The following is a 205,813-nucleotide window of genomic DNA, read 5'->3' as shown; positions in this document are numbered from 1 at the left end:
TTGTTCGGATCCTGCTCGAACTGCACCAGCTGGTTGTCGACCGTATCCAGGCTCTCGCTGCTCTCCGTCAGGAACTCGCGCAACAGATCGTCCATGAACCCAACCTTCAAAAGCGCAGCGGCGCGCGACATCGACGCGCCTGACGGAACTTAGGTCAGCTTCTCCGCAAAGCGTTTAAGTTTGGTTGAGTAAATGGAAAGGAACGGGATCAACAAAGAGATAAGGCCGCGCGATTGAATCGCGCGGCCCGTCGTAACCTTTGATTAATGATGTTGGCGCGGCCGCGTTCAGGAGGCGGCGATAATGACCTTCTCGCCGTCGAGCGCCAGCGTCACCTTCAGCCCGCAGGATTCCGCCAGCAGGCGCGTGTAATGCGGTTGCACCGCATGCGCATCGACCGTGTTCGGCGAGCTCGCATTGAGCAGGTCGACGATGTTCTGCGGCACGCGCGCGTGGAGGCCCGCGGCCGTGATGCGGAAGCTCATGGCCTCGCCCTCGCCCGCCGGATCGATGGTGAGCGTACCGCCGCGCGGTATGGTCTGCTGCGCGATGACCAGCATGTTCAACAGCAGCTTGACCCGATTCTTGGGCAGCAGCAGCCGCGGCAAATTCCAGGTCAGCGTCACCTTGCCGTCCTCGATATGCCCTTTCGCCATGTTCTGGGCATCGCCGAGGTCGATCTGCGCGCCGGAGGAACCGGCCGCACCGAACGCCAGCCGGCAGAATTGCAACCGAGCCGAAGCGGTCTTGGCGCTCTTGCGGATCAGATCGAGCGCAAATTCGCGATCTTCGGGCTTGGGATTGTCGTCAAGGACCTCAAGCCCGTTGACGATCGCGCCGACCGGACTGATGAGATCGTGACAGACCCGCGAACACAAGAGCGCCGCGAGTTCGAGTGCATCGGGAGCGGGACCGGGAGACGAAGTGCCAGACATAGATTGTTTCCTGGAAAGCCGCACGCCGACGGAGGAGTGCGAATCACGCATGCCTGTCGGCTTGATACACCGCGCAGACGGATGCTGCCAGCTTGCGGCCGGACTGATAAGGGAAGACAAACAGGATATGAGATCCGCTCATGAATAAGGCACAGCCGTCCCTGATCGGTTGCGAGGCCGCCGCTACGCTGCTCGAATCGCTGACCGAACTGGTGATCCGGGCCGGAGAGGCGATTCTTGCAGTCAACCGTTCCGCAATGAATGTCATCGGCAAGAGTGACGGTTCGCCGGTCACTGAGGCCGATCTCGCTGCCGACCACATCATCGTCGAAGGGCTGACGCGGCTGGTGCCGCATGTGTCGCTGCTGTCGGAGGAGCGCGTCCATCTGGCGAAGCCGCCCTACAAGGACAGTTTCTTCCTGATCGATCCGCTCGACGGCACCAAGGAGTTCGTCGCCGGCCGCAATGAATTCACCGTCAATGTGGCGCTGGTCACGCACGGCGTGCCGCTGCTCGGCATTGTCGGTGCGCCTGCGCTCGGCCTGATCTGGCGCGGCATCGTCGGCAAGGGCGCTGAACGGTTGACGCTGCAGCGAGGCGCGGTTTCGCAGGCCGTGCCGATCAAGACCCGTCCTTGCCCGCCGCGCGGCGCGCCATGGACCGTTGCGGTCAGCCGTTCACATGGCGATGCGCGCACCGAAGCCTTCATCGACGAACGCGACGGCGCGGTCCGCGCCGTGCTGGGATCGGCCGTCAAATTCGGCCGTGTCGCCGAGGGGGAGGTCGATATCTATCCGCGTCTGTCACCCACGTCGGAATGGGATGTGGCGGCCGGTCACGCGGTCGTCGTTGCGGCCGGCGGCAAGGTCACCGATTCGAACGGGAGCCAATTGCATTTCGGGTTCGGCCGCGAGGACTTTCTGGTGCCCGAATTCATTGCCTGGGGCGACCCGGCCGCAGCATTGTGACTACCGCGCGAGATTTTCTTCCAGCTCCGGCCAGCGCGCCGCGGCTTCCTTCAGGAAGCGCGCGGGATCGGCGGCGAAGGTGTCGCGGCTGTGTTCCCGGCTGAACAGATAAAGCCTGTTCCCGACGACAGCCCAGAATCGCGGATTGCCCGCGCAGGTGACTCCCCGCACCAGATCGGTCGGATCGTAACCGCCGAACTGCGGGCCGTAGATTTCGGGATGCGCCACGAACGAGGCGCGGTTGCCCTCGTTACGGAAACGCCACACTACGCCGCTTTCGGCAGCCTCGAATTCCGGCCGCCCCTGGGTGGCGGTGGCGTCGGTGAAATAGGCGACGGGATCGAATCCCTCGATTGCTAACCCGGAGTAGCGGTTGGTCACCACGCGCTCGGTCGTGGTGGCCTGAACGGGCAAAGGGAGCCAGATGGTCGCCAAAATGCCCGCCAACAGGCCGAAAAACGCCATCCCCCGGCACGATCCATATCTTTCCTGCCGTTGTGCCGTCATAGTTGATACCGATAACATTCGAGTCGAGGGGACACTGGGCGCAACCTAGAGCCGTGCCTGTTGGCATCAGGTTAAAGGGCAACGCCCGGATTTCGATAGCAGGGGTTCTTAATGACTTTCGCATCACGCCTTGCCGCGGTCGCGTTTGCCGCGCTGATGTGCTGGAGCGCAGGAGCGTCCGCGCAGCAGCCCCCACCGCCGCAATATCCACCGCCACAGCGTGAACCGACCCCGTATACTTACGGGCCCGACGAACTGGTCGGCGCCGGACACAAGTTCTTCGGCAACGTTTCGCGCGGGCTCGCCTCGGTCATCGAGCGCGCAGTCAGCCAATGGGGTCTGCCCAACGGTTATGTGCTCGGCGAGGAAGGCTCCGGCGCGTTCGTGGCCGGGCTGCGCTATGGCGAAGGCACGCTCTACACCAAGAACGCCGGCGACCTCCGGGTCTATTGGCAGGGTCCCTCGGTCGGCTTCGACTGGGGCGGCGACGGTGCCCGGACCATGACGCTGGTCTACAACCTGCCCTCGACGCAGGCGATCTACCAGCGCTTCGTCGGCATCGACGGCTCTGCCTACATTGTCGGCGGCTTCGGCATGACGGCGCTGACCGCCAACAGCATCGTGCTGGTCCCGATTCGCTCGGGCATCGGCTTGCGGCTCGGCGCCAGTGTCGGCTATCTCAAATTCACCCCGCGCGCGACCTGGAACCCGTTCTAGGTCGTAGCCCAGACGGGGTGATTGCGCCGGGCGCTCCGGCACGGTTAGCGATTCAGGTTAACGCGGCAAACGGGCTGGCCTTTGGCCGGCCCGCCGTGGCATTGTGATTAACAAATTCCTTCTTTCCTTCTACTTATCCTTGGAGTGACCCTTCATGATCGAGCCGATCATGTACGCGGCGATCGGTTTCCTGATCTCGATGCTGTGCGGCCTGATGATCGTGCCGCTGGTGCATAACCGGGCGGTACGGTTGACCACGCGCCGCATGGAGGCGGCCACGCCGCTGTCGATGGCCGAGATCCAGGCCGACAAGGACCAGCTGCGCGCCGAATTCGCGATGTCGGCCCGCCGGCTCGAGATGAGCGTCGACCAGCTCAAGAGCAAAACCACGAGCCAGCTCGCCGAGCTCGGCAAGAAGACCGACGCGATCAACCGCATGAAGATCGAGCTGGGCGAGAAGAACGCCGCGATCTTCGCGCTGGAGGCGCGCGAGAAGGCGATGAAGGAGCAGCTTCGCGCCACCGAGGAAGAGTTCTCAGCCAAGACCGAGCTGTTGCGCAACGCCGAGCAGGCGCTCACCGACAAGCAGAGCGAACTCGGCAAGATCAACGCCCAGCTCAATGACCGCTCGATGACGGCGGACAGCCGCCAGATCGAACTGGTCGCGGTGCGGACCCAGGTCGAGGAGTTGAAGAACCGCGTCGGCGATGCCGCCAGGGAATTCGCGGCAACCGAGGCCCGTCTCGCGCAGGAGCGCAGCCAGTCGGAAACCGTAACGCGCGATCTCACCGACGCGCGCGGCCGGGTCGAGAATCTGAGCCAGCGCGTCACCGATCTCGACCGCCAGCTGATCGTCCAGGTCAAGGAAGCCGAGATGCTCGGCAACCGCGTCAATGACCTCGAGACGCGGCTCGCGACCCAGGGCAAGCTGCTTGCCGAGCGCGAATTCGAGAACGGCCAGCTCAAGCAGGCCAACGCCGCCGCAGAGCGGACGGTGCAGGAGCTGCGCGAGGAGATCGCCGCAGTGGGCGGCGGCAAGTCGTCCGTGCTCGAGAAGTTGCGCCAGGAGAAGGCCGCAGTCGAGCAGCAGCTGCGCATCATCAGCGACGAACGCGGCAAGCTGCAGCGCGACATCAACGCGATCCAGCAGCAGGCCGAGAGCTCGTGGGCGACCGAGCGAATGGAGAACGCGCTGCTGCGCGAGCGCATCAACGACATTGCCGCCGAGGTGGCCAAGCTCGCGATCCAGCTCGAAGGCCCCAATTCGGCGATCGAGGCCATGCTGGCGGCAGAGCCGACCGTGCCGGCCAAGGCAGCCGCCAAGCCCGCCAACGGCGCCGCAAATGGCGTCTCGCCGGGCAGCGGGATGCCCGAAGGCGGCGGCACGCTCGCCGAACGCATCCGGGCGCTGCAGTCACACGCGTCCCGTGCCCGCCAGCAAGGGGCTTGATTCCTGCAGGTCTTAGTTCCTGCAGGTCTTGATTCCTCCAGGTCTTGGCTTGACACCGCTACCCGGCACTTCGTAAATCGCACGCTCTGACGAAGCGCCATTCTCGACCGGCCGCCGACCAGCGGCCCTTGGCACGTCACATCCCGGACGCATAGCTCAGCGGGAGAGCGTTCCCTTCACACGGGAGAGGTCCAAGGTTCGATCCCTTGTGCGTCCACCATTCATCAAGCTAAATCAATAGCTTAGCGTCGATCCTCCCCTCTTGTAGGCCCCAGAAAAACCGGGACACAATCGGGGATCAATGTCCCTTTGCCGCCGTTCGAGTCCAATGGCCCGGTGGCGTTCGATGTAGTCGCGAGAAATCGTTCGGGTGTCAGCTGAGCGGGACCAGCCCGGCTCTTTGCTCGCGGCGAACTATTCGTCGCCAGATCGAGGTCTTGTCGTTGCGAGTGACTGCTCGACGCAAGCATGACTTGCGCGACTTGTTCGCCCTGTCGTTAGCCTCCAAGCCCAAACAATGGAAGGTTTAGGCATCATTCTCTATTAAAAGATAGGTTTGCAGATCAAATCGGTTGACTTTGTGCGGCAAAATGATAGCTAAACTAATCATTTCACTCAACAAAGATATGAATACCTATCATGAAGTCCTTCGACGCTCTACATGACTTGGGAAAAATCCTGCACGATGCCAGGAGACAGGCAAAACTGACGCAAGAGCAGGTGGCCGGGCGCGCAGGCATTTCCCGACCGAGCTATCGCGACATCGAGAACGGCGGAGCGGCGGCTCGCGCGACAACACTCATCAACGTTGCCCGCGCGCTCGGTATGGAATTGATGCTGATCCCGCAAGCGATGGTGCCTGGAGTGCAAGCGCTACTGCGCCCTTCCGAAGACGATGACCGCCCAGCATTCACTATTGAACCTGACGATAACGATCATGCCTAAAGTCAGCGCCCCTCACGAAATTCAATCGCTAGACGTATTCCTCCAGGACCTCAAGGTTGGCACGATCGTCCGAACGCCAGGCGACTTCAACGCCTTCAGCCTCGAAACGGAATATCGAAAGCTCGCGAAGCCGCCCATAGTGAGTCTGTCCTTCAGATCCGCAAATGGCGGCCTCCGCAACGATCCAAAACCTACACTGCACACGCTCCCCGCATTCTTCGCGAATATGCTACCCGAAGAACGGCTTCGCGAAGCGATGGAGAAACACCACGCCGGCAAAGTCCGTTCTGGGAACGACTTTGATCTGCTGACGGCACTCGGCGGCGATCTACCGGGCGCAGTGCGCGCACTGCCAAGCGACGGAAGTGCCACATCCCCTCCTCCGGGTGCCGCCGGCGCGATCAAGGCGCGCTTCTCTCTGGCCGGTGTACAAATGAAGCTCTCCGTAATGAAGAACACCGACAAGGAAGGTGGATTGACATTGCCCATCGGTGATGGACAGGGCCAATACATCGCAAAATTCCCATCCACCAATCATATAGGACTGTCGGAGAACGAATTCGCGATGCTGGCTCTCTCCGAGGCACTAGGGATGGATGTACCTGAACGTGAACTGGTCGATAAATCCGCTTTCGAGGGAATTCCCGAAGAGTTCAACACCCACTCCACAGGCAAAGTGCTCCTCGTCAAACGCTTTGATCGAGGCGCTAAAGGCGCGCGCATCCACATTGAAGACTTCGCTCAAATCTTCGGCGTCCCGCCTTCCCGGAAATATGATGGAGCTTCGTATCACGATATCGCCAGCGCCTTGAATGCGGCGGTCTCGATTGACGCCGCGATTGAATTCGTACGTCGCTTGGCATTTGCCGCGCTGATCGGAAACGGCGACATGCACCTCAAAAATTGGTCGACTATTTATCCAGGTGATGGACTGACCCCTGCGCTCGCCCCGGTATATGACGTGCTGTCCTCAGTCCCATATCTTCCGAAAGACCAAATGGCGCTCTCCCTGGGTGGCGAGAAGCCATTTAGGGCGCTTACTCCCATCGTCTGGCGCAAATTCAGCAACCGCGCCCGGCTTCCGGAAAAGGCGGTGCTGATGGCTGTAGAACAGGTCGTAACTTCCGTAAATGAGCATTGGTGGAAGCTGCCCGAGCGAAGCGTCGTGCCAGCTTCCGTGCTTGAGAGAATCGATGACCACGTCCGTATGATGAGCAACGTCTTGCCTCCCGGCTAACGACCTTCATATCCTCGCCGGAATCTTACTCGACGTCATGATCCGGGGTGCTTGGTACGATCTCTCGAACGGATTTGGTCCCTACCACCACTTGCCACAAGCGCTTTGTTCGCTGCCGGGAGCAGGTGTATGAATAGTTATCATAAGCTACTTGCTGGGCCCATTACGCGGCTCCGGCAACCCATCCCTTTAGTACGATCTACTATCTTGTTGCGCGACCTCGCTGCCGTCGAGGTTTCGAGCGTCGGCGGCAATCTGCAAGATGCATCCGCGCCACACGACTGGACGCGTTTCAGTAGCTCAGATTTCGACGGTTCATGCCACGTTTTGCGGTAATTCCTGCTGGTTCTTGGCCGCGTCGTATGTCAGCTGCAATTGCAGCTGGGTATTGCGGCGAACCAACCGCTGAGGCCTTCCTCAAGCGTGTCGGGAAAGAGTATCCTCCGCCCCGGATATCAGAGGGGCGCCGCCGGTTATGGCTCAGGGACGACCTGGACGCGGCAATCCTGCCGCAGGAAATGGTCCCGGCAACCGACATCGCCGCGGATCTGTGACCGTGAAGCTGCCTCGCCACGTCATCCCAAAGAAACTGGCGTCCGGAAAGACAGCCTTCTACTACAACGTCCCTACCCGCTATCGGAAGATGAGTTGCCCGGTGCCGAACGAGCCACTGGGCACCGATTACGCGGAGGCCTGCGGCGAAGGCGGCCGTGCGGCGACGCTGAATGGCCTCTTCGACGAATGGATGGATGGCCACAAGGGTCTCCCGATCTCGAGCGTGTCCGCGCCCCGGATCGGAACCATCGACTGGCTGTTTCGGGAGTACCGACAAAGCCGCGCCTACCTTGAGAAGGTCAAGCCTCGATCGCGCCGAAATTACGAATGGAACATGCGTGAGATTTGCGACACGCTCACCAAGCGCGGTGATCGGGTCGGCGGCCGGCCGATCAAGTCGGTGTCGCCGCTTGGCGCGGACAAGCTGTACGATGCGTTCGTGAAGGGAGGCAAAGGCAACCGCCTACGGACCGCTGAAAAGCTGGTCGTGCTGTGCCGTAAGGCTTGGCGCGTCGTCCACCGCATTCACCCCGCCGAATTTCCGTCCGACATCCCGAACCCGTGGCTGGGCGTCACGATGGCGACCCGCGTCAAGCTAGTGAAGCACGCCGTCACGCGAGAGCAGGTTTACAAGTTCGCGCACGGCTGCGTGGAGCGCGGCGAGCATGAGTGTGGTGCTGCTGCTGTCATCTGTTTCGAGTGGCTGCAGCGCCCAGAGAATGTGATCGCCGGCCATATCAAATGGACGGGCTACCGGACCGGACCGAAGCCGACGATCCGGATTGAGCACCACAAAACCGGCGCCGTGATCGACCACCCGCTGGAGGAGCACTTGCCATCCGGCGAGGTTGTGAAGTTCTATGAGGAAGCCGAAGGCGTGCTCGCCAAGCTGACACGCCGCGGCGTGCCGATGATCTTGCGGGAGATTGTCCCCAAGCGCCGTAGCTCGGATAAGGATCAAGAGATCGTCTCCAAACCATACTCGTTCTCCGGCATGCAGAAGATCGTTCAGCGCATGAGGAAGGAGATCGGTCTGCCGAAGGAGTTCACCTTGGACGCTTGCCGGCACGGCGGAATGACCGAACTCGAGGAGGCGGAACTGACCGAGGGACAGGGCCGCGCGCTCTCGGCTCACCGCACCCGGGAAAGTTATGCCGGGTACGCCAAGCGGACCGAGGCACGAATGCTGTCGGCGACTCGGAAGCGCCACGCGCACATGCTGGCGAACCAAACGGCAACAGATGTTCAGAATGCGCGGGCGGACGGCGTTCAGAATACGGACAGAATACAGAACAAGAACCATCAAAAACAGCCTGATAAATCAAAGCGATAGGATGGCTGGGGCGGGAGGGATCGAACCTCCGAATGGCGGAATCAAAATCCGCTGCCTTACCGCTTGGCTACGCCCCAACGCGACGATTTGAAGGCCACGTCGGTCTATAGGGTGCAACAGGCCATTTCAACAGGGCGGCGATCGAAAAGGCGCGAAGGCCGCAGGATGATGCCGTTGCTCGATGACGGAGCGGCGGGGCCACGGCCGAAACCGCCCGTCCCCGTCGCGCGAACCCGCTGCCAGTTGAGAGGCCGCTTGTTTCGTGGGATGACAATTTGCAAACGCCTCGTCGGGAGTAACGCCATGACCTACCGTGCGCCGATCAACGATATCCTGCTGTCCCTCAATCATGGAGCGGGGCTCGCCGCGGCCGTGGAGGCCGGCCATTACGGCGATTTCGACGGCGATATCACGGCTGCGGTCCTGGAAGAAGCCGGCAAATTCGCCTCCGATGTGCTGGCGCCGCTGAACAAGGTCGGCGACGAGCACGGCATCAAGCTCGACAACGGCAAGGTGACGACCGCGCCGGGCTGGCCCGACGCCTATCAGCGCTGGACCGCCGCGGGCTGGAACGCGGTGTCCGGACCGGAAGCGTTCGGCGGCCAGGGCCTGCCGCTCGCAATCAACGCCGCCTGCACCGAGATCTGGAGCGCATCGAATGTCGCCTTCGGCCTCTGCCCCTTGCTGACGCTGTCCGCGATCGAGGCGCTCGATGCCCACGGCACCGCGGCGCTGAAGAAGATCTATCTCGAGAAGCTCGTCACCGGCGAATGGACCGGCACGATGCAGCTCACCGAGCCGAATGCCGGCTCCGACGTCGGCGCACTGCGCACCCGCGCCGAGCGCGCCCCCGACGGCACCTACCGCATCAAGGGCACCAAGATCTTCATCACCTATGGCGAGCACGACATGACCGACAACATCGTGCACTTCGTGCTCGCACGATTGCCCGATGCACCTGCCGGCACCAAGGGGATCTCGCTGTTTCTCGTTCCGAAATTCATGGTCAATGCCGACGGCTCGCTCGGTGAGCGCAACGACATCCATGCCTCCGGCGTCGAGCACAAGCTCGGCATGCACGCTTCGCCGACCTGCACCATGACCATGGGCGACAAGGGTGGCGCGATCGGCTACCTGATCGGCGAGGAAAACCAGGGCATGCGCTGCATGTTCACGATGATGAACCAGGCCCGCCTCGGCGTCGGCCTCGAAGGCGTCGGCATTGCCGACCGCGCCTATCAGCAGGCGCTGGCCTATGCGCAGGAGCGCCGGCAGGGCAAGGCGATCGGCCACAAGGGCGACGGGATGGATCCGATCATCGTGCATCCCGACGTCAAGCGCATGCTGATGCAGATGCGCAGCATGACGGCGGCGGCGCGCACGATCTGCTACGCCACCGCGGTCGCGCTCGACGTCTCGGTGCGCGCCAAGGACGCCAAGGTGCGCGCCGATGCGGCGGCGCGCGGCGCGCTGCTGACCCCGATCGCCAAGGCCTTCTCCACCGACATCGGCAACGAGGTCGCCTATCTCGGCGTGCAGGTCCATGGCGGCATGGGCTTCATCGAGGAGACCGGCGCCGCGCAGCACTACCGCGATGCCCGCATCACCTCGATCTATGAGGGCACCAACGGCATCCAGTCGATCGACCTCGTCACCCGCAAGCTCGGCGCCAATGGCGGCGCCTCGGTCTGGGCGCTGCTCGACGAGCTCGCCGCAATCATCAAGCAGGTCGAAACCTCCAACGATCCGGCGTTCGGCACCACCGGCGCCAAGCTGCGCGAGGCCCACGCCGCGCTCGAGCGCACCAGCAAATGGCTGCTCGAGCGGCTGGCCTCCGCGCCGAACGAGGCGCTCGCCGGCGCGACACCCTATTTGCGGCTGTTCGGCGCGACGCTCGGCGGCTGCATGCTCGCCGGCGAGGCGCTGGCCGCCAAGGCCAACGGCGAAGCCGAACCGCAGCGCTATATCGCACTGGCGCGCTTCTTTGCCGAGAACATCGCCGTGCAGGCGCCGTCGCTGGAGAAGACGGTGACCGAAGGTGCCGAGGCGGTCACCGGCGCTGATGCGGTGCTGGCGGGGTAGTTCGCCCCACGTTCTCTCCGCCGTCATTGCTGTCGATAGCGCGCAGTTGGTCATGCACGGCGTGGATAGCGGCGACTGGCAACGTGTGTGCCATCTAGTTTCGAAACACGAGGCAGCGCCCGCCGATTGCCTCGAGTCGCGCGCACAGCTGGTTGGCTCGCTCCCGGGTCGTCTCGGCGACCCGGAGCAGATACCAGGATGCCGAGCCAGGTCCGGCCCTGAGCGTTCTCAGAACAAGAGGTGCGCGATCGCCGAGCACGGGCGCGAACCGTTTCTGAAGCTGCTGGTAATCCGCGAGTACCCTGGATTGCGACGGGCCGCCGGCCAATTGAAGTCCCCAAGGTCCCCATGCAGCTTGCTGTGCAATTGTCACGGACTCTCTTGGGACCGCAGGAAGCGCCCTGATAAGCATGCCGCGCACAATGTCGCTGCAGGCCATCGCAGCGTCCGTGTGGACTCTGTCCTCTACCGAATTCTGCGCCCATTCCTCAACAGACTTGCCGGTAATGATCCTGACATAGGCGCGTGTTTCGCCGGGCAGGTTTCCACGTCCCGCCAGCCAATCCTGAACGCGCCGTGGGCCACCGTTATAGGCAGCCGCGGCAAGGCCAAGATTGCCAAACTGCTCGCGCAGCTCGCGGAGCCAGCGGGCCGATTCTTGCAAGGCAGGCAATGGCTCGAACGGGTCAGCCAGACCGCGCCAACGCGCGGTGCCGGGCATGAATTGGGCAATGCCCTGGGCACCGGCCGGACTGACTGAACTGGGATCGAAGTTGCTTTCCTGCCAGATCAGCCGGACGAAGAAATCCGGCGGCAAGCCGTTCTCTAATGCGGCCTGCTCCAACGCCTTGCAGTATTGTTGCGGCCCATCGAGCTTGGGCCCCGATGGTGGTTGCGCCGGAAGCGGAACGGATGAGGGTTGCTGGTCCGGCGCCGACCGGACGGCCTGACCATTGCTTTCTCCGATATTCGTGTTCGGACGCGATGTTTCCGTTTGCGCTGGCCCAGCGTCTCGCGCGGCCGGCGTCACCGCTGGATTGCCGATGGGTTCGGCGTTTGCCAAGCGGACGAACAGCAGCAGGCAAGCCGAGCCGATAGCCGCTCGTGGAAATCGATGAACCCGCCGCGGCCTGAAAATCGACTGCATGAAGCGATTATCAAGATGAAGTTCGTGTCCGTTATCATATCATCGGCGCGCCTCCGGCGGGCAGAAAATTTGGTTGATATCCGGACACAAAGGGTTAACCGAGCCGCGCAAAGCGATCATGCCCGACCGGGACGCCGCCTCAAGCATGCGGATGCGTGCCGTCTAGTGGTCGGACAGGCTGCCGACGATCGATGCGCGGCGGGACAATTCGATCCAGTTGCCGTCGGGATCAAGGATCATGGAAATCCGCGCGACCTCGCCAAGCGTCACCGGCGCGAGGCCCTCGCGCACGCCCTTGGCGCGCAGTTCGTCATGCACGGCGTCGATATCGGCGACCTGCAGCGTGATGTAGCGCCAGCCGCGCGCCTGCCGAATTGGATCGACGGTCGCGGCACGATCTTCCCTGAGCAGGATGAGGCTGTCGCCGAGGCGAAACGCCGGACCGCCCCACCATGATTGCTCGGCAAAGCCGAGAATGTCGCCGTAGAACCTGCGATGCGCGGCGAGGTCGCGGACGGCCATGGAAACGGCAATTTGGGTGATGCCGTCATGTCCCGGCGTGACCAGGCAAACACGATTGCCGTCAGGGTCGGCCATGCGCTGCGGCGTTTCGACGCCCTCTCGCGCAATCATCAGCTCGCGATAGCCGCTCGGTGCCGCATCCGGCAGCAGATCGACATGATGGTTGAGCTTGATGACCGATCCGTGCGCGTCGTGCCGGTACTGCTTCTGGCCGCGGCGGATCGGCTGCACATGGTCGAAGCGAAGCCCGGCATCCTGCTGCCAGAACCGCAACATCGGTTCGAGATTGTTCGAGGAAAGGCCGATGTCGATCACGTTCTTCGCAAGCTGCATGTCCGGTCTCCCCAGCCGCCATGTGCGCTCGCCGCGCCGGCTCAGCCGGGGAAGCGATCGCCAAACATCGGCAAGCCGCTGCGCGACTGTTCGCGCTTTGCCTCGTCCTGGATGACGTCCCAATGCTCGGCGAGCACGTCCCCCTCCATTCGCACGATATCGGCGACGACCCACGCCGCCGGCAAACCATGACCGCTGAACCGGCCGTGCAGAATGACGAAATCGCCGCTCGCCGCGCCAACATGGTTCTCATAGCGCAGCGTCGCGGGCAAGCCCTTGACGAGATCGAACAGCCCGTCCCGGCCCGGCGCAATGTGCGCGCTGTGCTGGATGTAACGAGGCGACCAGAGCCGCTCGGCGGCGGCATAGTCGCGCTTGTTGAACAGGGTATCGAATGCGTCCAGCACGAACTGGACGCGGCGATCCTGGTTCGACGCGTTCATGGCTACGCTCCCTTGACGAAATCAGGGTTGCTTCCGCACCAGCGGGATCTGCAGATTGGTCGGGCGGTTCTGCTCGGTATCGAAGCCGCGGCCGTCGACATTGCGGGCGCCCCAGAACAGCAGATCGCCCCTGAGAAAGACGAGGTCGTATTCCATGAAGCTGGCGCCTTCCTTCAGCGCAAAGGGCGCGAAGGATTTGCCGAAGATGCTCTGCGGCGCGTCGACCGCCCACGGCAAATAGCCGGCGGAAGCGACCTTGTTGAGCACATCGGCAAAGCCCTGCGTCAGCGGCATCACTTCATAGGCCTCGTCGGCGATGAAATCGACCTTATGCGCGCCCGGTGCGATCGGATGTGCGCCCTGCCACTGCATGTGCCCAACGATCCGGATCCGCGCCAGCGGCGCCTTGCCATACGGATCGGCCGAGTTGACGACCACGAGCTCGAAGCGATCCGAGGACTGGTAAGTGAAGGCACGCTTGAGATAGAACGGCTTGATCGAGCCATCCGGGCTCTTGCTCGGCCGGATCTCGGGCGCGATGCTCTCCCAGCTGCCGGCAAGTGCCCGCTTGATCGTTGCGACGTCGTTATCCATGGCGCTTGCCCTCGTTTGATCGCCGGATTGCGCCGCGGCGCTGCCGAGCCCCGTCAGCACCAGCAGCAATGCTCCGAGGCTTATCCGCATGCGCACTCCGGCTTGGCTTCGCACGGATCCTCTGCCTGCGAGGCAGAACCCGCAATGGGAATACGCTTCGCTATAGAGCGCGCTGGCCTGCTTGAAAAAGACTTTGTAAGCTGGCCCCATGCCTGCGAGACATGGCCGAGACATTGCAACGAAACTTGGCAGGCTGCACTGGCAAGCTGTGATCGGGAGACGGTGATGGAGCTCCGGCATCTGCGCTACTTCGTAGCCGTGGCCGATGCAGGCAGCCTGACGGTTGCCGCCGAGCAGAAACTCCACACCTCGCAGCCCTCGCTCAGCCGGCAGATCCGCGATCTCGAACAGGAGGTCGGTGTGCAGCTGCTGAACCGCGGCGCCCAGGGCATCGAGCTGACCGCGGCCGGCAGGGCGTTTCTGGATCACGCAAGAATGGCGCTGTTGCAGGCCGAGGCTGCCAAGGAAGCGGCGCTGCGCGCAGCACAGCCGCCGAAGCCCGTTTTCTCGCTTGGCTTCCTGTCAGGCGCCGAAATCGATCTGCTGCCCGAGGTGACCCGCGTGCTGCGCGAGGAATTTCCCGGCATCGACATCCGCCTGTCGAGCGATTACTCGCCTTTGCTCGCCAAGGCCCTGATGCGACGCAAGCTCGACGCCGCCTTCATGCGGTCGGACGACAACATGGAAGACCTCGCCTGCAAGCGCGTGCGCACCGATCCGCTGGTCTTCGTGTTTCCGAGCAACCACCGTTTGGCAGCGCAGGCCGCCATCGCGCCGGAAGACATCGGCAACGAGACCTTCTATCTGCCGTCCAAATCGGCGCCGGCGGTGCGCCGTGTCGTGCTGGACTATTTCAACCGCGCCGGCATCGATCTCAAGCCGGAGCACGAGGTCCACAATGTCGTGCACGCGATATCGATGATCACCTCCACGCATGCGGTAATGCTGCTGCCGGCCTACACGGCGCGCTATCTGCCGGATACGATCACCACCCGCCCGGTGCAGGGAGAGGCGCCGACGCTGGACCTGGTGCTCGCCTACCACAAGGCCAACAAATCGCCGATCCTGAAGCTCTTGCTGTCGCGGGTCGGCCGGCTGGCCGCGGCGCCTGCCTGACCCATTCAATCCAGTGAGGACCGATATGCCGGCGAGCCTCGTTCAGACTTTTCGTGCCCTTGCCTACAACAATGCCTGGGCCAACCATCGCCTGCTCACGGCCTGCGGCGGTCTCAGCCAGGCGGAATTTGCCGCCGCGCGGACCGGGTTCTTCCCGAGCCTGCAGGCGACGCTGAACCACATCCATGTCGTCGACCTCTTCTACATCGACGCGCTCGAAGGCGGCTGGCTCGGGCCGAAAGCGTGGGCCAACGAAGTACCCTGCCCGTCGGTCGCCGAGCTGAAAGCTGCGCAGCGCGCGATCGACCAGCGCCTGATCGTTCATTCCGATGCGCTGACGCCTGAACGGCTCGATGATGCCGTCAAAGTCAATCGCGACACCACCGTGCAGACCGAGCGGCGCGACCGTCTTCTGATGCATCTATTCCAGCATCAGATCCATCATCGCGGCCAGGCCCATGCGATGCTCTCGGAAACCTCGGTCAAGCCGCCGCAGCTCGACGAATTTTTCTCGGCCGGCGAAGCCCCGCTCCGGGCAGCCGAGTTCAAGGACCTCGGCTGGAGCGAGGCCACGGTGTGGGGCGGCTGAGGGCGAGCTTCCGGGCAACGTGGATTGGTTCCCGATCCGGAACGAGGTCTTGAATACCGAGGCCTCCGCGCTCACCTCTGGTGAAACGTGGGGAACTCTATCAATGCCTTTTGCCAATCATCGGGGCCAGCGCATCCACTACACCATCGAGGGATCCGGGCCGCTGATCGTGCTGCAGCACGGCCTGCTGCTCGACGCCGCGAGCTGGAAGCAATGCGGCGTGGTCGACGCGCTTGCCGATCGCTTTCGTGTCGTCTGCGTCGATTCGCTCGGGCACGGCTTGAGCGACAAGCCCGCCGACCCGGCGCTCTACAATCAGGCGCAGCGCGCCGGCGACATCGTTGCCGTGATCGACGATCTCGGCGGCGAGCGCGCGCATGTGGTGGGACATTCGATGGGCGGCTGGGTCGCGGTCGGCGTCGCCCGGTTTTTCCCGACGCGGCTGGCGTCGCTGGCGATCGGCGGCTGGGACTTTCTCACCGGATTGCCGCGCGGCAATGCCGGCCCGCTGACCTATGGCGCCTTCATCACCTTTGCCCGCCGCACCGTGCCGCAGCTCGCCGAATGGGTGACGCCGGATCTCGAAGGCGGCGTGCGCGCCTGCTTCGATGCGCTCGGTCAGGTCGACGGCGCCAAGGACGCCGTGCTCTCCTCGCGCGTGCCGGTGCTGCTCTGGAACGGCCAGGACGACGGCCCGCATGCGCCGATGCAGCGTTTTGCAGCTGAGAACGGCCTCTATGCGATGTCGGTCCCCGGCGATCACCTCGGCGCGCTGCTTGAGCACGGCGCCGCGATCGGCCGCGGCATCGGCTCGTTTGTCGGGCGCGGCTAGAGCGTTTTCGAGCGAAGTGGATACCGGTTCGCGTGAAGAAAACGCGTCAAAACAAGAATTTAGAGCTTCGGTTCTGATTCTATCAGAACCGAAGCTCTAGGCCGGCTCCGGCATCAGCGCGAGTAGCTTGTCGAGCGTGATCGGGTATTCGCGCACGCGTACGCCGGTCCCATTATAGACCGCGTTGGCGACTGCGGCGGCGACGCCGCAGATGCCGAGCTCGGCGACGCCCTTGGCCTTCATCGGCGACGACATCGGGTCGGTCTCGTCGAGGAAGACCATGTCCTGATGCGGAATGTCGGCATGAACCGGCACCTCGTAGGCGGCGAGGTCGTGATTGACGAACAGGCCGTGACGCTTGTCGACCACCAGATCCTCCATCAAGGCCGCGCCCACGCCCATCGTCATCGCACCGATCACCTGGCTGCGCGCCGCCTTCGGATTGAGGATGCGGCCTGCCGCGCAGACCGCAAGCATCCGCCGCACGCGAATTTCCGCCGTGTCGGCATCGACGCCGACCTCGACGAAATGCGCGCCGAAGGTCGATTGCTGATAGGTCTTGGCGAGGTCGCCATACTCGATGGCGTCCTCCGCGACGAGATCGCCTCCACCGGCCGCCTGCGCCAGCGGCACGCTGCGATTGCCGGAGCGGACCACGCCGTCGGCAAATATCGCCTCTGCCGAGTTGAAACCGAGCTTCTGCGCAATGGTCTCGCGCAGCTTGACGCAGGCCGCATAGACGCCGGCGGTGGAATTGTTACCGCCCCACTGCCCGCCTGAGCCGCAGGATACCGGGAAGTCGGAATCGCCGAGCCGCACGCCGATCTTGTCCAGCGGCACGCCCATCATCTCGGCGGCGGTTTGTGCGATGATGGTGTAGGAGCCGGTTCCGATGTCGGTCATGTCGGTCTCGACCGTCACCGTTCCCTGCTGGTCGAGACGAACGCGCGCCGCCGATTTGGTCACGAGATTGTTGCGGAAGGCGGCGGCAACGCCCATCCCGAGCAACCAGCGTCCATCGCGGACCTGGCCGGGTTTCGGGTTGCGCTTGCTCCAGCCGAACCGCGCCGCGCCGTCGCTCAAGCACTGCACGAGTTGCCGCTGCGAGAAGGGCCGCTGCGGATGCTCCGGATCGACCTGGGTGTCGTTGGTGATGCGCAGCGCGACCGGATCGACACCGAGCTTCTCGGCGAGTTCGTCGATCGCGATCTCGAGCGCCATCATGCCGGAGGCTTCTCCGGGAGCACGCATCGCATTGCCCTCGGGCAGATCGAGCGCCGCCAGCCGCGTCGCCGTCATCCGGTTGGCGCCGGCATAGAGCAGCCGCGTCTGGCTCACCGCCATCTCGGGCTCGCCCCCGCTGACATTGCCGGACCAGCTTTCATGGCCGATCGCGGTGATCCTGCCGTCGCGCTCGGCGCCGATGCGGATGCGCTGGATGGTCGCCGGCCGGTGCGTGGTGTTGTTGAACATCAGCGGACGTTGCAGCGCGACCTTGACCGGACGGCCCGCCGCGCGCGCGCCGAGCGCGGCGAGCAGCACGTCCGCGCGCAGGAACAATTTGCCGCCGAAGCCGCCGCCGATATAGGGCGACACCACATGGACATTCTCCCTGGAAATACCAAGCGTCTTCGCCAGGTCCTCCGCACCCCAGGCGATCATCTGGTTCGAGGTCCAGACCGTGAGCTTGTCGCCATTCCAGGCCGCGATCGAGGCATGCGGCTCCATCATCGCGTGGCCCTGATCGGGCGTGGTGTAGGTGGCGTCGAGCTGCACGGGCGCTGCGGCGAAGGCGGAGGCGAAATCGCCGACGGCGGTATCGGCCGGGCCGCCAAACGAGGGGTTCGGCGTGCTGGTCTTATCTCGTTCAGCGGCAAGATCGAATTTGCCGTCGCCCTTTACGTAATCGATCCGGACCAGTTGCGCCGCGGCGCGCGCCTGCTCAAATGTCCCGGCGACGACGATGGCGACGGCCTGGTGGTAATGCGCGATCTCGGGCCCGCCGAGCAGCGGCGCCGCGTTGCGCTCGCCCTTGCCGAGCTTGCCGGCGTTGTCCGCAGTGACGATGGCGAGCACGCCGGGCGCAGCCTTCGCCGCTTCGAAATCAATCGCGGCGATCCGGCCTTTGCCGATCGCGGAGCCGACCACATAGCCATAGGCCTGGTTGGCCACGACGTTGTGCCGCTCATAGGCGTAGGGCGCAGTGCCCGTGGTCTTCTTGGGCCCTTCGATCCGGCTGGTCGGATGACCGATCACCCTGAGCTGATCGATCGGGTTGAAGGTCGCGGGATGTTCAAAGCGCATGTCCTAATTCCTCATCTCAAGCCCTGGCCTCGCGCAGCACCGCCGCCAGCGTTCGCTCGGCGAGCGGCAGCTTGTACGCATTGTCCCTGGTCGGCCTTGCATCGGCGAACAGCCGCGCCGTGACCGCCTTGGCGCCATCAGGCAACTCCGCCTCCGCCGCCTCGACCCGCCACGGCTTGTGTGCGACGCCGCCGAGCGCGACGCGGCCGGTGCCGTCGCGCTGCACGATCGCCGCGACCGAGACCAATGCAAAGGCATAAGAGGCGCGGTCGCGGACCTTGCGATAGGCCTGCGTGCCGCCGACGGGTTTTGGCAGCGTCACCGCGGTGATCAATTCGCCGGCTTGCAGAGTGGTTTCGATCTCGGGACTGTCACCGGGCAAGCGATGCAGGTCCGCGATCGGGATGCTGCGCGTGGTGCCGTCTGGCCGCACGGTCTCAACCATCGCATCGAGCGCGCGCATCGCCACCGCCATGTCGCTCGGGTGGGTCGCGATGCAGGCGTCGCTTGCACCGACCACCGCATGCTGACGGCTGAAGCCGCCGATCGCGGCACAGCCGCTGCCGGGCTTGCGCTTGTTGCATGGCAGATTGGTGTCGTAGAAATAGGGACAGCGCGTCCGCTGCAGCAGATTTCCCGCAGTCGTCGCCTTGTTGCGCAGCTGGCCCGAAGCGCCGGCGAGCAGCGCGCGCGACAGCACGCCGTAGTCACGCCGCACGCGCCGATCCGCGGCCAGGTCGGTGTTGCGCACCAGCGCGCCGATCCGCAGGCCGCCGTCCGCGGTCGCCTCGATCCGGTCGAGCGCCAGGCCGTTGACGTCGATCAGATGGGCCGGCGTCTCGATCTCGAGCTTCATCAGGTCGAGCAGATTGGTGCCGCCGGCGATGAACTTTGCGTTCGCGGTGCCGGCGGCGGCTGCGGCCGCGGCGCCCGGCGAGCTGGCACGCTCATAGCTGAATGATCTCATGCGCTCCTCCCGGCGACTTCGCTGATCGCCTCGGCGATGTTGGAATAGGCGCCGCAGCGGCAGATGTTGCCGCTCATGCGCTCGCGAAGCTCGGCATTGGTCAATCGCACCGGCGCATTCAAATCGGCCGTGACATGACTGGGGATGCCGGCCTTGACCTCGGCAAGCACCGCGACCGCCGAGCAGATCTGGCCCGGCGTGCAATAGCCGCACTGATAGCCATCGTGCTCGACGAACGCCGCCTGCAGCGGATGCAGCCCGTCCGGCGTGCCGAGACCCTCGATTGTCGTGATCTCGTCGCCCTGATGCATCACGGCGAGCGTCAGGCATGAATTGATCCGCCGTCCGTCAATGATCACCGTGCACGCACCGCATTGGCCGTGGTCACAGCCCTTCTTGGTACCGGTCAGGTGCAGATGCTCACGCAAGGCATCGAGCAGCGTGGTCCTGGTATCGAGCTCGAGCTGATGGGTTTCACCGTTCACGTCAAAGGATACTCTCGTCATCACGGGCGCTCCGGTCGGGGCAGATTGGGCGGCCGCGGGCGGCGGCGGCGCGATCGACGACGACGCAAGCGAGGCGGCTCCAACAACCAACAGATGGCGCCGGGATAGTTCCAAACGTCCGGAGATCTGCATGATGCTCTCCTCTCACGCGAGCCGGCGCCTCAGGGACGGAACCGAGCATGAGCTCTGCATGGGCTGCCGGGCTGCAGGGGTGAATGCCGCGGACCACGAAATGTTTCTCGCCGGAATACCGGCGGGCCAGCTGCGCCATCGTGGCGCGGCCAATCTGCGCGGCATCACCGTGCAGGTCCGCCCCACGACCAAGGTCCCCTGCCCGGAGTCACAAAATTCCGGTTAACTGCATTGCGCCGTCCTCATGCTCGTCCAAGAGTATCGTCCAGGAGGAAAAGCGTCGCGGAACACGCTGGAGCTCTTGGGGCTCGCACGGGATCATGTAGGATGGCTACACGACCTCCACCGGCGACGATGCCGGCCGACCCTGGGACCGCTTGATGACCGCGCATGTCATAGTGACCGACGAAGCCGCCACGCGCGTGATCCGGCTGCGCAGGCCCGAGAAGAAGAACGCGATCACCCAGGAGATGTTTCGCGCGCTCAGCGATGCGATCGACAAGGCGCAGAACAATCCAAAAATCCGTTGCCTGATCATCACCGGCGGGTCAGGCGTGTTCACGGCCGGCAATGACATCGAGGACCTGCTCGAGCAGGGCACCTCGAGCGGCGAGACGCCGCCCGCCTCCGACCTGGTCAAGTTCCTGTACTCACTGGCCCACAATGTGAAGCCGATCATCGCCGCCGTCGACGGCGTCGCGATGGGCATCGGCACCACGATGCTGTTCCACTGCGACTATGTGCTGGCCAGCAAGGCCGCGCTGTTCTCGACGCCGTTCTCCAATTTCGGCCTGGTGCCGGAAGGCGCCTCCAGCCTGTTGATGCCGCGCATGATGGGCCACCAGCGCGCCTTCGCGATGCTGGTGATGGGTCGCACCATGTCGGCCGACGATGCCCGCGTCGCCGGCTTCGTCAACACCGTGGTCGCGCCGGGCCATGCCGAGGTCGAGGCGCACAAGGTGGCGCGCGAGATCTGCGCGCTGCCGGCCGAGGCGGTGGCGATCTCGCGGCGGCTGATCCGGCTGCCGCCGGAGGACGTCACCCGCCGCATCGAGCAGGAGAACCATCTGTTCAGCGAACGGATGCGTTCCAAGGAAGCGGTCGACGCCTTCCGGGCATTCATGGCGCGCACGAAGGATTGAAACGAAGCGTCGCAAAATTGTAGTGGCGTCGCGCCATGATCGTGTGTTCCATGGACCGGTCATGAGACAGCCCCGCCTCACACCTCTCGCCGCCCTCTGCGCACTCGGACTGGTCGCGGCAAGCCCCTTCCTGGCGCAGAGCGCCGCAGCGCCAGTCGACTTGCGCATTCTCGCGATCAACGATTTCCACGGCTATCTGCGGCCGCCGCCGGGCGGCATCCGCATCACCGATCCCGCTGATCCGACCAGGAAGATCATGGTGCCCGCCGGCGGCGCCGAGCGGGTGGCAACCGTTGTCAGGCAGCTGCGGGTAGGACACAAGAACAGCATCTTCGTCGCGGCCGGCGACCTGATCGGCGCGAGCCCATTCCTATCGGCGATGTTTCACGACGAGCCGACCATCGAGTCGCTGTCGATGATGGGGCTTGCGATCTCGTCGGTCGGCAATCATGAATTCGACGAGGGCAAGGACGAGCTGCTGCGGATGCAGAATGGCGGCTGCCATCCGGTCGACAAGTGCCAGGGGCCGCACCCCTTCACCGGCGCCAAATTCCGCTATCTCGCCGCCTCTACGATCGACAGGGCCACCGGCAAGCCGGTGTTTCCGCCCTACGAGATCAAGGAATTCGACGGCATTCCGGTGGCCTTCATCGGGCTGACGCTGAAGAACACGCCGAACCTGGTGTCGCCGGCCGGCGTCGCGAGCCTCGAATTCCGCGACGAGGCGGAGACCGTCAATGCGTTGATCCCCGAACTGAAGGCGCGCGGGGTCGAGGCGATCGTGGTGCTGATCCACGAAGGCGGGTTTCCAACCGGCGGCTATAATGAATGTCCCGGGATCTCCGGGCCGATCGTCGACATCGTCCACAAGTTCGACAAGGCGGTCGACGTCGTGATCTCCGGCCACACCCACCAAGCCTATGTCTGCGAGATCGACGGACGTCTCGTCACCTCCGGCGACAAATACGGCACGCTGGTCACTGCGATCGATCTTCAGCTCGATCCGAAGACCCGTGACGTGATCAGCGCTAAGGCCGACAATACCATCGTGCGGATCGCCGGCACGGCCAAGGATCCCGAGCAGAGCGCGCTGCTGGAAGCCTATGACCGGCTGGCCGCGCCGATCGCCAACCGCGCGGCAGGCTCGGTCACGGAAACGCTGTCGCGTACGCCCGCCGAGACAGGCGAAAGCCCGCTCGGCGATATCGTTGCCGATGCACAGCTGCTCGCAACCAGCGCTGAGCCCAACGGCGGCGCGTTGATCGCCTTCACCAATCCCGGCGGCGTGCGCACCGATATCGTCAGGCGCGAGGACGGCGCGGTCACCTATGCCGATATCTTCGCAAGCCAGCCGTTCCGCAACCAGCTCGTGACGATGACGCTGACCGGCAAGCAGCTGAAGGACGTGCTGGAGCAGCAATGGGCCGACCCTAAACGACCGCGCGCCCTGCAAGTTTCAAGAGGCTTTGCTTATGCGTGGGATGCGAGCAAGCCCGATGGCGCGCGCATCATCGCCGCGCGGATGTCGCTCGACAGCAAGCCGATCGATCCGGCCGCGAGCTACCGCGTCACCGTGAATAATTACCTCGCCGAGGGCGGCGACGGCTTCACGGTGTTCAAGGAAGGAACAGCGCAGCAGTTCGGCATCTACGACGTCGATGCACTCTATGCCTACTTCAAGGCCAACAGCCCGGTCGGCCCGGCGGCCGGAAAGCGGATCGAGCGGATCAATTGAGCCGGCAGCAGCACGCGAAGCTTTGCCCAACTCCGAGGTGTCATACCCCGCGCATGCGGGGTATCCAGTACCCTGCGGCCGCGTGGTTCCTCACTGACGCCGCGGCGTACTGTCACTGACGCCGCGGCGTACTGGATGCCCCGCATGCGCGGGGCATGACAGCCCATGGATTTCGATGAGGATCAGGATCGAAGCTGGGCCCTTTCCGGTAGGCCGGTAACGGCCTAGATTAGGAACTGTTCGCGCATGATCTCGTCCGGAAAACCGCTGCGCACGTTTCCGGATCATGCGTCCTCGCACGCGCCTCCATGGCGCCGGGAATTTGCATGACACTGCTTCTGACGCACCCCGCCTGCCTCGATCACCTGACCCCGCCCGGACATCCCGAACGCCCCGACCGGCTCCGCGCGGTTGCCGAGGTGCTCGGCGAAGACCGCTTCAAGACGCTGGTCCGTGATCTCGCGCCGGAAGGCGACCTCGACACCGTGCTGCTCTGCCATGGCGAGCATTATGTCGGCGAGCTGCGCCACATCGCGCCCACTTCGGGCATGATCTATGTCGACGGCGACACCTCGATGTCGCCGGGCACCTGGGAAGCCGTGATGCGCGGCGTCGGCGGCGCGGTGGCCGCCGCCGATGCTGTGATGGAAGGCAAGCATCAAAACGCCTTCGTCGCGGTGCGCCCGCCCGGGCATCACGCCGAGAAATCGACGCCGATGGGCTTCTGCTTCTTCGACAATGTCGCGATCGCCGCGCGCCACGCGCAGCGCAAATACGGCATCAAGCGCGCTGCGATCGTCGATTTCGACGTCCATCACGGCAACGGCACGCAGGATATCTTCTGGGCCGACCCGACCGTGATGTATTGCTCGACGCACCAGATGCCGCTGTTCCCGGGCACCGGCGCTGCCGGCGAGCGCGGCGAGCACGACACGGTCGTCAACGCGCCGCTGGCGCCCGGCGACGGCGGCGCCAAGTTCCGCTCCGCTTTCGAGAACCTGATCCTGCCGCAGCTCGAGAAGTTTTCCCCCGAACTCGTCGTCATCTCCGCGGGCTTCGACGCACATCACCGCGATCCCTTGGCCTCGATCAACCTGACGGGGGAGGATTTCGGCTGGGTCACACGCAAGCTGATGGATCTCGCCGACAAGAGCGCCGGCGGCCGCGTAGTCTCGGTCCTGGAAGGCGGCTATGACCTGCAGGGTCTGAAAGAGTCGGTGGCTTCTCACGTCACCGCATTGCTGGGCGCGTAAATCCCCGCCACAATACGCCCGCAAAAATTCGATTGATTCTGCGCCGGGGCGAGCATGGCCTGCGACAGGTCATGCTTGGACGACTAGATCAGGTTGCGATCTGATCCGCGCAATCGGGAACGCAAAGAATGGCCGAAAACACTCAAGCCGACGTGAAGAAGCTCTCCTTTGAACGGGCGATCGAGGAACTCGAATCGATCGTCAAACGGCTCGAGGACGGCAAGGTCCCGCTTGAGGAATCGGTCGCGATCTACGAACGCGGCGAGGCGCTGAAGCGGCGCTGCGAGGAATTGCTGCGCCAGGCCGAGGCCCGCGTCGACAAGATCACCACCGATGCCTCCGGCCAGCCGACCGGCACCGAGCCGCTCGACGTGCAGTAGCGCCGGAAGGCGCCGACCACCACGACCGTGCGACATGATGTCCGCGACCGCGGGCAATTGTTGCTGCGTATTTCCGGAAATCTGTTGCGCCGCAGGGGTGACCGCGGCGATCGGGTGCGGCTGCGAATCAGGCCGATCCGGACCGGCTGGCTGCCGCAAAAATGGGCGAATTGGAACCTGACCTCGGTCCAAGCATTGAAAAATCTAGGTTTTTCAATGCACCGCATAGGAACCCTGCGCCCCCTATCGGGTTGGCTTTGGCTACAGCTTTGGTGTAATGCTTCCAGTTCTATGGGCATTTGAGGTTGGCGGGCGGCCCGAATTTTTCGGGCGGCAAGCATCTCAAATGGTTCGACAAAACTGAACCGGGACGGGTGAAGAGCGACCAAGGTGATGCATATCACGTGGTCCAATCCGGAGTGAATCTAGGCTTACAACCAGGCACGGCCTGCCGGGGCGGGACCCAGTGTCTGGCATTCGCTGCGCGGTGTGCGCGCCAACCCATCTCGCGTCGGGCCGTTCGTTCCGACAGGCAAAAATTGGAAATTCGCTGTGACCACATTTAGTAAAACGCCGCTTCTTGACACTATTCACACGCCCGATGACCTGCGCAAGCTGAAGGTCGAGCAGGTGCGGCAAGTTGCCGACGAGCTCCGCCAGGAAACCATCGACGCCGTGTCGGTGACCGGCGGCCATTTCGGCGCCGGCCTCGGCGTGGTCGAACTGACCACCGCCATCCACTACATCTTCGACACCCCGCGCGACCGCCTGATCTGGGACGTCGGCCACCAGGCCTACCCGCACAAGATCCTGACCGGACGCCGCGACCGCATCCGCACGCTGCGCACCGGCGGCGGCCTCTCCGGCTTCACCAAGCGCACCGAGAGCGACTATGATCCGTTCGGCGCCGCGCACTCCTCGACCTCGATCTCGGCCGGCCTCGGCATGGCCGTGGCGCGCGACCTCTCCGGCGGCAAGAACAACGTTATCTCCGTGATCGGTGACGGCGCGATGTCGGCGGGCATGGCCTATGAGGCGATGAACAACGCCGGCGCGATGAACTCGCGCCTGATCGTGATCCTCAACGACAACGACATGTCGATCGCGCCGCCGGTCGGCGCGATGAGCGCCTATCTGTCGCGTCTCTACTCGGGCAAGACCTACCGCTCGCTGCGCGAGGCGGCCAAGCAGATCAACAAGCGGCTGCCGAAGATCCTCGCCAACCGCGCCAACCGCGTCGAGGAATATTCCCGCGGCTTCATGATGGACGGCGGCACGCTGTTCGAAGAGCTCGGCTTCTACTATGTCGGCCCGATCGACGGCCACAATCTCGACCATCTGCTGCCGGTGCTGAAGAACGTTCGCGACATGGAGACCGGGCCGATCCTGGTTCACGTCGTGACCCAGAAGGGCAAGGGCTACGGCCCGGCCGAAGCCTCCGCCGACAAGTACCACGCCGTCGTCAAGTTCGACGTCGCGACCGGCACCCAGGCCAAGGCCAAGCCGAATGCGCCGGCCTACCAGAACGTGTTCGGCCAGAGCCTCGTCAAGGAAGCGGAGAAGGACGAGAAGATCGTCGCCATCACCGCGGCGATGCCGTCGGGCACCGGCGTCGACATCTTCAACAAGGCGTTCCCGGACCGCACCTTCGATGTCGGCATCGCCGAGCAGCACGCGGTGACCTTCGCCGCCGGCCTCGCCACCGAAGGCTACAAGCCGTTCTGCGCGATCTATTCGACCTTCCTGCAGCGCGGCTACGACCAGGTGGTCCATGACGTCGCGATCCAGAGCCTTCCGGTCCGCTTCGCGATCGACCGCGCCGGTCTGGTCGGCGCCGACGGCGCGACCCATGCGGGTTCGTTCGACAACGCCTATCTCGGCTGCCTGCCGAACTTCGTGATCATGGCCGCCTCCGACGAGGCGGAAATGGTCCACATGGTGGCGACGCAGGTTGCGATCAACGACCGTCCGAGCGCGCTGCGCTATCCGCGCGGCGAGGGCCGCGGCGTCGAGATGCCGGAAGTCGGCGTACCCTTGCCAATCGGCAAGGGCCGTATCATCCGCGAGGGCAAGAAGGTCGCCCTGCTCTCCTTCGGCACCCGCCTCGCCGAGTGCGAGAAGGCGGCCGACGAGCTTGCCGCCCACGGCCTCTCCGCCACGATCGCCGATGCGCGCTTCATGAAGCCGCTCGACGAAGAGATGATCATGAAGCTCGCGCGCGACCACGAGATCCTGATCACGATCGAGGAAGGCTCGATCGGCGGCTTCGGCTCGCATGTCATGCAGTTCCTGTCGGACAACGCGATGCTCGACGGCGGGATGCTGAAATTCCGCTCGATGATCCTGCCCGACGTGTTCCTCGACCACGACTCGCCGGCGGCGATGTATGCCCGCGCGGGTCTCGACGCCAAGAGCATCGTTGCCAAGGTGTTCGAAACCCTCGGCAAGGATTACAAGACCGAGACCGTCAAGCTCGCGTAATCGTTCCGGGCGGCGCCTTCCGGAAGCGTTTTCGAGCGAAGTGGATATCGGTTCGCGTGAAGAAAACGCGTCAAAACAAGAATCTACCGCCGGCAAGTCCATGAAAATCTATCTGGCAGGTCCTGACGTGTTCCTGCCGGATGCCGTGGAGATCGGCCGCCGGAAGGCGGAGGTTTGCGCCTATCACGGGCTGACCGGGCTCTATCCGCTCGACAACAGCATCGATCCCACAGTCGCCGGCGCCTCGTTCAAGATATTCAAAAGCAACGAGGCGATGATGGAGGCTGCCGACGCCATCATCGCCAATTTGACGCCGTTTCGCGGCCCCAGTGCCGACGCAGGCACCGTCTACGAACTCGGCTACATGGCGGGACGCGGCAAGCTGTGCCTCGCCTATTCGAACGATCCCACGTCCTACGCCAATCGCGTGGCGCGGCAGCAGCAAGTCGTTCCGGCATCCGACGGACGCCTGATCGACGCGGAGGGGCTGACGGTGGAAGAGTTTGGATTATCAGACAATCTGATGATGATGCACGCGCTCGATCTGCACGGCAGCCCGCTGGTGACCCCGCGGGAGCCGTCGGCCGACCTCTGGCACGACCTCACCTCCTTCGAGGCCTGCGTGCGGCTCGCCGCCGCCGCGCAGCGCCGGCAGGCGGCCAAGTGACCAAGGCGGGCGACAACGACAATGACGCATCCGCCGGCAAGCGCATCGATGTGCTGCTGGTCGAGCGCGGCTTGTTCGAAAGCCGGGCGCGGGCGCGCGCCGCCATCGACGCCGGCCTCGTCACCGCCGACGGCAAACGGATTGCAAAAGCGTCCGAGATCGTAGCGCCCGGCGCCGCACTCACCGCCGAGCCGGCGCATCCCTATGTCTCGCGCGGCGGCGTCAAGCTCGCCGGCGCGCTCGAGCATTACCCGATCGACGTCGAGGGCCATATCTGCCTCGACGTCGGCGCCTCGACCGGCGGCTTCACCGAAGTGCTGCTCGCCAACGGCGCGAGCCTCGTGTTTGCCATCGATGTCGGCCACGGCCAGTTGCATCCCTCGCTGCAGGGGCATCCGAAGATCGTCTCCATGGAGGAGACCGACATCAGGAACTTCGAGGGCAAGCGCCTGCCGGCGCGGCCCGACATCGTCGTGATCGATGTCAGCTTCATCTCGCTGAAGCTGGTGCTGCCGGTGGCGCTGTCGCTGGCGGCAGCCCCGATGCATTTGCTGGCGCTGATCAAGCCGCAATTCGAGGCGGCGCGCAAACACTCCAAGCGCGGCGTCATCCGCAACGCGATGGTGCACCAGGAAATCTGCGACGATATCGCCGCCTTTGCCGCTTCCCTTGGCTGCACCGACATTGAGGTGTTCCCGTCGTCGATCACGGGCGGCGATGGCAATATCGAATTCTTCCTCGGCGCGCGCCGTGGCTGAGCTTCTCACCATCGATCATGTCGGCCACCGCGGCGACGGCGTCGCGATCGACGGCTCGCAGCCGGTCTTCGTGCCCTACACGCTGGCCGGCGAAAGGGTCGAGGTCGACGACGTTCCCGGCAACCACCCCGACCGGCGGCGGCTCACGCGGATCACGCACCAAAGCCCCGAGCGCATCGCGCCGTTCTGCCCGCATTTCGGCGTCTGCGGCGGCTGCGCGATCCAGCACTGGAACGACGCGCCCTACCAAGCCTGGAAGCGCAACATCGTGGTCGAGACGCTGGCGCAGGCGAAGATCGCTGCCGAAGTCGCGCCGCTGCTCGACGCCCATGGCGCGGGCCGCCGCCGCATCACGCTGCACGGACGCATGGGCACCCATGAGGTCCTGAAGGTCGGCTTCGCCGCTTCGGGTTCGCACGACATCATCCCCGTCGACCGCTGTCCGATCCTCGATCCCACGCTCGACGGCGCGCTCGAGGCGGCCTGGGCCGTCGCCGAGCCGCTGATCTCGATCGACAAGCCGCTCGACATCCAGGTCACCGCGACCGTCAACGGCCTCGACATCGATGTGCGCGGCTCCGGCGCGCTGCCGACCAGCCTGATCACCACTCTGTCGCGCGTCGCAGAGACACACCGGCTGGCGCGGCTGACGCGGCACGGCGAGTTGGTGCTGCTGCGCGGCTCCCCCGAGATTGCGATCGGAAAGGCGAAGGTCGTGCTGCCGCCGGGCTCGTTCCTGCAGGCGACCGTCAAGGGCGAGGAGACGCTTGCGGCGGTGGTTCGCGAGCAGTGTGGACGCGCCAAGCACATCGCCGACCTGTTTTGCGGCGTCGGCCCGTTCGCGCTTCGGCTCGCGGAGAAGGCCCGGATCGCGGCATTCGACAGCGACGCGGGTGCGATCGCGGCACTGCAGAAGACAGCGCAATCGACGCCGGGGCTGAAGCCCCTCAAGGCCGAGGCACGCGACCTGTTCCGCCGCCCCTTGATGCCGCAGGAATTGCGCGACTATGACGCCGTCGTGTTCGATCCGCCCCGGCAGGGCGCGCAGGCGCAGGTCACCCAGCTGGCGGCAAGCAAGGTGCCGGTGATCGTCGCGGTGTCCTGCAACGCAGCGACGTTTGCGCGCGACGCAAGGATCCTGATCGATGGCGACTATAAAATCGCGGCCGTCACCCCGGTCGATCAGTTCCGCCACACCCCGCATGTCGAGCTGGTGGCGCGGTTTGCGCGCTGAGACGACGCTGTGACTATCGCAGCGCGATGTCCTCGCTATAGTCTGCGCTCCATGTCGAACGATCCGCTGCTTGAACGCGTCATTCCCGTCCTTGCCGACGTTCCGGGCGTCGCCGCTATCGTGCTCGGCGGTTCACGGGCGCGCGGCACGGCGCATGAAGCCTCCGACCATGATCTCGGCCTCTATTATCGGGATGGCGCCACTCCGGATATCGATCGGCTGCGTGCGGCGGTGACGAGCCTGGTCGACGATCCTGCTGCTGTCCATGTGACGCCGGTCGGCGAATGGGGCCCCTGGATCATCGGCGGCGCTTGGCTCACGATCGGCGGCCGCAAGGTCGACCTGCTCTACCGCAGCATCGAACAGGTCACTGACGTCATCGACACCTGCCGGAACGGTGAGATCAGCATGTACTACCAGCCGGGCCATCCGCATGGCTTCGGCTCGGCGATCTGGATGGGCGAGGTCGCGCTGTGCCGTGCCCTGCACGATCCCGACGGCCTCGTCGCGGCGCTGAAAGCAAAGACCGCACCTTACCCGCCCGCGCTGCGCGATGCCCTGGTGCGGCGCTTTCAATGGGAAATCCTGTTCAGCATCGAGAATGCCGAGCTTGCGCTGCCGCGTGACGACAGCACGCATATCGCGGGCTGCGCCTATCGCGCGCTGGCCTGCATGGCGCAGGTGCTGTTTGCGCTGAACGGGCAGTATCTGATCAACGAAAAGGGCGCGCCGGCGCAGGCGGCGAATTTTCCGGTGACGGTTCGCGATCTCGCCGAGCGTGTCGCCGTGGTGTGGCGGCAGATCGGGGCCGCCAAGCACGCCGCCGCGTTGCGGACGTTGCGCGAACTCGAGAACGACGTTCGAGAGATTTGTACGGTGGGTTAGCGAACAACCGTGAACGCGATCGCTACCGCCCCCAGCGATCCTGCCAGATCTTCTCGCCAATCATGCAATTGACCCGCGGCTCCTTCTCGGCGGTCCGCACGATCGGGTGCTCGGGGGTACGGCCGGCGACTTCGAGCAGCAGCTTGGTGCGGATCGCCTCCTTGAACTTTTCGCGATCCTTGATCGTGACCACGAAAGAGCCCGGCCCGCCGATCACGCAGTCCTCGTAGTAGTAGTCGAGATTCTCGATATCCATCGTGGAGTAGGACGGCTCCTTCACCATGATCGGCAGGCCGTTGATGACGATGCCCTTGTCGAGGGCCGCATCGCGCGCAGGCGTGATCGGCGCGCCGTTGTTGTTGGGCCCGTCGCCGGAAATATCGATCACGCGGCGCAGGCCGCGATGCGGATTTTCGTCGAACATCGGGATCGCAAAATAGATCGCGCCGGAGATCGAGGTGCGCGAGGCGCGGCGCACCGGTGTCTTCATGATCTCGGCGGAGACCGCGTCTGCGGATTCGGGGCCGTCGATCACCCGCCAGGGGATGATGACCTTCTGGTCGTTGGAGGCGGCCCACTCGAAATAGGTGATCGAGATCTTGCCGTTCGGCCCGGCCTTCAGCGCCTGCAGGAAATCCTTGGAGACGATCGCCTGCGCATAGCCCTCGCGCTGGATCGCGAGTTCGTCCATGTCCATCGAGTAGGAGACGTCCACCGCGACGATCAACTCGATGTCGACACTCGGCGTGGATTCCTTTTCGGCGACGCGATGGCCGGGCTGAGTTCCCGGGCCGGGCGCGGCAACACCGGCCACATCGCCGCTGGCCAACATGCCTGCGACAAGCACCGCTCCGATCGAGACATACCAGCGCATTGCGGCCCTCCCGTCGTATGATGTCATGGTGACACGCAAATCAGGCGGCGAAAAGCGCTGATATCATCTGTCCTTCACATTCAAGTTAGGCGCTTGCAGATTAGACGTCACTTGCCTCGCATGAGGCAACACGTGCCGTTGCCGCAATGACGCCGTGCAATTCGAGCGGTTCCAACAGACGGCGGAAGACGGTATTCTTACGGGGCAATCACGAGGGAGCGCCGGGCGATGCCCGATACCGTCGTCAAGCCGAAAACCAGGACGAAGACCAAGGTCGAGCGGCCACGCCTGCACAAGGTGATCCTGGTCAACGACGACTACACGCCGCGCGAATTCGTCGTCACCGTGCTGAAAGGTGAATTCCGCATGACCGACGACCAGGCCTACAAGGTGATGCTGACCGCGCACCAGCGCGGCGTCTGTGTGGTCGCGGTGTTCACCAGGGATGTCGCCGAGACCAAGGCGACGCGCGCTACCGACGCCGGCCGCGCCAAGGGCTACCCGCTGCTGTTCACGACCGAGCCGGAGGAATAGCGCGCATCATCGCCGCACCGGCTCGGCCCGCTGGCTGGCCACGATGTCGGCGACGACCGCCCCCATCACCAGCGCGCCGCCGATCAGGGCGTGCAGCGACGGCACTTCGGCAAACGCCAGCCACACCCAGAACGGCATCAGCGGCGTTTCAAGCGTGGCGATCAGCGAGGCCTGCGCGGACGGCAGCAATCTGGAGCCGATCGTGAACAGGGTGAGACCGAGACCGACCTGGCATGCCCCGAACATCGCAAGCACGCCGAGATCCGCGCCGGTGACCGCGCCGATGCCCTGCCCCAACGGCAAGCTGACGGCGGTGCCGAGAAAGTTCGAGAGCGCCGCGGCGGCAATCATCGGCGTCCCTTTGTGCCGGCGGATCACCACCGTCATCAACGAAATCGCCAGCACCATCACGCAGGCAAGGCCGATGCCCCTGTAATCTGTGATATCAGCGGCGCCGCTGACGGTGATGGCCACACCCGCGAGCGCGACGAGGCTTGCCAGCAATGTGCCGGGCCGCGCCCGCTCACTCAGCCAAAGCCAGGCGATCGCGGCCGCCGCAAACGGCTGCATCGCGATGATGATCGCGACATTGGCGACGTTGGTGAGTTGCAGCGTCGGAATGAACGTCACCATGCCGAAGGTCGAGAGGCCGGCTACCAGCCATCCGCTCGCGGGCATCACGACGAGATCGCGCGCGACGCGCCAGCCCTGCGTGGCGACCAGGAACAGCGCGATCGCGCCGCCACCGAACAGCCCGCGCCAGAACAGGATGGTCCAGGAATCGAAGTGCAGCAGCCGGGTGAAGAACGGCGCAGTGCTCCAGGCCGCGGCGGCCGCCACGACCAGCGCGATCCCGGTGCGATGCTGCGCGTCCGTGTCAGTCACGTCGGACCGAGGCTAGCTGGCAGCGGCGACCGGCGCCTCGTCGAACAGGCCGTAGACCCGTTCGGCCTTGGCAAATCCCGCGATCGGAAACTCGCCGAGATCGCTCCAGCCACCGTCGTGAATGCCGGCGAAGCGCTCGGAGGCCACGACGGTGCGGCCGAGGCGGCCGGCGATCTTCTCGAGCCGCGCGGCGAGATTGACCGCCGGACCGATGCAGGTGAAGTCGAGCCGGTTGCCGCCACCGATATTGCCGTAGAGCACGCGCCCGAGATGCAGCGCGACGCCGAAGCGGAAGCGCTCGACGGCGTCGCCATTGGGGAATTGCAGCGCCTCGACCCCGGCGCGAGACGCGCGCGCCGCCTCCAGCACCCGCGAGCAGACCTGCACCTCGTCGCCGAGATACTCGTCGACCGGAAACACCGCGAGCAGGCCGTCACCCATGAATTTGAGCACCTCGCCGCCATGGTCGCGGATCGCGGTGACCTGGCAATCGAAATACAGGTTGAGGATCTCCACGACCGTTTCGGACGGCAAGCGGTCCGACAGCGCGGTGAAGCCGCGCAGGTCCGACAGCCAGATCGCGGCATCCATCGTATCGGCGTGGCCGCGCCGGATCTGGCCGCCCATGATGCGCTCGCCGGCACGGTTGCCGACATAGGTGTCGAGCAGCAGCGTGGCGGTGCGGCGCAGCGTTATAATCTCGATGTAGCGCGACAGCGGCACCGTGATCGAGCGGATCGCATCCAGCTGCTCGTCGGTGAAGCCGCCCGGCTGTCTGGTGGTCCAACTCGACGCATTCGGGGGACCGTCGGTATTGATCAGCGGCACCGCGATGTAGTCGGTGACGCCCTCGGCCTGCAGGTCCACGACGATGGGAAAGCGTTTGCTGGCAGGGTCATCGAGCCGCGCACGCACTTCGATGCCCTGCTTGAAGACGATCGACAGCGGGCTGACGGCATATTCCGGGGAGTCCAGGATGTTGTGAGCGACGGTGCCGGTCTCGACCTCGGAGCCTGGCTTCCAGAAGAAATGGCGACCGTAGATCTCCGGATGCAGCGTGCGCACGAACACGCCGATACGCCACAACGGCAGGCCGGCCCGCACCAGGCGTTCGCAGCATTCCGCCATCATCTGCGGCGGGGTCGGCGCCGATCGCGCGCCGCCGATCATCCATTCGATGATGTCCCGAAGCTCCGACGCGTTCATGGCATTCCCCAGGCGAGCACCCGATCCGGTGACCACCACTATACAGGGGATCAGCGCCCGGTCTGCCCGCGGTCGCGCAGAAAATGATCCGCCAGCACGCAGGCCATCATGGCCTCGCCCACGGGCACCGCGCGGATGCCGACGCAGGGGTCGTGACGGCCCTTGGTCAGGATGTCGGTATCGGCGCCCTTGCGGTCCACGGTCCGGCGCGTGGTCAAGATCGAGGACGTCGGCTTGACCGCAAAACGCACCACCACCGGCTGGCCGGTCGAGATGCCACCGAGCACGCCGCCGGCATGGTTGGACAGGAAACGCGTTCCGTTGTTGCCGGTTCGCATCTCGTCGGCGTTCTCCTCGCCTGACAGTTCGGCGGCTCCGAAGCCGGCGCCGATCTCGACGCCCTTGACGGCGTTGATGCTCATCATCGCCGCCGCCAGATCGCTGTCGAGCTTGGCATAGATCGGCGCGCCCAGCCCGGCCGGCACGCCTTCGGCGACGACCTCGATCACGGCGCCGATCGAAGAACCGCTCTTCCTGATGCCGTCGAGATAGCTTTCGAAGAACGCCGCCTTGTCCTTGTCGGGACAGAAGAACGGGTTGTTCGCAATCTCGTCCCAGTCCCATTTTTCGCGGTCGATCTTGTGCGGCCCCATCTGCACCAGCGCGCCACGCACCTTCACCTCGGGCAGGACCTTGCGCGCGATCGCACCGGCCGCGACGCGGGTCGCGGTCTCGCGCGCGGAGGAACGCCCGCCGCCGCGATAGTCGCGCAGGCCGTATTTCGCCTCATAGGTGAAGTCGGCGTGCCCGGGGCGGAACTTGTCCTTGATCTCGGAATAGTCCTTCGAGCGCTGGTCGGTGTTCTCGATCAGGAGCGCGATCGGGGTGCCGGTCGTGACCTGCACCCCGCTCTCCGGATGCGCCATCACGCCGGAGAGGATTTTCACCGCATCCGGCTCCTGCCGCTGGGTGGTGAAGCGCGACTGGCCGGGCCTGCGGCGGTCGAGATCGTGCTGGATCTCCTCCACGGTCAGGGGGATCAGCGGCGGGCAGCCGTCCACCACGCAGCCGATCGCGACCCCGTGGCTCTCGCCGAAAGTCGTGACGCGGAACATATGGCCGAAAGTATTGAAGGACATGGCGTGTCGTAACGCGCAGGGTCGGCAGCGTCAAACGGGTTTCGCGCCCCCAAAGACGGCCGATGGCCGGGCGTTCTTAACTATATTTCTGCAGGCCCGCCGCGCCGAACACGTAGACCGCGCCCTGCTCGATCGTGAGGTCGGCGGCCGAGGCCGGCGTCTCGAAGCCGAGTGCCACCATCAGCGCCCGCGCCGTGCCGCCGTGGGCAACGGCGACTGTGTCCGACGTCACCGAATGGTACCAGTCGGTCATCCGCGCCTGCACATCGACATAGCTCTCGCCGCCCTCCGGCGACACCGTCCACTTCTCGGCCAGCCGACGGGCATACAGGAGGGGGTCGGCGGCCTGCGCCTGCGCCAGCGTCGAGCCCTCCCATGTCCCGTAGGCGATCTCGCGCAGCCGCGCGTCGAGGGCGTAGTCGCCCGGCGGCAGGACAAGCTCGGCGCGCACCAGCTCCATGGTCGCGCGCGACCGGAGCAACGGGCTTGCGACGAACGGCAGCGTCGTCTTGTCACGGCCGTCGTGCGCCAGCAGATCGGCAAGGATGCGCCCGGCATGCGCCGCCTGGGCCCGGCCGCGCTCGTTGAGGGCGATGTCCTGCACGCCCTGAAGCCGGCCTTCGGCGTTCCACGAGGTCTCGCCGTGGCGGATGTAGTAGATCGTTGGCACCGGCATTCCCGTAACGGCTGGTCCCTGCTGAGCGAGCTGTCGGGCGCCTGATATCAAGGCCGGCACGCTTCGAATTTTTCGGCTCGGAGGTACACCAGCACTTTGGCTGGCGACAAGCCCAAATCGGTCGCAGCTGAGGCGGTATGCGCGCAGGTCGACGCAACCGGAATAGCGACGCCGTTAGGGTGTTATGTTGGAGAAGGCGGCCATCGCCGCGACCATCGAAGACTGGATGCATGACCGCGTTTCGTCAAAGTGTCGAAGCCATGATTCCGGCGCTCCGCCGCTACGCGCGCGCGCTGGTGCGTGACTCGGATATCGCCGATGACCTGGTGCAGGACACGCTGGTGCGGGCGCTGCGCTCGGAGCGGCTGTTTCTCGGCGGCGACGTCAGGAGCTGGCTCTACACGATCCTGACCAATTTGAACAAGAACCGCCGGCGCTCGCTGGCGCGGCGGCCGGCCTTCATGCCGCTGCTCGACAACAATGCCGATGCCAGCGGCACCGAGGCCGAGGGGCGCGACATCGAGCGGGCGCTGTCGACGCTGGTCGAGGAGCAACGCTCGGTGCTGCTGCTCGTGATGCTGGAGGGCATGAGCTACCGGGAGGTCGCCGACATCCAGGGCGTGCCGATCGGAACGGTGATGTCCCGGCTCGCCCGCGCGCGCGCCCATGTGCGGGCGTCGATCGAGGGCCAGCGCCCGGCGCTGAGGCGGGTGAAATGATAATGATAATGTGCGCGATAGCAGGCGTTACGAATGCGCGATTTTCGAACAAGATTTGGCAGAGACGACTGATATGACCGACCCGAACATCCCCGTCACCGAAGACGAGTTGCACGCTTACGTCGACAACGAGCTGCCGGCCGAACGCCGCGGCGATGTCGAGGCGTGGCTCGCAACGCATCCTGACGACGCGGCGCGGGTGCAATCATGGCGCGCAATGGCGGAGACGCTGCATGCGCGCTACGACACCGTGCTGGACGAGGCGGTGCCGAAGCGGCTCGAGCTCGAGCGGTTGGTGCGCCAGCCCCGCCGCTGGGTCTATGGCGCGGTGGCGGCGACGCTCGCAGCCTTCATCGCCGGCGCCGGCGTCGGCTGGATCGCGCGCGGCGCCTCGGCGACGCCGTCGACCTTCCAGAGCTTCACGGTCGATGCGCTCGATGCGCATCGTCTCTACGTGGTCGAGGTCCGTCACCCCGTCGAGGTGCCCGGCAGCGAGCGCGACCATCTGCAGCAATGGCTGACCAAGCGCTGTGGCTGGGACGTCCGCGCGCCGGAGCTCACCGGGCTGAAGCTGGTCGGCGGCCGGCTGCTGCCGGGGCCGAGCGGGCCGGCGTCGTTTCTGATGTATGAGAGCACGTCCGGCGAGCGCTTCACGGTCTACACCGCCAAGGTGAAGACCGAGGCGACCCAGATGCGCTATGCCGTCCAGGGCAGTGACGGCGCGCTGTTCTGGGCCGATCGCGGCGTCGCCTACGTCGTCAGCGGCGGCATCGACCGCAGCCGCCTGACCCAGGTCGCGCAGGCCGTCTACGATCAGATGGAGAAGAGCGGAGGCTGATCTCCCGTCATTTTACGGGAGATCACGTCGCGGAAATTGCGCCGTTTCGAGTAAGTGAATCCAGCCTCACTCAGCGTCCCAATTCCGACATTGAAAATTTCGATTCGCGTCATTGCCGCGTCTCATTATCGCACCGGATGCTCACGCGAAGATGATCCGCGCCCGATCCGCCGATCGGCGCACGCGGCCTCGATTGGGGTTTTGTGTACCGCGCTGGTCCCCCTCTCGAGGCCGCACTCTCTTTTCCGCCATCCGATCTGCACGCCACAGATTCGGACCTCGACGGCCGGTCATCTTTTGACGCGCCCGCAATGCCTGCGTCTACCCCGATAGAGTCCGGGGTAGTGCAGTTTCGCGTCTTTTGCGTCTTTTGGGGCGCGCTCTCGGCGGTCAGCCGAGATCGCTGCGCGGATTGTAGGGATTTCGCTCCCGCCACGTCTGCATCAATGCCTCAAGCTCGGCATCGTTCCCGTCGGGAAGGATGATGCGGGTCGTGACGTAGAGGTCGCCGACGGCGCCTGCCTTCGACAGCCCCTTGCCCTTGAGGCGGAAGGTGCGGCCGCTCGAGGTGTTTTTGGGGATCGACAGTTCGACCGCGCTGCCGAGCGTCGGCACGCGGACCTTGCCGCCCAGCACCGCCTCGTAGAGGGTGACGGGCAGATCGATCCGGAGATCGTTGCCGTCGACCTTGAAGAACGGATGCGGCGCGATCGAGATCGTGATCAGGAGATCGCCGGGCGGATGCCCTTGCGCGGTTTCGCCCTGTCCCTTCAGCCGGATCTGCTGGCCTGCGGCGACGCCGGGCGGAATCTTGACGTTGAGCTCGCGGCCGGTCGGCAGGCGGACGCGCTTGTCGCCGCCCCTGACCGCTTCCTCCAGCGACACCGTCATGGCGACCGACAGATCGAGGTCGACGCCGACCCCGCCGTCAAACTCGAACGGACTGGCTCGCCCCGCGCGGGCGCCACCACCGCCGCGAGCGGCATTGCCGAACATGCTGTTGAGGATGTCCTCGAAGCTGCCACCGCCCACGCCACCGCCGGGTCCGCTGCGGAAACTGTACTCGAAACCGCCGGGACCGGCACGGCCACCGGCGCCGCCGCCAGAAAACCCCTGGAAGCGCGGCTTGCCTTCAGCATCGATCTCGCCGCGGTCGAACTGCTTGCGCTTGTCCTCGTCGCCGATGATCTCGTTGGCCGTGTTGATTTCCGCAAAGCGGGCAGCCGCCTTCGGGTCGTTCTTGTTGTTGTCCGGGTGATGCTTCTTGGCGAGCTTGCGATAGGCGCTCTTGATCGTCGCAGCGCTGGCGCTCCGCTGCACCCCCAAGACCTCATAGGGGTCGCGCATCCGTCAGGTCTCCTTCACGGGAAAATCAGTCCTGGGAACCCATCGGGCCCACTTTGCCTTCATGTGGGGGCTCAGTGGCATTTTTGCAACTAGCTTGGCGCCGATATCGGCCGGAACTTTCAGGACTTGCTCCAAGGCTTCAGGCTATGGATTTGCCACCGGCCTTGTCCAGCCTTGCAAGCGGCACCCTGCAGCCAGGTCTCCGTGGCTCCATTGACATAGCTCGCGAGAAAATCCCGGCACGTCTTGCCCTCCTCGCCCGAATAGGCCTGGGCCAGCGGCGTCACGGAGCCGCGCGCGCCGGTCTCGGGATTTTCCCAGGGCTGGCTCGAATCCTTGTCGCCCTTGGTCAGCACGTCGGAGGCGGCATTGCGGGCGAAGGCGAGATCGCTGTCGGTCGGCATCAGCGCGTTCACCTGGGTCGGGCTGATCGAACCCGTCACATCCTTGTCGTCCATCTTGGCGAAGGCATCGGTGCGCGACAGGCTGCAGCCGCTTGCGCCGACGCCGATCAGGATCAATGTCACCACTGCGCCCGCGGGGTGGTGGATCGCCGATAGGCCAACGCGCCCCCATGCCCTATATAGGCTCAGTAGCGCGTTCTCGGACGCGGGCGGATGCAAATCGGGACTCCTGACATGGCCGACACGACCTCCATCAAACACCCGACACCGTTAACATCGGGTGATTTCACCGCGGCGGAGGAGCCGTTCGCCCTATTCGCCGAATGGTTTGCAGAGGCGGTCAAGTCCGAGCCCAATGATCCGAACGCGACGGCGCTCGCAACCGTCGATGCCGACGGGCTGCCCGACGTGCGGATGGTGCTGATGAAGGGCTTCGATGCCGACGGCTTCGTCTTCTACAGCCACATTGCCAGCGCCAAGGGCCGCGAATTGGCCGCAAATCCTAAGGCCGCTTTACTATTCCACTGGAAATCGCTGCGCCGCCAGGTGCGCATCCGCGGGCCGGTGACGCCGGTGACCGATGCCGAGGCCGACGCCTATTTCGCCACGCGGCCGAAGCAGGCGCAGATCGGCGCCTGGGCCAGCAAGCAGTCGCAACCGCTGGAGAGCCGCTTCGCTTTCGAACAGGCGATCGCCAAGGCCGGCGCGAAATACGTCATCGGCGAGGTGCCGCGGCCGCCGGGCTGGAGCGGCTGGCGGATCACCCCGCAGCGCATCGAGTTCTGGCACGACCGCCCGTTCCGTCTGCACGACCGCATCGAATTCCGCCGCGACGGCGCCGACGGCGCCTGGTCGAAGGTGCGGCTCTATCCCTGATACGACAGCCTGAAAGACATCATGTCCCCTCCTTCCAACGCGCCGCGCCGTACCCTGCTCCTTACCGGTGCCAGCCGTGGCATCGGCCACGCCACCGCGATCCGATTTGCTTCCGCGGGCTGGCGCGTCATCACCTGCTCGCGGCATGCATTTCCGGAAGTCTGCCCCTGGGGTGCGGGCCCGGAAGATCACATCGAGGTCGATTTCGGCGACCATGACGACACGGTTCGCGCCATCAATGAGATCCGCAAACGGTTGGTGAACGACGAGTTGCACGCGCTGGTCAACAATGCCGCGATCTCGCCGAAGGGGTCAGGCGGCGCGCGGCTCGGGACCATGGATACCGATATCGAGACATGGCTGCACGTGTTCCGCGTCAACTTCTTCGCGCCGATCATGCTGGCCCGCGGACTGATTGATGAGCTCAGGCACGCCAGGGGCGCGGTGGTGAACGTCACCTCGATCGCCGGCTCGCGCGTGCATCCGTTCGCCGGCGTCGCCTACGCGACCTCGAAGGCCGCGCTGGCATCATTGACGCGGGAAATGGCATCCGACTTCGGCCGCGTCGGCGTCCGCGTCAATTCGATCGCGCCGGGCGAAATCGATACCTCGATCCTGTCGCCCGGCACCGAGAAGATCGTCGACCAGCAGATCCCGATGCATCGCCTCGGCACCCCGGACGAAGTCGCCAAGATCATTTACGTGCTGTGTACGGAAACCAGCTCTTATGTGAACGGTGCCGAGATCCACATTAACGGTGGTCAGCACGTCTGAGCTTTGGCTTGGATTTCATTTCGGGAAGGAAGAGAGAGGTTCGAGGCGATCCCGGCCGCCGCCGCGGCCGTACTCCAGGGATTGCTTCGATTGCGGGCGTAACGACGCAGACGAGGCTTCTGCCTCCAAAAGGCCTCAGCCTCTAGTCCGCATAAAACCGGCGAGACTTCTTCTCAAACGGCTGCAGCGCGACGTCATTCAACGCGCTGGAGCAATCGTCTTCGTCCTCACCATCAAGCAACGCAGCGCCACAGTAACGGCAAAGCCTCGGCGAGATCGCCTGTACCTTGCCTGCTGCGCGGTCGTGTTGATAGCGCGCAAAGTCGATGACGTTACGCCGTGGCGTTATGATCTTCTCAACCATTGCTGTCCTCCGGCTTCGAGGCGGGCGTTATCGCAGACAAATTTCGCCCAAACGTTCAGCGCAACGCTCAAATTTTAGCAGAGGAAATAAGGCAGAAAGCGCGTCCCAAAACGCGACGTGTGGAACCAGTGCTACAGCCACTTCTTCCACTTGAAGATCCAGTACGGCACGATCGCCGCGATCAGCATCAGCACCAGCGCATACGGATAGCCGTGCGCCCACTCGAGTTCCGGCATGATCTTGAAATTCATGCCGTAGATCGAGGCGATCAGCGTCGGCGGCATCAGCACCACCGCCATCACCGAGAACAGCTTGATGATGTTGTTCTGTTCCAGATTGACCACGCCGAGCATGGCGTCGAGCACGAAGGTGATCTTGTTGGAGAGATAGGAAGCGTGGTCGGTCAGTGAGGCCACGTCACGCTGCATGGTCTTGAGCTGCTCGCGCATGTCCTTGGACCATTTCACCCCTTCCACGATCGCCGAAAGGAACGTGACGAGGCGGCCGATCGAGACCAGGCTTTCGCGGACCTTCGAAGTCAGGTCGCCCTTGCGGCCGATCGCGATCAGTATCTGCGAATATTGCTTGGCGTGGCCGTGGCGCTCGCTCTCCGGCTCGAAGATATCGTGCGAAACCTGGTCGATGTCGGCCCCACAGCGCTCCAGAATGTCGGCGCAACGGTCGATCACCGCATCCAGCAGTTCCATCAGCACCTGCTCGCCGGTGATGCCGGGGGCGCAGGCCCGCCCCAGTTTGTTCTCGACCAGCGCGAACGGCTTCGGCAGGTCGTAGCGCACGGTCACCAGCCGGTGGCCGGTCAGGATGAAGGTGACCGCCGTGGTGCGCGGCATATCGGTGTCGGACTGGCACATCAGCGTCGCGGTCATGTAGCGCGCGCTGTTCTCGATATAGAGCCGACTGGAGATCTCGATCTCCTGCATGTCTTCCCGGGTAGGAACCGCGATCCCCGCCAGCTTCTCGACGGCCCGGTCCTCCTCCACCGTCGGGTTCACCAGATCGACCCAGACCGCGCCCTCAGGCAGCGTGCCCAGATCGGCGGCGACGGCCTTCTTAAGGGAAAAATCGGAGGGAACGAACACCGACAGCATCAGGAACTCCACGAAACAGGGCTGGCAGGACCCGCCGACTTAACGCGATTCTGGCTGGCGCTTCATGACCGGGGCATTAACCGGGCATCCATCTTTGTGGCAGCCAAGCAGCACTGAACGGAGGTGCGACGCGACTCCGACTCGACAACCGTTGCCTGTTTGCACAAAAACCAGCCCCACGCCAGAAGACTTGCGGCAAAAAAGCCACAGGCGACGTGTCGCGGTGCGGGAAAGGCATCTAAACTCTGGGAATAATGGCACGTCTCGGCAATAATGCCCTTCATGGAATCGTGGCGTTTGGGGCGTATTTTTGACGCTTTGAGACGCGGATTTTCGATTGGAATTTAATCATGTCGTCGTTCAAAGTTACCTTTGGGATCCTGGCCGCGGGCCTGATGTTGTCGGGCTGCATGCAGGCCACGACCTATGAGGCAACGAACACCGCGAACTTCAAGCCGCGTGACAAGGAACTCCTGGCCAAGACCACCTACGTCAAGACGCCGGTGGCCGAGCCGTTCCGCCGCGCCATCGTCGAGTATCACCGCAAGGAAGCCTCCGGCTCCATCGTGGTCGATTCCGACAATCACTACCTCTATTACGTGCTGAGCGACGGCAAGGCGATCCGCTACGGCATCACCGTCGGCGAAGAGGCCATGGCCTGGTCCGGTATTGCCAAGGTCGGCAGCATGACGGAATGGCCGGCCTGGCATCCGACCCCCGGCGAAATCTCCCGTCTCGGCGTTCCGACCTTCGTGGCGCCTGGCCCGGACAATCCGATGGGTTCGCGCGCGATGTATCTCTACTCGGGCGGCAAGGACACGCTGTTCCGCATCCACGGCACCAACCAGCCGGAATACATCGGTTCCTCGATTTCCTCGGGCTGCATCCGCATGACCAACGAGGATGTCATCGACCTATACAACCGCGTCAAGCTCGGCACCATTGTCGTGGTGCTGGAGCCGAAGCACGGCGACTCGCCCTACAAGCCGCAGATGGCGCTGCAGGGCGCCGGCGGCACGACCTACTGATCTCAATCACGTCGCAATTGCGATCAAAGGCGCCGGCTTTGCCGGCGCTTTTTTGTTGACTGCGGCTTGGTCCCGGCAGCGCTGTCGCGGGCGGACGCATCATCTGACTTCGCTGCGTCCGGCTTGCCGTCGTCGGACTTGTCGGGCTTGGATGCATCGGACTTAGGTGCATCGGACTTGGGTGTATCGGACTTGGGTGTATCGGACTTGGGTGCATCGGACTTGGACGCATCGGATTTGGCGGCGACCTCGCGCGGCGGCGCCTCCTCGGGGCGCTCGGCCGGCAACAGCGGCGCGACCTGTGGCAGCGGATCGTACACGTTCCACTGGCAGATCCGGTAGTTGCTGCGGCGCTCGATCAGGTCGAGATGGATGTGGTCCTCGTGGTACCAGTCCGAGCCAGGACCGAGCACGGTGGAGAAGCGGGCGCAGACCGAATGCAGCACGGTCTCGCGCAGATCACGTGGCACGCTGCGGTCGGTCAGCGAGATCGACTTGCCGTTGGCGAGACCGAGAGCGCGCACGTCGAGCGCATTGGCGCGGCCGTGCTCCGAGAGCTGGCCGCCGGCGACGCGATTGCGGCCGCGGCATTCGAACGAGTCGAAATTGTCGAGATTGCTGAGCCCGCCCCCGAGGCCCTGCGCCAGCGGCGCGATATCGGTGCGGACCCAGTCCGCGACCGCAGCTGCCATCTTGCAGCGAAGGATCGCCGCGGGCTTGACCGTGACCTTGCGCCTGTCTGGCAGCACGATGGCCTCGAGCCGCACCAGATCTTCGCCGCCGCAGCCGCCGGCGCCGTGGATGTCGGGAATGCTCGGCGCGATGGCGATCTCCCCCGTCAGCGCCTGCCGGCAGGCCGACAGCTGCGGCCCGGGCGGCTCGGCCGGCTTGGAGCCTTCAGCCGGCTTGGCCGTCTCGCTGGGCCTCGCAGCCTCAGCAGGCGCGGCCGGGGGCTGCGTCTCGGCCGCTGGCGGCTCGGGCTCTGGTGCCGCGGGCGCCTCAGCAGGGCGCGGCTTCGGCAGCGGCACGGTTGAACGGCGGACCGCCTTGTGCGCCCTGTGCGGCCGGATACCGAACAAGTCATCCCACGGAAAGGTCGGTGCGCCACGGGCAGCCTCCGCGGGCCCCGCTTGCATGCCAAGGCAAAGCAGCGCCGCGGCAACGGTAACCATTGCCGCGCCCCCGCGACGAAACGCGCCATCAGGCCATTTTCGGCTTGCTTTCTCCGCGCTACAGTTCATGTCAATTCCATGATTTTACTGCCGGCCGCCCAAGATGCCGGCGGATCATGCGTGAGGATCGAGGAGGGATTTGCGTATGCTTGGCTTGATGCAAGATTGGCCCTTGCTGTGTCACAAGATTATTGAGCACGCCGCCAAATATCACGGCACGCAGGAAGTGGTGACGCGATCGGTCGAAGGCCCGATTCATCGCACCACCTACGCCGAAATCCATGCCCGCGCGCTGAAGGTCTCGCAGAGCCTGGAGCGCGACGGCATCAAGCTCGGCGACCGCGTCGCGACCATCGCCTGGAACACCTGGCGTCATCTCGAGGTCTGGTACGGCATCATGGGGATCGGCGCGATCTGCCATACGGTCAATCCACGCCTGTTTCCTGAACAGATCGCCTGGATCGTCAACCACGCCCAGGATCGCATCGTCATCACCGACCTCACCTTCGTTCCGGTGCTGGAGAAGATCGCAGCCCAGCTGCCGAGCGTCGAGCGTTACGTGGTGCTGACCGACAAGGCGCACATGCCGCAGACCACGCTGAAGAACGCGGTCGCCTACGAGGACTGGATCGCGGCATCCGACGGCAAGTTCGAGTGGAAGACCTTCGACGAGAACACCGCGGCGGCGATGTGCTACACCTCCGGCACGACGGGCGATCCCAAGGGTGTACTCTATTCGCACCGGTCCAACGTGTTGCACGCGCTGATGGCCAACTCGAAGGACGCGCTCGGCACCTCCGCCTCGGACACAATGCTTCCGGTGGTCCCCTTGTTCCATGCCAACAGCTGGGGCATCGCCTTCTCGGCACCGTCGATGGGCACCAAGCTCGTGATGCCGGGCCCGAAGCTCGACGGCGCCTCGGTGTATGAGTTGCTGTCGACCGAGAAGGTCACCCATACCGCGGGTGTCCCGACGGTGTGGCTGATGCTGCTGCAATACATGGCCGCCAACAACGTCACGCTGCCGGATCTGCAGATGGTGATATGCGGCGGTTCGGCGATGCCGCGCTCGATGATCAAGGCGTTCCTCGACATGGGCAGCCAGGTGCGCCACGCCTGGGGCATGACCGAGATGAGCCCGCTCGGCACGCTGGCGACGCTGAAGCCGCCGTTCACCGATCGCAGCGGCGAGGAGCGGCTCGACATCCTGCAGACCCAGGGTTACCCGCCGTTCGGCGTCGAGATGAAGATCACCGACGATGCCGGCAAGGAGCTGCCATGGGACGGCAAGACCTTCGGCCGTCTCAAGGTCTCGGGCCCCGCGATCGCGAAGGCCTACTTCCGCGTCGATGCCAACATCCTCGACGATGCAGGCTATTTCGACACCGGTGACGTCTCGACGATGGACGAGCACGGCTACATGCGGATCACCGACCGCTCCAAGGACGTGATCAAGTCCGGCGGCGAATGGATCTCCTCGATCGATCTCGAGAATCTCGCGGTCGGCCATCCAGCGGTGGCGGAGGCGGCCGTGATCGGCGTCCATCACCCCAAATGGGATGAGCGGCCGCTCCTGATCGTGCAGCTCAAGCAGGGCGAGAGCGCCACACGCGAGGACATCCTGAAGTTCATGGACGGCAAGATCGCCAAATGGTGGATGCCCGACGACGTCGCCTTCGTCGATGGCATTCCCCACACCGCGACCGGCAAGATCCTGAAAACGGCGCTGCGCGACCAGTTCAAGGACTACACCTTCCCGACCGCCGCGGCGTGACGATTTACCCTCTCCTTGTGGGAGAGGGTGCGCTCGCGGTGCGAGCGCGAGTGCGGGGTCTGTTGCCGCGGATGCAGACCCCTGTCCGTCGCGGACTTTGCATAGCCGACGCAAGGCATCGGCGTCCTGAAGAACGGCGGAAGGGGGGCCGCCTATGGCCACCTTCTCCCACAAGGGAAGAACAACCTCCGTCGTATCCCGCCCAAATCCCTTGAATTCGCCGCAGGTCCGTGGTCTCACACGACCAGCGGCGGCTAAGGTCGCCCAAGGACGTCTCAACCGGCAGATTCTTCGACGATGGCGCGCAGGTTTTCCGCTCCCTACCAGCAGGAGCCCGTGTCCGGTCTCGCCACCTGGTCGCGCAACCTCGCCATCTTTTCCGTCATTGCGGTGCTGGTCTCGATCCTCATCGTCCGCTTCGGGTTCCTGGAGGTCAAACCGGCGCTGGCGACCTTCTTCGGCGCGCTGGGCTTGGCCGGCCTGTCGATCCTGCTCGGCCTCGCCGCGTTCGCCGCGATCTGGCAGAACGGCACCCGCGGCATGGGCCGGATCCTGCTCGCGCTCCTGATCGACGCAGCGGTCCTCGCCTACCCGGGCTACCTCACCTATCAGTACCGCAAGCTGCCGCGGATCTACGACGTCACCACCGACGCGATCGACCCGCCGAAATTCGAGGCGCTGGCGCGGCTGCGCACCGGGGAAGGCACCAACCCGGCCGCCTATGCCGGCCTGTATTCGGCCGAGCGGCAGCGCGCAGCCTATCCCGATATCGAAACCGTCGAACTGGAAACCCCGGTCGACCGTGCCTATGAGCTGACGCTGCGGCTGGTGAACCGCCGCAAATGGCTCGTGATCGACGCACGCGCGCCGCAGCCGCCGCGCCGGATCGGCCGGATCGAGGCGGTGGCGCGCACGCCGATCATGGGCTTCCGCGAAGACGTTTCGATCCGGGTCACGCCTGATGACGAGGATTCCCGCGTCGATATCCGCTCGGCGTCGCGCTATTTCGATGCCGATCTCGGCAGCAACGCCACCCGGGTCAAGAAGCTGATCGAGGACCTCAACACCGCCGCCGACAACGACAATTCCAAGCCGGCGAAGAAGGCGGCACCTGTCGCGCCAAAGGCGCCACCGGCGAAGACCGTGAAGAAATGACGCGTTAGCGTCATTCTGGGTCGTGCGCCAGCACGAACCTCAGGGGCGCAATTGCGCCCCGGGGAATCTCGAGATTCCGGGTTCTCGCTTCGCGAGCCCCGGAATGACAAGCTAGGCCAACCGATACGTCCCGCCGATCACCGGATCGCCATCCGTCGCCACGACGCCGCGCGCGACCAGATCCTCCAGATGCGCCAGCACCGAATAGCCGGCGGCATTGGCGAGGCGCGGATCGAGCCCGATATAGATCGCCCGCACCATGGTCGGGATGTCGGCCTCGCCCTTGCCGAGGCGATGCAGAATCGAGGCCTCGCGCGCCCGGCGATGCCGCGCCAGGAAACGGACGTAGCGCGGGCCCTCCGGAATCTCCGGGCCATGGCCGGAGAAGTAGAGCTGCTCCGGGCGCTGCTCCAGCCGCTCCAGTGAGGCCATGTAGTCGATCATCGAACCGTCGGGCGGCGCCACGATCGAGGTCGACCAGCCCATCACATGGTCGCCGACGAAATTGATGCTGCGCTCGGCCCACGCGAAGGCCAGGTGGTTGGCGGTGTGACCGGGAGTGGCGACCGCCTCCAGCGCAAAGCCCGCGCCCTCGATGACATCGCCGTGCTTGACCACGACGTCAGGCCGGAAATCGCGGTCGGCGCCGGATTCCGGATTGTGCTTCTCGCTCTCGAAGCGCGGGCGCGAGGCGCGGTGCGGCCCCTCGGCATAAACCGGCGCGCCGGTCGCGGCCTTGATCCGCGGCGTGTTCGGCGAATGGTCGCGATGGGTGTGGGTGACCAGGATGTGGGTCACCGTCTCGCCCTTGACCGCGTCGAGCAGCGCCTTCGCATGCGCCTCGTCGTCGGGACCGGGATCGATGATCGCGACCTTGCCCTGCCCCACGATGTAGCTGACCGTGCCGGTGAAGGTAAACGGGCTCGGATTGTTGCAGAGGACGCGGCGCACGCCGGGGCGGACCTGCTCGACCACGCCGGGCTTCAGCGGAAAATCGCGGTTGAACGGGATGTCGTCGTTGTCGGCCATGGGATTACCTACTCGCTGTCATCCCCCGCGAAAGCGGGGGATCGGTAAACACCGGCAGTCGAGATTGAGCGATGAGCCTCTGGAATGCTGGATCGTCCGCTTTCGCGGACGATGACAGCATCGTTGTGCGGCACGCGAGCGCTCCTTACGAGAACGCCTGGATGCCGGTGATCGCGCGGCCGAGGATCAGCGCGTGGACGTCGTGCGTGCCCTCATAGGTGTTGACCGTCTCGAGGTTGGCGGCGTGGCGCATCACGTGATACTCGATCTGGATGCCGTTGCCGCCGTGCATGTCGCGCGCCATGCGGGCGATGTCGAGCGACTTGCCGCAATTGTTGCGCTTGACGATCGAGATCATCTCGGGCGCCATCTTGCCCTCGTCCATCAGGCGGCCGACGCGCAAGCTGGCCTGCAGGCCGAGCGCGATCTCGGTCTCCATGTCGGCGAGCTTCTTCTGCACCAGCTGGGTAGCGGCGAGCGGGCGGCCAAACTGCTTGCGGTCGAGCGTGTATTGGCGCGCGCGGTGCATGCAGTCCTCGGCGGCGCCCAGCGCGCCCCAGGAGATGCCGTAACGGGCGCGGTTGAGACAGCCGAACGGGCCCTTGAGGCCGGAGACGTTGGGCAGCAGTGCGCTTTCCGGCACCACCACATTGTCGAGCACGATCTCGCCGGTGATCGAGGCGCGCAGCGAGAGCTTGCCGCCGACCTTCGGCGCCGACAGGCCCTTCATGCCCTTCTCGAGAACGAAGCCGCGGATCTGGTTGTCATGCGCTGATGACTTGGCCCACACCACGAACACGTCGGCGATCGGCGCATTCGAGATCCACATCTTGGCGCCGTTGAGCTTGTAGCCGTCGGCGACCTTCTCGGCACGGGTCTTCATGCCGCCGGGGTCGGAACCGGCATCCGGCTCGGTCAGGCCGAAGCAGCCGACCCATTCGCCGGTCGCGAGCTTGGGGAGATATTTCTTGCGCTGGTTTTCGTCGCCATAGGCGTAGATCGGATACATCACCAGCGACGACTGCACCGAGTTCATCGAGCGGTAGCCGGAATCGACGCGCTCGATCTCGCGCGCCACCAGGCCATAGGCCACATAGCTTGCATTGGCGCAGCCATATTCCTCGGGCAGCGTGACGCCGATCAGGCCGAGCTCGCCCATCTCGTTGAAGATTTCGCGGTCGGTCTTCTCTTCCAGATAGGCCTTGGTGACCCGTGGCAACAGCTTGTCCTGCGCATAGGCCCGCGCAGTGTCGCGGATCAGGCGCTCGTCTTCGGTGAGCTGGTCGTCGAGCAGGAACGGATCATCCCACTGGAAGCCGGCGGCAGCCGGCTTGTCCTTGGCCTGGGGGCGCACGCTCATGAAACATCCTTTCGCATCGTCACTCGGAAATTGGCGGATAAATTAAAGCGCTATGCTGCGAAGCGCAATTGAATTGGGATCATTGTCATTCCGGGGCACGCGACATCGTGAACCTCAGGGGCGCAATTGCGCCCCGGGGAATCTCGAGATTCCGGGTTCGATGCTGACGCATCGCCCCGGAATGACTGACGTCAGGTCTCCAGCTTCTCGTTCGACACGATCTCGATGCCGAAACCGGACAGGCCCTTGTAGTCGTGCACCGACGAGGTCAGGTGCCGGATCGAGGTGACACCGAGATCGCGCAGGATCTGCGCGCCGACGCCGACCTCGCGCCACTGCCTGTGGCGATCGGCCTCTGCCGTCTTCTGCTCGCCAACCGGCTCGACCGGAACACCTGCCGCACCGTCGCGCAAGTATACCAGCACGCCGCGGCCGGCATCCTTGAAGTGCCGCAGCACGGCTTCCATCCTTGCCTGGCCGGTGAAGAGATCCTTGACGATGTTGGGCTTGTGCAGCCGCGTAAGCACGTCCCGGCCGTCGCCGATGCCGTTATAGACGAAGGCGGCGTGCATGATCTCGTCGAAGGGCGAGCGATAGGCATAGCCCTGCAGCGGGCCGATCGGGCTCTCGGTGGTGAAGGTCGCGACCCGCTCGATCAGCTTCTCGCGTGCCTGGCGATACGAAATGAGGTCCGCGATCGTGACGTGCTTGAGCTTGTGTGCGGCGGCGAATTTCGCGACCTGCACGCCCTTCATCACGGTTCCATCGTCGTTCATCAGCTCGCTGATGACGCCGACCGGCGGCAGGCCCGAGAGCCGGCACAGATCGACCGCAGCCTCGGTGTGGCCGGAGCGCAGCAGCACGCCGCCGTCGCGCGCGATCAGTGGGAAGATATGGCCGGGGCGCGCAAAATCGTTGGCGCCGGCGTTGGGATTGGCGAGCGCGCGACAGCACGAGGCGCGTTCCTCGGCCGAAATGCCGGTGCCGCCATCGGGCTTGTAGTCGATCGAGACGGTGAAGGCGGTGGTGTGGTTGGACTCGTTATGCGCCACCATCGGGTCAAGCCGCAGCCGGCGGGCGTCCTCGGTGGTGATCGGCGCGCAGACGATGCCGGAAGTGTGGCGGATGATGAAGGCCATCTTCTCCGCCGTGCAGAACGACGCCGCGACGATCAGATCGCCTTCGCCTTCCCGATCGTCATCGTCGGTGACGACGACGAGTTCACCCTTCGCAAAGGCTTGCAGCACTTCCTGGATCGTATCGGCCATTGTCCTGACATCTCGTTATATGCAGGCAGTGGATTAGCCGGGTTCCGATGTCAGCGCCAGTATCATTATGCAACCCGCCATGCGTCCGGCAGGGATACCAGGACGGTGACGGGCACCCGTGGCCCGGATGGAGCGAGCTTCTACGGCAACACCTCGCGCCGGTCGCTCAACTGGGTGTCCAGCTCGGCGCGCTTGTCGTCGAGCAGGCCGGCGTCAGCGGCTTCGATCACCGCATAGAGCTCGCCGGCGTCGCTGAGCCGGGTCACCGTCACGTAATCGGCGCCGGCGGCGTAGAGATCGTCGACGCCGGCCAGGAGATCGGCGGTGGCGACGATCCGCGCGGTCGGGTTCAGGGCGCGGACGTGGCGCACCAGCTTCTCGTTGTCGGCGCCGACCAGCAGGAAATCCGGCACGCTCAGGATGATGATCTCGGCCTTGCCGATGCCGGCATGAACCAGCGTGTCGACATTGCTGATGTCGCCATAGATCACGTGCATGCCGCGGTCGGACAGCGTGCGGAACACAAGTGGATTGAAATCGATGACGCTGATCTGCTCGAGCAGCGACTGGTTCTGCCGCTCGATCTGACTGATCAGCGCGCTCGCCGCGCGGAAGAAGCCGAGGATCACGATACGCCGGATCTCGCCATGTCCCTCATCTCGGCCGCCCTCCTGGCCAGCCTCGCCGCCCCCCTCGCCTTGGTGGTCGAGGTCGCGCAGCCCGATCCGCTTCAGCGGACCGATCAGGCCGCGCACGATCTGATCGCTGCGGCCCATCGCGAAGGTCGAAAGCACCGCCAGCACCACGAAGGCGAACGAGACCGCATTGGCGGTTTCGGTCCCGATGTGGTTGGCGGCGACGCCGGTCTGGATCACCACCAGCGAGAACTCGGAGATCTGCGCCAGATTGATCGCCGGCAGCAGGCTGGCGCGCAGACCCTGCTTCATCAGATAGAGCGGCGTGAACGTCGTGACCAGGCGGCTCGCCACCGTGAAGGCCGCGATCACGAGCGCAAGCCAGATCACCGAGAGGCCCGGTATAGGGATCGTCATGCCGAGCGCGACGAAGAACAGCGTGATGAAGAAATCCCGCAGCGTCGTGACCTTGGCGGTGACGTCGAGCGCGTAGGGAAAGGTCGAGATCGAAACGCCGGCGACCAGCGATCCCATCTCGCGCGACAGATGCAGCCGCTCGGCGATCTCGCCGATCAGGAAGCACCAGGCGAGCGCGCCGAGCAGCACGAGCTCGGGCCGGCGCGCGATCTGGTGGAACAGCCGCGGCAGCACATAGCGGCTCAGCACCAGCGCCGTCGCGACCAGCACCGCAACGCGGGCGATCGACAGCAGCACGACGCTGATCTGCAGATTGTCCAGGCTTGGCTGAACCGCCAGGAACAGGATCGCGAAGATGTCCTGCAGCACCAGCACGCCGAGCGTAATCCGGCCCGGCAGCGTATCCAGCTCACGCTTCTCGTAGAGCACCTTGACGATGATCACGGTCGAGGACAGCGCGCAGGCGACGCAGAGGTAGACCGCGTCGAACTTGCCGCCGCCGATCGCAAGCCCGATTCCCGCAAAGAACGCCACGCCGATCAGGCAGCCACCGATCAGCTCGCTGGCGCCGGCGAACAGGATCACCCTGCCGGCACGGATGATCTTCTTGAGGTCGATTTCCAGCCCGATCATGAACAGCATGAAGATCAGGCCGAGCTCGGAGATGACGCTGATCGACTCCTGGGACTTGACCCAGCCCATGCCGAATGGACCAATGAAAAAGCCGGCGATAAGGTAGGCCAGTATCAGCGGTTGCCGGGAGAAATGGGCCAACAGCCCGAGCCCCCAGGCAAACAGGATACAGAGCGTGATATCGGGAATCAGTTCATGCATGCGTCAAAGACTTCCTGTTGCCGCAACCTAGAGGGCCGGGCGTGAGGATCAACCGAGCAATGTGTCACATCCGCGCAGGCGGCATTTTTCTGGCAGTTCTCGCGTGCCTGCTCACCGTGCGCATGACTGAGGCGCTAGCACAATCCTCGGCAAGTATTGAACAAAATTTTGCGAATTCACTGACCACGGTGCCGTCGGAAAGCCTCACCGCCTCCGGTGCATTCTACGTGCCGGTGTATTCCAGCGTGTCGATGAGCCAGGGCAAGCTCAGAGCCGATTTCTCGGTGACGCTCAGCGTGCACAACGCCTCCGAGACCAGGCCGCTGGTGCTGAAGCGGATCGCCTATTTCGACACATCAGGCAAGATGGTGGAGAGCTACCTCAAGTCGCCGATCGCGCTAAAACCGTTTGCGACCGTCGAGGTCTCGATCGCCACGACCGATACCCGCGGCGGCACCGGCGCAAATTTCGTGGTCGATTGGGCGGCCGCCGGCGAGATCGCGGAACCGGCGGTCGAGGCGTTGATGGTGGGCAGCATCGGCGCCGGGCACTATGCCTTTATCAGCCAGGGCCGCCCGATCAGGCTGACCGGCAAGAACTGACTTCATGGAAGGCCCTTTCCCGCGGACCTTCTCAACGACAACAACACGGAGCGAAACATCCATGTCCACCTCAGCCCAGTTCGACTTTGCCCCGCTGCTACCGGCCGGCCTGCCTGCGCCGGCCGCGCGATGGACCGGGCTCGCCAAATACAGCTTCGTCGGCGGCAACAACGATCCCGACCAGGTCCCGGTCGACGGGCTGCTGGAGGCGATCAACGCCGTGCTGAAGCGCGAGGGCAGGAATCTCGCGACCTACAACCTCGCGCACGGACCGCAGGGCTATCTGCCGTTGCGCCAATTCCTCACCGAGAAGCTGAAGCGTGACGCCGGCATTGCCTGCACGCCGGACGAGATCATGATCGTCTCCGGCTCGCTGCAGGCGCTCGATCTGGTCAATCACACGCTGCTGGCCAAGGGCGACACCGTGCTGATCGAGCAGGAAACCTATCAGGGTTCGCTGAACCGGCTGACGCGCCTCGGCGTCAACGCGGTCGGCATTCCCCTCGATGGCGAGGGAATCCGAATCGATGCGCTGGCCGCGGCACTCGCCGATCACAAGCGGCGCGGCATCACGCCGAAATACATCTACACCATCCCGACCGTGCAGAACCCGACCGGCTCGATCCTCCCCGAAAGCCGCCGCGCCGAGATGCTGAAGCTGTCAAAAGAATACGGCGTACCGATCTTCGAGGACGATTGCTATGCCGATCTGATCTGGAACGGCGAGCGGCCGCCTGCGATCTACGCCATGAGCCAGCATGGCGGCGTGATCCATATCGGCTCGTTCTCGAAGTCGATCGCGCCGGCACTGCGGGTCGGTTTCATCGTCGCGCCCTGGGAGATCATGTCGCGGATGCTGCCGCTGAAGACCGACGCCGGCTCCGGCGCACTGGAGCAGATGGTGCTGTCGGAATATTGCGCGCCGCATTTTTCGACGCATGTGCCGCGGCTGACCAAGGGCTTGCGCGCCAAGCTCGACACGCTGATGGAGGCGCTGAACGAGCAGTTCGGCACCTCCGCCGAATTCGAGGCGCCCAAGGGCGGCATCTTCCTCTGGGTCAAGCTGCCCGACAATGTCGACACGTTGAAGCTCTATCAGGCGGCGCTCGCCGCCGGGGTCTCGATCAATCCGGGACCGGAATGGTCGACCAGCAAGGCCCATTCGACCAGCCGGCTCCGCCTTTGCTTCGCCAGCCCCTCCCACGAGCAGATCCGCGAAGGCGTCGCCGTGCTGGCGGAAGTTTGCCGCAAGGAGTTCGGCGTGCCGGCGCGCAGCAGCAATGTGGAGAAGCGAAGCTAGCGATCCGCGCGGCTAGCGCACCGAAAACGGCGCCTGATACGGCCGGCCGAACGGCACGCCGTTGACCACGGTCTGCACCGGCTTCAGCTGCAGATTGCCGTCGCGCTTGTTGTTGCGGGTGTCGACGAAGGAGACCGGACCTTCGATCAGGTCCATGATCGCGACGTCCGCGGGCGCGCCGCGCTGCAGCGTGCCGATCTTCGGGGTACGGTTGATGATCCGCGCCGGTACCGAGGTCGCCATCGCCACGACCTGATCCAGCGAGGAGCCCATTGCCAGGAACTTGCTCATCACGTTGGGCAGGAACGGGATGCCGGGCGAGTTGCCCGAGAAGACGTGGATGTCGGAGGAGATCGTATCCGGCGTGCAGCCCGCGGGGATCGCGATCTCCGCCACCGTGAAATCGAAGCTGCCGCCGCCATGGCCGACGTCGAACAGCACGCCGCGTTGCTTGGCCGCGAGCGCCGCCGGCAGCAGCTTGCCGTCCTGCACGATGTTGGTGAAAGCGCCGGACATGTTCGGCGCGCCGGAATAGGCGTGGGTAAGGATATCGCCTGGCCGCAGCAGATCGAGGATGTCGGACATCAACTCCCTGGTCTCGACGCCGCCGATATGCACCATCATCCGCGCCGGCCAGCCGCACATTTCGCAGGCCTGGATGCCGCGCTTCAGCGGCTCGATGCCGTGCTTGAAGATGACGTTCTCCGACATCCGCACCTTGACCCCGATCAGGAAGTCCGGGTTCTCGGCAAGCGCCATCGCGCAGGCTTCGACCTGAGCATTGTCGATGTTGTAGAGCTCGGCCACCGGGAAGGCCGACAGGCCGTTGTTGGCGATATGGACGAAGGCGTAGATCCGCGCCCGCGACTGCGCCACGATGAAGCGCCGCAGCGCCGCGAGATTGTTGACGCCGGCATCGCCTGCCGAGACGACGGTCGTGGTGCCCTGGAATTGCACCAGTTCGTCGGCGGGAATGCCGATCGCGGATCCGTAGGGGTAGACGTGGCAGTGCAGGTCGACGAGGCCCGGCATCACGAGCTTGCCCGAGGCGTCGATGGTCTTGCTGGCGCGCGCGGCCGGGATCTCGTCCTCGATCGCCTCGATGAGGCCCCAGCGGATGCCGATGTCGCGCTTGCCGCGCAGCGACTGGCTGGGATCGATCACGTCGCCGCTCTTGATCACGAGGTCGAACTTGTCGTCGGGCCCCATCGCCGCAGCAGCCGGCCCTGCGATGACGGCAGCAGCGGCCGATCCCGTACCCTTCAAAAAATCCCGGCGAGAAAATCCACTCACGGCAACGTCCCCCCGAACATTGATTTTTATGGCGTGATGATGCGTCGGACGCAGCGGTTAGGCAAGGCCACCGAAAGCAGGCAGCGGCCTCACTGATCGGTCATGCGGCCAACTCGCGGCGAGCGCTGCAACGGCTGTCATTGCTGAACAACCGTTCAGAAAACTCCTCTGGTTGCTCAGGAACGTTTCGATGCCCGCACGGTTTCCTCCTCGCTCAATTTGAGGAGGATGAGATGAAAAAGATTGGTTTTGTTCTTGCGGCGATTGGTGCGCTTGCAGTGGCCGTTCCGTCGATCGCGAGCGCCGAGACTGTCGTGATCAAGCGCGGCGGTCATCATCACTGGGATCGTGGTTGGGGCGCACGCGCCGAGATGCGCCGTGACCGTGGCTGGCATGACCGCGGTTGGCACCGCGGCTGGCATCACCACGATCACGACCGGATGGTGATCAGGCCGGATCGCTACTAAAGACCGACACAACGGAAAATGGCTCCTCGCGGAGCCATTTTTTCTACGTTCCTATCAAACGCCCGCCGTGCTCAATCCCACGCCGGTGCAAAACCCGGATTGACGCAGCGCATGTCCTTGCGCAGTGCCCCAATCGCCTTGCGATCATCGTCGTCGAGCTTGACCTTCAGTGCATCGAGATTGGCCTGCTGGCTTTCGGCGCGCGAGGCTTTTGGAATCGCCGCAACACCGTCCTGATCGAGCAACCATTTCAGCGCCACCTGCGCCGCGGTCGCATCATGCTTGCGGCCGATTTTCGCCAGCGTCCCGTCGGTCGCGAAGCGACCCTGGGCGAGCGGACAATAGGCCACCAGCGGGATCGATTTGGCGGTGAGATATTTGCGCACCGGGGTCTGGTCCAGCATCGCGTGATATTCGATCTGGTTGCAGGCGATCGGCGCCTTGATGTCCTCGACCACGGTCTTGAGCAGCGCGGCGGTGAAATTGGCGACGCCGATCGCGCGGGTGCGGCCTTCCTCCTTCAGCTTCATCAGCGTCTCGAAAACCGCCGGCAGCTTCATGCTCCGCGACGGCCAGTGCACCAGATAGAGATCGACGTGATCGAGCCGCAGCTTGTTCAGGCTGACGTCGAACGCTTTGCGGATCGCATCCGGCGCCAGGTTCTCGTGCCAGACCTTGGTGGTCACATGCAGGTCCTTGCGTGCGGCCTTGGATGCCGCGATCGCCGCTCCGATCGCCTCTTCATTGCCGTACATCTCGGCGGTGTCGATATGGCGGTAGCCGAGCCCGAGCGCGCTCTCGACCGCCGCGCGGCAGGCATCGCCCTGCATGCGGAAGGTGCCGAGCCCGAGCTGCGGCAGGCTGATGCCCTGTGTCTGCAGATCTTCCATGGATAGCTCCTGATGCGTGGGACGCCGATGCCATCGGCGACGTCACGCCAGCAAATCGCTTGGCGGGAATGAATTTGGCAGGACTGTCAAACCCGCAGTCTGCCCGCAAACCGGCGCTTCGGGCAAGCCGCCCGCAATCAAGATGTCGCGACGGATTCCGGCTCGACGCGCTTTCTTCTCGAGAACCGGAACCCCACGTCGCTCGAAAGCGCTCTGGGTCAGATATGCTGCGCCATGATCTGGCCGGGCCGCGCGTCCGGCCGCGGCTCGATATCAACCGACCAGAGATCGTGGTTGTCGACGTCCTTCAGCGTCACTTTCATCACGCCGGTCTTGCCGTCGATGTCGACGCGACCGAAGAACTGCAGGCCGAAGCAGGGCGCGAGATTGTCGCCCTGCTCGGCCGAGCAGCCCTTCTGGTACATCGCCTTCGGGCCAAACGTATTGTCGAGTTCGCCCGGCGACCAGGTGCCGGCATGCAGCGGGCCGGAGACGAACTCCCAGAACGGCTCGAATTCCTGGAACACCGCGCGGTTCGGATCATAATGATGCGCGGCGGTGTAGTGCATGTCGGCTGTGAGCCACACCGTGTTGCGGACGCCGGCGCGTTTCATGAAGGACAGCAGATCGGCGATCTCATGCTCGCGCCGTTCGGGCGGGCCATCGCCGAGTGCGACCGCATCCAGGCTGACGAGACCGATCGGCAGATCCGCCGCGATCACCTTCCAGGTCGCATCCGACGTTACCAGTTCCCGCTTCAGCCAGGCGAGCTGGCTTTCGCCGAGGATGAAAGCCTTGTCGGGATCGCCTTGCTTGTTCCAGCTCGAGTCGCGGTAGGAGCGCATGTCGATGATGAAGACGTCGAGCAAGGACCCATAGGCGATCTTGCGATAGACCCGGCCGTCGCGCTCCGGCATCAGCCGCATCGGCATGAATTCGTGGAAGGCGCGGCGCGCCCGCGCCACCAGGCGCGAGGTGCCGTCCGTGTCGTAGCCGGCCGCATCAGCGGTGCCGAGCGGCGACCAGTCGTCGGCCACCTCGTGGTCGTCCCACTGCGCGAACATCGGCACCTCGGCGTGGAAGGCGCGGAAACTCTCGTCGAGCCAATTGTATTTGTAGTTGCCGCGAAACTCTTCGAGGCTGTGCGCGACGACGGATTTCTCCTCCGTGACGATGTTGCGCCAGACCTCACCGTTCGGCAGCTTCTGCTCCGACGGCACCGTGCAGTCCGCATAGATGTGATCGCCGGAATGGATGAAGAAGTCCGGGCGCTCGTTCAGCATGGTGCGATAGCTGCGCAAGCCGCCGCGCGCGGGATCGATACCCCAGCCCTGCCCGACGACGTCGCCGGACCAAACGAACGAGACCGAACGGCGATCGAGCGGAGCGGTGCGGAAATGCCCGACACGACTTTCGCCGACGACACCGTCGCCGTCCTCGAAGCTGATACGATAGAACAGGTCCTGGCCCGGCGGCAGGCCATCGAGCAGCAGCTTTGCGGTGAAGTCGCGCTCGGGCAGCGCATCGGCTGACGCCGTGCGCAGGATGGCGGCGAAGCTCTCGACGGCGGCGCATTCGATGTGCATCCGCGCGGTGCGATCGGCGCGGGCCCAGATGACAGCGGAATCGCTTGCCACGTCGCCGGACTGGATGCCCGCGATCACGGGACGATCCGCGGCGCGGCTCAGATAGGGTCTTGCGAGCGAGCCGACTCCAGCCAGCGCGGCCGTCGACGCCGAGCGCACCAGAAGCTGACGCCGGGTGAGGCCTCGCCTCCTCGCGGAGATCGCTGTCGGCATCGAATAACCTTCGTCGAATCGCAACGAAGGTTTTGCCTGCGCTCCTTGACTCCGCTCTTACGGTTTCTTGACTCTCCGCCGACGGTTTTGCGACGGCGGTGTGACTCTGGGGAACGATGGTGGCTCTCGAGGCGGCCTCTGTTGCCTCGCGCCCTGGCAATGAACCCGTCATCCTGAGGAGCACGCGCTTGCGCGCGTCTCGAAGGATGCACGGCCCCGGTGGCTCAGCCCGCACGTCGCAACAGCCGGGCCGTCGATCCTTCGAGGGCCGCTGAAGAAGCGGCCACCTCTGGATGACGGTTTGGGGATTGGCGCGCTTCGAACAAAGTAGCGACGCGACGGCGCTTCACCGCCGCCAGTTGCAGATGCCGCCGGTGCGGCACGGCCAGGTCTGGATCCTGGTGTCGCGGGCTTCGGCATTGAGCGGATTCGAGTGCCGGCGAGCGAGCTTGGCGCGGGCGGGGACGTGTGCGACCGCGCGCTTCCTCTCATGCGGTGCCGTCACCCTGGTGGTCTGAACGGCCTTCCGCCGCTCGACTTTCGACTGCTCGACTTTCGGCTCCTCGACCTGCGGCTCGACATTCGCATGCTGATCGGGAGTGTGGTCGGTGTTGGCCTCGACTGGCACCGGCTCGAACTGCGCCGGCGGGCCAAGCGGCTTCGGCGACAGCACGGCCCGGGAGAGATCGAGGCTGAAGAACTCGCTCGGGCGATACTCATCGGCAGACGCCACGCCACCCCACGCCAGGCACGCGGTACAAACGGTTGCAACAAAAGCGCTTTTCAGGACCGTCAAAAGGGCCTCCTGAAATCACTCGAACAGAACAGCCATCATGTAGGGGCCCGGCCGCGCGAATCCAGCCGCAGCTCGCGAGCAAGGTTACCGGTCAACCGGCGTAACAGCGCAAAGTTCCCCGGCCGCCGTCCGCCGCCTCCCTCTACTCGGCCGCCTGCGCCAGCGGCTGGCCGATCGCGCGCTCCAGCCGCACGCATTCGGTGCGGTAGCGGGCAACGTTGCCCTCCTTGATGTGGCCATAGCCGCGCACGAGGTCCGCAGCCTTGGCCAGCGCCACCAGGCGCGGCAGGTCGAGCGGCTTCCTGCCGTCGAGATGACGCAGGATCATCGCCGAGTAGTCGACCGGCAATGCACGCTCCATCTTGCGCTCCGCGGTGTAGCCGAAGATGTCGAACGCGGTGCCGCGCAAGCCCTTCAGCCGCGCCAGCATGCCGAACGCGGTGAACACCCAGCGGCCGAATTCGCGCTTCCGCAAACGCCCGGTGACGGGATCGCGCTGCGCGAGCAGCGGCGGCGCCAACAAGACCTTCAAACCGGAATTGCCCTCGAACTGCTCCTTCAACGCCTTGCTGAACTCGCCGTCGGAATAGAGCCGTGCGACCTCGTATTCGTCCTTGTAGGCCATCAGCTTGAACAGGCCCTTTGCAAAGGCCTCGGTCAGGTCCTGCGAACCCGGAGCTGCCGCGGCCTCGGCGGTATGGACGCGCCCGACGTCGTCGAGATAGCGCTTGGCGTAAGCCTCATCCTGATAGTCGGTGAGGAATTTGGCGCGGAACGCGATCGCCTCGTCCAGCGTCTTCTTGGCCGGCGCAGCACCTGCGCTCTTGAAGCGGGCGGCGCTGACCACGCGTTGCAAATCGTGCGCGGCAAGCTGGCCCCAGGAGAACGCGGTCTTGTTCATCTCGATTGCGGCGCCGTTGAGCTCGATCGCCTTCAGGATCGCTTCGAGCGACAGTGGGATCGCACCGCGCTGGAACGCAAAGCCGAGCATGAAGGCATTGGTCGCGATGCTGTCGCCCATCAGCGCAGTCGCAAGCCCGGTGGCATCGAGAACGTCGAGATCATCAGGCGTTACCGCGCCATTCAGCGCGTCGCGCATGGAACTTGCCTCGAAATCGATATCGGGGTCGATCACGAAGCTCGCGGTCGGCAACAGATCGGCATTGACGACGGCGCGGGTAACGCCGCGCTCGGCGCGGCTCAGCGCCGGCACGCTGGTGGCAACCACGAGGTCGCAGCCGAGGATCAGATTGGCATTGCCGGGTGCGATGCGAACCGTGGTCAGCATGTCGGCCGCCGGCGCGAGGCGGACATGGCTCATGACAGCGCCGTTCTTCTGCGACAGGCCGGTGAAGTCGAGCGTCGAGCAGGCGAGGCCCTCGACATGCGCGGCCATGCCGAGCAGCGCGCCGATGGTGATGACGCCGGTGCCGCCGATGCCGGTGATCAGGATGTTGTAGGGGGTGCTCAGCGCGGCCGCAGGCGGCACCGGCAGGTCGGCGAACAGCGCCTTGGGATCGGCGGCGGTGCGGTCTACCTTGCGCAGCTTGGGATCCTGCACCATCACGAAGCTCGGACAGAAGCCCTCGATGCAGGAGAAATCCTTGTTGCAGTTCGACTGGTCGATGCGGCGCTTGCGGCCGAGCTCGGTCTCCAGCGGCTGCACCGAGACGCAGTTCGACGCCACCGAGCAGTCGCCGCAGCCTTCGCAGACGCGCTCGTTGATGAAGACGCGTTTGGCCGGATCGGGGAACAGCCCACGCTTGCGGCGGCGGCGCTTCTCGGCGGCACAGGTCTGGTCATAGATCAGGACGGTGAGGCCCTCGATCTCGCGCAAGGTGCGCTGCACGGCATCGAGCTCGCGGCGATGGTGGATGGTGGCGCCGGACGGGAAGTAGTTGGCGGGATATTTGTCGGGATCGTCGGAGACGATCGCGAGCCGCTTGGTGCCCTCGGCGGCAACCTGATGCGCGATCTGCGACACGGTGAAGCCGCCTTCGGCCGGCTGGCCGCCGGTCATCGCCACCGCGTCGTTGTAGAGGATCTTGTATGTGATGTTGACGCCGGCCGCAGCAGCGGCGCGCAGCGCCAGCAGACCGGAGTGGGTGTAGGTGCCGTCGCCGAGATTCTGGAACACATGCTGTTCGTTGGTGAACGGCGCCTGCCCGATCCAGCTCACGCCCTCCGCGCCCATATGCGAGATGGTCTGGGTGTTGCGGTTCGGCACCGACAGCGCCATGCCGTGGCAGCCGATGCCGGCCATGGCGCGGCTGCCTTCGGGAATCTTGGTCGACGAGTTGTGCGGACAGCCCGAGCAGAAATACGGTGTGCGCTGCAGTTTCGCGGTGCCCGTACCTTCCGCCGGACGATCGAACGCCTCGAGCTTTGCCAGACGCTGCTCCAGCAGCGGGCTGCGGTGGCCGAGCCGGCGCAGCCGCGCCACCACGGCAGCCGCGACCATGGTCGGCGTCAGCTCGCCCTCGCTCGGCAGCAGCGGCGCGCCGCTCTCGTCGCGCTTGCCGACCACCGAGGGACGCTTCGACGCGTCCATGTTGTAGAGGATGCGGATCAGCTGGTCCTCGATGAAGCCGCGCTTCTCCTCGACCACGAGCACGTCCTGCAGGCCTTCGGCGAAGGCGCGCGCGCCGCGCGCTTCGAGCGGCCAGGTCAGCGCCACCTTGTAGATGCGCAAGCCGAGCGCCTGCGCATCGGCATCGGTGATGCCGAGATCGGCGAGCGCCTGGCGCAGATCGAGATAGGCCTTGCCGGTCGCCATGATACCGAGCCGTGCCGGCTTGGAATCCAGCACGATGCGATCGAACCGGTTGACGCGCGCGAAGGCGGCCACCGCCTCCATCTTGGGTCCGTGCAGCCTGCGCTCGGCCTCCAGCGGCGGATCCGGCCAGCGGATCGAGAGCCCATCCGGCGGCATCTCGAAATCACTGGGCATGATGATCTTGATGCGATCGGGATCGCTGACGATCGAGGCCGAGCTTTCCACCGTCTCCGAGATCGCCTTGAAGCCGACCCAGCACCCCGAATAGCGCGACAGCGCAAAGCCGAGGATGCCGAGGTCGAGGTAATCCTGCAGCGTCGCCGGATTGACCACCGGCATCAGCGCCGAGGCGAACACCTGCTCGCTCTGATGTGCGAGCGTGGAGGACTGGCAGCCATGGTCGTCACCGGCCAGCGCGATCACGCCGCCATTCGGCGAAGTGCCGGCGGAATTGGCGTGCTTGAGCGCATCGAGCGAGCGGTCGACGCCGGGGCCTTTGCCGTACCAGATGCCGAACACGCCATCGACCTTGGCGCCGGGAAACATGCCGACCTGCTGGCTGCCCCACACCGCAGTCGCCGCCAGATCCTCGTTGAGGCCGGGAACGAAGGCGATGTCGTGTTGCTTCAGGAAGGATTTCGCCCGCCACAGCGCGTGGTCATACATGCCGAGCGGCGAGCCGCGGTAACCGGAGATGAAACCCGCGGTGTTCAGCCCGTGCGCGCGGTCGCGTTCGCGCTGCAACATGGGCAAGCGGACCAGCGCCTGGGTACCGGAGAGGAAGATTCGCTTGGTGTCCAACCGGTACTTGTCGTCCAGTCCAACTTCCATCAACGCCATCAGTAAAGGCTCCCCGCCGGTTACGCCGCGCCGGTCCGAACCGGTCTCATTATCCTGCGCTTGATCATGCATCAGCGTGAACTGATTTTGCTATGCATGAACAGCCCTGTTCCATGGCCGCAGCACATATCTCATGGTGCACATGCGAGGCCTTGTTGCTCTGCGAGGCTTGCCGAACCCCGGCTTCTTTGAAACGGTGGCGCGCAAAGGGAGACCAAGGATGATTAAAGTCGAATCCGCGTTCACGACGGAAATCGTGGAGAACGGCAATCTGCTGGTGGGTCCCTGGCGCAGCCCGAAGCAGATGCTGCAGGCCCAGACCTACGATTCCCACGCCTCGATTCACGACGATGCAACCGCGCAGAAGCTCGGCTTCCGCGGCGGCACGATCGAGGGACCGACCCATTTCAGCCAGTTCGCGCCGCTGTGCGAGCGGATCTGGGGCCGGGCCTGGTTCATGACCGGGTGCCTGTCGGCGCATTACCGCAATCCGGTGTTCGAAGGCGAAGAGGTGCAGGCCCAGATCGAGAAGCCGAAGCCGGGCCAGACCGTTTGCACGATCGGGATGATCAAACGCGACGGCACCGAGATCCTGCGCGGCACCGCCTCGATCGACGGTGACGGCAGCGAGACAGCGCTCAGCCACCGGCTTGGCGAATTGAAGCCGCTGGCCGATCCCGTGATCCTCGCCGACATCAAAGTCGGCATGAAGACGGCCCGGCAGGCGATCAAGATGGATTTCGACCAGAACATGGGCGATCTCTATCCGTTCTCGCTGGCCGACAAGCTCAAGGTGATCACCGAGCCTTCAGACTATTATTCGCTGGAGTACAATCCCTGGGGCCGCGCCGTCATCCCGATGGAGATGCTGAGCGTGCTGTTCCAGTACCGCGCGCGCGAGGACCGGCTGCCGGTCCGTGGCCCGGCCGTCGGGCTGTTCGCCGATCAGGAAATCCGGCTTGTGCGCGGGCCGCTGTTCCCGGGCGAGACCTATTGGGTCGAGCGCGAGGTCGTGGCGCTTTCGGGCAGCAAGCGCACCGAGAGCATGTGGGTGCGCTCGACCGTGTTCGATGCCGACAACACGGTGGTTGCGACCATGCTGCTCAACGGCGCCAGCATGAAGGATTCCTACGCCAATTACGCCAGCGAGCACAAAGCACTCTACGGCTGAAGCGACAGCCGCCCCTTCCGCAAGCCGCCAAACCAAGGACAACAACAATGGCCCGCCTGCCCTATCTCGAAGCCGATCAGGTCGCCCCTGAATATCGCGACATGCTCAAGCGCAACACCAATCTGCACAAGCTTCTGGTGAACTCGCCGGACATGGCGCGCGCCTTCAATGGCATCGGCGGCTACATCCGCTTCAAGAGCAAGCTCGATCCGCGGCTGCGCGAACTCGCGATCCTGCAGGTCGGCTGGCTTGAGAAGTCAGAATACGAGTTCACCCACCATGTGAAGATCGGCAAGGAGTTCGGCGTCACCGACGAGGATATCCAGGGCCTGATCGCGGAAACCGACGGCAGGTTGTCGAAGCTCGAGCCGCTGACGAAAGCGATCCTCAAGGGCGCCCGCGAGATGGTGCGCGAGCTCGCGATGTCGGAGGCGACCTTCGCCGAGATCAAGCAAGAGCTGTCCGACGAGCACATGACCGATCTGGTGCTGACCATCGCGTTCTACTGCGCCGTGGTGCGCGTGCTCGCCACCATGCAGATCGACAACGAACCCTATTACAAAGAGGTACTGCAACAGTACCCGTTACCGGGAGTGAAGTGAGATGCGCCTGCAAGATCGCGTCGCCATCGTCGTCGGCGCCGGCCAGAGCTCTGGCGAAGGCATCGGCAACGGCCGCGCCACCGCGCTGACTTTCGCGCGCGAAGGCGCCAAGGTGCTGTGCGTCGATCACAACTTGGCGTCGGCGCAGGAAACCGTCGATCTGATCGCAGCCAAGGGCGGCACCGCCGCCGCCTTCAAGGCCGACGTCACCAAGAACGCCGACATGAAGGTGATGGTGGCGGACGCGCATGGGCGCTGGGGCAGCGTCGATATCCTGCACAACAACGTCGGCGTCAGTCTCTCCGGCGGCGACGCCGAGCTGCTCGACATTACTGAAGAGGCGTTCGACCGCTGCGTGGCGATCAATCTCAAGAGCTGCATCCTCGCCGCCAAGCACGTGATCCCGATCATGCGCAAGCAGCAGCGCGGCGCCATCATCAACATCTCGTCGATGGCCGCGATCACGACCTATCCTTACGTCGCCTACAAGGCGACGAAGTCGGCGATGATCGCCTTCACCGAACAGCTCGCCTACCAGAATGCGCAATACGGCATTCGCGCAAACGTGATCCTGCCCGGATTGATGAACACGCCGATGGCGGTGGACACGCGCGCACGCGAATTCAAGAAGAGCCGCGCCGAGGTCGAGGCTGAGCGCGACAGCAAGGTGCCGCTGCGTCACAAGATGGGCACCGGTTGGGATGTCGCCAATGCCGCGCTGTTTCTCGCATCCGACGAAGCCAATTTCATCACCGGTGTGACGTTGCCGGTCGATGGCGGCGCAAGTGTGCGGCGCGGTTAGCGTGAAGCGATTAACCCGGTTACCCAGCTAACCCGGTTAACCCAGGTGGTTAACCCGTGTGACGATGTTAATCACTGTGACGACATCACGCGTCATTGCGCCGCAATGATTCGAAAAAATTGAAGTATTCCAATGACACGGCGATGTGACGACGCGTCCACATAAATCGAAATCCTGACTCGTTGTGGTCGCACGAAATTCATCTGCGCTCTGTATCTCGCACGCAGAAATCTCTGGAGTGCCTAGACCAATGAGCGAAGAATTCGAACTCAGACCAGATCAGTGGGATGCGTTGAAAGCGTTGCGGGCTCCCGCGGCAAACCCTTCACGGCTGAACCGGTTCGCCGTCGAGAGCCTGATCACGCTCGGCTATGTTGCGGTGCGAGGAGATGCGTTTGCGCTGACGCCCGCGGGCCGGAAAATCCTGGTCCGCGGTTCGTCACAATTGCTGCTCGATATCGCGGCCTGATCACCTCGAAGCTGACAAGAAGCTTACACACGCGGCATCAAGCCGCGTGTGCTTTTCCGGGAATGGTCGCCTCGCCGTGCTGCGTCAGCGGCTTCATGCCGGTGAGGCTGCGCAGCAGCACATAGAAGACCGGCGTCAGGAACAGGCCGAACACCGTGACGCCGATCATGCCGGAGAACACCGCGACGCCCATCGCGCGCCGCATCTCCGAGCCCGCGCCGGTCGACAGCACCAGCGGCAGCACGCCCATGATGAATGCCATCGACGTCATCAGGATCGGCCGCAGCCGCAGCCGGCTCGCCTCGATCGCGGCTCTGATCGGTGAACGTCCGGCGAATTCGAGCTCGCGCGCGAATTCGACGATCAGGATGGCGTTCTTGGCCGACAATCCGACCAGCACGATCAGGCCGATCTGGGTGAAGACGTTGTTGTCGCCCTTCGACAGCCAGACGCCGAACATCGCCGCCAGCAGTCCCATCGGCACGATCATGATGATCGAGAGCGGCAGCGCCAGGCTCTCATAGAGCGCGGCGAGCACCAGGAACACCAGCAGGATCGCCAGCGGAAACACCCAGATTCCGGAATTGCCGGCGATGAACTCCTGATAGGTCAGGTCGGTCCATTCGAAGGCGAAGCCGGGCGGCAGCACTTCGGCTGCGATCCGCGTCGCCACCTCCTGCGCTTGGCCGGAGGAATAGCCGGGCGCCGCGGCGGCGTTGATGTCGGATGACAGGAAGCCGTTGTAGCGGATCGCTCGTTCCGGACCCGCGCTCTGGCGAACCTTCAGCAAGGCCGACAACGGCACCATGTCGCCGGACGACGAGCGCACCTTCAACTGCCTGATATCGTCGGCGCGCGCGCGGAACGGCGCGTCCGCCTGCACATAGACCGAATAGGTGCGGCCGAATTTGTTGAAGTCGTTGACGTAGTAGGAGCCGAGATAGATCTGCAGCGTGTTGAAGACTTCCGTCACAGGCACACCGAGTTGCAACGCCTTGGTGCGATCGATATCGGCAAACAGCTGCGGCACGTTGACCTGGAAGCTAGAGAACACGCCGGCGATCTCCGGCGCCTTCTGCATCGCCGCCATGAACGCCTTGGTCGCGTCGTTCAGCGCCTCATAGCCGAGGCCTGCGCGGTCCTCGATCTGCAGCTTGAAGCCGCCGATGGTGCCGAGCCCGTTGACCGGCGGCGGCGGGAACATGGCGATGAACGCGTCCTGGATGCCGGCATACTTCTTGTTGAGCGCCGCCGCGATCGCCGGACCGCTGAGCGACGGATCCTTGCGTTCGTCGAACGGCTTCAAGGTCGAGAACACGATGCCGGCGTTGGAGGAGTTGGTGAAGCCCGAGATCGACAGGCCCGGGAATGCCACCGAGCTTTCGACGCCCGGCTGGGTCAGCGCGATGTCGCTCATCTTGCGGATCACTTCCTCGGTGCGGTCGAGCGTGGCACCGTCGGGCAGCCGGGCAAAACCGACCAGATACTGCTTGTCCTGGCCCGGCACGAAGCCGCTCGGCACCTGCTTGAACAGCACGCCGGTCAGGCCGACCAGCAGCACATAGAGGCCGATCACCACGGCCTTGCCGTAAATCACCTTGGTGACGGTACGGCCGTAGTTCTCGGAGGACTTGGTGAAGACCTTGTTGAAGCCGCGGAAGAACCAGCCCAGCGACTTCTCCATGACCCGGGTCAGCCAGTCCTTCGGCTCGTGATGCCCCTTCAGCAGCAACGCCGACAGCGCCGGCGACAGCGTCAGCGAGTTGATCGCGGAGATCACGGTCGAGATCGCGATTGTCAGCGCGAACTGCTTGTAGAACTGTCCGGTGAGGCCGGAGATGAATGCGAGCGGCACGAACACCGCGATCAGCACCAGCGCGATCGCGATGATCGGGCCGGACACTTCGCGCATCGCCTGATTGGTGGCGTCGCGCGGCGACAGGCCGGATTCGATGTTGCGCTCGACGTTCTCGACCACGACGATGGCGTCGTCGACCACGATGCCGATCGCGAGCACCAGGCCAAACAGGCTGAGCGCGTTGATCGAGAAGCCGAACACATGCATCACCGCGAAGGTGCCGACAATCGACACCGGGACCGCGATCAATGGAATAATCGAGGCACGCCAGGTCTGCAGGAACAGGATCACGACCAGCACGACGAGCGCGATCGCTTCGAGCAGCGTGTGGATGACGGCCTCGATCGACGACCGCACGAACTGTGTCGGATCGTAGACGATCTGGTAGGACACGCCTTCCGGCATGTTCTTCTTGATCTCGGCCATGGTGGCGCGGACGTGGTCGGAGATCTCCAGCGCGTTCGAGCCCGGCGCCTGGAAGATCGGGATGGCGACCGCCTGCTTGTTGTCGAGCAGCGAGCGCAGGCCGTATTCGGAGGCGCCGAGCTCGATCCGGGCGACGTCGCGCAGCCGCACCACCTCGCCGCTCGCGCCGGTCTTGACCACGATGTCGCCGAACTGCTCCTCGGTCGACAGCCGTCCCTCGGCGTTGACGGAGAGCTGGAGGTCGAGGCCCTTGACGCTGGGAGACGACCCGACCACGCCGGCGGCAGCCTCGACGTTCTGCGCCTGGATCGCGCGGACGACATCGCTCGCTGTCAGCGCATGCTCGGCGGCCTTCTGCGGATCGACCCAGACCCGCATTGAATAGTCGCCGGCGCCATAGAGCTGGACGTCGCCGACGCCGTCGATCCGCGCCAGCCGGTCCTTGACGTTCAGCACGGCGTAGTTGCGCAGATACGTCATGTCGTAACGGTTGTTCGGCGACAGCAGATGCACGACCATGGTGAGGTCGGGCGAGCTCTTCTTGGTGATGATGCCGAGCTGGCGCACCACGGCCGGCAGGCGCGGCTCGGCCTGCTGCACGCGGTTCTGCACCAGCTGGGTCGCCTTGTCGGGGTCGGTGCCGAGCCGGAACGTCACCGTCAGCGTCATCGCGCCGTCGGTGGTCGCCTGGCTCGACATGTAGAGCATACCCTCGACGCCGTTGATCTGCTCCTCGATCGGGGTCGCGACGGTCTCGGCGATCACTTTCGGATTTGCGCCGGGATAGGTCGCGCGCACCACGACCGACGGCGGCACCACGTCGGGATATTCCGAGATCGGCATCGCCAGCAGCGAGATCAGGCCGGCCAGGAAGATCAGGATCGATAGCACGCCGGCGAAGATCGGCCGGTCGATAAAGAATTTTGAGAGATTCATGGCTCCGCCCCCGCGCGCAGCGCCTAGCGCTGCACGACGTGCTGGTTGGTTTCAGTGGATGCCTGCTGCATGCCGCGGGCGCCCATCTCGGCGACTTCCATCTTCAGAAGTGCGCCCGGACGCACGCGCTGCAGCCCGTTGACGACGATGCGATCGCCGGATTTCAGTCCGGCGGTGACAATCCTGAGGCCATCGACCGCGCCGCCAAGCGTGACGGAGCGGTAGACCGCGCGGCTGTCGTCGCCGACGAGCATCACGAACTTCTTGTCCTGGTCGGTACCGACGGCGCGCTCGTCGATCAAGACCAACGTCTGATCCTTGGGCTGGCCCATGCGCACGCGGGCGAACTGCCCGGGGATCAATCGCCCGTCATCGTTCTTGAACACGGCGCGGACTCGGATCGTGCCGCTCTGCCCGTTGACCTGGTTGTCGATGAGCTGAATGTGTCCCTTGGCGCTGAGGCCGCCGGAGGTCACCATGTCGACCGGGATCTGGTCGAGATTGCCGCGCTTGCCGGAGGCATCCGCGATCGAATTCAGCGCGCGCAGCACCACTTCCTCGTCCGCATCGAAGCTCGCATAGATCGGATTGACCGAGACCAGCGAGGTCAGGACCGGCGAAGATGTACCCGCCGCGACGAGATTGCCGACGGTCACCTCGATTCTGCCGACCCGGCCGTCGACCGGTGCACGCACCTCGGTGTAATCGAGATTGAGTTTTGCGGTCTGCAGTGCGGCTTCGGCCGCCTTGACGTTGGCGATCGCCTCGCGGTTGGCGTTGTCGCGCTGGTCGAAATCGCGCTTGGTCACGATATTGTTGCCGACCAGCTGTGCGCCGCGCTCGACTTCGCTCGTGGTGAACACGACGCGGGCTTTGGCGGCCTCGAGCTGCGCCTGGGCGCGATCGACCTCGGCCGCATAAGGTGCGGGGTCGATCTTGAACAGGATGTCTCCGGACTTCACCAGCGAGCCCTCGGTGAAGTTGGTCGCCAGGATCGCGCCCGCCACACGCGGCCGAAGCTGGACGCGGTCGACGGCCTCGAGCCGGCCCGAGAAGTCGTCGAACAGGGTGGTCGGGCGGGGCTGGATCACGGCCACGGTCACCGGGACCGCCGGCTCGGGGGCGGCAGCGGTCGCGGTCGCCTGCGCAGCATGGAAATAGTGGCCGGTCGCGATTGAACCGGCCACCGCAAGGGCACCAAGGATCACGACACCGCCGACGACGCGTCGGAAGCGGCCGGAACGGGGATTTTGGATTGACGAAGGCATTCGCGCGCTCCAGATATCTGTAGTGTTCACTACAGATGTGGAGCTGGACGCCGGTTCGCAAGATACTTATGTATCGAGCACTACGAATTTATTATCTCATTCGTGGGGAAATGGGAAGACGCGGAAAAACATCACGTGCAACAAGAGGATAAGCCAGGGACAATCCGTCATAGAAACGGCAGCCGGCTTACGGAGCAACGAAAATGGGAATGGGACGCCCCCGCGCCTTCGACGCGGACGCCGCTTTGGACCAGGCTATGGACGTGTTCTGGCGCCACGGTTACGAGGGCACGACGATCGCCCAGCTTACCGAGGCGATGAGCATCAATCCGCCGAGCCTCTATGCCGCCTTTGGCAGCAAGGAAGGCCTGCTGAAGGCCGCGCTCGACCGTTACACCGAAAAACGCGACGCCTGGATGGAAGAGGTCTTGGGCGCCCCCACCGCGCGCGAGGTTGCCGAACGGCTGCTGATGGGGACGGCGGATGCCCAGACCGATCCCGCCAACCCGCCCGGCTGCCTGCTGGTCCAGGGCGGCCTGGCCTGCGGCACCGGCTCGGCAAATGTCCCGTTTGAACTGGCGGCGCGCCGGTCACATACCGAGGATCAGTTGCGCGAGCGCTTCGTGCACGCGAAGGCGGCGGGCGATCTCGGCGACAGCGCCGATCCCGCCGCGCTCGCACGCTACCTCTCGGCCGTCACCGCCGGCATGGGGGTGATGGCCTGCTCCGCCGACCGCAACGCGCTGCGCGAGATCGCAGCGGTGTCGCTGAAGGCATTTGATGAGCAGGCGAAGGCCTGATCGTAGCTTCGGTGCAGCCGTTGGAAGTCACCTCGCCCCGCTCGCGGGGAGAGGTCGAATTCGAGCGAAGCTCGAATTCGGGTGAGGGGGACTCACCGCGAGTTTAGATATCACCGTGATCGCGGCACGAGACCCTCACCCCTGCCCTCACCTCTGCCCTCTCCCCGCAAGAGCGGGGCGAGGGAGAAGAGACGTCACCACATCGTCTGTCGCGCACGCTCCGGCCATTCGCGATCGTATGTCTCGCCGCCGACCGTGTGTTCGCTCATCTCGGCAAGGATTTGGCCGGGCGTCGGCAAGGTCCTCGGGTCAACCTGCTTGTCCGGGTTCCAGAGGTCGGAGCGCACGATCGCGCGGGCGCACTGGAAATAGATCTCGTCCACATTCATCACGATGACTGTGCGCGGCGCCTTGCCTTCCATTTTGAAGGAGGCCAGCAGCTCCGGCTCGGCCGTGACATAGGCGCGGCCGTTGACGCGCAGCGTGCTGCCCGAGCCCGGAATCAGGAACAGCAGCCCGGCGCGGGGATCGCGAACGATGTTGCGCAGTGAATCGCAGCGATTGTTGCCGCGGCGATCCGGCATCATCAGCGTCTTCGGATCATGGATGCGCACGAAGCCCGGCAGGTCGCCGCGCGGCGAGCAATCGAGTCCCTCGGGCCCTGACGTCGCAAGCGACACGAATGGCGATTTCTCGATCAGCACACGATAGAGCGGCGTCACGTGATCGGCGACCTTCACGGTCGACGCGTCATTCGGGAAGCCGTAGATTGCCTCAAGCTGCTCGATCGTCTCGATCACCGACATTCGTGCTTCTCTCCTCTGCTGCTATTCGTCCCAGCGTTCGCCCTTGATGATGCGGACAAGCTGTCGCGCGTGATATTCGGCGGTGCCGGCGTTGACGATGGTGAAATCAGGCGTCGACGTGCTCTCGTCGACGGTGCGGGCCAGCCGCTGCGCGAGAAGGCCGTCGCTGCTGCGCGCCCGCATCGCGAGCCGTGCCGCCAGCACATCCGGCGGCGCGGTGATCGACACCACGACGGCATTGGCGTAGTGGCGGCGCGCTGCCGCGATCACCGTGCGCGAGACATTAGCGACCACCGTGCGCCCGGCGCGGATCTCGTCGTTGATCGCCCGCGACAATGCGTAGCGATGACCATGCGCTTCCCAATGCATCGCATAGTCGCCTGCAGCCGCCGCGCCCTGGAAGGCCTCCGCGCTGACCTCCTCATTGTCTTCCGATGCGGAAGCGTGGCGCGTGATCAGGCGGCGCGGAAACACGATGTCGCGATCATCGGCGCAGGCCGCTTTCGCCAGCCCCAACAGCGTATCCTTGCCGGCGCCGCTCGGGCCGACCACCAGGATCAACCGGCCGGGGCCGATTATGGCGCGCTGCCCGGCGATGACGGGCGCATTGGTCACGCGACCCTCCCCCCTTCGCGCCAGACGCGGCGCACGACCGGCAGATCGCGCGCGACGTGCACGCGAATCAGATCGGCGCGCCTGCCGACCGCGATCTCGCCGCGGTCGGATAGTCCGACCGCTTCTGCCGGCGTCTTGGTCACGGTGCGGACGGCGGAGGCGAGGTCGATCGCCGGCACATGCCGCGGCAGCTGCAGCGCCGCCATCAGCAGGCTGGACGGGATGTAGTCCGACGACAGGATATCCAGCATGCCCTCGTTGGCGAGATCGACGGCTGCGATATTGCCGGAATGCGAGCCGCCGCGGACCACGTTCGGCGCCCCCATCAAGATATCGACGCCGGCCGCGTGCAGCCCGCGCGCAGCTTCCATCGTGGTCGGGAATTCCGCGACCGCGACCTTGTCGTTGACCGCGTCAGCCACGTTTTCTTCGGTGGTGTCGTCGTGGCTTGCCAACGGTATCTTGTACTCATGCGCCAGCGCGACGATCGCGCGCATGTTGGGCACGGCATATTCCTTCTGATAGGCGAAGCGCCGTGCAAACAGCACGTCGAGCTGGGCGTCCGTCATGCCGCCGCCCTTGCCGCGGTAGTAGTCGCGCAGCTTGACCTCGTCGCGGAACTGGCGCTGGCCCGGGGTATGGTCCATCAGCGACATCAGCCGCACGTCCGGCCGGTCGATCAGCTCCCTGGCTTCGGCGACCACGTCCGGCATCGGGACCTCGCAGCGCAGATGCAGAAAGTGATCGGCGCGCAGCAAATTCTCCTCGCGCGCGGTCGAGATCGCCGCCGCCAGCACGCCGGCGCGGCCGTCGACATCCTCGGCGCCGTCCTCGCGCCAGACCCGCAGCGAATCCAGCACGGTGGTGATGCCCGAGGTTGCGAGCTGACCGTCATAGGAGATCACGGCCGCGACCGGATTCCAGAACACCTTTGGCCGCGGCACGTAGTGCATCTCGAGATGGTCGGTGTGCAGCTCGATCAATCCGGGCATCAGAAGATCGCCGCCGGCATCCTCCGCTGCCTCGGGCGCCCTGCCCTCGCCGAATTCGACGATCTTGCCGTCAGCGATCGCAACCCAGCCCTGCTCGATCACGCGATCGGCGAGGACCAGCCGGGCGTTACCGATGATGGTGTCTTGCTTGGCGGTCATTTCAAACGGTCCTTCAGGCAGCAGCGGCGAACGAGGTCACATCGACGATGCGGTCGGCGATCAGATGGCGGATTTCGTCGTCATGGACAATCGCGACCATCGCGACGCCCCTGGTTTTCTTCTCCGCAATCAGCTCGACCACCGCTGCGCGATTCGCCGCATCGAGCGAAGCGGTCGGCTCGTCCAGCAGCAGGATCGGCAGGTCCGAGATGAAGCCGCGCGCGATGTTGACGCGCTGCTGTTCGCCACCGGAGAAGGTCGAGGGCGGCAGGGCCCACAGCCGCTCCGGAATGTTGAGCCGGCGCAGCAGTTGGCCGGCGCGCGCGCGAGCCTCCTCGCGTGCCACGCCGTTGACGATCAACGGCTCGGCGACAACGTCGATGGTCGCGACCCGCGGTACGGCGCGCAGGAACTGGCTGACATAGCCGATGGTCGAGCGGCGGATGCTCAGCACCTGGCGCGGCTCGGCTGTGGCGAGGTCGATCACCTTGCCGTGGTGACGGATGCCGATCCGGCCGCTGTCGCAGCGGTAGTTGCCGAAGATCATCTTCAGGATCGAGGATTTGCCGGCGCCGGACGGGCCCGACAGCACCACGCACTCGCCCGGATCGGCGTGGAACGAAACGCCGCGCACCACGGGCAGCTCGACGCCGCCCTGCAGATGCATGGTGAAGGTCTTCTCGGCGTTGGCAAGTTCGATCATCGCGGTCATTGGCAAGCTCATGGCGGAAGAATCGAGGAAACGAGCAGCTGCGTGTAGGGCTCGCGGGGATCGTCGAGCACTTGGTCAGTGAGCCCGGTCTCGATGACGCGGCCGCCCTTCATCACCATCACACGATGCGACAGCAATCGCGCGACGGCAAGGTCGTGGGTCACGACGATGGCGGCAAGGCCGAGCTCGCTGACGAGGTTGCGCATCAGGTCGAGCAGGCGCGCCTGCACCGAAACGTCGAGACCGCCGGTCGGCTCATCCATGAACACCAGCCGCGGCTCGGTGACGAGGTTGCGCGCGATCTGCAGCCGCTGCCGCATGCCGCCGGAATAGGTCTTCGGCGCATCGTCGATGCGGCCGACATCGATCTCGACCCGCTCCAGCCAGGTCGAGGCGGTGTCACGGATCCGGCCGTAATGATTCCAGCCGACCGCCATCAGCCGCTCGCCGACATTGGCGCCGGCCGACACGCCCATGCGCAGGCCCTGCGCCGGGTCCTGATGCACAAAGCCCCAGTCGGTGCGGAACAGGAAGCGCCGCTCCGCTTCGCCGAGTTCGGTGAGATCGCGCAGCACGCCGTCGCGCATCCGGTAGGAGACGCGGCCGGCGCTCGGCGCGAGCTGCGCCGAGAGCAGCTGCAGCAGCGTCGACTTGCCTGAACCGGATTCGCCGACGATCGCCAGCACCTCGCCGGGATAGAGCGCGAACGAGACTTCACGGCAGGCCGCAAGCCGGCCGTAATTCTTGGCCAGCCCCTCCGCCACCAGCAGCGGCTGATCGTTGTCGAGGCTCGAGAGCTCAGACATGCGCCTTCTCCTTGTGCGGCGCTGCGCTCTCGGTGCCGTGATGGCCGGCCGCCTGGCGCTGCTCGCAGAAGTCCGTGTCGGAGCAGACGAACATCCGCCCGCCCTTGTCGTCGGTGACGATCTCGTCGAGATAGGAATCGTCCGCGCCGCACAGCGCGCAGGGCGCGTTGAAGCGATAGCGCGTGAACGGGTGATCCTCGAAATCCAGCGAGACCACCGTGGTGTAGGGCGGGATCGCGTAGATGCGCTTCTCGCGGCCGGCACCGAACAGCTGCAAGGCCGCGCAATTGTCCATCTTCGGATTGTCGAATTTCGGCGTCGGCGACGGGTCCATCACGTAGCGCGCATTCACCTTCACCGGGTAGGCGTAGGCGGTCGCGATGTGGCCGAAGCGCGCGATGTCCTCGTAGAGCTTGACATGCATCAGCCCGTATTCGGCGAGCGCGTGCATCCGCCGCGTCTCGGTCTCGCGCGGCTCGAGGAAGCGCAGCGGTTCGGGAATCGGCACCTGATAGACCAGCACCTGCCCGGCGTGCAGCGACGCCTCAGGAATGCGGTGCCGGGTCTGGATCACGGTCGCATCGGTCGTCGAGGTCGTGGTCGCGACGCCGGCGGTCTTGCCGAAGAACTTGCGGATCGAGATTGCGTTGGTGGTGTCGTCCGAGCCCTGATCGATCACCTTCAGCACGTCGTCGGGACCGAGGATCGCGGCCGTCACCTGCACGCCGCCGGTGCCCCAGCCATAGGGCATCGGCATCTCGCGGCTCGCAAACGGCACCTGATAGCCGGGGATCGCGATCGCCTTCAGGATCGCGCGGCGGATCATCCGCTTGGTCTGCTCGTCGAGATAGGCGAAGTTGTACGTCGGCGCCTTCATTCCGCGGCCTCCTGCAATTCCACCGCCTGATTGGCCTCCGCGAATTCCTGCCGCAGCTTGCGCAACAGGCCGAGCTCGGATTGGAAGTCGACGTAATGCGGCAGCTTGAGATGTTCGACGAAGCCGGTCGATTGGACGTTGTCGGAGTGCGACATCACGAACTCCTCGTCCTGCGCCGGCGCCGCCGCCTCCTCGCCGAGTTCGCCTGCACGCAGCGCGCGGTCGACCAGTGCCATCGACATGGTCTTGCGCTCGCTCTGGCCGAAGGCGAGCCCATAACCGCGGGTGAAGCACGGCGCCTCGGTCGTCGAACCCTTGAACTGGTTGACCATCTGGCACTCGGTCAGTTCGATCGAGCCGAGCGGCACGGCAAAGCCGACGTCTTCGGCGAAGAACTCGACCTCGACCTCGCCGAAGCGGATCTCGCCGGCAAAGGGATGATTGCGGCCGTAGCCGCGCTGTGTCGAATAGCCGAGCGCAAGCAGAAAGCCCTCGTCGCCGCGCGCCAGATTCTGCAGCCGCAGATCACGATCGGCCGGAAAGCTCAGCGGCTCGCGCGTGAGGTCGCCCACCGGGGCATCGGCGTCGGCCTGCGGCGACGATTCGATCAAGCCGTCGCGGCCGAGAATGTCGGTGACCCGCGGAGTTGCCGCCTGCGCGGCTTCCGCGGTCTCCGGCTGCTCCGGCACAAAACCTTCCGCGAGCTGCGGATCGAGCAGGCGATGGGTGTAGTCGAAGGTCGGGCCCAGGATCTGGCCGCCCGGAACGTCCTTGAAAGTCGAGGAGATGCGCCGCCGCACCTGCATCTCGCCGGTATTGACCGGCTCGGTGGCGCCGAAGCGCGGCAACGTGGCGCGGAACGCACGCGCCAGAAAGATCGCCTCGATCATGTCGCCACGCGCCTGCTTGATCGCAAGCGCCGCGAGCTCGCGGTCGTAGAGCGAGCCTTCGGTCATCACGCGATCGACACCAAGCGAGAGCTGCTCGGAGATCTGCGCCAGCGTCACTTCGGGCACATCGCGATCACCGCGCCGCTCATGCGCGAGCAAACGATGGGCGTTCTCGATGGCGCGCTCGCCTCCCTTGACGGCTACATACATCGCTCACACTCCGCTTGCGATCAGCCGCGTGCTGCGCGGGATCGCGACAATGGTGTCGTCATGGACCAGCACGACATCGATGCCGCGGGGGAACAGGGCTTCGTTGATCGAAAGCCGCTGAAACAGGTCGCGCGGCTTGATCATCGCCTGCAACAGCGCGCTGCCGTCGATGCCGGGCCCCTTCAACTCGAAGGCCGGGCCCTGCGTCAGGCTGTCGACCTGCAGGATCAGCGTGGTCGAACGATCCGGATATTCGCTGCTGCCGAACGCGAAGCGCTCTAGCGCGGGCAGGTTGGCGGCGTCGCCGATCAGCGCGAAGCTCGCGATCGCGGAATCCCCGATCACCGGCGCGCTGGCATGAAACTTCAGCCAGCGGGCAACGTCAGGCGTAGCCGACATCGCGGCATCGAGCCAGATCGGCGTGTCATGATCGAACAGCGTCAGCGCAATCGCGGCCGAGCCGCGCATCATGCCAGCGGCCGTTCCGACGCTCGCGGCGACGCGCTGCACGCTGCCCGGGCGCGCCATCGCGTCCATCACGGAACGGAACGTTGATTGCGCAGACAGCACCTTGTCGGCAAAGCCTGCGGGCATTTCGGCAATCGTCGTCATTGCATCATCCCTCACCGCGCACCATCGTGTAGAAATCAACCCGCGTCGCCGCGGTCTCCGCGGCCTTGCGGCTGCGCTCGGCATTCATGGCGACACGCAACGGCGCGATAACTTTCGCCTCCATTTCGCCGGACAAGTCCGCCGACTGCACCATGGCGTCGCACAGCGCCATCATCTGCGCCTTCTGCGTATCGCGGCCGAGGGTGTAGCCGAAGCCGACCTCGCCGGTCGCAAGCCGTACCGCCGCGCGCGACACTGTCGCCTCGCCGAGATTGAACGGCGCGCCGTCGCCGCCGATCCGTCCGCGCACCATCACAAGGCCGTTTTCCGGCTCGCGCAGGTTCTCGTGCGTGGGCACCGCGATCGCCGCCAGCCTGCCGGCGATGTCGGCAGCGGCGGAGTGCGCCAGCACCGTCATCGCGGCCTTGCGCTGGGCCTGTCTGCTGTTTGGTCCGGTCGAACTCATGAGCAACCTTTGGCAACCTTGCTTGCATCAAGTTGTCTATGATAGTAGACAACTTGATAGCGGAGCGCCATGACCGTTTCGTGACAAACCGAAGATTTCTGGTATCACCGCGCCATGAGCATGCAGGAAAGTTCCGGCGTCGCCTTGTGGCGGCAGGTCGCCGACGGCATCGAGCGCGGCATCGCTGACGGCCGCTTTGCCGCGGGCGAAAAGCTGCCGGGCGAGATGGAGATCGCCGAGACTTACCGGGTCAACCGCCACACCGTGCGGCGGGCGCTCGCCGCATTGGCCGAGCGCGGCCTGGTGCGCGCCGAGCGCGGCAGCGGCACCTATGTCGAAGCGCGGCGCCTCGCCTATCCCCTGCGCTCGCGCACCCGGTTTTCGGAGATCGTCGGCGCCGGCGGCCATGAGCCGCGCGGCCAGCTGATCGATGCAAGCAGCGACACCGCCAATCGCGAGATCGCGCGTGAACTCGGCCTCAAGATTGGCGCGCCGCTGATCCGGATCGAAGCGGTACGCCTCGCCGACCGGACGCCGATCTGCGTCTCCACCACCTGGCTGTCGGCCGAGCGGTTTCCCGATGCCGGCAGTGTGTTTGCCGACGTTCGCTCGATGACGAAGCTGCTCGGGCATTACGGTGTCAAGGATTACCACCGCTCCTCGACCCGGATCACCGCGGCGATCGTCGATGCGACCGATGCCGCGCGGCTCGATCTGCCGCTGGGACGGCCGGTGCTTGTGGTCGACGCAACCGACGTCGATATGCTGGACCAGCCGCTGGTGACCAAGCGCTCGCGCTTTGCCGCGGAGCGCGTGGAGTTTCTCGTCGAGAACGGCTGACGGTCCCTCGCGCCTTCTCGCGCGAGGCGGCTTCTAGACCACGGCGCGCTGGCCGATGATGGCAAAGCGCAGCTTGCTCGAGATGAAGTCGATCGCGGCGACCGCGATCAGGATCATCAGGATCAGGAACGATACCTTCTGCCATTCCAGCACGCGGATCTGCTCGGCAAGCTGCAGCCCGATGCCGCCTGCACCGACGATGCCGATGATGGTGGCCGAACGCGTGTTCGACTCGATGAAGTAGAGCACCTGCCCGGCAATGACGGGCAGCACCTGTGGCAGCAGGCCGAAGCGGATTTCGTGCAGCGCGTTGCCGCCGGAGGCACGGATACCCTCGACCTGCTTGCGGTCCGCCGCTTCGATCGCCTCGGAGAACAGCTTTCCGAACGCCCCGAAGTCGGAGACCATGATCGCGAGCACGCCGGCGAACGGGCCGAGGCCGACGACGTTGATCCAGACCAGCGCCCAGATCAGCGTATCGACGCCGCGGATCGAATCCAGGAAGCGGCGCACCGGAAAGCGGATCAGGTTCGAAGGAATGATGTTGCGCGCCGCCAGCAGGCTGACCGGCAGCGCGAACAGCGCGGCAAGCGTGGTGCCGAGCAGCGCGATCGACAACGTCTCGCCGAGCGCCTGCATGTAGAGCGGGAAGGACGAGCCGGGATTCGGCGGGATCATCATCATGGTGATCCAACCGAGCTGGCTCATCCCAGTGATCAGCTTCGTCGGCGAGAAGTCGAGATCGACCAAGCCATAGACGAAGATTGCGAGCGCCGTCACGATCATGGCCGGCAGCGCCAGCCGTGCCGACGCGGGACGTTCGAACACGCCCGGGTATTTGGCGCGCAATTTCGCGCTGTCCGGCTTCGGCATCTGGCTCATCGGCGTGCCTCCTTGCCGAACAGGCGGCCGCGCAGCCAGCCGGTCGAGATGTCGATGATGAAGACGGTGATGATGATGGTGACGAGGATGGCGCTGACGTCGGAATAGTAGAACTTGCGGATTGCGACCACAAGCTCCTGGCCGATACCGCCGGCACCGACGAAGCCCATCACGGAGGCCTCGCGGACGTTGATCTCGAACCGCAGGAGCGCATAGCTGGCGTAGCCGGCCGAGACCTGCGGCAGTATGGCAAAGCGCATGCAGGACAGCCAGCTCGCGCCTGTGGAGCGGACGCCCTCGACCGGCTTCATGTCGGCATTCTCGACGATCTCGGCGAACAGCTTACCGAGCGCCCCCGTCGTATGGATCGCAATCGCCAGCACGCCGGCCATCGGCCCGAGGCCGAACGCGATCACGAAGATCAGCGCGAACACGATGCCGGGCACCGTGCGGGCGAACTCCAGCAGGCGACGGATGATAAAGCGTACCCACGGTCCTGGCGAGGTATTCTGGGCGGCGAAGAAATTCAGCGCAAAGGCGAACACAGCGCCGGTCAGCGTGCCGACATAGCTGATCAGGAGGGTCTCACCGAGCAGCCGCAGCCATTTCTTCAGGCCCCAGAACCATTCCACCGGATCGGTCCAGACCCGCGCACCGGAATCCAGCGTCAGGATGCGGTCGAAATAGCTGACGAAGTTGCCAAAGTAGGTGAACAACGTGTGCAGGTTCACATCGGCGCCGAGCGCCGCGATGAACAACGCCGCGCAGAACACCGCGGCCGCCACCGTCGCCTTCAGCCGCTTGCGCGCGACCGCCTTGCGATAGGCATCGTTCAGCGTCGCCAATTGCTGCGCGGGAAGGATGGAAATGGCGGTCGCCATCGATGCGGGCCAGTCTGCTCGAGGGGTGAACGAAAAGGGCCGGGTTGTCGAAACCCGGCCCAATTCAGTGGCGACGTGCGATCAGGAGCCCTTCTTGCGCAGAGCGTCGACGAACTTGATCAGTTCGATGGTCTTGTCGTAGTCGGCGTTGGTGACCGGCTGCCACGGACGGTTCTTGCCATCGGACAGCTTCTTGAAGGCTTCCGGATCCTTCGTCGGCATGTCGAGGAAGGCCTGCTTGATCTTCGCCTTCATGTCTTCAGGAAGGCTCTCGAGATAGGCGTAGGGCGAGTTGATGATCAGGTCGGACTTCACGATGATGCGGAAGTCTTCCTTCTTCAGCGGCGTGCCGTCGCTCGACTTCACCATGTTCTTGGCGAGCATGCGGGTCAGGTTGGAATCGTCGTCGGCATTCCACCAGTTGGCGGCGACGTCGACTGTGCCCTGCGCCAGCGCCAGCACGGCGTTCTCGTGGCTGCCGGTGAAGACCACCTTGGAGAAATAGGTCTCCGGATCGATGCCCATCGCGTTGAGCTTGAAGCGCGGCATGTTGTTGCCGGAGGTCGAGTTGGGATCGACCAGGCCGATATTCTTGCCCTTGAGGTCTTCGACCTTGTGATACGGGCTCTTGGCGAGCACGTAGAACACCGAATAATAGCCCTTGGAACCGTCGGCGTTGACGTCGATCACGAACGCGTCGGTCTTGACGCCGGTGAGGCGGGCTCGGGCGAACGACGCCGGGCCGTAGTAGCCGATGTGGATGTTACCGGCACGCTGGCCCTCGATGACGGCCGCGTAGTCGTTGGCGACGCGCAGGTTCACCTTGATGCCGAGTTCCTTGGAAAGATACTCGGTGAGCGGACCATAGCGCTCGGTGACGCCGGAGCCGTTCTCGGCGGGAATCACGGCGAAGGTGATCTCCGGATACTTGGCCTTCCAGTCCTCGGCCGAAGCCGATCCGGCGAATGCCAGCGCGGCGGCGCCGGCCAGAATGATGCGACGAGTGATCATGTTACCCCTCTTTGGTAGTTACGCCTGTTGGCCGGGCGAAATGCCCGGTTGCCCTGTCTTTCGAAAATGCGCCGCTCAGGCCGCGGCTGCGGTGCCGAGCGCCGGAGCAGTTGCGCCGTCGGGCGCGGGCAGCGGTACCGCGCCCATGACGTCATTGGCCTCGAGGTCATAGAGCTCGCGGGCAATATGGTCGGTGAGCGCCGCTGGGGCGCCGTCGAACACCACGCGACCCGTCGCCATGCCGACCAAGCGGTCGCAATAGGTCCGCGCGAGGTCGAGCGAGTGCAGGTTGCAGAGCACCGTGATGCCGAAATGCTTGTTGATGCGTAGCAGCGCATCCATCACGATCTTGGTGTTGCGCGGATCGAGCGAAGCGATCGGCTCGTCGGCAAGAATGATGTCGGGCTCCTGCACCAGCGCGCGGGCAATCGCGACGCGCTGCTGCTGGCCGCCGGAGAGCTGGTCGGCGCGCTGCGCTGCGAGCTGGGCGATGTCGAACTGCTCGAGCGCGGACAGCGCGAGCGCCCTGTCCTGCTCGGGCCAGACCTGCGCCAGCGAGCGCCAGGACGGGATCTGGGCCAGCCGGCCCATCAGGACGTTGGTCAAGACGTCGAGACGGCCGACCAGATTGAACTGCTGGAAGATCATCGCCGAACGCGCCCGCCACTGCCGCAGCGCCTTGCCGCGCAGCGCGGTCACATCGGTGCCCTCAAACAGGATACGGCCGGAGGTCGGATCGGCGAGACGGTTGATCATCCGCAGCAGCGTCGACTTGCCGGCACCGGAGCGGCCGATCACGCCGACAAAGCTGCCCGGCGCGATCGAAAAGGATGCGTTGTCGACTGCGGCTTTTGTGCCGAAACGGCACGTCAAACCTTCCACCACCAGCATGTAATGCTCCAACCGCGCCGCGTTGGGCCATCGCTATCCCCGGTGTTTTACAGTTATGTGACGGCGGCGCTGCGGTGCGGCGATCGTCCACACTCTCCCTTGCCGTCATCGCAGCGTCATGATGTTGTCATCAAGCATCCCGATGACGAGCCCGCATCTCCCCGGAAGCCAAAGATTTACAAGATTTGCGGAGGCCCTGATGGCCGGAAAAACACTCTCGGTTGTGCCGACCGTCGACCCGACTGCGTCGGTTCGCGAGAGCAAACTCGGCAAATATACCGAGGTCGGCGCGCGCACGATCCTGCTTGAAGTCAGCATGGATGACTATTCCTACGTCGTGAACGACAGCCAGGTTACCTACAGCTCGATCGGCAAATTCTGCTCAATCGCGGCGATGACCCGGATCAATCCCGGCAACCACCCGATGCATCGCGCGACGCAGGCGCATTTCACCTACCGCGCCAGCGCATATTTTCCTGGAGAGAGCGACGACACCGACTTCTTCAACTGGCGACGTGCGCATCACGTGCATATCGGCCATGACGTCTGGATCGGTCATGGCGCGATTCTGCTCCCCGGACGGAACGTCGGAACTGGCGCGGTGGTTGCCGCCGGCGCGATCGTGACCAAGGATGTCCCCGCCTACAGCATAGTTGCCGGTAATCCGGCGCGTCCGGTCAAGCGGCGGTTCTCCGAGACAATCGCAAATCGCCTCACCGCGCTCGGGTGGTGGGACTGGGATCACGACGCACTTCGTCGCGTCCTGCCCGACTTTCGCAAGCTCGCGGTCGAGGAATTCCTCGACAAGTATGAGGCCGAGGCCGTATCCCAGTCACAGCACAAACAACGGAGCGCCGCATCGTGACGGACATTTTCATCGAAGGCGGACGCACGCTGGTTGACGGCGCACTGGTCGAGACCTCGCTACGGACCGCAGGCCGCGACATCGGCGCGCTCGACGCCGAGCAGGGTCGCGCCGCGCTCCATATCAATGCCGGCGGCCTCCTGGTGCTGCCCGGCATCATCGATCTGCATGGCGATGCGTTCGAGCGGCAGATGATGCCGCGCCCGGGTGTCGACTTCCCGACCGACGTGGCGCTGATCGACAGCGACCGGCAAGCAATCGCCAACGGCATCACCACCGTCTTCCATGGCACGACCTGGTCGTGGGAGCCCGGCCTGCGCAGCGCGGAAAATGCGCGAAAACTGCTCAATGCGATCGAGGCGCTGCGACCGCAGCTCGCCGCCGATACGCGCTTCCATCTGCGCCACGAGACCCACAATCTCGAAGCCGAGGCCGAGATCATTCAATGGCTCACCGAGGGCCGCATCGACCTGTTCGCCTTCAACGACCACAGCAACGTCAAGCCGAAGAAGCGTAACCAGCTGGCCGAGCGCACGGGGCTCTCGGTCGAGGCCGTCAACGACATGCTCGATCGGATCGTCGCGCGCCGTCCCGAGGTGCCCGCCTCGATCGCGCGACTGGCTGCCGCTGCACGCGCGGCTGATATCCGCATGCTGTCGCATGACGACAACAGCCCGGCGATGCGCCGGGATTTTCGTGCGCTCGGCGCCACGATCGCGGAATTCCCCGTCAATGAAGAGACCGCGCGCGATGCCGCGGCCGCCGGCGACTTCATCGTGTTCGGCGCGCCCAATGTGGTGCGCGGCGGCAGCCACACCGGCTGGACCAAGGCATCCGACATGATCGCGCAGGGCCTCTGCTCGGTGCTGGCGTCGGACTACTATTATCCGGCGCAGCTGCTCGCGGCGTTCCGCCTCGCCGCCGACGGGATCCTGCCGCTAGCCACGGCCTGGGACCTGATCTCGTCGGCGCCGGCGCGCGCGGCCGGGCTTGCCGATCGCGGTGTGCTCGCCAACGGCCGCCGCGCCGATATCATCGTCGTCGACGACAAGGTGCCGCTGCGGCCGCGCGTCGTTGCCGTGATCGCGGCGGGACGGCTGGTGCATCTGGCGGACGCGAGCTGCCTCGTTCACTCGCTCGCGCCGCGCAAGACGGTTGTGGCGGCGTAACCCGGCTCTATTCTGCTGCCATGGCCTCCACTCAACGCTACGCGATCTACTATGCACCGTCGCCCGACAGCGCCCTGCACCGCTTCGGTTCGGCGCTGCTCGGCTACGACGCCGCTGATGGCCGCGACCTGCCCTTTCCCGATGGTGTCGGGCCCGACTGGCGCGAGCTGACGGCGGACCCTCGCAAATACGGCTTTCACGCCACGCTGAAGGCACCGATCGCGCTTGCCGACGGCCGGAACGAGGCCGAGCTGCTCGACGCCTGCGCCGCCTTCGCCGGGCGCGCCCGGCGCATCCCCCTGATCGAGCCGGTGGTCGATGCCATCAGCGGCTTCATTGCCGTGATCCCGGCACACCGCTCGGACGATCTGCAACGGCTTGCCGCCGACTGCGTCACCGAGTTCGACGCGTTCCGCGCGCCGCTGACGGCCGGGGATCGCGCGCGGCGCAAGCCCGAACGGCTCACCGCACGGCAGTGCGACTATCTCGACCGCTGGGGCTATCCCTACGTGATGGAGGAATTCCGCTTCCACATGACGCTGACCGGACGGCTGAGCGACGAGCGGCGCGGCCCGATCGTGGCGTGGCTGCGCGAGCGGTTCGCGGCGATCGACCTCACGAGACTCGCAATCGACCGCATCGCACTGTTCAAGCAGACTGATAACGCATCCCGCTTCCGCATCGTCGATAGCTGGCCGCTGCGGGCGTAACGACGGCGCTACGCGTCCACCCGGGTGCGGGCGATGATCTCGGCGGCGCCCTTCTCCAGCAGTTCCATGCCGACGGCGCGGCCGAGTTCGCGCGGCCGGACAGCCGGACCGCGCCGGGTCACCTCGATGAAGCCGGCGCCAGTCTCATCCAGCACAGAGGCACGCAGCGTCATTTCGCTTCCCGCAAGTGTGGCATGGCCGGCGATCGGCGAATTGCAATGGCCGTTGAGCACCCACAGAACCTCGCGTTCGGCCTCCGCGGCAAGCCGCGATTGCGCGTTGTCGATTCCAGCAAGCCGCGCCCGCGTCGCCCAGTCGGTCTCGACGCATTCGACCGCGACGATGCCCTGACCGACCGCCGGCAGCATCTCGCCGACGGAGAAATCATGCGCGATGCGCGCGGTCATGCCGATACGCTCGAGGCCCGAGCGCGCCATCACCAACGCATCCGCCGGCCCCACCTCGCCGCCGTCGGGCAACCGCTGCTTGTCGCCGCGATCGAGCTTTGCCACCCGCGTGTCTGCGGCGCCGCGATAATGGATCACGGTCGCCTCCGGAAACAGCCGGCGCAGATAGGCGGCGCGGCGCACGGCGTTGGTGCCGATCATGAACCCCCTGCCGCGCCCGGCGCGGAGCGTGTCCAGCGACAGCCCGGGGCGCAACACAAGGCTGTCATTGGCGGCATCGCGCGCCAGCATCGCCGCGATGACGAGACCCGGGGTCTCCTCATTGCCCGGCACGTCCTTCAGCGAATGCATCGCGGCTTGCAGCGTGCCGGCCCTCATGGCTTCACGGATCTCGGCGACGAAGGCGCCGCCCTTGCCGCCGTGACGCAACAGCTTGCTGGTCTGGTCCTGGTCGCCGCGGGTCTCGAACCTGACGATTTCGACGGCAAGGTCCGGCGCCGAGGCGCGCAGCAGCCGCGCTACCTCGTCCGTCTGCGCGAGCGCCATCGCGCTCTTGCGCGTCCCTATCCGCAAAACCTGTCCCGACACGAAAGCTCCGCTGCGCGTGATCATCAACGGCTCGGGATTAGAACAAAAGGCCAGTCAAAACAATGGTTTTTGCCCCTGCCCGACCACGTTCAGGCGATCTCCTCAACCAGCGTGACGCCGGCCGCGCGCATCGCCGCGGTGGCGGAAGCAAGCGAGCCGCCAAGATCGATGGCACGGCAGCCCGACAGCACGACCGTGGTCTCGAAGCCGAGCCGCCGCGCATCGAGCGCCGAATACTGCACGCAAAAATCCGTGGCGAGCCCCGCCATCACGACCCGCTTGAGGCCGCGCTCGCGCAGATAGCCGGCGAGCCCGGTCGGTGTCCTGCGGTCGTTCTCGAAGAACGCCGAATAAGAATCGATCGTCTCGCGGAACCCCTTGCGGATCACGAGCTCGGCCCGGTCAGTTGCGAGGTCGGGATGAAACGCGGCGCCGGCCGTGCCCTGGATGCAATGATCCGGCCACAGCGTCTGCGGCCCATAGGGCATCGTGAGCGAGGAAAACGGTGCTGCGCCCGGATGCGAGCTCGCAAATGAACCATGGCCGGCCGGGTGCCAGTCCTGGGTCAGCACGACGTGGTCGAAGCGCGCTGCCAGCCGGTTGACCATCGGCACGACGGCATCGCCATCGGCAACCGCCAGCGCGCCGCCGGGGCAGAAATCGTTCTGCACGTCGATGATCAGCAGCAGATCGTCGGGCCGGATTTTCATCACGTCCCGATCCGCAACGACGCGCGCAGCTTGCGCAGGCAGGCGATCACCGACAGCGCTGTGATGCGGCCGGTCTTCGGGTTCTCGGAGGGAATGTTCTCGATCATCATCGAGAACCGCGCGGAATCCGAATCGACCTCGATCCGATGGGTGTTGCGCGTCACCGTCGGATCGGCCCAGATCTCGACCCAGGTGCGATCGGGGCCGATGCCGGCGAGCGACAGCGCCACCGCGACGTTGAGATTGGCCGGAAAGCCCCTGGCCGCGTCGCGCGCGCTGCCCTCGAAGATGCGCAGCGGTTCGGTAATCCCTTCGATCCGGATGTTGCTCTCGACCAGATGCGGCGCGCCGACGAGGCCCGCAACCGGCTTCCGTGTCACCAGCCTCACCGAATGAATGATCCCGATGGCCGCGGCAGTCACGGCATCGAGCCCGATCAGCGCGCCGGTCGGCACGATGATCTGACCGCCATGCGCCCTGGCGAGGTCGACGAGGTCCTCGTTCTGCAATAGCGCGCCGACGCTGAGCACCACGGCAGTCTTGCCGCGCTCGACCACCGGCGCCACGATCGAGCGGACCACCTTGCTCGGCGCGCACTCGACCACGATGTCGGCGATCTCGGCAAGCTGCTCGACCGGCACCAGCTTCGGCGCAGACTTGAGACCTTCGACCCAGCCGCGGTGCTTGTCCGGACTGTTCGCCGACAGAGCAACCAGCGTCAGGCCGTCGATGCCCTGATCGAGCGCCTTGACAACGTCGGTGCCGATCGCGCCGAGGCCGGCGACTGCAACCCGTGTCTTTGCCTTGCTGTCAGCCATCATTTCCCGCCGGCGAGCATCTTGACCAGACGATAGAGATATTCCTCGCCTTCGTAGAATGATTTTACAAGCACGCGCTCGTCCTTGCCATGGTTCCGGTTGTCATCGACATCGGCACCGAGCCCGGAATGGCCATAGGTCGGAATCCCGGCATTGCGCAGATAGCTGCCGTCGGTCGCGCCGGTGCTCATGACAGGGACAATCGCCGCATCCGGCCAGAATTCCTTCGACAGCTTCTCGATCGAGCCCATGATCTCTTCGTTCAGGGGCGACGGCGGGCTCAGCACGGCCTTGCCGGTCGGGGTCACCTCGATCTGCTTGTCGGCGAGCACGCGTTCGATCGCTGCCTGGACACCGTCGACCGGCTCGCCGGGCAGGATTCTGCAATTCACCTTGGCGGTCGCCAGCTGCGGCAACGCGTTGATGGCGTGGCCGCCCTCCAGCATGGTCGCGACGCAAGTGGTGCGGAGCTGCGCGTTGTAGCCGGGCTTGTCCGACAGTCGCGCCAAGGCCGCCGGATCAGGCTGCGACGCCAGGATTGCCCTGATGTCGTCGCCATTCTCCTGGCTCTCGGTCTCGGCGGTCTTGGTGAAATAGATCCGCGTCGTCTCGTTGAGATTCATCGGGAAGCTGTAGTTGGAGAGCCGGACAAGGCCTTCGGCGAGGTGGTAGATCGCGTTGTCCTTGCGCGGCAACGATGAGTGGCCGCCGCGATCCTTCACCGTGAGCTGATAGCCGACCGAGACCTTCTCGCTGGTCTGCACGCTGTTGCGGATCGCCTTGCCGTTCTTCAGGCCGACGCCGCCGCCTTCGTTGAGCGCAAACTCCGCATCGATCAGGTCGCGGTGGTTCTTGATCAGCCACTGCATGCCGAGACCGTTGGCATCGAGGATCTCCTCGTCGGTCTCAAGGGCGACGATGATGTCGCGGTCCGGCTTGTAGCCCTCCTTCTTGTACCGGATCAAATTGGTGATGAAGGCCGACGCCATGTATTTGTCGTCGCTTGAGCCGCGGCCGTAGAAATAGCCGTCCTGCTCGGTGAGCTTGAACGGATCGACCGTCCAGTCCTCGCGGTTGGCCGGCACGACGTCGATATGGGCAACCAGCAGGATCGGCTTGCGCGCGCCGGAGCCGTGCAGCCGCGCCACCAGATTGCCCTTGTGCGGCGCCGGCGAGAACACGTGCACGTCACCCTCGGGGAAGCCCGCCGCGCGGAGCCGCGCGCCCATCGCCTGCGCCGCCTTCTGGGTATCGCCGGTCGCGGTGGTCGTGTTGATCTCGACCAGTTCCTGGTAGATGCCGCGGGCAAATTGCTGCTGCTCGGTCAGTCCCTGCGCGGCAGCACCGGTTGCCAGCAGCACCGGAGCGAGCGCCGCCGCGAGCCGCAGCGATCGAACCATGTTTCGGGCCTTGTGCGACATCGTGCTCTCCCAGAATTCCACCACCTGATTGGAGATGAATTCAGACAGGCGACACGCGCTTTGGCAAGACGGCGAGCCCTTCAATTACCGCGCGCATGCCCCGCAGTTTCGCGCACGCTATTTGGAGTCCTTATTCGAATCCTTGGCTGCGATCACCTCGATCTCGACCTGGAAGCCGGGATTGGCGAGTGCCGCGACGCCAACCACCGAGCGTGCCGGCAGGTTCGGCTGGCTGCCGCCGAAGAACTGGGTGTAGCCCTCCATAAAGGCCTTGAAGTCCATCGGCGCGGATGCGTTGTGCACCAAAAACACCTGCATCTTGACGACATCGCCCATGCCCAGCCCCTGGCCTTCCAGGATGCCCTTGATGCGATTGAGCACGCCGACGGTCTGGGTCTTGGTATCGCCATAGGCCTGCGGGCTCGATGGATCGGCGTCCTTGTTGACGACCGGCGGCACCTGGCCGCTGACATAGACCGTTGTGGTATTGCCGGTGACCGTCACGGCCTGCGCGATCGGGAATGTCGAGTTGGGAATCGGATGCCTGACCACGTCCGCGGAGGCAGCGGTCGCCATCGCCGACAGCGCGGCACCCAACACGATAGCGGTGAACTTCATCAAACTCTCCCCAGAATGTAGCGCGGTCAACGGCGGGCGTCCTGGACGTCCTTGGTCGTCACCGCGTCCTGATAGTTGTTGCCGAAGTGCGTCCGCAGATAATTCACAACGGCGGCGACCTGACCATCGGTCATCATGTCGCCGAATGCCGGCATGCCGCGACGGCCGTTGACGACGAGGTAGATCGGATAGCTGCCGGATTCGAGGGTCTTGTTGCCGGCAAGCGAGGGATAGGTGCCGGCGCCGCTCGCGCCCGTCGCATCCGGCATGTGGCAGCCCTGGCAGACATTGGCGAACAGTTCCTCGCCGGTCATCTCCACGAAGCGATAGCCCGAAGAGAAGGTGCGCTTGCCCGCCCCACTGTCCTGCCCAAGGGCCGCAGACGCGGACAACAGCGCCAGCGCAGCGATCACCGATGTTCCTGTCCGCATCATCACGTCTTCACCACGCGTTCGTGCAATCGGGTAATGGCGTCAAGCGCGGACAGGATTGCGCCCTCCTGCCAGGCCGGCAACTGCGAAGCGTGCTCGCCCGCCAGCGCGATACGGCCGTCGATCTGGCAGAGGTTGCGGTAGTGCTGCGCCCGCCCGGCTTCCGTCCATTCGCCGGCGCAGCCGAGCGTGAACGGCACGCGATGCCAGGCCACCGCGACGCCGTTCTCGAATTCGCGCTTGTACTGCGGATGGATCATGGCGCCGAAATCGACCGCGCTGGCGACCCGCTCCGCCGGCGTCATCGCGGTGAACTCGAAGGAATTGGCACCCTCGTACAGATAGGCGCCGAGCAAAATGCCGCGGCCGCTGCGGTTGAAGCCATAGTTCGGATAGGCGATCTCCCGAATCGGCAGGTCGGTGTAGCTGATGCCGCCATAGATCGCTTCATCCTCCTCCCAGAACCGCCGCTTGAACTGCAGCCCGATTTTCACCGAGGCGGCGTAGGGCAAGGAATCGATCGCACTCTTCATCGGCGCGCCGACATCGAGCGGCAGCTGGCTCAGAATCGGCAGCGGGATGGTGCAGATGCACCAATCGGCGGTCGCCTGCTGCACCATGGACGGACTGGCGGTGTCGACATAGCTCACGGTGACGCCGGAACTGTTCTGCTGGATTTGCGTCACCTTGGCGTTGTAACGGATGAGATCACCGACCTCGCGCGCGAACGCCTTGCCGATCATGTCCATGCCGCCGACCGGCTGGAACATCGTGGTCTGGAAATCGTAGTGCGCAAAGCTCTGCACATAGCGCCACATCCGCGACCGCAGGATCTCCTGGAGCGAGATCGGATCACTGGGCAGCGGATCCGGCATCAAGCCGCCGCCGGGATCGTGCGCATAGCCACGGACATCGGCGGAGCGGAGATTGGCGTTGTATTTGTAGTCGCGATCCAGCGCGCCCCAGTCGCGCAGCGCCTGCAGCAGGATCTCCTGATCTTCCTTGCTGACGGTCTCGTCGAGCTTGCCTTGTTGGGTGACTTTCGCGAGCAGCTCCGACACTCCGCCCTGGAAATCCGCCTTGATGCTGCGAAAGCGTTGCGGCTTGCCGTCGAATGCACGCGTTGCGTGCAGATAGGCATTGTGGTTGAGCTGGATGAAGGGTTCCAGTGCCACATTGAGCCGGCGGCAGTAATCGAGCAACGCGCGGTGATGGTAGGGAATTCGCCACGGGCCTGGATTGAGATAAAGCCCCTGCTCGAACTGGCAGGTCTGCTTGAAGCCGCCGAGTTCCGTAAAACTGTCGCCGCCGCGGATCGACCAGTTGCGACCGCCTGCGCGGCTGTTGAATTCGAGGATCTGAACCTTGTAGCCGGCCTTGCGCAACTCCAGCGCCGCCGTCATGCCCGCAAGCCCGGCGCCGAGAATCAGCACCGAGGCGCCCTTCACGTTGCCCGCGAGCCTGAGCGGCCCCTTGTAGGCGGATTCCGATGCGAAGCCGAGGCTCGTCATCGCGTGATACATCGCCGAACTGCCGGCGATGGTCCCGATCAGCGCGAGCAGATCCCGCCGCCTGATCACAGATTCGTTCTGCACCCGCGTTCACCCAGCCGCTGACGTCGATGGCGAAGGGAAACGGTTGACGCGATCCGTGTCAAGAAAGGCACACGCTTCCACATCCACCCACACGCGCTTTTGATGCGTCGCGCGACCGGTACATCACACCACGCGCTCGCGATGCACACGCCTGCAATCCATCTCGTAATCGAGTCCAACCACCGGCGGCCGGTCGAAATGCCAGGTCAAGCCGTTGCGAAGCACGCCACGGCGGCCGAACTCGCTTTCGAGCACCGGATAGGCATCATGCACCGTATAGAGCTGAACCGCGGTGGTGTCCCGCCAGGAGCCGCCGAACGCGCTCATCCGGCGCTCCATCTCGCCAAGCACGAATTTCGCCTTCGCCAGGATGCCGGCGGGGCTGGTATCGCCGGGCGCGACAGTATGATCGCGATAATTGGCCTTGCCCTCGACCGATTCGCCGCTGCCGGCCACGACAAAGCTGGCCGGTGCGTCCTTCGCAGCCGGCACCGTGTAGGCGAAGGCGTGGAAGCTCGGCTCACCCGGCGGATCGAGCTTCGGACAAACGTTGCTGCGCGCCACCGGATTGACGCCGTCGCGCATCACGCCCCAGGCGATCAGTGTCTTGACGTAGATCTCGTTGAAGGCCTTGAACCCGTCCTCGGTGAACGGAGCCGGCGAGCGCAGCTCGCAGGCCCCGAACGCCGTCAGCGGCCGGCCGGCATCCCCAATGATATCGGCAATCCTTGCAAAACCCGCGCTTAGCGGCACCGGTTCAGAGAACCTGACACGCTCGATGGCAAAGCCGGGCAGCGCGCCAATGCCGCAGGAATACTGACTGACGCCGGGCACGAAGCGGTAGCCGCCGTCACGAGCCTCGATGGTGCTGGTCATGGTGCCTCTTGATGGATGCGTCGTTGCGGTGATGTCTCGTGATGGAGGATACTCGGGAACAGCGCGATGTCATCACCACTGTCGTCCTGGCGAAAGCCAGGACCCATAACCACCGCATTCGATGATGAACGGGATCGCGGCCCCAGCGTCGCACAACCCTTGAGATTTGGGGTGACGGGTCCGGGCTTTCGCCAGGACGACGCCGAGTGTGTTGAGCCACCTTTGGATCATACGTTCGCATTCTCGCGACATGATTTGTCCGAGTCTTGCCTTACGTTTCGCCCTCTCCTCTTGCAGAGGGCGCAGGGAAAGCCGGGTGCCGATCGCACCCATGGGTCCGGTGCAACAAAAAGCACCGGAGGTAGGACCACAGGTGTAACCGGAGCAATCCGGCTTTCCCTGCGCGATGGGTTACGGCTTACTTCGTGCTCTCCCCGGCGAGACTGGGCTTGCTTGTCACCGTCCCCGCAAAAACGCTTTCGCGTTTTGCGGGGAGACACCTACCACTAGGGCGTCAGGACCACACGACTTCACCGTCCGCTTCACGCGCACTCGTCAGTTGCGCAATCGGCGTCCACCGCATCTCACCGCAACACCGTGACGATGCGCAGCGCCCCTCGATCGGGTGAGACGAGGCCATCTATAGCACTGAGTTGCGCTTCTGATAAAGCGAAATATTTTTGCTGCGAAGGCTTGCCACGTCGGGCAACTCAGTGGCACGCGCGCGTAAAGGACGCACCGGCAGAAGAGTTCCCTCCTTGCGAGGGAGGGGGCCTGAGCTGCGCGCTCACCTAACGAGCGATACGCGCGACGCCCCCTTTAAGGGATCGACCGCCGCGTCCACAATTACCGCACCGGAACGCCGGCCTCGATCAGCTCGAGCCCTAATGCGCCTTGGCGACGTAGGGGCAGCCGCCTTCATCCAGCGGACGGAAGGCCTGGTCGCCCGGCACCGTGGCGAGATACTCGTAGAGATCCCACTTGCTCTTGGACTCTTCCGGCTTCTTGATGCGCATGAGATACATGTCATGCACCATCCGGCCATCCTCTCGCACGACGCCGTTCTGGGCGAAGAAATCATTGACCGGAGTCTTCCGCATCTGCGCGATCGCGGTCTCTGAATCGACCGAGTTGGTCGCGGCGACCGCCTTGAAGTAGTGCCTGAGCGCCGAATTGACGCCTGCCTGGTAGGCCGTCGGCATCGCGCCATGCCGCTTGAAGAATTCCTGGGCGAAGACACGCGTCTCGGGCGTGCGATCCCAATAGAAGGAATCGGTGAACAGCAGATCGTGCGCATGCGCCAAGCCGAGCGCAGGCACATCAGTGAGCGTCACCTGCAGCGCGACGATCTGCAGGCTTGCGCGGATGTTGAACTCGTCGGCCTGAGACACCGCGTTGCGGAAGTCGGAGCCGGCATTGGCAAGCGCCAGGATCTTGGCGCCGGAAGACTGGGCCTGCAGCAGGAAGGACGAAAAATCGGCGGTGTCGAAGGGATGGCGGACCGCGCCCAGCACCTTGCCGCCGGCTGATGTCACGGCCTTGCTCGCATCGCGCTCCAGGGCCTGTCCGAACGCATAATCCGCCGTGAGGAAGAACCAGGGCGTGCCACCGCGCGCAACCACGGCCTTCGCCGTCGCATTCGAGGAGGCATAGGTGTCATAAGTCCACTGCACGCTGGTCGGCGAACATTGCTTGCCGGTGAGGTCCGACGAACCGGAGCCGGAGATCAGAAACAGCTTCTTGCGCTCACGCGTCACCGTCTGGATCGCCAGCGCCACCGCGGAATTGACGCCTTCGGCGATCACGTCGACACCCTTGTTGTCGATCCAGTTGCGCACGATGCCGGTCGCCACGTCGGGCTTGTTCTGGTGATCGGCGGAGATGATCTCGATCTTGCGTCCGGCGACCGTGCCGCCGATCTCCTCCGCGGCCATTTGTGCCGCGATCACCGACCCCGGGCCATTGCCATCGGAATATTGCCCGCTCATGTCGGTGATGACGCCTACACGCAGGACACCATCCTCCGCTCGGGCGACGCCGGGAGCAAATGAGAGACACACGGCAGCAATTGCGACCAGGATATGTTTGGTAATGGGCATTTCTTTCCCAAGGGTTTGGACGTTTCGGACGATCTCCTGAAGCAATCAGGGATCACCGACAACCCCATCGCCGGCATGGCGCTCTGCGATTCCGCGCGGAAATTCCGGGAGGAGGAACACGGCCGGTGCGTCGACAGACGTGCATCGCCGATCATGCGAACGCCGCGACGAGGTGTCGCCGCGGCGTGCCTTGGGTCATATGATTGGAACACGAAATGGCGCGAGATCGCCTCAGCGACGCTCCCACAATTGTCTTGCCAGAATGCCGGCCTTGCGCTCGATCGCCTCGGCGGCATCGAGACACATGTCCTCGCGGTAGCGCGAGCCGACGATCTGGACTCCGACCGGCAATCCCTCATGCAGGCCAACCGGCACCACGGCCGCCGGCAGACCCAACACGTTAATCGACGAAATGAAGCGCAGGTCGTTCCAGAACAAGTCCTTGACGCGCTGATCGCCGCCGAGATCGGCATTGACCTCCGGCGTCTTGCGCACAGTGGTCGGCATCAACACCAACGGGTACTGTTCGAGGAACATCATCCAGTTCCTGATGTGGCGCGAGCGCTCGGCGATCGCCTTCATGTAGCCGGCCTGATCGAGCTGGTTGGCCAGCGCGATGAAGCCGCGGAACGTCTTCTGGAAGTCGGCGCTGGTCGTTGCCAGCATCTGGTCCTGCTGCAGGACACGGGTCTCGGTCATGATCAGGTCGCACCAGAGCTGCCAGACCTTGTTGAGATCGGGCACCTCGACTTCGCTGACCGCGTAGCCCGCATCGGCCAGATGATCGGCCGCCTTGCGCTGCAGTGCGATCACGCCGCGATCGGTCGCCATGTCCTCGGGGATCCTTGCGAGCGCGACCTTGACCGGCGCCGCAGGCTCCGGCCCCATCAGTGGCGCCGGCACGTACCAGGGATCGCGCGGGTCGCGCTGCGCCATCACTTCGAGGCCGAGGCGGACGTCGGCGACGTGGCGCGCCAGCGGTCCCTGCGAGGACATGAACTGCGCCATCAGTGGCCGTTCTGCCGTGGCGCTGGGATTGAACGCCGGAATGCGGCCCTGGGTCGGCTTGATGGTGACGATGCCGTTGCAATGGGCCGGCCAGCGCAACGAGCCGCCGATGTCGTTGCCATGTGCGATGGTGCCGATGCCGGCCGCGATCGACGCGCCGGCGCCGCCCGAGGAGCCGCCGCAGGTCACGTCCGCGTTCCACGGATTGCGCGTCAGGCCGTGCAGCGGGTTGTCGGTGAAGCCGCGCAGCGAGAATTCCGGGGTGTTGGTCAGGCCGATGATGACGGCGCCGGCCTTCTTGAGATTGGCCGTCACCGGTGAGTCGCCCGGCGCGATGTTGTCTTTGAAGGCGGCCACGCCATTCGAATTGGCCTGGCCCTTGACGTCGATATTGATCTTGATCGTCACCGGCACACCGTGCAGCGGCCCGACGACGCCGCCCTGGCGCTTGCTCGCCGCCAGCGCCTCGTCGGCAGCCTTCGCTGCTTTCATCGCCACGGCGCCGAGGTCGACGACGACGGCGTTGAGCGCCGGGTTGGCTTCGTGCATGCGGTCGAGGTGGGCGCGAACCACCTGCTCCGACGTCACTTCGTTGTTCCTGATCGCCGCGGCCGTCTCGACGGCGGACCATTGCCAGATCGGTGCATTCGTCACGTGTTCTTCTCCCATGATGTTCAATGCTTCCTTGTTGGTGTCAGAGACGCGCGCCTCCGCCGTTCAGTCCTGCGGATCGATAGGCGTCAGCGTCGATGCGCGCGCTTCGATCACCTCGGCCGCCGCAAGACAGACATCCTCCCGGAAACGGCCGGCAATCACCTGCACGCCGATCGGCACGCCGCCGGCGGTGCCCGTCGGCACCACGACCGACGGAAAACCGAGCGCGGGGACCGCGAGCAGCGGCCGCTGCGCGTCGAGCAGCGCGCGCACCACCGTTTCGTCTTCCTGATCCTGATCGAAGCGAAACGGCAGTTGCGCCGAGACCGGCAGGATGATGATGGGGTAGCGTTCCCCGAACAGCTGCCAGGCCCGCACGATCGCCAGCCGCTGCTCAAAGCAGGCAAGCACCTGATCGCCGTCGAGCTCGGGCGCGTAGGCGATATGGCATTCCAGATTGTAGCGGCTCCTGTCGTCGCCGAACTTGCGGATCATCGGCGCCAGCACGCGCCGCTCCTCATTGATGACAAGGCGATGCCAGAGATCCGCGGCCTCGGCGAGCCGTGGCGGCAAGGTTTCCTCCACCGCAAAGCCGGCCTCCGCGAGCCAGCGTCCGGCAGCGCGCACCGCCGCGCTCACCTCCGGCGCCTCGTCGCCGAACGGTGACGGCGCGATCGCAACACCGACCGGACGCTGCAGTGGCGGGCCTTGCAGGGGCACCGGCAGCCATGTGCCGTCGCGCGCATCCGCCTGCGCCATCGCGGCAAGGCCAGTGCGCAAGTCGGCGACCGAGCGGGCGAGCGGGCCCTGCACGGACATCATCTGTGCGGTGATCGGACGATCGCTCGTTGCCGACGGATTGAACGACGGAATTCGCCCCGGGGTCGGACGCAGACCGGCGACGCCGCAGGCGTAAGCCGGATAGCGAATCGAGCCGCCAAAATCATTGCCATGCGCGATCGCGCCCATGCCGGAGGCGACGGCCGATGCGGCGCCCCCGCTGGAGCCGCCCGGCGTCAACCGACGGCTCCACGGATTGGTGGTCGCGCCGTGCAGGTCGTTGTTGGTGAACCAGCGGTGCGAGAAGGCCGGCGTGTTGGTGCGACCGACAATGACGGCGCCCGCCTTGCGAAAATTCGCCACCACCGGGCTGTCCTCGGTGGCGATGACGTCGCGGAACGCGACGACGCCGTTGGTGGTGGCGTGGCCGCGCTGGTCGACGTTGACCTTGATCGTGACAGGCACGCCATGCAGGGCGCCAAGCTCCGCGCCTGATTTCACCGCGGCATCGGCCGTGTCCGCCGCGGCCAGCGCCTCATCCGCGAGCACCTCGACAATGGCGTTCAATGCCGGATTGACTTGCGCGATGCGATAGAGGCTGGACTGCACGGCTTCCCGGCTCGAAATCGCGCGCGTCGCGATCGCGCGCGCCAGATCGACGGCCGACCAGCTCCATAATTCGTTCTCGCGCGGCGTGACCATTGTTATTTCCTCCAACACGTGATGCGGCAGTCAGCCGATACGGTTCAATCGAGCCGCAGCGGTTCGTAAAAGACGGGCTGGTCCATGCGCCGGTCTTCCGGGGGAACGACCACCGCTTCGGCGCTGAGCACATGGTCGAGCATCACGCGCCGGGCGCGTGTGGCATTGCCGGTGCGGAACGCCGCCATCAGACGCTTGTGAAACTCGATGCTGTCGCAGGTGAAGCTCGACGGGAATTCCTGCACGCCCAGCCTGCCGATCAAATGGCGGATCGCCTCGTTGATGAAGCGGGCGACCAGGCCGAGCAGCGGATTGGGACAGGCATCGATCAGGATGTCGTGGAAATCGATCTCGGCATGGCGGTGGTGCTCCCAGTCCGCGACGCCGCCGGGATGGTGCTCCTGGACCGCGATCGCCTTGTCGAGGGCTGTGAAATGCTCCGCTGTGAGGTGGCCGACCACGCTGAAGGCGAGCTCCGGCTCGATTAGCCGGCGGATCTGGTAGATCTGCGCGGTGCTGACCGACTGGAAATAGAAATAGTTGCTGAGCAGGCCGACGATCCGGTTGATCGACACCGGCGCCACCCGCGCGCCGCCGCCGGGACCAGTGGTGTTCTGCACCAGCCCCTGCACTTCCAATGACTTGAGCGCCTCGCGGATGGTCGAGCGGCTGCATCCGAACATCTCGATCAGCTCGCCCTCCTGTGGCAGTCGGTCGTTGGGCTTTAGTCCCGCCTGGAAGATGTGGCTGCGGATCAGATCGGCGACGGCATCCGAGCGCTTGCGCTTGATGGAGGCGCGGCGTGAGGAGTCGAGGGACGGGAGAGCCGATTTATCCATTTTATGATCATAAATAAGACCGCGGCGGCTTGGCAAGGGCTTATGGACCCACTCGTCATGGCCGGGCTCGTCCCGGCCATCCACGTCTCTCTTGATCAAGAAACCAAGACGTGGATGCCCGGGACAGGCCCGGGCATGACGAACGATTGTACTGGGAGTTCTGTTAGCGGGAGAATGGATCGCTCAGCCGGACGTGCGCTGCGCCTCGAGGCTGCGGCTGTAGCGCGACATCGCAAAGCAGAACACGAAGTAGATCACGCCGACGAACACATAGACCTCGACGCTGAAGGATTGCCAGGCCGGATCGACGATCGCGGTCTTGGCGGTCGTGAGCAGGTCGAAGATGCCGATGATCAGGACCAGGCTGGTGTCCTTGAAGAAGGCGATGAAGGTGTTGACCAGCGGCGGGATCACGTGGCGGATCGCCTGCGGCAGCACGATCAGGGCGTTCTTTTCCCAGTACGACAGACCGAGTGCGTCGGCCGCCTCATACTGTCCGCGCGGCACCGCCTGCAGGCCGCCGCGCACGACTTCGGCGAGATAGGCGCCGGCATAGAGGATGAAGGCGATCTGCGCGCGCAGCAGTTTGTCGATGTTGACGCCGTCGGGCATGAACAGCGGGAACATCACGCTCGCCATGAACAGCAAGCTGATGAGCGGTACGCCCCGGATCAGCTCGACATAGAGCACGCAGAGCGAACGGATCGCCGGCAGTTTCGAGCGGCGGCCGAGCGCGACCAGGATTCCGAGCGGAAACCCGAAGGCAAGCCCGAAGGTCGCAAGAATCAGCGTCACCGGTAGCCCGCCCCAGCGGTCCTGCGTGACAAAGGACATGCCGAGGAAGCCGCCCCACATCAGGCATCCGATCGCGATCAATGCGGCGGCCCACAGCAGGAACAGCTCCTTGCGCCAGAAGCTGCGGCGGCTCGAGACCACGAACAGCGCGATGAAGATCAGAACCGCGAGCGCCGGCCGCCACTGCTCGCTGAACGGATAGGTGCCGAACAGGATGAAGCGGTACTTCTCGGGGACAACGGCCCAGCAGGCGCCGACGCCGCGCAGCGCGCGGCAGGCGCTGGTGTCATTGCCGGAGACGATCCAGACCGCGTTTGCGATGCCCCACTGCCAGAGACCGATGCACGCCTTGCCGAGCACGAACAGCAGCAGCAGCGTCATGATGCTCGACGGAACAGAGGCGAACAGATTGGCGCGCAGCCAGGCCACGATCCGGCCGCCCAGCGAGCGCTGCGTGCGGCGCCGGCCGATCGGAAGCGGATCCTGCGGAAGGTGGGCGACCGAGCTCATCTCAGCGCTCCACCAGCGCGATCCGCGCATTGTACCAGTTCATGAACAGGCTGATGCCGAGGCTGATGGTGAGGAACACCATCATGATCAGCGCGATCGACTCGATCGCCTGCCCGGTCTGGTTCAGCGTGGTGTTGGCGATCGAGACGATGTCCTGGTAGCCGACCGCGACCGCGAGCGAGGAGTTCTTGGTCAGGTTCAGATACTGGCTGGTCATCGGCGGGATGATGACGCGCAGCGCCTGCGGCAGCACGATGTGCTGCAGCACGAAGCTGCGCTTCAGCCCGAGCGCCTTGGCGGCGTCCGACTGTCCGCGCGGCACCGCCTCGATGCCGCTGCGCACGATCTCGGCGATGAATGCCGAGGTATAGGTGACGAGTGCGATCAGCAGCGCGAAATATTCCGGCGCCAAGGTCAGCCCGCCGACGAAATTGAAGCCGCGCAGTTCAGGCAGCATGATGCTCCAGCTCGCGCCCAACAGCCACGACACCAGCGCAGGCAGCGCGACGACGAGACCCAGCGCGTAAGGCCAGGCCGGCCGCGCCTTGCCGTCGAGCATCTGCTGAGCGACCAGGCGGCGCCTGACGATGGTGAAGACGATCACGCCTGCGACCAACGCGAGGATCGTCCACCAATTGGCCTCATTCAGCGGCACCGACGGCAATATCAGGCCGCGATTGGAAAGATAGACGCCCTCGACCGGCTTCCACGCCTGGCGCGCCGCCGGCAGGCCCTGCATCAGCACGTACCAGAACAGAAGCTGAAGCAGCAGCGGCAGGTCGCGCAGCACCTCGACATAGACGGCGGCGAGCCGCGCCAAGAGCCAGTTCGACGACAGCCGCGCGATGCCGACCAACGTGCCGATCACGGTCGCCAGCACGATGCCGATCACCGCGACGCGCAGCGTGTTGACGATGCCGACGATGAAGGCGCGCAAATAATTGTTCTTCGGCGTGTAGTCGATCCAGGAATCCGCGATCGGCATGCCGGCTTCACGGCCGAGGAAGGCGAAGCCGGTCGAGATGCGCCGCACCGAGAGATTATGGATCGCGTTCGACCACAGCCATGCGACGATGGCGACCGCAATCCCGACCACCAGGATCTGCCAGAACAGGCCGGCGACGCGGGGATCGCTGAGCGAAAGCCGCCAGGGCCGGGCGGGAGGGCGTTTCGGCGTCGATGTCGTCACAGCACAAGGATCCCAGTGAGAAGCGATCTTCTGCCATGCGCAAGAGTATATTCGAGGATGCGCACTTCATATGTTGCACCAAATTGATATCTATGCAACATATGTTTCATGGCCCAGGTTCAGTCGAAACCATCGCCCCTGAACGAATTGTGCAGCGCACTGCCGTCGCTGCCGATGCGGTTGCAGGAGGTCGGCCGGTTCGTTGCCGCCAATGACTACGACGCCACCACCCGCTCGATGCGCGATCTCGCTTCCGTCGCCGGCGCCGATCCCGCGTCCTTTACCCGTCTTGCCAAGGCGCTCGGCTATTCCGGCTGGGATGGATTGCGCGCCGCGCTCACCGAGGCGCGACGGCCGGCGCAGGGCTCGCCGTTCTCCGGCCGCGCCAAGAGCCGCCGCGGCGGGCCGAATGCCGATGTCAAACTGGTGCACGACAAGCTGGAGGCTGAGGCTGCAGGCCTTGCGCGCATTTCCGCGAGCGCGATTGCGGAAGCCGCGCGTGCACTGCATTCGGCCAACCGGATCTGGATATCCGGCTTTCGCAGCTGCCGCAGCGTCGCGGAACTCTTGACCTACCAGCTCCGCCTGTTCCGTCCCGACGCCGTGCAGCTGGTCGGCGGTTCCGGCCCGTTTGATCTCGACCACGGCGCCTTCCGCGCCGATGACGCCGTGGTCGTGATCGGCTTTGCGCCCTACACCTTGGTCAGCGTCGAGACGGCGCGTGCGGCGCATCAGGCGCGCGCCACGCTGATCGCGATCGCCGATACTGTTGCAGCGCCGATGGCCGAGGGCGCCGATCATCGGCTGCTGTTCGAGGCCGCCTCCTCTCCCGGCTTCTTCCCGAGCCTCACCGGCGCGATCGCGGTGGCGCAGTCGCTCGCCGCCGTCAGCTTCACGCTGGGCGGCGCGAGCGCCAAGCGCAGGCTGGAGGAGACCGAGGGCCGGCTTGCCGAGATGTCGCAATATTTTGTTTGGAAAGGATGAGTGTCATGGCCGCCAGCAAGAGCCGCGTGATGCATCGAAGCCTGCGCGAGACCCCGCCGAAGGCAATCGGCGGCGACGGCGTCTGGCTGATCGCGGAGGACGGCCGCCGCATTCTCGATTCCTCCGGCGGCGCCGCCGTCTCCTGCCTCGGCCATCAGCACCCGCGTATCTTGGCTGCGATTGCCAAGCAGGCTTCAAAGCTCGCTTATGCCCATACCGGCTTCTTCTCCTCCGAGCCCGCGGAAGAGCTCGCCGAGCGGCTTGTCGGTCACGAGCCCGGCGGCCTCGGCTACGTCTATTTCGTCAGCGGCGGATCGGAAGCGATCGAGGCTTCGATCAAGCTGGCGCGGCAATATTTCATCGAGCGCGGCGAGCCGAAGCGCGCCCGCTTCATCGCGCGCCGCCAGAGCTATCACGGCAACACGCTGGGCGCGCTGTCGGCCGGCGGCAACGCCTGGCGCCGCGAGCCCTACGCACCGCTGCTGTCACCCGCGTTCAGCCATGTCACTCCCGCGTTTGCCTATCACGAGAAGCGCGGCGATGAATCGGAGGCCGGCTTCGTGGCGCGCCTCGCCGCCGAGCTCGAGGCCGAATTCCAGCGGCTCGGCCCCGATACGATCGCGGCCTTCATCGCCGAGCCCGTGGTCGGCGCCACCGCCGGCTGCGTGCCGGCGCCGGAGGGCTACTTCAAGACGATGCGCGAGATCTGCAACCGCCACGGCGCGCTGCTGATCCTCGACGAAGTCATGTGCGGCATGGGCCGCACCGGCACGCTGCATGCGTGGGAGCAGGAAGGCATCTCGCCCGACATCCAGGCGGTCGCCAAGGGTCTCGGCGGCGGCTATCAGCCGATCGGTGCGATGCTTGCGAGCAGCACGATTGTCGACACGGTGCGCAACGGCTCCGGCGCGTTCCAACACGGCCACACCTACATGGCGCATCCGCTCGCCTGCGCCGCCGCGCTCGAGGTGCAGAAGACGATCAGCGAGGAACAGCTGCTCGACCGGGTCAAGGAACGGGGCCGGCAGCTCGAACAGCGGCTCACCGAGCGCTTCGGCAATCACCGCCATGTCGGCGACATCAGGGGCCGCGGCCTGTTCTGGGGGATCGAGCTCGTCGCAGACCGCAGCAAACGCCAGCCGTTCGATCCGAAGCTGAAGCTGCATCAGCGGATCAAGTCCGCGGCCTTTGCCGGCGGCCTCGGCTGCTATCCGTCGGGCGGCACCGCCGACGGCCAGCGCGGCGACCACGTGCTGCTCGCCCCGCCCTATATCGCAACTTCCGGCGACATCGACATGATCGTCGAACGACTGGGCGCTGCCGTAGACAGCGCGTTGAAGGATGTTGGTCACGGAGCATGATCCGGAAAAGTGGGTACCGGTTTTCCCGCGACAAACGCGAAGCGTTTGCGCATGGATCATGCTCAAACAGGAGGGAGGAGTAATATGTACAGGGGATTGATCACTGCAACCGTTCTCGCCGCGAGCATCGCGGGTTCAAGCGCGGCGACGCTCGACACCATCAAGCAGCGCGGCACGCTGGTGTGCGGCGTTTCTACCGGCTTTGCCGGCTTCTCGGCGCCGGACTCGCAAGGCAACTTCAAGGGCCTCGACGTCGACTATTGCCGCGCGCTCGCCGCCGGCGTGCTCGGCGATCCCACCAAGGTGCGCTACGTCGCATTGACCGCGCAGAACCGCTTCACCGCGCTGCAGTCGGGCGAGATCGACGTGCTCTACCGCAACTCGACGCAGACGTTTCTGCGCGGCACCACGCTTGGGCTGCGGCAGGGCCCGATCAACTTCTACGACGGCCAGGGTTTTGTGGTGAAGAAGGACCTCGGCGTGAAGGAGCTGAAGGATCTCAAAGGCGCCACCGTCTGCGTCGCGCAGGGCACTACGCATGAGGTGACGCTCGGCGATTACGGCCGCGCCAACGGCATCGACTGGAAGCCTTTGGTGTTCGATCGCCCCGACACCATGTACCAGACCTTCTTCGGCGGCCGCTGCGATGCCATGACCCAGGACGCCTCAGCGCTCGCCGGCGCGGTCGCCACCGCCGCCCCGAAGGCCGACGACTACGTCGTGCTGCCGCAGACCATCAGCAAGGAGCCGCTCGGCCCGTTCACCCGCAACGGCGACGAGGTCTGGAGCGACATCATCACCTGGCTGCATTACGGCCTAGTCGAGGCCGAAGAGCTCGGCGTCACCCAGGCAAATGCCGACGAGATGGCGAAGTCGCAGGTCCCGGCGATCCAGCGCCTGCTTGGCACGTCCGGCGATCTCGGCTCGCGGCTCGGCCTCGACAACAAATGGCTGGTCGCGGCGATCAAGGCCGGCGGCAATTACGGCGAAATCTTCGAGCGCAATGTCGGCAAGGCAAGCCCGCTGAAGCTCGAGCGCGGCCTCAATGCCACCTGGAGCAAGGGCGGGTTGATGTACGCGATCCCGTTCAAATAACGACTTGACTTCACCCCGCTTGCGGGGAGAGAGCCCCTCACCCCCTCCCTCTCCCCGCGAAGAGCGGGGAGAGGGAGAACAAGCAGCCCAAAATGCGCATCACCCTCATTCACGCTTTGAAGCACTCGATCGTGCCGATCGAGGCGTCGTTCGCACGCCATTGGCCGGAGGCGCGGCTGATGAATCTGCTCGACGACAGCCTGTCGGCCGACCTCGCGCGCGACGGCAATCTCACCGAGCGCATGACCGAGCGCTTCCTCACCATGGGCCGCTATGCGGCAAGCACCGGCGCCAACGGCATTCTCTTCACCTGCTCGGCGTTTGGGCCCTGCATCGAGGCGGTGGCGCGCGAGCACGCGCCGATGCCGGTGCTGAAGCCGAACGAGGCGATGATCGAGCAGGCGGTCGCGAAGGGACAACGGATCGGCCTGCTCTCAACCTTCCCGCCGACGCTGGTCTCGATGCCGCCGGAGTTTCCATCGCAGGTCACGCTGGTGCCGAAACTCGCCGAGGGCGCGCTGGCGGCGCTCGATCGCGGCGACCGCGCCGAGCACGATCGCATCGTGGTCGAGGCAGCCAGGGATTTGCGCGACTGCGACCTGATCGCGCTTGCCCAGTACAGCATGGCGCCGGCGGCTGAGCGCGTCGCCGAAGTCACCGGGCGGCCAGTGCTGACGACGCCCGACAGCGCGGTCAAGAAGCTGAAGGCGATGCTGGGGGCGTGAGCCCCGTCATTGCCAGCGAAGCGAAGCAATCCATCGCGCAGCATATGCTGCACCATGGCTTGCTTCGTCGCTTCAGCGCAAAATTGCCTCGCAATTTTGTCGCGAGCTCCTCGCGATGACGGAGATGCGAATCCCGCCCTACTGATCCTACCCGCCAGCGTCATTCACGTTGAGATCGACGCCCTGCGGATCCCTGATCGTCGACACCGTGATCAGCGAGATCAAGGACAGCACCGCGATATAGACGCCGACGCGCCAGGACTGGCCATAGGTGCCGATGATCCATTGCGCGATCATCGGCGCGAATGCGCCGCCGAAGATGGCGCCGAGCGCGTAGCCGATCGAGACGCCGGAATAGCGCACCTTGGCCGGAAACAGCTCGGCATAGAGCGCCGCCTGCGGTCCATAGGACAGGCCGAGCGCGATGGTGAGGCCGACCGCGCTGACGAAGAACAGCAGCAGATTCTTGCTGTCGATCAGGAACCACATCGGCACCGCCCACAGCACCATCAGGGTGTAGCCGATCTGGAAGCAGCGCACGCGGCCTATTCTGTCGCCGAGGATGCCGCCCAGCAGCGTGAAGATGAACCAACTCACCGCCGCCAGCGTGCCGATCAGCAGCAGCTGTTCCGACGGCATCTTCAGCGTGTTGGTGCCGTAGCTGATGATGAACGCGATCAGGATGTATCCGGCCGCGTTGTTGGCCATGAAGATCAACGCGGTGCGCAGGATCTCCTTGCTGTGATTGCGCATCAATTCCCGCAGCGGCGCGGAGGATTCCTTGTGCCGCCGCTGCATCGCCAGGAACACCGGCGATTCCTCGACGGTGCGCCGGATCACGATGCCGACGGCGATCAGGAGGATCGAGAGCAGAAACGGAATGCGCCAGCCCCATTCGATCATCGCCTGCTTGCCGAGCGTCGCGGTCAGCACCCACAACACGCCGGTTGCCAGGATCATGCCGAGCGGCGTGCCGATCTGCGGGAACGAGCCGAAGAAGCTGCGCTTGTCGACGGGCGCAGATTCAACCGACATCAGCGCCGCGCCGCCCCACTCGCCACCGGCCGAGAAGCCCTGCAGGATGCGGAGAAGGATAAGGAGTGCCGGAGCCCAGGCGCCGATCTGCGCGTAGGTCGGCAGCAGGCCGACCAGCGCCGTGGCCGCGCCCATCAACAGCAGCGTCACGACTAGCATGTTCTTGCGCCCGAAGCGATCGCCGAGATCGCCGCAGACGATAGCGCCGAGCGGACGGAACAGGAAGGAGAGGCCGAGCGTCGCGAACGCGACGATCTGCGCCAGCAGCGGATTGTTCGCGTTCATCGGCGCGAAGAACAGCGCGCCGAACACCAGGCCCGCCGCCTGCGCGTAGACGAAGAAGTCGTACCACTCGATCGTGGTGCCGACGAGCGTCGCGGTGAGGACCTTGCGCTCCTCATCAGACAGTTCAGCGCCGCGCGAGCGCGCGGATATTTCGATGGACATGTCGCCTCCCCAAACCCGTTCTTGAACTCGTTCTTGGCCGTGCGGGCGTGATCGGCCGCGATGCACGTACCCTGCACGGATACTGGTATCGGGATAGCAGAGCTTCCGGCACGGGACGAGCAAAATAGTTGCAGAAGCAACGATATAGCACCAGCCGACGGCCGCGCGGCCGGTTCCATGACCCGGCTACCTCACCCTCCGCTGACGGTCTCCCATCCCAAAATGCCGATTGTGCAATGCAACAAGGCCGCTATGCTGGCAGTCTCCAAGAGGTCTTAAGTGTCTGACATCAATGCCGATGCCTGGGTTTCCTCACGCCACCGCCCGATGGGCTTCCCCGAATTCGTCATCATCATCGCCTCCATCATGGCGCTCAACCCGCTGGCGATGGACATGATGCTGCCGGCGCTGCCGAACATCCGTTCCGCGTTCCAGATCGCCGACGCCAACCGTCCGCAGATGGTGCTGTCAATCTTCCTGGTCGGCTTCGGCGTCGGCCAGTTCGTGATGGGCCCGCTGTCGGACCGTTTCGGCCGCCGCCCGGTGCTGCTCGGCGGCATGGCCGTCTACACCATCGCCGGCCTGCTCGCGATCATGGCGCCCTCGTTCGAGACGCTCTTGCTGGCGCGTGCACTGCAAGGGCTCGGCACCGCGGCAACCCGCGTGATCGCCACCTCGATCGTGCGCGATTGTTACGCCGGCCGCCGCATGGCGAGCGTGATGTCGCTGGCGATGATGGTGTTCATCGCGGTCCCCGTGATCGCGCCGTCATTCGGCCAGGCCGTGATGCTGCTGACAAATTGGCACGGCATCTTCGTGCTGCTCATGATCTACGGCGTGATCGCGCTGGCCTGGAGCGCGATGCGGATGCCGGAGACGCTGCCGCTGGAACTGCGCAAGTCGCTCGCGATCCGCCAGGTGCTCTCCGCGTTCCGCCAGACCGTCACCAACCGCCAGACGCTCGGCTACGCCCTCGCCGCCGGCGGCGTGCAGGGCTCGCTGTTTGCCTTCGTGTTCTCGTCGCAGCAGATCTTCACCGAGATCTTCAAGCTCGGACATTACTTCCCGGTCGCCTTCGCGGCGTGCGCGGTCGGCGTCGCGATCGCCGGCTTCCTCAATTCGCGCATCGTCGGCCGCATCGGCATGCGGGTGATTTCCCACGCCGCGCTGACCGGCTTTGCCGTCGTCGCCGCGGCGCTGTTCGTCGCCGTGAAGACCGACACGCTGTCGCTGCCGCTGTTCATGGCGCTGGCGGGCCTGATGATGTTCGCGTTCGGGCTAATGATGGCGAACTTCACCGCGCTCGCGATGGAGCCGCAGGGCAAGATCGCCGGCACCGCCTCATCGCTCTACGGCACCATCACCACGCTGCTCGGAATCGGCGTCGGCACCACGATCGGCCAGGACTACGACGGCACGCTGCTGCCGTTCGCGACCGGCTTCTTCCTCTGCACGCTGGCCGCGCTCGCCGTCGTGCTGGTGACGGAAAAGGGCCGGATGTTCCGACCGCATCATCATCCGATTTGATTTTGTAGGGTGGGTTAGCCGAAGGTGTAACCCACCATCTTTATTGCGAGCAGAACGGCGGATTACGCTTAGCTAATCCGCCCTACATTTCCGACACTGCTCCGCGTGCGCGCTGGAGCCACGCGCCGCCGCGTCGTCGCGAATCCCTCCATCCCAAGCTGCCACTGCAGGCCGACGATCGCGCCCTTGGTCGGCTGCAACAACCCGAGCGCGCCGAACATCGTCACCGGTAGCCAGATTGCCAGTTGCAGCCAGGCCGGCGGCGCGTAGGTCATTTCCATCCAGAGCAGCGCCGGCACCACGACGTGGCCCACCACGACGATCACGAGATAGGCCGGGAAATCGTCCGCGCGCTGCGGGGTGAAGTCCTCGCCGCATGCCTCGCAGTGATCCGCGACCTTGAGGAAGCGGCCGAACAAATGGCCACGCCCGCAGTTCGGGCACTTCATCGTAAAGCCGCGCCACATCGCCTTTGGCAGGGAAACCGTCTCGGTCATCGTCGTTATCCTTGACCTGATCTGATGATCCATACAATATGCATTCGATAGCATACAATCAAAGACAAAGCGTCGGATTGCATGGATTGGATCCCTACGGTTTCGGAATGGCACGGCCCGCTATTCCTGCGCATCGTCGATGCGCTTGCCGCCGACATTGCGAGCGGCCGGCTGGTTCGCGGCCAGCGCCTGCCGACCCATCGCGCGCTGGCGTCGGCGCTCGACATCGATCTCACCACGGTGACCCGCGCCTATGGCGAGGCGCGGCGGCGCGGATTGCTCGACGCCCGCGTCGGCCAGGGCACCTTCGTCTCGGAGACCACCGCGCGCGCGGCGTCCGACCTGCCCGCCCCCGTCAACATCGACCTGTCGATGAACCTGCCGCCGCAGCCGGTCGAGGCCAATCTCGACCTGCGCATCGCGCAGGGATTTGCCACCATCCGCTCCGAAGCCGGGTTTTCAGCCTATCTCGGCTATACGCGTCCCGGCGGCACCACCGAGGAGCGCGACGCCGGCGCCACGTGGCTACGGCCGCGCGTGCCGAACGCATCGGCCGACCGGATCGTGATCTATCCGGGGTCGCAGGCGATCATCTTCAACGCCCTGCTGGCGCTGACCTCGCCCGGGGATGTCGTCCTGACGGAGGCGTTGACGTTTCCCGGCATCAAGGCCGCGGCCGCGCGGCTCGATGTCCGCCTCGTCGGCATTGCCATGGACGCCGAGGGCGCCCGTCCCGACGCGCTCGACGACGCCTGCCGCAAGCACAAGCCGAAGGCCGTCTATCTGGTGCCGACGCAGCAGAATCCGACCACGGCGACGATGAGCGCAACGCGTCGCAAGGCGATCGCCGACATCATCCGGAAGCGCGGCTGCGTCCTGATCGAGGACGACGTCTACGGCCCGCTCGAACCGCAGGTGGCGCCGATCGCCACACTGATTCCCGAACGCACCTACCTTGCCGCGAGTATCGCCAAATGCATCGCGCCGGCCTTGCGCGTCGCCTATCTGCTGGCGCCCGATGCGGCCGCCGAGCAGCGGATGCGCGCCGGCATGCAGGCCACCATGCAGATGCCGCCATCGCTGATGGTCGCGCTGGTCACGCAATGGCTGCGCTCCGGCGTCGCCGCCGACATCATCCGCGCCATCCGCAACGAGGCCGCCGCGCGCCAACAGCTCGCGGCCCGCTTCCTTAAGGGCGTCACCTATGCGGCGCGGCCGGCGAGCCACCATCTCTGGATGCCGCTGCCAAAACATTTCGACGGCACCGACCTGCTGACGCATCTGATGCGCAACGGCCTCGCCGTGGTCGGCGAAGACGCCTTTGCGGCAGGCGATGCCGCGCCGCGCGGATTGCGCGTCTCGCTCGGCGCCGCGCGCAATCGTGCCGAACTGAGCCAGGCGCTGCAGGTGCTGTCGAACGCCGTGCGCACGCCGGTCGGCGCCACGCAAATTGTATAAATTTCGACCATCGTTAGGGAATAAACTCGTTCGAAAATGATTATGGTGCGGGGGCGCCTACGCTAAAACTGCGGCGTCCAGGGCATCAGGCAGGGGCGGCTTTCAATGTCATGCGGATACGATCGAGCATTCCACATTGCCATGCGGACGCTTCGTGAGGCAGTGACCGCGATCTTGTGTCTTGCATTTGTCACATCAAGTGCGGCGCGCGCGACCGATGCCCCTGCCCCGTCGCCGGACAAGCTCGAACGCATCACCGCGTTCTTCGACAACGAGGTTGCGACAGGAAAAATTCCAGGCGCCGCCATCCTGATCCAGCAGCACGGCAAGCCGGTCTATCTGAAGACCTTCGGCTATCGCGACGTCACGACCAAGTCGCCGATGCGGCCGGACACCATGTTCGCGCTGCATTCGATGACCAAGCCGATCACCAACACCGCCGCGATGATGCTGGTCGACGAAGGCAAATTGTCGCCGCAGGACCCGCTGTCGAAATACATTCCGGCGTTCGCCGACGTGAAGGTCGGCATCGAGCCGGATGGCGGCAACGATCTCGGCAAGCTCGAACTGGTGCCGCCGATCCGCCCGGTCACCATCGAGGACTTGATGCGGCATACCTCGGGCATCACCTACGAATATATCGGCGCCGACTGGATCCAGAAGCTCTACCGCGCAGGGCATCTGTTCGACGGCAAGTTCGACAACAAGGAATTCGTCGCGCGGCTGGCCAAGCTACCGCTGTCGCGGCAGCCGGGCACGATGTGGCGCTACGGTCATTCCACTGACGTGCTCGGCCGGGTGATCGAGATCGTCTCCGGCAAGACGCTCTATCAGTTCGAGAAGGAGCGCATCTTCGATCCGATGAAGATGAACGACACCCGATACGTGCTCGATGCGGAAACCGAACGGACGCGGCTGGCCGAGCCGCTGCCGTCGGACACGATCCTGATCGCGGGGGAGAACGACCGGCGCGCGCATCCGGAGTGGGAATCCGGCGGCGGCGGTCTGGTGTCGACCATCCTCGATTATGCGCGCTTCGCGCAGATGCTGCTCAATGGCGGCGAGCTTGACGGCAAGCGCTATCTGAGCCCCTTAGCCTTCAAGACCATGACATCGGACCATATCGGACCGGGCTCCGGCGTCGGCCGCGACTACTGGTACTTTCCCGGCGACGGTTTCGGCTACGGCTACGGCATCGCGGTGCGGACCGATCCCGGCATCGCCAAGCCGCCGCCGCCCGGCTCGATCGGCGAATTGAAATGGGACAGCGGCAGCGGCACCTATTTCGGCGTCGATCCGAAGCTCGACATGATCTACATCATGCTCGAGCAGACCCAGAACGAACGCCAGCGCATCACGCCGGCGTTCAGGAAACTGGTGTACGACGCATTCAGCCCCGACTGAGTTTCGTCACACTCATCTATTTGCGCCGAACCGTCTCCTGCCTGCGCCGTGCTGCGGCCGCGATCAGGCTCGCGGTGCATTCGTTGCAGACGAACGCACACTCATCCGTAAACAGGCCGATCCGTGGTTCTAATCCGATTCGTCGGCTACCCCATCGATGACGTCACCGCAGCACACGCATTGGTAGCGTGACGCCAGTTCCCGCTCCATGACGCGCTCTCCGGCCGTCGCAGCCTCCCGCTCCGCTGCTTCCCTCTCTGCAGCTTTCCTTACGCTATATACTATCGTATATATCGAGACGACAAGGCAGGCGGGCGAACAATCCGGTCGGGAACCCTGCAGACAACAACCATCGACCGGAGACGATCGCCTCACAATTCCTGCCTGGTCCAACCAGGTTCATTGAGGAAACGCGATCATGATAAAAAACAACGGCGACGCGGGACGTCCGCGCGCAACGGGAGAACTGCACAAGATCCGCCGCGCATCGGCGGAGCGTTTTCGAGCGAAGTGGATGCCGGTTCGCGTGAAGAAAACGCGTCAAAATAGGAATCTAGCGAGCGCCGCGGCCGTCATCCTCGCGCTCGGCACGGCCGGCGTAGCGCGCGCCGAAACGACTCCGGTCGGGGTTCCCGACAAGAGTTTCCCGGAGAGCGTGACCTCGACCTCCGACGGGACGCTTTACGTCGGCAGCTTCAACCATGGCGGCGTGACCAAGATCTCCGGCGGCAAGGCCGAACAACTGGTTAAGCCGGGTGCCGCCGACAGCCGCTCGACGCTGGGCGTGCTCGCCGACGAGAAGAGCGGAACGCTCTATGTCTGCTCCAACGACATCAGCGCGATGGGCGTCGCGGGTCCGAGCGACGCCAAGGGCGCCTGGCTGAAGACCTTCGATCTCAAGAGCGGCGCGCCGAAGGGCAGCTTCGCCTTGAGCGATCCGAAGTCGTTCTGCAACGACATCGTGGTCGGCGCCGACGGCACCGCCTATGTCAGCGATTCCTTCGCGCCGTTCGTCTACAGCCTGAAGCCCGGCGGCACGGCGCTCGCGACCTTCGCGACCGATCCGCAGCTCGCGCCGGCCAAGGACGGGGTCGGGCTCGACGGCATCGCAATCGGCGCCGACGGCAACCTCTATGTCACGACCTTCATTCCAGCCAAGCTGTTCAAGATCGAGATGAAGGACGGCAAGGCCGGCGCCGTGACCGAGCTGAAGCCGTCGCGGCCGCTCGATCACGCCGACGCGCTGCGCGCCCATGGCGGCGGCTTCCTGCTGATCGAGGGCAACGGCAAGCTCGACAAGGTCACGGTGAAGGGCAACGAGGCCACGATCGACACCATCAAGGATGGGCTGGCCGAGCCGGTCTCGGTAACACAGGTCGGCGATGTCGGCTGGGTTGCCGAAGGCAAGCTGTCGTATGTGATCGGCGACAACAAGGGCAAGGACCCCGGTCCGTTCAAGCTGACGCCGATCGCGCTGCCGAAGTGAGACCTGGAGCAGGGTGACCTTGTTTCGAGTGATGGAATGTGGTTCGGCTGCGACGGCGCTGCGCTCCCTCTCCCCGTTCTTACGGGGAGAGGTAAAGCGCAGTTCGCTGCTCGACTGCCCTAGATCACGTAGAACCCATGCGTGCCGTCGCGGCGGAGCTGATCGACGAGGCCGTACTCCCAATCGAGATAGGCCTGCATCGCCTGCTCCGCGACGCCGGTGCCTTCATAGGGGCGGCGGTAACGATGCGCGGGATCGGGCCTCGGCACGACCCGTGGCGGTCCGACCTCCAGCGGGCCGTCATAGCCGCCTTCGAGCACATAGACCTCCCAGCCCATTTGCGCGAGCCAGGACGCCGTCATGTCGGCGCGGATGCTCCTGTCGTCGCTCAGCACGATGCGCGCGCCGCGCACGGGGGCGGCCATATCGATTTCCTGGACCAGCTGGCCGCCGGCATAATGCCGGAAGCCCGCAGGATGACCAGCCGTATACTCCTCGGCATCGCGTACATCGAAGCGATAGAGCGTGCGGTGCGCGTCACCGTCCAGCGCGGCGAGTTCGCCCGCGCCGATGTGACGAACGCCGGCGCGATAGGCGACGTCGCGCGCGTTGTCCCCGGCGCCCGCGAATGGCCCGACGTTGCCGCGCTTGCCGGCGCCGTGTTCGAGATCGTGTTTCGCGAGCGTCCAGCCGATCGTGCCGTTGCGCAGCGCCCGCACCTTGTTGGGCAGCCCGGCATTGATCAGCGATTGCGTGCCTATGATCGATCGGGTGCGGCCGGCGCAGTTGACGATGATGATGGTGTCGGGATCGGGCGCCGCGCTCCCCGCGCGCAGCACCAGCTCCGCGCCGGGCACGCTGACCGAGCCCGGGATGTTCATGGTGGCATATTCGTCGAAGCGGCGGACATCGAGGATCGCGATGTTGGCCTTGTCGGATATCAGCGCAGCGACCTCGTCGGCGCTCAGCGATGGGGTGTGCCTGCGCGACTCGACCAGCTCGCCGAACGCCTTGGCGTAGGAATTGACGTCCTCGAACATCTCGTAACCGGCCGCCTTCCAGCCCTGCAGGCCGCCCGCGAGCGAAGCGATGTTGCTGTAGCCCAACGCCTGCAATTGGTCGGCCGCAGCAACGACCAGTCCCTCGCCATTGTCGTAGAGAACAATCGGCACGGCCTTGCGCGGCAAGCGCAGCTCGGCCTCGAGCGCAATCCGGCCGGCCGCCATGTTGGCGGCAAACAGCGGATGGCCGGTGGCGAATTCCGCCTCATGCCTGACGTCGAGCAGCGCGATCTCCCGGCGCAGCAGCAGTGTTGCGCGGATGTTCTGGGGTGTGACGGAAGCAAGTGTCATGAGATGCTGGCCTGGGCAGAAAAATGGGCAGGCCTGCTCTAGGCCGAAATCGCGCGTCGTCAATAGGTTTAACCAAGTCGCAACCCCGCTCCCCGGGACCCAAATCCAAGGAACGAAAACCCGCCATCCCGCTTTGCTCAACCGGGATGCACTTGCTACGTTCCCAATCGGCCCCGCCGGCGCCCGATCAGGCCTTCCGGACAAGAGAAGGTAGCGGGGCCACGCCTGAAGCCTTGGCGGCCGGAAGTTCTGGGAGGATGACCATGAGAAGCGTCGGAAATGAACCATTGTCGCGTCACGCCCTCGCCTACGTGCTGGCTGGCGGACGCGGCAGCAGACTTCAAGAGCTCACCGACAGGCGTGCCAAGCCCGCAGTCTATTTCGGCGGCAAGTCCCGCATCATCGATTTCGCGCTCTCCAATGCAGTGAACTCCGGCATCCGCCGAATCGCGGTGGCGACCCAGTACAAGGCGCACAGCCTGATCCGGCATCTGCAAGGCGGCTGGAACTTCTTCCGCCCGGAACGAAACGAGAGCTTTGATATCCTGCCCGCAAGCCAGCGCGTCTCGGAGACCAACTGGTATCTCGGCACGGCCGACGCGGTGTACCAGAACATCGACATCCTCGAGGCGCACGGCACCAAGTACATTCTGGTGCTCGCCGGCGACCATATCTACAAGATGGACTACGAGGTGATGCTGAAGCAGCACGTCGAGAGCGGCGCCGACGTCACGGTCGGCTGCCTCGAAATGCCGCGCGCGGAATCCAGCGGCTTCGGCATCATGCATATCGATGATAACGGCCTGATCCAGTCCTTCCTGGAGAAGCCGGCCGATCCGCCGCCGATGCCCGGCAAGCCCGACAAGTCGCTCGCCAGCATGGGCATCTACGTGTTCGATTCGCAATTCCTGTTCGATGAACTGCGCCGCGATGCCGCCGACCCGAATTCCAACCACGATTTCGGCAAGGACATCATTCCCCATATCGTCAAGCACGGCCGGGCCGTGGCCCACCAGTTCAACGATTCCTGCGTCCGCTCCGGCGACGATCCCCGCTCCTATTGGCGCGATGTCGGCACCGTGGACGCCTACTGGAGCGCCAACATCGATCTTACCGATGTCGTGCCGGAGCTCGATCTCTATGATCGCGCGTGGCCGATCTGGACCTACGCCGAGATCACCCCGCCCGCCAAATTCGTGCATGACGAGGACGGACGGCGCGGCCAGGCGGTGACCTCGCTGGTCTCGGGCGCCTGCATCATCTCGGGCGCGGCGCTGCGCCGCTCCCTGCTGTTCACCGGCGTCCACGTCAATTCCTACGCCAATATCGAGAATGCGGTGATCATGCCCTATGTGAATGTCGGCCGCGGCGCCCGGCTCAGGAACGTCGTGATCGATCGCGGCGTCCGCATTCCGGAAGGGCTCGTGGTCGGCGAGGATCCGGAGTTCGACGGCAAGCGCTTCCGCACCACCGAGCAGGGCGTCACGCTGATCACGCAGCCGATGATCGACAGGCTCGGGACATGACGCATCTGCGCGTCCTCGCGGTCGCCTCGGAAGTCTACCCGATCGTCAAGACCGGCGGCCTCGCCGACGTCGTCGGCGCGCTGCCGGCGGCGCTGAAGCAGCACGGCGTCACGACGCGGACGCTGGTGCCCGGCTATCCCGACGTGCTGAAGGCGCTGCCTTCGGCAGAGACGCTGCTGCATTGGCCGGAATTCTACGGCGGGCCGATCCACTTGCTCGGCGGCACCCATGACGGCCTCGATCTTTATGCGCTCGACGCGCCGCATCTCTATGCGCGCCCCGGCAATCCTTATGTCGGTTCCGACGGACGCGACTGGCCCGACAACGGTATCCGCTTTGCGGCGCTGTCGCGGATGGCGGCGGAAATCGGCCGGGGTGCAATCGCCTCATTCGTCCCCGACATCGTGCATGCGCATGACTGGCAGGCCGGCCTCGCGCCCGCCTATCTGCATTATGCCGGACAACCGCGGCCGGGCACCGTGATGACCGTGCACAATCTTGCCTATCAGGGGCAGTTCTCACCGGACATGCTGGCCGCGTTCGGCCTGCCGGGCGAGGCCTACTCGCTTCACGGCGTCGAATATTACGGCACCATCAGCCTCTTGAAGGCCGGCCTGCAATTCGCCGACCGCATCACCACGGTGTCGCCGACCTATGCGCGCGAGATCCAGAGCGACGACGGCGGTATGGGGTTCGGCGGTCTGTTGCGCGAACGCGCCGACGTGCTGAGCGGCATCCTCAACGGCATCGACATCGCGGTGTGGAATCCGGCTACCGATCCCGACATCGCGGCGCGCTTCAGCGCCGGGCAAATGGCGGAGCGCGCGACCAACAAGGCGGCGCTGCAGCAGCGCTTCGGGCTTGATCCGGCGCCGGATGCGATGCTGCTCGGCGTCATCAGCCGGCTGTCATGGCAGAAGGGCCTCGACCTCCTGCTCGAGAATATTCCGACATTGCTCGGCGAAGGCATTCAGCTCGCGCTGCTCGGCAGCGGCGATCGCGATCTGCAGGATCGCTACGCCGCGCTGGCGCGCGACATTCCCGGACAGATCGCAGTCGTGATCGGCTATGACGAGGCGCTGGCGCATCTGATCCAGGCCGGCGCCGATGCGCTCGCGGTGCCGTCGCGCTTCGAGCCGTGCGGCCTCACCCAGCTATGCGCGCTACGCTACGGCGCGGTCCCTGTTGTCGCCAATGTCGGCGGCCTTGCCGACACCGTGATCGACTTCGACGAAGTCGCGATCACCGGCGATACACCAACCGGCATCAAGTTTGCACCCGTCACCTCGGATGCGGTTGCCCACGGCTTGCGCAAGGCAAACCTGCTGTTCAACGACAAGGTGACCTGGCGCCGGCTGCAGCAGGCCGGCATGGCCACCGATGTCTCCTGGCACAATCGCGCCGGCCGCTACGCCGCGCTCTATCGCGAGCTCGCCGCGACGCGCCGCTAAGCCGTCATCAACCAGGGCGGGATCAGTTCAACAGATCGCAGGACGCGATGCGGTTGATGTCGGCCAGCCGCCGGTCGGGATTTCCCTTGAGATCAAGGCTCGCGACGAGATCGAGCAGGCGGCCAAAGGCGCGGTCGGCGACCGCAACGGGCAACGGCTCCTCATCGAAGGCCTCGATGTAATTGCCGACCAGACTGCTCAGCAGCCGGCACATCGCCCGTTGCTCGGGCACATGCCTGCTCAAGGTCTCGAGTTTTTCCTGGAGGGTTCGGTAGGTTCGCAAGCCGTGCGGCTGCTGCGAAAGCCAAGTGTGCAAATCGGAATTGTGCAAATCAGTCATATCGCCTCTTCAAGCAGGAGAAGAAGCTACCGGCTTATACAGCCGTTCATGGTTCCTCACCATGACGATTTTTGCATGCATCCCCTGCCCGGCCGCGCAGACCGTGTCATCGGATTGGCACGTCGTGCGATTAAAGTCGCGCGAGCGCGGGCAGAATCCTGTAGCGCGCGATCTCGTGCGGATAGTCGCCGCGATTGGCGAGCAGCACGATGCCGAACCTGCGCGCAGGCACCAGGCCGATATAGGCGGAAGCGTTGTTGAGCCCGCCGGGCTTGTCGATGACGGTGACCCCGTCGAGCCGCACATGCTCCCACGCCATTGCCTGGCCGAACGTCGTATCGACACGAAAACTCTCGCGCATGGTCATCTGCAACGCCGCGCGCAATTCGGGATCGATCACTGCGCCGTCGAGACAAGCGCCCAGCAGTATGCCGAGGTCACGCGCCGACGAGAACATCTGGCCGGTGCCCGGAAAGTCGTAATAGCTCTGCTGATCGCCGGGCGGACCGATCGGTGTGCCGTCGTGGGAGTAACCCTGAACCATACGCTGCACGATCTCCGGCGTCATCGTCGCGCGATTATCCTCGCCACGGTCCGGAACGACGGTCGACGTCATGCCGAGCGGCCTGAGGATACGGCTCTCGATCAACGTCGCGATCGGCATGTGATAGCGCCGCTCCAGCACCAGCTGCAGCAGAACATAGCCGGCATGGCTGTAGATGCGCTGCTTGCCCGGTTGCTCTCCCGCCGGTGGCCTCCATGCATTGAGCATCGCGATGAACTGACCCCGGCTGAAGCTCTCGTTTGGCCAGGGCGGATGATCGGTCGGCAGCAGCAGCCCGGATGTATGGTCGACGAGTTCGCCGACGGTGACGTGGCTGATGTAGTCGCCGTGCAATTCGGGCAGATATTTGCCGACGGGATCGTCCAGCCGCAATTCGCCGCGCTCGGTGCCGAGCGCGACCAGCGTCGCCTCGAACAGCTTGCGCAGCGAGGCGAGGTTGAACAGCGTGTCCGAGGTGATCGGCCGCTTGGCCGCAGAGTCGGCGAAACCGTAATTGAAGAAGGCGGTCTGACCACCGGCATAGACCGCCGCGGCGAGGCCGCCCGGATCGGCCGCTGTCGCGGTCGGCGCGAGTTCCGTCGTGACGATATCCCTGATCTGCGCATCCATGTCGGAATCCGCCCGCGCCGCCGCGAGCGCGCTAGCAGCGACGGCGAGCAGGACGGCCGCGATGCGGACGGGGAGCCATTGTTTCATAAAGAGCGAAATCGGAGCGATGTTGCGATCTGACCCGCAGGCAAACATGTTCAGCCATCAAGAGATGGCGACATCGCGATCCTAGCGATGGAACCTGCGCTTTCGAATTCACGATTGCGCGCATTCCACCGTTACCGGTCCCGGCTGGGACGGGGCGGTCCGATCGCCGTTCCGGCGATCACTGCCGGAAACCACGATCGTGACCGCCCTCCTACTCCAGCCACGGCGCGGGAACTGCAATGGATCTGAAAAAATGCGGGACGTTGAAAATGTTGGGAGTGTGCCTCGACGGAACGCACGATCAGCGCCTGCCGGGCCGACGGTCGATATTTCTGACATCGTCACATTCCGCTCCCAACCGGGGACCGTTTCTTACTACCAACAATTCGTCAATCAACGGTTGCATAGGCCGTGCGGATTCGACTTACAAGACGCAGCCGACCGCGACGAATTGTCCTGTTCCAGATGCCGGACGCATGCGGCGCCCGATTAAGCGTGAGTTAACTATCGTTCGCGCGCTGCGCGACCGGACAATCGACCACGAGGAGGGTGCGTCCAACGTCTTGCTGCGGCGGTCGCGCTGACGATTGCGCCTGTTCGGATCTTCCCTATTCGAGGCCGAGATAATACCGCCACTCGGTGCCCATATTGTCGTCGGTGACGACAGGCAAGCCTGCGGTACGTGCCATCAGAATCGGGCACTGCTCGACCATTTCGCTATCGAGGCCGTATTCATGCACCAGCGTGTCGAGCAAATCATGGTCGGCCTTGTCGGTTGGGTTGAACTGAGATTTTCCGTCGATCGTGTAGGCCTCGAGCACCTTGCGCCATCGCACATAATCCCAACGGAGCGGTGCGTTCGACGCGACCATATGGTTGCTGAACCGCGCGCCGTGGGCGAATGCGACGCATGCAGTCTTCTCAACCCGTCGCGACAAGGTCGTGTTGTAGAACACGATGCCGCCCGGATTGAGATGACGGCCGACCAACTCGAGAAATTCAGTCGAGAGCAAGTTGGTCGCGTTGGCGCGGAAGTTCCACGTCGTGTTGGAGACGACCGCATCGAACAGTCGTCCAGGATGCCGGCGCAACCAGCGACGTCCATCATCCGCGATGATCGTGACTTTCGGATTGGACAGCAGCGACCGCACTTCGGGCCGCTCCGCAATCAGCTGGGCGTAGCCCGGATTGATCTCGACGATGGTGAGCTTTTCGACCGATGGGTTGTTGACAATGACCTGCGCCCAGGAGCCGGACGAGAGCCCGATTATCAGCACGTCGCGCGGGGCCGGGTGAAAACAGGCTGAGCGCATATGGACGGATGATGCCGTTGCGGTCGGTCTTGAGACTGGTGTTGAAGCGTCCGTCATACATGCCGTTGCCGTAGACGGTGCCATCTGTATCGACCGTGATCACGCCACTGCGGTTCTCGACAACGTCTGCGAACGCATGATCGGATATCGCGCGGTTCTGGAGGTTCTCGAACAGATGCCCGGACAGAGGCGGGGCAATGATCGTTCCGGCGAACAGAACCGCAACGGCGACGGCAACCGCCCTCCCGCGCACACCGGCCACAGTGGCGGACCTGAAGATCAGCAGCAGCGCGCAAACCGTGCCAAGCGCGAGTAGCAAAATGCTGATCTGCTGCAGACCGAGACAATTCGTCAACACGAAACCGGTGATGACGGCGCCTGCGGCGCATCCGGCAATATTCGCACTGTAGAGCAGTGCGGTCTGCATACCGGCACACTCATCAGCGGCGATGGCGAAATGCGACAAGTACGGCAGCAATGCGCCCCATTGGCGCGCAATCAGGTAAGTCGCGGCCAGCATGAGCGGGATGGCGCCGAAGCTCAATCCGGCAAGTTGAGTAACGATCGGCAGAAAAGCGGCACCGACGACATTGGCCCAGATCAGACTCCTGGCCGTTACGCCGATCGCGTCCGCGGGAGACAGTTTTACACAGACATTGCCTGCATTGTACGCACCGCCGGCAACGCCTGCCAGAAAGCCGCTCAGCACAATGGCGAACGCGAGCGAGCTTGATCCTGATGTAAAGGACGCAGCGCGGAAAAGGAATATCTCATAGGACAGTGAGACAAAGCCGCCGAGCGCGGCCAACAGCATCGCGAACGGCATGGAAAGGACCGGTTGCGCTATCCGCCTCCCCTCCGGGACTACAACGATATCGTCCACCTTGCTACGGCGGTAATAGGCCGCGAGGGCACTGCCGGCAACCGCGACGTTGATCCCCGCAGCAATGTACACCGCCAAGTGCATGCCCAGATAGGGGAAGATAAAAGCGGCGCAGAGCAGGCAAGCGGCGGAAGCCCCCAGCGTGTTGACGTAATAGAGCAGACCAACTGAACGGGCGGTCTGTCCGGACGTCCTCACGAGGTGCGAGACAAGGATCGGCAGCGTCGCCCCCATCAGCAGCGTAGGGATCAGGACGAGCATCAGATTGACCGCGGCAATTGCCGGCGGTGACCAGTCGAGAGTGAGGTCGCCGACCCGGTCGAAAATCCAAAGCGATGCCAGACCGAATGCCGCGGTCAGCGTTTCGATGATTCCGAGCAGCAGCAGGGGCTGCACGGCACGCCGTCGCGTGATCAAGCCACCGACGAGGCTGCCGAGACCGAGACCCAGCATGAAGGCGGTCACAACGATCGTGACGGATTCGGTGTTGACGCCGAATATCCGGAACAGGCTCCGCTGCCACGTGAGCTGGTAAATAAGTGCAGGAAGTCCGGAGAAGAAGAACAGGATGGGCAGGATCCGATGGCGTAGCGCCGATGATGCGGAGCTCGCCGTCGACATTTCAAGGGTGGTCACATTCATCTCCCAACTGGAGAGATTTCCAACTAGCAGCAATTCGTCAATCGACGGTTGCAATTGCGCCCTGCATTCGAGCAATGGGAAGAGTTTTGTCCCAAGCGCCCGCCCTTGAGTTCCTGACGATGCAAAAGGCGCAATGACGATTTAGGCGAAATTTACCAAGGCGGCCTATGTCGCCCGCGACCGGACGATCGACCGCGGTAACGACGCCAACAGCAGCACGAGACAGACGCACAGCAGCACGATGTCCTTGAACAGGAACTCGCCAGCCAAGTTCCAGGCCATCGGATCGGTCGACAGGCTCCATTTGACCACGCCGGGCGTCGTGAAGAAGAACGACCATGTCACCGCAAAAGTGATCACGCCCATCAGCGCGCCGATCGCCGAGAGAATCGGGCTGAACGCGCCGGCGGCGAGCAACACCGCGATGCCGAACTCGGCCACGCCCAGCACATAGGCCTCGCCGCGGAGCCCGAACACCGACAGCCACGAAATGAACGGACTGTTGCTGATGAATTGCACGATGCCTTGCGCCGATTGCAGCGTGAACTTCTGCATGCCGAACGACACGAAGATCACCACCATGATCCAGCGCAGGATCGCGAGCAGACGATAAGACCCCTCGCCCTGTTCGGCGACGTTGAACGACAGATTCATGCGGATGTTTCTTCCCTCGCTGCGATGCCACCATCGGCCGCTGGTGCGGCGCTCGTGGCAGGACTACGCAGCGCGATGCGCACGCGTTACGCGTGGGGCACGGTCACGGCCTTCACAAGGATGTGCAGAGGAAGTGATGACGATCGTCGTCTGACCGCGACGGTCTCAGGCACGCTGGCGTAGCGGCCGCGCGGCGTCCTTTGCCGGCACCGGCATGGTGAAGCCGTAAAGGAACAGGTCGACGACCATGTCGGCGAACTCTCCGGGATCGATCCCGCCTTTCGGGTCGTACCAGGTGTGGCTGAAGTTGAGGATGCCGAACAGCATCATGCTGTAGATCTTCTTGGTCCGCTTGACGATCTTGCCTTCCTTGTCGAGCTTGACCAGAAGATCTGCGATGGTATCGACCAGCTGGCGCTCCAGCGCCTTGATCGCATCCTGCTCGGTCTCGCCGAGGAACGAGAGGTCGTTGAGGATCACGCGCTGCTCGTCGCTCGAGCGCGCATTGAGCGCGACGATGGCCTGGATTGCGGCGCGGAACTGCTCCAGCGCCGTCGCCTTGCCGACCATCGCGGACTCGACATCCGCGATCATCTCGCGGATATGGGCATCGAGAATCGCGAACAGGATCGCTTCCTTGGAGTCGAAATAATGATACAGCGCGCCGCGCGACAGCTTGCAGGCATCCGCAAGGTCCGCGATCGAGGCACGCATGTAGCCCTGCCGCGCGAACAGGCCGCAGGCGGTGGTGAGAATGCCCTGCTGGATCTCGTCGTAATTTTCTGAGCGCGTCCGCGCCATACCCATCTCTCTCGTGCACCATCGGCGCCGCCGGAATCGGGCGGCCTTCGTCCCTCTATACTACCGCCGCCCCGCGCGCTCCTCCCCTTTGCGGGCACCATCCACCAGAACTCGTCCATCGCTCGCCATGACGCGCGACTTGCGTCAAAAAATAATTTGAACGACCGGTCGGATTATATTATGGTGCCCGTCATCAGGCAAGCGGATTGCGCACGCCGGGACCAACCCGGCGGCATCGAGGGAGGCTGCGCGTGGATGCTCACAAGGTCGATGCTGTCGTGATCGGAGCCGGTGCTGGCGGGCTGTGCGCCGCGGCGCGTCTTGCCCATGGCGGGCTGCATACGCTCGTCGTCGACGACAAGGACCGGCTCGGCGGGCGCGCCTCAACCGAGGAGATCGACGGCTTCAAGGTCAATATCGGCGCGATCGCGATCGAGTTCGGCGGCGTGTTCGAGGAAACCTTCCACACCGTCGGTGCGCCGCTCGACATCCGCGCGCCGGAGCCTGCGAGCTCGTTCTTCATCGACGGCAAGGTGATCGATGTCGGCCGCGGCGGCTGGTCGCTGCTGCTCGGGCAGCTCACGAAACAGGCGTCGCGCATCCTGGAGAAATTCGCCGACGCCCGCTCCGGCAATCTGCCCGACGGGCGGCAATCGACCGAGGACTGGCTGAAGGGCTACACCAGCAACGCCACGGTGCACGCGCTGTTCCGCAACCTCTGCGCGGCGATCTTCGCCTGCAACGCCGCCGAGCTGCCGGCCCGCGCCTTCCTCACCTATTTCACCGGCAAGGGCGCCTTCAAGAAGTTCGGCTTCTGCCCGCAGGGCACGATCGGCGTCTGGAATAGCCTGGGCAACGCTGTCAGGCGCAATGGCGACATCTGGCTCGATACGCCGGCGACGACAATCCACACCGCCAACGGCAAGGTCGAAGGCGTCACCGTGCTCAGGGACGGCGAGCGGGTGCGGATCGAGACCGACCTGGTCATCAGCAATGCCGGACCAAAGGCCACCGTCGCGCTTGCCGGCAGCGAGGCTTTTCCGGCGGATTATGTCGCCAGGGTGAAGAACGACCTTCGCCCGGCTTCCAACATCGTCATCAACGTCGCGAGCCGCGAGCCGCTGATCAATCATCCCGGCATCGTCACCTTCGGCAAGACGCGCCGGCTCTGCAACATGGCGAACCTCTCCGCGACTTGTCCGGAACTGGCACCGCCCGGCTGGCACCTCTATGTCGCCTATGCCGTGCCGGTGCCGGCGCTCGGCGATTTCGACTCCGATGCCGAAGTCGCGCTGGCGCTCGAGGATCTTCGCGAGCAGCTCGCGAACTTCGGCCAGGCAAAAATCCTGTCGATCCGGGTGATGCGCGACGACTGGCCAGCGCAACGCAGCTGCGCCGGTTACGACCTGCCGCGCGAGACCGGGATCGAGGGCCTGTGGTGCGTCGGCGACGCGGTGAAACAATATGGCAATGGCGGCACCCAGGCCTGCGCCGAAACCGCAAAAATCGTCACCGATGCGATCCTCGCCGCGCGGCCGCGCAGGTCGGCCGGCCGGGTCTGAGCGCGATGCCGACGATGATCCCCCATCGGACGCAGCAAGCAGCGCCACTCTCCGCGCCGGCGCAGGACAGCCTGCTCGAATTCCGCAACATCCGGATCGTCTACGACAACGCGATCGAGGCAATCCGCGACGTCTCGATCGCGGTGCCCGAGGGCAATATCGTCGCCCTGCTCGGCTCCAACGGTGCCGGCAAGTCGACGCTGCTGAAGGCGATGTCCGGCATCCTTTATACCGAGGAAGGCGTGATCGAGAACGGCAGCATCCGCTTCCAGGGCGATGAGGTGCACCATCTTGCGCCGGACGAGCTGGTCCGCCGCGGCATCGTGCAGGTGCCGGAGGGCCGCCGCGTGTTCGCGGCGCTGACCATCGACGAGAACTTGCAGATGGGCGGCTACACCCGGACAAGCGCCGAGGCGCGCCAGCGCCGCGACAAGGTGTTTGCGCTGTTCCCGCGGCTGCATGAGCGGCGCGACCAGATCGCGGGCTACATGTCCGGCGGTGAACAGCAGATGCTCGCGATCGGCCGCGCGCTGATGACCGATCCCGTGCTGCTGGCGCTCGACGAGCCGTCGCTCGGCCTCGCGCCCTTGATCATCGACCGCATCTATGAGGTGATCGTTCGGCTGCGTGACGAGCTGAAGATGACCGTGCTGCTGGTCGAGCAGAACGCACAGCGCGCGCTCGACATCGCTGACTACGGCTACATCCTGGAGACCGGCCGCGTCGTGCTCGACGGCACGGCAGAGAGGTTGGCCGCCAATGAGGACGTCCGGGAATTCTATCTCGGCGTCTCCTCCGGAGGTCGCAAGAGCCTGCGCGACGTCAAGCACTACAAGCGCCGCAAGCGGTGGCTGTCGTGACAGCGCTGCTCACAGTCGAGAACCTGTCAAGGCGCTTCGGCGGGCTGCATGCGGTCGCCGACGTCAGCCTGGAGGTCGCGCCCGGCGAGATCTGCAGCGTGATCGGCCCGAACGGTGCCGGCAAGACCACGCTGTTCAACATGATCTCGGGTGTGCTGCGGCCGAGCGGCGGCCGCATCACCTTCGACGGCATCGATCTCTCGAACATTTCGCCGTGGAAATTCGCCGCCGTCGGCATCGGCCGTACCTTCCAGAATCTCGCGCTGTTCAAGCACGGCACCGTGGTCGAGAATATCCTGACCGGCCGCCATACCCATCTGCGTTCAACCGTGCTCGATGCCGTGGTCTTCTTCGGCCGCACCCGCAAGGAAGAAATCGCGGCCCGGCAGCGCGTCGAGCACATCATCGAATTCCTCGAGATCGAGCATATCAGGGAGGCCGTCGTCGGCACGCTGTCCTACGGGCAGCAGAAGCGCGTCGAGCTCGCCCGCGCGCTCGCCTGCGAACCAAAACTGCTGCTGCTCGACGAGATGGTCTCCGGCATGAACCAGGAAGAGACCGAGGACATCGCGCGCTTCGTGCTCGACATCCGCGACGAGCTCGGCATCACCGTCGTGATGATCGAGCATGAGATGCGCATCGTGATGGACATCTCCGATCGCGTCCATGTGCTGAATTTCGGCCGCAAGATCGCCGAGGGCACACCCGACGAGGTCAGGCGCGATCCGGCCGTCGCGGAGGCCTATCTCGGCGGCCAGCGCGCCGAAGCCATGGCGAAGGCAGGCGCGTGATGTCGACGCTGGACAGTCTTCGCACCGCTCATCCGCCGCTGCAGGCCGGCGCTACGCGCAGCGCGCCCGCAGCAGGAGCCCACGCGTTCCAGGCCGCACTTGGGGATGCCGCCATCACCATCCCGCAATTGCTGCAGCAGCGCGCCACCATGCATGGCGAAGCTCTCGCGCTGCGCGAGAAGGACTACGGCATCTGGAATCCCTATTCCTGGCGGCACTATTACGAAACCGCGCGTGCGGTGGCGCTGGGTCTGCTGTCGCTCGGCATCAAGCCAGGCGACCGCGTTGCTATCGCCGGCGAGAACACGCCGGAATGGTTCTACGCCGATCTTGGCGCCCAGATGATCGGCGCGGTCGCGGTCGGCATCTATCCGACCAATCCCTGGGTCGAGCTGCAGTATATCGTCAAGCATTCCGGCGCCCGCATCGTCGTCACCGGCGATCAGGAGCAGACCGACAAGGTGCTGGACGCGATGGCCAACAATGGCGGCCTGCCAGATCTGGAAGCCATCGTCTGCATCGACATGAAAGGCCTGCGGCACTACCGGCAACCGGAGCTGATGTCGTTCGCCGCATTGTGCGAGCGCGGCAAAGCGTATGCACGGGAGACCGCGGACGCCAACGCCACGCTCGACCGCCTGATCAGCGAGGGCGCGCCTGACGATGTCTGCATCCTGGTCTACACTTCGGGCACGACGGGACCGCCCAAGGGCGCGATGCTGACCCATCGCAATCTCGTCTACGCTGCCTATGCCTACGCCAAAACCGTCGGCAGCGCCGACAAGCCGTTCGAGGCGGTGAGCTATTTGCCGCTATGCCACGTCGCCGAGCGCTGCTACGGCACGGTGACGCATCTGGTGCTCGGCGGCGCCGTCTCGTTCGCCGAATCGATTGATACGGTCGCGATCAACATCCGCGAGATCGCGCCGACCTTCTTCGTCGGCGTGCCCCGCATCTACGAGAAACTGCAGCAGGGCTTTCTGTTCCGGCTCGGCGAGAGCGGCAAGTTGCGGCAGAGCTTTACCAAGGCCTGCCTCGCCTGGGGCCGCACGCTGTCCGACCGTCGACAGGCCGGCAAGACCAACGTGCTCGACCGCGCCGCCTACGGGCTGCTCTATCTGTTGATGTTCCGTAATTTGCAGCGCCATCTCGGCTTCGCTTACAGCCGGCACCGGTTGTGCGCTGGCGCCTCGATCTCACCGGAGACGCTGCGCTTCTTCGACATCATCGGCCGTCCGGTGTCGCAGGGCTATGGCCTCACCGAAAGCGGCGGCGTCGCCTTCATCCAGACCGAGAACCATCACCGGATCGGCGGCTGTGGCGTGCCGTTGCCACAGACCGAATGGAAGCTCGATAGCGACGGCGAGATCCTGCTGCGCAACCCCGGCGTCTTCAAGGGCTACTTCCTCGACGAGAAGGCTTCGACCGCCTCTCTCGAAGCCGGCGGCTGGCTGCGCACCGGCGACATCATCGGAATGCTGGACAATGGCGAGATCGCCGTGGTCGACCGCAAGAAGGCGATCATCATCACCGCCGGCGGCAAGAACATCGCGCCGTCGGAGATCGAGAACGCGCTGAAGGATTCCGAATTCATCAAGGAAGCGATCGTGGTCGGCGAGGCCAGGAGGTATCTCGGCGCCATCATCCAGGTCGACTACGACAATGTCGGCCGCTGGGCCCGCGACCGCGCCCTCGCCTACACCAACTACAAGTCGCTGTCGCAGCTGCCGGAGGTCCACGAGCTGGTCGAGCGCATCGTCAGCGAGACTAACAAGCGGTTCGCCCGGGTCGAGAACATCAGGCGCTTCGCCATCCTCGAAAAGGAGCTCGACCACGACGACGGCGAACTGACCGCTACGCAGAAGGTGCGCCGCGCCATGATCGAGAAGAAGTTCGCGCGCGAGCTCGCCATCATCTACCGGACGGAGGGCTGAATGCAGTATCTCATCCAGCTCCTGATCTCGGGACTAGCGATCGGCGCAATTTACGGCCTGATCGCGATGGGCTTCGCCGTGATCTACAAGTCGACCGGGCTGGTCAATTTCGCCCAGGGCGAGATGACCATGATCACGGCCTATGTCACCTGGACCATCTCGACCACGGTCAGCGGCAATGTGTTCGTTGTCGCGGCAGGCGCGATTCTCGCAGCTATCGTCCTCGGCCTCATCATCGAGCGCGTCGTGATGCGGCCGATGCTCGGCGAGCCGGTGTTCGCGACCGTGATGGTCACGATCGGGCTCGCGGTGATCCTGCGCTCGGCCATCAATTTCATCTGGGACGCCTATCCGCATGGTCTCGATATCGGCATGGGCCGCGGCATCGTGCATCTCGGCGGCATCGGCGTGCGCACCGGGCAGGTCGCAGTGATCGCGACGCTGCTGGTGCTGCTTGCCGCGATCTGGGCGTTCTTCCGCTACAGCAGGGTCGGCGTCGCGATGCGCGCGGTCGCGGCCGACGACCGCACCGCGCTCTTGATGGGCATCAGCGCCACAAAAATCCATGCACTGGCCTGGGCCGCCTCCTCCGTGATCGCCGGCATCGGAGGCGTGTTCTTTGCGCTGACCTACGATCTGTCGCCAGCGATGTTCCAGCTCGGGTTGAAGGCGTTTCCGGCCACGATCCTGGGCGGACTCGACGCCGTGCTCGGCTCCGGCCTCGGCGGTCTCCTGATCGGCATCACCGAAAACCTTGCCGGCGGCTATCTCGGCTCCGGCATGAAGGAGGTCGCGGGCTTTGCCATGATCATAGTGGTGCTGATGATCCGCCCGTTCGGCATCTTCGGCGAACGAGACATCGAGAGGGTGTGATGCGCACGGGCGATTACAAGCAGGCCTATGGCGAGCTGGTTGCGCTGATCGATTCCCCACCGGTGTGGCTATGGTCGGCCGTGCTGCTGCTGGCGCTGATCGCAGCGCCCTACCTTCTGAACTCCTACGCGCTGTCGTTCCTGATGATCATCCTGATCACGGCGACCGGCGCGCTCGGACTCAACATTTTGACCGGCTACACCGGCCTGATCTCGCTCGGTCATGTCGGCTTCCTCGTCACCGGCGCCTATGGCTATGCGGTGCTGGTGTCGAAATATCACATGCCGCCGCTGGTCGGCTTCCTCGGGGCCGGCGTGGTGCCGGCGCTGGCGAGCCTCATCGTCGGCACGCCGTCGCTGCGGCTCAAGGGGCTCTATCTCGCGATCACCACGCTCGCCTTCTCCTTCATCATCAACACCGTGATCCTGGAGATGCGCTGGCTCACCAACGGCGCCCGCGGCATCCAGGTGCCGCGGCCTGACATCTTCGGCATCAGCTTCGACAGCGACGCGGCCTTTACCTATCTCTGCCTCACCATCGCGGTGCTGACGCTGCTCGCCACCCTCAACATCCGCCGCAGCCGGGTCGGCCGCGCCTTCGTCGCGATCAGGGACAACGACACCGCGGCGAGCGTCATGGGCATCAATCTGCACGCCTACAAGCTGTTCGCCTTCGTCACCTCGGCCTTCATCACCGGCATCGCCGGCGCGCTGTACGGCATTTATCTCTCATTCGTCAGCGTCGAGGGCTTTCCGTTCCTGCTCTCGATCGAGGCGCTGGCGATCCTGATCGTCGGCGGGCTCGGCTCGGCGCTTGGCGCCGTGCTCGGCACCATCCTGATCGTGCTGCTGCCGGAGGCGACAAGGATCGTCTTCAGCCTGTTCAGCGCGCAGATGGACGCGACATTCACCACCGGCGCGCAGGAGCTGAAGAGCATGCTCTACGGCCTTGTCATCATCCTGTTCCTGCGTTTCCAGCCGAGGGGGCTGGTCGGCGCCTGGCACGACATCAAGCGGACCTGGGTGCATTGGCCGCTGCGCTACTAACCAAAAAAAGACACAACACCATGAGGAGGAGACAATGATCAGACATCTGGCGGCAGCCTCACTGCTGCTTTCCACGGCCAGCCTTGGCATCGGCCCCGCCGCCGCGGCCGATCCCGGCATCACCGACACCGAGATCCTGATCGGCGACGTCGAACCCCTGACCGGCCCGCCGGCGCTGCTCGGCGTCGCGGCCTCGATCGGCCACAAGATCGCGATCGCGGAAGCCAATGCTGCCGGCGGCATCAACGGCCGCAAGATCAAGTATGTCCTTGAGGACGACGGCTACGTCACCGCGCGCACCATCCAGGGCGTCAAGAAGGTGATCGACGTCGACAAGGTGTTCGCGATGATCGGCATCTCCGGCTCAGGCCAGTCGATCGCCGTGATGCCGGTGCTGGAGAAGTCCGGCATCCCGACCGTGATCGACGTCGCGCCGGTGAAGTTCCTGTGGGAGCCGGCGCGCAAGAACGTGTTCGTGATCGGGCAATCCTACGAGGAAGGCATCGTCCACCTCGTCAACTTCCTCGCCGACAAGAATCCCGGCAAGAAATGGGGCCTGATCACACAGGACGACGATTACGGCATCACCGTGCGGGACGGCTTCGACTCCGTCGTCAAGGCCAAGAAGCTGAACGTCGTCTACAGCGGCAATTACAAGAAGGGCCAGCAGGACTTCTCGTCCGACATGCTGCAGCTGAAGGATTCCGGCGCCGAGGTGTTCCTGGCCGGCGGCATCATCGCCGAGAACATCGCGATGATGAAGGAACTCGAGAAGCTCAACGTCAAGCCGGTGACCGGCATCTTCTGGCCCGGCCGCATCGAGCCGGTGCTGAAGCTGATGGGCCCGGCGGGCGACGGCATCTACGCAGTCGATTATGTCGAGCCGTTCGCGGGCGTGGCCGGCAAGGCGTTCCTGGAGAGGGCCAAGCCGCTGGTGTCGGAGGCCGAGTTCAAGGGCATCAATCGCTACACCATGACCGGCTATGCTGCGGCGAAGGTGCTGATCGCGGCGATCGAGCGCTGCGGCAAGCAGCCGACCTGGGCCTGCACCATCTCGGAGCTGGAGAAGACCAGGAATGTCGAGACCGGCGTGATGGCGCCGATCAGCTTCGGCCCCGGCGTCCGCTTCTCCAACCAGAAGCTGCAGATCATGCAGGCCGATGCGGCCACGCTCAGCTTCAAGCCGGTGCACAAATGAAGGTCCTGATCGTCTTTGCCAATCAGGAGGCGCAGTCCTTCAACGCTGCACTGCTGGCGCGGTCGGTGGCGGAATTGACCGCGCTCGGGCATGCGGTCAGGATCTCCGATCTCTACGCGATGGGCTTCAATCCGGTGGCGACCGCGGAAGATTTTGGCGCGCGGCGGTTTCCCGACCGGCTGCAGTATGACCGCGAGCAGAAGCACAACCACCAGCGCAACACGCTCAGCGGCGACATCGCCGTCGAGATCGAAAAGCTGCTCTGGTGCGATCTCCTGATCCTGCAGTTTCCGCTGTGGTGGTTCTCCGTCCCCGCCATCATGAAGGGCTGGATCGACCGCGTGTTCGTCAACGGCGCGGTCTATGGCGCCGGCCGCCGCTACGACACCGGCGGCCTTAGCGGCCGCCGCGCCATGGTCGTGACCTCGACCGCGGCCTATCCCGGCATGTGCGCACCCGATGGCCTGGTCGGCGCGCTCGACGTGTTGCTGTGGCCGATCCATAACGGCACGCTGGCCTATGCCGGCTGCAAGGTGCTGCCACCCTTTGTGTCGTATTCGGTGAACTTCGTCGACGAGGCGACACGGCATCGCTATCTCGACGACTATGCGGAGCGGCTGCGGCAGCTCGAGACCACCGAGCCGCTGTTCTTTCATCCGCTGGCGGATTTCGGCGAAGACTGGCGGCTGAAGCCGGGCATCGCGGCGCAGGCGGTCGGCCAGGGTAAGCCGGCGGCGACGTAACGGCTGCCCTCCTCACATCCGCTTGGCGATTTCTTCCAGCATCACCTCGGTGGCGCCGCCGCCGATGGTCAGCACGCGCGCGTCGCGCACCATGCGCTCGATCGGGGTGCCGCGCATGAAGCCTGAGCCGCCATGCAGTTGCAGGCAGCCATGCACGACCTCGTGCAGCACCTCCGGCGACAGCGCCTTCACCATCGAGACCTCGCGGAGGCAATCTTGCCCGGCCGCCGCGAGTTCGGCGGCGTGATAGGCCAGCGCCCGCGCCGCCGCAGCCTTCGCGGCGAGCTGTGCGAGCTTCAACCTCACCCCCTGCTGGTTCCAGAGCGGGCCGCCAAACGCCTGCCGCGTCTTCACATAGTTCGTCGTCAGCTCGATCGCCTTGGCGGACTCACCGGCGCAGATGCCGCCGATGCAGATCCGCTCGTTCTGAAAGGTCTCCATGATGCCATAGAAACCCTTGTTCTCCTCGCCGAGCAGGTTCTCCGCCGGTACGCGCACGTCCTGGAACGAAATCTCGGCAGTGTCCGAGCAGAGCCAGCCATGCTTGTCGAGCTTGGTTGCCGTGATGCCCGGCGTGTTGCGTTCGACGATGAACAGCGAGATGCCGCGGCTGCCCTTGGCGTGCGGATCTGTGCGCGCGGCGACGATCAGGATATCGCCATAGACCGCATTGGTGATGAACATCTTGGCGCCGTTGATCACCCAGCTGTCGCCGTCGCGCCGCGCACGCGTCTTCAGGCCCGCGACATCGGAGCCGGCATCGGGCTCGGTCACCGCGATCGAACAGACCGTCTCGCCGCGGATGATCGCCGGCAAATATTTCTGCTTCTGCTCCGGCGTGCCGCGCAGGCTGATGTGCACCGCCGACATGTCGGTATGAACAAGGATCGACGAGGTGAAGCCGCCGAAGCTCGAACGTCCGAGTTCCTCGGCAAACACCATCGAGGCCAACGGGCCCATGTCGGTGCCGCCATAGTCGGCCGCGTGGCGCATGCCGAGAAAGCCGAGCGCGCCCATGCGGCGATAAATCTCGCGCGGAATCTTGCCGTCGCGTTCCCACGCTTCGCCATGCGGCACCACCTCCTTCTCGACGAACCTACGCACCTGCTCACGCAGCATGCGCAGCTCCTCGGGCAGATTGGGCTGCTCCGAGAAATGGAATTCGGTCTCAGTGAGCTGGCGCGGATCCGAGGTCATGACGTTCATTGTGGCGCCCTCTCATGGCCGATGTGAAGATGGTTTCGCAGAAAATTCGCAAGGGATGCGATCGCCTCGCGCGCCTGCGGGATCTCCGGGAACATCTGGAAAACGTGAATCATGCCGTCCCAGACTTGCAGCACGACGTCGACGCCGGCGGCCTTGGCGCGCGCGGCAAGCTCCGTCGAATCATTGCGCACGGTCTCGCGGTCGCCGACCTGCACCAGAAGCGGCGGCAGGCCGGCGAGATCAGCATAAAGCGGCGAGGCCAGCGGATCGCGCGGGTCGCCATCCTTGCCGAGATAGTTCTTGGCGAGCGCCAGGATCATCGCCCGCTGGTGGATCGGATCGGCCTCGGCGCGGCTCTCATAGCTCGCGCCGGCAGCCGTGAGATCGGTCCAGGGCGAGATCAGCGCGCCGGCCGCGGGGAGCGGCACGCCGCGGTCGCGCGCCGCCAGCATCGCACCGAGCACGAGATTGCCGCCCGCGGAGTCCCCGGCGAAGGCGATATCCGCCGAACGCAGTCCCTGATGGCGCAGATATTGATAGGCGATCAGCGCATCATCCAGCGCGGCCGGGAAACGATGCTCCGGCGCGAGCCGGTAATTGATCGCCAGCACCCGACAGCCGGATGCCGATGCGACCCGCCCGATCAGGTCGCGATGCGAGGCGACCGAGCCGACGCGGAAGCCGCCGCCGTGAAGATAGAGGATCGCCTTGTCGCGCGGCGCATCTGCCGGCACAAGCCATTCGCCGTCGATGCCGCCAGCGGAGACCGGCTGGCAGGTCACGGGCACCGAGCGGACCGCAAAAGCGGCGTCCCAATCGCTCCGCATCTGCGCCACGGTCGTATCGCGGGTCCAATTGCGATAGATCGTGCGCAAGCGCTCGATCGCACGATCGACCGGCGTGATCGCGATATTGTCGTCCGCGCTGCCCATCTCAGCCGCCGATGCCCATGCCGCCGGACACGCCGAGCGTCTCACCGGTGATATAGGCGGCCTGGTCGGACGCCAGGAACAGCGCCGCCGCAGCAACCTCCTCCGGCTCGCCGAGGCGGCCGAGCAGCGTCGCGCCGGTCATCGCTTGCAGAATTCTGTCACCGCCTTTCGCGACGGCCTGTTCCAGCATCGGCGTGCGGATCGGTCCCGGCGCAATCGCGTTCGCGGTGATACGAAAGCGCGCATTTTCTCGCGCGATGCTCTTCGTGAAGGAGATCACGCCACCCTTGGCCGCGGAATAGACCGCACCGCCCTTGGAGCCGAGCCGCGCGGCCTCTGAGGTGACATTGATGATACGGCCGAAGCGCGCCGCCTGCATTGCCGGCAACGCAGCGTGGGTGCAGGCCAGCACCGAGGTGAGATTGACCGCGATCAGCCGGGACCAATCTTCTGCGGTGGTGTCGGTGAAGAAAGCGTGCTGATCGATGCCGGCATTGTTGACGACAATATCGAACGGACCATCCTGCGCCATCACTGCCTGCACCGCCGTGGCATCGCTGACATCGAGTCCTGCGACCACGGCGCCGGTCTCGCGCGCGAGCGCCGAGGCAGCGGCCACGTCGAGATCGGCGATCACGACCCGGGCGCCTGCGCCGGCAAAGCTGCGGGCAATCGCCGCGCCGATGCCGCGCGCGCCGCCGGAGACGAAGGCACGGCGGCCATCGAGACGCCCGAATGGCAAGGGCGCCACCTCAGCGCCCCGTGAATACAGGCTTGCGCCGCTCAATCACGGCGGCGAGCCCTTCGCGTGCGTCGGCCATTCCCGAGAGCTCGGCAACGGTGCGCGCCTCCTCCGACAGGCACTGCTCGATGCTGGTGCCGGTGCCGGCCCAGACCAGCCGCTTGGTCGCCGCCAGCGCCTTCGGCGCGCCGGCCGCAAGCTCGCGCGCCAGCCCGAGTGATGCGTCGGCCAGCTCCACATCGGGCACCACCTTGGTGACAATGCCCATCTGCAGCGCCTCGGTGGCCGGGATCACCGGGTTGGTCAACAGGATCGACATCGCCCGCCGCAGGCCGACCAGCCGCGACAGCGTGACGGAGACGCCGGCATCCGGCGCCATCGCCACCCGCGTGGCGCCGGCGAGGAATTTGGCCGATTCCGCCGCGATCACGATGTCGGAGGCGCACACCAGACCAAAGCCGCCGCCGCCTGCCGCAAAGCCCTGCACCGAGGCAATGACAGGCGCCTCCAGCCGCAGCAATCCCGTCACCGCATTCTGCAGATACGCGGTGGCCTGCCGGATATAGTCGGGAAGCTTCTCGCCCTTGGAAGCGAAGGCGCGGACATCGCCGCCCGCGCAGAAATTCGTGCCCTCGCCGCTTAACAGCACCACGCGCAGATCCGGATGACCGTGGCAGACCATGATGGCGTCGCACAGCGCGCTCAGCAGTTCGGCGCTCATGCCGTTGGCCGCGTCGGGACGGTTGAGCCGCAGCCGCGCGATGCCGTCGGTGATGTCGAGCAGAACGGGGCCCTTGTCGATCATGGCGAGACACCTTTCTTAGAGCAGGTCAGATCGAAGCGGATGGCGATGGTGCGCCCCTCTCCCCGTCCTTACGGGGAGAGGGTTGGGGTGAGGGGAGTCTCCGCATGAACGGCAACAGCCGGATTCGTGGAGACTCCCCCTCACCCGGAACGCATCTAACGATGCGTTCCGACCTCTCCCCGCACGCGGGGCGAGGCGAAGGGAAGTCCGCTGCTCAGTGCATCGCAAACTCATCTCAAACCAGGAATGACAGCGTGTAGATCGCCTTGTCGTTGTTGACGAGGATGACCTTCTTGGCGGCCATCCGCAATTCACCGTCGACGTGGCGCAGCCGGTATTCGTTGCGCGCCGCCCACAACGTGTCGTCGCGCAGGCTGGATTCGAAGATCAGGCTGTTGCTGGCGACCGCCATGTCGCCATCGTCCGGCTGCTCGTCCATCAGTTCGATATTGGAGATCAGCCGGCGCAGGTTCGACTGCGGCGTCTGGGTGAAATGCTTGCCGGTCATCAGCTGGCGGACGCGCAGCGCGATCCGCGAGCGGTTGTCGTAGATGATCGACATCTGCCGCTCCGGATCGATGTCGGCGCCGTTGGCCGGCACCCAATAGACCCCGTCGTCGGTCCAGAGCTTTTCCCAGGCCTCGTATTGATGCTCGTCCTGCAGCCGCGCCTCGCGATAGAGGAAAGCGGTAATGGCGCTCATCAGCGTGGCGCTGCTCTCGCGCGACAGCATCAGGCCGGCTCCATCAGCTTGCGATAGTGGGTCCAGATGCCGCGCGATGGCACTTCATCGGTGACGTGGCCGACCGTGAAGCCGAGCTCGTCTCGCCGCTCGCGCTTCTCGCCTCGGCCGACGAAGATCCATTCCGGATTGCGCGCCAGCACGCCACGGTGGCAGCGCTCGTACATTTCGGAATCATCCGCAAGCAGAAAGCCGGCCGGGCCGACCGAGCCCATGGTCTGCTGGCGCAGCCTCCGGTTCAGATCGGGCGCGCCCTTGAATTGCAGTGCGGTGACGTGCTGCACGCTGTCGTCGACGCCGAGGGGCTGGATCACGAACATCTGGATCTCGGCGATGAACAGGTTCGGGAAGATCATCACATGCGGCGTGCCGTCGATCATGATCTCGCGCGCCGCGGTGTCGCCATAGGTCGCCTTCATCCGCGCGGTGTAATCGGGCAGCCGTTCCTCGCTGGTGCCGAACCAGCTCATCGGCGCATCGCGCTTGCGGAACTCGGGCCGCAAGTCGATCTCGGTATGACCGTTGCCGTAGTCGCGCGTCAGCGCGCTCGAGGCGCCGCCATAGAGCTTGCCGATCATGCTGTCGGCGACGCCGAAGATCGAGGTGTGCACGAAAGCCGGGTGATAGCCGTCGCACTCGTTCTCCAGGATAAACTTCCAGTTCGCCTTGACGCGATGCTTGAGGAAGCCCGCCGTGATCTCGACCTCGCCCTCGGGCGAGGTGCGCACCAGGCGATCGATGGTCTCCGCGGCGCCGCCAAGGTGCTCCTTCAGGGTCGGTCCGTCAGCCACGAACGAGCCGAACACGAAGCCGCGATAGGATTCGACGCGTGTCACCCGCCCGAGCGAGAGCTGCGACTTGTCCTGCCCCTCGTAACCATCAGGGAAGGCATAGCCGACCAGGCGGCCGTCATTGGCAAAGGTCCACGAATGGAACGGACAGGTGAACGAGCGCGCATTGCCGCGCTCATAGGAGCAGACCTGGTTGCCGCGATGCGAGCAGCGGTTGAGCAGCAGGTTGACCTTGCCCTGCTCGTCGCGCGTCATGATCACGGATTGCGGGCCGAGCGACTTGACGACGTAGTCGTTGGCGTTCGGCACCTCGCTCTCGTGTCCGACATAGACCCAGGTCCGGTACCAGATATTCTTGAGCTCGGCCTCGAAAACCTCGGGATCGGTGTAGAGCGATCCGTGCACCCGGTCGGGCCGGATCAACCGCTCCCACGGCGAGACGCCGGTCGTCATGCTCATCGCTCCGTCTCCCTCGCCGCCCGCTCGCCGCGGACGCCTTTATCGGTCGGCCAATAATAATCCGAACGACCGTTCGATCAATAAATAGCACGGGTGCCGCGAGCCGGCAAGCGGCTTTGCGAATGGCGCGTATCGCCGGCGCGGTACGCCAAGATGCAATCCCGGGTGGCCAGCAGTGCCAAGGTCCCGGCCTTGCGCCGTGGCGCGCGCGCATCCTGATGGCGATGTGTGAACGACGCCCCGTCGGTTGAAACTGCATCCTGGTCACGGCTGAGTTGCAGCCGTCAGTCGACATCGGTTCCATCACCTGTTGAATCGCGGCAACACCGGCGAACAAAATGCGCAATCGTGCGAATTGCGCATTTTGCACCACGACTGCGCCGCATCACGGTCCAATCCTGCCTGCGGGTGGCGCAACAAGAACACTATTGGGGAAAACCTACATGCAGCAGGCACCTTCGGGCGCACGGAGCGCGGAATCGTCTGGATACGTTCTCTATTTCCAGCTTGCCAGCAATGGCGCGAGACGCGCGTGCAGTCTGACGATCCAGGCGGAAAGTGCCAACGAGGCGGCGCGGATCTTTCGCGAGAACTGGAGCGAGATCGAATCGATGGCGCGCGATGGCGTGAGCACCGGAATGGTCGGCTCGGCGCCAGTCAGCCTGGCGATGGCGTGAGCCGTATCGCGCGACGCACGGCGAACCATATGCCTGAGATGTGACAGGACGACGGCCGTAGCCGCAGGCCATGACCGCGCGGTCAATTGACGCGCTAACGCGACAATCAAGTCATGACATGCAGGGCTTGCGCGCACACGCGAGCCCTGCAACGTCTTAGAATAATTCAAATCCAATCCGGTTAGAGAGATTCAAGTCTGCTCCGGTTCTTTTCGCGCGCGCCGACTGCTAGAGGCCCGGCGTGAACGAGTTCGCGTGAATCGGAAGTCCAAGAGTGCCTGTGAATGCTGATGGCCGGGTTGTCGGCGACCGTCGAAATGCCGCCGACATGGGCCGCACCCACCTGCTGATCGGTGCAGCCTTCCTGCTCGCCGATGTCTCCTCCGCGGTGACGCCGGCAAATGCCCAATCGAGCGTCCCGTTGCCGCCGGTCATGGTCGAATCGCCGACGCAGAAGCGCAAGCCGGCCGCCGCTGCTGCGGCAAGGCCGGCGCAGCGAACACAGGCGGCCGCCGCGGCGCGGCAGCGCAGCCGGAATGCCCAGCCGACAGCGTCGGAGCGCGCGGCCGCAGCCGCCGCAGCGCTGAACGAAGCCAAGCTCGGCTATCGCGCGATGCCGAGCTCGACCACCTTGCGCAGCGGCGCTTCGCCGCTCGACACCTCGCAGACGGTCAACGTCGTGCCGGAGCAGGTGCTCAGGGATCAGCTGCCGCGCAACCTCGACGACGCGCTGGCCAATGTCAGCGGCGTCACCCAGGCCAACACGCTGGCCGGCACCCAGGATGCGGTGATGCGCCGCGGCTTCGGCGACAACCGCGACGGTTCGATCATGCGCAACGGCATGCCGCTGGTGCAGGGCCGCAGCCTCAACGTCGCGGTCGAAAGTGTCGAGGTGCTGAAGGGTCCGGCGTCACTGCTCTACGGCATCATGGATCCCGGCGGCATCGTCAACACGATCAGCAAGCGCCCCGAGCTCTATCAGCACGGCTCGGTGACCCTGCTCGGCTCGACCTACGCCAACTCCAAGAGCGGGGCCGACGGCACGATCGACATCACCGGCCCGATCGGCAATGGCGGCCTCGCCTATCGCTTCATCGGCTACGGCGTGAGTGAGGATTATTGGCGCAATTTCGGGCGTCATCGCGAAATGCTGGTGGCGCCGTCGCTGGCCTGGTACGGCGAGAACACTACCGTCCAGCTCAACTACGAGCACCGCGAATTCATCACGCCGTTCGACCGCGGCACCGCGTTCGATCCCGCGACAAAGGCGCCGCTGGCGATCCCCGCGACGCGCCGGCTCGACGAGCCCTTCAACAACATGTGGGGCACCTCCGACCTGATGCAGGCCTCGGTCGAGCACCGGCTGAACCAGGACTGGAAGCTGTTCGCCGCCTACAGCTACAACACCGAGACATTCAGCGCCAACCAGCTGCGCATCACCGGCATCAACGCCAAGACCGGCGTCGAGACTCGCAGCAATGATGGCACGCAGGGCTCGCTCAGCAATTCGAGCTACGGTACCTCCTATCTGCAGGGCAATGTCTGGCTCGGCGGCTTCCGCAACGAGGTGCTGTTCGGCGGCGACGCTCAGTACCGCACGATCTATCGCGACAATCTGATCCGGCAGGCGACCCCGAGCTTCAACTTCTACAACCCGGTCTATGGCCTGATCACGCCGGGCACCACGGTGTCGGCGGCCGACAGTGCCCAGACCGACAAGCTCGGCCAATGGTCGCTGTTCTTCCAGGACACACTGCATCTGACCGAGCGCTTCGCGCTGGTCGGCGGCGTGCGCTACATGGATTACGACCAGTTTGCCGGCAAGGGGCGGCCATTCATCACCAACACCAACGTGTCGGCCGACAAGGTGTTGCCGCTCGGCGGCGCCATTCTCAAGCTCACCGACCAGGTCTCGCTGTATGCGAGCTACACGCAATCGCTGAAGCCGAATTCGACGATCGCGCCCTTGAGCAATGGCGGCGGCGTCGTGCTCGGCTCGAACATCGCGCCGGAAGAAGGCACGCAATACGAAGCCGGCCTCAAATTCGACCTCAACAAGCGGATCTCCGGCACGGTCGCGGTCTACGACATCGACAAGCGGAACGTGCTGGTGAGCCAGCTCGACACGTCCACCGGCCTCAACGTGTACACGGCGGCCGGCAAGGTGCGGTCGCGCGGCGTCGAGGTCGACGTCACCGGCAGGCTCACCGACAATTGGAGCATGATTGGCAGCTATGGCTACACCGACGCGCGGGTGACCGAGGATCCGACTTACGCCGGCAAGCAGCTGCAGAACGTCGCGCTGAACACGGCCTCGCTCTACCTCGTCTATGATTTCGGCACGGCGCTGCCCGGCCGGCTTCGGCTCGGCGGCGGCGCGCGCTACGTCGGCGATCGACCCGGCGACGCGGCGAACAGCTTCGTGCTGCCGTCCTACACGGTCGCAGACGTCTTCGCGACCTACGAGACCAAGGTCCAGACGTTCCCGGTGATCTACCAGTTCAACGTCAAGAACCTGTTCGACACCGTCTACTATCCATCTGCCGTCAGCAATCTGGCCGTGGCGATGGGCGATGCGCGGCGCTTCTCGCTCTCGGCGACGGTGAAATTCTAACATGGCTGCGGCGCGCACAGCGATCGGACTGCTGGCCGTCTTGGCCGCGACCGCTTTCGCCTGCGCCACGGTCCGCGCTGACGAGCTCACGCTTTACTCGACCCGGGAAGCCAATCTGGTCGAGCCTGTCACCGCGGCCTTCACGGCAGCGACCGGCACCCAGGTCAAGACCGTCTTAGTCGAGGACAGCCTGGTCAAGCGACTGACATCCGAGGGCGACACGTCGCCCGCCGATGTCCTGCTGACCATCGGTCTCGACAAGACGACCCAACTTGCCGCGCGCGGGCTGACGCAGGCGCTTGCATCGCCGGCGCTTGACCAGGCGGTGCCGGCGAACCTGCGCGGCAACGGCGGCCAGTGGATTGCGCTCGCCGTTCGTCCGCGTGTGGTTTTCGCACGCAAGGACAGTCCGCTCACCGCGATCGCCTATGAAGAGCTCGCCGATCCCAAATGGCGCGGTAAGTTATGCATGCGGCCGGCCGCGCACCAGAACAACGTGGCGCTGATCGCCGCCTACCTAGCACATCACGGCACGGATGAGACGCAGACCTGGCTCGCCGGAATGAAGGACAATCTCGTTCACAAGCCAGCCGGCAAGGATAACGACGTCGTCCGCGAGATCGCGGAAGGACGCTGCGAGATCGGCGTCGGCAACACGGTCGCGCTCGCACAACTCCGTGACGGCCGCGAAGGCAGTGATTGGCGCGCAGCGGCGGACACCGTGAAGGCAGTGCCGACCGCGTTCGCGGGCGGCGGCAGCCACGTCAATCTGACCGGCGCGGCGATCGCCCGCCACGCGCCGCATCCGGCCGCCGCTCGCGCCTTCCTTGAATTCCTCGTCACACCGGAAGCCCAGACAATCTTTGCCGCCGCTGAACTGGAATATCCCGTGCTTGCGACGGCAAGGCGGGCCTCGATCGTCGAAGGGATCGGATCGTTCCCCGCCGATGTACTGCCCGTCGACCAGATCGCCGCGCATCAAGCGGCCGCAATCGCCCTGATCCGAAAGGCCGGATTCGATGAGTGATGCTCGACGCCCGATCAAGGCCGCGCTGCTTCAGGCCCATTCGATTGCTGGTCTTGCACTGGCGCTGCTCTGGGCCGTGGTCGGCCTCACCGGCGCGACCATGGCCTTTGAAGATGAGATCGAGGCCAGCCTGAACGGCCACATCATGCGCGTCGACGCCAGTGCGGCCCGGCGGCTCACGCCGGACGAGCTGGTCGCACGGCTTCAGGCTGCCGGCGACTTCGGCAAGGTCTCGGCTGTCACGATGGCCAGCGATCCGTCAGCCGCGGCGCGCGTCCGCTTTGCCCGCAGCGAAGCCGGCTCACGCCCGTCCTCGGTCTATGTCGATCCCTATGACGGGCACGTGCTGGGCGCGCCGCGCGGCGAGGCCTTTTTCGCGACCGTCCGCAAGCTGCATCGTTGGCTGCTGTTGCCGGGCGACGGCAATGGCGTTGGCCGCAAGATCACCGGCACCGCCGCGATCTGTCTGATCTTGATGCTGATCACCGGCCTCGTGCTGCGCTGGCCGCATCGCGCGCGCAGCGTGAAGATGTGGCTGAAGCCAAATCTGGGCCTGCGCGGGCGTGGCCTGCACCGTTCGATGCACGCCGTAATCGGCACCTGGATGCTGCCGGTCTATCTGGTGATGACGCTGACCGGGCTGTGGTATTCGTTCGAATGGTACAAGGCCAGCGCCAACTGGCTCTTCGCGCCCCCTCACGCCACGACAGCTGCAATGCAGTCCAAGCCGCCGCGCGGCGCGGCCGCTGCCGAGAGCAAAGTTGAAGCCAGGACCGAAACCAAGGCTGAAGCGAAGGCCGGGGCCAATCCGCTTGCCTTCGATCACGTCTGGTCAGCGTTCCTGCAGCAGGAGAATGACAGTTACGGAAGGGTGCTCCTGACCCTGCCGGCTGGCGCGGGCACGGCGATGCGCGTACGGTCCTGGCCGCTGGATTCGACGCTCGAGAGCGTGCGTGACGAATTCCGTATCGATGCCGTCACCGGGCGCGTCATCTCATCGGATCGCTACGCGGATAAGACGTTTGGCGAGCGCGTCCTTGCCGGCGTGCTCGACATCCACCGGGGCGCCATCCTGGGATGGCCCGGCAAGCTCGCCTTCATGCTGGCCGCCGCCATGATGCCATTGTTCGCCGTGACGGGCCTGCTGCTCTATCTGTCCCGCCGCAGGCACCGGCGCCTCGCGCGCCAGCCGGTGGGCCACCTCGTTCCGGGCGAATGAAACTCGTTCGCCGGCAACGCGCCGCACGCGCGTCACGGTGCTTCTCCAGGCCGGCGCTCAGCCGAGATCGGGCGCAGCGAGTCGGGCGCGCAACTCGGCGTCCGTTTCAGCAGCGAGCTCGAGCAATCCGCGATAGGGATCGCCCGGTATCCCGAGCGCGGCGGCAAAGGCGGGCTCGGTCTTGAGGCCGCCTGCCCTTGACTTGCCGACGGCTCGCCGCAGCCGTCCGTCATCGAGCGCAAGCAGCCGCCGTTCGACCTCGAAATGGATCCAGCCCGACTGCTGCTCGACCGGACACTGATCACCGAACAGCTCGAACGGCCAGCCATCCCACACAAAGCGGGCAACTACCGGCCGCGTTCCCGAGGTCCATCGGTAGAGGACAAAATCACCGGCCGATTGATAGTGGGTCCAGACGATGTCCGCGAAAGCATTTGGATCGGACGCATGGCAGACGATATCGATATCGCTGCCGGGCACGGCAAGGTCGAGCGGCAGCGTTCCGACGATACGTGGATCGAATGGCTCGAGCCGCTCCATCACGGCAGAGTTGGTGACGGCGGATGCGTAGTGCCCGACTGTCATCGCGTGGCATGCCCTCGATATCGCAGCGACGCAATACCACGGTTACGCGGAATGAGGCAGCCATCTACGGATGGACGGAAGCCTGAGGGAAAGCGGCCTTGTAAACGTTGCGGGACGATCTCGACCGCGTCACCGTGGTCGAAAATCGCCCCGCCAAGCCGGCGGACAGGCGAGACTGCTCGCGAGCACGCCCGTCCAGCCGGTAGTCGGAATGATCCGTTCGATCGATTAGCCGAACTGGTTCATCGTGTTGTGGGCGCCGCCCGCCTTGAGGGCGGCCTCACCGGCGAAATACTCCTTGTGATCGTCGCCGATGTCGGATCCCGCCATATTCTGATGCTTCGCGCAGGCGATGCCCTGACGGATTTCCGCGCGCTGCACGTTCTTGACGTAGCCAAGCATGCCCTGCTCGCCGAAATACTCCTTCGCGAGATTGTCGGTCGACAGCGCAGCCGTGTGATAGGTCGGCAACGTGATCAGATGGTGGAAGATGCCGGCGCGCTTGGCCGAATCCGCCTGGAAGGTACGGATACGCTCGTCGGCTTCCTTCGCCAGCGGCGTGTCGTCGTACTCCACCTTCATCAGCTCGGCGCGATTGTACTTGCTGACATCCTGGCCGGCTTCCTTCATCGCGTCGTAGACCTGCCAACGGAAGTTGAGCGTCCAGTTGAAGGAAGGCGAGTTGTTGTAGGCGAGCTTCGCGTTCGGAATGACCTTGCGGATGCGATCGACCATCGAGGCGATCTGCTCGATATGCGGCTTCTCGGTCTCGATCCAGAGCAGGTCGGCGCCGTTCTGCAACGAGGTGATGCAGTCGAGCACGCAGCGATCCGCACCGGTACCGGGACGGAATTGGTAGAGGTTGCTGGGAAGCCGCTTCGGACGCATCATCTTGCCGTTCTGATTGATGATGACATCGCCGTTCCGCGCATTGGCAGCCGTCACTTCCTCGCAATCGAGGAAGCTGTTGTACTGATCGCCGAGGTCGCCGGGCTTGTGGCTCACTGCGATCTGCTGCGTCAGGCCGGCACCGAGCGAGTCGGTCCGGGTCACGATGATGCCGTCTTCGACGCCGAGCTCGAGGAACGCATGGCGGCAGGCGCGGATCTTCGCGATAAACACCTCGTGCGGCACGGTCACCTTGCCGTCCTGGTGGCCGCACTGCTTCTCGTCGGAGACCTGGTTCTCGATCTGCAGGGCGCAGGCACCCGCCTCGATCATCTTCTTGGCGAGCAGATAGGTCGCCTCGGCGTTGCCGAAGCCGGCATCGATGTCGGCGATGACGGGCACGACATGGGTCTGGAAATTGTCGATCTTCTCGATCAACGCCTTTTCCTTGGCCTTGTCGCCTTCCTTGCGGGCGGCATCGAGCGCGCGGAAGATATCGTTGAGCTCACGAGAATCCGCCTGACGCAGGAAGGTGTAGAGTTCTTCGATCAGAGCCGGCACCGAGGTCTTCTCGTGCATCGACTGATCTGGCAGCGGTCCGAATTCGGAACGCAGCGCCGCGATCATCCAGCCGGAGAGGTAGAGGTAGCGGCGGTCGGTATTGCCGAAGTGCTTCTTGACCGAGATCAGCTTCTGCTGAGCGATGAAGCCGTGCCAGCAGCCGAGCGACTGGGTGTACTTGGTGCTGTCGGCGTCATAGGCGGCCATGTCCGCGCGCATCAGCGCAGCTGTGTAGCGGGCGATATCCAGACCGGTCTTGAAGCGGTTCTGCAGGCGCATGCGCGCCACGGCTTCGGCGGTCACGCCGTTCCAGGTGTCCTTGGTCTTGAGCAGCGCTTCGGCTGCCTCAAGCTCGCTCTGATACGAAGCCGGTCCCTGGATGGCCCGGTCGCCGATCCCGCGCGGTTGGAAGTTCATGTCCGTGATCCCTTCGGTGACGAAACAACTGCTGCGTTTGTGACGTGCAGCGTCACCGAGGGCTAGACCTGGCGCGGAAAACTTGTCATAACTTACAAGAAACCGATGTATTGTTGTAATAATATTACAAGAATTGGATGAGGCGATGGTAACCTCAAGCGCCCGTTCCGTTTTCATGGGCCCACGACTGCGTCGGCTGCGCCGCGATCTCGGGCTGACCCAGGCGGACATGGCGGCCGATCTCGAAATCTCCGCCCCCTATGTCGCGCTGCTGGAACGCAATCAGCGGCCGGTGACGGCCGACATGCTGCTTCGCCTTGCCCGCACCTACAAGATCGATCTGGCCGATCTAGCCGGCGACGGCGGCGCCGATCACACTGCGCGCATGCAGTCGATCCTGAAAGAGCCGATGTTCGCCGACATCGACATCCCCGCGCTCGAAGTCAGCGACCTCGCGGTCAGTTATCCCGGAATGACCGAAGCGTTCCTGCGCCTCTACACCGCCTATCGCGAAGAACAGCTGGCGCTTGCGGAGCGGAGGGCTCCGGACCTGGCGATCGCGTTACCGGGTCAGGAGACCTTTGACGCCAACGATCCCGTTGCGGAAGTCCGGCGATTCCTCGCCGCACGCCGCAACAATTTTGCTAGTCTCGACGATGCGGCCGAGCGTCTCGTCCACACGCCTGCCGGACCGGCTGGATTCATCGAACGGCTTCGGGAACGTCACAATCTCCAGGTCCGCTATCTGCCGCCGAACGTCATGCTCGGCTCGGTCAGGCGACTGGATCTCCATCGCAGACAATTGCTGCTGGAGGACTCGCTCGATACTGCGGGCCTCAATTTCCAGCTGGCCAAACAACTTGCCTATCTGGAACTGGAAGATGAGATCGGCGCGGCCGTGGAAGCCGGAAAGTTCACGACCAAGAGCGCCGAATTGCTGGCCCGCCGCGCACTCGCGGCCTATGCCGCGGCCGCGCTCATCATGCCGTATTCCGTGTTTGCGAAAGCGGTCGACACGCGCCGTTACGATCTTGAGGCGCTGGCGCGTCAATTCGGCACCAGCTTCGAGCAGACGGCGCACCGCGTCACGACCCTGCAACGGCCGGGTCTCGAGAAGGTCCCGTTCTTCCTGATCCGCGTCGACCCCGCCGGCAACATTTCGAAGCTGCTCGATGGCGCCGGATTCCCGTTTGCGAAGCACGGCGGCGCATGTCCGCTGTGGTCGGTCCACGATATCTTCAAGACGCCGCGCCAGATCGTCACGCAATGGCTGGAATTGCCCGACGGACAGCGGTTCTTTTCGATCGCGCGCACCGTGACCGCCGGCGGCGGCGCGTTCGGCGCCATCCGCGTCGAGCGGGCGATCGCGATCGGCTGTGCCGCCGAGCATGCGGGCCAGTTGATCTATACGCGCGACGGACAGGGGCCGAACGCAGATGAGCCGACGCCGATCGGCGTCGCGTGCCGGGTCTGCCATCGCCCAAGATGTGCAGCGCGGTCGGCGCCGCCGATCGGACGCGAGATTCTGCCCGACGATTTCAGGACATCGAGCGTTCCGTTCGGGTTCTCGGCGGACTGACGCGGTCGATCATCCCTGCGGCCGGTTCTGGTCATACAGCACCCGCACGCGGATCGTGCCGTCAATGGCCTTCAAATCGGCCAGCAGCCCCTCGCCCTCGCCGCCGACAACGTCGGTCTCGAGCACGACATAGCCCACCTCCGGATCGGTCTGCAGATATTGCGCCAGGATGTTGATCCCGTGCCGCGAAACCGCGTCGTTGACCTGACGCATGACGCCCGGAACATTGCGATGAACATGGATGAAACGGGTGCCGGTCGGTCGCGCCGGCAATTGCACCTGCGGAAAATTGACCGCGCCGAAGGTCGACCCAACGTCGGAATAATCGATCAGCTTGCGTGCAACTTCACCGCCGATGCGATCCTGCGCTTCTTCCGTCGAACCGCCGACATGTGGCGTGAGGATGACGTTGGGGAGGCCCTGCAGCGGCGAGACAAAGCGCGCCTCGTTCGACACCGGTTCGACCGGAAACACGTCGACTGCGGCACCGGCCAGCCCGCCCTCACGCAGGACGCTCGCCAGCGCAGCGAGATCGACCACGGTGCCGCGTGAGTTGTTGATCAGATAGGCCTCAGGCTTCATCAGCCGCAACTGGGCTGCGCCAATCATGTTGGCAGTGGCCGGCGTCTCCGGCACATGCAGCGATACGACGTCGCTCGCTGCGAGTAACGCCTCAAGCGTTTCAGCAGGCTCGGTATTGCCATGGCGGAGCTTGTCGGTCTGATCAAAATAGATCACGCGCATACCCATGGCTTCCGCGAGATTCGACAGTTGCGAGCCGATGTTGCCGTAGCCGACGATGCCCAGCGTCTTGCCGCGCACCTCGCGGCTGCCTTCGGCGGACTTGTCCCAGCCTCCGGCATGTGCGGAGACCGAACGCGGAAAGATCCGGCGGAACAGCATGACGATCTCGGCGATGGTCAGTTCCGCCACGCTGCGGGTGTTGGAGTACGGCGCGTTGAATACGGGGATTCCCAGCTTTCGCGCGGCGTCGAGATCGACCTGGTTGGTGCCGACCGAAAAGCAGCCGACAACGAGCAATCGGTCGGCGGCGTCCAGGATTTCCGCGGTCAACTGGGTCCGCGACCGAATTCCCAGCATATGGATACCCGACAGCGCTTGTTTGAGTTCTCCGGGTCCCAGCGCCTTGGGCAGACGTTGCAGTTCGGTATAGCCGTTCGCCTCGAACATCCGGGCCGCGGAGTCATTCACGCCCTCCAGCAGCAGCACGCGTATTTTGGTCTTGGGAAGCGACAACATCATCGAGATCCAGATTCGTAGGGTTCGGACAGGTTCTGCACGAGCGCAGTTTCAACGGATCACGTGATAACACAGAAAACAATCGCGTCAGAAGCCGCCAGCGCGGCCCGCCCCGCGATTCCCGAGGAAGTCCATCGATCCGCGCCCCCAGACGCAGGGCAGGAACCGATTCAGTGGGCATTTGGCCTCTATCTGTCCGATACGGTCCGGCGAGCACGCGTGTTCTGCAGCCGAGAGATTGTGATTTTATTCACCTGTCATTGCGAGGAGCGATAGCGACGAAGCAATCCATGTTTCCGCGCAGGCCGCGCGATGGATTGCGTCGCTCCGCTCGCAATGACGAGAACAGACCCGTCACCCTGAAGTGGAGGCTGTTGAACTGCGCCACGGCAGATCAGGAAATCGCCATCCCTGACGTCTTGTCGAACAAGTGCGTTCGCTCGAGATCGAGCGCGATGTCGATGACATGATCCGGCTCCGCAGCGACGCCGACCTGCATTTGCGCCGTGAACGCAAATGGGCCGACGCTCCCGATCACCAGCGTGTGCGGCCCGAGCGGCTCCACGTCTTTCACAAGCATACGGATGGAAGAGCCAGCCGAAGCGCCTTGCCGCAACACATGATCGGGCCGCACGCCGAGCACCACGGGCTTCCCGACGCTCCCGGCATAGGCGGCCTCACGTGACTTTGGCAATGTCAAAACCGTGCCCGATGGCTCGGTGAAGGTTAGCGCGCCGTCGCGGGCGACGATCTCGCCATCGATAAAGTTCATGCTGGGTGCGCCCATGAAGCCGGCGACGAAGAGGTTGCTGGGCTTCTCATAGATCGTGATCGGATCGGCCGTCTGCTCGATCCGGCCGCGATTCATCACCACGACGCGGTCGGCCATGGTCATCGCTTCGACCTGGTCGTGCGTGACATAGACGATGGTCTTGGCAAGGCGGCGGTGCAGCGCCTTGATCTCGGTCCGCATCTCGATGCGCAGCTTGGCGTCGAGATTGGACAATGGCTCGTCGAACAGAAAGACGTCCGGGCTGCGCACGATGGCACGGCCGATCGCCACGCGCTGGCGCTGTCCGCCGGAAAGCTGCTTGGGCCGGCGCTGCAGGTATTGCTCGAGGTCAAGGACGCGCGCCACGTCGTTGACGGCCTTCTCGATGCCGGCACGCGATTCGCCCCGCACCTTCATGCCGTAGCCGATGTTCTCGCCGACGGTCATATGCGGATAGAGCGCGTAGTTCTGGAATACCATCGCGCAATTGCGCAAGCCCGGGCGCAACTGCGTCACGTCGCGGTTACCGATGCGGATGGTTCCGCTGGTGACGGCCTCCAGCCCCGCGATCATGCGCAGCGTCGTGGTCTTGCCGCAGCCGGACGGGCCGACAAGCACGACAAACTCCTCGTCGGCCACGTTGAGGTCGAGCCCCTCGATGATCTTGTAGGGCCCGTATGCCTTGCTGACGTTCTCGATCTCGACGTGCGCCATGGATTCCTTTTCCGTCCCTTCGTCGACGGCAGGTAAAGTCCCGGATGACGCTCGCGCATCATCCGGGACGTCTTGCCGGAAAGCTAGTTCTTGGGCGGAAGGCCCATCGCCGCGCGATAGGCTGCGAGCTGCTTGGCGCGGCCGAACTCATCGGTCAGTCGATTCCACTCCTTCGCCATCGCGTCGAGGGCCGCCTGCGGCGTGGTCTGGCCGGCCAACGCCTTGCCGAGCTCGATCTCCACGACCTCGGTATAGGAGAAGTAGCCGGGCAGACGCATGTCGAGCGCGACGTTCTTGGCGTTGATGGAGTCCGATTGCGCGCCGAGGTATTGCTTGGCCTCCTCCGGCGTGAAGATCTTGCTCCACAGTTGCAGATTGGCGGTGTGCGATTTGCGATACGGATTGACGCCGCTGCCGCCGGTGATCGCCGCCTGGCCCGACACCTCCGGGCTTGTCAGCGTCTTGACGAAGTCCCACGCAGCCTGCTGGTTCTTGCCGGCCTTCGGCACGGCGATCTGCCAGCCGCCGAATGCCATGAACGGTCCCGGAATGACGCTAGGGAATTTATCCCACTTCCTGGTCTTCGCATTCCAGATCTCGTCCGAACCGGGCAGCATCGCCGAACCGACCTTGCCCGAGATCTTCGACTGCTTCGGATCGGCGGCGATGACGCCGGTGTCGCCCCAGCCGATCGATTCCGCAACCTGGCCGCCGGCCACGGCTGCGTTCACCTCGCCGAACGAGAAGTTCAGCGCATTGGGTGGCCCTAGCTTCGATGCCCGGATGTATTCCTCGAGCCCTTTCACCCAGCCCGGGTTGTTGATCTGCGCGTCCATCGTTTCGGGGTCGAAGAACATCGCACCCGGATAATTCGGATTGTTCGCGTAGGCCGCCGCATGGCTGAAGAAGAACCAGAACTGCTGACCGCCGCGACGGAACGCTTCCGCCGTTCCCCACATGCCCTTGTCGGGCCGCTGGAAGAACTCCGCAATGTCGAGATACTGCTTCCACGTCGTCGGCGGCGCGAGGTCGTAGCCGTACTTGGCCTTGAAGGCGTCCTTCTCCTTGGGATCGCTGAACAGATCGGTGCGGTACGTATAGGTGTGGACGTCGCCGTCCATCGATTGCGAGTAGATCTTGCCTTCCCACACCATCAGCCGTTCGCGATAGGCCGGCTCGATATCGTCCCATTCCTTGCCGGACTGCATCTCCTTCGGCATCTCGCTGAGATAAGGCACGAAATCCGGCAGCCAGGCCGGCGCAAAGCTGACGAGGTCGAATGTCGCGTCCGACGCCGTGAGCGACGTCGCGATCTTCGGATAGAGCTCGGACCACGGAAACTCGACGACATTGACCTTGCCGCAGGTCTTCTTGGCCCATTCGTCGGCGCCGAGCTTGAGCGCGGACGCGATATACGGTCCGGTCTGCGACGCCACCGTCAGGGTGACGCCGGTGTAGTCCGGGCTGCAAGCAGCATTCGCCTGGCTTGCGGCCCAGGCCATCGCGAGCGAGGTGGTCAACATCAGAAACGTCCGTCGCAGCATCGTCTAGTCCTCCCTACAAGGTTTTTGCTATTTTATGGCCCCGATCAGCAGGCCCGACCGCATCATCCGGCTCAGCAGGCCCGCCATGATCATCATGGGAACGATCGCGACGAGCGCCGCAGCCGATATCGCCCACCATTCGTCGCCGCGCTGGCTGTTCTGTCCCGCCACCAGAATGGGCAGCGTCTGCCATCTGGAATTGGTCAGGAACAGCGCGAACAGAAACTCGTTCCAGACGAAGGCCAGCGTGATCATGAAGGTCGCCAGCAGCCCATTCATCGACATCGGCACCACGATGCCGAAGAAGATGCGCCAGCTCGGCACGTTATCGACCATCGCCGCCTCCTCGACCTCGATCGGCACGGCTTCGAAGAAGTCGCGCATCAGCCAGACGACGATCGGCAGCGAAAAGGCGACGTAGCACAGCGTCAGGCCGACGAAGCTGTCGATGAGCTGGAAACCCAATCGGCCGATCTCGCTGTAGAGCAGGTACAGCGCAAAGGCCGTGACGATCGGCGGGAACATGCGCTGGCTGACGAACCAGAACAGGATGTCTTCATTGCCGAGAATCGGCCCGGGCAACGGCAGGCGATTGGCGGCGACGGCAACGATCAGCGCGATCGGAAAGGCGAGCAACAAGGCCTGCGGTCGCGTAAACCCGAACGTCGCGTCGAAAAGCAGGTAGCCGCCGAGCGCGAGCAGGAAGAACACCAGGCCCGCACCAAGGCGTACCTTGAATTCGAACCGCACCAGCGCATAAGCCGCCATCGCGCCGATCGCCGTGGCGATCGCCGCCGCCGACAGGCCTACGATGGTCGAGTTGAGGAATGTCCTGAAGAACTCGCCGCGGATCCCCCGATAGAGATCGATGAAGGGCTGCAAGGTGGGCGTGAAGTCGATGAACGGCAGATAGGTCGGTCCGCCGACCACGCCCGGCGGCGTCTTGAAGGCCGTCACGACCACCCAATAGAGCGGAAATACCGTGATCAGGCACCAGGCGAGGACGCCGACCGCGACCAGGCGGCGGCTCCATGGCAACAGTCCCGTCAAGCCCTGCCCGCTCATCGGCGCTTCTCCAGATGAGGCTTTAGCAGTGTCAGATAGGTAACGCCGATGATCGTGATCGCGATCAGGAACAGGAAGCTGAGCGCCGATGTGTAGCCAAGATTGAACTTCTTGAAGCCTTCCTGATAGGCGAACAATGTCAGCGTCTCGGTGTCCACGCCCGGCCCGCCGCCCGTCATCACAAAGACCGTGTCCATGATCTTGTAGCTCTCGATCAGGCGGATGAAGACGACCGCGGCCGAGATCGGCAGCAGCATCGGAAAGGTGATCCCCCAGAACTGCTGCCAGGCGCTGGCATTCTCGAGCTCGGCTGCCTCGTAGACGTCTTCGGGAAGCGTTTGCAGGCCGGCCAGCATCATCAGGATGACGAACGGGGTCCACTGCCAGACCTCGACAGCGATGATGCAGGCGAGCGCCCAATGTCCGTTGGTGAGGAACGGCAGGTTGACCAGGCCGAACGTCGACAGGAACTGGTTGAGCGGTCCCATGGTCGGGTTGAAGATCATGCGCGCCACGAGTGCAACCGCCACCGGCGCCAGCAGCATGGGCAGCAGCAAGGCGACGCGAAACAGCCGTTCGCCCGGCACCCGCGCGTTCAGCGCCAGCGCGACGCCGAAACCGATCGCGTATTGCAACCCAACGGCGATGAAGGCAATCAGCGTCGTCGTGAAGATCGCATTCCAGAACCGCGGCTCCTGCAACAGCGTGGCATAGTTGCCGAGCCAGACGACCCGCGGCGGGATCGGAGGAATCAGGCGATAGCTCAGGAAGCTCGTGGTGAGCGAATAGATCAGCGGAAAGATCGAGATCGCCAGCACGACAAGCACCGCCGGCCAGATGAAGACATGCTTGATCGGATCATTCCGCATCATCGCAGCATCATCCCTTCAGCAGCGCTTCGATCTCCGCGCGACGCGGCATCGCGGGCGCCGTCCCCGGCCGGGTCACCGAGATTCCCGCCGTGGCCGAACCGAAGCGCGCTGCCTCGAGCGGATCGCCGCCGTCCGCGAGCGCCGCCGCGAAGCCGCCGACGAAGGCATCGCCCGCGCCGGTGGTTTCGACCACCCTGCCGGCCGCGAACGGCGGCACGTGCAGCGAACGGTCCCGCCCATGGAACAGCGCGCCGCGCTCGCCGAGCGTGATCAACGCCGTCCCGGCGCCCTTGGCCAGCAACGCATCGCCGGCGCGGCGGGCGCCGGCGAGATCACTCACCGCGATGCCGGTCAATCCTTCAGCCTCGGTCTCGTTGGGAACGACATAATCGCAGAGCGCAAACAGGCTGCTGTCGAACTTGATCGCCGGCGCCGGATTGAACACCGTGATGCTGCCGGCCGCGCGCGCGATCTCGAGCCCTCTGAGCGCCGCATCGACCGGCTGCTCGAGCTGCGTCACGAACACGCGGCTGTCGCGAATGGCGTCCGCCACCGCGTCGACATCGGCCGGGCTGATACCGCCCGCCGCGCCCGGCACCACGATGATGGCGTTATCGCCGCGCGTCTCGTGGACGTAGATGAACGCCGCGCCGGTCGGCGCGTCCGCCGTCCTGGCCACGCACGGCCGGATTCCTTCGGCCTCCCAGGTCCTGATCGCAAGCTCGCCGAAGGCGTCACTACCGATCCGGGAGATGAAGCTCACGCTGGCGCCGGCCCGCGCAGCCGCGACAGCCTGGTTGGATCCTTTGCCGCCGGGCCCCATCGCGAATCCCGATCCTGCGATCGTCTCGCCGATCGCCGGCATGGTGCCGGCGCGGAACGCCAGGTCGACGACGAAGACGCCGAGAACGGCGACGCCATTCTTGCTCATGTCGTTACTCCCCGTCCGGCGCGATGACGCCCTTGCTGAACAGGAAGCAGCCGTAGAAGCGCCGCTCGCCCGTCGCGATCACGCAATAGGCCGTCTTGGCTTTCTCATAGAACGCATGGCGCTCGACGCCGACGAGCGGCCAGGATCGTCCCTCGGCGCGATCGATCGCGGCCTGCACTTCGCGCTGCACGGGAGGCACTTGCTGGGCCTGGCCGACGATCTCCATCCGGATCGCGGCATCGTCGACAAATGTATCGAGCGGCATCACCGAGAGAACAGCCTCGACCGCCTTGGCGGCGCTCACATTGTCGATGCGAAGCAGCCTGCCAAGCACGCTCTGGCGGGCGATCGAGTCGGCCGGAAAATTGGTATCGCACACCACCAGGCGGTCACCGTGCCCCATCGCCCGCAGGGCATAGAGCACGTCGGCATTGAGCAGTGGATCGATGCCCTTGAGCATGTTGCGTCCCTCCCTTGTTCTTCAAAATCGCCGAACTCTGATGGTCCGGACCCTCAATCGTTATCACCGCAAGGTGACGTCGCTCGAGCCGTTTCCGTTCCGATTGAATCGGAACGGGGCTCTCGATTCTTGTTTTGACGCGTTTTCGAGTGAACCGGTACCCACTTCGCCCGAAAACGCTCTAGTCACCATACGGAATCCAGATGTTCTTCACTTGCACGGCATGGCGTAGCAGGATCGGGCCCTCGCTCGCGGCCTTGTCGTACCAATCGAGCGCGAGGCCATGATCGACCAGCGTACGCTTGAGATTGCCGATCGAGTGCCGTTCGGCCGCCACTGAGGCGTCCTGCGATCCGAACGCCCAGAGCGCGTCGACATCGTCATGCTCGGCAAGAACCTTGACCAGCTCGCCGCTGTCGCCGGTGACGATGTTGACCACGCCGCCCGGCACGTCCGACGTCTCGAGCACCTGGTAGAAATCGGTCGCGGCCAGCGGATGGCGCTCGCTCGGCACGGCGACGACCCGGTTGCCCATCGCAACCAGCGGCGCCACCAAGCTGATGAAGGCGAGCAGCGGCGCCTCGTCGGGACAGGCGACACCGACCACGCCGATCGGCTCATGCATCGCGAGCGCCACGCCGCGCAGCGGCGGCGCATGGATTGTTCCCTCGAATTTGTCGGCCCAGGCGCCATAGCTGAACAGCCGCTCGATGCTCGCATCGACTTCCGTGCGCGCCTTCGCGCTCGCCACGCCGGTCATGTCGGCGATGCGCCGGGCGAACTCGTCGCCGCGCGCGGAAAGATTCTCGGCAAGGTAGTAGAGGATCTGGGCGCGATTATGCGCCGTCGCCCGCGCCCACGCCTCGGCGGAGCGCGCCGCGGCCACCGCATTGCGGATATCCTTGCGATTGCCCTCGCCTGCCTCGCCCAGGCGCCGGCCCTTCGGCGAGAGCACCGCGCGCGAATAGTTGCCGTCCGGACGGACCTGCTTGCCGCCGACGAACAGCTTGGCCGTTCGATCGATCGGCGGCACGTCGAAGCCGGCGCTGGCGCCGGACACCGTCGGCAGCAGCGATGCCTTGGCCCGGGCCTTGCGCCCGCTCCAGGCCTTCGGCTTGAGATATTCATACATGCCTTCACGGCCGCCCTCGCGGCCGAAGCCGGACTCGCGATAGCCGCCGAAACCGACGCTGGCGTCGAACAGATTGGTGGCATTGACCCAGACCACGCCGGCCAAGAGTTTCGGCGCGATGTCCAGCGCCAGCCCGATCGTCTCGCTCCACACGCTGGCGGCAAGGCCGTAGCGCGTGTTGTTGGCGAGCATCACGGCCTCGTCCGGCGTGCGGAACGTCATCGCCACCAGGACCGGGCCGAAAATCTCTTCGGTCGCAACCGTCGAGGACGGATGCACGTTCCAGAGCAGGGTCGGCGGATAGAAACATCCTTCCGTCGGCATCGCACTGGGCGCCTGATATTTCTCGGCGCCCTCCTTCACCCCGGTTTCGACCAGCGACCTGATCCGCTCGAGTTGCACCGGCGCGACCACCGCGCCCATGTCGATCGCCTTGTCGAGTGGCATGCCGACGCGAAGCGTCTCCATGCGGCGGATCAGACGCCTGCGGAAGGTCTCAGCAATTCCCTCCTGCAAAAGCAGCCGCGAACCGGCGCAGCACACCTGGCCCTGGTTGAACCAGATCGCATCGACCACGCCTTCCACCGCGCCATCGATATCGGCATCGTCGAACACGATGAACGGCGACTTGCCGCCGAGCTCCAGCGTCAGCGATTTTCCAGTCCCTGCAGTCGATTGACGGATCAGGCGCCCGACCTCGGTCGACCCTGTGAAGGCGATCTTGTCGACGCCGGGACTTTCGACCAGCAAAGCGCCGGTCGCGCCATCGCCGGTCACGACGTTCAGCACGCCCGGCGGGAGACCGGCCTCGGCCGAAAGTTCGGCGAACAGCAGCGCCGTGAGCGAGGTGAATTCCGCGGGCTTCAGCACCACCGTATTGCCTGCGGCCAGCGCGGGCGCGATCTTCCAGGCCAGCATCAGCAGCGGGAAATTCCACGGGATGATCTGCCCGATCACGCCAATCGGCACCTGATCGGCGAATTCGCACTCCTGCAACTGCGCCCAGCCGGCGTGATAGATGAAGTGGCGCGCCGCGAGCGGCACGTCGAGATCGCGGGTTTCCCGGATCGGCTTGCCGTTGTCGATCGCCTCCAGCACGGCGAACAGCCGGGCGTGACGCTGCAGCATGCGTGCCAATGCGTAGAGATGACGCGCGCGGCCATGGCCGCCAAGCTTTGCCCATGCTGCCTGCGCGGTGCGCGCGGCGTTGACTGCCGCCTCGACATCGGCAGCAGCGCCCTGCGCGATGCGCGCCAGCGTCTTGCCCGTGGCAGGCTCAATCGTGGTGAGGTGTTTGCCTGCATGAGGCGCCGTGAACTTGCCGGCGATGAAATGCCCGAACGTGGCGCCATGCCGCGCCAGCCAGGCGCGTGCCTCGCCGTCCGCCTCGGGCGCGGGGCCATACTCCATGGTCTCGAAATAATTTGCGACGCTCATCGCTGGAGTCTCATCCCACGGGGTGGCGGTTGAAAGCCGAGTAGTGGCCGGTCACGTGATGCTCGAGCTGCCGCTCGATATCGGCGAGCAGGCTGGAGGCGCCGATGCGGAATAGGTCCGGCTCGAGCCAGTCGCGTCCCAGCTCCTCTTTCATCAGGAACTGGTAGTTGAGCACGTCCTTTGCCGTCGAGATTCCGCCGGCCGGCTTGAAGCCGATCTTGTAGCCGGTGCGCTCCTGATAGACGCGGATCATCCGCAGCATCGCGAGCGTCACCGGCAGCGTCGCGTTGACGCCTTCCTTGCCGGTAGAGGTCTTGATGAAGTCGGCGCCGGCCATCATGCAGACCATCGATGCCTTTGCGACATTGCGCAGCGTCTTGAGGTCACCCGTGGCCAGGATCGTCTTCAGATGGGCGTTGCCGCAGGCGGCGCGGAAATCCCGGACCTCGGCGTAAAGGGCCCGCCAATCGCGCGTCAGCACATGCTCACGCGTGATGACGATGTCGATCTCCTGCGCGCCGTCACGTACCGATGCCTCGATCTCCTTCAGCTTCAGATCGTGCGGCACGAGACCTGCGGGAAATCCGGTCGAGACCGCAGCAACCGTGATGCCGGATCCATCAAGCGCTTCGACGGCGGTCGCGACGAACCGATGGTAGACACAGACCGCACCAGTATGCAGCTTGCGCGCGGCGAAACCGAGCTTATCGAGCACATCGCCGCGCACGGGCGCTTTGGCCTTGGCGCAGAGGCGCTTCACCCGTTCGGTCGTGTCGTCGCCGTTGAGCGTCGTCAGGTCGATGCAAGTGATTGCCTTGAGAAGCCACGCCGCCTGCGCGTCCTTCTTGACTGTCCGCCGGCCCGGCAGGCTCGCGACACGCCGTTCGGCAGCTGACAGATTGATCCTGATTTCGTCGACCCAATCCATCTCGAGCGCGCGGCCATTGTTGCGCGGGACCGGATGCGCATGCTCTCCGCCGGGCGGCTGCGCGGCGAATGCGGACGGATTCTGTATGAGGATGCTCTGCGTCATGGAGGCGCCGTGCGGTCCTAGCGAATCGACGAGATCGCCAGGTAGACTGAATGTGTCGATCGCAACATGTGATCCTCCCCTGACCTTGCCGCTGGGCTTGCCGGCTGCCAGGGAATACCATCGTCCCCAACGCTCGGATCAGCCCGTCGGCCGGATGTTACTATTGTAACAAATCGACGTTGATAAAATCACAACATTGTAAGATCATTGTCAATCGTATAAGCAATCTCGGCGACCAAAATGGCTGAAATTCCGAACGCACGACCAAGCGAGACGCGCGTCCAGCGCCTGCAGAGGCTGCGCCGCGCCGTCGAATCGGGCGGCACGCTGCATCTGAAGGACGCCGCCGAGCTTCTCAAGGTTTCCGAAATGACGGTCCGGCGCGATCTCGCCGGGCCGGACGCCGCGCTCGCCCTGCTTGGCGGCTACGTCGTCAATGCGGCGTCGCCGACAGGGATCAAGTACACGTTCGAACAGGAGATCGATCAGCACACCCAGGACAAGCGCCTCGCCTGCCGATCCGCTGCCTCCCTGATCCAGGCGGATGATACGATCTTCGTCGATTGCGGCACGACGATGCAGTCGCTGGCGGACTGCCTGCCCGAGAACCTGCCGCTGTCGGTGATCTGCTACTCGATGAACGTGGCGTCGATCGTGACGCACCGACCCGGCACGCAGGTGATGCTGATGGGCGGGCTGTATCATCCGTCGTCGCAGTCCTTTGCGTCGGACGACGGCCTGTCCTATCTGCGGCGGCTCGGGATCAACAAGGCCTTCATCTCCGCCGGCGGCGTGCACTGGACCCGCGGTGCGAGCTGCTCGAATTTTCACGAGGTAGCCGTCAAGCGGGCCGTGATCGAGACCGCGATGGAGAGTATCCTGGTGGTCGATGCGAGCAAGCTCGGCAGCCTCAAATCGGCATTCTTCTCCGATATCGGCGCGTTCTCGCGCATCATCGTTGGCGGCGCGGCGTCATCGGACATGCGCAAGCACTTCCGCAGCCTTCCCGTGGAGTATGTGACCAGCGCAACCTGATCCGAGCGGGGGCTGGCACACCCGGATCAGGCTGCTCACGATGCGCGGGCTCGCGGGACCACGCATCGAACTCCTGCTGCTCAGTTGCAGGTAGGTTTCGCCTTGCTGCAGGCGTCGGTCAGTTCCGGCGGCGGCTCCTTCTTGAACACCGTCTTGTAGGATTCCAGCACGTTCGACTGCGTCACCGGCAGCGACTGCACACCGATCCAGCCGGGCGTTTCCTTGCCGAGCAGCGCGTTCATCATGGCCATCGCTTCCGCGACGCCCTGGTCATAGGGGCGCTGCGACCCGGTCGCCTTCAAGGGCCCGCCCTTGGCGATCTCGATCGCCGATTGCAGTCCGAGGTCGACGGTCGTGACCGGAATGTCGATGCCCTGAGCGCGCATCGAGCTCAGCGTATCAAGCGCTGGCTGATCCCAGACCGCGAACAGGCCCTTGATGTCCGGATTGCCGGTAAGGAAGTCACCTGCGATCTGCGACACCTTCGGCGGGTCGGTGAAGTCGACCTGCTTCATCTTGATGTCGGGACGGTTCTTCTGCATCCACTCGCGGACACCCTTGGTGCGCTCGTTGGTGCTGAAATAATCGACACCGAAATTGACGAGACCGATGGTGGCGCCCTGCGCGACGCAGGAGGCCAGGATCTGTGCCGCGATCTGGCCATTGCCCTGACTGTCCGCCGATATCATCGAGGCATATTCCTCCGGATGCTTGAGGCCGGTCGGGATGCTGTCCATCAGCACCAGCTTGATGCCGGCCTTGGCAATCTTCTTGTAGGTCGGCGCGGTCGCCGTGAAATCGACCGGGATCGAGATGATGCCGTCCGGATGCTGCTGGATAGTGTTCTCGATATCGGCGATCTGCTTGTCGACCTGATATTCGGCGGACGCGACGCCCGTCACCGTCACGCCGTACTTCTTCAGCGTATCGGTGATGCCCTGGATCTGGAGCTGCGCCCAGTCGAGGTTGACCGTCTGCATGGAAATGCCGACCTTGAAGTGCTTGTCCTTGATCTTCGCTGCGTCGGCGTCCGACAGTGCGAGCACCTCGGGCGAAGCGGCCTTCTCGCCGTGGGGTCCCTGACCGACGATTGATTTCGGTCCAAGGGTCGCGAGATCGACGCCCTTGACGCAAGTTGCAGGCACTTCGGCGCGAGCCGAGGGGGCGATCGAAATGGCCGTTGCCGCGATCAGCGCGGTCAGCGGCAGGGTTTGTCGCAGAATTGGCTTCATTGTTTCCTCCCGTTTTGGTCGCCGATTGACCGGAGGCCGACGACCTTGCCCCTACCTTTCAACGCAGTGCGCTCTAGCGTTTCGTGAAGGCGACCGCGGCCACGATGATCGCCCCCTTGATGACGAGCTGCAGCGGCGAGCTGACGCCGAGCAGCACGAGGCCGTTGTTGAGCGTGCCGATGATGAGGCTGCCGAACAGCGTTCCCAGGATGTAGCCGCGCCCGCCGAACAGGCTGCAACCACCGAGAATCACGGCGGCGATGACGTCGAGCTCCATCCCCTGCACGACGTCGGGCCGCGCGGCATGTGAGCGCGCGGACAGCACCAGCGCTGCAAGCCCGGCCAGCGCGCCGGTCAGCAAAAAGGCCGCGGTCGTCACCCATTTGGTGTTGATGCCGGAATAGAGCGCCGCGGTCGGATTGCCACCGACCGCATAGATGCGACGGCCGAACACATTGTAGTGCAGCAGCAGGATGCCGACGATCATCGCCACCAGCGTCCAGACGATCGGAACCGGTATGCCCAAAAGCGTGCCTTCGCCGAATATCGCGAAATAGGTCTCGTTGGTGATGATCACCGGCTTGGTATTGGTGACCATCATCGCCAGCCCCCGCGCCATGCTCAGCGAGCCGAGCGTCACAAGGAACGATGGGATCGAAAGCTGCGTGGTCAGGACGCCGTTGAGCAGCCCGACCAGCGCGCCGGTCCCGAGCCCGGCGACCGCGCCGACGATCCAGCTGTTGTTGATCTGGCTCATGGCGAGCGCCGCGGCCATGCCCGACAGCGCCAATGTCGATGCGACCGACAGATCGATCTGACGCGCGATGATCACGAAGGTCATGCCGACCGCGATGATCGAGACCAGCGTCGTCTGGCGTCCGATATTCAGGAAATTGTCGACCGACAGGAACCAGGGCGAAGAGAGGCTGAACACGACCAGCAGCACCACGAAGGCGATGTACAGCATGTAGGGCCGCTCGCCCCGCAGCAGATTCTGCAGCAGCTTGCGGCGACGATCGGATCGGGTCGACGAGGCGACGACATTGGGCGCGGCCAGTTCGGTCATGCGGGCAGCTCTTGCAATATGCCTTGTCCGGAAGCCTGGTACATCTGCAGAAGATGATGGAGCTCTTCGGCATCATTGATCTCCCCGCGCACCAGCGTTCGCGCCACGTGTCCATCGACGATCACGGAGATGCGGTCGCAGAGCTCGATCAGTTCGACGAGATCCGACGAGACGACCAGCACGCCAGTGCCGTCGCGCGCGGCATTCCGGATCAAGCCGTAGATTTCCTCGCGTGCACCCACGTCGACGCCAACCGTCGGTTCGTCCAGCAGCAGCACGCGCGGCCGCGGATCATTCCATTTTCCGAACACGACCTTCTGCTGGTTGCCGCCGGACAATGTCCTGACCAGGCTGGAGGCGCCTTGTGCCTTCACCGAAAGCCTCGCGACCGCGGCTTCCGCACGCCTCGTGGCGGCGCGCTGCTGCATGAAGCCCCAGCGCGAGAAGTGCGGAATCCGCGGCAAGGTGATGTTGCGTTCGATCGAATGATCCAGGACCAGGCCCTGCACGTGCCGGTCTTCCGGCACCAGCGCGACGCCATGGTCGATCGCATCCGCCGCGCTCTTCGGCAGCCATGGCCGGCCCTCGATCTCGAACGTGCCGCTCTCGACCGGTCGAAGTCCGAAGATCGTCTCCAGAATCTCCGTGCGTCCGCTCCCGATCAATCCGGCAAGGCCGTGGATATCACCCTTCATCACCGAGACATCGACGGCGGACAGCCGGTCGTTGGACACGCCTGACAGCGACAGAACCGGCGACGGATTGGCCGAGCTCGTTGCCGCAGGCTCGACGCGCGACGCCGTGGGCGCCGATCGATCGGTTCCGATGATGGCGTTCACCAGCCGTTTCATGTCGGTATCGGCAGTGACGAACGTGCCGGCGTTGGCGCCGTCGCGGAGCACCGTGACGCGCTGCGAGATCTCGAAGACCTCGTTGAGCCGATGGGTCACATAGATGACGCCAACGCCGCGGCGCGTCGCCTTGCCGATCGCGTCGAACAGGATGCGGACCTCATCCGATGTCAGCGAGGAAGTCGGCTCGTCGAGGATCAATAGCCGCACCTCGCCCATCAACGCCTTGGCGATCTCCGTCATCTGGCGGTATGCGAACGGCAGCGAGCCGACCGTCGCTCTCGTATCCAGGGGAATGCCGAGCCCACTCAGGAACGCCTCGGCCTTGGTCATCAGTTCGCGCTTCCGGACAAAGCCGAACCGCGCACGCGGCTCGCGACCGAGCAACAGATTGTCGGCGACACTCAGGGATTCGACGAGACTGAGGTCCTGATAGACGACAGCGATCCCAGCCTCGCGCGACCTTGCCGGACTATCGAACGTCACCGGCTTGCCGGCGATTTCGATTGTGCCGGTGTCGGGTGCATGAACGCCACTGAGGATCTTGATCAGCGTGGATTTGCCGGCCCCGTTCTCGCCCAGCAGCGCGTGTACCTCGCCGGGGCGAACCTCGAGGTTGACGTTGCGCAACGCTCGTACGCCGCCAAAGCGCTTGTCGATGCCGCCGACCATCAGAAGCGACGACGGCCGAGGCTCTGCCGCGATCGAACCGGACAACTCCAAATTTTCCTCCCGTCACCCGCGCGACGCGTTGGTACGATGATGACATGTTGTTATTTTTGCAACTTATTGTGTTATAATTCTATCACATCAGGCGGCCTGTCAATGGGAGATCGCGCCGGCAGGCCTTCGAATTGGGGGCGGCCCCCGATCAAGTCCCGGAGCACCCGATACGCGCCGCCGGCCTCCGCCAGGCACAATGACGACGATCCGCGCTGTGCTACGCTTCAATCGCTCATCTCATCCAAGGCAACGCCGGTGAACCGCGATGAAACCGAGTGCTGCGATTGCCGTCCTGATCTGGTCTTGCCTGTCTGCGACGGCGCAGCAGCAACGCGGTGCCGCTCTCTACGCGCAACGCTGCGCGCAGTGTCACGACAGCGGCAATAAGGATGTTCGTGCGCCGGGTCGCAGCGCGCTACAATCGAGGTCGTTCGATGAGGTTCTGAGCGCGATCACCGCAGGCACGATGGCCTCCTTCGCGCAGGGACTGAGCAATGACGAGCGAGCGGCCATCGCCTCACTCGTCACCGGAAAGGCCGCGTCGCATGCGGAGACCGAGAGTGCAGGCCGATGCGCGCAGGGCGAGGCCGGCTTTCCGCAGGCGATCGATGGGCCTCGGTGGAACGGCTGGGGCGCGGACCTCAACAACAGCCGGTTTCAGCCGGCGGCAATGGCCGGCCTCACCAAGGACCAGGTTCCCCTGCTACGTCTGAAATGGGCCTTCGGGTTTCCTGACACCTCCAACGCCAACGCTCAGCCGACAGTGGTCGGCGGCTTGCTGTTCGTCGGCGGCGGTGACCGCAAGCTCCACGCCCTCGACGCCAAGAGCGGATGCACCCGCTGGGTGTTTCCGACCGAAGCGCCGGTCCGGACGGCCATCAGTTTCGCCGCGCTGGATGACGGCCGGCCTGCCATCTTCTTTGGCGATGTGCGCGCCAACGTCTACGCCGTCAATGCGACGACCGGCACGCTGATCTGGAAGAGCAAGGTCGACGATCATCCGGCCGCCCGGATTACCGGCGCACCAACCTTCTATTCCGGCGTCGTCTATGTCGGCGTTTCATCGATCGAGGAGGCCACGGGGTCGCGCCCCACCTACCAATGCTGCACGTTTCGCGGCAGCGTCGTTGCGCTGACGGCCGAAACCGGCGCGCAGACCTGGAAGGCCTATACGATCCCTGAGGCGCCGCATCCGACAAGGACGAACGCCATCGGGACCCAGCTGTTCGGCCCGGCCGGAGCGTCGGTGTGGTCCGCGCCGACGATCGATGTTGAGCGCAAGGCGCTCTATGTCGCGACATCGAACAGCTATGCGGACCCGGCAACGGACACCAGCGATGCCATCCTCGCGTTCGATCTCGCGACCGGCCGAATGCTTTGGCATCAGCAGGCCACGCCCAAGGACAGCTTCGTCGTCGCGTGTTTCGGCACCGATCAGACCAACTGCCCTGCAGACCGCGGCCCCGACCATGACTTTGGACAATCGCCCATCCTGGTGAACCTGCGTGATGGACGACGCGTGCTGGTCATCGGCCAGAAATCCGGCGTGGTGCATGCGTTGGATCCCGACCATGAGGGCAAGATCCTGTGGCAGACGCGGATCGGCCAAGGTGGCCCATTGGGAGGAACCGAGTGGGGCTCCGCCGCGGACCAGGATCGAATCTATGTCGCTAACTCGGACGTGCGGTTTCTGAGGGACGGCACGCGACGTCTCAATTCAGGCGAGGGTGGAGGTCTGTTCGCACTGGATCTTGCGACCGGGAAAATCGAAATGGAGGTGACGCCGGTCGCCTGCGGCGACCGCCCGCAGTGCAGCCCCGCACTGTCCGCAGCGATCACCCTCATTCCCGGCGTCGTCGTCTCGGGCGGGGTGAGCGGATTCCTGCGCGCCTACGCGACCGATGACGCAAAACTGCTTTGGGAGATCGACACCGCGCGCGACTACACCACGGTGAATGGCGTTTCGGCCCATGGCGGCGCCATGGACGGACCCGGCGCGGTCGTCGTCGATGGCATGCTGTATGTCAATTCCGGCTACGCGCAATGGGGCGGCCTGCCCGGCAACGTCCTGCTGGCCTTCGAGGTCGGCAACCCCTGACAAGCGCAAATGTCAGCACTTGCGACGACATGCTCAGCACTACTCGCCACGGGCTATTCGTGCTTTGATGTCCGCAAGATCAGCTGATGGGTCGGAAGGGAGCCCTTGTGGTGCTTGACGACGTGCCGCGCAACATTACGTCAGGGGCCGTTTCTCTCGCGCCCTGCAATCGTCCCGACTCGCGATATCAGGGCCGGCGTCCCGAAATCGACCGACATGGCTGCGCCTCAAATCGATGCACATGTCGTTGCGCACGAAAAACACAGAAACTATAAGTGCTTGGAAGAATGGTCGGAGTGGCAGGATTCGAACCTGCGACCCCTGCGTCCCGAACCCGGTTATCGCGCCGCATAGTGCTGAAAAGTCTAGCGTTTCGGCTTCATCCGACCACGGATATTTCCGTTCGCTTCTGACTTAGCCGGGGTTATCCCGGGGTTGGCGCTCCATGTAGAATATACGTTTTTCGGTTGGTTGCGGAGGCCCGCAACCGCCGATACCGACATTTGCTGATGGTGGCCATCTGAGGCGGAGAGTTTGTTCCGGTGCAGCACGGCACGATAATCCTGGTGCATAACCACCCCACTACCCCTTCGTCGATCACGCTAAATCACGCTCGATAGTTATGTGCGTCAAGTTCTGCAAGATTGATCGTGGGGTCCGGTTGAGCCATCCCCTCGGAGCCACCGTCGCTCGCTTGCCCAAAGCGTAGCGCTGGCGAGCGACGGTGGCGGAGAGGGGTGGCGTGCATCCCCTTGGTGGGCCTGAGCATCGTCAGGCCGCCTGACGTAGCGCCTCCTTCTTGTGCTCCTTCAATAGATCCATGTTCAGATAGCGATGGTCTTCGAGCCAGGCCTCGTGGCGCTCGACGGTCAGCGCCCGCACCAGCCGCAGACAGCTCTCGGCATTGGGGAAGATTCGCACCACATAGGTGCGTCGCCTGATCTCCTCGTTGAGCCGCTCCAGCATGTTGGTCGACTTCATGTGTTTGCGGTGCGCCAGCGGCAGGCGGAAGTAAGTCAACGTCTCCTCGATGTTCTCCTCGACCCAGCCGGTGAGCTTGGGGTACTTGCCGCCCCATTTGGCCAGCCAGGCGGCGAGATCACGCCGCACCTCTGAGAGGTCGCGCCGGTCGTACATCCAGCGCAGCTCGAGCAGGCAATCGTCATCGACCTTGCGCGGCACATAGTCGAGCGCATTGCGCAGGAAGTGCACATAGCAGCGCTCCTAGAACACGCCTGAGAGAACCTCCGGGATCGCTTTCTTCAAGCCCGGATGATCGTCGGAGACGACGAACTCCACCCCATGCAGGCCGCGGACCTTCAACGTCTCCAAAAATTCCTTCCAGCTCGACCGGCTCTCGCGGTTGGCCAGCTCGACCGCGAGCACCTGACGGCGGCCTTCCCAATCGACGCCAAACGCGATCAGCACCGCCTGGCTCGCAATGATCCCGTCCTCCCGGATGCGCTCGTAACGGGCGTCCAGGATCAGATACGGGAACGGCTCCTGCAGCTTGCGCTCGGCCAGCGCCGCGACCAGCGCCTTCTCCGATCGCTGATGGCGCTCGGACGGCATTGTTACGCCGTTTGTCCTAGACGGCCCCATGGATGGAGATACTTTCCTTGCCTACGTCGAACTCGCCAGGCGAGTGTCGAAACTATCTCGTCGCCGAAAGATACGACGCAACGTGATCGGAATATGCTCTAGCTCCCGCAAGGTTGATGCGAGCTGAGAGGACAATCCCGTCGGCTTGGATTATCGTTACTGCGTATTCGTCAAAGCGATTGAGCGGTACCAAACAGCCGTTTTCCGGCTTGCGCCAGCCGCCAGTGCGCCGATGACAGTTCGAGCGGACGATTCTCCTGCCGCCGCGGCGAATCTATGAGAGAGACTTCGAGTTCCCAAAAACCAAATCAACATACTCTTTCATTTGCCCGATATGCGCTTCCGAACGAGGAGATGTGCATTCATTCAAATGGTCTTCCAGCTTTTCAAGGCGCATCAGTATTTTTTTGCCCTGATAAGAAACACTCCGAAATACCGGGATGGGCTTGATGCTTTCGATGTAAGTGCGGCGGCCGGCGCCATTTCTGCTCCCCTTTGCCAATTGAATGTTTAAGATCATACTTAAGACGAGATGCGGCGCGGTATACCATCCCCACGTCAAGCTACCCAAAGAATAGGCAATAACACCAATACGACCTGGATCCCTCTTTGTCCGGTAATATTCAAGCGGCTGAATAACGTGAGGGTGATGCCCCAGAATCAGGTCCACTCCTTCCTCAATCAATGAATGAGCGGCCTCGATTTGTCTGTAACGCGGGAAAAACTCAAATTCGTACCCCCAATGAATCGATGCGATAATGAAATCACAACCTTGTTTATTGCAATCGTCGATTTGCTTTTTGAGCAACCCTAAATCGGTTGGGACGTACTTGGACAAGAGTTTGGCCGTATGCACACGAAATATCTCGTTATCGGGCAGCTGATGCGCATTGAGTCCAAACGTTGCCGATACGAATCCGACCTTGATTTGATTTTTGGCAAGAATGTTTGCTCGCCCGTATTCCTCGGGGAGACGGGGAACACCAATATTTACGATCCCGGTTTGGCTCATCAGGCTCCGGGTAGCTTCAATACCCTCTATTCCCAAGTCCAATATGTGATTATTGGCGGTGTTGAGAACAGTAAAATGCTTGCTCCCATGTTCCGTCAACGCAGAATATTGAGCGAACGAGCAACACATCATCGCCGAGCGGCCGTCACCTAAAGCTTTTCTTACAACCTCTTCTTCTGCTACAGGCGATTCATAATTCGCGAATGAAATGTCAGCATCAAAGAGGGCAGAAGCAACATTTTCAAAAAGGAAATCCTTGGAGGATTCGAGGCCATCTGCCTGAATTAGATCACCCGATGCGCTCAGCGTCACCGACGTATCGCTCCTGAAGTCATCCGGCAACTTCACAACGGATTTGTCGTGTAGGAACAAGATCTCGGATACATTCTTTTCTGATCTTGTGATCGGCCTTGCACTTTTGTAGAACCAGTATGCCATATCCATAAATTTCATTTCTTCTAAATCGGTGGCTACATCCTGAAGCGGACGATCCCAGAGACCTAACCACGTGGCGCATTGTACGGCTGCGCGTGTTCGCGCGGAGACACGGAAAACCTCGGCAGGACTTGCGGGAAGGTGACGCGGCATGAACAGATGTCTCTCGAGTAGGAAGAGGATAGGGCTTTGTGATGCCTGGCGGGTCAATAGCTGTCGTCGGTGCGATCAATTATTCGCGCTGGCGTGGCCACTCTCGACGGAATTCACCCCGACGGCCGCCCCGCATCGGGATCGTACTGACGCACTCATCAATCGGCGCGCGGGTTGAGCTCTGATAGCGTCTTTACCTGAGCGATGGATATGCTCCAAAACTTGCCGCGACATCGATTCCGCCGGCGCCCGCTGATAGTAAGTCCGTTGTTTGAGGTTTTCTCTTTGGCTAGCAGCCTTCATTGGAACTCCTTCCCTATCTCGGAAGTGTTTTCCGCAGATCTGGATAGCTTTTGGTGCGCTGAGACTATGTGGAGGGTCGCGCCTCGAAACTACCAGCATCGATAGTTGATAGTTTGGTAGCCGTGATCTGCCACTGAGCTTTCAGGCCGTTAGGTAGCTATCGCGGCTGCTCTTGGTCCGTGTTGCTTGCTGGCTAGGATCATCTGCGAGACATCATCGCTGCAGGTCGAGCGTATCGCAACGAACCACGACATTTGATAATGTGAAAGATCGTCTCGCAAGATCGATGGCAGATTGAAAACGGATGCGGGTTGGCTCTTTCGGCCGATCCAACTGAAAATGGTTCGCCATTTTGTACAAGTTGTCCTCGTCCTCCGTCGCGCGGCGCGTGACCGCGTCCTGTCGCTTGAACACATACGTCTGATCGCCATAGTCGATTCCGGCAAAGTATCGGACGCCATCGACGAACGGCGCGCGCACACCGATGTCCGCGCGTTGGTTTGTCGGCAGAAAATTCGTGGCGAGCAGGATGGGAGCGCCAACCGGATTACGGTCGGACCGGAGCTCCACGGCAAATTCGCCGGGCTTCACGCACTGCTTCTGAGGGTCGTTGGGCGTGGCGGCTGCCGGAGCATCGGCAGCTCCGGGCGCGGCTGCGGGCTTTTGAGCTAACTGATCCGCGCGCGGTTGTTCGGGCATCGCGGTCTGATCCGCGGGTACCGGGCCATTGGCCGGAGCCGTGTGCTGGTGGGCTTTCGTCGGTGTGCAGAGGGAGATACTTGTCAGCGCAACGGTGCAAAGGGCAACGAAAAGTGATCTGAGCATTTGTCGCCCCAATAGCCGCAACATCGGCGCCATTTACCAAGGGTTGCATCAAAATCATAAGACAACCTGTCGCGTTGTTCCCCGCTATGCGATCAGCGGCCCCAAACGACTGGCAGCAACAGCCGTCCCCAGAACGAGATAGTCGGCGAGAAGTACAACGTCGCATCTGATGTCAGTCGCCGTAGGGTCGGAAACAAAACGGCACCTCCCCAAGACACCCACACCTGCCGCCGCGCCAGCTGACGGCCCAGACAAAGCCGCACGCTGTGGCGAAAGGAGAGGTATTGCTTGATGTCCGGGCGGCAGATGTCGAACTGCTCGGGGTCCGGCAGCACGTCCGGATCCTGTCGCCGTAGCAGAATCAGTTTCCCCCAGGAATAGACATGTCACCTGCGATCCCAACAAGCGAAGCGCGCGCCCACCCAAAGGCCATGCCAGTCGTCCTCCCAACTCAGAGAAGTACGGCACCTGAATGCGCCCCTTGGAATGACGGCAATGCAGTGTCCGCTCCGTACAATTCCCTGGAGATCGTAGCGCCGGTGATAAGTAAGATCCGGCGCCGTTCACTTGAGGCTCTGGGGCGAGCCTCGGCTGCCGCCGGACGGCATCGTCCGCTCGTTATGAGAGTGTACCGCAGGAGAGTAGCAGGACGCTTGCGTGTCGGCTATCAATCTAGTGAATCTTAAGAACGTAGAATCACTTTCGGGGTAGGACGCGGTTTGGAAATCACCGACGAACAGTGGAGGGAGAAGGCTCTCGGCATTCCCACCGGTCTCCGGGCTGTGTCTCGCAGCGAGGACGACGACGGTTTGCGGCGGGCGATGCTGATCGTATGGGCGGCTCTCGCCAAGGCGTCGGGGACGATCAAACATCTGTACTCGCTCGTCCGGGAATCGGCGATCCTTGAACTCGCCGCCAGCCTCGACATGCAGGCGCCTGACTATGGGCTCTCATTCGACGGCACGGAGAGCTACCAGGAGATCGTGAAGCGGCTCGGCGGATGTCTTCGCGCCATGGAGCGCGAATATACCGAACGGGATCTGGGCTCGAGGCCCACAGATCCGGCCGATTGGCTCGTCGACCATGCCGGGCATTGCGCGTATCTCATCCCGATGGGACGCGTGGCCTGGAGGGAGGCGAGAAATCCAGCCCAAGACATGCGCAACTTCGACCAGCGGGGACTGCTACGCCTTCGGTTCGTGCCCGCCATCGTGGACGGCGCGAGGGTCCAGATCGTGAAGGCCGACCGGATGGCCAAGCAGAAGTCGTCGGCGTTCGGTGCCGTGCTATTTCCCGATCCGACCTTCGACTGCGACGAAACTCCGATGACGTTTTTCGTCAAGGCGGTCGGCATTCCAAATGGCGAAACGATCATCTCCGACGCGTGCAAGGCCGCTCACGCCGAAGTCTGCCTGACTGCGGTTTTTCCCGAACTCATGATCGACCCGCAATCGCGTCGGCTTATTCAAGCCCAACTCGCCGAGAAACCTTGGCTGGCCGACGGTGAAATACCAGAGGCGCCGGGCATCGTGGTAGCGGGCTCCTGGCACGAAGTGGAGGGCGGTCAACGATACAACATCGCCACCATCTACGATGGTCATGGCGTCCAACTCGCTCGCCACAAGAAGCGGATGGCCTACAGGGACGCTGAAGGACGTGTAGAAGACATCCAGCACGGAACCGAGCTCATGGTCGTGGTCCTGCAAGAAGCCCTTTTCGGCTTCGGCATCTGCCTCGACTTCTGCAATAGGTGTTATCATACCCCATATGGATGGCTCGACATTGATTTCGCGATCGTTCCGTCGTGCGGCAACGAGGCGACCATGGATGGACACATCCGTACGGCAAAAGATCTGCACAATGAACGAAACACCCGCAGTTTCGTGGTCCAACAGGCCTATCCGCCGCTGCAGCAGGCCGCCGGCTATGTCCTTAATCCCGACGGGAACTCATCGAGCTGGGTGGCAAACCAACTTCTCATCGAGGTGCCCTGGAGTGTGTACCGCGGCCAAACGTTACACGACCGTTGACTTGTCCTTAATGAGGGCCGATGTAAAGCGTACGGAAACGAGTTCTGCCGGATCTCCACTCACCGGGTCCCATGTCCGCCACAGACCGCAAAGCCTTCGAAACCTCGCTCGATCGCATCGGGCGCGGCGATGCGACGCCGGCCGAAGCGGCCGCCGCTATCCGAAAGGCGCTGACCGCTGAGCCATCTCTGGCCGAGCGAGTCTACGACGCGCTGCGCGACGTCACGTGGCGGACGTTGACGTCGCGATCCTTCGGCGACGAGCTTTTGCAATGGTTCGAGGTGTTGCGGCACGCCGCGGCACTTGCTGGTAGCAAGAATGCCGGCGGCATCTCGGAGAGGATGCGCGCCTTTGCGGACCTGATCTCGCAGTCAGCCAGGTTCGCTGAGCTCCAGCCGTTGGACGAGGTCCTGAATCGAAAGCACACGAAGCCGCTTCTGAGCGCAATCGCAGGTGCCGGCAAGGCCGTAAGCAACATCGCACTGATGAGCATTCTCGGTCTTCGGGAATCGAACCTCTCAAGGGTGACCGGAGCTCTCCAGGGAACGGGGCTGATCGAGCGATCTTCGTCAGGAAAGGAAGCGAGCTTCACGCTAACCGACCTGGGCCGCCGAGTGGCGAAGAAGCTCGACATCGCCATCAACGATCCGGGCACAGATCGCGAATGGTGGCATGAAGCGCCCTTCCCGCTGGCGATCTGGGACGCGAGCGGTGAATCCGTCGGCGCGAATGCCGCGTTCTATCAACTGACTCGTTCAAAGCAACCGCATATCCTTCCGTCGCTTACCGACTGGAAGCTGATAATGGCGAAGATGGTGCGCGACGACCGGATGACGTCGAAGCATACTTGGCGGTTGCAGATCGACGACGCGACTTGGATACAATTCACCGAAGCTGTGATGCCAGACGGCCGTCTGTGTCTCTTGGGATCGGATGTGTCAGTCGCCATGAAGGGGATGAGCGACGTCGAAGATGCGCTGAAGATCGCGAAGGAGGCCGCGGCTCGGGCCCGACGCGAGTTCGCTGATACAAAGAACCGTTTGGTCGCCTATCAGTCTGCGAACTCGCACATCAGAGACGAGATCATAAGCGTTGCCGCACGGTCGAACCAGCGCGTCCGCGACACGATACACGTTTGGGCGCACGCCGCAGCAGGCCAGATTGTGCCACACGAACTTCATGCGGTGGAGAAGGACCTCGGCGCGATGCAGGTCGCGGTGCGCAACCTCATGGGCCCGGCCGATGTCGTTACGCACGGAAAGACCGCGTCGGATTGGATCGACCCAAATCGAGTCGTGACCGAGGCCATGAACACGGCGAGAGATCTCGACCCGAGCATCCATGCGACCGCATCGTTCGCTAATGTTCCGAGAGTTCGTGGTGCCGTATCCCCACTACGTACGGTGCTGAGCCACATGGTGATCATAGGCACCCGTCATGGCGCGTACGATTTTCATGGCACGTTGAAAGGATCCAACCTGGTCACAACGGTACGCGTCAAGAGTCCTGACGAGCATGCATATCTCGACCCGCTCGAGGCGGTGACGAATTCCGGTCTAGGCTATTGCCGCGCGATTGTAGAAACGAATGGCGGAGCCTGCGAAGTACGGGAATCCGGATCGGGATCCGATACCATGATCGTCTTTTCTTGGCCTGTTGAAGAGACGACTCCGCACGCAGGCAGGATAAAGTTCGGACCATCGGCCAAGACGAACAAATCGCGCAAGCCCACTTCGCGGAGCCATCGATAACGTTCGTAGCTCACCATTCGGCTTGAGCCAGCGCCTAGATGTTGGATGACACCTTTAGCGTATGTTGTCACAGTTGGCGAATACCGAAGTCCACGACGGGGCGCCACACCGAGCCTAATTTAGCGCGTACGAGAGCCGATTTTCCCTACTATGAGACCCTTTCACGGGGAACGAGCAAGCCGGCCTGCAGGCGACCCAGGACGACATCGGTTACAGCTCGGCGTCCTGGTATTCGCAATATGCCGGGGCTCGGCATCATGTTTGGGAAGCGCGCGAGTTAACCTTTGGTTAACCAAATGCCGGCGAACGTGACAACCTTGGGTAAGGAGGCGCCTATGGCGACGTTTCGAGTTCAGCTCGCCGATGGCGAAAAGAGGCTTAAGACCGACTTGAGAGCCGCCAACGAGGATTCAGCCCGCGATGCTGCGGAGAAATGTTTCGACGGCGCTCGTTGGCACATCGTCGAGATCCGGCGGCTGACCGACTGATCACCGTTCCGTCGACGACTGACCGTGCGACCGGCCCGAAAGATCCAAGCAACACGCAGGAAAGCATGAGCGAAATCAGCGCCGGATTTAAGGCCCGCCTCGAGTTCGTCCTCGACCAGACTTGCGTCGAGGCACCGGACGGCGGTAGCCACGAAATGCGCCGTTTCATTGCGGAAAGCCTGATGCGGTTGGCCCAAGCCGGAGAACGCTCCAGCGAGGGATTGGCTCAGGTAGCACGTCAGGCGCTGACGGCATTCCGCGAGCAAATGATGACGAAGACCGCCTGAAGGATTCGACCTGAGAACCTATTCCCTTCTCGCTTCGCTGAGATCGCTTCGGCGCAGGAGGCGCGCCTGAGATGTTGAGGATCGTCCAAGCCACAATGCGTGGTGCCACTGACGGTGGGTTCGCGTCAAGGCCGGCGTCTCGACGAGACATCGTGCGGTCGTTGAGACCATCTCATGGGGCCGCGCTGAAGCCGGCAACACGAAAGCAGCGCGACAATATTGCCAAGCAACCGCGATCATCCTTTTGAGATCAATGTGATCGTACCGACGAAGGCCTTGAGGTCGCCTTCGTCACGCCGGCCGTTCTCGATCCGCTGCTTCATCCTGCGAACGAATGCGTCGAACGCGAATGGCTCGAACGAGCGCCCCTCGGGCGATTCCCAGACCTTGGGAACGGCCATCCGGCGCATCAGATCCGCGTCAAATCTTTTGCTTAGGCGATTGCTGCAGATCGCGAAGATCAGGGATCTTCGCTCGCTGCAAGGTGGCACGGATCTTCTCGGCGCGAGCTTCCTCGAGCTGTAGGCAGGGAATCGAGGCCGGTTTGAAAACGAGCTCCGCAAAATACGGCTGCTTCTGAATTCCGCCAGCGCCAGACCAGAGAGGCTCGACGAAGAACGCCGCTGGAATTTCCTTTCGACATGCGGACTCGAGCGCATCGAGCGTCGCCTGTTCACAACCGTTTGCTGGGAACGGGACAGAGGTGACGTCAAACAGCAGCGTAGGCCACCTTGAACAGGCCTCGCGCCCCAACCGACATCGCCCCAACCGTATCGCCGTGATAGGAATGTTGCATCACGACAATGCGTATTCGCTGTTTGCCTATATTATGCCAATAGCCGAGCGCCCTTTTTAAGGCGGCTTCCGCACTGCTTGAGCCACTGTCGGAGAAGACATGGTCGAGACCACGCGGCGCGAGTTTTAGCAGCAGCAGCGCAACCTCCTCGGCCGGGTTCATGGGTGTACCCGGTAAAGATGATCTGGTTGAGCTTGCCAGCCTGCTCGACGATATGCGGATGACAATGGCCATGGCTTACTATTACCCGCCAGGAGGAGATTGCATCTATGATGCGGCGCCCATCTGCCGTTTAAAGATAAGCCCCATCAGCGCGCACGACCCTTGTCATCTCGTCTTGAAGCGCGTGTTGCGTGAACGGATGCCAGATCGACGACTTCTTCTTTTGCGTCATGGCTTGAAATCATCGCGGCGGAAGGAGGTCTTGAACGCGGCTTGCAGCGTGTCTGCCGATAGAGGAGCAATCCAGGGTAGTCGTCCCAGCCACCGCACGCGGCCAATCTCGCAGATTGCTCTCACGGCATCCGAATTCCTTTCGCCAACGAAGGCGATTCCGAGAATGTCGATCTGACGTTTTCGGAGGACCTCTATCGACAGCAGTGAATTATTGATTGTCCCCGGTGCTGTGCTCGCGCAGAGCACGACAGGAAGTCGCCATCTCTCGAAGACGTCAATGTAAAGCGCGCCGCCACTCAGCGGCACCATGAGTCCGCCGGCCCCCTCGATCACGAGCGGCTTCTCTCCGGTGTCCGGCACGTCGAGCGAATCCGCGTTGATGCGAACCTCGTCAAGCTCCACGGAATGAAGAGACGAAACGGCGGTTTGCAGGCGGTAACGCTCAGGCACGATGCGATCTGGTGGAAGACCGCCAAGCCGAGCGACACGCTCGGTGTCTGTCTCTCCTTCGAGGCCGGCCTGAATCGGTTTCCAAAAACTCGCGCCGAGGAGATTGACGAGCCCCGCGCAGAAAACCGTCTTTCCGATGCCGGTGCCTGTACCGGTTACCACAATCCGCTGCTGACTCATCGAGCTTGACCTCTTGTCTCCTCGACCAGAGCATCCAGCATTTTACGCACGTCGTGCTCCGCGACTCAGTGCATCAGTGAAATTCACACGCGCCAGCCGTGAGGATCGTCTTGGCCTTGGACAGCTCGGCAGCCTACGATCGACCCACGGTGATCCGAACTCCCAGCGAATCGAGCAAAGGCTGCTCAGCGTCCTTACAACTATTCTTCCAATCGCTTAACGCCAACAGCGGCGACACAATTGTTATGCAAGATACCAAACAACTTAACAGCCACGTCGCCCCCGACCTAAAGACTCTTCCCGTACGTCAACTGCATTGTGACAGGTTGAGATTGTTATCGGTGCACAAATATTTGTCCGGACCGGACGAAGGCATTCACGTCCGGCTGGATGTATCCTAATAGATGCAGAACGGTACGTTTCGAACGGCAGCCATACGTTTGGTGAGTGAGTTCACTCAGTTTGGCGTCATTGAAATAATGCTGACTCGCCCTGTCAGGAAAACAATCGACGCATATGGCTCTGCGGATCAAAGCGGCCGATGCCAGCCGCGCCTTTCATAATGACCCGAGTGGGCCCTATGGATTGGTATTCGCGATGGCGCGCAACTAGTGGCTGACGACCGCCCCCGATCACGATCATCGTCTGATTTTGCAAACGCTCCAAGCGCGCGACGTCGATCAAGATAACCTGCTTGTGCGCCACATACCATTGAGCACCTGGCAACGCCCCCTCCTGATCAGTAGAAATACTGCGGGCTTCTGCGGCAAGGCTGGGACGTGGTACGAGCGTCAAACACCTCTTCTGCTGTCAACCCTTTTCCAGCATTGCGTTGAGCTCGATCCCGATATAAGAACGCTGCCAAGTTGCGGCGTCACGTTTGCGGCCAACATGATCCGTCACATCGTCTTCTTCACAGCCAAGGATAAGGCCGGTATCGACCAAATCATCGAAGGTCTGTCGGTCCTCACCTCAATCCCATATGCACGCCGGCTCGAGATTGCGCGCAACCGCAAGAGCGATCAGCTCGGCAACGATATCGACGTCGTGGTGTACGGCGAGTTCGACAGCGAGACGGATCTTGCTGCGTACAAAACGCACGATTTGTATCGAGAAGCGATCCGGTGCGTACGCCCAATCCGGGAGCTGCGGTTTGCCGCTGACTACGAGCTATCAGCCGATGTGCATTTCGCCGGAACGGCAGGGTTAAGCCAAGTTGCTCGGCGCAGCCGACCAGCTGGCCGCGACTAGCTTGATGATCAGCCTCGAGGCCTTGTACGTGCCGGACAAAAATAGCTCTTGTTCGGGACGGGATCACGATTGGCGCGTGCCTCACCGCCTGCTGGTGGTCGATAACGGATAGCCCTATGCACGTCCGCGAATTGCAGTGGATTGAGCCTGTCAAGGCGCTGCGATGCTTGGCGCAGCGGCCGCAGCTTACCTTTCTCGATAGCGCGGCAGGGCATGAGCTGCTTGGGCGTTACTCATATCTGACCTGCGAACCGTTCAGCACCTATTTGGTCGCCGATGGACAGGCAAATTGGAATGGAGCGGCCGTTACTGGCGATCCATGGGCGGTCCTCCGCAGCCTTCTCGCCAGATATCGAGAAGCGCACCGCCCCGATCTCCCGCCGTTCCAGGGCGGCGCTGCCGGCTTCCTTGCTTACGACCTGAACCGAACACTGGAGCGGCTGCCGGCGACGTCAATTGCCGGTCTCGGGTTGCCTCAATCGATACTACATTTCTATGACGTGGTGGTCAGCTTCGATCACCGGGACCACAGGTGTTGGATCGTCTCGACCGGATGGCCGGAGCAGGACTCCGCTCGACGAACCGAGCGTGCGTGTCGTCGCGCCGACGAGTTTGCGTCGCTGCTTGCCAAGCCAAGGTTGCCGCGGATCATAATGCCTAGCACGGCTGGTGGATGGGATTCGAACTTTGGCCGAGAAGGCTTCATAGCCGCGGTCCAGCGCGTCATCGAGTTGATTCTGGCTGGGGATATATTTCAGGCGAACATCGCGCAATGCTTCAGTGCCAGGGTGTCGCCCCTGTTCGATCCGCTCACCTTCTATTGCCAGCTCCGGTCATCGAACCCGGCACCGTTCGCAGCCTTCTTGCGCTACGACAAACTAACGATCGCATCGAGCTCTCCTGAGCGATTTCTGAAACTTGACGGACGACAGGTCGAAACACGCCCCATCAAGGGCACGATCGCGCGCTCCGCTAATTCAGATGAAGATCGGCGTCGCGCCGAAATCCTTCTTGCGTCCCAAAAAGACCACGCCGAAAACATTATGATCGTCGATCTGCTGCGCAACGATCTGTCACGCGTTTGTACAGACAACTCGATTGAGGTTGCAGCACTATGTAACGTCGAATCCTATGCCTCAGTGCACCACCTCGTCTCGGTCGTCAGGGGCGCACTTGCTGCAGACCAGGATGCGGTCAGTCTGCTTCGCGCTTGCTTTCCGGGCGGCTCCGTGACCGGTGTTCCAAAGGTGCGGGCGATGGGAATCATTGCGGACATCGAGAAAGTGGCGCGAGAGGTCTATTGCGGGTCGATCGGCTTCATCGGGTTCAATGGGCACATGGACACCAACATTGCGATCCGCACCGTGATGATCGACGACAACCTGGCTGTGTTTCATGCAGGGGGCGGAATAACGGCGATGTCGAATCCTGAAGCCGAATATGAGGAGACGCTTGCCAAGGCACAGCGTCTCTTCGACGCCTTTGGTGCCGATCTATCTGGTGCATTTTGATTTTCATCATCGACAATTACGACTCCTTCGTGTTCAACATTGCGCGCTATTTCCGCAAGCTTGGTGCAGAGACCAAGGTAGTGCGGAACGACGCGATCAGCGTCACCGATCTCGTCGGACTTCAGCCGCGTGCAATCGTCATATCTCCCGGTCCCTGCACGCCAATGGAGGCCGGTATATCCACTGCGGTTGTCCGCGAACTTTCGGGTCGTGTTCCGATTCTTGGCATCTGTCTTGGACACCAGTGTATTGGGAGCGTTTTCGGCGGACGCGTCGTGCGCGCACGTCGTCCCATGCACGGCCGGGCCTCACACATAACGCATGGCGGCCGTGGGTTATTCAAGGAACTCCCGTCTCCACTTTGTGTCGGGCGCTACCATTCTCTGGCGGTCGAACTCGATGGGTCAGGCCCGCCGGACCTCACGGTGACAGCCCGTTCAGATCAGGGAGAGATCATGGCCTTGGCACATCGTCATCAACCAACCTATGGCGTACAGTTCCACCCGGAGTCGGTACTTACTGAACAAGGTCACGTCTTGCTTGGGAATTTCCTGGGATTGGCAGAGAGCTTCCGAGCGTGAGGATCGAAGACTTCGTTCCGGACATGGCAGCCTAATCCGGGGCAGGAAACGGCAGCTGCGCACTGAATGAATCGGCTCGGCAGAACGTGGTGCGAGACAGCTCTGATCTGTTGAAGATGTAACGAGAAAGCGCGAAAGAGCTCAATTGGTACGCTGCGTACTCAACTTTTTCTTTCAGTGCAGTCTCAATTGAATTACTTGAAGCCAGCAATGCGTAGCCCTCTTCGCATCACCTCCATTCCATGAGCAGGCGGATTATCCTCTAGCCTCGCCGCAAAACATGTTTACTTGAGATCCGCCAAGAGATTGGCGGTGCCTGCGGTAGTCTCGCTACCGCTGCCCTCACGGGCGTTTCCTCCCTTGACTTGGCCGCCGGTCCTACAGGATCGGCGGCTCCCTTCGGTGCGAGGTCAACGTTCTCATGATTGAGGAACCATGGATCAATCTGCACTCGGCCGACGCGGCGCCGACAGGCGCAACGTGGGTGATGGGGGGTTGGGAGAATTTATGCAACACAGAGGCGTGCAATTCAGCATTCGAGAAGCGTTGGCGGGCGAATGGCGCTACAGTTTTAAGATCGACGACAAGATTATCAGTGGCAAGACCCAGACGAGATTGCAGCTTCTTGCGGTCCGCCGGGTCAAGGATCGCATTAATCGCGAACTGAATCGCGGCACAGAAACTGAGAGTTGATATTGGAGTGGGCTCCTCTCCCAGGTGCGCTAGCTCAACGTCTGCGACGACGGGACGCAGCGGCGCGAGTTGGCCCGCCGTCTCGAACTTGATGCGCACGCGCAGCACTGGGCGCGATCCGTCGTTGGACCTCGCCCATCGCAGCCCAACGGGCGGCGCCTCTTCGCCCCGGCCGACGTGCACGTTGCAGAGCGTTTCATGTCCCGCCCCCATCGGCACGTCATAGAGCTCTGGCAAAATGAACTGAATTGGTGCAACCTCAGGTAATGACGGGTGGGACCGACATATGCGTCGCGTGGTTTCTATCGGCTTTCTAGCCTTGGCTCTCGGCATTGCGGTATCCCCGGCCCGCGCATGGTGGGACGAAGGGCACATGCAGATCGCTTATTTGGCGTATAAGCGCCTCTCCGATCCTGTCCGCGATAAGGCCGACGCCTTGCTGAAGCTCAACAAGGATTACGCGAAGTGGACCTCCGGCGCCGCCGACGACAAGACGGCGAAGATGCACGCTTTCGTCCATGCCGCGACTTGGGCCGACGACATCAAGACCAAGGAGTACGGCTATACACGCGACGCGGTCAACAGCCCGACGGCCGGCCAGAACATCGGCTATTCGGATCACAACCAACATGCCTACTGGCATTTTAAGGACATCGACTTCACACCCGACGGTACGCCCCTGCCCGCCGCGGCCGCGGTCGACTTCGTCACCCAGCTCAAGCTGATGATCGCTGCGCTGCCGGCATCCTCTGGCGCATCCGACGATTTGCGCTCGTATGACCTCGTCTGGATCCTTCATCTCGTCGGCGACGCCCATCAGCCGCTGCACGCCGCCGCCCGCTACACGCTGCAGATCCCCGACGGAGACGCCGGCGGCAATGCGGAATCCGTGATACCCGCGAGCGGATCGAGCATGGCTCTGCACAGCTACTGGGACGCGATCTTCGGCGGTTACTCCTCGCCCTATGGTGCCACCTTCGACGCCGATGACAAGGACGGGCTGTCGAGCGTCGGCGTCAGCCAAGCCGAGGCGCAGATCGCCGATCCCGCCGTCTGGGCTCGGGAAAGCGCGGACCTCGCCAAGCAATACGCCTACGCTGCGCCGATAAGCACGGGAAAGAATCCCGTCCTTCTGACGCGCGACTATGAGACGAGCGTCAAAAACGTGGCCCGGGCCCGGGCCGCGCTTGCCGCCGCCCGGCTGGCCAACCTGATCGAGACGGCGCTCAAGTAGATTTTCGCCGGATTCCGGCATGCGATGATTTGGAGGACCAGACCATGTTGAGACTTTTCGCCGCCGTCGCCTTGTCCCTTGCGTCGCTCCTTTCGGCGCCCGCCTTCGCGGGATCGCCTTTGGCGCAGGTGACGCCGACCTCCGGCACTTCCGTTTTCTTCGACGCCAAGCGCATCACCGCGGTCACTTCGCTGCCGCCGATCAACGAATTCAGCGTGAACGCCGAGACGTTCCGCCTTTTGCCGCAGATATTCTTCCCGACGCCTGCCCAAATCGAATCGACCGCGCCGAAGGCGCCGGTCACGCAGGTGCTAGGCGTCTTCGCGAACCTGATGCCGGTAAAGGAATCCGTAGACGACGTTCTGGAGCTGGCCGGCCGCGACCAGTTCGCCGAGTTCATCCTGATGGACGGCTCGAAGGTGTGGATGCGCGCCTCCGCTATCGGGTGGGTCTCCCACGAATTCCCGGCCGCGGGCATCCCCAACGCCGGTAGCTTCGTCGGCCTCGGGCTTGCGCCCGGCCGGGCCACTGCATTGAAGGAGGACGTGGATACTGTGCGCAAGGCCATCGAGCAGATCACCGCTCATTAGCAGACGACGTTTCGCGCTTTCGGCTACGAACCGCGCGCAGCATCCATACCATGCGCGATGGGCATCAGCAGCCGTCGCAGAATCCATCGTCCAATTCACGGTTGAGAGACCGCGGATGCAGTGCGCACTGCGCAACGAGCACGACTCCGCGGAGCTCCACTTCAGACCGGGGGCGAGCGCCGCCTGAATGTTGCGGTGACGCGTGCAACAGAGAAGGTGGTCATCGCCACATCCATGCCGATATCGGAGATATCAGACCTGCTGACGAGACGGAGCGGCCGAAGGGTGCCGCGCGACTATCTGCAAAGCTACCTGAATATGCTAGGACAGTATCCGATGGTCTTACAGACTCCGGAAAGACTCTGTTGGACCGCATGATCGCCGAACAGCGTCCTCACAACGAAGCTCGAGATCATGAGGAGGACGGCTTTACAAGGTCCGTCGAAGCCTTACAGGCCCAGCAGGGCTCGCGATGGCGGCGCATTCAGCCTTTATTTCGCCGTGATGATCCCCGGACCGGCCTCTAGGATCGGCGTGGGAATGCGATCCGCCGCGACATCGATTGCATCAAAGAGCGTGCTCGCGAGATCTGGCGTCCGAATGTGTTGGGAAGAGCCGTCCCTTACTCCAGAGAGTTTGTTCGTATGCCTGGCCTCATGGCGGAGACGCCAAACGCCTGCGGCTCAAGAACGCTGTCGAACATGCGCTCCGCGGGGGGAGGATTGCAATGAGCGGACCCAAAGCATTCAAGATCGCAACCCGAGCCGAGATCGTCGCCATCTGTCGTCGCAACCTCGCGCGGCTCGACGCCGCGATCGAAAGCTGGACCTCCGCTGGCAGACGCAATGGGATGATTGAGCAGACGGACATCGAAAAGGTCATAGCCCGGCGATGCTCTTCATCCGCGAAGTGAGTCGGCCGTCGCCCGGGCAAGGTCCAGTTCGTCGAACAACCGTCCTTGTGCCGTTTGGCGTTTGATGGACGTGGAGCTGGAGACTGGGTGGCACGATGAGGTTGGGTCGACGTGCATATTGACGCGCACGGCAAAGATCCGAACGATCACCATCGCACCGGAAGTGCTTTACGCCAGATCCTGCAAAAGAGACTCAGTCAAACTCTCTTCGGCAATCGATAGCTGATGCTCCCGCATCGCCACGCGCAGAGCCTCATCCCATACTGCTTTGGCTTCGGGACCCGTTAATGCAAGTCCCGGGCGAGGTGCCTGCGCAACCGCAGCGATGTAGTTGGCAGCGTCAAAGCGCCATGGTTGGGCGCCGCATTCGCGCATGACATAGTTGCCAATGCGCACGCCGGCCCAATCGAAGTCTCCATGGTATCGCAACAGAGCACCAGCATCTGCCAGTTGTTGCAGCATAACCCGTTGCGCGGCCGCTGGCATGCCATCGGTGCACATCATCGCCGCACAGTTAGCGCCATGCCGATCAGCCGCCGCGGCAAGCAGGTTTGCGTTCTCACAGACATAGACGTCCCGTCCTTCTACGTCCCAAGAAGGATTGGACCGCAGCAAGAAGCGAAGTGAGGCATAGGTAGGCTCGCCCGAGGCGACCAACTGTGTCGATCGCCCCTTTACGTTGAGGTTCAGCAATAGAGCTGGCCGCGCTAACTCGTTGACCAGCACGCCAGCCCTCGCCCAAACGTCCCGAATCCGCTCGTCGCCGATGTCGTTCTCGACGCCGAATGCGTCTTCATCATGTTGCTTTGGCGCCGGCTTCTCTCGCCACACCGCCAGAACTAGCGCGGCCACAGGCCGCCCATTGTCGAGCGCATGCGCGTCTCCCAGAATGGTTGCAGCCAACTGAGCTCGAGTCATTCCACCAGCCGGCAGAGCATTGAGAACAACATTTGCGCGGTAGCACAATTGGCCGGCGGCATCTGGATTGCCATTCGACAAACGCTTCAAAAGACCAAGTCCGGAGGGCGCCTGAAGAAATGCCAAGAGGTCTGCGTGGCTGGCAACTGAAACGGCCTTCGACCATTGCGCGTGCAGTTCGGCGCGAGCCGTCTCGGCATGAACGATGGGGCCGTCGATGAGCTCAAGCGCCTCACGGAGCGATCCGGCTATGCCGGCTCGGCTCAACGCCGCATCAATCAATGGAACATCGATCTGCATCGAACTTGTGAAACGCACGTTGCGGCCGATGAGTCCTGCGAGCGCAGCATGCTCGTCGGCATCAAGATTGGCAAGACGAAGGCTTTCCAGCTTGCCATCCGCCGGACCGCGTTCAAAACGCTGCCGAAGCCGCTTTCTGAGCGATGACAGCACCTCTCCCCCGAGCAGACGCTGCAGACGATCGTCATCTTGCATCATGCGTCAGCGAACCGTCGGTTGGGATCGCTGTCTCGTTGCTTGGCGCGACCATCCCATGTCCAACGAGAGACGTGTATCGCGTCGATATTTTCAAGCCGCTGAAGGTGGCAGATGGACACGCCCGGCAGTTCAGCGTAACAGCCCCATTCGCGCTCGCTGGTTACGACGAAGTCGAGATCGAACTCGCGAATCAAAGCCATACAATGGGCCCGCGCAGCATCGTCGATGCCGGCGAATACTTCGTCCAATAATACCAGACGCGGCGAGTGTGGAGTACCGCTCTGGCTGTAGAAGCTCGCGACCGCCGCGAACAACGGTACGGTGAGCCCCAGCGCACGTTCGCCGCTCGAAGCCGGCCCCGACAATTTGACCCATTGTTTGTCTTGCCAGCGTTGAACCGTAAATCTATGCCAACGACGATAGTCAAGAGCTCGGGTCAATTGGTCGAGCAAGCTTCCTGTCGTAGACGCATCGGCATTCGCTCGCTCAATGTTTATTCGCTCCTGCAGCATCGCGCCGACGACGCTGCGATCCTCCAGGCTCCAAAGATCCGCGTTGGTGTTGAGCAGGCGCTTGCGCGCGGTTGCGAGACCGACTGGCGCGCCGCCGACACCCTCGGGAAGAGGCTGCCAGTCCAGACGAAAGCGAACACCCGTCGAAGTTGGCCGCTTGTACAATTCGGCGTTGATGGCTTCGACCTTCCGATCGGCGTCCTGCAGCAATCGTTGGATGGCTGCGGCAATTTCCGCCTGAAGATGATTCTCCAGGACCTCGCGTTCACGCGCCGTCAGCAATTCGCGGCGCTGAGCAATTTCCGCCTCGAGCCGTTCGGTCAAACGGTCGGGCCGTTCCGCGCGATTCTGATAAATAATTGTGACGACCAAACCGTAATCGGCAGTCTGATCCATCTGGGGTTGATGACCCAGGGCACTCAGAGCACGGCCGAGATCGGTATAGTCCTGTGAAAGCTGGGCCTGGATGCGCTTCCAAGCTTCATCGTCGGAGACGACCTCTGAGAGTGACTGTTCGGCGCGACGCGCAAGCGTCAGCGCAGGCTCGATGGTCCATGTTGTGCGCAGGTCGGGAAGCTCCATCTCGGGAAGCGCGACGGAAAGCAGATCCGTCGCCGCGAAACCCTGAAGCCGAGTTATGGCCTGCTGCCGCGCGAGCGTCCGCTCATGCAAGACCTCATCCGCGGAGGTCACCTTCTGTTCGGCACGCGCGCGTTGCTCGCCGGCGATACGCGCGGCCGTTTCCTTTGTCTCCAGGTCGGCTTCGCCAAGCCTGACTGCGGTCCGAGCCGCAGCAAGCTTCTCCTGCAATTCCGCGACCTTCGCGCCGACCGACCCTTGCAGTGTTTCGAGCCGGACCTTCGCTTCGTTGGCTTGGCGTGCTCGCTCCTCCGCGTGTGCGGCGCTTCTTTCGACGTCGACTTCCGCATCATGTTCGCGTTGTCGTTGCCGCAACAGCTCGGATTGGGCTTGGCGCAGATCCCGCCCTGCATGGACCAGCGCCAATAGCTTCTCGATCAGTTGTGATAGCGCCGCATCGACCGCATCCAATCCCGCATGGGTATCCGGAAGGCGCAGGTCTTGGGCGTCGCGCGCAAGCACCGAACGTGCCTGGTTGACGGTTTCAACAGCGCTTGCCAACTGTTGCGCGGCCTGCTCAAGGCGACCGGCCGCCACACGAAACTCGCGAGCGGCCGCTGCCGCGCCAGCATGCGAGGCGCGCAGCCGGTCGTCGGCCGGCGCGTTGCGCCACTCAGCGGCTGCGCGCTCCTGGTCGCGCGCGTGTTCCGCAAAGCGCGCGTCGAGATCTTGATGCGCTTGTGCAAGCTCCGCGAGCCGGGCAGAAATGGCCGTGAGCCTGCGCGCGCGGGCATCGGCGCGAGCGGCGTAGCCGATATAGACCGCAACTGGCTTTACCCACGCGCCGGCGAGCGCACCAATCCGGAATTCGCCGGCAGGCGACAGCCAGGTCTCTGCTTGGCCGCCATCTGTGGCGCCACAGCTCATGCCTTGGAGTAGCTTCTCAACAATCTCACCTGCGACCTGACGACCCGAAGGTCTTAACCACCCCGCCAGGGTCTCCGACTGGGCCGCTCGTTCCACCAGCTTCGCATCGTGAAGCGGTGGAACGCCATTTGGCAGTTGTATCTGCCCATCCGGGTCAACCCAGGCATCAAGCAATCCTGACGCTTCGAGGGCGGCTTCCAACCCGGCCCGTTGCGCGGCGTCGAGGCCGTCGTGAAAATCCACCAACTGCCACAACGGCGCGCCGGCACGACCGACGCGAGCATCGCCGGCTCGGAATGGCGGAACCGGCGGAGTGCTGTCCTCACCTTTCTCAAGACGCTCGCGCTCGTCCTTTAGCTCCGCTTCTTCAGTCGCAAGCGTCCTTCGCTCGGCTGCAAGCGCAGATTGCCGTCCTGCAAGGCGTTCGCTGGCCAGCTGTTGCGCGATTTGCAACGAAGCGCGCGCCGGGTTCTCCCCTTCAAGCGTTGTAACCCAAGTGGCGAGGTCACGCAGCGGCTGCTCCGCGCTCGGCAGGATCAATTGCTGCAACGCGCCAAAATGTGTTCCCCATGCCTCGAGGAGTGCACTGCCTTCCTGTTCGACTGAAAGATCCGCGGCATCGCGACGCGCTTGCGCAGCTTTTGCTTCGTCTTGCCGCTCTTGGTGCGCTCGAATCCTGATATCATGCTCGCGCTCAGCATCGTCCATCGCTTTCCGTCGTTGCCGCACGAGCGCCGCCTGTTCCCGACGTCGATCGATCATGACTCGTAAGTCGTCTTTTGCCGAATCGTAGCTCTTCTCGTCGAGTTCAACGAGCTCGGCGGCGCCCGCTGTGGTCAGCGGGCTGTCGCTCCATCGACGATCGAGCCCGCCCGTCTCAGCGAGAGGAACGGCGGCCGTTCTGATGCCGAGCAGCGCGCGTTCAATCTCCGCGACGCGCTTTGCGCGCTCGGCCGCTGCGCTCGACTCCCTGGACAATCGGGTCCGCGATTCGATCGCGCTGGTCTCTGCCCGTTCGGCGTCGCGCCGCCGATCGTCGGCATCCCTGGATGCCGAATCCAGTCTGTTCGCATCCTGATTGACCGGATCAGACTGTAGAACCTCAAGACGGGTACGCTCGGTTGCCACTGTTTCCTTCGTCGCCAGATGAGCGGCCTTGGCCACTTGTTCTTGCGCCTGCGATTCTTCGAGCTCTGCGCGTGCCTCGTTCAGTGCGCGGCTGGCGCTATCAAAACCGGTCTGCGCGGTGCGGAGCAATCGAGCCTGCCGGCGGGTTTGAGTCTTTGCGTAGATCCGGTAGCGATCGGAGAAATGCCCTACGCCTCTAGCAAGAGCTTGATACTCCTGCAGCTGACGACGGTCTTCCTCAAGCTGGTTGAACGCCTCGGCCACGTCGGTGAGCAAGTCGGTCGAAAGCGGCGGCAGTGCCTCGGTCAGTGCGGCGGAGAGGCTCGCCTCATCCGGCTTTTTCGAGAGCTGCGGCTGCCTGAGTTGGATCAGCGTGTCCATCAGGGCCGCATAGCGCGCATTTCCCAGCTGAAAGAGATGTTCATCGACCGCGCGGCGGTAGCTTGCGGCTGTCTCAAAGACCTGACCGTGGTCTGCCAGCACCTCTTTCAGTTTTTCCTTTGACAGCACGATCCTTTGCCGGTTCGTGAGCCACACCTCGTGACCGACACGCCATCCTTCAAGAATGAAGAACCAACTGTCGACATTGCTGCGGGCCGCAGCGGCGGACAGGCCACTGCCTAGCGTGAGAAAGTGAGATTGTCCGTCGCCGCCCAGGCGCCCGAACTCGATCCACGCATATCCCATCCGGCGCTCGTGCTTGCCGAGCAATAAATTCCAGGACATTTTCTTCGAGCCATCGCCATCAGGTTCTATTCGCGATGACTTGAGCTGCGCATCAAACAGAAATGGCATCGTTAGGGACAGAACCTTCGACTTTCCGGTGCCATTATTCCCACGGAGCAGCAAATGGCCGTCCCTGAACCAGAATTCTTCGCTATCGTAATGGAACAGGTCAACCAGGCCGAGCCGAAGCGGTTGCCAGCGTTCGCGGGTCGGCATAGGTAACTCTGGCTTGTGACCGTTAGCGGGCATCGGAGTTCTGCCGAGAAGGGGTTTTGCGAACAGTATTTGCCTCGCGCACTTCCGCCGGCCCGACGGCGAACCGGCCGATTGCAGGCAACGGCCGAACTATTCCGTCCGGCGATATCGTGATCAATCGAAGCTTGCGCAGTCGTTCCAGCGCGATCTGAGCCAGTTCACGCTGCATACCGGGCTCTCGAGCAGATCGGCGCCAATAGCGACCATATCTCTCGCGGGCTTGGTCGATGAAGCTTGCGATATCGACCTCGGACGATTGCCCGAAGTGCTCTGCGCCCTGCCGCAATTTCCTGGAGAGATATTCGGCCACCAACAGCGTAATGTGCGCCTCAGTGCCTTCAGCCGGCATCGAGATATCGGTCAGCGTACCGGCTTCGTCAGCGAGCGCCAGGCCTTCCGCGCGTTGCTCGGCCACAAGACCGGCAGCCTCCGACAGGCGGGCAGCCATCGGCCCGCGTTGGTTCAGGAAGTAAGCCCGCGTGGTCGCATCGAGCGCGTCGGTATAGACCACAGGGTCGTCGAGGAGACGGCGCGACAAATCGCGCCGCATGGCAGTTCGGCGGGCTTCGTCACTGTCCGGGACATGTTCGGCCGCGAGGGCTCGTAATCGCTGCTCAATGTCGCTCGGCATTTCGTCTGCGGCCCACGTGGATGGCCCTCGTATGGCCGCGAGGACTCCTGCAAGCACGCGGCGTTGCACATCATAAAGCGCGTCATGCAAATGTTCACCGCTCTCGAAAGCGTGATGAACGAAGCCCTCCTCTTCCCCGGCAACTCGCACCAAAATGCCGAGCTCCAATAGGTGGTGACAGACCGCCACGAGTTCGCGTCTTTCGTGGTGCGTCTCCAGTTTGAAGCTGAAGCCAACGTCGTTCAATGTGGGTTCAGCGGCCAACGCCAGCAGGCGGTCGCCTAGAACGCGAAGCGTAATCTGCGGATCGGCGCGTTCAAGTACAGCGCACGCCAGGCAGAACAGGACATAGCGACGCCGGTCGTAATCCGGAAATCCCCGCGTGGAATCGAAGAGATCGGCGGGACGTTTGAAAAGTCGGGCGCAATCGCGCTCAACGTGAAGAACCCAGCCGGTCTCACGCGCGAACCATTCCCTAAGGTCCTCGACATGCCGCCGCACCGCCGCGAAGTCGGCATGTCCTGACGTCATCAGCGGGGTCATCAACAGTGCACGCAGCGCCGACGAGAATTCTTCACGCAAATACTGTGTCTGATGCCATCCAATGCTTTGACTCTCGGTGCGGGCCGTCCTTCCGTTGATCTTGCCGTCTCGTCCAGTTTCGTCGCCATGCGTTTCGAGCACGCTATTCATCTTTTCACTTCCATCGAGGTTACGGTGAGAAGATGATCACGGCCAGCGAACAGGCCTGTCTCAGTCAGGATCTCAGCGGTAGAGTCAGCATCGAGTGGCTCCAGGCGCACGTGAAGGAGGCCATCGCCGGTTTGTCGTTCGACGGCATCATCAGGATTTGTTTGCGCTGGGAGCGTTTCACCCAGCAGATGCAGAAACAGCTGAAATCCATGGCGATCGAGCTCACCAAGATCAGACAAGCGCTTTGGCTCGCCATTCGCAAGCCGCGCACGAGCGGCTTGAATTTCACGGTCTTCTTCCGTCAGCTGCGCTTCGAGCCGCTCGCGCTCGGCCTGGCGATCCTGTACGCGTGGTAGCGGGCCACGCGGAGCGACCTCGCCATATTCGCGCAGGCGCGGATGAATGCGAATAGGCGGGGCATCGGCCCAAGGGATCGTCGCTGGCAGTTCCGGTACTTCCGCCCCGATCAGGAAATGGCGTGCGGGATTGAGTGCGAAGGCCGCACGCGCAAGACGATGTGCATCGCCGTCGTTCTGACAACCGGCGAACCAATGGGCAAGGGTCCGAAAATCCGCCGAACGATCGCTGCGGCCGCTACGCCGCTCATTCAACGCAGCAATGACCGCAAGCAGGTGTGGGATCGCGGACCGCGCCCTCGATCTTAGAACTTCGGCCTGCGGCGGCTCATGTCCGGCGCTGACAAACCAGCCGCGCAAGCCTTTCCATCGCTCGCTCCAGGCCTGATAAGACCGAGACAGCGCATCTTCCTGCTCATTTTTCTGATCGGGAGCGGCATCACGCGACTCGCGCTGCGACGCCTGCTGCAAAAGCGGCTGAATTATGGGATCAAGCGCGACAATATGCTGTGCAATGCCGCCCGAGCGACCCACGAGGTCGCCAATGAATCGGTCCAGATAGTCAATCAAGCGGCTTTTGTAGGCAATGATAGAGGTTGTGTCTGAATGCTGAAGCTCGATGCTGCGGCCGATATTCACCATGAACGCCTGAGCGTTCTCCGCCAAACCTTCGAAGACGCGTACGAGATCCCTCAGAGTTTCGTGAATCTTGGCCGCATCAAAGACCGCCTCTTCCGCGAGATTGCGGAGAACCTGAAGCTGCTTTGCGATGTCTTCAAGCGCAACACTCTGCAGCTCCGCACGTCGCTGCAGCGCCTGATTGAACACAGTGAGCGCGGATTCGACCGCTTCTCCACCCTCGGAAAGGCGATAAAGAAAGCGCGCACGATAGAAATCGCTGATACTTGCAACACGCGCCGTGTCGGGCTGCGACTGCAGGTTCCCCCACTCGCTCAGTTGCGAGAGAGCAGCTTGGAGATCTTCTATCTTCGGCGGCGATCCTTCCCACTGGGCCTCGGCAAGAACCTCGTCAGGCCTTAGGTGGAGACGGAACTGACGTTTCGCCGCGGCGAACGCCCCCATGATGTCACGGTAAAGAACGCATTTCTCGGCACTGACGTGCCGAAAGAGCTCGCGTGCATCAATACGCATGGGATCGTCCCAGGATCGGGAAGACTAGTCGCGGGAGACTCGCAGTGGATTACCGAAATAGAACAGTTCGGGAACAACCGCAAGCCGGCGGCGCGAGTTTTCTATGCGCCAACTCCGATAACTCGATCTTATGCGAGTTAGCACATAACTTGGTTTCATGCGCCATATCCGAATATTGCAGCTTTATCGGATCTGTCGCATAAATGGGGTCGGACAGTGGGCATGACCGACCTCGCAAGGACACCATAGCAAATAGGCAATCTGATACGCCGCGCCCGCAAAAAGCGTGACCTCAGCCAGACGCAGCTTGCCGATCTGGCGGGGGTGCGACAGGAGACGATTTCTCTGATCGAGACCGGTAACCCGGCGGCGAGGCTGAAGACCATCCTCGCCGTGCTAGCCGCCCTCGACCTCGAATTCCGGATTGTGGCCCGCAGCAAGACCAACCCGGCAGAAATCGAGGATATCCTCTGATGGCGCGCCGCCCCCGCCATGTGCTGCTGCGCGTGCTCCTCAACAACCGGCTTGTCGGTCGGCTTATCAAAGTAGCTAGCGGCGCCATCGAATTCCGGTACGAGACTGAATGGCTTGGCTGGGAGCATGCCCTGCCTGTTTCGCTCTCGCTGCCGTTGCGAGAGGACGCCTTCCGCGGCGAAACGGTCACAGCAGTCTTCGACAACCTCCTCCCCGATTCCGATGCGCTGCGCCGCCCTGATGGCGCAAAAGGTTGGTGCCGCCGGAACCGACGCCTATAGCTTGCTCGCTGCCATCGGCAGGGACTGTGTCGGCGCCCTGCAGTTCGTCGCCGACGATGATGATATTCGCTATGGTGATCCTAAAAGAAGTGGTGCTCGATGTACTCAGCTACGCTGGGCTCATTGCCCGGCACCGTGTAAAGCCTGCGGATGTAGCCGGTGGCGTCCGGGTGCTTCCATTGTGGCTTCACCTGACGGTACGGCCCGGTGTATTCGCACAAACGACCATCCGGACCGGTCCATTCGCGAGAATAGAAGATGGGGATGTACTGATGCTTTTCACCTGTTCCTGCCGCCAACCTTAAAAGCCCGCCCTATGCCGGCTGCTTTGCTATAGGAACTTGGCAAAGGCCATCCTGAATACGTGAGAGCCGCCACGAGAATGCTCGCGTCCTGAAAGGGACTGGTGGATTGTGGAGAGCCAAAACGACCGGGCGCATATCGACTGGCACACCTTCAGCTGCCGCGCACGTCTATTGATCTGGGAAGGAGGTGCGAGTCCGAAGCGTTTACGGATCCAGCGGTCATACACCGATCCTGACCAGACGTAGAACGTCAGAACAGCATTTTCTTCCTTGACCTCAGAATCGAGCAGGACCGACGTCGCACAAGTCCCTTTCAGAGTACAACCTGCCAAAGCTGCCGCCCATCCAAGCCCAGTCACCGCTCATAAAAATATCGCAGCGAGCGTGCCAAGCCCGCCGAGCGCCAGCCCGATCAGCGAACCGACCGTCGGCAGGGTCTCGAAAGAGCAGAACGGTGAGAAGCGGTTCAACCAGCACAATAATAGCTTCCACCGATATTTGCGATAATTATCGAAATATTCTTAAGATGCGTGTAGCCGAGCGCGCATCCGAAGACGAGCAGGATACCAGCAAAGGATATCAGCACAAACATCGGCAGGAGCATTGTCAGATCCCCGCCGGCCTTTCCAGACTGCCTTGAGGCAATCAACTCCGCGATTATCGAATCGCGCTTCTCCAAGGAAAATCGCTGCTACCGCTACAATCTTCAAGATCAAGCTGATCGCCTCGTTTCGAAAAACGCAAGGTCAACGGCACCACCGAATATTGACTCCATCTCCGTGCTGCCTTTGACAGCTGGAAACGCAAAGGCCTTCGGCAAGGCACCACCGTCTATCGCCCCTCGCAGACAATTCAACGTCTGTCCGGCGGCTGCCCGGATCCCGAGATGCAGTGATTCCTTCGCACCGATCAAAGCGCTTTCATTACTGTGCAGCAGCGAGAGTGGCCCAAGACGGACGCAAGCGCGCCGCTTGCTGGCTCTCAGGCCAGAGCATCACAGCCTAAGCAGCAATCTGCACAGGCAGTGCGGAATAGCCGTGCACAAAGTTAGACGCAATTCGCTCGGGTTCGCCGACAACCTTGACCTCCAGTCGCGCATTCAAGATCTCTTCCCAGAGGACTTTCAACTGCAGTTCCGCGAGGTGTCGACCAACGCAGCGATGGATTCCGAATCCGAACGAGAGATGCTGCCGTACGTTCTTGCGGTCGATGACGAAACTGTTGGCGTTCTCGATGACCTCTTCGTCTCGGTTGCCAGAGATGTACCACATGACGACCTTGTCGCCCTTCCTGATCTGTTTCCCACCTACGATGCTATCGGCCGCGGCGTTGCGGCGCATATGAGCGATGGGCGTCTGATATCGAATTATCTCGGACACGGCGCTCGACACCAGCCTGGGATTGTCGCGTAGTTTTCGCAGCTCGCAGGGGTGCTGATTCATGAACAGAAGGCCACCGGTAATCGAGTTGCGCGTTGTGTCATTCCCCCCCACGATCAGCAGAATCAGGTTCCCGAGAAACTCACTCGGCTCCATATCGCGTGTGGCGGGCGAGTGCGCCATCAAAGAAATCAGGTCGACGCGCGGCTCGGCATCGATCCGCTCGTTCCAAAGTCGAGTGAAATAATCCAAGCACCCGGACAAGAGTGTGCTCCGCTTGGCCCAACTGTCGATCACTTGGCCTTTTTTAGGAATCGCGACAGCTATATCCGACCAATAGGTCAAGAGACGCCGATCCTCAAATGGAAAGTCGAATAACGTGGCGAGCATCTGCGTCGTCAACTCAATGGAGACCATGTCCACCCAATTGAAGGCGACGTTGCGAGGCAAGCCGTCCAGAATCGCCCTGACCCGAGAGCGGATCAGGCTCTCGAGCTTCGTCAGGTTTTCCGGTGCGACTATCGGACTTACAGTATTGCGCTGCTCGCGATGTTTAGGAGGACCCGTCTTGATGAAACTCTGAGTCCAGTGCTCATTAGGCACGTCGACAATAGTGACACCTTGCTCTGAAGAGAATGCCTTGTGATTTGTATCTACTGCTACGATATCGCGGTATTTCGTTATGGACCAATATGGACCATAAGGGCTATCCTGGCAGTAGTGAACCGGATCTTCCCTTCGCAGCCGCTCGAACCATCTCCAAATGCTATCATCTTGAAAGCGCTTGGCTTCGCTTACATCGAGATTGCTCAGCGAGATATTACACGCATCGTCGGCTCCATAATTTGCTAATCGGGTTTTCATGATCGTCTCCGCGGATTTTGCTCTGTCGAGAGCTTACGCATCCACAGGTCGGGATCCATGGTTTCGAGCTGCCATGGTGTTTTGGTTGCGAGCGCGCCGCTCCTCGCACAGAATATCCCAAAGTGCAGACCGTCCCTCCTACCATGTCCGGCAGTAAGGATCGGATTGACTTTCTGAATCGATTTGCTTCAGTGGATCGATGAGAACTATCACCACTACGCGGGCATCGTCATAGCAGCGGCATCGCTACTCGAGTTATCGAAGAGGATGCAATGTGACCGCAGCTTCCGACTTCGTTGCGCGACGTCCTCGGCTCCTCGCGGCCGTACTTGAGTTGGCTACTCGCTGGCCGCAGGATCGTGAGGTGACAGTAGCCAAGGCCGATCGTGGTCGACGAAATCGGTACCGCCGTCCCTCCTGGAAAACCCAGTTTGTTCCTCGACATGGCAGCAAACCTGCGAGCATCCAGCATCCTGGCTAGCCAACCTGCCATTTAGGCGGCGCACGGACCCTTCGCGGATGATCGGGCTTCGGGGGCCAAGATGCTCGATCGCCTGCTGCAATACATGCATATCGTCCAGACCGATCGCGAGCGCTATCGCCTCGCGACAAATGAAACAGCAGTCCGGCACGCAAGCCGTGATCGGAGAAAATACCATGTCCCCACTGAAGCGGGTCAGATGCCAGTTACGCATCGTTCGCGATTCCAGAAGCATCTCGGCACGCTCTTCGGAAATGATCTCGCTCGACATTCGTAGCTGATATTGCACTAACCTTGCCAAGGCGTTGCTCAAACAATGCTTCCTGCGTCGGCTGCCTTGCCGGGACGATCAGCTTCCAGGAGCTGACGAAATTTCGTTCTCCGGAACGGAAACATGATAGATATCATACCCAGTCTACGGCGTCAGTGATGCACAGAAGAAATCCTGCGGTGGTCACAGGGCGTCTTGCCTCCGACACGATCGGTAGGTTGCTCCGCGGTCGCAAACCAGGAGAAAGAAATGGGCGCCTGAGATGGGGCTTGCTTTCCTTGGCTCTCTCTTAGCGATACGATCACCGAAGTTCTCGCAACAGAAGCATCCTTCAATATCGGAGCTGCGGGCGTTCACAACGCGGCAGAGAGCTCCAAGCTCGTGATAGCCCGCCGAACGAGCTTGAATCGCACGTAGCGTCATATTGTACGATCTCGAGTGCGCTACAACTGTCCCGGCAAGCCAACGCAGGCTATTCCAACGCCCTGAGCGCGCTGGACGCTCTCGGTCAACTCTGGTTATGGCAGTTCTCACGGTAGTAGTGACCTTGCTCCGATCGGCAGGTCACCTTGCCGCATGGCGATCTTTAGCGTTTGAGGTAAGACAATGGCCGCCAATCGGCACGATGTATGTAGCCGGGAGCAGTCCGAATGTGGCGACCTCGTCCACTCGATCGCCGGAAATAGATTTCCGATCCGGTCCCTCAGGATCGAACGTTTCCTCGCGGGCCAACTTACGCCTCTTCAACGAAGCAGCCCGGCGAGCGCCACCGAACCCGGGCATCTGGCGTGTGGCGAGACCGAACGAGGATGTCAGTAGCAGTCAACGATCCTAAGCGGCAGTCGAGGCTGAGAGTGGGGATGCGACACGCCAGGCTGATCCGACCTTCGGTAGCGGATTGGCGAACTCGGCACAGCGTTGGCGATCTGCTAGGAGCTTCGTCCAGGGGCCTTTTTGTCAACGTTCCCATCCTTGAATTGCAATCCGACGGAAGCAAAGCAAGCCGCTGTGCACTGAACGCTGCGCCCTGCTCATGCAATTCCTTGCTCCGGCAGCTGAAAGGACCAGCCAGAATGACCGCATACTCCTTGGTGTCGCAAAACTTACGCGCAGCCAATCCCGGTGGCGGCGTATTAGAGATAACCACGACCGCAGGATGTATCGTCCGATGTTCTTATTGCCTCCAGGACAAGTTTGCCGATCGTCAAAGGCCAATCTCCCAAGCGAAGCACCTTGGTCTTCAGGATTTCAAGCAGTGTCTGGCACGCGTACCGACAGCTATCGACATCAGTTTTGCGGGCTACTCAGAGCCTTGGCTCCATCCGGCGTGCACCAAGATGGTTGAGCATGCTTACGCACTCGGCCATGGCGTCCGAATTTTCACGACTCTTGTCGGTATGAATGGGAGTGACATTCGGCGGTTGCGAATGCTGAAGTTCAGGGCATTCGTTGTCCACGTCCTCGATGACGGCACTTACATGAACAGCCGCCTTGTCGGAAAGACCTATCTCAATGTCATGCGCCGACTGGTCGAGGCGAACATTCCGTCAATTCGATTCGTCGTCGTCGGCAACGTCCATCCCGATCTCGTCGGCATAATTCCCGCCGGAACGCTAGCGCGCTTGCAGCCGCTCGGTAGAAGGCGCGGAAGCATCGATCGACAGCCGCTCGTCGGAACTCTGACATGTATTGGCAAACGGCAATATCGGAATGTCCTTCTCCCAAATGGCGACGTCACTCTTTGTTGTATGGATTTTGAGCGGCGCCACGTCTTGGGCAACCTTCTGCGCGAGGAATACGAAGATCTCTTCGAAGGACCAAGCTTTCGCGAAATCGTCAATCGAATGAACGGAAGGGATGGGTTTCTGCTTTGCAGGATGTGTGAGTTTGCCAGACCACAGGCGTCGGGATGTACGATGGGTGCCTACCAAGCTTCTTGAGCGGCAGCCCCGCTTGCGTGCCGATGCTATGGGTCTGTGAGGAATGATATGACGAGGAGCTGCAGGTCGCCCCGCCAGTTGCGGCCTGCAACCGGACTTCGTTACCCGTCTGCGCGGCAATCCGAACTGCCGCTCCCTCAGCATCACTGACGTGACCGCAGTTGGCTATCCCAGCCGCGAAAAGCTCTTCGGCGTGAGCTACCATTTGCTGTTTCGCCGACGCTGAACGCGCATATCCGCGATCGACCGCCACGATCACCGCGATCGAAATCGGAAGCGCATCACGATCACGCTCATCAGTGGAAGGGCATACGCCAACTGCAGCTGAGATCTTCGGCTGACAACTCTCTTTTGTCATCAGACGCCTTCCTTGCTGGCACGACCTACGCTGCAGCGTCTATCGAGATAGGGTACCTGCAGGTCGTCGCTCATTCTACCTTTCACTATGCCACGTCAGGTTTAGGAAAGCCGATATTGGTAGCGTGAGAACGAGAGATCGATGCCAGCGGACGGGAATTGGATAGGCTTAACGATATCAGCCCAGCCGATCCGCTGCGTCCGACACCACCGTGGAGCAGCTGCAACAGCAGCGAGCGGCGTTAGAGCAGCACCACCTGGGAGATGCGCGACAGATTGGCCCCATATATCCCCACAGGGAGCTTCATGATGTCGCTGAGTAAGACGATCGCCTCATCCAAGCAGCGTCCGCTGCCGCGCTCGAGCGAAGACCAAGCTGAGTGCGACCACCGTCGAAGTTTATGATCGTCGACTTCGCAGATTGGCCGAGGCGCTGAAGCAGTCTGACCAGTCAATTTCTCGGCTCGATGACGATACGTTGATCGATTTCGCCAAGAAGCTGCGGCCAAAGGAAAAGGTCGTCGTCTCGGCATTCGAAGAGTCCTACGCCTTGAACCCGCGTTTCAAGTGCCTAAAGCGGTTTCCGCCGGATTTGAATCTGAGGGATTCCCAAACGGTTAGCGATGATGGAGACTCTGTGCATTGATTCTCCTTGCCGGCGTGGGCGGGCGGTGCCGAAGGCCTATTCTTGTGACCTGCGGGAGCGCGTTATCGAGGCCGTGGCTGCGGGCGCGTCACGGCGCGAGGCGGCCGAACGTTTCGAGGTGAGCGTAGTATCGGCGGTCAAGTGGCTGCAGCGCTGGCGAGACGATAATAGGGCCGCTGCGAAGCCGCGCGGCGGAAGCGTTCGCCACTCGAAGAGTTCGCGACAGAGATTTTGGCTGTGATTGCTGATCATCCAGACCTGACCCTGGTGGAGACGCTTGCAGAGCTGCGCAAGCGGCGAATTCGAACCAGCCGCAGCGCGCTGTGGCGTTTTCTCGACCGTCACAACATCACCTTTAAAAAAAAGCCTGCAAGCTACTGAACGGCAGCGAGAGGACGTTGCCCGAGCACGCCGACGTTGGATACGAGAGCAAGGTTTTCTTGATCCCGCCCGGCTCGTGTTCATCGACGAGACTGCGGTCAGCACAAATCTGGTGCGGCTCGGGGGGCGTGCGCCAAGGGGTGTCGGGGTGATCGGCGCCGTTCCGCTGGGGTCATGGGAGACAATCACTTTCGTGGCGGCTTTGCCCCACAATAAAATGACTGCCCGGTGGTCGAGGGAGCTATGACCGGAGAAATGTTCCTCGCCTATGTTGAGCAGTGCTTGGTTCCAACCCTCCCGGCGCAACGACATCGTGGTGATGGATAACTGCCGAGTTCACATGGCTCCTGCCGTGAGGGAAGCGATTGAGAAGGTAAAGGCGAGCGTGCGGTATCTCCCGAAATACTCGCCTGATCTTAATCCGATCGAGCTGCCTTACAGCAAATTTAAGGCGTACCTGCGCAAGGTCGCGGCGCGAACAGTTCCGCATCTCACTCGCGCGATCCGTTCGTTCATCCCACAACTAAGCCCAAGCGAATGCGCCAACTATTTCGCTCACGCAGGCTATGTTTCAAAATGACCGGAATCCGCTTTAGCTCCGAAATGGACTTGAATCGCACCCGGCGTCAGATTGTACGCTCTTGGACAAGTCGCGGCATCCGCCGCGTCGCACTCCAGACAGGGAGCTAAAATTGCGAATGTCTCAACGTCACAAGATCACACCGCTCGACTGCGTCACGATCGTCGCGCATCACTTCTCCCGATGGCGGGTCGTCAACAACCCTATGCACAGCGCAGTAGATCCGCCAGCATGCGAGTTGCAGCCGGGATAAAACGAGCCACTCGACGGCAGAGCGGACCGCATGCGGCCAAATTCAGCGCCGGTCCGCTGTCGTCGAGCTGTAGCATCGGCGGCATCAAACAGAACTGAATACCGAAACTTTCCGGTGTTCGTTCGTTATCTCCCCTCTCAAAAGGATCTTCCGCTGGTTGGGCGCCTATCAGTCGCTTCGTCTGGCATAACAGCCTCTGGGCTGATGGGCCGGCGTTGGTCGCGCCTCACCCTGCTCTTCAACATCGCTCCGCGCCTCTGGCATTTCCCAAACGGGAGCTCTCTGGATTCGTCGGACCTCCTTACCGACGTTGATGCGCTCGGATCTTGGCGTGGTCGGACGAAAGGCGATTAGATGCGAATTCTCTTTGTTGATCGTGATGTGGACTTCGCGCGCGTCGTAAAGGAGGCGCTATCAGCTCGCGGTTTTGCCGTTGACGTCATCGGCACCCTTAACGAAGCGCAGATCGCTCTGGCTTGCGCCAGCTATCACATTCTGTTGCTCGAGCTGGTTCTGCCGGATGGAGATGGCCTGGACTGGCTGAAGCAGCTCAGACGCGAAGGATACTCGATGCCCGCGATAACGATGAGCAGCTTGAACGATCTCGGCAGACGGATCGCGATCTTCAATGGTGGTGCCGACGATTTCCTGCCTAAGCCGGTGTCGATCGATGAGCTGATCGCGCACATGCGCGCCATTTTGCGCCGGTCGTCGCAAATGACGGCCCCTGTCGTGACATTCGGCAATCTACATTTCGATCCAATCGGCCGGCAGGTCTCAGTTGGTGGGCGGCCGTTGAAGATTGCGCGTCGTGAAATCTGCATCCTTGAACATCTGCTCAACCGCGCAGGGCGCACCGCGCCGCGCGCGTCGCTGGAGGAAGGCCTCTATGCCTTTGATCACGAAGTCTCGACCAACGCGCTGGAAGTCGGGATATATCGCTTGCGCACTCATTTGAACCAGTCAGGTGCGACGCTACGGATCAAGACCGCGCGCGGCATCGGTTACGCGCTTGAACTGAGCAGGGCGGCATCCGCTGCCTAGCCGATGGAACTCGAGAGCAAAGCACAACTGAAGCTTCCGCCTGATAGTTATACTGGCAGCCGCGGACTTTCGAGCGCCGTCACGTCTGCCGTTCTTTCCCGCCTTTTGTACGCCCTGTGCACGACCGCTCTCCTCGTTCCTCTCACTGCCGCAGCGGAGATGAGGCGCGACGCCAATCAGGGGACGCCTCGCGCAACTCCTGACAGCCTTAGTGGAACTCTGTGTCTCTCCTCCCAGGGCAAGACTGTTCGTCTCCCAGCGCCAGCCGCGAGCATCTTTGTTGCCGACCCGGCGATTGCGGACTATCAGGCGCCGTCGAGCACGACCATCTTCGTCTTTGGAAAAAAGCCGGGGCGGACCAGCCTTTTCGCTTTGAACGAAAATGGAGAGGCGTTAGCTGAGTTTCGCGTTGTCGTCACCCAACCCGTCGAAGATCTGCGTGCCACGCTCAAGGCCGAGCTCGGGGACTATCCGATCCAGGTCACATATACGGCGCGTGATGCCATCCTGAGCGGGACAGCGCCGAATGCCGAGATCGTCGACGGCGCCAGGAAGATCACTGAGCAATATCTCAGTGCGGGCGCGCTGGTCGTCAACACGATCCAGGTAGCCGGTTCATTACAGGTCAATTTGAGCGTGCGGGTCGCCGAGGTTTCACGCAGCGCCATGAAGGAGCTCGGCATCAATCTCTCTGCCTCGGGACAAAACGGCGCCTTTGTTTTCGGCTTAGCAGTGGCAAAGCTGGCGGTAGCCGCGCAAGCCGTGGCGGCGGCACGGCCAGCGTCGGAGTCGGCGTTGGCGGTGCGAACGTCAATGCCGTGCTCGACGCACTCGCCAGCGAGCACCTCGCCTCAGTCCTGGCTGAACCGAACCTGACCGCCATGTCCGGTGAATCGGCAAGTTTCCTGGCAGGCGGCGAATTTCCGATCCCGGTGATGCAGGACAATCGGCAAGCGTCAGTCCAGTTTCGTCAATTCGGGATCAGCCTCGAGTTCGTGCCGATCGTTCTCAGCAACAATCAGATCAATATCCACGTAAAGCCTGAAGTCAGCGAACGATCGAAAGAAGGCGAAGTGAGCGCGAACGGGATATCTGTGCCAGGTCTCTCCACCCGGCGTGCCAGTACTGTCGTCGAGCTTGCCAGCGGTCAAAGCTTTGCCATCGGGGGACTCATCAGGCGCAATTTCAGCACTGACACTGGTACTTTTCCTTGGTTAGGCGATGTGCCGATCCTGGGTGCGCTGTTTCGCTCCTCTTCATTTCAAAGGCAGGAGACGGAGCTGGTCATCATTGTCACCCCCTACATCGTGCGCCCAGGATCTAGCCCGGGCAAGATGAGCGCGCCAACTGAGCGCATCGGACCGCCTTCGGACGGGGGGCGCACTTTGACGAACACGCTGGCAGGTTCGCCAGAAGGCCGCCAGGCGCCTCGCACGGCTACACCGGGCGCGACCGGCGGTGCCGGCTTTATCATCGAATGAGGACCGCGAATGAGCTTGCGACACCTGTGCCATTTGATCGCGGTTGCGGCAGCCCTGGGCGGATGTACAAATACTGCTGCGATTCATTCCGGGCCGGCTGAACAAGCGATCGGGGTGGAGCAGAAGACCAGTGTGTTGCTGCTCCAGAACCTCCGTCGCACCGAGAGGTATGATCTGCGGAATTTCATTGCGAATGCCAGCCGCGGTCGGCGGGATGCACTCCAGCTCGACGTCGCTGGCTCGCCCCGGCTAATGGCGCAGGTGGCCCATGAGGCGCGCGCGATGGGCGTTGCGCCCTGCAATATCCGCCTGTCCGCCTCCCCTATCGATCTGTCCGCCCATTTCGGGGTACGGATCGAGGTGATTACGAAGCACATCCTGCCATCTGTTCCCCCCTCTCGATCGTTGGGCCTTCTGTAGACGACAATTCGTCCAGTTCGACTTGGCTGCTCGGTCCGGAATAACCTCGCAGTCATGATCAATGATCCTGGCGACTTGCTGGGCAATGGGGCCGTCATGCCGATCGTGCGGTGCTTCCTCTTACCGCACGCGGCGCCCCGGCGGCGGGCAAAGAGCAATTTGGAAGATGGGACCCATGACAGGATTCCGCCAGAAACCCAATAAGCGGCTCGTTAGACCCGAGCAGCATGAACGTTTGTTGTGTTCCGGTCCACGCCGGTCTCGCGATAAGCAGACGAGCCCCCAAGACTCAGTCTTCACGCTGCCTCTTCCGGTCGCCCGGCCTGCAGATCAGGTGCTGCGACAATTGGGCTTTGACCAAAGGCCCGAATGCATCGCTCTGGCGCGCGAAGCTAGGCCAGCCCCGCAGCAAAGACTGCCTTTGCAACCCTCTCAAAACAGTTCATTGGAACGGCCTTTCCCGGCGCGCCTTTTCGGATCAACTGACGCACCAAGACATGGTCCTCGATAATGCTCAGACGCAGGGCCTGCGCTTCGTCCAGTAACCGTAAAGCCGTTTCGTCCTCGCCGAGGCACACCAATACCGGGACGCCGGTCTCACCACGAACGTAACGCAGCCCAATCAACGTCGCGCGTCCCGTCAGAATCAATTTGGCCCGATGGTCGCCGAGCGGAGACTCGTTCGCCGACTCCCGACCGAGCCTGCGGTGTTCACCCTTGATGTGCGGATTACCGTCCTGCTCCTTGGACCCGCGCTTGGCTTCGCTCTGCGTCATGCGCATATCGCGCAAGAACAACCAGCGCTGGATGAGCAGATCGGCCGAGCCGCTAATCAGAAAAGCCTGGACGACCCGGATGATCTCGGCGTCGGGATAATGGATGTCGACGAGATCACGCATGCATTGGGCGTAATCTCGTGCCGCTCGCCGCTCGGTGACCTTGACCTTGCGCCAGGGACGATGCACGTCGAGGAGAACGAAGAGGCGCGGCGCTTCTCGGCGTCTGCAAGATCCCTGGACGCTCGCTCCACCGCTTCAACTGCGATTCGGTGCCGCGCTTCCATATTGGACAACTCACGAAGCGCGCTTCGCTCCCTCATGTCTTTCACCAGCCGCAATTTCGACGCTTCGGCGGGATTCAGGCCGTCAGACGCGACATCCATGTGACGGTCTCATCAAAGCCGCACTGCTCGCCCTCCCCCTGGCGCAAGAACTTCCGCAGCCGGCCGCGCTTAACCCGCATTTCTCACACGGCGCATTGATCTGCGACGGGTATTGGTGGAGCGTCGCGAAGGCGACGAGGGCCGTGGCGCCGGAGGCGCGGGCGA

183 protein-coding genes, 2 tRNA genes and 4 pseudogenes are annotated in these 205,813 nt (G+C 63.5%); 86 read left to right on the top strand and 103 right to left on the bottom strand.

All coding sequences use genetic code 11. The features are described from left to right. Positions 1-287 precede the first annotated feature (287 nt). On the bottom strand, positions 288-935 hold the full coding sequence (gene chpT, locus ABIB78_RS24130; RefSeq protein ID WP_429029090.1) for a histidine phosphotransferase ChpT: 648 nt from the start codon (positions 933-935) through the stop codon (positions 288-290). 140 nt (positions 936-1,075) lie between these two features. Here chpT and cysQ point away from each other — a divergent pair, with 140 nt between their 5' ends. Then, complete coding sequence (gene cysQ / locus ABIB78_RS24125) at positions 1,076-1,903, top strand: 3'(2'),5'-bisphosphate nucleotidase CysQ (RefSeq protein WP_429029089.1); 828 nt, start codon at positions 1,076-1,078, stop codon at positions 1,901-1,903. On the opposite strand, the gene ABIB78_RS24120 is transcribed toward cysQ, so the two are convergent. After that, positions 1,904-2,368, bottom strand: a complete 465-nt coding sequence (locus ABIB78_RS24120) for a YHS domain-containing (seleno)protein (protein ID WP_429029088.1) — start codon at positions 2,366-2,368, stop codon at positions 1,904-1,906. It abuts the gene before it with no gap. A gap of 153 nt (positions 2,369-2,521) precedes the next feature. Between ABIB78_RS24120 and ABIB78_RS24115 the strand changes: the two genes are divergently transcribed. The 6 genes from ABIB78_RS24115 to ABIB78_RS24090 all read left to right on the top strand — a co-directional run bounded on the left by ABIB78_RS24115 (position 2,522) and on the right by ABIB78_RS24090 (position 8,647). Continuing rightward, complete coding sequence (locus ABIB78_RS24115; protein WP_429029087.1) at positions 2,522-3,127, top strand: DUF1134 domain-containing protein; 606 nt, start codon at positions 2,522-2,524, stop codon at positions 3,125-3,127. Positions 3,128-3,281: 154 nt separating this feature from the next. Further along, positions 3,282-4,577, top strand: a complete 1,296-nt coding sequence (locus tag ABIB78_RS24110; protein WP_429029086.1) for a hypothetical protein — start codon at positions 3,282-3,284, stop codon at positions 4,575-4,577. A 145-nt stretch (positions 4,578-4,722) separates the two neighbouring features. Continuing rightward, positions 4,723-4,797, top strand: a tRNA-Val gene (locus ABIB78_RS24105). Between the two features lie 419 nt (positions 4,798-5,216). After that, positions 5,217-5,522, top strand: coding sequence for a helix-turn-helix domain-containing protein (locus ABIB78_RS24100; RefSeq protein WP_429029085.1), 306 nt, complete (start codon positions 5,217-5,219; stop codon positions 5,520-5,522). Next, complete coding sequence (locus tag ABIB78_RS24095; RefSeq protein ID WP_429029084.1) at positions 5,515-6,759, top strand: type II toxin-antitoxin system HipA family toxin; 1,245 nt, start codon at positions 5,515-5,517, stop codon at positions 6,757-6,759. The genes ABIB78_RS24100 and ABIB78_RS24095 overlap by 8 nt, the downstream gene beginning before the upstream one ends. Positions 6,760-7,315: 556 nt before the next feature. Continuing rightward, complete coding sequence (locus ABIB78_RS24090; RefSeq protein WP_429029083.1) at positions 7,316-8,647, top strand: hypothetical protein; 1,332 nt, start codon at positions 7,316-7,318, stop codon at positions 8,645-8,647. A 2-nt stretch (positions 8,648-8,649) separates the two neighbouring features. On the opposite strand, the gene ABIB78_RS24085 is transcribed toward ABIB78_RS24090, so the two are convergent. Beyond that, a tRNA-Gln gene (locus ABIB78_RS24085) sits at positions 8,650-8,724 on the bottom strand. Between the two features lie 226 nt (positions 8,725-8,950). Here ABIB78_RS24085 and ABIB78_RS24080 point away from each other — a divergent pair. Then, entirely contained in the window at positions 8,951-10,729 is a 1,779-nt protein-coding gene (locus ABIB78_RS24080; RefSeq protein ID WP_429029082.1) for an acyl-CoA dehydrogenase, read from the top strand. 94 nt (positions 10,730-10,823) lie between these two features. On the opposite strand, the gene ABIB78_RS24075 is transcribed toward ABIB78_RS24080, so the two are convergent. The 4 genes from ABIB78_RS24075 to ABIB78_RS24060 form a co-directional block, all read right to left on the bottom strand. Then, entirely contained in the window at positions 10,824-11,876 is a 1,053-nt protein-coding gene (locus ABIB78_RS24075; protein ID WP_429029081.1) for a lytic transglycosylase domain-containing protein, read from the bottom strand. A gap of 162 nt (positions 11,877-12,038) precedes the next feature. Then, on the bottom strand, positions 12,039-12,731 hold the full coding sequence (locus ABIB78_RS24070; protein ID WP_429029080.1) for a VOC family protein: 693 nt from the start codon (positions 12,729-12,731) through the stop codon (positions 12,039-12,041). 41 nt (positions 12,732-12,772) lie between these two features. After that, complete coding sequence (locus ABIB78_RS24065) at positions 12,773-13,174, bottom strand: nuclear transport factor 2 family protein (RefSeq protein ID WP_429029079.1); 402 nt, start codon at positions 13,172-13,174, stop codon at positions 12,773-12,775. Between the two features lie 21 nt (positions 13,175-13,195). Beyond that, positions 13,196-13,858: a hypothetical protein gene (locus ABIB78_RS24060; protein WP_429029078.1), complete on the bottom strand. Its 663-nt coding sequence runs from the start codon at positions 13,856-13,858 to the stop codon at positions 13,196-13,198. A gap of 195 nt (positions 13,859-14,053) precedes the next feature. Between ABIB78_RS24060 and ABIB78_RS24055 the strand changes: the two genes are divergently transcribed. From ABIB78_RS24055 to ABIB78_RS24045, 3 genes are all read left to right on the top strand, one after another. Beyond that, on the top strand, positions 14,054-14,944 hold the full coding sequence (locus tag ABIB78_RS24055; RefSeq protein ID WP_429029077.1) for a LysR substrate-binding domain-containing protein: 891 nt from the start codon (positions 14,054-14,056) through the stop codon (positions 14,942-14,944). Between the two features lie 25 nt (positions 14,945-14,969). Next, a complete protein-coding gene (locus ABIB78_RS24050) occupies positions 14,970-15,533 on the top strand; it encodes a DinB family protein (RefSeq protein WP_429029076.1) in 564 nt (187 codons plus the stop codon). Positions 15,534-15,636: 103 nt separating this feature from the next. Then, complete coding sequence (locus ABIB78_RS24045) at positions 15,637-16,365, top strand: alpha/beta fold hydrolase (protein ID WP_429029075.1); 729 nt, start codon at positions 15,637-15,639, stop codon at positions 16,363-16,365. Between the two features lie 96 nt (positions 16,366-16,461). Here the strand turns inward: ABIB78_RS24045 and paoC are convergent, their stop codons facing one another. Genes paoC through paoA form a run of 3 tightly spaced genes read right to left on the bottom strand, consistent with a single transcriptional unit; the run spans position 16,462 to position 20,274 of the window. Beyond that, positions 16,462-18,669 carry an aldehyde oxidoreductase molybdenum-binding subunit PaoC gene (gene paoC / locus ABIB78_RS24040; protein ID WP_429029074.1) on the bottom strand — a complete coding sequence of 736 codons (2,208 nt, stop codon included), beginning with the start codon at positions 18,667-18,669 and terminating at the stop codon, positions 16,462-16,464. A gap of 16 nt (positions 18,670-18,685) precedes the next feature. Further along, a complete protein-coding gene (locus ABIB78_RS24035) occupies positions 18,686-19,636 on the bottom strand; it encodes an FAD binding domain-containing protein (RefSeq protein ID WP_429029073.1) in 951 nt (316 codons plus the stop codon). Further along, on the bottom strand, positions 19,633-20,274 hold the full coding sequence (gene paoA, locus ABIB78_RS24030) for an aldehyde dehydrogenase iron-sulfur subunit PaoA (RefSeq protein ID WP_429029072.1): 642 nt from the start codon (positions 20,272-20,274) through the stop codon (positions 19,633-19,635). Before paoA ends, ABIB78_RS24035 begins: the two co-directional genes overlap by 4 nt. On the opposite strand from paoA, the gene ABIB78_RS24025 reads away from it, so the two are divergent. From ABIB78_RS24025 to ABIB78_RS23980, 10 genes are all read left to right on the top strand, one after another. Next, positions 20,273-20,500: a hypothetical protein gene (locus tag ABIB78_RS24025; RefSeq protein WP_429029071.1), complete on the top strand. Its 228-nt coding sequence runs from the start codon at positions 20,273-20,275 to the stop codon at positions 20,498-20,500. The two genes, paoA and ABIB78_RS24025, sit on opposite strands and share 2 nt — an antisense overlap. Positions 20,501-20,654: 154 nt before the next feature. Further along, positions 20,655-21,416, top strand: coding sequence for a crotonase/enoyl-CoA hydratase family protein (locus tag ABIB78_RS24020; protein WP_429029070.1), 762 nt, complete (start codon positions 20,655-20,657; stop codon positions 21,414-21,416). A gap of 61 nt (positions 21,417-21,477) precedes the next feature. Next, the gene (locus ABIB78_RS24015) at positions 21,478-23,151 is read left to right on the top strand and encodes a bifunctional metallophosphatase/5'-nucleotidase (RefSeq protein WP_429029069.1); all 1,674 of its coding nucleotides are present in this window, start codon (positions 21,478-21,480) and stop codon (positions 23,149-23,151) included. 326 nt (positions 23,152-23,477) lie between these two features. Next, complete coding sequence (locus ABIB78_RS24010; RefSeq protein WP_429029068.1) at positions 23,478-24,404, top strand: histone deacetylase family protein; 927 nt, start codon at positions 23,478-23,480, stop codon at positions 24,402-24,404. 128 nt (positions 24,405-24,532) lie between these two features. Next, on the top strand, positions 24,533-24,784 hold the full coding sequence (locus ABIB78_RS24005; protein ID WP_028334494.1) for an exodeoxyribonuclease VII small subunit: 252 nt from the start codon (positions 24,533-24,535) through the stop codon (positions 24,782-24,784). A 552-nt stretch (positions 24,785-25,336) separates the two neighbouring features. Continuing rightward, the gene (gene dxs, locus ABIB78_RS24000; protein ID WP_429029067.1) at positions 25,337-27,265 is read left to right on the top strand and encodes a 1-deoxy-D-xylulose-5-phosphate synthase; all 1,929 of its coding nucleotides are present in this window, start codon (positions 25,337-25,339) and stop codon (positions 27,263-27,265) included. A 100-nt stretch (positions 27,266-27,365) separates the two neighbouring features. After that, positions 27,366-27,932 (top strand): nucleoside 2-deoxyribosyltransferase, encoded by a 567-nt coding sequence (locus tag ABIB78_RS23995; RefSeq protein WP_429029066.1) that lies wholly within the window; start codon positions 27,366-27,368, stop codon positions 27,930-27,932. Further along, positions 27,929-28,690, top strand: coding sequence for a TlyA family RNA methyltransferase (locus ABIB78_RS23990; RefSeq protein ID WP_429029065.1), 762 nt, complete (start codon positions 27,929-27,931; stop codon positions 28,688-28,690). Before ABIB78_RS23995 ends, ABIB78_RS23990 begins: the two co-directional genes overlap by 4 nt. Continuing rightward, positions 28,683-29,924, top strand: coding sequence for a class I SAM-dependent RNA methyltransferase (locus ABIB78_RS23985; protein ID WP_429029064.1), 1,242 nt, complete (start codon positions 28,683-28,685; stop codon positions 29,922-29,924). Before ABIB78_RS23990 ends, ABIB78_RS23985 begins: the two co-directional genes overlap by 8 nt. A 51-nt stretch (positions 29,925-29,975) precedes the next feature. Further along, positions 29,976-30,809 (top strand): nucleotidyltransferase domain-containing protein, encoded by an 834-nt coding sequence (locus tag ABIB78_RS23980; RefSeq protein ID WP_429029063.1) that lies wholly within the window; start codon positions 29,976-29,978, stop codon positions 30,807-30,809. Between the two features lie 22 nt (positions 30,810-30,831). Here the strand turns inward: ABIB78_RS23980 and ABIB78_RS23975 are convergent, their stop codons facing one another. After that, positions 30,832-31,683 (bottom strand): DUF1194 domain-containing protein, encoded by an 852-nt coding sequence (locus ABIB78_RS23975; RefSeq protein ID WP_429029062.1) that lies wholly within the window; start codon positions 31,681-31,683, stop codon positions 30,832-30,834. A gap of 228 nt (positions 31,684-31,911) precedes the next feature. Between ABIB78_RS23975 and clpS the strand changes: the two genes are divergently transcribed. Then, positions 31,912-32,217, top strand: a complete 306-nt coding sequence (gene clpS, locus ABIB78_RS23970) for an ATP-dependent Clp protease adapter ClpS (protein WP_021076758.1) — start codon at positions 31,912-31,914, stop codon at positions 32,215-32,217. 6 nt (positions 32,218-32,223) lie between these two features. Here clpS and ABIB78_RS23965 read toward each other — a convergent pair whose 3' ends face one another. From ABIB78_RS23965 to ABIB78_RS23950, 4 genes are all read right to left on the bottom strand, one after another. Further along, a complete protein-coding gene (locus ABIB78_RS23965; RefSeq protein ID WP_429029061.1) occupies positions 32,224-33,102 on the bottom strand; it encodes a DMT family transporter in 879 nt (292 codons plus the stop codon). A gap of 12 nt (positions 33,103-33,114) precedes the next feature. After that, a complete protein-coding gene (locus ABIB78_RS23960) occupies positions 33,115-34,308 on the bottom strand; it encodes an adenylate/guanylate cyclase domain-containing protein (protein ID WP_429029060.1) in 1,194 nt (397 codons plus the stop codon). A 50-nt stretch (positions 34,309-34,358) separates the two neighbouring features. After that, the gene (gene aroC, locus ABIB78_RS23955; protein WP_411780951.1) at positions 34,359-35,447 is read right to left on the bottom strand and encodes a chorismate synthase; all 1,089 of its coding nucleotides are present in this window, start codon (positions 35,445-35,447) and stop codon (positions 34,359-34,361) included. Positions 35,448-35,523: 76 nt separating this feature from the next. After that, positions 35,524-36,123, bottom strand: a complete 600-nt coding sequence (locus tag ABIB78_RS23950) for a histidine phosphatase family protein (RefSeq protein WP_429029059.1) — start codon at positions 36,121-36,123, stop codon at positions 35,524-35,526. A gap of 230 nt (positions 36,124-36,353) precedes the next feature. On the opposite strand from ABIB78_RS23950, the gene ABIB78_RS23945 reads away from it, so the two are divergent. Together ABIB78_RS23945 and ABIB78_RS23940 are read left to right on the top strand one after the other, a co-directional pair. After that, the gene (locus ABIB78_RS23945) at positions 36,354-36,842 is read left to right on the top strand and encodes a sigma-70 family RNA polymerase sigma factor (RefSeq protein WP_092124724.1); all 489 of its coding nucleotides are present in this window, start codon (positions 36,354-36,356) and stop codon (positions 36,840-36,842) included. A gap of 73 nt (positions 36,843-36,915) precedes the next feature. After that, the gene (locus tag ABIB78_RS23940; RefSeq protein ID WP_429029058.1) at positions 36,916-37,680 is read left to right on the top strand and encodes an anti-sigma factor family protein; all 765 of its coding nucleotides are present in this window, start codon (positions 36,916-36,918) and stop codon (positions 37,678-37,680) included. 390 nt (positions 37,681-38,070) lie between these two features. Here ABIB78_RS23940 and ABIB78_RS23935 read toward each other — a convergent pair whose 3' ends face one another. Both ABIB78_RS23935 and ABIB78_RS23930 read right to left on the bottom strand, forming a co-directional pair. Beyond that, a complete protein-coding gene (locus ABIB78_RS23935; RefSeq protein ID WP_429029057.1) occupies positions 38,071-39,027 on the bottom strand; it encodes a DnaJ C-terminal domain-containing protein in 957 nt (318 codons plus the stop codon). Positions 39,028-39,146: 119 nt separating this feature from the next. After that, the gene (locus tag ABIB78_RS23930) at positions 39,147-39,557 is read right to left on the bottom strand and encodes an RT0821/Lpp0805 family surface protein (RefSeq protein ID WP_429029056.1); all 411 of its coding nucleotides are present in this window, start codon (positions 39,555-39,557) and stop codon (positions 39,147-39,149) included. 108 nt (positions 39,558-39,665) lie between these two features. Between ABIB78_RS23930 and pdxH the strand changes: the two genes are divergently transcribed. Further along, positions 39,666-40,307: a pyridoxamine 5'-phosphate oxidase gene (gene pdxH, locus ABIB78_RS23925; RefSeq protein ID WP_429029055.1), complete on the top strand. Its 642-nt coding sequence runs from the start codon at positions 39,666-39,668 to the stop codon at positions 40,305-40,307. A gap of 21 nt (positions 40,308-40,328) precedes the next feature. Beyond that, on the top strand, positions 40,329-41,081 hold the full coding sequence (locus ABIB78_RS23920; RefSeq protein WP_429029054.1) for an SDR family NAD(P)-dependent oxidoreductase: 753 nt from the start codon (positions 40,329-40,331) through the stop codon (positions 41,079-41,081). A 142-nt stretch (positions 41,082-41,223) separates the two neighbouring features. On the opposite strand, the gene ABIB78_RS23915 is transcribed toward ABIB78_RS23920, so the two are convergent. Both ABIB78_RS23915 and ABIB78_RS23910 read right to left on the bottom strand, forming a co-directional pair. Then, a complete protein-coding gene (locus ABIB78_RS23915) occupies positions 41,224-41,445 on the bottom strand; it encodes a hypothetical protein (protein ID WP_429029053.1) in 222 nt (73 codons plus the stop codon). 131 nt (positions 41,446-41,576) lie between these two features. After that, positions 41,577-42,554 (bottom strand): magnesium transporter CorA family protein, encoded by a 978-nt coding sequence (locus ABIB78_RS23910; protein ID WP_429029052.1) that lies wholly within the window; start codon positions 42,552-42,554, stop codon positions 41,577-41,579. A 350-nt stretch (positions 42,555-42,904) separates the two neighbouring features. Here ABIB78_RS23910 and ABIB78_RS23905 point away from each other — a divergent pair, with 350 nt between their 5' ends. After that, entirely contained in the window at positions 42,905-43,582 is a 678-nt protein-coding gene (locus ABIB78_RS23905) for a L,D-transpeptidase (RefSeq protein ID WP_429029051.1), read from the top strand. A gap of 23 nt (positions 43,583-43,605) precedes the next feature. Here the strand turns inward: ABIB78_RS23905 and ABIB78_RS23900 are convergent, their stop codons facing one another. Next, the gene (locus ABIB78_RS23900; RefSeq protein WP_429029050.1) at positions 43,606-44,823 is read right to left on the bottom strand and encodes an extensin family protein; all 1,218 of its coding nucleotides are present in this window, start codon (positions 44,821-44,823) and stop codon (positions 43,606-43,608) included. Positions 44,824-44,899: 76 nt separating this feature from the next. On the opposite strand from ABIB78_RS23900, the gene ABIB78_RS23895 reads away from it, so the two are divergent. Then, positions 44,900-46,528: a fatty-acid--CoA ligase gene (locus tag ABIB78_RS23895; protein WP_429029049.1), complete on the top strand. Its 1,629-nt coding sequence runs from the start codon at positions 44,900-44,902 to the stop codon at positions 46,526-46,528. Between the two features lie 297 nt (positions 46,529-46,825). Then, positions 46,826-47,683 (top strand): DUF1499 domain-containing protein, encoded by an 858-nt coding sequence (locus ABIB78_RS23890; RefSeq protein ID WP_429029048.1) that lies wholly within the window; start codon positions 46,826-46,828, stop codon positions 47,681-47,683. A 111-nt stretch (positions 47,684-47,794) separates the two neighbouring features. On the opposite strand, the gene ABIB78_RS23885 is transcribed toward ABIB78_RS23890, so the two are convergent. The 4 genes from ABIB78_RS23885 to ABIB78_RS23870 form a co-directional block, all read right to left on the bottom strand. Further along, positions 47,795-48,712, bottom strand: coding sequence for an MBL fold metallo-hydrolase (locus tag ABIB78_RS23885; protein WP_429029047.1), 918 nt, complete (start codon positions 48,710-48,712; stop codon positions 47,795-47,797). Positions 48,713-48,857: 145 nt separating this feature from the next. Next, positions 48,858-50,072, bottom strand: a complete 1,215-nt coding sequence (locus ABIB78_RS23880; protein WP_429029046.1) for an acyl-CoA dehydrogenase — start codon at positions 50,070-50,072, stop codon at positions 48,858-48,860. A 191-nt stretch (positions 50,073-50,263) separates the two neighbouring features. Then, positions 50,264-51,340, bottom strand: coding sequence for a 3,4-dihydroxy-2-butanone-4-phosphate synthase (gene ribB, locus ABIB78_RS23875; RefSeq protein WP_429029045.1), 1,077 nt, complete (start codon positions 51,338-51,340; stop codon positions 50,264-50,266). Positions 51,341-51,480: 140 nt separating this feature from the next. After that, positions 51,481-53,226: a cation:proton antiporter gene (locus ABIB78_RS23870; protein WP_429029044.1), complete on the bottom strand. Its 1,746-nt coding sequence runs from the start codon at positions 53,224-53,226 to the stop codon at positions 51,481-51,483. Between the two features lie 59 nt (positions 53,227-53,285). Between ABIB78_RS23870 and ABIB78_RS23865 the strand changes: the two genes are divergently transcribed. Together ABIB78_RS23865 and ABIB78_RS23860 are read left to right on the top strand one after the other, a co-directional pair. After that, positions 53,286-53,828 (top strand): DUF3124 domain-containing protein, encoded by a 543-nt coding sequence (locus ABIB78_RS23865; protein WP_429029043.1) that lies wholly within the window; start codon positions 53,286-53,288, stop codon positions 53,826-53,828. A gap of 61 nt (positions 53,829-53,889) precedes the next feature. Beyond that, positions 53,890-55,128 (top strand): PLP-dependent aminotransferase family protein, encoded by a 1,239-nt coding sequence (locus tag ABIB78_RS23860; protein WP_429029042.1) that lies wholly within the window; start codon positions 53,890-53,892, stop codon positions 55,126-55,128. 12 nt (positions 55,129-55,140) lie between these two features. Here ABIB78_RS23860 and ABIB78_RS23855 read toward each other — a convergent pair whose 3' ends face one another. Further along, entirely contained in the window at positions 55,141-56,421 is a 1,281-nt protein-coding gene (locus ABIB78_RS23855; RefSeq protein ID WP_429029041.1) for an amidohydrolase family protein, read from the bottom strand. 233 nt (positions 56,422-56,654) lie between these two features. Here ABIB78_RS23855 and ABIB78_RS23850 point away from each other — a divergent pair, with 233 nt between their 5' ends. Beyond that, positions 56,655-56,888, top strand: a complete 234-nt coding sequence (locus ABIB78_RS23850; protein ID WP_429029040.1) for a hypothetical protein — start codon at positions 56,655-56,657, stop codon at positions 56,886-56,888. 71 nt (positions 56,889-56,959) lie between these two features. On the opposite strand, the gene ABIB78_RS23845 is transcribed toward ABIB78_RS23850, so the two are convergent. From ABIB78_RS23845 to ABIB78_RS23830, 4 genes are all read right to left on the bottom strand, one after another. Then, on the bottom strand, positions 56,960-57,778 hold the full coding sequence (locus tag ABIB78_RS23845) for an aldo/keto reductase (protein WP_429029039.1): 819 nt from the start codon (positions 57,776-57,778) through the stop codon (positions 56,960-56,962). A 218-nt stretch (positions 57,779-57,996) separates the two neighbouring features. After that, a complete protein-coding gene (locus ABIB78_RS23840; RefSeq protein WP_429029038.1) occupies positions 57,997-59,577 on the bottom strand; it encodes an alkaline phosphatase D family protein in 1,581 nt (526 codons plus the stop codon). Between the two features lie 346 nt (positions 59,578-59,923). Further along, positions 59,924-60,310: a hypothetical protein gene (locus ABIB78_RS23835; RefSeq protein ID WP_429029037.1), complete on the bottom strand. Its 387-nt coding sequence runs from the start codon at positions 60,308-60,310 to the stop codon at positions 59,924-59,926. Between the two features lie 205 nt (positions 60,311-60,515). Next, positions 60,516-63,989 (bottom strand): indolepyruvate ferredoxin oxidoreductase family protein, encoded by a 3,474-nt coding sequence (locus ABIB78_RS23830; protein ID WP_429029036.1) that lies wholly within the window; start codon positions 63,987-63,989, stop codon positions 60,516-60,518. Between the two features lie 220 nt (positions 63,990-64,209). Here ABIB78_RS23830 and ABIB78_RS23825 point away from each other — a divergent pair, with 220 nt between their 5' ends. The 4 genes from ABIB78_RS23825 (at position 64,210) to ABIB78_RS23810 (ending at position 67,033) form a co-directional block, all read left to right on the top strand. After that, on the top strand, positions 64,210-65,160 hold the full coding sequence (locus ABIB78_RS23825) for a hypothetical protein (protein WP_429029035.1): 951 nt from the start codon (positions 64,210-64,212) through the stop codon (positions 65,158-65,160). Positions 65,161-65,207: 47 nt separating this feature from the next. Further along, positions 65,208-65,762 (top strand): carboxymuconolactone decarboxylase family protein, encoded by a 555-nt coding sequence (locus ABIB78_RS23820; RefSeq protein WP_429029034.1) that lies wholly within the window; start codon positions 65,208-65,210, stop codon positions 65,760-65,762. 1 nt (position 65,763) lies between these two features. After that, complete coding sequence (locus ABIB78_RS23815; protein WP_429029033.1) at positions 65,764-66,564, top strand: SDR family NAD(P)-dependent oxidoreductase; 801 nt, start codon at positions 65,764-65,766, stop codon at positions 66,562-66,564. Between the two features lie 250 nt (positions 66,565-66,814). Continuing rightward, positions 66,815-67,033, top strand: a complete 219-nt coding sequence (locus tag ABIB78_RS23810; protein WP_429029032.1) for a hypothetical protein — start codon at positions 66,815-66,817, stop codon at positions 67,031-67,033. A 37-nt stretch (positions 67,034-67,070) separates the two neighbouring features. Here the strand turns inward: ABIB78_RS23810 and ABIB78_RS23805 are convergent, their stop codons facing one another. Beyond that, the gene (locus ABIB78_RS23805; RefSeq protein ID WP_429029031.1) at positions 67,071-70,253 is read right to left on the bottom strand and encodes an efflux RND transporter permease subunit; all 3,183 of its coding nucleotides are present in this window, start codon (positions 70,251-70,253) and stop codon (positions 67,071-67,073) included. A 23-nt stretch (positions 70,254-70,276) separates the two neighbouring features. Continuing rightward, complete coding sequence (locus ABIB78_RS23800) at positions 70,277-71,521, bottom strand: efflux RND transporter periplasmic adaptor subunit (protein WP_429029030.1); 1,245 nt, start codon at positions 71,519-71,521, stop codon at positions 70,277-70,279. Between the two features lie 203 nt (positions 71,522-71,724). Between ABIB78_RS23800 and ABIB78_RS23795 the strand changes: the two genes are divergently transcribed. Beyond that, positions 71,725-72,321 carry a TetR/AcrR family transcriptional regulator gene (locus ABIB78_RS23795; RefSeq protein WP_429029029.1) on the top strand — a complete coding sequence of 199 codons (597 nt, stop codon included), beginning with the start codon at positions 71,725-71,727 and terminating at the stop codon, positions 72,319-72,321. A gap of 194 nt (positions 72,322-72,515) precedes the next feature. On the opposite strand, the gene ABIB78_RS23790 is transcribed toward ABIB78_RS23795, so the two are convergent. Genes ABIB78_RS23790 through phnG form a run of 9 tightly spaced genes read right to left on the bottom strand, consistent with a single transcriptional unit; the run spans position 72,516 to position 79,466 of the window. Continuing rightward, positions 72,516-73,127, bottom strand: coding sequence for a pyridoxamine 5'-phosphate oxidase family protein (locus ABIB78_RS23790; RefSeq protein ID WP_429029028.1), 612 nt, complete (start codon positions 73,125-73,127; stop codon positions 72,516-72,518). 21 nt (positions 73,128-73,148) lie between these two features. After that, positions 73,149-73,742: a phosphonate metabolism protein/1,5-bisphosphokinase (PRPP-forming) PhnN gene (gene phnN / locus ABIB78_RS23785; RefSeq protein ID WP_429029027.1), complete on the bottom strand. Its 594-nt coding sequence runs from the start codon at positions 73,740-73,742 to the stop codon at positions 73,149-73,151. After that, the gene (locus tag ABIB78_RS23780) at positions 73,739-74,893 is read right to left on the bottom strand and encodes an alpha-D-ribose 1-methylphosphonate 5-triphosphate diphosphatase (RefSeq protein ID WP_429029026.1); all 1,155 of its coding nucleotides are present in this window, start codon (positions 74,891-74,893) and stop codon (positions 73,739-73,741) included. The genes phnN and ABIB78_RS23780 overlap by 4 nt, the downstream gene beginning before the upstream one ends. Positions 74,894-74,906: 13 nt before the next feature. Further along, a complete protein-coding gene (phnL, locus tag ABIB78_RS23775) occupies positions 74,907-75,605 on the bottom strand; it encodes a phosphonate C-P lyase system protein PhnL (protein ID WP_429029025.1) in 699 nt (232 codons plus the stop codon). A gap of 8 nt (positions 75,606-75,613) precedes the next feature. Next, positions 75,614-76,411 carry a phosphonate C-P lyase system protein PhnK gene (gene phnK, locus ABIB78_RS23770; protein WP_429029024.1) on the bottom strand — a complete coding sequence of 266 codons (798 nt, stop codon included), beginning with the start codon at positions 76,409-76,411 and terminating at the stop codon, positions 75,614-75,616. After that, positions 76,404-77,288, bottom strand: coding sequence for an alpha-D-ribose 1-methylphosphonate 5-phosphate C-P-lyase PhnJ (locus ABIB78_RS23765; RefSeq protein ID WP_429029023.1), 885 nt, complete (start codon positions 77,286-77,288; stop codon positions 76,404-76,406). Before ABIB78_RS23765 ends, phnK begins: the two co-directional genes overlap by 8 nt. Next, positions 77,285-78,388: a carbon-phosphorus lyase complex subunit PhnI gene (locus tag ABIB78_RS23760; protein ID WP_429029022.1), complete on the bottom strand. Its 1,104-nt coding sequence runs from the start codon at positions 78,386-78,388 to the stop codon at positions 77,285-77,287. Before ABIB78_RS23760 ends, ABIB78_RS23765 begins: the two co-directional genes overlap by 4 nt. 3 nt (positions 78,389-78,391) lie before the next feature. Further along, on the bottom strand, positions 78,392-79,000 hold the full coding sequence (gene phnH / locus ABIB78_RS23755) for a phosphonate C-P lyase system protein PhnH (RefSeq protein WP_429029021.1): 609 nt from the start codon (positions 78,998-79,000) through the stop codon (positions 78,392-78,394). Positions 79,001-79,004: 4 nt separating this feature from the next. Further along, on the bottom strand, positions 79,005-79,466 hold the full coding sequence (gene phnG, locus ABIB78_RS23750; protein ID WP_429029020.1) for a phosphonate C-P lyase system protein PhnG: 462 nt from the start codon (positions 79,464-79,466) through the stop codon (positions 79,005-79,007). Between the two features lie 114 nt (positions 79,467-79,580). Between phnG and phnF the strand changes: the two genes are divergently transcribed. Continuing rightward, complete coding sequence (gene phnF, locus ABIB78_RS23745; RefSeq protein WP_429029019.1) at positions 79,581-80,306, top strand: phosphonate metabolism transcriptional regulator PhnF; 726 nt, start codon at positions 79,581-79,583, stop codon at positions 80,304-80,306. Between the two features lie 33 nt (positions 80,307-80,339). Here phnF and phnE (ABIB78_RS23740) read toward each other — a convergent pair whose 3' ends face one another. The 4 genes from phnE (ABIB78_RS23740) to phnC all read right to left on the bottom strand — a co-directional run bounded on the left by phnE (ABIB78_RS23740) (position 80,340) and on the right by phnC (position 83,971). Beyond that, positions 80,340-81,188, bottom strand: a complete 849-nt coding sequence (gene phnE, locus ABIB78_RS23740; RefSeq protein WP_429029018.1) for a phosphonate ABC transporter, permease protein PhnE — start codon at positions 81,186-81,188, stop codon at positions 80,340-80,342. Next, on the bottom strand, positions 81,185-82,069 hold the full coding sequence (gene phnE, locus ABIB78_RS23735; protein ID WP_429029017.1) for a phosphonate ABC transporter, permease protein PhnE: 885 nt from the start codon (positions 82,067-82,069) through the stop codon (positions 81,185-81,187). The genes phnE (ABIB78_RS23740) and phnE (ABIB78_RS23735) overlap by 4 nt, the downstream gene beginning before the upstream one ends. 81 nt (positions 82,070-82,150) lie before the next feature. Continuing rightward, a complete protein-coding gene (gene phnD, locus ABIB78_RS23730; protein WP_429029016.1) occupies positions 82,151-83,080 on the bottom strand; it encodes a phosphonate ABC transporter substrate-binding protein in 930 nt (309 codons plus the stop codon). Between the two features lie 75 nt (positions 83,081-83,155). Beyond that, positions 83,156-83,971 (bottom strand): phosphonate ABC transporter ATP-binding protein, encoded by an 816-nt coding sequence (phnC, locus tag ABIB78_RS23725; RefSeq protein ID WP_429029015.1) that lies wholly within the window; start codon positions 83,969-83,971, stop codon positions 83,156-83,158. 199 nt (positions 83,972-84,170) lie between these two features. Between phnC and ABIB78_RS23720 the strand changes: the two genes are divergently transcribed. From ABIB78_RS23720 to ABIB78_RS23710, 3 genes are read left to right on the top strand one after another with little or no spacing between them, the layout of a single operon-like run. Next, a complete protein-coding gene (locus ABIB78_RS23720; protein WP_429029014.1) occupies positions 84,171-84,836 on the top strand; it encodes a chloramphenicol acetyltransferase in 666 nt (221 codons plus the stop codon). Continuing rightward, positions 84,833-86,005 carry an alpha-D-ribose 1-methylphosphonate 5-triphosphate diphosphatase gene (locus ABIB78_RS23715; protein WP_429029013.1) on the top strand — a complete coding sequence of 391 codons (1,173 nt, stop codon included), beginning with the start codon at positions 84,833-84,835 and terminating at the stop codon, positions 86,003-86,005. Before ABIB78_RS23720 ends, ABIB78_RS23715 begins: the two co-directional genes overlap by 4 nt. A 20-nt stretch (positions 86,006-86,025) precedes the next feature. After that, on the top strand, positions 86,026-86,715 hold the full coding sequence (locus ABIB78_RS23710; RefSeq protein ID WP_429029012.1) for a DUF1045 domain-containing protein: 690 nt from the start codon (positions 86,026-86,028) through the stop codon (positions 86,713-86,715). An 8-nt stretch (positions 86,716-86,723) separates the two neighbouring features. On the opposite strand, the gene hemC is transcribed toward ABIB78_RS23710, so the two are convergent. The 14 genes from hemC to ABIB78_RS23640 all read right to left on the bottom strand — a co-directional run bounded on the left by hemC (position 86,724) and on the right by ABIB78_RS23640 (position 102,755). Continuing rightward, entirely contained in the window at positions 86,724-87,734 is a 1,011-nt protein-coding gene (gene hemC, locus ABIB78_RS23705) for a hydroxymethylbilane synthase (RefSeq protein ID WP_429029011.1), read from the bottom strand. 65 nt (positions 87,735-87,799) lie between these two features. Then, positions 87,800-88,420 (bottom strand): bifunctional nicotinamidase/pyrazinamidase, encoded by a 621-nt coding sequence (pncA, locus tag ABIB78_RS23700; RefSeq protein WP_429029010.1) that lies wholly within the window; start codon positions 88,418-88,420, stop codon positions 87,800-87,802. Continuing rightward, a complete protein-coding gene (locus tag ABIB78_RS23695; RefSeq protein ID WP_429029009.1) occupies positions 88,420-89,238 on the bottom strand; it encodes an aspartate dehydrogenase in 819 nt (272 codons plus the stop codon). Before ABIB78_RS23695 ends, pncA begins: the two co-directional genes overlap by 1 nt. Beyond that, positions 89,238-90,659 carry a M20/M25/M40 family metallo-hydrolase gene (locus ABIB78_RS23690; protein ID WP_429029008.1) on the bottom strand — a complete coding sequence of 474 codons (1,422 nt, stop codon included), beginning with the start codon at positions 90,657-90,659 and terminating at the stop codon, positions 89,238-89,240. The genes ABIB78_RS23695 and ABIB78_RS23690 overlap by 1 nt, the downstream gene beginning before the upstream one ends. 117 nt (positions 90,660-90,776) lie before the next feature. Beyond that, on the bottom strand, positions 90,777-91,277 hold the full coding sequence (locus tag ABIB78_RS23685) for a Rid family hydrolase (protein WP_429029007.1): 501 nt from the start codon (positions 91,275-91,277) through the stop codon (positions 90,777-90,779). A 26-nt stretch (positions 91,278-91,303) separates the two neighbouring features. Continuing rightward, entirely contained in the window at positions 91,304-91,708 is a 405-nt protein-coding gene (locus tag ABIB78_RS23680) for a c-type cytochrome (protein WP_429029006.1), read from the bottom strand. 2 nt (positions 91,709-91,710) lie between these two features. Continuing rightward, on the bottom strand, positions 91,711-93,303 hold the full coding sequence (locus ABIB78_RS23675; RefSeq protein ID WP_429029005.1) for an NAD(P)/FAD-dependent oxidoreductase: 1,593 nt from the start codon (positions 93,301-93,303) through the stop codon (positions 91,711-91,713). A 123-nt stretch (positions 93,304-93,426) separates the two neighbouring features. Next, entirely contained in the window at positions 93,427-94,179 is a 753-nt protein-coding gene (gene cnbZ / locus ABIB78_RS23670; RefSeq protein ID WP_429029004.1) for a 2-amino-5-chloromuconate deaminase CnbZ, read from the bottom strand. Between the two features lie 884 nt (positions 94,180-95,063). Beyond that, positions 95,064-96,278, bottom strand: a complete 1,215-nt coding sequence (locus ABIB78_RS23665) for an ABC transporter substrate-binding protein (RefSeq protein WP_429029003.1) — start codon at positions 96,276-96,278, stop codon at positions 95,064-95,066. A 231-nt stretch (positions 96,279-96,509) separates the two neighbouring features. After that, positions 96,510-97,955, bottom strand: a complete 1,446-nt coding sequence (locus ABIB78_RS23660; protein ID WP_429029002.1) for an amidase family protein — start codon at positions 97,953-97,955, stop codon at positions 96,510-96,512. Between the two features lie 48 nt (positions 97,956-98,003). Beyond that, on the bottom strand, positions 98,004-99,422 hold the full coding sequence (locus ABIB78_RS23655; protein WP_429029001.1) for an amidase family protein: 1,419 nt from the start codon (positions 99,420-99,422) through the stop codon (positions 98,004-98,006). Between the two features lie 44 nt (positions 99,423-99,466). Further along, a complete protein-coding gene (locus tag ABIB78_RS23650; RefSeq protein WP_429029000.1) occupies positions 99,467-100,261 on the bottom strand; it encodes a FadR/GntR family transcriptional regulator in 795 nt (264 codons plus the stop codon). Positions 100,262-100,444: 183 nt separating this feature from the next. Further along, positions 100,445-101,566: an amino acid ABC transporter permease gene (locus tag ABIB78_RS23645; protein WP_429028999.1), complete on the bottom strand. Its 1,122-nt coding sequence runs from the start codon at positions 101,564-101,566 to the stop codon at positions 100,445-100,447. A gap of 1 nt (position 101,567) precedes the next feature. Then, entirely contained in the window at positions 101,568-102,755 is a 1,188-nt protein-coding gene (locus ABIB78_RS23640) for an amino acid ABC transporter permease (protein ID WP_429028998.1), read from the bottom strand. Between the two features lie 108 nt (positions 102,756-102,863). On the opposite strand from ABIB78_RS23640, the gene ABIB78_RS23635 reads away from it, so the two are divergent. The 4 genes from ABIB78_RS23635 to ABIB78_RS23620 all read left to right on the top strand — a co-directional run bounded on the left by ABIB78_RS23635 (position 102,864) and on the right by ABIB78_RS23620 (position 106,920). Further along, a complete protein-coding gene (locus ABIB78_RS23635; RefSeq protein WP_429028997.1) occupies positions 102,864-103,739 on the top strand; it encodes a MurR/RpiR family transcriptional regulator in 876 nt (291 codons plus the stop codon). Positions 103,740-103,744: 5 nt separating this feature from the next. Continuing rightward, a complete protein-coding gene (locus ABIB78_RS23630) occupies positions 103,745-105,100 on the top strand; it encodes an aspartate aminotransferase family protein (RefSeq protein ID WP_429028996.1) in 1,356 nt (451 codons plus the stop codon). A gap of 84 nt (positions 105,101-105,184) precedes the next feature. Next, complete coding sequence (locus ABIB78_RS23625) at positions 105,185-106,195, top strand: amino acid ABC transporter substrate-binding protein (protein WP_429028995.1); 1,011 nt, start codon at positions 105,185-105,187, stop codon at positions 106,193-106,195. A 92-nt stretch (positions 106,196-106,287) separates the two neighbouring features. Beyond that, positions 106,288-106,920, top strand: a complete 633-nt coding sequence (locus tag ABIB78_RS23620) for an aspartate/glutamate racemase family protein (protein WP_429028994.1) — start codon at positions 106,288-106,290, stop codon at positions 106,918-106,920. 147 nt (positions 106,921-107,067) lie between these two features. On the opposite strand, the gene ABIB78_RS23615 is transcribed toward ABIB78_RS23620, so the two are convergent. After that, positions 107,068-108,402 (bottom strand): MFS transporter, encoded by a 1,335-nt coding sequence (locus tag ABIB78_RS23615; protein ID WP_429028993.1) that lies wholly within the window; start codon positions 108,400-108,402, stop codon positions 107,068-107,070. A 327-nt stretch (positions 108,403-108,729) separates the two neighbouring features. On the opposite strand from ABIB78_RS23615, the gene ABIB78_RS23610 reads away from it, so the two are divergent. Further along, positions 108,730-109,929 (top strand): multidrug effflux MFS transporter, encoded by a 1,200-nt coding sequence (locus tag ABIB78_RS23610; RefSeq protein ID WP_429029095.1) that lies wholly within the window; start codon positions 108,730-108,732, stop codon positions 109,927-109,929. Between the two features lie 68 nt (positions 109,930-109,997). Here ABIB78_RS23610 and ABIB78_RS23605 read toward each other — a convergent pair whose 3' ends face one another. Then, positions 109,998-110,426 (bottom strand): DUF983 domain-containing protein, encoded by a 429-nt coding sequence (locus ABIB78_RS23605; RefSeq protein WP_429028992.1) that lies wholly within the window; start codon positions 110,424-110,426, stop codon positions 109,998-110,000. Between the two features lie 81 nt (positions 110,427-110,507). On the opposite strand from ABIB78_RS23605, the gene ABIB78_RS23600 reads away from it, so the two are divergent. The 3 genes from ABIB78_RS23600 (at position 110,508) to ABIB78_RS23590 (ending at position 114,774) form a co-directional block, all read left to right on the top strand. Beyond that, entirely contained in the window at positions 110,508-111,884 is a 1,377-nt protein-coding gene (locus ABIB78_RS23600) for a PLP-dependent aminotransferase family protein (protein ID WP_429028991.1), read from the top strand. A gap of 141 nt (positions 111,885-112,025) precedes the next feature. Further along, a complete protein-coding gene (locus tag ABIB78_RS23595; RefSeq protein WP_429028990.1) occupies positions 112,026-113,288 on the top strand; it encodes a serine hydrolase domain-containing protein in 1,263 nt (420 codons plus the stop codon). A gap of 418 nt (positions 113,289-113,706) precedes the next feature. Further along, positions 113,707-114,774 carry a hypothetical protein gene (locus ABIB78_RS23590; protein ID WP_429028989.1) on the top strand — a complete coding sequence of 356 codons (1,068 nt, stop codon included), beginning with the start codon at positions 113,707-113,709 and terminating at the stop codon, positions 114,772-114,774. A 119-nt stretch (positions 114,775-114,893) separates the two neighbouring features. Here ABIB78_RS23590 and ABIB78_RS23585 read toward each other — a convergent pair whose 3' ends face one another. Beyond that, positions 114,894-116,126, bottom strand: a complete 1,233-nt coding sequence (locus ABIB78_RS23585) for a rhodanese-like domain-containing protein (RefSeq protein ID WP_429028988.1) — start codon at positions 116,124-116,126, stop codon at positions 114,894-114,896. A 263-nt stretch (positions 116,127-116,389) separates the two neighbouring features. Here ABIB78_RS23585 and glgC point away from each other — a divergent pair, with 263 nt between their 5' ends. After that, positions 116,390-117,652 (top strand): glucose-1-phosphate adenylyltransferase, encoded by a 1,263-nt coding sequence (gene glgC, locus ABIB78_RS23580; RefSeq protein WP_429028987.1) that lies wholly within the window; start codon positions 116,390-116,392, stop codon positions 117,650-117,652. Next, complete coding sequence (gene glgA / locus ABIB78_RS23575; protein WP_429028986.1) at positions 117,649-119,103, top strand: glycogen synthase GlgA; 1,455 nt, start codon at positions 117,649-117,651, stop codon at positions 119,101-119,103. Before glgC ends, glgA begins: the two co-directional genes overlap by 4 nt. Before the next feature lie 22 nt (positions 119,104-119,125). Here the strand turns inward: glgA and ABIB78_RS23570 are convergent, their stop codons facing one another. From ABIB78_RS23570 to ABIB78_RS23545, 6 genes and pseudogenes are all read right to left on the bottom strand, one after another. Further along, entirely contained in the window at positions 119,126-119,443 is a 318-nt protein-coding gene (locus tag ABIB78_RS23570) for a hypothetical protein (protein ID WP_429028985.1), read from the bottom strand. A 130-nt stretch (positions 119,444-119,573) separates the two neighbouring features. Beyond that, positions 119,574-120,704, bottom strand: a complete 1,131-nt coding sequence (locus ABIB78_RS23565; protein WP_429028984.1) for a serine hydrolase — start codon at positions 120,702-120,704, stop codon at positions 119,574-119,576. A 608-nt stretch (positions 120,705-121,312) separates the two neighbouring features. Beyond that, positions 121,313-122,017: a spermidine synthase gene (locus tag ABIB78_RS23560; RefSeq protein WP_429028983.1), complete on the bottom strand. Its 705-nt coding sequence runs from the start codon at positions 122,015-122,017 to the stop codon at positions 121,313-121,315. An 898-nt stretch (positions 122,018-122,915) separates the two neighbouring features. Beyond that, positions 122,916-123,521 (bottom strand): annotated as a pseudogene (locus ABIB78_RS23555) (hypothetical protein); the annotation flags it as partial. Between the two features lie 186 nt (positions 123,522-123,707). Further along, on the bottom strand, positions 123,708-124,196 hold the full coding sequence (locus ABIB78_RS23550) for a DUF417 family protein (protein WP_429028982.1): 489 nt from the start codon (positions 124,194-124,196) through the stop codon (positions 123,708-123,710). A 165-nt stretch (positions 124,197-124,361) separates the two neighbouring features. Further along, positions 124,362-124,997, bottom strand: a complete 636-nt coding sequence (locus ABIB78_RS23545; RefSeq protein WP_429028981.1) for a TetR/AcrR family transcriptional regulator — start codon at positions 124,995-124,997, stop codon at positions 124,362-124,364. Positions 124,998-125,248: 251 nt separating this feature from the next. On the opposite strand from ABIB78_RS23545, the gene ABIB78_RS23540 reads away from it, so the two are divergent. The 8 genes from ABIB78_RS23540 to ABIB78_RS23505 are packed head-to-tail and all read left to right on the top strand — an operon-like array spanning position 125,249 to position 134,004. Further along, positions 125,249-126,559: a phytoene desaturase family protein gene (locus ABIB78_RS23540; RefSeq protein WP_429028980.1), complete on the top strand. Its 1,311-nt coding sequence runs from the start codon at positions 125,249-125,251 to the stop codon at positions 126,557-126,559. 5 nt (positions 126,560-126,564) lie between these two features. Further along, positions 126,565-127,419, top strand: a complete 855-nt coding sequence (locus ABIB78_RS23535; protein WP_429028979.1) for an ABC transporter ATP-binding protein — start codon at positions 126,565-126,567, stop codon at positions 127,417-127,419. Next, on the top strand, positions 127,416-128,210 hold the full coding sequence (locus tag ABIB78_RS23530; RefSeq protein WP_429028978.1) for an ABC transporter ATP-binding protein: 795 nt from the start codon (positions 127,416-127,418) through the stop codon (positions 128,208-128,210). Before ABIB78_RS23535 ends, ABIB78_RS23530 begins: the two co-directional genes overlap by 4 nt. Continuing rightward, entirely contained in the window at positions 128,210-130,144 is a 1,935-nt protein-coding gene (locus ABIB78_RS23525; RefSeq protein WP_429028977.1) for an AMP-dependent synthetase/ligase, read from the top strand. The genes ABIB78_RS23530 and ABIB78_RS23525 overlap by 1 nt, the downstream gene beginning before the upstream one ends. Continuing rightward, entirely contained in the window at positions 130,145-131,017 is an 873-nt protein-coding gene (locus ABIB78_RS23520; protein WP_429028976.1) for a branched-chain amino acid ABC transporter permease, read from the top strand. Next, positions 131,017-132,063, top strand: coding sequence for a branched-chain amino acid ABC transporter permease (locus ABIB78_RS23515; protein ID WP_429028975.1), 1,047 nt, complete (start codon positions 131,017-131,019; stop codon positions 132,061-132,063). Before ABIB78_RS23520 ends, ABIB78_RS23515 begins: the two co-directional genes overlap by 1 nt. 34 nt (positions 132,064-132,097) lie before the next feature. Beyond that, the gene (locus tag ABIB78_RS23510) at positions 132,098-133,261 is read left to right on the top strand and encodes an ABC transporter substrate-binding protein (RefSeq protein WP_429028974.1); all 1,164 of its coding nucleotides are present in this window, start codon (positions 132,098-132,100) and stop codon (positions 133,259-133,261) included. After that, complete coding sequence (locus ABIB78_RS23505; RefSeq protein WP_429028973.1) at positions 133,258-134,004, top strand: NAD(P)H-dependent oxidoreductase; 747 nt, start codon at positions 133,258-133,260, stop codon at positions 134,002-134,004. Before ABIB78_RS23510 ends, ABIB78_RS23505 begins: the two co-directional genes overlap by 4 nt. Before the next feature lie 12 nt (positions 134,005-134,016). Here ABIB78_RS23505 and ABIB78_RS23500 read toward each other — a convergent pair whose 3' ends face one another. The 6 genes from ABIB78_RS23500 to ABIB78_RS23475 all read right to left on the bottom strand — a co-directional run bounded on the left by ABIB78_RS23500 (position 134,017) and on the right by ABIB78_RS23475 (position 139,681). Continuing rightward, positions 134,017-135,210, bottom strand: coding sequence for an acyl-CoA dehydrogenase family protein (locus tag ABIB78_RS23500; RefSeq protein WP_429028972.1), 1,194 nt, complete (start codon positions 135,208-135,210; stop codon positions 134,017-134,019). Further along, positions 135,207-136,142, bottom strand: coding sequence for an alpha/beta hydrolase (locus ABIB78_RS23495; RefSeq protein WP_429028971.1), 936 nt, complete (start codon positions 136,140-136,142; stop codon positions 135,207-135,209). Before ABIB78_RS23495 ends, ABIB78_RS23500 begins: the two co-directional genes overlap by 4 nt. Position 136,143: 1 nt before the next feature. Beyond that, positions 136,144-136,893 carry an SDR family NAD(P)-dependent oxidoreductase gene (locus ABIB78_RS23490; RefSeq protein WP_429028970.1) on the bottom strand — a complete coding sequence of 250 codons (750 nt, stop codon included), beginning with the start codon at positions 136,891-136,893 and terminating at the stop codon, positions 136,144-136,146. Between the two features lies 1 nt (position 136,894). Beyond that, complete coding sequence (locus tag ABIB78_RS23485) at positions 136,895-137,689, bottom strand: enoyl-CoA hydratase/isomerase family protein (protein WP_429028969.1); 795 nt, start codon at positions 137,687-137,689, stop codon at positions 136,895-136,897. Between the two features lie 235 nt (positions 137,690-137,924). Next, the gene (locus ABIB78_RS23480; RefSeq protein WP_429028968.1) at positions 137,925-138,422 is read right to left on the bottom strand and encodes an aromatic-ring-hydroxylating dioxygenase subunit beta; all 498 of its coding nucleotides are present in this window, start codon (positions 138,420-138,422) and stop codon (positions 137,925-137,927) included. Next, positions 138,422-139,681, bottom strand: coding sequence for a Rieske 2Fe-2S domain-containing protein (locus ABIB78_RS23475; RefSeq protein WP_429028967.1), 1,260 nt, complete (start codon positions 139,679-139,681; stop codon positions 138,422-138,424). The genes ABIB78_RS23480 and ABIB78_RS23475 overlap by 1 nt, the downstream gene beginning before the upstream one ends. Positions 139,682-140,124: 443 nt before the next feature. Between ABIB78_RS23475 and ABIB78_RS23470 the strand changes: the two genes are divergently transcribed. The 4 genes from ABIB78_RS23470 to ABIB78_RS23455 all read left to right on the top strand — a co-directional run bounded on the left by ABIB78_RS23470 (position 140,125) and on the right by ABIB78_RS23455 (position 145,218). Continuing rightward, a complete protein-coding gene (locus ABIB78_RS23470; RefSeq protein ID WP_429028966.1) occupies positions 140,125-140,358 on the top strand; it encodes a hypothetical protein in 234 nt (77 codons plus the stop codon). A 328-nt stretch (positions 140,359-140,686) separates the two neighbouring features. Further along, the gene (locus tag ABIB78_RS23465; protein WP_429029094.1) at positions 140,687-142,972 is read left to right on the top strand and encodes a TonB-dependent siderophore receptor; all 2,286 of its coding nucleotides are present in this window, start codon (positions 140,687-140,689) and stop codon (positions 142,970-142,972) included. A gap of 1 nt (position 142,973) precedes the next feature. After that, positions 142,974-143,999 (top strand): extracellular solute-binding protein, encoded by a 1,026-nt coding sequence (locus ABIB78_RS23460; protein WP_429028965.1) that lies wholly within the window; start codon positions 142,974-142,976, stop codon positions 143,997-143,999. Further along, on the top strand, positions 143,992-145,218 hold the full coding sequence (locus ABIB78_RS23455) for a PepSY-associated TM helix domain-containing protein (protein ID WP_429028964.1): 1,227 nt from the start codon (positions 143,992-143,994) through the stop codon (positions 145,216-145,218). The genes ABIB78_RS23460 and ABIB78_RS23455 overlap by 8 nt, the downstream gene beginning before the upstream one ends. 57 nt (positions 145,219-145,275) lie before the next feature. On the opposite strand, the gene ABIB78_RS23450 is transcribed toward ABIB78_RS23455, so the two are convergent. Next, entirely contained in the window at positions 145,276-145,803 is a 528-nt protein-coding gene (locus tag ABIB78_RS23450; protein WP_429028963.1) for a DUF4269 domain-containing protein, read from the bottom strand. Positions 145,804-146,031: 228 nt separating this feature from the next. Then, a complete protein-coding gene (locus ABIB78_RS23445; protein ID WP_429028962.1) occupies positions 146,032-147,669 on the bottom strand; it encodes an isocitrate lyase in 1,638 nt (545 codons plus the stop codon). Between the two features lie 145 nt (positions 147,670-147,814). Here ABIB78_RS23445 and ABIB78_RS23440 point away from each other — a divergent pair, with 145 nt between their 5' ends. Further along, a complete protein-coding gene (locus ABIB78_RS23440) occupies positions 147,815-149,248 on the top strand; it encodes a helix-turn-helix domain-containing protein (protein ID WP_429028961.1) in 1,434 nt (477 codons plus the stop codon). A gap of 9 nt (positions 149,249-149,257) precedes the next feature. Here the strand turns inward: ABIB78_RS23440 and serA are convergent, their stop codons facing one another. The 9 genes from serA to deoC form a co-directional block, all read right to left on the bottom strand. Then, positions 149,258-150,511: a phosphoglycerate dehydrogenase gene (gene serA, locus ABIB78_RS23435; protein WP_429028960.1), complete on the bottom strand. Its 1,254-nt coding sequence runs from the start codon at positions 150,509-150,511 to the stop codon at positions 149,258-149,260. 391 nt (positions 150,512-150,902) lie between these two features. Further along, a complete protein-coding gene (locus ABIB78_RS23430) occupies positions 150,903-151,994 on the bottom strand; it encodes an ABC transporter ATP-binding protein (protein WP_429028959.1) in 1,092 nt (363 codons plus the stop codon). An 83-nt stretch (positions 151,995-152,077) separates the two neighbouring features. Further along, entirely contained in the window at positions 152,078-153,517 is a 1,440-nt protein-coding gene (locus ABIB78_RS23425; protein WP_429029093.1) for an extracellular solute-binding protein, read from the bottom strand. Positions 153,518-153,565: 48 nt separating this feature from the next. Then, a complete protein-coding gene (locus tag ABIB78_RS23420) occupies positions 153,566-154,603 on the bottom strand; it encodes a carbohydrate ABC transporter permease (protein WP_429028958.1) in 1,038 nt (345 codons plus the stop codon). Next, positions 154,600-155,475, bottom strand: a complete 876-nt coding sequence (locus ABIB78_RS23415) for a carbohydrate ABC transporter permease (RefSeq protein ID WP_429028957.1) — start codon at positions 155,473-155,475, stop codon at positions 154,600-154,602. The genes ABIB78_RS23420 and ABIB78_RS23415 overlap by 4 nt, the downstream gene beginning before the upstream one ends. Positions 155,476-155,482: 7 nt before the next feature. Beyond that, complete coding sequence (gene rbsK, locus ABIB78_RS23410) at positions 155,483-156,406, bottom strand: ribokinase (protein ID WP_429028956.1); 924 nt, start codon at positions 156,404-156,406, stop codon at positions 155,483-155,485. 4 nt (positions 156,407-156,410) lie between these two features. Next, the gene (locus ABIB78_RS23405) at positions 156,411-156,866 is read right to left on the bottom strand and encodes an RbsD/FucU family protein (RefSeq protein WP_429028955.1); all 456 of its coding nucleotides are present in this window, start codon (positions 156,864-156,866) and stop codon (positions 156,411-156,413) included. 181 nt (positions 156,867-157,047) lie between these two features. Continuing rightward, positions 157,048-159,435: an aldehyde dehydrogenase family protein gene (locus tag ABIB78_RS23400; RefSeq protein WP_429028954.1), complete on the bottom strand. Its 2,388-nt coding sequence runs from the start codon at positions 159,433-159,435 to the stop codon at positions 157,048-157,050. A 10-nt stretch (positions 159,436-159,445) separates the two neighbouring features. Continuing rightward, positions 159,446-160,468: a deoxyribose-phosphate aldolase gene (deoC, locus tag ABIB78_RS23395; protein ID WP_429028953.1), complete on the bottom strand. Its 1,023-nt coding sequence runs from the start codon at positions 160,466-160,468 to the stop codon at positions 159,446-159,448. A gap of 240 nt (positions 160,469-160,708) precedes the next feature. On the opposite strand from deoC, the gene ABIB78_RS23390 reads away from it, so the two are divergent. Continuing rightward, the gene (locus ABIB78_RS23390; protein ID WP_429028952.1) at positions 160,709-161,503 is read left to right on the top strand and encodes a DeoR/GlpR family DNA-binding transcription regulator; all 795 of its coding nucleotides are present in this window, start codon (positions 160,709-160,711) and stop codon (positions 161,501-161,503) included. 80 nt (positions 161,504-161,583) lie between these two features. Here the strand turns inward: ABIB78_RS23390 and ABIB78_RS23385 are convergent, their stop codons facing one another. The 3 genes from ABIB78_RS23385 to ABIB78_RS23375 form a co-directional block, all read right to left on the bottom strand. Further along, complete coding sequence (locus ABIB78_RS23385) at positions 161,584-162,735, bottom strand: substrate-binding domain-containing protein (protein WP_429028951.1); 1,152 nt, start codon at positions 162,733-162,735, stop codon at positions 161,584-161,586. 73 nt (positions 162,736-162,808) lie between these two features. Beyond that, on the bottom strand, positions 162,809-163,801 hold the full coding sequence (locus ABIB78_RS23380) for an ABC transporter permease (protein ID WP_429028950.1): 993 nt from the start codon (positions 163,799-163,801) through the stop codon (positions 162,809-162,811). Beyond that, on the bottom strand, positions 163,798-165,369 hold the full coding sequence (locus ABIB78_RS23375; RefSeq protein ID WP_429028949.1) for a sugar ABC transporter ATP-binding protein: 1,572 nt from the start codon (positions 165,367-165,369) through the stop codon (positions 163,798-163,800). The genes ABIB78_RS23380 and ABIB78_RS23375 overlap by 4 nt, the downstream gene beginning before the upstream one ends. 271 nt (positions 165,370-165,640) lie before the next feature. On the opposite strand from ABIB78_RS23375, the gene ABIB78_RS23370 reads away from it, so the two are divergent. Then, positions 165,641-167,473, top strand: a complete 1,833-nt coding sequence (locus ABIB78_RS23370) for a PQQ-binding-like beta-propeller repeat protein (RefSeq protein WP_429028948.1) — start codon at positions 165,641-165,643, stop codon at positions 167,471-167,473. Positions 167,474-168,244: 771 nt separating this feature from the next. Here the strand turns inward: ABIB78_RS23370 and ABIB78_RS23365 are convergent. From ABIB78_RS23365 to ABIB78_RS23355, 3 genes and pseudogenes are all read right to left on the bottom strand, one after another. After that, positions 168,245-169,000, bottom strand: a pseudogene (locus tag ABIB78_RS23365) (IS256 family transposase); the annotation flags it as partial. A 349-nt stretch (positions 169,001-169,349) separates the two neighbouring features. Continuing rightward, positions 169,350-170,675 (bottom strand): CapA family protein, encoded by a 1,326-nt coding sequence (locus ABIB78_RS23360; RefSeq protein ID WP_429028947.1) that lies wholly within the window; start codon positions 170,673-170,675, stop codon positions 169,350-169,352. Positions 170,676-171,191: 516 nt separating this feature from the next. Beyond that, entirely contained in the window at positions 171,192-171,677 is a 486-nt protein-coding gene (locus tag ABIB78_RS23355; protein WP_429028946.1) for a hypothetical protein, read from the bottom strand. An 845-nt stretch (positions 171,678-172,522) separates the two neighbouring features. Here ABIB78_RS23355 and ABIB78_RS23350 point away from each other — a divergent pair. The 4 genes from ABIB78_RS23350 to ABIB78_RS23335 all read left to right on the top strand — a co-directional run bounded on the left by ABIB78_RS23350 (position 172,523) and on the right by ABIB78_RS23335 (position 176,359). Then, complete coding sequence (locus ABIB78_RS23350; protein WP_429028945.1) at positions 172,523-173,833, top strand: hypothetical protein; 1,311 nt, start codon at positions 172,523-172,525, stop codon at positions 173,831-173,833. Positions 173,834-173,904: 71 nt separating this feature from the next. After that, positions 173,905-175,584: a hypothetical protein gene (locus tag ABIB78_RS23345; RefSeq protein ID WP_429028944.1), complete on the top strand. Its 1,680-nt coding sequence runs from the start codon at positions 173,905-173,907 to the stop codon at positions 175,582-175,584. A gap of 296 nt (positions 175,585-175,880) precedes the next feature. Further along, positions 175,881-176,072, top strand: a complete 192-nt coding sequence (locus ABIB78_RS23340; protein WP_429028943.1) for a hypothetical protein — start codon at positions 175,881-175,883, stop codon at positions 176,070-176,072. Between the two features lie 65 nt (positions 176,073-176,137). After that, the gene (locus ABIB78_RS23335; protein WP_429028942.1) at positions 176,138-176,359 is read left to right on the top strand and encodes a hypothetical protein; all 222 of its coding nucleotides are present in this window, start codon (positions 176,138-176,140) and stop codon (positions 176,357-176,359) included. A 236-nt stretch (positions 176,360-176,595) separates the two neighbouring features. On the opposite strand, the gene ABIB78_RS23330 is transcribed toward ABIB78_RS23335, so the two are convergent. The 5 genes and pseudogenes from ABIB78_RS23330 to ABIB78_RS23310 all read right to left on the bottom strand — a co-directional run bounded on the left by ABIB78_RS23330 (position 176,596) and on the right by ABIB78_RS23310 (position 178,976). Beyond that, on the bottom strand, positions 176,596-176,760 hold the full coding sequence (locus tag ABIB78_RS23330) for a hypothetical protein (protein ID WP_429028941.1): 165 nt from the start codon (positions 176,758-176,760) through the stop codon (positions 176,596-176,598). Positions 176,761-176,779: 19 nt separating this feature from the next. Further along, complete coding sequence (locus ABIB78_RS23325; protein ID WP_429029092.1) at positions 176,780-176,941, bottom strand: nucleotidyl transferase AbiEii/AbiGii toxin family protein; 162 nt, start codon at positions 176,939-176,941, stop codon at positions 176,780-176,782. Beyond that, a pseudogene (locus tag ABIB78_RS23320) lies at positions 176,927-177,429 on the bottom strand (aminotransferase class III-fold pyridoxal phosphate-dependent enzyme); the annotation flags it as partial. The gene ABIB78_RS23325 and the pseudogene ABIB78_RS23320, both read right to left, overlap by 15 nt. 116 nt (positions 177,430-177,545) lie before the next feature. After that, positions 177,546-178,181: a dethiobiotin synthase gene (locus ABIB78_RS23315; protein WP_429028940.1), complete on the bottom strand. Its 636-nt coding sequence runs from the start codon at positions 178,179-178,181 to the stop codon at positions 177,546-177,548. A 495-nt stretch (positions 178,182-178,676) separates the two neighbouring features. Beyond that, positions 178,677-178,976, bottom strand: a complete 300-nt coding sequence (locus tag ABIB78_RS23310; RefSeq protein WP_429028939.1) for a hypothetical protein — start codon at positions 178,974-178,976, stop codon at positions 178,677-178,679. Between the two features lie 96 nt (positions 178,977-179,072). Between ABIB78_RS23310 and ABIB78_RS23305 the strand changes: the two genes are divergently transcribed. The 7 genes from ABIB78_RS23305 to ABIB78_RS23275 all read left to right on the top strand — a co-directional run bounded on the left by ABIB78_RS23305 (position 179,073) and on the right by ABIB78_RS23275 (position 184,954). Next, the gene (locus tag ABIB78_RS23305; RefSeq protein WP_429028938.1) at positions 179,073-179,432 is read left to right on the top strand and encodes a Dabb family protein; all 360 of its coding nucleotides are present in this window, start codon (positions 179,073-179,075) and stop codon (positions 179,430-179,432) included. Positions 179,433-179,548: 116 nt separating this feature from the next. After that, positions 179,549-180,943, top strand: a complete 1,395-nt coding sequence (gene pabB / locus ABIB78_RS23300; protein WP_429028937.1) for an aminodeoxychorismate synthase component I — start codon at positions 179,549-179,551, stop codon at positions 180,941-180,943. Next, positions 180,940-181,524 carry an anthranilate synthase component II gene (locus ABIB78_RS23295; protein ID WP_429028936.1) on the top strand — a complete coding sequence of 195 codons (585 nt, stop codon included), beginning with the start codon at positions 180,940-180,942 and terminating at the stop codon, positions 181,522-181,524. Before pabB ends, ABIB78_RS23295 begins: the two co-directional genes overlap by 4 nt. A 435-nt stretch (positions 181,525-181,959) precedes the next feature. After that, a complete protein-coding gene (locus ABIB78_RS23290; RefSeq protein ID WP_429028935.1) occupies positions 181,960-182,217 on the top strand; it encodes a hypothetical protein in 258 nt (85 codons plus the stop codon). Between the two features lie 286 nt (positions 182,218-182,503). Then, positions 182,504-183,451: a S1/P1 nuclease gene (locus ABIB78_RS23285; protein ID WP_429028934.1), complete on the top strand. Its 948-nt coding sequence runs from the start codon at positions 182,504-182,506 to the stop codon at positions 183,449-183,451. Between the two features lie 29 nt (positions 183,452-183,480). Next, positions 183,481-184,041 (top strand): hypothetical protein, encoded by a 561-nt coding sequence (locus tag ABIB78_RS23280; RefSeq protein ID WP_429028933.1) that lies wholly within the window; start codon positions 183,481-183,483, stop codon positions 184,039-184,041. Between the two features lie 727 nt (positions 184,042-184,768). After that, positions 184,769-184,954 (top strand): hypothetical protein, encoded by a 186-nt coding sequence (locus tag ABIB78_RS23275; RefSeq protein WP_429028932.1) that lies wholly within the window; start codon positions 184,769-184,771, stop codon positions 184,952-184,954. A 168-nt stretch (positions 184,955-185,122) separates the two neighbouring features. On the opposite strand, the gene ABIB78_RS23270 is transcribed toward ABIB78_RS23275, so the two are convergent. Genes ABIB78_RS23270 through ABIB78_RS23255 form a run of 4 tightly spaced genes read right to left on the bottom strand, consistent with a single transcriptional unit; the run spans position 185,123 to position 193,329 of the window. Further along, positions 185,123-186,370, bottom strand: coding sequence for a TIGR02679 family protein (locus ABIB78_RS23270; protein WP_429028931.1), 1,248 nt, complete (start codon positions 186,368-186,370; stop codon positions 185,123-185,125). Continuing rightward, positions 186,367-190,458: a TIGR02680 family protein gene (locus ABIB78_RS23265; protein WP_429028930.1), complete on the bottom strand. Its 4,092-nt coding sequence runs from the start codon at positions 190,456-190,458 to the stop codon at positions 186,367-186,369. The genes ABIB78_RS23270 and ABIB78_RS23265 overlap by 4 nt, the downstream gene beginning before the upstream one ends. Positions 190,459-190,480: 22 nt before the next feature. Next, entirely contained in the window at positions 190,481-191,821 is a 1,341-nt protein-coding gene (locus tag ABIB78_RS23260) for a TIGR02678 family protein (protein WP_429028929.1), read from the bottom strand. Continuing rightward, a complete protein-coding gene (locus ABIB78_RS23255) occupies positions 191,818-193,329 on the bottom strand; it encodes a TIGR02677 family protein (RefSeq protein ID WP_429028928.1) in 1,512 nt (503 codons plus the stop codon). Before ABIB78_RS23255 ends, ABIB78_RS23260 begins: the two co-directional genes overlap by 4 nt. 252 nt (positions 193,330-193,581) lie before the next feature. Between ABIB78_RS23255 and ABIB78_RS23250 the strand changes: the two genes are divergently transcribed. Together ABIB78_RS23250 and ABIB78_RS23245 are read left to right on the top strand one after the other, a co-directional pair. After that, on the top strand, positions 193,582-193,803 hold the full coding sequence (locus tag ABIB78_RS23250; RefSeq protein WP_429029091.1) for a helix-turn-helix transcriptional regulator: 222 nt from the start codon (positions 193,582-193,584) through the stop codon (positions 193,801-193,803). Beyond that, positions 193,803-194,084: a HipA N-terminal domain-containing protein gene (locus ABIB78_RS23245; protein WP_429028927.1), complete on the top strand. Its 282-nt coding sequence runs from the start codon at positions 193,803-193,805 to the stop codon at positions 194,082-194,084. Before ABIB78_RS23250 ends, ABIB78_RS23245 begins: the two co-directional genes overlap by 1 nt. 80 nt (positions 194,085-194,164) lie before the next feature. Here the strand turns inward: ABIB78_RS23245 and ABIB78_RS23240 are convergent, their stop codons facing one another. The 3 genes from ABIB78_RS23240 to ABIB78_RS23230 form a co-directional block, all read right to left on the bottom strand. Then, positions 194,165-194,383, bottom strand: coding sequence for a hypothetical protein (locus ABIB78_RS23240; RefSeq protein ID WP_429028926.1), 219 nt, complete (start codon positions 194,381-194,383; stop codon positions 194,165-194,167). Between the two features lie 1,007 nt (positions 194,384-195,390). Continuing rightward, a complete protein-coding gene (locus tag ABIB78_RS23235; protein ID WP_429028925.1) occupies positions 195,391-196,632 on the bottom strand; it encodes a cytochrome P450 in 1,242 nt (413 codons plus the stop codon). Positions 196,633-196,970: 338 nt separating this feature from the next. Next, positions 196,971-197,384, bottom strand: coding sequence for a hypothetical protein (locus ABIB78_RS23230; protein WP_429028924.1), 414 nt, complete (start codon positions 197,382-197,384; stop codon positions 196,971-196,973). Between the two features lie 1,073 nt (positions 197,385-198,457). Here ABIB78_RS23230 and ABIB78_RS23225 point away from each other — a divergent pair. The 7 genes and pseudogenes from ABIB78_RS23225 to ABIB78_RS23195 all read left to right on the top strand — a co-directional run bounded on the left by ABIB78_RS23225 (position 198,458) and on the right by ABIB78_RS23195 (position 204,486). Next, positions 198,458-199,324 carry an SPASM domain-containing protein gene (locus ABIB78_RS23225; RefSeq protein ID WP_429028923.1) on the top strand — a complete coding sequence of 289 codons (867 nt, stop codon included), beginning with the start codon at positions 198,458-198,460 and terminating at the stop codon, positions 199,322-199,324. Between the two features lie 980 nt (positions 199,325-200,304). Next, positions 200,305-200,568 carry a helix-turn-helix domain-containing protein gene (locus ABIB78_RS23220; RefSeq protein WP_429028922.1) on the top strand — a complete coding sequence of 88 codons (264 nt, stop codon included), beginning with the start codon at positions 200,305-200,307 and terminating at the stop codon, positions 200,566-200,568. Continuing rightward, complete coding sequence (locus ABIB78_RS23215; protein WP_429029096.1) at positions 200,559-200,708, top strand: hypothetical protein; 150 nt, start codon at positions 200,559-200,561, stop codon at positions 200,706-200,708. The genes ABIB78_RS23220 and ABIB78_RS23215 overlap by 10 nt, the downstream gene beginning before the upstream one ends. Positions 200,709-200,976: 268 nt before the next feature. Then, positions 200,977-201,288, top strand: coding sequence for a transposase (locus ABIB78_RS23210; RefSeq protein WP_429028921.1), 312 nt, complete (start codon positions 200,977-200,979; stop codon positions 201,286-201,288). Between the two features lie 607 nt (positions 201,289-201,895). Then, complete coding sequence (locus ABIB78_RS23205; RefSeq protein ID WP_429028920.1) at positions 201,896-202,585, top strand: response regulator; 690 nt, start codon at positions 201,896-201,898, stop codon at positions 202,583-202,585. A gap of 3 nt (positions 202,586-202,588) precedes the next feature. After that, positions 202,589-204,066 (top strand): annotated as a pseudogene (locus ABIB78_RS23200) (type II and III secretion system protein family protein). A gap of 9 nt (positions 204,067-204,075) precedes the next feature. Further along, complete coding sequence (locus tag ABIB78_RS23195; protein ID WP_429028919.1) at positions 204,076-204,486, top strand: hypothetical protein; 411 nt, start codon at positions 204,076-204,078, stop codon at positions 204,484-204,486. Positions 204,487-204,878: 392 nt separating this feature from the next. Here ABIB78_RS23195 and ABIB78_RS23190 read toward each other — a convergent pair whose 3' ends face one another. Further along, a complete protein-coding gene (locus ABIB78_RS23190) occupies positions 204,879-205,385 on the bottom strand; it encodes an EscU/YscU/HrcU family type III secretion system export apparatus switch protein (protein WP_429028918.1) in 507 nt (168 codons plus the stop codon). Positions 205,386-205,813: the final 428 nt, after the last annotated feature.

It is taken from the genome of Bradyrhizobium sp. I1.14.4, assembly GCF_050435825.1.
Taxonomy (GTDB): Bacteria; Pseudomonadota; Alphaproteobacteria; order Rhizobiales; family Xanthobacteraceae; genus Bradyrhizobium.
Note: the sequence above shows the minus strand (reverse complement) of the source record. Positions and strands in the feature narration are given on the sequence as shown.

Bases quoted from the DNA above. Each gene is read 5' to 3' on its own strand.
- chpT (WP_429029090.1), bottom strand. From the start codon at position 935: ATGTCTGGCACTTCGTCTCCCGGTCCCGCTCCCGATGCACTCGAACTC.
- cysQ (WP_429029089.1), top strand. From the start codon at position 1,076: ATGAATAAGGCACAGCCGTCCCTGATCGGTTGCGAGGCCGCCGCTACG.
- ABIB78_RS24120 (WP_429029088.1), bottom strand. From the start codon at position 2,368: ATGGCGTTTTTCGGCCTGTTGGCGGGCATTTTGGCGACCATCTGGCTC.
- ABIB78_RS24115 (WP_429029087.1), top strand. From the start codon at position 2,522: ATGACTTTCGCATCACGCCTTGCCGCGGTCGCGTTTGCCGCGCTGATG.
- ABIB78_RS24110 (WP_429029086.1), top strand. From the start codon at position 3,282: ATGATCGAGCCGATCATGTACGCGGCGATCGGTTTCCTGATCTCGATG.
- ABIB78_RS24100 (WP_429029085.1), top strand. From the start codon at position 5,217: ATGAAGTCCTTCGACGCTCTACATGACTTGGGAAAAATCCTGCACGAT.
- ABIB78_RS24095 (WP_429029084.1), top strand. From the start codon at position 5,515: ATGCCTAAAGTCAGCGCCCCTCACGAAATTCAATCGCTAGACGTATTC.
- ABIB78_RS24080 (WP_429029082.1), top strand. From the start codon at position 8,951: ATGACCTACCGTGCGCCGATCAACGATATCCTGCTGTCCCTCAATCAT.
- ABIB78_RS24075 (WP_429029081.1), bottom strand. From the start codon at position 11,876: ATGCAGTCGATTTTCAGGCCGCGGCGGGTTCATCGATTTCCACGAGCG.
- ABIB78_RS24070 (WP_429029080.1), bottom strand. From the start codon at position 12,731: ATGCAGCTTGCGAAGAACGTGATCGACATCGGCCTTTCCTCGAACAAT.
- ABIB78_RS24065 (WP_429029079.1), bottom strand. From the start codon at position 13,174: ATGAACGCGTCGAACCAGGATCGCCGCGTCCAGTTCGTGCTGGACGCA.
- ABIB78_RS24060 (WP_429029078.1), bottom strand. From the start codon at position 13,858: ATGCGGATAAGCCTCGGAGCATTGCTGCTGGTGCTGACGGGGCTCGGC.
- ABIB78_RS24055 (WP_429029077.1), top strand. From the start codon at position 14,054: ATGGAGCTCCGGCATCTGCGCTACTTCGTAGCCGTGGCCGATGCAGGC.
- ABIB78_RS24050 (WP_429029076.1), top strand. From the start codon at position 14,970: ATGCCGGCGAGCCTCGTTCAGACTTTTCGTGCCCTTGCCTACAACAAT.
- ABIB78_RS24045 (WP_429029075.1), top strand. From the start codon at position 15,637: ATGCCTTTTGCCAATCATCGGGGCCAGCGCATCCACTACACCATCGAG.
- paoC (WP_429029074.1), bottom strand. From the start codon at position 18,669: ATGCGCTTTGAACATCCCGCGACCTTCAACCCGATCGATCAGCTCAGG.
- ABIB78_RS24035 (WP_429029073.1), bottom strand. From the start codon at position 19,636: ATGAGATCATTCAGCTATGAGCGTGCCAGCTCGCCGGGCGCCGCGGCC.
- ABIB78_RS24025 (WP_429029071.1), top strand. From the start codon at position 20,273: ATGATGCTCTCCTCTCACGCGAGCCGGCGCCTCAGGGACGGAACCGAG.
- paoA (WP_429029072.1), bottom strand. From the start codon at position 20,274: ATGCAGATCTCCGGACGTTTGGAACTATCCCGGCGCCATCTGTTGGTT.
- ABIB78_RS24020 (WP_429029070.1), top strand. From the start codon at position 20,655: ATGACCGCGCATGTCATAGTGACCGACGAAGCCGCCACGCGCGTGATC.
- ABIB78_RS24015 (WP_429029069.1), top strand. From the start codon at position 21,478: ATGAGACAGCCCCGCCTCACACCTCTCGCCGCCCTCTGCGCACTCGGA.
- ABIB78_RS24010 (WP_429029068.1), top strand. From the start codon at position 23,478: ATGACACTGCTTCTGACGCACCCCGCCTGCCTCGATCACCTGACCCCG.
- ABIB78_RS24005 (WP_028334494.1), top strand. From the start codon at position 24,533: ATGGCCGAAAACACTCAAGCCGACGTGAAGAAGCTCTCCTTTGAACGG.
- ABIB78_RS23995 (WP_429029066.1), top strand. From the start codon at position 27,366: ATGAAAATCTATCTGGCAGGTCCTGACGTGTTCCTGCCGGATGCCGTG.
- ABIB78_RS23980 (WP_429029063.1), top strand. From the start codon at position 29,976: ATGTCGAACGATCCGCTGCTTGAACGCGTCATTCCCGTCCTTGCCGAC.
- ABIB78_RS23975 (WP_429029062.1), bottom strand. From the start codon at position 31,683: ATGCGCTGGTATGTCTCGATCGGAGCGGTGCTTGTCGCAGGCATGTTG.
- clpS (WP_021076758.1), top strand. From the start codon at position 31,912: ATGCCCGATACCGTCGTCAAGCCGAAAACCAGGACGAAGACCAAGGTC.
- ABIB78_RS23960 (WP_429029060.1), bottom strand. From the start codon at position 34,308: ATGAACGCGTCGGAGCTTCGGGACATCATCGAATGGATGATCGGCGGC.
- aroC (WP_411780951.1), bottom strand. From the start codon at position 35,447: ATGTCCTTCAATACTTTCGGCCATATGTTCCGCGTCACGACTTTCGGC.
- ABIB78_RS23950 (WP_429029059.1), bottom strand. From the start codon at position 36,123: ATGCCGGTGCCAACGATCTACTACATCCGCCACGGCGAGACCTCGTGG.
- ABIB78_RS23945 (WP_092124724.1), top strand. From the start codon at position 36,354: ATGACCGCGTTTCGTCAAAGTGTCGAAGCCATGATTCCGGCGCTCCGC.
- ABIB78_RS23940 (WP_429029058.1), top strand. From the start codon at position 36,916: ATGACCGACCCGAACATCCCCGTCACCGAAGACGAGTTGCACGCTTAC.
- ABIB78_RS23935 (WP_429029057.1), bottom strand. From the start codon at position 39,027: ATGCGCGACCCCTATGAGGTCTTGGGGGTGCAGCGGAGCGCCAGCGCT.
- pdxH (WP_429029055.1), top strand. From the start codon at position 39,666: ATGGCCGACACGACCTCCATCAAACACCCGACACCGTTAACATCGGGT.
- ABIB78_RS23920 (WP_429029054.1), top strand. From the start codon at position 40,329: ATGTCCCCTCCTTCCAACGCGCCGCGCCGTACCCTGCTCCTTACCGGT.
- ABIB78_RS23915 (WP_429029053.1), bottom strand. From the start codon at position 41,445: ATGGTTGAGAAGATCATAACGCCACGGCGTAACGTCATCGACTTTGCG.
- ABIB78_RS23910 (WP_429029052.1), bottom strand. From the start codon at position 42,554: ATGCTGTCGGTGTTCGTTCCCTCCGATTTTTCCCTTAAGAAGGCCGTC.
- ABIB78_RS23905 (WP_429029051.1), top strand. From the start codon at position 42,905: ATGTCGTCGTTCAAAGTTACCTTTGGGATCCTGGCCGCGGGCCTGATG.
- ABIB78_RS23900 (WP_429029050.1), bottom strand. From the start codon at position 44,823: ATGAACTGTAGCGCGGAGAAAGCAAGCCGAAAATGGCCTGATGGCGCG.
- ABIB78_RS23895 (WP_429029049.1), top strand. From the start codon at position 44,900: ATGCTTGGCTTGATGCAAGATTGGCCCTTGCTGTGTCACAAGATTATT.
- ABIB78_RS23890 (WP_429029048.1), top strand. From the start codon at position 46,826: ATGGCGCGCAGGTTTTCCGCTCCCTACCAGCAGGAGCCCGTGTCCGGT.
- ABIB78_RS23885 (WP_429029047.1), bottom strand. From the start codon at position 48,712: ATGGCCGACAACGACGACATCCCGTTCAACCGCGATTTTCCGCTGAAG.
- ABIB78_RS23880 (WP_429029046.1), bottom strand. From the start codon at position 50,072: ATGAGCGTGCGCCCCCAGGCCAAGGACAAGCCGGCTGCCGCCGGCTTC.
- ribB (WP_429029045.1), bottom strand. From the start codon at position 51,340: ATGGCCGATACGATCCAGGAAGTGCTGCAAGCCTTTGCGAAGGGTGAA.
- ABIB78_RS23870 (WP_429029044.1), bottom strand. From the start codon at position 53,226: ATGCATGAACTGATTCCCGATATCACGCTCTGTATCCTGTTTGCCTGG.
- ABIB78_RS23865 (WP_429029043.1), top strand. From the start codon at position 53,286: ATGTGTCACATCCGCGCAGGCGGCATTTTTCTGGCAGTTCTCGCGTGC.
- ABIB78_RS23860 (WP_429029042.1), top strand. From the start codon at position 53,890: ATGTCCACCTCAGCCCAGTTCGACTTTGCCCCGCTGCTACCGGCCGGC.
- ABIB78_RS23850 (WP_429029040.1), top strand. From the start codon at position 56,655: ATGAAAAAGATTGGTTTTGTTCTTGCGGCGATTGGTGCGCTTGCAGTG.
- ABIB78_RS23845 (WP_429029039.1), bottom strand. From the start codon at position 57,778: ATGGAAGATCTGCAGACACAGGGCATCAGCCTGCCGCAGCTCGGGCTC.
- ABIB78_RS23840 (WP_429029038.1), bottom strand. From the start codon at position 59,577: ATGCCGACAGCGATCTCCGCGAGGAGGCGAGGCCTCACCCGGCGTCAG.
- ABIB78_RS23830 (WP_429029036.1), bottom strand. From the start codon at position 63,989: ATGGCGTTGATGGAAGTTGGACTGGACGACAAGTACCGGTTGGACACC.
- ABIB78_RS23825 (WP_429029035.1), top strand. From the start codon at position 64,210: ATGATTAAAGTCGAATCCGCGTTCACGACGGAAATCGTGGAGAACGGC.
- ABIB78_RS23820 (WP_429029034.1), top strand. From the start codon at position 65,208: ATGGCCCGCCTGCCCTATCTCGAAGCCGATCAGGTCGCCCCTGAATAT.
- ABIB78_RS23815 (WP_429029033.1), top strand. From the start codon at position 65,764: ATGCGCCTGCAAGATCGCGTCGCCATCGTCGTCGGCGCCGGCCAGAGC.
- ABIB78_RS23810 (WP_429029032.1), top strand. From the start codon at position 66,815: ATGAGCGAAGAATTCGAACTCAGACCAGATCAGTGGGATGCGTTGAAA.
- ABIB78_RS23805 (WP_429029031.1), bottom strand. From the start codon at position 70,253: ATGAATCTCTCAAAATTCTTTATCGACCGGCCGATCTTCGCCGGCGTG.
- ABIB78_RS23800 (WP_429029030.1), bottom strand. From the start codon at position 71,521: ATGCCTTCGTCAATCCAAAATCCCCGTTCCGGCCGCTTCCGACGCGTC.
- ABIB78_RS23795 (WP_429029029.1), top strand. From the start codon at position 71,725: ATGGGAATGGGACGCCCCCGCGCCTTCGACGCGGACGCCGCTTTGGAC.
- ABIB78_RS23790 (WP_429029028.1), bottom strand. From the start codon at position 73,127: ATGTCGGTGATCGAGACGATCGAGCAGCTTGAGGCAATCTACGGCTTC.
- ABIB78_RS23780 (WP_429029026.1), bottom strand. From the start codon at position 74,893: ATGACCGCCAAGCAAGACACCATCATCGGTAACGCCCGGCTGGTCCTC.
- phnL (WP_429029025.1), bottom strand. From the start codon at position 75,605: ATGACCGCGATGATCGAACTTGCCAACGCCGAGAAGACCTTCACCATG.
- phnK (WP_429029024.1), bottom strand. From the start codon at position 76,411: ATGTCTGAGCTCTCGAGCCTCGACAACGATCAGCCGCTGCTGGTGGCG.
- ABIB78_RS23765 (WP_429029023.1), bottom strand. From the start codon at position 77,288: ATGAAGGCGCCGACGTACAACTTCGCCTATCTCGACGAGCAGACCAAG.
- ABIB78_RS23760 (WP_429029022.1), bottom strand. From the start codon at position 78,388: ATGTATGTAGCCGTCAAGGGAGGCGAGCGCGCCATCGAGAACGCCCAT.
- phnH (WP_429029021.1), bottom strand. From the start codon at position 79,000: ATGACGACGATTGCCGAAATGCCCGCAGGCTTTGCCGACAAGGTGCTG.
- phnG (WP_429029020.1), bottom strand. From the start codon at position 79,466: ATGAGTTCGACCGGACCAAACAGCAGACAGGCCCAGCGCAAGGCCGCG.
- phnF (WP_429029019.1), top strand. From the start codon at position 79,581: ATGAGCATGCAGGAAAGTTCCGGCGTCGCCTTGTGGCGGCAGGTCGCC.
- phnE (WP_429029018.1), bottom strand. From the start codon at position 81,188: ATGAGCCAGATGCCGAAGCCGGACAGCGCGAAATTGCGCGCCAAATAC.
- phnE (WP_429029017.1), bottom strand. From the start codon at position 82,069: ATGGCGACCGCCATTTCCATCCTTCCCGCGCAGCAATTGGCGACGCTG.
- phnD (WP_429029016.1), bottom strand. From the start codon at position 83,080: ATGATCACTCGTCGCATCATTCTGGCCGGCGCCGCCGCGCTGGCATTC.
- phnC (WP_429029015.1), bottom strand. From the start codon at position 83,971: ATGCTGGTGGTGGAAGGTTTGACGTGCCGTTTCGGCACAAAAGCCGCA.
- ABIB78_RS23720 (WP_429029014.1), top strand. From the start codon at position 84,171: ATGGCCGGAAAAACACTCTCGGTTGTGCCGACCGTCGACCCGACTGCG.
- ABIB78_RS23710 (WP_429029012.1), top strand. From the start codon at position 86,026: ATGGCCTCCACTCAACGCTACGCGATCTACTATGCACCGTCGCCCGAC.
- hemC (WP_429029011.1), bottom strand. From the start codon at position 87,734: ATGATCACGCGCAGCGGAGCTTTCGTGTCGGGACAGGTTTTGCGGATA.
- pncA (WP_429029010.1), bottom strand. From the start codon at position 88,420: ATGAAAATCCGGCCCGACGATCTGCTGCTGATCATCGACGTGCAGAAC.
- ABIB78_RS23695 (WP_429029009.1), bottom strand. From the start codon at position 89,238: ATGGCTGACAGCAAGGCAAAGACACGGGTTGCAGTCGCCGGCCTCGGC.
- ABIB78_RS23690 (WP_429029008.1), bottom strand. From the start codon at position 90,659: ATGTCGCACAAGGCCCGAAACATGGTTCGATCGCTGCGGCTCGCGGCG.
- ABIB78_RS23685 (WP_429029007.1), bottom strand. From the start codon at position 91,277: ATGAAGTTCACCGCTATCGTGTTGGGTGCCGCGCTGTCGGCGATGGCG.
- ABIB78_RS23680 (WP_429029006.1), bottom strand. From the start codon at position 91,708: ATGCGGACAGGAACATCGGTGATCGCTGCGCTGGCGCTGTTGTCCGCG.
- cnbZ (WP_429029004.1), bottom strand. From the start codon at position 94,179: ATGACCAGCACCATCGAGGCTCGTGACGGCGGCTACCGCTTCGTGCCC.
- ABIB78_RS23665 (WP_429029003.1), bottom strand. From the start codon at position 96,278: ATGCCCATTACCAAACATATCCTGGTCGCAATTGCTGCCGTGTGTCTC.
- ABIB78_RS23660 (WP_429029002.1), bottom strand. From the start codon at position 97,955: ATGGGAGAAGAACACGTGACGAATGCACCGATCTGGCAATGGTCCGCC.
- ABIB78_RS23655 (WP_429029001.1), bottom strand. From the start codon at position 99,422: ATGGTCACGCCGCGCGAGAACGAATTATGGAGCTGGTCGGCCGTCGAT.
- ABIB78_RS23650 (WP_429029000.1), bottom strand. From the start codon at position 100,261: ATGGATAAATCGGCTCTCCCGTCCCTCGACTCCTCACGCCGCGCCTCC.
- ABIB78_RS23645 (WP_429028999.1), bottom strand. From the start codon at position 101,566: ATGAGCTCGGTCGCCCACCTTCCGCAGGATCCGCTTCCGATCGGCCGG.
- ABIB78_RS23635 (WP_429028997.1), top strand. From the start codon at position 102,864: ATGGCCCAGGTTCAGTCGAAACCATCGCCCCTGAACGAATTGTGCAGC.
- ABIB78_RS23630 (WP_429028996.1), top strand. From the start codon at position 103,745: ATGGCCGCCAGCAAGAGCCGCGTGATGCATCGAAGCCTGCGCGAGACC.
- ABIB78_RS23625 (WP_429028995.1), top strand. From the start codon at position 105,185: ATGTACAGGGGATTGATCACTGCAACCGTTCTCGCCGCGAGCATCGCG.
- ABIB78_RS23620 (WP_429028994.1), top strand. From the start codon at position 106,288: ATGCGCATCACCCTCATTCACGCTTTGAAGCACTCGATCGTGCCGATC.
- ABIB78_RS23615 (WP_429028993.1), bottom strand. From the start codon at position 108,402: ATGTCCATCGAAATATCCGCGCGCTCGCGCGGCGCTGAACTGTCTGAT.
- ABIB78_RS23610 (WP_429029095.1), top strand. From the start codon at position 108,730: ATGGGCTTCCCCGAATTCGTCATCATCATCGCCTCCATCATGGCGCTC.
- ABIB78_RS23605 (WP_429028992.1), bottom strand. From the start codon at position 110,426: ATGACCGAGACGGTTTCCCTGCCAAAGGCGATGTGGCGCGGCTTTACG.
- ABIB78_RS23600 (WP_429028991.1), top strand. From the start codon at position 110,508: ATGGATTGGATCCCTACGGTTTCGGAATGGCACGGCCCGCTATTCCTG.
- ABIB78_RS23595 (WP_429028990.1), top strand. From the start codon at position 112,026: ATGCGGACGCTTCGTGAGGCAGTGACCGCGATCTTGTGTCTTGCATTT.
- ABIB78_RS23590 (WP_429028989.1), top strand. From the start codon at position 113,707: ATGATAAAAAACAACGGCGACGCGGGACGTCCGCGCGCAACGGGAGAA.
- ABIB78_RS23585 (WP_429028988.1), bottom strand. From the start codon at position 116,126: ATGACACTTGCTTCCGTCACACCCCAGAACATCCGCGCAACACTGCTG.
- glgC (WP_429028987.1), top strand. From the start codon at position 116,390: ATGAGAAGCGTCGGAAATGAACCATTGTCGCGTCACGCCCTCGCCTAC.
- glgA (WP_429028986.1), top strand. From the start codon at position 117,649: ATGACGCATCTGCGCGTCCTCGCGGTCGCCTCGGAAGTCTACCCGATC.
- ABIB78_RS23570 (WP_429028985.1), bottom strand. From the start codon at position 119,443: ATGACTGATTTGCACAATTCCGATTTGCACACTTGGCTTTCGCAGCAG.
- ABIB78_RS23565 (WP_429028984.1), bottom strand. From the start codon at position 120,704: ATGAAACAATGGCTCCCCGTCCGCATCGCGGCCGTCCTGCTCGCCGTC.
- ABIB78_RS23560 (WP_429028983.1), bottom strand. From the start codon at position 122,017: ATGCGCTCAGCCTGTTTTCACCCGGCCCCGCGCGACGTGCTGATAATC.
- ABIB78_RS23550 (WP_429028982.1), bottom strand. From the start codon at position 124,196: ATGAATCTGTCGTTCAACGTCGCCGAACAGGGCGAGGGGTCTTATCGT.
- ABIB78_RS23545 (WP_429028981.1), bottom strand. From the start codon at position 124,997: ATGGCGCGGACGCGCTCAGAAAATTACGACGAGATCCAGCAGGGCATT.
- ABIB78_RS23535 (WP_429028979.1), top strand. From the start codon at position 126,565: ATGCCGACGATGATCCCCCATCGGACGCAGCAAGCAGCGCCACTCTCC.
- ABIB78_RS23525 (WP_429028977.1), top strand. From the start codon at position 128,210: ATGTCGACGCTGGACAGTCTTCGCACCGCTCATCCGCCGCTGCAGGCC.
- ABIB78_RS23520 (WP_429028976.1), top strand. From the start codon at position 130,145: ATGCAGTATCTCATCCAGCTCCTGATCTCGGGACTAGCGATCGGCGCA.
- ABIB78_RS23515 (WP_429028975.1), top strand. From the start codon at position 131,017: ATGCGCACGGGCGATTACAAGCAGGCCTATGGCGAGCTGGTTGCGCTG.
- ABIB78_RS23510 (WP_429028974.1), top strand. From the start codon at position 132,098: ATGATCAGACATCTGGCGGCAGCCTCACTGCTGCTTTCCACGGCCAGC.
- ABIB78_RS23505 (WP_429028973.1), top strand. From the start codon at position 133,258: ATGAAGGTCCTGATCGTCTTTGCCAATCAGGAGGCGCAGTCCTTCAAC.
- ABIB78_RS23500 (WP_429028972.1), bottom strand. From the start codon at position 135,210: ATGAACGTCATGACCTCGGATCCGCGCCAGCTCACTGAGACCGAATTC.
- ABIB78_RS23495 (WP_429028971.1), bottom strand. From the start codon at position 136,142: ATGGGCAGCGCGGACGACAATATCGCGATCACGCCGGTCGATCGTGCG.
- ABIB78_RS23485 (WP_429028969.1), bottom strand. From the start codon at position 137,689: ATGATCGACAAGGGCCCCGTTCTGCTCGACATCACCGACGGCATCGCG.
- ABIB78_RS23480 (WP_429028968.1), bottom strand. From the start codon at position 138,422: ATGCTGTCGCGCGAGAGCAGCGCCACGCTGATGAGCGCCATTACCGCT.
- ABIB78_RS23475 (WP_429028967.1), bottom strand. From the start codon at position 139,681: ATGAGCATGACGACCGGCGTCTCGCCGTGGGAGCGGTTGATCCGGCCC.
- ABIB78_RS23470 (WP_429028966.1), top strand. From the start codon at position 140,125: ATGCAGCAGGCACCTTCGGGCGCACGGAGCGCGGAATCGTCTGGATAC.
- ABIB78_RS23465 (WP_429029094.1), top strand. From the start codon at position 140,687: ATGGGCCGCACCCACCTGCTGATCGGTGCAGCCTTCCTGCTCGCCGAT.
- ABIB78_RS23460 (WP_429028965.1), top strand. From the start codon at position 142,974: ATGGCTGCGGCGCGCACAGCGATCGGACTGCTGGCCGTCTTGGCCGCG.
- ABIB78_RS23455 (WP_429028964.1), top strand. From the start codon at position 143,992: ATGAGTGATGCTCGACGCCCGATCAAGGCCGCGCTGCTTCAGGCCCAT.
- ABIB78_RS23450 (WP_429028963.1), bottom strand. From the start codon at position 145,803: ATGACAGTCGGGCACTACGCATCCGCCGTCACCAACTCTGCCGTGATG.
- ABIB78_RS23445 (WP_429028962.1), bottom strand. From the start codon at position 147,669: ATGAACTTCCAACCGCGCGGGATCGGCGACCGGGCCATCCAGGGACCG.
- ABIB78_RS23440 (WP_429028961.1), top strand. From the start codon at position 147,815: ATGGTAACCTCAAGCGCCCGTTCCGTTTTCATGGGCCCACGACTGCGT.
- serA (WP_429028960.1), bottom strand. From the start codon at position 150,511: ATGATGTTGTCGCTTCCCAAGACCAAAATACGCGTGCTGCTGCTGGAG.
- ABIB78_RS23430 (WP_429028959.1), bottom strand. From the start codon at position 151,994: ATGGCGCACGTCGAGATCGAGAACGTCAGCAAGGCATACGGGCCCTAC.
- ABIB78_RS23425 (WP_429029093.1), bottom strand. From the start codon at position 153,517: ATGTTGACCACCTCGCTCGCGATGGCCTGGGCCGCAAGCCAGGCGAAT.
- ABIB78_RS23420 (WP_429028958.1), bottom strand. From the start codon at position 154,603: ATGAGCGGGCAGGGCTTGACGGGACTGTTGCCATGGAGCCGCCGCCTG.
- ABIB78_RS23415 (WP_429028957.1), bottom strand. From the start codon at position 155,475: ATGATGCGGAATGATCCGATCAAGCATGTCTTCATCTGGCCGGCGGTG.
- rbsK (WP_429028956.1), bottom strand. From the start codon at position 156,406: ATGAGCAAGAATGGCGTCGCCGTTCTCGGCGTCTTCGTCGTCGACCTG.
- ABIB78_RS23405 (WP_429028955.1), bottom strand. From the start codon at position 156,866: ATGCTCAAGGGCATCGATCCACTGCTCAATGCCGACGTGCTCTATGCC.
- ABIB78_RS23400 (WP_429028954.1), bottom strand. From the start codon at position 159,435: ATGAGCGTCGCAAATTATTTCGAGACCATGGAGTATGGCCCCGCGCCC.
- deoC (WP_429028953.1), bottom strand. From the start codon at position 160,468: ATGACGCAGAGCATCCTCATACAGAATCCGTCCGCATTCGCCGCGCAG.
- ABIB78_RS23390 (WP_429028952.1), top strand. From the start codon at position 160,709: ATGGCTGAAATTCCGAACGCACGACCAAGCGAGACGCGCGTCCAGCGC.
- ABIB78_RS23385 (WP_429028951.1), bottom strand. From the start codon at position 162,735: ATGAAGCCAATTCTGCGACAAACCCTGCCGCTGACCGCGCTGATCGCG.
- ABIB78_RS23380 (WP_429028950.1), bottom strand. From the start codon at position 163,801: ATGACCGAACTGGCCGCGCCCAATGTCGTCGCCTCGTCGACCCGATCC.
- ABIB78_RS23370 (WP_429028948.1), top strand. From the start codon at position 165,641: ATGAAACCGAGTGCTGCGATTGCCGTCCTGATCTGGTCTTGCCTGTCT.
- ABIB78_RS23360 (WP_429028947.1), bottom strand. From the start codon at position 170,675: ATGCCGCGTCACCTTCCCGCAAGTCCTGCCGAGGTTTTCCGTGTCTCC.
- ABIB78_RS23355 (WP_429028946.1), bottom strand. From the start codon at position 171,677: ATGCCCGAACAACCGCGCGCGGATCAGTTAGCTCAAAAGCCCGCAGCC.
- ABIB78_RS23345 (WP_429028944.1), top strand. From the start codon at position 173,905: ATGTCCGCCACAGACCGCAAAGCCTTCGAAACCTCGCTCGATCGCATC.
- ABIB78_RS23340 (WP_429028943.1), top strand. From the start codon at position 175,881: ATGCCGGCGAACGTGACAACCTTGGGTAAGGAGGCGCCTATGGCGACG.
- ABIB78_RS23335 (WP_429028942.1), top strand. From the start codon at position 176,138: ATGAGCGAAATCAGCGCCGGATTTAAGGCCCGCCTCGAGTTCGTCCTC.
- ABIB78_RS23330 (WP_429028941.1), bottom strand. From the start codon at position 176,760: ATGGCCGTTCCCAAGGTCTGGGAATCGCCCGAGGGGCGCTCGTTCGAG.
- ABIB78_RS23315 (WP_429028940.1), bottom strand. From the start codon at position 178,181: ATGAGTCAGCAGCGGATTGTGGTAACCGGTACAGGCACCGGCATCGGA.
- ABIB78_RS23305 (WP_429028938.1), top strand. From the start codon at position 179,073: ATGATCCGTCACATCGTCTTCTTCACAGCCAAGGATAAGGCCGGTATC.
- pabB (WP_429028937.1), top strand. From the start codon at position 179,549: ATGCACGTCCGCGAATTGCAGTGGATTGAGCCTGTCAAGGCGCTGCGA.
- ABIB78_RS23290 (WP_429028935.1), top strand. From the start codon at position 181,960: ATGGATCAATCTGCACTCGGCCGACGCGGCGCCGACAGGCGCAACGTG.
- ABIB78_RS23285 (WP_429028934.1), top strand. From the start codon at position 182,504: ATGCGTCGCGTGGTTTCTATCGGCTTTCTAGCCTTGGCTCTCGGCATT.
- ABIB78_RS23275 (WP_429028932.1), top strand. From the start codon at position 184,769: ATGAGCGGACCCAAAGCATTCAAGATCGCAACCCGAGCCGAGATCGTC.
- ABIB78_RS23270 (WP_429028931.1), bottom strand. From the start codon at position 186,370: ATGATGCAAGATGACGATCGTCTGCAGCGTCTGCTCGGGGGAGAGGTG.
- ABIB78_RS23265 (WP_429028930.1), bottom strand. From the start codon at position 190,458: ATGCCGACCCGCGAACGCTGGCAACCGCTTCGGCTCGGCCTGGTTGAC.
- ABIB78_RS23260 (WP_429028929.1), bottom strand. From the start codon at position 191,821: ATGAATAGCGTGCTCGAAACGCATGGCGACGAAACTGGACGAGACGGC.
- ABIB78_RS23255 (WP_429028928.1), bottom strand. From the start codon at position 193,329: ATGCGTATTGATGCACGCGAGCTCTTTCGGCACGTCAGTGCCGAGAAA.
- ABIB78_RS23245 (WP_429028927.1), top strand. From the start codon at position 193,803: ATGGCGCGCCGCCCCCGCCATGTGCTGCTGCGCGTGCTCCTCAACAAC.
- ABIB78_RS23235 (WP_429028925.1), bottom strand. From the start codon at position 196,632: ATGAAAACCCGATTAGCAAATTATGGAGCCGACGATGCGTGTAATATC.
- ABIB78_RS23230 (WP_429028924.1), bottom strand. From the start codon at position 197,384: ATGTCGAGCGAGATCATTTCCGAAGAGCGTGCCGAGATGCTTCTGGAA.
- ABIB78_RS23225 (WP_429028923.1), top strand. From the start codon at position 198,458: ATGACCGCATACTCCTTGGTGTCGCAAAACTTACGCGCAGCCAATCCC.
- ABIB78_RS23220 (WP_429028922.1), top strand. From the start codon at position 200,305: ATGATGGAGACTCTGTGCATTGATTCTCCTTGCCGGCGTGGGCGGGCG.
- ABIB78_RS23210 (WP_429028921.1), top strand. From the start codon at position 200,977: ATGTTGAGCAGTGCTTGGTTCCAACCCTCCCGGCGCAACGACATCGTG.
- ABIB78_RS23205 (WP_429028920.1), top strand. From the start codon at position 201,896: ATGCGAATTCTCTTTGTTGATCGTGATGTGGACTTCGCGCGCGTCGTA.
- ABIB78_RS23195 (WP_429028919.1), top strand. From the start codon at position 204,076: ATGAGCTTGCGACACCTGTGCCATTTGATCGCGGTTGCGGCAGCCCTG.
- ABIB78_RS23190 (WP_429028918.1), bottom strand. From the start codon at position 205,385: ATGCGTGATCTCGTCGACATCCATTATCCCGACGCCGAGATCATCCGG.